This window comes from Promicromonospora sp. NPDC019610, from assembly GCF_044389365.1.
Taxonomy (GTDB): domain Bacteria; phylum Actinomycetota; class Actinomycetes; order Actinomycetales; family Cellulomonadaceae; genus Promicromonospora.
On sequence record NZ_JBIRXX010000003.1, the window covers coordinates 109,460 to 335,630 of the forward strand.

The 226,171-nt window shown below is 72.4% G+C and carries 205 protein-coding genes, 3 tRNA genes and 1 riboswitch (1 of these 209 only partly in view); of the genes, 125 read left to right on the forward strand and 83 right to left on the reverse strand.

What is annotated here, in order from left to right:
• Window positions 1-56: 56 nt before the first annotated feature.
• The 13 genes from ACH45N_RS21680 (at window position 57) to ACH45N_RS21740 (ending at window position 12,293) form a co-directional block, all read left to right on the forward strand.
• On the forward strand, window positions 57-1,322 hold the full coding sequence (locus tag ACH45N_RS21680) for an ATP-binding protein (RefSeq protein WP_397397743.1): 1,266 nt from the start codon (window positions 57-59) through the stop codon (window positions 1,320-1,322).
• Window positions 1,323-1,461: 139 nt separating this feature from the next.
• The gene (locus ACH45N_RS21685) at window positions 1,462-2,739 is read left to right on the forward strand and encodes an aspartate kinase (protein WP_026366136.1); all 1,278 of its coding nucleotides are present in this window, start codon (window positions 1,462-1,464) and stop codon (window positions 2,737-2,739) included.
• 1 nt (window position 2,740) lies between these two features.
• Window positions 2,741-3,847 carry an aspartate-semialdehyde dehydrogenase gene (locus ACH45N_RS21690; protein WP_397397746.1) on the forward strand — a complete coding sequence of 369 codons (1,107 nt, stop codon included), beginning with the start codon at window positions 2,741-2,743 and terminating at the stop codon, window positions 3,845-3,847.
• Window positions 3,848-3,998: 151 nt separating this feature from the next.
• Complete coding sequence (locus ACH45N_RS21695) at window positions 3,999-4,373, forward strand: GntR family transcriptional regulator (RefSeq protein ID WP_397397748.1); 375 nt, start codon at window positions 3,999-4,001, stop codon at window positions 4,371-4,373.
• A complete protein-coding gene (locus ACH45N_RS21700) occupies window positions 4,370-5,314 on the forward strand; it encodes an ATP-binding cassette domain-containing protein (protein ID WP_397397750.1) in 945 nt (314 codons plus the stop codon). Before ACH45N_RS21695 ends, ACH45N_RS21700 begins: the two co-directional genes overlap by 4 nt.
• On the forward strand, window positions 5,311-6,096 hold the full coding sequence (locus ACH45N_RS21705; RefSeq protein WP_397397752.1) for a hypothetical protein: 786 nt from the start codon (window positions 5,311-5,313) through the stop codon (window positions 6,094-6,096). Before ACH45N_RS21700 ends, ACH45N_RS21705 begins: the two co-directional genes overlap by 4 nt.
• A gap of 11 nt (window positions 6,097-6,107) precedes the next feature.
• Window positions 6,108-6,914, forward strand: a complete 807-nt coding sequence (locus ACH45N_RS21710; protein ID WP_397397754.1) for a hypothetical protein — start codon at window positions 6,108-6,110, stop codon at window positions 6,912-6,914.
• A 43-nt stretch (window positions 6,915-6,957) separates the two neighbouring features.
• Window positions 6,958-7,941 (forward strand): ABC transporter ATP-binding protein, encoded by a 984-nt coding sequence (locus ACH45N_RS21715; RefSeq protein ID WP_397397756.1) that lies wholly within the window; start codon window positions 6,958-6,960, stop codon window positions 7,939-7,941.
• Window positions 7,938-8,738, forward strand: a complete 801-nt coding sequence (locus ACH45N_RS21720; protein ID WP_397397758.1) for an ABC transporter permease — start codon at window positions 7,938-7,940, stop codon at window positions 8,736-8,738. Before ACH45N_RS21715 ends, ACH45N_RS21720 begins: the two co-directional genes overlap by 4 nt.
• Window positions 8,739-8,769: 31 nt before the next feature.
• Complete coding sequence (locus ACH45N_RS21725; protein WP_397397760.1) at window positions 8,770-9,501, forward strand: glutamine amidotransferase; 732 nt, start codon at window positions 8,770-8,772, stop codon at window positions 9,499-9,501.
• 297 nt (window positions 9,502-9,798) lie between these two features.
• Window positions 9,799-10,911 carry a 3-deoxy-7-phosphoheptulonate synthase gene (locus ACH45N_RS21730; RefSeq protein ID WP_397397762.1) on the forward strand — a complete coding sequence of 371 codons (1,113 nt, stop codon included), beginning with the start codon at window positions 9,799-9,801 and terminating at the stop codon, window positions 10,909-10,911.
• A 72-nt stretch (window positions 10,912-10,983) separates the two neighbouring features.
• Entirely contained in the window at window positions 10,984-11,598 is a 615-nt protein-coding gene (locus tag ACH45N_RS21735; RefSeq protein WP_397397764.1) for a hypothetical protein, read from the forward strand.
• A gap of 47 nt (window positions 11,599-11,645) precedes the next feature.
• Complete coding sequence (locus tag ACH45N_RS21740) at window positions 11,646-12,293, forward strand: hypothetical protein (protein WP_397397766.1); 648 nt, start codon at window positions 11,646-11,648, stop codon at window positions 12,291-12,293.
• 5 nt (window positions 12,294-12,298) lie between these two features.
• Here the strand turns inward: ACH45N_RS21740 and ACH45N_RS21745 are convergent, their stop codons facing one another.
• The 5 genes from ACH45N_RS21745 to ACH45N_RS21765 all read right to left on the reverse strand — a co-directional run bounded on the left by ACH45N_RS21745 (window position 12,299) and on the right by ACH45N_RS21765 (window position 16,216).
• Window positions 12,299-13,645, reverse strand: coding sequence for a DUF4232 domain-containing protein (locus ACH45N_RS21745; protein ID WP_397397768.1), 1,347 nt, complete (start codon window positions 13,643-13,645; stop codon window positions 12,299-12,301).
• 22 nt (window positions 13,646-13,667) lie between these two features.
• Window positions 13,668-14,903: an NAD(P)/FAD-dependent oxidoreductase gene (locus ACH45N_RS21750; protein WP_397397770.1), complete on the reverse strand. Its 1,236-nt coding sequence runs from the start codon at window positions 14,901-14,903 to the stop codon at window positions 13,668-13,670.
• Window positions 14,904-15,376: 473 nt separating this feature from the next.
• Window positions 15,377-15,453 (reverse strand) — tRNA-Pro (locus tag ACH45N_RS21755).
• A gap of 131 nt (window positions 15,454-15,584) precedes the next feature.
• Window positions 15,585-16,052 (reverse strand): RidA family protein, encoded by a 468-nt coding sequence (locus ACH45N_RS21760; RefSeq protein ID WP_397397772.1) that lies wholly within the window; start codon window positions 16,050-16,052, stop codon window positions 15,585-15,587.
• The gene (locus tag ACH45N_RS21765; RefSeq protein ID WP_020017885.1) at window positions 16,049-16,216 is read right to left on the reverse strand and encodes a DUF4177 domain-containing protein; all 168 of its coding nucleotides are present in this window, start codon (window positions 16,214-16,216) and stop codon (window positions 16,049-16,051) included. Before ACH45N_RS21765 ends, ACH45N_RS21760 begins: the two co-directional genes overlap by 4 nt.
• Before the next feature lie 109 nt (window positions 16,217-16,325).
• Between ACH45N_RS21765 and ACH45N_RS21770 the strand changes: the two genes are divergently transcribed.
• Window positions 16,326-18,728: a transglycosylase domain-containing protein gene (locus tag ACH45N_RS21770; protein WP_397397774.1), complete on the forward strand. Its 2,403-nt coding sequence runs from the start codon at window positions 16,326-16,328 to the stop codon at window positions 18,726-18,728.
• A 5-nt stretch (window positions 18,729-18,733) separates the two neighbouring features.
• The gene (locus tag ACH45N_RS21775; protein ID WP_397397776.1) at window positions 18,734-19,672 is read left to right on the forward strand and encodes a metallophosphoesterase; all 939 of its coding nucleotides are present in this window, start codon (window positions 18,734-18,736) and stop codon (window positions 19,670-19,672) included.
• A 28-nt stretch (window positions 19,673-19,700) separates the two neighbouring features.
• Here the strand turns inward: ACH45N_RS21775 and ACH45N_RS21780 are convergent, their stop codons facing one another.
• The 4 genes from ACH45N_RS21780 to ACH45N_RS21795 form a co-directional block, all read right to left on the reverse strand.
• Window positions 19,701-20,378: a Crp/Fnr family transcriptional regulator gene (locus tag ACH45N_RS21780; protein WP_026366137.1), complete on the reverse strand. Its 678-nt coding sequence runs from the start codon at window positions 20,376-20,378 to the stop codon at window positions 19,701-19,703.
• A gap of 240 nt (window positions 20,379-20,618) precedes the next feature.
• Window positions 20,619-21,734, reverse strand: a complete 1,116-nt coding sequence (locus ACH45N_RS21785) for a bifunctional 2-methylcitrate synthase/citrate synthase (protein WP_397397778.1) — start codon at window positions 21,732-21,734, stop codon at window positions 20,619-20,621.
• Window positions 21,735-21,760: 26 nt separating this feature from the next.
• The gene (prpB, locus tag ACH45N_RS21790; RefSeq protein WP_397397780.1) at window positions 21,761-22,666 is read right to left on the reverse strand and encodes a methylisocitrate lyase; all 906 of its coding nucleotides are present in this window, start codon (window positions 22,664-22,666) and stop codon (window positions 21,761-21,763) included.
• Complete coding sequence (locus ACH45N_RS21795) at window positions 22,666-24,231, reverse strand: MmgE/PrpD family protein (RefSeq protein ID WP_397397782.1); 1,566 nt, start codon at window positions 24,229-24,231, stop codon at window positions 22,666-22,668. The genes prpB and ACH45N_RS21795 overlap by 1 nt, the downstream gene beginning before the upstream one ends.
• Before the next feature lie 218 nt (window positions 24,232-24,449).
• Between ACH45N_RS21795 and nth the strand changes: the two genes are divergently transcribed.
• Entirely contained in the window at window positions 24,450-25,217 is a 768-nt protein-coding gene (nth, locus tag ACH45N_RS21800) for an endonuclease III (RefSeq protein WP_397397784.1), read from the forward strand.
• Here the strand turns inward: nth and ACH45N_RS21805 are convergent, their stop codons facing one another.
• Both ACH45N_RS21805 and ACH45N_RS21810 read right to left on the reverse strand, forming a co-directional pair.
• Window positions 25,218-26,165, reverse strand: coding sequence for an alpha/beta fold hydrolase (locus tag ACH45N_RS21805; protein WP_397397786.1), 948 nt, complete (start codon window positions 26,163-26,165; stop codon window positions 25,218-25,220).
• A 10-nt stretch (window positions 26,166-26,175) separates the two neighbouring features.
• Window positions 26,176-26,958, reverse strand: coding sequence for a winged-helix domain-containing protein (locus tag ACH45N_RS21810; RefSeq protein WP_397397788.1), 783 nt, complete (start codon window positions 26,956-26,958; stop codon window positions 26,176-26,178).
• A gap of 297 nt (window positions 26,959-27,255) precedes the next feature.
• On the opposite strand from ACH45N_RS21810, the gene ACH45N_RS21815 reads away from it, so the two are divergent.
• Window positions 27,256-27,996 (forward strand): hypothetical protein, encoded by a 741-nt coding sequence (locus ACH45N_RS21815; RefSeq protein ID WP_397397790.1) that lies wholly within the window; start codon window positions 27,256-27,258, stop codon window positions 27,994-27,996.
• A 23-nt stretch (window positions 27,997-28,019) separates the two neighbouring features.
• Here ACH45N_RS21815 and ACH45N_RS21820 read toward each other — a convergent pair whose 3' ends face one another.
• Window positions 28,020-28,679 (reverse strand): YceI family protein, encoded by a 660-nt coding sequence (locus tag ACH45N_RS21820; protein ID WP_377236196.1) that lies wholly within the window; start codon window positions 28,677-28,679, stop codon window positions 28,020-28,022.
• Between the two features lie 244 nt (window positions 28,680-28,923).
• Between ACH45N_RS21820 and ACH45N_RS21825 the strand changes: the two genes are divergently transcribed.
• Both ACH45N_RS21825 and ACH45N_RS21830 read left to right on the forward strand, forming a co-directional pair.
• Window positions 28,924-29,361: a TlpA family protein disulfide reductase gene (locus tag ACH45N_RS21825; protein ID WP_397397792.1), complete on the forward strand. Its 438-nt coding sequence runs from the start codon at window positions 28,924-28,926 to the stop codon at window positions 29,359-29,361.
• On the forward strand, window positions 29,358-29,798 hold the full coding sequence (locus tag ACH45N_RS21830; RefSeq protein WP_397397794.1) for a DUF4395 domain-containing protein: 441 nt from the start codon (window positions 29,358-29,360) through the stop codon (window positions 29,796-29,798). The genes ACH45N_RS21825 and ACH45N_RS21830 overlap by 4 nt, the downstream gene beginning before the upstream one ends.
• A 7-nt stretch (window positions 29,799-29,805) precedes the next feature.
• On the opposite strand, the gene ACH45N_RS21835 is transcribed toward ACH45N_RS21830, so the two are convergent.
• Window positions 29,806-30,165: a DsrE family protein gene (locus tag ACH45N_RS21835; RefSeq protein WP_397397796.1), complete on the reverse strand. Its 360-nt coding sequence runs from the start codon at window positions 30,163-30,165 to the stop codon at window positions 29,806-29,808.
• Between the two features lie 150 nt (window positions 30,166-30,315).
• On the opposite strand from ACH45N_RS21835, the gene ACH45N_RS21840 reads away from it, so the two are divergent.
• The 8 genes from ACH45N_RS21840 (at window position 30,316) to dtd (ending at window position 36,515) form a co-directional block, all read left to right on the forward strand.
• On the forward strand, window positions 30,316-30,939 hold the full coding sequence (locus ACH45N_RS21840) for an FABP family protein (RefSeq protein ID WP_397397798.1): 624 nt from the start codon (window positions 30,316-30,318) through the stop codon (window positions 30,937-30,939).
• Between the two features lie 65 nt (window positions 30,940-31,004).
• Complete coding sequence (locus tag ACH45N_RS21845; RefSeq protein WP_397397800.1) at window positions 31,005-32,156, forward strand: YgfZ/GcvT domain-containing protein; 1,152 nt, start codon at window positions 31,005-31,007, stop codon at window positions 32,154-32,156.
• Between the two features lie 47 nt (window positions 32,157-32,203).
• Window positions 32,204-33,319 (forward strand): aromatic acid exporter family protein, encoded by a 1,116-nt coding sequence (locus tag ACH45N_RS21850; protein ID WP_397397802.1) that lies wholly within the window; start codon window positions 32,204-32,206, stop codon window positions 33,317-33,319.
• 67 nt (window positions 33,320-33,386) lie between these two features.
• Window positions 33,387-33,728: a PadR family transcriptional regulator gene (locus ACH45N_RS21855; RefSeq protein ID WP_377243464.1), complete on the forward strand. Its 342-nt coding sequence runs from the start codon at window positions 33,387-33,389 to the stop codon at window positions 33,726-33,728.
• Window positions 33,728-34,654, forward strand: a complete 927-nt coding sequence (locus ACH45N_RS21860; RefSeq protein ID WP_397397804.1) for a permease prefix domain 1-containing protein — start codon at window positions 33,728-33,730, stop codon at window positions 34,652-34,654. Before ACH45N_RS21855 ends, ACH45N_RS21860 begins: the two co-directional genes overlap by 1 nt.
• A 48-nt stretch (window positions 34,655-34,702) precedes the next feature.
• On the forward strand, window positions 34,703-35,029 hold the full coding sequence (locus ACH45N_RS21865) for a DUF2516 family protein (protein WP_377236201.1): 327 nt from the start codon (window positions 34,703-34,705) through the stop codon (window positions 35,027-35,029).
• Window positions 35,023-36,093, forward strand: a complete 1,071-nt coding sequence (locus ACH45N_RS21870) for an asparaginase (RefSeq protein WP_397397806.1) — start codon at window positions 35,023-35,025, stop codon at window positions 36,091-36,093. Before ACH45N_RS21865 ends, ACH45N_RS21870 begins: the two co-directional genes overlap by 7 nt.
• A complete protein-coding gene (gene dtd, locus ACH45N_RS21875) occupies window positions 36,090-36,515 on the forward strand; it encodes a D-aminoacyl-tRNA deacylase (protein WP_377228330.1) in 426 nt (141 codons plus the stop codon). Before ACH45N_RS21870 ends, dtd begins: the two co-directional genes overlap by 4 nt.
• Before the next feature lie 7 nt (window positions 36,516-36,522).
• Here dtd and ACH45N_RS21880 read toward each other — a convergent pair whose 3' ends face one another.
• Window positions 36,523-38,652, reverse strand: a complete 2,130-nt coding sequence (locus ACH45N_RS21880) for a LuxR C-terminal-related transcriptional regulator (protein ID WP_397397808.1) — start codon at window positions 38,650-38,652, stop codon at window positions 36,523-36,525.
• Between the two features lie 527 nt (window positions 38,653-39,179).
• On the opposite strand from ACH45N_RS21880, the gene ACH45N_RS21885 reads away from it, so the two are divergent.
• From ACH45N_RS21885 to ACH45N_RS21905, 5 genes are all read left to right on the forward strand, one after another.
• Window positions 39,180-40,784 (forward strand): glycosyl hydrolase family 18 protein, encoded by a 1,605-nt coding sequence (locus tag ACH45N_RS21885; protein WP_397397810.1) that lies wholly within the window; start codon window positions 39,180-39,182, stop codon window positions 40,782-40,784.
• A 100-nt stretch (window positions 40,785-40,884) separates the two neighbouring features.
• On the forward strand, window positions 40,885-41,427 hold the full coding sequence (locus tag ACH45N_RS21890) for an RNA polymerase sigma factor (RefSeq protein ID WP_397397812.1): 543 nt from the start codon (window positions 40,885-40,887) through the stop codon (window positions 41,425-41,427).
• Between the two features lie 55 nt (window positions 41,428-41,482).
• The gene (locus tag ACH45N_RS21895; RefSeq protein ID WP_397397814.1) at window positions 41,483-42,343 is read left to right on the forward strand and encodes a hypothetical protein; all 861 of its coding nucleotides are present in this window, start codon (window positions 41,483-41,485) and stop codon (window positions 42,341-42,343) included.
• Between the two features lie 81 nt (window positions 42,344-42,424).
• The gene (locus ACH45N_RS21900) at window positions 42,425-42,868 is read left to right on the forward strand and encodes an OsmC family peroxiredoxin (RefSeq protein WP_397397816.1); all 444 of its coding nucleotides are present in this window, start codon (window positions 42,425-42,427) and stop codon (window positions 42,866-42,868) included.
• Between the two features lie 119 nt (window positions 42,869-42,987).
• Window positions 42,988-46,083 (forward strand): FAD-binding and (Fe-S)-binding domain-containing protein, encoded by a 3,096-nt coding sequence (locus ACH45N_RS21905; RefSeq protein ID WP_397398622.1) that lies wholly within the window; start codon window positions 42,988-42,990, stop codon window positions 46,081-46,083.
• A gap of 15 nt (window positions 46,084-46,098) precedes the next feature.
• On the opposite strand, the gene ACH45N_RS21910 is transcribed toward ACH45N_RS21905, so the two are convergent.
• On the reverse strand, window positions 46,099-46,428 hold the full coding sequence (locus ACH45N_RS21910) for a cupin domain-containing protein (protein WP_020017913.1): 330 nt from the start codon (window positions 46,426-46,428) through the stop codon (window positions 46,099-46,101).
• A 161-nt stretch (window positions 46,429-46,589) separates the two neighbouring features.
• On the opposite strand from ACH45N_RS21910, the gene ACH45N_RS21915 reads away from it, so the two are divergent.
• Window positions 46,590-47,204, forward strand: a complete 615-nt coding sequence (locus tag ACH45N_RS21915; protein WP_397397818.1) for a nitroreductase family protein — start codon at window positions 46,590-46,592, stop codon at window positions 47,202-47,204.
• Window positions 47,205-47,241: 37 nt separating this feature from the next.
• Here the strand turns inward: ACH45N_RS21915 and ACH45N_RS21920 are convergent, their stop codons facing one another.
• Window positions 47,242-48,225 carry an aldo/keto reductase gene (locus ACH45N_RS21920; RefSeq protein WP_397397820.1) on the reverse strand — a complete coding sequence of 328 codons (984 nt, stop codon included), beginning with the start codon at window positions 48,223-48,225 and terminating at the stop codon, window positions 47,242-47,244.
• An 89-nt stretch (window positions 48,226-48,314) separates the two neighbouring features.
• Here ACH45N_RS21920 and ACH45N_RS21925 point away from each other — a divergent pair, with 89 nt between their 5' ends.
• Entirely contained in the window at window positions 48,315-49,970 is a 1,656-nt protein-coding gene (locus ACH45N_RS21925) for a PLP-dependent aminotransferase family protein (protein WP_397397822.1), read from the forward strand.
• Window positions 49,971-50,003: 33 nt separating this feature from the next.
• On the opposite strand, the gene ACH45N_RS21930 is transcribed toward ACH45N_RS21925, so the two are convergent.
• Both ACH45N_RS21930 and cofD read right to left on the reverse strand, forming a co-directional pair.
• The gene (locus tag ACH45N_RS21930; RefSeq protein WP_397397824.1) at window positions 50,004-50,747 is read right to left on the reverse strand and encodes an NTP transferase domain-containing protein; all 744 of its coding nucleotides are present in this window, start codon (window positions 50,745-50,747) and stop codon (window positions 50,004-50,006) included.
• Window positions 50,744-51,685 (reverse strand): 2-phospho-L-lactate transferase, encoded by a 942-nt coding sequence (gene cofD / locus ACH45N_RS21935; RefSeq protein ID WP_397397826.1) that lies wholly within the window; start codon window positions 51,683-51,685, stop codon window positions 50,744-50,746. Before cofD ends, ACH45N_RS21930 begins: the two co-directional genes overlap by 4 nt.
• 71 nt (window positions 51,686-51,756) lie before the next feature.
• Between cofD and ACH45N_RS21940 the strand changes: the two genes are divergently transcribed.
• A complete protein-coding gene (locus ACH45N_RS21940; protein WP_397397828.1) occupies window positions 51,757-52,080 on the forward strand; it encodes an MTH1187 family thiamine-binding protein in 324 nt (107 codons plus the stop codon).
• Window positions 52,081-52,124: 44 nt separating this feature from the next.
• On the opposite strand, the gene ACH45N_RS21945 is transcribed toward ACH45N_RS21940, so the two are convergent.
• Window positions 52,125-52,781, reverse strand: a complete 657-nt coding sequence (locus tag ACH45N_RS21945) for a LysE family translocator (RefSeq protein WP_397397830.1) — start codon at window positions 52,779-52,781, stop codon at window positions 52,125-52,127.
• 132 nt (window positions 52,782-52,913) lie between these two features.
• Here ACH45N_RS21945 and ACH45N_RS21950 point away from each other — a divergent pair, with 132 nt between their 5' ends.
• Window positions 52,914-54,947 carry a hypothetical protein gene (locus tag ACH45N_RS21950; protein WP_397397832.1) on the forward strand — a complete coding sequence of 678 codons (2,034 nt, stop codon included), beginning with the start codon at window positions 52,914-52,916 and terminating at the stop codon, window positions 54,945-54,947.
• A gap of 41 nt (window positions 54,948-54,988) precedes the next feature.
• On the opposite strand, the gene ACH45N_RS21955 is transcribed toward ACH45N_RS21950, so the two are convergent.
• The 7 genes from ACH45N_RS21955 to ACH45N_RS21985 all read right to left on the reverse strand — a co-directional run bounded on the left by ACH45N_RS21955 (window position 54,989) and on the right by ACH45N_RS21985 (window position 63,369).
• Entirely contained in the window at window positions 54,989-56,008 is a 1,020-nt protein-coding gene (locus ACH45N_RS21955; RefSeq protein ID WP_397397834.1) for a LacI family DNA-binding transcriptional regulator, read from the reverse strand.
• A gap of 86 nt (window positions 56,009-56,094) precedes the next feature.
• On the reverse strand, window positions 56,095-57,777 hold the full coding sequence (locus ACH45N_RS21960) for a discoidin domain-containing protein (protein ID WP_397397836.1): 1,683 nt from the start codon (window positions 57,775-57,777) through the stop codon (window positions 56,095-56,097).
• A 135-nt stretch (window positions 57,778-57,912) separates the two neighbouring features.
• Window positions 57,913-58,872 carry a zinc-binding dehydrogenase gene (locus ACH45N_RS21965; protein WP_397397838.1) on the reverse strand — a complete coding sequence of 320 codons (960 nt, stop codon included), beginning with the start codon at window positions 58,870-58,872 and terminating at the stop codon, window positions 57,913-57,915.
• A gap of 10 nt (window positions 58,873-58,882) precedes the next feature.
• Window positions 58,883-60,109, reverse strand: coding sequence for a YncE family protein (locus ACH45N_RS21970; RefSeq protein WP_397397840.1), 1,227 nt, complete (start codon window positions 60,107-60,109; stop codon window positions 58,883-58,885).
• An 80-nt stretch (window positions 60,110-60,189) separates the two neighbouring features.
• Window positions 60,190-60,627 (reverse strand): VOC family protein, encoded by a 438-nt coding sequence (locus ACH45N_RS21975; protein WP_397397842.1) that lies wholly within the window; start codon window positions 60,625-60,627, stop codon window positions 60,190-60,192.
• Window positions 60,628-60,667: 40 nt separating this feature from the next.
• A complete protein-coding gene (locus ACH45N_RS21980; RefSeq protein ID WP_397397844.1) occupies window positions 60,668-61,954 on the reverse strand; it encodes a homoserine O-acetyltransferase in 1,287 nt (428 codons plus the stop codon).
• A 77-nt stretch (window positions 61,955-62,031) separates the two neighbouring features.
• On the reverse strand, window positions 62,032-63,369 hold the full coding sequence (locus ACH45N_RS21985; RefSeq protein WP_397397846.1) for a bifunctional o-acetylhomoserine/o-acetylserine sulfhydrylase: 1,338 nt from the start codon (window positions 63,367-63,369) through the stop codon (window positions 62,032-62,034).
• 427 nt (window positions 63,370-63,796) lie between these two features.
• On the opposite strand from ACH45N_RS21985, the gene ACH45N_RS21990 reads away from it, so the two are divergent.
• Window positions 63,797-65,197 carry an NlpC/P60 family protein gene (locus ACH45N_RS21990; RefSeq protein ID WP_397397848.1) on the forward strand — a complete coding sequence of 467 codons (1,401 nt, stop codon included), beginning with the start codon at window positions 63,797-63,799 and terminating at the stop codon, window positions 65,195-65,197.
• Window positions 65,198-65,261: 64 nt separating this feature from the next.
• Here ACH45N_RS21990 and ACH45N_RS21995 read toward each other — a convergent pair whose 3' ends face one another.
• The gene (locus tag ACH45N_RS21995; RefSeq protein WP_119141774.1) at window positions 65,262-65,762 is read right to left on the reverse strand and encodes an inorganic diphosphatase; all 501 of its coding nucleotides are present in this window, start codon (window positions 65,760-65,762) and stop codon (window positions 65,262-65,264) included.
• Between the two features lie 257 nt (window positions 65,763-66,019).
• Here ACH45N_RS21995 and dacB point away from each other — a divergent pair, with 257 nt between their 5' ends.
• The 23 genes from dacB (at window position 66,020) to ACH45N_RS22110 (ending at window position 93,861) form a co-directional block, all read left to right on the forward strand.
• Window positions 66,020-67,471, forward strand: a complete 1,452-nt coding sequence (gene dacB, locus ACH45N_RS22000; RefSeq protein ID WP_397397851.1) for a D-alanyl-D-alanine carboxypeptidase/D-alanyl-D-alanine-endopeptidase — start codon at window positions 66,020-66,022, stop codon at window positions 67,469-67,471.
• 33 nt (window positions 67,472-67,504) lie between these two features.
• Complete coding sequence (locus tag ACH45N_RS22005; protein WP_397397853.1) at window positions 67,505-68,590, forward strand: zinc-dependent metalloprotease; 1,086 nt, start codon at window positions 67,505-67,507, stop codon at window positions 68,588-68,590.
• 2 nt (window positions 68,591-68,592) lie between these two features.
• A complete protein-coding gene (gene tilS / locus ACH45N_RS22010; protein ID WP_397397855.1) occupies window positions 68,593-69,804 on the forward strand; it encodes a tRNA lysidine(34) synthetase TilS in 1,212 nt (403 codons plus the stop codon).
• A 4-nt stretch (window positions 69,805-69,808) separates the two neighbouring features.
• The gene (gene hpt, locus ACH45N_RS22015) at window positions 69,809-70,363 is read left to right on the forward strand and encodes a hypoxanthine phosphoribosyltransferase (protein WP_397397857.1); all 555 of its coding nucleotides are present in this window, start codon (window positions 69,809-69,811) and stop codon (window positions 70,361-70,363) included.
• Window positions 70,364-70,522: 159 nt separating this feature from the next.
• Complete coding sequence (gene ftsH, locus ACH45N_RS22020) at window positions 70,523-72,562, forward strand: ATP-dependent zinc metalloprotease FtsH (protein ID WP_397397859.1); 2,040 nt, start codon at window positions 70,523-70,525, stop codon at window positions 72,560-72,562.
• A 13-nt stretch (window positions 72,563-72,575) separates the two neighbouring features.
• Window positions 72,576-73,199: a GTP cyclohydrolase I FolE gene (folE, locus tag ACH45N_RS22025; RefSeq protein WP_397397861.1), complete on the forward strand. Its 624-nt coding sequence runs from the start codon at window positions 72,576-72,578 to the stop codon at window positions 73,197-73,199.
• 86 nt (window positions 73,200-73,285) lie between these two features.
• Window positions 73,286-74,245 (forward strand): dihydropteroate synthase, encoded by a 960-nt coding sequence (folP, locus tag ACH45N_RS22030; protein ID WP_397398623.1) that lies wholly within the window; start codon window positions 73,286-73,288, stop codon window positions 74,243-74,245.
• Window positions 74,242-76,875, forward strand: a complete 2,634-nt coding sequence (gene folK / locus ACH45N_RS22035; RefSeq protein ID WP_397397863.1) for a 2-amino-4-hydroxy-6-hydroxymethyldihydropteridine diphosphokinase — start codon at window positions 74,242-74,244, stop codon at window positions 76,873-76,875. The genes folP and folK overlap by 4 nt, the downstream gene beginning before the upstream one ends.
• Window position 76,876: 1 nt before the next feature.
• On the forward strand, window positions 76,877-77,362 hold the full coding sequence (locus ACH45N_RS22040; protein ID WP_397397865.1) for a DUF3180 domain-containing protein: 486 nt from the start codon (window positions 76,877-76,879) through the stop codon (window positions 77,360-77,362).
• A gap of 35 nt (window positions 77,363-77,397) precedes the next feature.
• A complete protein-coding gene (locus ACH45N_RS22045; RefSeq protein ID WP_377228305.1) occupies window positions 77,398-77,889 on the forward strand; it encodes a PH domain-containing protein in 492 nt (163 codons plus the stop codon).
• Window positions 77,890-77,891: 2 nt separating this feature from the next.
• Entirely contained in the window at window positions 77,892-79,460 is a 1,569-nt protein-coding gene (locus ACH45N_RS22050; protein ID WP_397397867.1) for a PH domain-containing protein, read from the forward strand.
• Between the two features lie 3 nt (window positions 79,461-79,463).
• On the forward strand, window positions 79,464-80,438 hold the full coding sequence (locus ACH45N_RS22055) for a Rossmann-like and DUF2520 domain-containing protein (RefSeq protein WP_397397869.1): 975 nt from the start codon (window positions 79,464-79,466) through the stop codon (window positions 80,436-80,438).
• Complete coding sequence (panC, locus tag ACH45N_RS22060) at window positions 80,435-81,379, forward strand: pantoate--beta-alanine ligase (RefSeq protein WP_397397871.1); 945 nt, start codon at window positions 80,435-80,437, stop codon at window positions 81,377-81,379. The genes ACH45N_RS22055 and panC overlap by 4 nt, the downstream gene beginning before the upstream one ends.
• A gap of 4 nt (window positions 81,380-81,383) precedes the next feature.
• Window positions 81,384-81,890 carry an aspartate 1-decarboxylase gene (gene panD / locus ACH45N_RS22065; protein WP_397397873.1) on the forward strand — a complete coding sequence of 169 codons (507 nt, stop codon included), beginning with the start codon at window positions 81,384-81,386 and terminating at the stop codon, window positions 81,888-81,890.
• The gene (locus ACH45N_RS22070) at window positions 81,887-83,560 is read left to right on the forward strand and encodes an L-aspartate oxidase (RefSeq protein ID WP_397397875.1); all 1,674 of its coding nucleotides are present in this window, start codon (window positions 81,887-81,889) and stop codon (window positions 83,558-83,560) included. Before panD ends, ACH45N_RS22070 begins: the two co-directional genes overlap by 4 nt.
• A 16-nt stretch (window positions 83,561-83,576) precedes the next feature.
• Window positions 83,577-87,236: a hydantoinase B/oxoprolinase family protein gene (locus ACH45N_RS22075; RefSeq protein ID WP_397397877.1), complete on the forward strand. Its 3,660-nt coding sequence runs from the start codon at window positions 83,577-83,579 to the stop codon at window positions 87,234-87,236.
• The gene (nadC, locus tag ACH45N_RS22080) at window positions 87,233-88,162 is read left to right on the forward strand and encodes a carboxylating nicotinate-nucleotide diphosphorylase (protein WP_397397880.1); all 930 of its coding nucleotides are present in this window, start codon (window positions 87,233-87,235) and stop codon (window positions 88,160-88,162) included. The genes ACH45N_RS22075 and nadC overlap by 4 nt, the downstream gene beginning before the upstream one ends.
• Before the next feature lie 78 nt (window positions 88,163-88,240).
• The gene (lysS, locus tag ACH45N_RS22085; RefSeq protein WP_397397882.1) at window positions 88,241-89,794 is read left to right on the forward strand and encodes a lysine--tRNA ligase; all 1,554 of its coding nucleotides are present in this window, start codon (window positions 88,241-88,243) and stop codon (window positions 89,792-89,794) included.
• 39 nt (window positions 89,795-89,833) lie between these two features.
• Window positions 89,834-90,016, forward strand: coding sequence for a hypothetical protein (locus ACH45N_RS22090; protein WP_397397885.1), 183 nt, complete (start codon window positions 89,834-89,836; stop codon window positions 90,014-90,016).
• 175 nt (window positions 90,017-90,191) lie between these two features.
• Window positions 90,192-90,521 (forward strand): Lsr2 family protein, encoded by a 330-nt coding sequence (locus tag ACH45N_RS22095; protein ID WP_285105368.1) that lies wholly within the window; start codon window positions 90,192-90,194, stop codon window positions 90,519-90,521.
• Between the two features lie 112 nt (window positions 90,522-90,633).
• A complete protein-coding gene (locus ACH45N_RS22100) occupies window positions 90,634-91,713 on the forward strand; it encodes a lactonase family protein (protein ID WP_397397888.1) in 1,080 nt (359 codons plus the stop codon).
• On the forward strand, window positions 91,713-93,065 hold the full coding sequence (gene mshA / locus ACH45N_RS22105) for a D-inositol-3-phosphate glycosyltransferase (protein ID WP_397397891.1): 1,353 nt from the start codon (window positions 91,713-91,715) through the stop codon (window positions 93,063-93,065). Before ACH45N_RS22100 ends, mshA begins: the two co-directional genes overlap by 1 nt.
• A gap of 55 nt (window positions 93,066-93,120) precedes the next feature.
• Window positions 93,121-93,861: a phosphoglyceromutase gene (locus ACH45N_RS22110; protein ID WP_397397893.1), complete on the forward strand. Its 741-nt coding sequence runs from the start codon at window positions 93,121-93,123 to the stop codon at window positions 93,859-93,861.
• A gap of 104 nt (window positions 93,862-93,965) precedes the next feature.
• Here ACH45N_RS22110 and phoU read toward each other — a convergent pair whose 3' ends face one another.
• Window positions 93,966-94,613: a phosphate signaling complex protein PhoU gene (gene phoU, locus ACH45N_RS22115; protein WP_397397896.1), complete on the reverse strand. Its 648-nt coding sequence runs from the start codon at window positions 94,611-94,613 to the stop codon at window positions 93,966-93,968.
• 273 nt (window positions 94,614-94,886) lie between these two features.
• Here phoU and ACH45N_RS22120 point away from each other — a divergent pair, with 273 nt between their 5' ends.
• The 7 genes from ACH45N_RS22120 to pstB all read left to right on the forward strand — a co-directional run bounded on the left by ACH45N_RS22120 (window position 94,887) and on the right by pstB (window position 102,385).
• Entirely contained in the window at window positions 94,887-96,194 is a 1,308-nt protein-coding gene (locus tag ACH45N_RS22120) for a sensor histidine kinase (RefSeq protein ID WP_397397899.1), read from the forward strand.
• Window positions 96,191-96,889: a response regulator transcription factor gene (locus tag ACH45N_RS22125; protein ID WP_397397901.1), complete on the forward strand. Its 699-nt coding sequence runs from the start codon at window positions 96,191-96,193 to the stop codon at window positions 96,887-96,889. The genes ACH45N_RS22120 and ACH45N_RS22125 overlap by 4 nt, the downstream gene beginning before the upstream one ends.
• 119 nt (window positions 96,890-97,008) lie before the next feature.
• Window positions 97,009-98,160 (forward strand): phosphate ABC transporter substrate-binding protein PstS, encoded by a 1,152-nt coding sequence (gene pstS / locus ACH45N_RS22130; RefSeq protein ID WP_397397904.1) that lies wholly within the window; start codon window positions 97,009-97,011, stop codon window positions 98,158-98,160.
• 181 nt (window positions 98,161-98,341) lie between these two features.
• Window positions 98,342-99,460, forward strand: coding sequence for a phosphate ABC transporter substrate-binding protein PstS (pstS, locus tag ACH45N_RS22135; protein WP_397397906.1), 1,119 nt, complete (start codon window positions 98,342-98,344; stop codon window positions 99,458-99,460).
• Between the two features lie 133 nt (window positions 99,461-99,593).
• Window positions 99,594-100,601 carry a phosphate ABC transporter permease subunit PstC gene (pstC, locus tag ACH45N_RS22140; RefSeq protein WP_397397908.1) on the forward strand — a complete coding sequence of 336 codons (1,008 nt, stop codon included), beginning with the start codon at window positions 99,594-99,596 and terminating at the stop codon, window positions 100,599-100,601.
• On the forward strand, window positions 100,601-101,560 hold the full coding sequence (pstA, locus tag ACH45N_RS22145; protein ID WP_397397911.1) for a phosphate ABC transporter permease PstA: 960 nt from the start codon (window positions 100,601-100,603) through the stop codon (window positions 101,558-101,560). Before pstC ends, pstA begins: the two co-directional genes overlap by 1 nt.
• A 45-nt stretch (window positions 101,561-101,605) precedes the next feature.
• A complete protein-coding gene (pstB, locus tag ACH45N_RS22150; RefSeq protein ID WP_397397914.1) occupies window positions 101,606-102,385 on the forward strand; it encodes a phosphate ABC transporter ATP-binding protein PstB in 780 nt (259 codons plus the stop codon).
• A gap of 101 nt (window positions 102,386-102,486) precedes the next feature.
• On the opposite strand, the gene ACH45N_RS22155 is transcribed toward pstB, so the two are convergent.
• A complete protein-coding gene (locus tag ACH45N_RS22155) occupies window positions 102,487-103,035 on the reverse strand; it encodes a hypothetical protein (RefSeq protein ID WP_397397916.1) in 549 nt (182 codons plus the stop codon).
• Between the two features lie 304 nt (window positions 103,036-103,339).
• On the opposite strand from ACH45N_RS22155, the gene ACH45N_RS22160 reads away from it, so the two are divergent.
• The 4 genes from ACH45N_RS22160 (at window position 103,340) to ACH45N_RS22175 (ending at window position 105,785) form a co-directional block, all read left to right on the forward strand.
• Complete coding sequence (locus ACH45N_RS22160; protein WP_020017968.1) at window positions 103,340-103,822, forward strand: CarD family transcriptional regulator; 483 nt, start codon at window positions 103,340-103,342, stop codon at window positions 103,820-103,822.
• 108 nt (window positions 103,823-103,930) lie between these two features.
• Complete coding sequence (ispD, locus tag ACH45N_RS22165; RefSeq protein WP_397397918.1) at window positions 103,931-104,647, forward strand: 2-C-methyl-D-erythritol 4-phosphate cytidylyltransferase; 717 nt, start codon at window positions 103,931-103,933, stop codon at window positions 104,645-104,647.
• Window positions 104,644-105,189, forward strand: a complete 546-nt coding sequence (gene ispF / locus ACH45N_RS22170; protein ID WP_397397920.1) for a 2-C-methyl-D-erythritol 2,4-cyclodiphosphate synthase — start codon at window positions 104,644-104,646, stop codon at window positions 105,187-105,189. Before ispD ends, ispF begins: the two co-directional genes overlap by 4 nt.
• Window positions 105,186-105,785, forward strand: a complete 600-nt coding sequence (locus tag ACH45N_RS22175) for a TetR/AcrR family transcriptional regulator (protein ID WP_397397922.1) — start codon at window positions 105,186-105,188, stop codon at window positions 105,783-105,785. The genes ispF and ACH45N_RS22175 overlap by 4 nt, the downstream gene beginning before the upstream one ends.
• Window positions 105,786-105,807: 22 nt before the next feature.
• On the opposite strand, the gene ACH45N_RS22180 is transcribed toward ACH45N_RS22175, so the two are convergent.
• The gene (locus tag ACH45N_RS22180) at window positions 105,808-107,145 is read right to left on the reverse strand and encodes a D-arabinono-1,4-lactone oxidase (RefSeq protein WP_397397925.1); all 1,338 of its coding nucleotides are present in this window, start codon (window positions 107,143-107,145) and stop codon (window positions 105,808-105,810) included.
• A 56-nt stretch (window positions 107,146-107,201) separates the two neighbouring features.
• Here ACH45N_RS22180 and ACH45N_RS22185 point away from each other — a divergent pair, with 56 nt between their 5' ends.
• From ACH45N_RS22185 to rlmB, 4 genes are read left to right on the forward strand one after another with little or no spacing between them, the layout of a single operon-like run.
• Window positions 107,202-108,431 carry an amino acid deaminase/aldolase gene (locus ACH45N_RS22185; protein WP_397397928.1) on the forward strand — a complete coding sequence of 410 codons (1,230 nt, stop codon included), beginning with the start codon at window positions 107,202-107,204 and terminating at the stop codon, window positions 108,429-108,431.
• Between the two features lie 33 nt (window positions 108,432-108,464).
• Window positions 108,465-109,733 (forward strand): low temperature requirement protein A, encoded by a 1,269-nt coding sequence (locus tag ACH45N_RS22190; RefSeq protein ID WP_397397931.1) that lies wholly within the window; start codon window positions 108,465-108,467, stop codon window positions 109,731-109,733.
• A gap of 19 nt (window positions 109,734-109,752) precedes the next feature.
• On the forward strand, window positions 109,753-111,180 hold the full coding sequence (gene cysS / locus ACH45N_RS22195; RefSeq protein ID WP_397397934.1) for a cysteine--tRNA ligase: 1,428 nt from the start codon (window positions 109,753-109,755) through the stop codon (window positions 111,178-111,180).
• 32 nt (window positions 111,181-111,212) lie between these two features.
• On the forward strand, window positions 111,213-112,202 hold the full coding sequence (rlmB, locus tag ACH45N_RS22200; protein WP_397397936.1) for a 23S rRNA (guanosine(2251)-2'-O)-methyltransferase RlmB: 990 nt from the start codon (window positions 111,213-111,215) through the stop codon (window positions 112,200-112,202).
• A gap of 6 nt (window positions 112,203-112,208) precedes the next feature.
• Here rlmB and ACH45N_RS22205 read toward each other — a convergent pair whose 3' ends face one another.
• The 3 genes from ACH45N_RS22205 to otsB all read right to left on the reverse strand — a co-directional run bounded on the left by ACH45N_RS22205 (window position 112,209) and on the right by otsB (window position 117,199).
• Entirely contained in the window at window positions 112,209-113,453 is a 1,245-nt protein-coding gene (locus ACH45N_RS22205; protein ID WP_397397939.1) for a DUF4032 domain-containing protein, read from the reverse strand.
• 145 nt (window positions 113,454-113,598) lie between these two features.
• Window positions 113,599-114,717 carry an ABC transporter ATP-binding protein gene (locus ACH45N_RS22210; protein WP_397397942.1) on the reverse strand — a complete coding sequence of 373 codons (1,119 nt, stop codon included), beginning with the start codon at window positions 114,715-114,717 and terminating at the stop codon, window positions 113,599-113,601.
• Between the two features lie 151 nt (window positions 114,718-114,868).
• On the reverse strand, window positions 114,869-117,199 hold the full coding sequence (otsB, locus tag ACH45N_RS22215) for a trehalose-phosphatase (protein ID WP_397397944.1): 2,331 nt from the start codon (window positions 117,197-117,199) through the stop codon (window positions 114,869-114,871).
• A 175-nt stretch (window positions 117,200-117,374) separates the two neighbouring features.
• Between otsB and ACH45N_RS22220 the strand changes: the two genes are divergently transcribed.
• From ACH45N_RS22220 to ACH45N_RS22235, 4 genes are all read left to right on the forward strand, one after another.
• Entirely contained in the window at window positions 117,375-119,189 is a 1,815-nt protein-coding gene (locus ACH45N_RS22220) for a protein kinase (RefSeq protein WP_397397947.1), read from the forward strand.
• A gap of 121 nt (window positions 119,190-119,310) precedes the next feature.
• Window positions 119,311-120,156 (forward strand): DsbA family protein, encoded by an 846-nt coding sequence (locus ACH45N_RS22225; RefSeq protein ID WP_397397949.1) that lies wholly within the window; start codon window positions 119,311-119,313, stop codon window positions 120,154-120,156.
• Window positions 120,157-120,291: 135 nt separating this feature from the next.
• A tRNA-Thr gene (locus ACH45N_RS22230) sits at window positions 120,292-120,367 on the forward strand.
• Between the two features lie 128 nt (window positions 120,368-120,495).
• Window positions 120,496-121,980, forward strand: coding sequence for a serine/threonine-protein kinase (locus ACH45N_RS22235; protein ID WP_397397952.1), 1,485 nt, complete (start codon window positions 120,496-120,498; stop codon window positions 121,978-121,980).
• A 117-nt stretch (window positions 121,981-122,097) separates the two neighbouring features.
• Here the strand turns inward: ACH45N_RS22235 and ACH45N_RS22240 are convergent, their stop codons facing one another.
• The 12 genes from ACH45N_RS22240 to ACH45N_RS22295 all read right to left on the reverse strand — a co-directional run bounded on the left by ACH45N_RS22240 (window position 122,098) and on the right by ACH45N_RS22295 (window position 132,171).
• Complete coding sequence (locus ACH45N_RS22240) at window positions 122,098-123,231, reverse strand: tyrosine-type recombinase/integrase (protein ID WP_397397955.1); 1,134 nt, start codon at window positions 123,229-123,231, stop codon at window positions 122,098-122,100.
• Between the two features lie 64 nt (window positions 123,232-123,295).
• A complete protein-coding gene (locus tag ACH45N_RS22245) occupies window positions 123,296-125,104 on the reverse strand; it encodes a hypothetical protein (protein WP_397397957.1) in 1,809 nt (602 codons plus the stop codon).
• On the reverse strand, window positions 125,101-125,313 hold the full coding sequence (locus ACH45N_RS22250; protein ID WP_397397959.1) for a helix-turn-helix domain-containing protein: 213 nt from the start codon (window positions 125,311-125,313) through the stop codon (window positions 125,101-125,103). The genes ACH45N_RS22245 and ACH45N_RS22250 overlap by 4 nt, the downstream gene beginning before the upstream one ends.
• Before the next feature lie 47 nt (window positions 125,314-125,360).
• Complete coding sequence (locus tag ACH45N_RS22255; protein ID WP_397397961.1) at window positions 125,361-126,137, reverse strand: hypothetical protein; 777 nt, start codon at window positions 126,135-126,137, stop codon at window positions 125,361-125,363.
• A 35-nt stretch (window positions 126,138-126,172) separates the two neighbouring features.
• Complete coding sequence (locus tag ACH45N_RS22260) at window positions 126,173-127,159, reverse strand: bifunctional DNA primase/polymerase (protein WP_397397964.1); 987 nt, start codon at window positions 127,157-127,159, stop codon at window positions 126,173-126,175.
• A gap of 150 nt (window positions 127,160-127,309) precedes the next feature.
• Complete coding sequence (locus tag ACH45N_RS22265) at window positions 127,310-127,681, reverse strand: hypothetical protein (protein ID WP_397397966.1); 372 nt, start codon at window positions 127,679-127,681, stop codon at window positions 127,310-127,312.
• A gap of 33 nt (window positions 127,682-127,714) precedes the next feature.
• On the reverse strand, window positions 127,715-128,041 hold the full coding sequence (locus ACH45N_RS22270) for a hypothetical protein (RefSeq protein ID WP_397397969.1): 327 nt from the start codon (window positions 128,039-128,041) through the stop codon (window positions 127,715-127,717).
• Window position 128,042: 1 nt separating this feature from the next.
• Window positions 128,043-129,164 (reverse strand): hypothetical protein, encoded by a 1,122-nt coding sequence (locus ACH45N_RS22275; RefSeq protein WP_397397972.1) that lies wholly within the window; start codon window positions 129,162-129,164, stop codon window positions 128,043-128,045.
• Window positions 129,165-129,167: 3 nt separating this feature from the next.
• Window positions 129,168-131,384 carry an FtsK/SpoIIIE domain-containing protein gene (locus tag ACH45N_RS22280; RefSeq protein WP_397397975.1) on the reverse strand — a complete coding sequence of 739 codons (2,217 nt, stop codon included), beginning with the start codon at window positions 131,382-131,384 and terminating at the stop codon, window positions 129,168-129,170.
• A gap of 3 nt (window positions 131,385-131,387) precedes the next feature.
• Window positions 131,388-131,594 (reverse strand): hypothetical protein, encoded by a 207-nt coding sequence (locus ACH45N_RS22285; protein WP_397397978.1) that lies wholly within the window; start codon window positions 131,592-131,594, stop codon window positions 131,388-131,390.
• Window positions 131,595-131,608: 14 nt separating this feature from the next.
• Entirely contained in the window at window positions 131,609-131,923 is a 315-nt protein-coding gene (locus ACH45N_RS22290) for a DUF6284 family protein (RefSeq protein ID WP_397397981.1), read from the reverse strand.
• On the reverse strand, window positions 131,920-132,171 hold the full coding sequence (locus ACH45N_RS22295) for a hypothetical protein (protein ID WP_397397983.1): 252 nt from the start codon (window positions 132,169-132,171) through the stop codon (window positions 131,920-131,922). The genes ACH45N_RS22290 and ACH45N_RS22295 overlap by 4 nt, the downstream gene beginning before the upstream one ends.
• Window positions 132,172-132,306: 135 nt before the next feature.
• Between ACH45N_RS22295 and ACH45N_RS22300 the strand changes: the two genes are divergently transcribed.
• The 4 genes from ACH45N_RS22300 to ACH45N_RS22315 all read left to right on the forward strand — a co-directional run bounded on the left by ACH45N_RS22300 (window position 132,307) and on the right by ACH45N_RS22315 (window position 136,319).
• Window positions 132,307-133,152 carry a GntR family transcriptional regulator gene (locus tag ACH45N_RS22300; RefSeq protein ID WP_397397985.1) on the forward strand — a complete coding sequence of 282 codons (846 nt, stop codon included), beginning with the start codon at window positions 132,307-132,309 and terminating at the stop codon, window positions 133,150-133,152.
• The gene (locus ACH45N_RS22305; protein ID WP_397397988.1) at window positions 133,149-133,817 is read left to right on the forward strand and encodes an HAD family hydrolase; all 669 of its coding nucleotides are present in this window, start codon (window positions 133,149-133,151) and stop codon (window positions 133,815-133,817) included. The genes ACH45N_RS22300 and ACH45N_RS22305 overlap by 4 nt, the downstream gene beginning before the upstream one ends.
• A 749-nt stretch (window positions 133,818-134,566) precedes the next feature.
• Window positions 134,567-135,883, forward strand: a complete 1,317-nt coding sequence (locus ACH45N_RS22310; protein WP_397397990.1) for a DNA cytosine methyltransferase — start codon at window positions 134,567-134,569, stop codon at window positions 135,881-135,883.
• A gap of 22 nt (window positions 135,884-135,905) precedes the next feature.
• The gene (locus ACH45N_RS22315) at window positions 135,906-136,319 is read left to right on the forward strand and encodes a very short patch repair endonuclease (RefSeq protein ID WP_397397992.1); all 414 of its coding nucleotides are present in this window, start codon (window positions 135,906-135,908) and stop codon (window positions 136,317-136,319) included.
• 111 nt (window positions 136,320-136,430) lie between these two features.
• On the opposite strand, the gene ACH45N_RS22320 is transcribed toward ACH45N_RS22315, so the two are convergent.
• Window positions 136,431-137,189 carry an HNH endonuclease gene (locus ACH45N_RS22320; RefSeq protein WP_397397994.1) on the reverse strand — a complete coding sequence of 253 codons (759 nt, stop codon included), beginning with the start codon at window positions 137,187-137,189 and terminating at the stop codon, window positions 136,431-136,433.
• Window positions 137,190-137,371: 182 nt separating this feature from the next.
• Between ACH45N_RS22320 and ACH45N_RS22325 the strand changes: the two genes are divergently transcribed.
• A complete protein-coding gene (locus ACH45N_RS22325; protein WP_397397996.1) occupies window positions 137,372-138,301 on the forward strand; it encodes an NgoMIV family type II restriction endonuclease in 930 nt (309 codons plus the stop codon).
• A gap of 11 nt (window positions 138,302-138,312) precedes the next feature.
• Here ACH45N_RS22325 and ACH45N_RS22330 read toward each other — a convergent pair whose 3' ends face one another.
• A complete protein-coding gene (locus ACH45N_RS22330; RefSeq protein ID WP_397397998.1) occupies window positions 138,313-139,239 on the reverse strand; it encodes a hypothetical protein in 927 nt (308 codons plus the stop codon).
• Entirely contained in the window at window positions 139,236-140,315 is a 1,080-nt protein-coding gene (locus tag ACH45N_RS22335; RefSeq protein ID WP_397398000.1) for a hypothetical protein, read from the reverse strand. Before ACH45N_RS22335 ends, ACH45N_RS22330 begins: the two co-directional genes overlap by 4 nt.
• A 296-nt stretch (window positions 140,316-140,611) precedes the next feature.
• Between ACH45N_RS22335 and ACH45N_RS22340 the strand changes: the two genes are divergently transcribed.
• Window positions 140,612-140,917, forward strand: a complete 306-nt coding sequence (locus ACH45N_RS22340; protein ID WP_397398002.1) for a hypothetical protein — start codon at window positions 140,612-140,614, stop codon at window positions 140,915-140,917.
• 417 nt (window positions 140,918-141,334) lie between these two features.
• Here ACH45N_RS22340 and ACH45N_RS22345 read toward each other — a convergent pair whose 3' ends face one another.
• Entirely contained in the window at window positions 141,335-142,345 is a 1,011-nt protein-coding gene (locus ACH45N_RS22345) for an HNH endonuclease (protein ID WP_397398004.1), read from the reverse strand.
• A 284-nt stretch (window positions 142,346-142,629) separates the two neighbouring features.
• On the reverse strand, window positions 142,630-143,859 hold the full coding sequence (locus tag ACH45N_RS22350; protein ID WP_397398006.1) for a CynX/NimT family MFS transporter: 1,230 nt from the start codon (window positions 143,857-143,859) through the stop codon (window positions 142,630-142,632).
• Window positions 143,860-143,907: 48 nt separating this feature from the next.
• On the opposite strand from ACH45N_RS22350, the gene ACH45N_RS22355 reads away from it, so the two are divergent.
• On the forward strand, window positions 143,908-144,606 hold the full coding sequence (locus ACH45N_RS22355; protein WP_397398008.1) for a FadR/GntR family transcriptional regulator: 699 nt from the start codon (window positions 143,908-143,910) through the stop codon (window positions 144,604-144,606).
• Between the two features lie 84 nt (window positions 144,607-144,690).
• Here the strand turns inward: ACH45N_RS22355 and ACH45N_RS22360 are convergent, their stop codons facing one another.
• The 3 genes from ACH45N_RS22360 to ACH45N_RS22370 form a co-directional block, all read right to left on the reverse strand.
• Window positions 144,691-145,239, reverse strand: coding sequence for a TetR/AcrR family transcriptional regulator (locus ACH45N_RS22360; protein ID WP_397398010.1), 549 nt, complete (start codon window positions 145,237-145,239; stop codon window positions 144,691-144,693).
• A gap of 34 nt (window positions 145,240-145,273) precedes the next feature.
• On the reverse strand, window positions 145,274-146,809 hold the full coding sequence (locus ACH45N_RS22365) for an MFS transporter (RefSeq protein ID WP_397398012.1): 1,536 nt from the start codon (window positions 146,807-146,809) through the stop codon (window positions 145,274-145,276).
• A 132-nt stretch (window positions 146,810-146,941) separates the two neighbouring features.
• A complete protein-coding gene (locus ACH45N_RS22370) occupies window positions 146,942-147,793 on the reverse strand; it encodes an SGNH/GDSL hydrolase family protein (RefSeq protein ID WP_397398014.1) in 852 nt (283 codons plus the stop codon).
• A 154-nt stretch (window positions 147,794-147,947) separates the two neighbouring features.
• Between ACH45N_RS22370 and ACH45N_RS22375 the strand changes: the two genes are divergently transcribed.
• The 7 genes from ACH45N_RS22375 (at window position 147,948) to groL (ending at window position 154,420) form a co-directional block, all read left to right on the forward strand.
• On the forward strand, window positions 147,948-148,610 hold the full coding sequence (locus tag ACH45N_RS22375) for a uracil-DNA glycosylase (protein WP_397398624.1): 663 nt from the start codon (window positions 147,948-147,950) through the stop codon (window positions 148,608-148,610).
• A gap of 112 nt (window positions 148,611-148,722) precedes the next feature.
• Entirely contained in the window at window positions 148,723-149,016 is a 294-nt protein-coding gene (locus ACH45N_RS22380; RefSeq protein WP_397398625.1) for a DUF3263 domain-containing protein, read from the forward strand.
• Between the two features lie 42 nt (window positions 149,017-149,058).
• Window positions 149,059-149,721 (forward strand): LytR C-terminal domain-containing protein, encoded by a 663-nt coding sequence (locus tag ACH45N_RS22385; RefSeq protein ID WP_397398016.1) that lies wholly within the window; start codon window positions 149,059-149,061, stop codon window positions 149,719-149,721.
• Between the two features lie 71 nt (window positions 149,722-149,792).
• Window positions 149,793-150,344 (forward strand): peptidoglycan-binding protein, encoded by a 552-nt coding sequence (locus ACH45N_RS22390; protein ID WP_397398018.1) that lies wholly within the window; start codon window positions 149,793-149,795, stop codon window positions 150,342-150,344.
• 289 nt (window positions 150,345-150,633) lie between these two features.
• Window positions 150,634-150,837: a cold-shock protein gene (locus tag ACH45N_RS22395; RefSeq protein WP_036964095.1), complete on the forward strand. Its 204-nt coding sequence runs from the start codon at window positions 150,634-150,636 to the stop codon at window positions 150,835-150,837.
• Window positions 150,838-151,056: 219 nt separating this feature from the next.
• On the forward strand, window positions 151,057-152,586 hold the full coding sequence (locus ACH45N_RS22400) for a phytoene desaturase family protein (RefSeq protein WP_397398021.1): 1,530 nt from the start codon (window positions 151,057-151,059) through the stop codon (window positions 152,584-152,586).
• Between the two features lie 205 nt (window positions 152,587-152,791).
• Complete coding sequence (gene groL, locus ACH45N_RS22405; protein ID WP_397398023.1) at window positions 152,792-154,420, forward strand: chaperonin GroEL; 1,629 nt, start codon at window positions 152,792-152,794, stop codon at window positions 154,418-154,420.
• A 137-nt stretch (window positions 154,421-154,557) separates the two neighbouring features.
• Here groL and ACH45N_RS22410 read toward each other — a convergent pair whose 3' ends face one another.
• From ACH45N_RS22410 to ACH45N_RS22425, 4 genes are all read right to left on the reverse strand, one after another.
• Entirely contained in the window at window positions 154,558-154,842 is a 285-nt protein-coding gene (locus tag ACH45N_RS22410; RefSeq protein ID WP_397398025.1) for a WXG100 family type VII secretion target, read from the reverse strand.
• A 173-nt stretch (window positions 154,843-155,015) separates the two neighbouring features.
• On the reverse strand, window positions 155,016-155,720 hold the full coding sequence (locus ACH45N_RS22415; RefSeq protein WP_397398027.1) for a hypothetical protein: 705 nt from the start codon (window positions 155,718-155,720) through the stop codon (window positions 155,016-155,018).
• Between the two features lie 114 nt (window positions 155,721-155,834).
• A complete protein-coding gene (locus tag ACH45N_RS22420) occupies window positions 155,835-157,412 on the reverse strand; it encodes an ATP-binding protein (protein ID WP_397398029.1) in 1,578 nt (525 codons plus the stop codon).
• Window positions 157,405-158,130, reverse strand: coding sequence for a response regulator transcription factor (locus tag ACH45N_RS22425; protein WP_182619482.1), 726 nt, complete (start codon window positions 158,128-158,130; stop codon window positions 157,405-157,407). The genes ACH45N_RS22420 and ACH45N_RS22425 overlap by 8 nt, the downstream gene beginning before the upstream one ends.
• 141 nt (window positions 158,131-158,271) lie before the next feature.
• Here ACH45N_RS22425 and ACH45N_RS22430 point away from each other — a divergent pair, with 141 nt between their 5' ends.
• Both ACH45N_RS22430 and ACH45N_RS22435 read left to right on the forward strand, forming a co-directional pair.
• Entirely contained in the window at window positions 158,272-158,865 is a 594-nt protein-coding gene (locus tag ACH45N_RS22430) for an NYN domain-containing protein (protein WP_397398031.1), read from the forward strand.
• A gap of 26 nt (window positions 158,866-158,891) precedes the next feature.
• Entirely contained in the window at window positions 158,892-159,698 is an 807-nt protein-coding gene (locus ACH45N_RS22435) for a carbonic anhydrase (protein ID WP_397398033.1), read from the forward strand.
• Between the two features lie 24 nt (window positions 159,699-159,722).
• On the opposite strand, the gene ACH45N_RS22440 is transcribed toward ACH45N_RS22435, so the two are convergent.
• The 4 genes from ACH45N_RS22440 to ACH45N_RS22455 all read right to left on the reverse strand — a co-directional run bounded on the left by ACH45N_RS22440 (window position 159,723) and on the right by ACH45N_RS22455 (window position 167,450).
• Entirely contained in the window at window positions 159,723-161,966 is a 2,244-nt protein-coding gene (locus ACH45N_RS22440; protein ID WP_397398035.1) for a TPM domain-containing protein, read from the reverse strand.
• A 125-nt stretch (window positions 161,967-162,091) separates the two neighbouring features.
• Entirely contained in the window at window positions 162,092-163,789 is a 1,698-nt protein-coding gene (locus tag ACH45N_RS22445) for a DNA repair helicase XPB (protein ID WP_397398037.1), read from the reverse strand.
• A gap of 31 nt (window positions 163,790-163,820) precedes the next feature.
• A complete protein-coding gene (locus ACH45N_RS22450) occupies window positions 163,821-166,445 on the reverse strand; it encodes a helicase-associated domain-containing protein (RefSeq protein WP_397398039.1) in 2,625 nt (874 codons plus the stop codon).
• Window positions 166,446-166,529: 84 nt separating this feature from the next.
• Window positions 166,530-167,450, reverse strand: coding sequence for an NAD-dependent epimerase/dehydratase family protein (locus ACH45N_RS22455; protein WP_397398041.1), 921 nt, complete (start codon window positions 167,448-167,450; stop codon window positions 166,530-166,532).
• Window positions 167,451-167,574: 124 nt separating this feature from the next.
• Between ACH45N_RS22455 and ACH45N_RS22460 the strand changes: the two genes are divergently transcribed.
• The 4 genes from ACH45N_RS22460 (at window position 167,575) to ACH45N_RS22475 (ending at window position 173,088) form a co-directional block, all read left to right on the forward strand.
• Window positions 167,575-168,318, forward strand: a complete 744-nt coding sequence (locus ACH45N_RS22460; RefSeq protein ID WP_397398043.1) for a TetR/AcrR family transcriptional regulator — start codon at window positions 167,575-167,577, stop codon at window positions 168,316-168,318.
• A gap of 194 nt (window positions 168,319-168,512) precedes the next feature.
• On the forward strand, window positions 168,513-168,887 hold the full coding sequence (locus tag ACH45N_RS22465; RefSeq protein ID WP_285105431.1) for a cold-shock protein: 375 nt from the start codon (window positions 168,513-168,515) through the stop codon (window positions 168,885-168,887).
• A gap of 23 nt (window positions 168,888-168,910) precedes the next feature.
• Entirely contained in the window at window positions 168,911-169,750 is an 840-nt protein-coding gene (locus ACH45N_RS22470) for a DUF3027 domain-containing protein (protein ID WP_397398046.1), read from the forward strand.
• A complete protein-coding gene (locus ACH45N_RS22475; RefSeq protein ID WP_397398048.1) occupies window positions 169,747-173,088 on the forward strand; it encodes a sacsin N-terminal ATP-binding-like domain-containing protein in 3,342 nt (1,113 codons plus the stop codon). The genes ACH45N_RS22470 and ACH45N_RS22475 overlap by 4 nt, the downstream gene beginning before the upstream one ends.
• Window positions 173,089-173,131: 43 nt before the next feature.
• Here ACH45N_RS22475 and ACH45N_RS22480 read toward each other — a convergent pair whose 3' ends face one another.
• The 3 genes from ACH45N_RS22480 to ACH45N_RS22490 all read right to left on the reverse strand — a co-directional run bounded on the left by ACH45N_RS22480 (window position 173,132) and on the right by ACH45N_RS22490 (window position 175,336).
• Window positions 173,132-173,368, reverse strand: a complete 237-nt coding sequence (locus ACH45N_RS22480) for a DUF2530 domain-containing protein (RefSeq protein WP_397398050.1) — start codon at window positions 173,366-173,368, stop codon at window positions 173,132-173,134.
• A gap of 73 nt (window positions 173,369-173,441) precedes the next feature.
• Window positions 173,442-174,395 carry a hypothetical protein gene (locus ACH45N_RS22485; protein WP_397398052.1) on the reverse strand — a complete coding sequence of 318 codons (954 nt, stop codon included), beginning with the start codon at window positions 174,393-174,395 and terminating at the stop codon, window positions 173,442-173,444.
• The gene (locus ACH45N_RS22490) at window positions 174,392-175,336 is read right to left on the reverse strand and encodes a sulfotransferase family protein (protein ID WP_397398054.1); all 945 of its coding nucleotides are present in this window, start codon (window positions 175,334-175,336) and stop codon (window positions 174,392-174,394) included. Before ACH45N_RS22490 ends, ACH45N_RS22485 begins: the two co-directional genes overlap by 4 nt.
• A 298-nt stretch (window positions 175,337-175,634) precedes the next feature.
• Between ACH45N_RS22490 and ACH45N_RS22495 the strand changes: the two genes are divergently transcribed.
• The 4 genes from ACH45N_RS22495 (at window position 175,635) to ACH45N_RS22510 (ending at window position 180,766) form a co-directional block, all read left to right on the forward strand.
• Window positions 175,635-176,453 carry a CAP domain-containing protein gene (locus tag ACH45N_RS22495; protein WP_397398056.1) on the forward strand — a complete coding sequence of 273 codons (819 nt, stop codon included), beginning with the start codon at window positions 175,635-175,637 and terminating at the stop codon, window positions 176,451-176,453.
• Between the two features lie 70 nt (window positions 176,454-176,523).
• Window positions 176,524-177,054: a CAP domain-containing protein gene (locus tag ACH45N_RS22500; protein WP_397398058.1), complete on the forward strand. Its 531-nt coding sequence runs from the start codon at window positions 176,524-176,526 to the stop codon at window positions 177,052-177,054.
• A 143-nt stretch (window positions 177,055-177,197) separates the two neighbouring features.
• The gene (locus ACH45N_RS22505; protein WP_397398060.1) at window positions 177,198-179,264 is read left to right on the forward strand and encodes an acyltransferase family protein; all 2,067 of its coding nucleotides are present in this window, start codon (window positions 177,198-177,200) and stop codon (window positions 179,262-179,264) included.
• A gap of 38 nt (window positions 179,265-179,302) precedes the next feature.
• Window positions 179,303-180,766, forward strand: a complete 1,464-nt coding sequence (locus tag ACH45N_RS22510; RefSeq protein ID WP_397398062.1) for an NCS2 family permease — start codon at window positions 179,303-179,305, stop codon at window positions 180,764-180,766.
• 230 nt (window positions 180,767-180,996) lie between these two features.
• On the opposite strand, the gene ACH45N_RS22515 is transcribed toward ACH45N_RS22510, so the two are convergent.
• The 5 genes from ACH45N_RS22515 to serC form a co-directional block, all read right to left on the reverse strand.
• On the reverse strand, window positions 180,997-182,025 hold the full coding sequence (locus ACH45N_RS22515) for a hypothetical protein (protein WP_397398064.1): 1,029 nt from the start codon (window positions 182,023-182,025) through the stop codon (window positions 180,997-180,999).
• 683 nt (window positions 182,026-182,708) lie between these two features.
• Window positions 182,709-184,019 carry an MFS transporter gene (locus ACH45N_RS22520; protein ID WP_397398066.1) on the reverse strand — a complete coding sequence of 437 codons (1,311 nt, stop codon included), beginning with the start codon at window positions 184,017-184,019 and terminating at the stop codon, window positions 182,709-182,711.
• Window positions 184,016-184,471: a MarR family winged helix-turn-helix transcriptional regulator gene (locus tag ACH45N_RS22525; protein WP_397398626.1), complete on the reverse strand. Its 456-nt coding sequence runs from the start codon at window positions 184,469-184,471 to the stop codon at window positions 184,016-184,018. Before ACH45N_RS22525 ends, ACH45N_RS22520 begins: the two co-directional genes overlap by 4 nt.
• Window positions 184,472-184,653: 182 nt before the next feature.
• A complete protein-coding gene (locus tag ACH45N_RS22530) occupies window positions 184,654-185,505 on the reverse strand; it encodes an MHYT domain-containing protein (RefSeq protein WP_397398068.1) in 852 nt (283 codons plus the stop codon).
• A 119-nt stretch (window positions 185,506-185,624) separates the two neighbouring features.
• Window positions 185,625-186,734: a phosphoserine transaminase gene (gene serC, locus ACH45N_RS22535; RefSeq protein ID WP_397398070.1), complete on the reverse strand. Its 1,110-nt coding sequence runs from the start codon at window positions 186,732-186,734 to the stop codon at window positions 185,625-185,627.
• 82 nt (window positions 186,735-186,816) lie between these two features.
• Here serC and ACH45N_RS22540 point away from each other — a divergent pair, with 82 nt between their 5' ends.
• From ACH45N_RS22540 to ACH45N_RS22550, 3 genes are all read left to right on the forward strand, one after another.
• Window positions 186,817-187,533: an iron dependent repressor, metal binding and dimerization domain protein gene (locus ACH45N_RS22540; protein ID WP_397398072.1), complete on the forward strand. Its 717-nt coding sequence runs from the start codon at window positions 186,817-186,819 to the stop codon at window positions 187,531-187,533.
• A gap of 150 nt (window positions 187,534-187,683) precedes the next feature.
• Window positions 187,684-187,876, forward strand: a riboswitch (cyclic di-AMP (ydaO/yuaA leader).
• A 2-nt stretch (window positions 187,877-187,878) separates the two neighbouring features.
• The gene (locus tag ACH45N_RS22545; protein ID WP_397398074.1) at window positions 187,879-188,673 is read left to right on the forward strand and encodes a C40 family peptidase; all 795 of its coding nucleotides are present in this window, start codon (window positions 187,879-187,881) and stop codon (window positions 188,671-188,673) included.
• A gap of 163 nt (window positions 188,674-188,836) precedes the next feature.
• Window positions 188,837-189,817 carry a universal stress protein gene (locus tag ACH45N_RS22550; RefSeq protein WP_397398076.1) on the forward strand — a complete coding sequence of 327 codons (981 nt, stop codon included), beginning with the start codon at window positions 188,837-188,839 and terminating at the stop codon, window positions 189,815-189,817.
• A 77-nt stretch (window positions 189,818-189,894) separates the two neighbouring features.
• On the opposite strand, the gene ACH45N_RS22555 is transcribed toward ACH45N_RS22550, so the two are convergent.
• The 4 genes from ACH45N_RS22555 to ACH45N_RS22570 form a co-directional block, all read right to left on the reverse strand.
• On the reverse strand, window positions 189,895-191,172 hold the full coding sequence (locus ACH45N_RS22555; protein ID WP_397398078.1) for an aminotransferase class I/II-fold pyridoxal phosphate-dependent enzyme: 1,278 nt from the start codon (window positions 191,170-191,172) through the stop codon (window positions 189,895-189,897).
• 16 nt (window positions 191,173-191,188) lie between these two features.
• Window positions 191,189-192,751, reverse strand: coding sequence for an ornithine--oxo-acid transaminase (gene rocD / locus ACH45N_RS22560; protein ID WP_397398080.1), 1,563 nt, complete (start codon window positions 192,749-192,751; stop codon window positions 191,189-191,191).
• 83 nt (window positions 192,752-192,834) lie between these two features.
• Window positions 192,835-193,614 carry a hypothetical protein gene (locus ACH45N_RS22565; RefSeq protein WP_397398082.1) on the reverse strand — a complete coding sequence of 260 codons (780 nt, stop codon included), beginning with the start codon at window positions 193,612-193,614 and terminating at the stop codon, window positions 192,835-192,837.
• A 1-nt stretch (window position 193,615) separates the two neighbouring features.
• Window positions 193,616-194,095: an OsmC family protein gene (locus ACH45N_RS22570; RefSeq protein WP_397398084.1), complete on the reverse strand. Its 480-nt coding sequence runs from the start codon at window positions 194,093-194,095 to the stop codon at window positions 193,616-193,618.
• 190 nt (window positions 194,096-194,285) lie between these two features.
• Here ACH45N_RS22570 and ACH45N_RS22575 point away from each other — a divergent pair, with 190 nt between their 5' ends.
• From ACH45N_RS22575 to ACH45N_RS22585, 3 genes are read left to right on the forward strand one after another with little or no spacing between them, the layout of a single operon-like run.
• The gene (locus tag ACH45N_RS22575; RefSeq protein WP_397398086.1) at window positions 194,286-194,873 is read left to right on the forward strand and encodes a hypothetical protein; all 588 of its coding nucleotides are present in this window, start codon (window positions 194,286-194,288) and stop codon (window positions 194,871-194,873) included.
• A 54-nt stretch (window positions 194,874-194,927) separates the two neighbouring features.
• Complete coding sequence (locus ACH45N_RS22580) at window positions 194,928-195,731, forward strand: thymidylate synthase (protein WP_397398088.1); 804 nt, start codon at window positions 194,928-194,930, stop codon at window positions 195,729-195,731.
• Window positions 195,731-196,246, forward strand: a complete 516-nt coding sequence (locus ACH45N_RS22585; protein ID WP_397398090.1) for a dihydrofolate reductase — start codon at window positions 195,731-195,733, stop codon at window positions 196,244-196,246. Before ACH45N_RS22580 ends, ACH45N_RS22585 begins: the two co-directional genes overlap by 1 nt.
• A 22-nt stretch (window positions 196,247-196,268) precedes the next feature.
• On the opposite strand, the gene xylB is transcribed toward ACH45N_RS22585, so the two are convergent.
• Both xylB and xylA read right to left on the reverse strand, forming a co-directional pair.
• On the reverse strand, window positions 196,269-197,753 hold the full coding sequence (xylB, locus tag ACH45N_RS22590) for a xylulokinase (protein WP_397398092.1): 1,485 nt from the start codon (window positions 197,751-197,753) through the stop codon (window positions 196,269-196,271).
• A gap of 166 nt (window positions 197,754-197,919) precedes the next feature.
• Complete coding sequence (gene xylA, locus ACH45N_RS22595) at window positions 197,920-199,074, reverse strand: xylose isomerase (RefSeq protein ID WP_397398094.1); 1,155 nt, start codon at window positions 199,072-199,074, stop codon at window positions 197,920-197,922.
• Between the two features lie 90 nt (window positions 199,075-199,164).
• On the opposite strand from xylA, the gene ACH45N_RS22600 reads away from it, so the two are divergent.
• On the forward strand, window positions 199,165-200,403 hold the full coding sequence (locus ACH45N_RS22600) for an ROK family protein (RefSeq protein WP_397398096.1): 1,239 nt from the start codon (window positions 199,165-199,167) through the stop codon (window positions 200,401-200,403).
• Window positions 200,404-200,465: 62 nt separating this feature from the next.
• Here ACH45N_RS22600 and ACH45N_RS22605 read toward each other — a convergent pair whose 3' ends face one another.
• Window positions 200,466-201,233 (reverse strand): GntR family transcriptional regulator, encoded by a 768-nt coding sequence (locus ACH45N_RS22605; protein ID WP_397398098.1) that lies wholly within the window; start codon window positions 201,231-201,233, stop codon window positions 200,466-200,468.
• A 248-nt stretch (window positions 201,234-201,481) separates the two neighbouring features.
• Between ACH45N_RS22605 and ehuB the strand changes: the two genes are divergently transcribed.
• The 4 genes from ehuB to ehuA are packed head-to-tail and all read left to right on the forward strand — an operon-like array spanning window position 201,482 to window position 204,585.
• Window positions 201,482-202,423 carry an ectoine/hydroxyectoine ABC transporter substrate-binding protein EhuB gene (gene ehuB, locus ACH45N_RS22610; protein WP_397398100.1) on the forward strand — a complete coding sequence of 314 codons (942 nt, stop codon included), beginning with the start codon at window positions 201,482-201,484 and terminating at the stop codon, window positions 202,421-202,423.
• 8 nt (window positions 202,424-202,431) lie between these two features.
• Window positions 202,432-203,160 (forward strand): ectoine/hydroxyectoine ABC transporter permease subunit EhuC, encoded by a 729-nt coding sequence (gene ehuC, locus ACH45N_RS22615; protein WP_397398102.1) that lies wholly within the window; start codon window positions 202,432-202,434, stop codon window positions 203,158-203,160.
• Window positions 203,157-203,798, forward strand: coding sequence for an ectoine/hydroxyectoine ABC transporter permease subunit EhuD (gene ehuD / locus ACH45N_RS22620; RefSeq protein WP_397398104.1), 642 nt, complete (start codon window positions 203,157-203,159; stop codon window positions 203,796-203,798). Before ehuC ends, ehuD begins: the two co-directional genes overlap by 4 nt.
• A complete protein-coding gene (gene ehuA, locus ACH45N_RS22625) occupies window positions 203,791-204,585 on the forward strand; it encodes an ectoine/hydroxyectoine ABC transporter ATP-binding protein EhuA (RefSeq protein ID WP_397398106.1) in 795 nt (264 codons plus the stop codon). The genes ehuD and ehuA overlap by 8 nt, the downstream gene beginning before the upstream one ends.
• 114 nt (window positions 204,586-204,699) lie before the next feature.
• Here the strand turns inward: ehuA and ACH45N_RS22630 are convergent, their stop codons facing one another.
• The gene (locus tag ACH45N_RS22630) at window positions 204,700-205,149 is read right to left on the reverse strand and encodes a MarR family winged helix-turn-helix transcriptional regulator (protein ID WP_397398108.1); all 450 of its coding nucleotides are present in this window, start codon (window positions 205,147-205,149) and stop codon (window positions 204,700-204,702) included.
• 158 nt (window positions 205,150-205,307) lie between these two features.
• Between ACH45N_RS22630 and ACH45N_RS22635 the strand changes: the two genes are divergently transcribed.
• The gene (locus ACH45N_RS22635; protein WP_397398110.1) at window positions 205,308-206,174 is read left to right on the forward strand and encodes an aldo/keto reductase; all 867 of its coding nucleotides are present in this window, start codon (window positions 205,308-205,310) and stop codon (window positions 206,172-206,174) included.
• Window positions 206,175-206,267: 93 nt separating this feature from the next.
• A complete protein-coding gene (locus ACH45N_RS22640; RefSeq protein ID WP_397398112.1) occupies window positions 206,268-207,539 on the forward strand; it encodes an MFS transporter in 1,272 nt (423 codons plus the stop codon).
• A 1-nt stretch (window position 207,540) separates the two neighbouring features.
• Here ACH45N_RS22640 and ACH45N_RS22645 read toward each other — a convergent pair.
• A tRNA-Arg gene (locus tag ACH45N_RS22645) sits at window positions 207,541-207,613 on the reverse strand.
• Between the two features lie 239 nt (window positions 207,614-207,852).
• On the opposite strand from ACH45N_RS22645, the gene ACH45N_RS22650 reads away from it, so the two are divergent.
• From ACH45N_RS22650 to ACH45N_RS22670, 5 genes are read left to right on the forward strand one after another with little or no spacing between them, the layout of a single operon-like run.
• Window positions 207,853-209,622 carry an ABC transporter substrate-binding protein gene (locus ACH45N_RS22650; RefSeq protein WP_397398114.1) on the forward strand — a complete coding sequence of 590 codons (1,770 nt, stop codon included), beginning with the start codon at window positions 207,853-207,855 and terminating at the stop codon, window positions 209,620-209,622.
• A 3-nt stretch (window positions 209,623-209,625) separates the two neighbouring features.
• Window positions 209,626-210,621 carry an ABC transporter permease gene (locus ACH45N_RS22655; RefSeq protein ID WP_397398116.1) on the forward strand — a complete coding sequence of 332 codons (996 nt, stop codon included), beginning with the start codon at window positions 209,626-209,628 and terminating at the stop codon, window positions 210,619-210,621.
• A complete protein-coding gene (locus ACH45N_RS22660) occupies window positions 210,618-211,562 on the forward strand; it encodes an ABC transporter permease (RefSeq protein ID WP_397398118.1) in 945 nt (314 codons plus the stop codon). The genes ACH45N_RS22655 and ACH45N_RS22660 overlap by 4 nt, the downstream gene beginning before the upstream one ends.
• Window positions 211,562-212,512: an ABC transporter ATP-binding protein gene (locus ACH45N_RS22665; RefSeq protein WP_397398120.1), complete on the forward strand. Its 951-nt coding sequence runs from the start codon at window positions 211,562-211,564 to the stop codon at window positions 212,510-212,512. Before ACH45N_RS22660 ends, ACH45N_RS22665 begins: the two co-directional genes overlap by 1 nt.
• Window positions 212,512-213,507 (forward strand): ABC transporter ATP-binding protein, encoded by a 996-nt coding sequence (locus ACH45N_RS22670; RefSeq protein WP_397398122.1) that lies wholly within the window; start codon window positions 212,512-212,514, stop codon window positions 213,505-213,507. Before ACH45N_RS22665 ends, ACH45N_RS22670 begins: the two co-directional genes overlap by 1 nt.
• A gap of 13 nt (window positions 213,508-213,520) precedes the next feature.
• Here ACH45N_RS22670 and ACH45N_RS22675 read toward each other — a convergent pair whose 3' ends face one another.
• Complete coding sequence (locus ACH45N_RS22675) at window positions 213,521-214,387, reverse strand: L,D-transpeptidase (protein ID WP_397398124.1); 867 nt, start codon at window positions 214,385-214,387, stop codon at window positions 213,521-213,523.
• A gap of 213 nt (window positions 214,388-214,600) precedes the next feature.
• Between ACH45N_RS22675 and ACH45N_RS22680 the strand changes: the two genes are divergently transcribed.
• The gene (locus ACH45N_RS22680) at window positions 214,601-215,920 is read left to right on the forward strand and encodes a winged helix-turn-helix domain-containing protein (protein WP_397398126.1); all 1,320 of its coding nucleotides are present in this window, start codon (window positions 214,601-214,603) and stop codon (window positions 215,918-215,920) included.
• 194 nt (window positions 215,921-216,114) lie between these two features.
• Here the strand turns inward: ACH45N_RS22680 and ACH45N_RS22685 are convergent, their stop codons facing one another.
• Complete coding sequence (locus tag ACH45N_RS22685) at window positions 216,115-217,356, reverse strand: MFS transporter (protein WP_397398128.1); 1,242 nt, start codon at window positions 217,354-217,356, stop codon at window positions 216,115-216,117.
• Between the two features lie 461 nt (window positions 217,357-217,817).
• On the opposite strand from ACH45N_RS22685, the gene ACH45N_RS22690 reads away from it, so the two are divergent.
• Both ACH45N_RS22690 and ACH45N_RS22695 read left to right on the forward strand, forming a co-directional pair.
• Window positions 217,818-221,882 carry a hypothetical protein gene (locus tag ACH45N_RS22690; protein WP_397398130.1) on the forward strand — a complete coding sequence of 1,355 codons (4,065 nt, stop codon included), beginning with the start codon at window positions 217,818-217,820 and terminating at the stop codon, window positions 221,880-221,882.
• Between the two features lie 110 nt (window positions 221,883-221,992).
• Window positions 221,993-222,232: a hypothetical protein gene (locus ACH45N_RS22695; RefSeq protein WP_397398132.1), complete on the forward strand. Its 240-nt coding sequence runs from the start codon at window positions 221,993-221,995 to the stop codon at window positions 222,230-222,232.
• Window positions 222,233-222,374: 142 nt separating this feature from the next.
• Here the strand turns inward: ACH45N_RS22695 and mscL are convergent, their stop codons facing one another.
• The 3 genes from mscL to ACH45N_RS22710 all read right to left on the reverse strand — a co-directional run bounded on the left by mscL (window position 222,375) and on the right by ACH45N_RS22710 (window position 224,574).
• Complete coding sequence (mscL, locus tag ACH45N_RS22700) at window positions 222,375-222,815, reverse strand: large conductance mechanosensitive channel protein MscL (RefSeq protein WP_397398134.1); 441 nt, start codon at window positions 222,813-222,815, stop codon at window positions 222,375-222,377.
• Between the two features lie 162 nt (window positions 222,816-222,977).
• Window positions 222,978-223,844, reverse strand: a complete 867-nt coding sequence (locus tag ACH45N_RS22705; protein WP_397398136.1) for an RcpC/CpaB family pilus assembly protein — start codon at window positions 223,842-223,844, stop codon at window positions 222,978-222,980.
• A gap of 373 nt (window positions 223,845-224,217) precedes the next feature.
• Entirely contained in the window at window positions 224,218-224,574 is a 357-nt protein-coding gene (locus ACH45N_RS22710; RefSeq protein ID WP_397398138.1) for an FmdB family zinc ribbon protein, read from the reverse strand.
• A gap of 320 nt (window positions 224,575-224,894) precedes the next feature.
• Here ACH45N_RS22710 and ACH45N_RS22715 point away from each other — a divergent pair, with 320 nt between their 5' ends.
• Window positions 224,895-226,171 carry the 5' portion of a penicillin acylase family protein gene (locus ACH45N_RS22715; protein ID WP_397398627.1) on the forward strand. The gene runs 1,258 nt beyond the window's last position, so 1,277 of the gene's 2,535 nt are visible here — the first part of the coding sequence; it begins with the start codon at window positions 224,895-224,897; its stop codon lies beyond the right edge, outside the window.

Genomic DNA, 226,171 nt, shown 5'->3' on the forward strand with positions numbered 1-226,171 from the left:
GTACACCTTCCGCGAATTCGAAGGTGTAGTTTCGAAACCGCGGGTAGGATCGCGGTATGTCTGGTCACGTTCCTCGCCGAGCCCTAGCGGATCTCGTACGGCGCGTCGGCGCGTTCCGGGTCGTCGTCGTGGGGGGCCCTCGACAGGCAGGCAAGACGACGCTGTTGCGGGAGCTGCACGGGGAATCAGGTGGGACCTTCTCGACCCTGGACGACACCACGACGCTCAGCACCGTTCGCGACGACCCGACCAGCTTCGCCACCTTCGGTGAGACGCCCCGGATCATCGACGAGGTTCAGCGCGGTGGCGACGGACTGCTGCTCGCAGTCAAGGCCGTCACCGACAGGAGCGACGCGCCCGGGCAGTTCGTGCTCTCCGGGTCGACGCGGTTCCTGACGGTCCCGACGCTCTCCGAGTCCCTGGCGGGTCGCGCGGTCTTTCTCGACCTCTGGCCGCTCAGCGCGGCGGAGCTCACCCGGACAGATGCGGACGCGATGGCCGATCTGTTCGAACCCGAGCGGCTGACGTCGCGCACGCTGCCGATCGTGTGGACGCGAGAGCAGTATTTCTCCCTGATCTGCGCCGGCGGATACCCCGAGGCGATCCGTCTCGGTCCCGAGCTGCGTGACGACTGGTTCGACAGCTACGTCTCGACTGTCGTTCTGCGGGACGTCGCGAGCTTCGCGGACGTGCGTCACGTGAGCACCGTCCCGCGACTGCTGCGGATCGTCGCGGCCCGCTCGGGCTCCGGTCTGGTCGTCACCGACATCTCGCAGAGCCTCGGCATCGCCCAGCCCACGGTTCGCGACTATCTCGGTTACCTGGACATCGTCTACCTGACGTCGCGCCTGCCGGTCTGGTCCAACAACCTGACCTCCAGGCTGACCAAGACCGCCAAGGCCTACGTCACAGATTCGGGACTCGCCGCGTCACTGGTGGGTGCGGATGCCCGTACGGTCGCCCAGCCGGGGCACCAGCTGTCCGGCATGCTCACGGAGACGTTCGTCTTCACGGAGCTCACGAGACAGCTCGCCACCAGCGCCGTGCGTGCGGACCTGTCCTACTACCGCGACCGCGAAGGGCGTGAGGTCGACTTCGTGCTCGAACGACGCGACGGGTCCGTCGTAGGGATCGAGGTCAAGGCGTCCGGTTCGGTGAGGAGCGACTCGTTCTCCCATCTCGCCTGGATGCGCGACAAGCTGGGCGAGCGGTTCAAGGCCGGGTACGTGGTCTACCTCGGTGAACACGTCCGACCGTTCGGCGACCGGCTCGCCGCCCTGCCCCTCTCGGCGCTGTGGGGCGGGCGCGAGCTGCCCCACTGACGGCACTGAGCGTGACCCGCCGTCCCGCACGGTGAACGTCACAGCGCCCGGGATGCCCAGCGCAGTAACATCGACGCGCAAACCCCACCACCCGGCGGGCCGTTGAGACAGACGGAGGCCGGCAACGGAAGGCAGGCGCATGGCACTTGTCGTGCAGAAGTACGGCGGATCCTCGGTCGGGGACGCGCGCAGCGTGAAGCGCGTCGCCAAGCGGATCGCCGAGGCGAAGCGAGCGGGCAACGACGTGGTCGTGGTGGTGAGCGCCATGGGCGACACCACCGACGAGCTCCTCGACCTCGCCCAGCAGATCACCCCGCTCCCGCCGCAGCGGGAGCTCGACATCCTCCTCACCGCGGGCGAGCGCATCTCCATGTCGCTGCTCGCGATGGCGATCACCAACCTGGGCGTGAAGGCGAAGTCCTACACGGGCCAGCAGGCCGGCGTCATCACGGACGCCGTGCACGGGCGGGCGCGCATCGTCGACGTCGTGCCGCACCGCATCCGCGAGACCCTGAACCGGGGGCAGGTCGCGATCGTGGCCGGGTTCCAGGGCGTCACCCAGGCCACGAACGACGTCACCACCCTCGGCCGCGGCGGCTCCGACACCACCGCCGTGGCGCTCGCCGCCGGCCTGGACGCCGACGTCTGCGAGATCTACACCGACGTGGACGGCGTGTTCACGGCCGACCCGCGCATCGTCCCCGCCGCCCGGAAGATCGACCAGGTCTCCTACGAGGAGATGCTGGAGCTCGCGGCCTGCGGCGCCAAGGTGCTGGCGCTGCGCAGCGTGGAGTACGCGCGCCGCTACGGCGTGCCGGTGCACGTGCGCAGCTCGTTCAGCGCCCACGACGGCACGCGGGTGGTCGCGGCCGAGAAGAAGTCGAAGGAGAACGCCATGGAAGCCCCGATCATCTCCGGTGTCGCGCACGACCGCTCCGAGTCCAAGATCACCGTGATCGGTGTGCCGGACGTGCCCGGCATGGCCGCCCGCATCTTCGAGGTCGTCGCCGGCGCCGGCGCGAACATCGACATGATCGTGCAGAACGTGTCGGCCGCGGCCACGGGCCTGACCGACATCTCGTTCACGCTGCCCGACGGCGACGGCCCCGCCACCATGGCTGCCCTCACCGCCGTGCAGGGCGAGCTGGCCTTCGACTCGCTGCAGTTCGACGACCAGATCGGCAAGCTGTCGCTCGTGGGCGCCGGCATGAAGTCGCACCCGGGCGTCTCGGCGCGGCTGTTCGGCGCGCTGCGCGACGCGGGCATCAACATCGAGATGATCTCCACCTCGGAGATCCGGATCTCCGTGGTAACCCGCGCGGACTCGCTGGACGACGCGGTGCGCGCGGTGCACACCGCGTTCGAGCTCGACGCGTCCGACGGCGAGGCCGTCGTGTACGCGGGAACGGGGCGCTGACATGGTTGCCATCTCTGATCAGGGCGTCAACGTCGCCGTCGTCGGCGCCACCGGCCAGGTGGGCGCCGTCATGCGCCGCCTGCTGGAGGAGCGGGAGTTCCCCGTGGCGGCGATCCGGTTCTTCGCCTCGGCCCGCTCGGCGGGCACCACCCTTCCGTTCGCGGGCGTGGACGTGCCCGTCGAGGACGTCGCCGCGACGTCGACCGAGGACCTCGCCGACATCGACATCGCGCTCTTCTCGGCCGGCGGCGGCACGTCGCGCGAGCACGCGCCGCGGTTCGCGGACGCGGGCGCGCTGGTCGTCGACAACTCGTCGGCGTGGCGGCGCGACCCCGAGGTGCCGCTGGTGGTCTCCGAGGTGAACCCCGACGCGATCGGGGACGCCGTCAAGGGCATCGTCGCCAACCCGAACTGCACCACCATGGCCGCCATGCCGGTGCTGTCGCCCCTGGCGCAGGCGGCCGGGCTGGAGCGGCTGCGGGTCGCGACGTACCAGGCGGTGTCCGGCTCCGGGCTGGCCGGCGTGGCCGAGCTCGCCGGGCAGGTGCGCGCCGCCGTCGGGCAGGAGATCGAGGGCCTGGTGCACGACGGCGCGTCCGTCGACCTGCCCGACCCCGCGATCTACGCGGCGCCGATCGCGTTCAACGTGCTGCCGCTGGCGGGCAACCTGGTCGACGACGGCTCGGGCGAGACCGACGAGGAGCAGAAGCTCCGCAACGAGTCCCGCAAGATCCTGGGTCTGCCCGACCTGGCCGTGGCCGGCACCTGCGTGCGCGTGCCCGTGTTCACGGGGCACTCGCTGTCGGTCCACGCCGAGTTCGCGCGGCCCATCACCCCGGACGAGGCCCGCAAGCTGCTGGCCGACGCCCCGGGCGTCCAGCTCGCCGACGTCCCGACGCCGCTCGCGGCGGCCGGCGTCGACCCGTCACTGGTGGGGCGCATCCGCCAGGACCAGTCGGTGCCGGACGGCCGCGGCCTGGTGTTCTTCGTCAGCAACGACAACCTGCGCAAGGGCGCGGCCCTGAACACCATCCAGATCGCGGAGCTGATCGCGAACGACCTGGCGGAGCTGGCGGTGCTCGACGCCGCGGAGGCGGCCGACACGTAGAGCGCGCCCGCAGCACCGCCGAGGGGCGGGACGGACTCCTGGTCCGTCCCGCCCCTCGTCTTCTCTGCACGAGATTCCCCGACATGCTTGCGCGCGCCCCTGCATCTATGGTTCATTAGTCAAGTAATGAACCAACGGAGGGGGTGAGCCGGTGTTCGACGGGCCCGAGCCGATCTACATCCAGATCGCGCAGATGATCCGCGCGCAGGTACTCGCCGGTGAGCTGAAGGAGGAGGAACAGGTCATGTCCACCACACAGTTCGCGACGACGTTCCGCATCAACCCGGCCACCGCCCAGAAGGCGTTCGCCGGTCTGGTCGAGGAGGGCGTGCTCTACAAGCGCCGTGGCCTGGGAATGTTCGTCGCGCCGCAGGCCAGGGAGCGCCTGCTCGCGGACCACCGCAAGCGCTACTTCGAGGAGGTCCTGGCCCCGGCGCTCCAGCAGGCAGACCTCCTCGGCATCCCGACCGACGACGTCGTCGCGTACGTCCTGGGCGCCGCGAAGCGAGACACGGAGGAGTCATGACGACCACCGCACCGTTCTGTGCCCGCCTGGACGACGTCGTCGTCCACTTCGGCAGGAGCCACCGGGTGCTGCAGAACGGCACCATGGTCCGGGAAGAGGCCAGCACGGCGCTCGACGGCGCCACGCTCGCGATCCGCCCCGGGGTCATCACCGGTGTGCTCGGCCGCAACGGCGCCGGCAAGACGACGATGCTCTCGCTGCTGGCGGCGTTCACCCGCCCCACCAGCGGCACCGTCCGCGTCGGGCCGGAGGGCGAGGAGGAGGACCCGTGGGAGAACCCGTGGATCACCTCCGGCACGCAGCTCGTCCGCGAGAGCGGCGACCTGATGACCGACGAGAAGGTCTCCACCTCGCTCAAGTACTACGCCGACATGCGGCCGGACTGGAGCGCGGAGACGGCGGAACGCCTCCTCGACCTGTTCGAGGTGGACGTCCGCAAGCACCCGTCGGCACTGTCGCGCGGCAAGCGCTCGGCGGTCGGCGCCACGATCGGCCTGGCCACGCGCGCGCCGCTGACCATCTTCGACGAGGTGTACCTCGGCATGGACGCGCCCACGCGGTACGCGTTCTACGACGAGCTCCTCGCCGACTACGCCGAGCACCCGCGCACGATCCTCCTGTCCAGCCACCTGGTCGAGGAGGTCGAGCGGCTGTTCGAGGACGTCGTGGTCATCGACCGGGGGCGGGTGCTGCTGGCCGAGCCCGCCGACGAGATGCGGGCGCGCGGGTTCAGCCTCACGGGCTCCCAGGACGCCGTCGAGCGGGTCGCGGGGGACCGCCGGGTGCTGCACCGCCAGCAGCTCGGCGCGACCGTGCAGGTCACGCTGGAGGGCGCGCTGGACGACGACGAGCTGGCCGCTGCCCGCGGTGCGGGCGTCGAGGTCGGCTCCGTCCCCGTGCAGGACCTCTTCGTCCGCCTGACCGGCCCGGGGCGATCATGAGCGCGACCACCTCGGCCGTGACGAGCCCCGGCAGGGCGACCCTCGTCCGCGAGGCCGAGCGACGCGGCGCCCGCCGCGCGGCCGGCGTCACCCTGCGCGTCGTCAGCACGATCGGCGGCTGGTACTGGGCGATCTTCGCCGTCGTGGCCGTCGCGGTCATCCTGGGCAACGCCCGGTACGGCGGGGACCTGGACCAGGGCATCGTCGACGCCCAGATGGGCGGCTCGTCCCGCTGGTTCGTGCTGGTGCTCGGCATCATCGTCCCCGCCGCGTACCTCCGGCTGCACGTCGCCGCAGGCGGCACGCGCAGGACCATGACCACCGGGACCGTCCAGGGCGCCCTCGTCAGCGGACTGCTGATCGGAGCGGTGACCGCGCTCTACCTGGTCGCCGAGCGCGCGCTGTTCGCCGCGCTGGACCTGACCTGGGCACGTGAGTTCGGGCTGCCGGTGGACGGCTACGGGGGCATCGCCCTGACGTTCGTCGCCGAGTCGCTCGTCGCGGCCACGTACTACCTGGTGGGCGCCGCGATCTCGGCCGGCTACTACCGCCTCGGCGGGGTGCGGGGCTCGCTCTATGTCCTCGCCGCGCTCGTCCCGGCGGCGCTCGTCGACCTGGCCACGCACACGGGCGTCACCACCCTGATCGCGGGCCCGCAGAACCTGCCCGACGGCGGGGCCGGCGTGCTGCTCGGCCTGGCGGGCGGCGCGGTCGCCGTCGCGCTGGCGGCCTGGCTGTTCGGCACGCCGCTGCGCTCCGTCCCGCTGCGACCTTCCGTCTGAGGGGCACGACCATGACAACACCGACCATCGAGGAGAGCACGATGAGCCGCACAGAGCTGGCCCGGGCCGGGCACCTGCGCGGCGTCGCCGGCGTGGCCCGGCGGCTCCGCGGCTCCGGCGTCACCGTCGGGATCTGGTTCTGGGGCGTCTACGCGCTCTACGCCGTCGGGCTCACCGTCGGCAACGCCCTGGCCGGCAACGACCTGGAGATCAGCGCGCTCGACGTGACCCTCGGCGCGGCCCGCTGGCCGATGATCGCGCTCGGCGTCCTCGCGTCCTCCGGCATCCTCACGCTCCACGTCGCCGCGGGCGGCAGCCGCCGGTCCCTGGCCGAGGGCGTGGTGCGCGGCGCCGTCGTCGTCGGAGCGGGCTTCGGCGTCGTGACCACGCTCGCCCTGCTGGGCGAGCGACTCCTGAGCACGTCACTCGGGATGACCTGGCGCCGGCTCGGGGCGCTGCCCTTCGACTCGCCCCTCACGGTGCTCGGCAGCACGCTCGCCGAAGCCCTCGTGCTCACCACCTACATCCTCGTCGGCGCGTGCATCGGCCTCGGCTTCACGCACACCGGCGCCTGGGGGACGCTCCTGATCGTCCCGCTGGCCCTGCCCGCGGTGCTCGCCGACCTCGCGACCCGCAGCGGCGTGATCGGCACCATCGCCAACATCGAGCTCGTGCCCGACCTCGAGCACGCCGAGGTGCCCCCGTCCGAGGGCCTCGCGACCCTGCTGATCGGCCTCGGCGGGGCCGCGCTCGCCGCCGTCCTCGCCGCCGTCGTGCTCCGGGCCCTGCTGCGCACGGCACCCGTGCGCGCCGCCTGAACCTCCCAGACCTGACCCGACCCGACCCAGAAAGAGTGTGACCATGACGTCCCCAGTCGTCGAAGTCAGCCACCTCAGAAAGGCCTACCCCGGCGCCGGTCGCGGCGCCGCCCCCAAGACCGCCGTCGCCGACGTGTCCTTCCAGGTCGCCCGCGGCGAGATCTTCGGGATCCTTGGCCCCAACGGTGCCGGCAAGACCACCACCGTCGAGTGCGTCGCCGGGCTGCGGCACGCCGACGGCGGGACCGTCCGGATCCTCGGGCACGACCCCCAGGCCGACCCCGCGGCCGTGCGCGAGCACGTGGGCGTCCAGCTCCAGGAGGCCGCCCTGCACGACAAGATCACCGTCGGCGAGGCGCTCGACGTCTTCGGCTCCTTCTACCCGCAGCGGGCGGACTCCGCGGAGCTGCTCGACCTGCTCGACCTGACCGCCCAGCGCCACCAGCAGTTCGGCAAGCTGTCCGGCGGCCAGAAGCAGCGGCTCTCCATCGCCCTCGCCCTGGTGGGCCGGCCCCAGGTCGCCATCCTCGACGAGCTCACCACCGGCCTCGACCCCGCCGCCCGGCGCGCCACCTGGGACCTCGTCGAACGCGTCCGCGACTCCGGCGTCACCGTGCTGCTCGTCACCCACTTCATGGACGAGGCCGAGCGGCTCTGCGACCGGCTCGTCGTGATCGACGCCGGCCGCGTCGTCGCCGACGGCACACCGGCCGCTCTCATCGAGGGGCTCGAGGGCCACCGCGGCGTCCGCCTCCGGTTCGCCGACGACGCCGCCCGCGGCCGCGCGGCCCGGCTGCTCACCGCCCTCTCCGAACGGGACCCCGACGTCGCCGGCGTCGTCCCCGCCGGGGACGAGATCGAGGTGACCGGCACCCGCAAGGTGCTGTTCGCCGTCGTGCAGGCGCTCGCGGCCGCCGACGTCGTCCCCGACGACGTGCGGACCGTCGAGCGCACCCTGGAGGACGTGTTCGTGCAGGTCACCGGCCGGGAGTACCGGGCAGAGGAGAACGAGGAGGTGGCGGCATGACCGCCGTCCGGACCACAGTCGTCCCGCGGGGCCTGCGGGCCAGGGGCTTCGGCACCCTGTTCACCACCGAGCTCAGGGTGTGGCTGCGGGAGCCGACCGGCGTCTTCTTCGCGCTCGTCTTCCCCAGCCTGCTGCTGCTCGGCCTCGGGCTGGCCATCCCCGACTTCTCCCAGCCCATGACCGACGCGCCACCGCCCTGGAACGAGGCGCCGGGCGTGACGAGCTACCTGCACACCATCATCGCGCTCGCGGTGGGCACCATCGCGCTGACCACCATGCCGGTGCAGTTCGCGACCTTCCGCGAGAAGGGCATCCTCAAGCGGCTCTCGACCACGCCGATGCCCCCGCAGAACCTCATCGGCGCGCACCTGGTGATCAACGTGCTGGCGCTCATCGTGTCCACGTGCGCGGCCGTCGTCGGCGGCATGGTGGTGCTGGGCGTCCCGTTCGCGGCCGACCCGCTGACGGTGCTGCTCGTCCTGGTGCTGTCGACGACCGCCATGTTCTCGCTCGGGCTGCTCGTCGCGGCGCGGGCCGAGAAGGGCGCGACGGCGTCCGGGCTGGGCATGCTGCTCTACTTCCCGTCCCTGATGTTCTCCGGCGTGTGGGTCCCGCTGTCCGTCATGCCGGACTGGATGGAGACGATCGGCCTCTACCTGCCGCTCGGCGCCGCGGCCCAGGGGCTTACCGTCGGCTGGTTCGGCACCGACGGCTTCCCGCTCGCGCAGGTGCTCGTCCTGGTCGGCTGGACCGTGGTGCTCTTCCCCCTCGGCGTCAAGCTCTTCCGCTGGACGTGACCCCTGGTCAGGGGTCCCCTACGCTCGTGTCATGAAGCCGTTTCTGCTGCTCGCGACGCGTGCTGAGGACCTCGCCGCAGACGGTGAGCACGAGGCGTTCCTCCGGTACGGAGGCCTCGAACCGGAGCAGCTGCACCGGGTCCGCCTCGAGCGCGAGCCGCTGCCGCCGATCGACCTGGACGACTACTCGGGCGTCCTCGTCGGCGGGGGACCCTTCAACTCCTCGGACCCCGCGGAGCTGAAGGGTCCCGCGCAGCGGCGCGTCGAGGCCGAGCTGTCCGGGCTGCTCGACGAGGTCGTGGCGCGCGACTTCCCGTTCCTGGGCGCCTGCTACGGCGTCGGCACGCTCGGGGCGCACCAGGGCGCGGTGATCGACGCGACCTACGCCGAGCCGGTGGGGCCCGTGACCGTCGAGCTCACCCCGGACGCGGCGGACGACCCGCTGCTGGCCGGGCTCCCGCCGTCCTTCGCGGCGTACGTCGGCCACAAGGAGGCGGTGCGCAAGCTGCCCGACCACGCGGTGCTGCTCGCGTCGTCGGCCGGCTGCCCGGTGCAGATGTTCCGGATCAAGCAGAACCTGTACGCCACGCAGTTCCACCCCGAGCTCGACGGCGCGGGCATCGACCAGCGGATCGCGGTCTACCGGGACTACGGCTACTTCCCGCCCGAGGAGGCGGAGGCGGTGCGGGAGCGCTGCCTCGCGGTGTCGGTCACCGAGCCGCTCCGGGTGCTGCGCGCGTTCGTGGAGCGCTACGCCCGGTAGTTCCGCAGGTCCCAGGGCACTGTGATCGACCGCATCCTGGGATCCGGTAGACAGTCGCCGGGGGTGGGGCTACCGTTTTGGCCGTGGACATCCGTTGGTATTGGCGCTTTACGTCGGCTCCTGGTGGAGCTCGGCGGGCGTACGCCTGACCAACCTTCCACCCGGAGCCAGGGCCTGGGACGCCGATCGCGTCCAGGCCCTTCGTCTTTACCGAGACGGGCCGCTCCGGACCAGGAGTCGGTGGCGGGCCGTCCGGTTCCTCGAACCAGACCCCGCCAACCAGGAGCCCCGATCCCGATGAGCATCACCCCCGCGGAACCCAGCACCGAGGCGACCACCGACCTCGGTACCCGCACCTCCGACCTGCGCATCCGCGCTCTCGACCCGCTGCCCGCCCCGCGGAGCCTGCTGGAGGCGATGCCGCTGGGCACCGCCCGCAGCGACCTCGTCACGACCTCCCGCCGCGAGGTGCGCGACGTGCTGACCGGCGAGGACGACCGCCTGCTGACGATCGTCGGCCCGTGCTCGGTGCACGACCCGGTGGCCGCGCTCGACTACGCCGCCCGGCTCGCCACGCTCCGGCGCGAGCTGTCCGACGACCTCGTCGTGGTCATGCGCGTGTACTTCGAGAAGCCGCGCACGACGGTGGGCTGGAAGGGCCTCATCAACGACCCGCACCTGGACGGGTCGCACGACGTGCGTCACGGCCTGAACCTGGCCCGCGAGGTGCTGCTGGGTGTGCTCGACGCCGGCGTGCCGGCCGCGGCCGAGTTCCTGGAGCCCACCAGCCCGCAGTACATCGCCGACGCCGTGACCTGGGGCGCGATCGGCGCGCGCAACGCGGAGTCGCAGGTGCACCGGCAGCTCGCGTCGGGTCTGTCGATGCCCGTCGGGTTCAAGAACGCGACCGACGGCGACATCCAGATCGCCGTGGACGGCTGCATCACCGCCGCGAGCGAGCACACCTTCTTCGGCGCGGACGCCGAGGGCCGCGCCGCCGCCGTCGAGACGACGGGCAACCCGGACTGCCACGTGATCCTGCGCGGCGGGCGGTCGGGCCCCAACTACTCGGCCGAGGACGTCGCCGCCGCCCTGCGCGTGGCGCGCACCTCCGGGCTCGGCGGCGCCGTCGAGAACGGCGTGATCGTCGACGCGAGCCACGGCAACTCGGGCAAGGACCACGTGCGCCAGGCGGGCGTGGTGCACGAGATCGCCAACCGCATCGCCGACGGCGAGCACGGCATCACGGGCCTCATGATGGAGAGCTTCATTGAGGCCGGCGCGCAGCAGCCGGGCCCGCTGGCGGAGCTCACGTACGGCCAGTCCGTCACCGACAAGTGCATGGACTGGGACACCACGGAGGACCTGCTCCGCGACCTCGCCAAGGCCGTCCGCGAGCGGCGCGGCTGACCTGATCTCCGCGCGGAACCGGCCGGGCCTGTCGCCCGGCCGGTTTCGTGTTTCCGCCCCTATCCTGTGCGGATGGTGGAGACGAGTGGGGTCGGGGAAGAACCTGGGCGTCGGCGGTCCCGGCGCACGGCGTGGATCGTGGGTGCGGCCGTCGTGGTGGCGCTGGTCGCCGGCATCGGCGTCTGGCAGCACGCGGCCCGCAGCGCCCGGATCGTGGCGGAGGGCGTCACCCTGAGCGGCGGCATGCCTTTTCCAGACTGCCTGCCCCGGATGGCCCTCGCCGTGTACGGCACCACCGACGACGTGGTCGTGGGGCAGACGGTGCGCAACCCTTCGCGATGGCCGGTCACGGTGACCAGCTCCGATCCCGAGGTCTACCGGTTCGAGGCGCTGAGCGACGAGCCGGGGGGCGTCTCGTCCGGCGACGGCGCCCCACCCGCCGACACCTCCGGCCAGGTCGTGCTCCCGCCGGGGCGCGAGGTCACGATGTGGGTCGTCGACCCGCAGCGCCACAGCATCCAGGACTCCTCCACCGTCTGGTATGAGTTCAGCGAGGTGCCCGTGACGCTGCGGACGCTCGGTGTCGAGCGCGAGTTCTCGGTCCAGCTGCCTGGCACGCTCTACATCGGCGGAGGCAAGGGCGGCGATCAGCTCGGCGCGGCGCTGCAGGAGGCGTGCGACGCCTGAGGGCGTTTTCGTGGACTGCCGGTACGGTCCGGCCCTACTGTCCGGCCATGACCAGCGGCGCAGCGGTGGAATCGGCGGAGCCCGTGCAGGGTGAGCGGCCCCGCGGGCGGCGGGTTGTCCGGATCGTGGGTGCCGGCGTGGCCCTGGCGCTGGTCGCGGGGGTCGCGGCCTGGCAGGCTGTGGCTCGGACGGCCGTGGTGGAGCCGGGTTCGTGGGGCAACAGCGGGGCCGGTGCGACCCTCCCCGACTGCGTTCCCGGGGAAGACCTGTGGGCGATGTTCGGTACCGACGAGGACGTGGTGCTGGTGCAGTCGGTGCGGAACGCTTCTCGGTGGCCGGTCACGGTGATCAGCACGAATCCCGACGTGTTCCGGTTCGAGCCGATGGCTGAGGACTTCCTGGACGACTACCTGCCCCTGCAGGATGTCGCGGACGGCGCACCGGACCGCTCGCTGACCTCCGACCGGGTGGTCATCCCGCCCGACCGTGAGGCGACCATGTGGATCGTCGATCCGCAGGGTGACCTCCCGACTGCCGACGGTTGGAGGATGTACGAGAACGCGGAGCTCGCCGTCCGTGTGCTCGGTGTGGAGCGCGAGCTCCCCATGCCGCTGCGGGGAACGATCGCCGTGGGTGGGGGCGAGCCCACGGCCGCCCGGCTCGACCGTGCGCTGCAGGAGGCGTGCGACGCCTGAGGGCGTCAGTCGCCCTGCGTCCACGGGCCGACGCGGACCTCCGCACCGTCGAGGATGTCGAGCCCCGTCGCCGGTGTCCCGTCCGTCGTCGCGTCGAGCGGCACCGGGTCGGCGCCCGGGACCGGGGTGACCTGGACCGTGGTGGTGGTGTCCGGGTCGTTGGCCGTCGACATGGTGTGCCAGAGCAGCGGGGCGAGCACAGCCCCGCCGTCGGGAAGCACCACGCGGGCGGGCACAGCGCCGGGCTCGGACGGACGGACCGTGACGTTCCCCTGGGGCTGCCCGGTCGCGTTCTCGAAGACGAGGTCGGGCACGTTCTCGACGGCGCACGGCCGGCCCGACACGTTGCGGGCCCGGACCGAGCTACCTCGGGTGCCCGCCGCCGAGTCCACGACGCCGAGCGTGAGCTCCAGGTCCTGTCCCGTGCAGTCGGGGGCGGCGGGGTCGTCGGGCCAGGGGGTCGCGCCGCCGGCCGGCCCGGGGGAGTGCGCGGGCGGCTCCGCGCCGGACACCCAGCCGGTCGTCTCGGCGTACCCGGCGTCCAGGACGGTGTAGGCCATCGGGGCGTCGACCGTGGCCAAGTCCTGCGCCTCCAGCCAACGTCGCAGGTCAGCAAGGCTCTGTGCGCCTGAGGCGGCGTCGGACTGGATCGCGAGCCGTCGTTCCGCGGCGAGGTAGGTGGCGTCCTGGACCCCCGGCCGGCCCGCTGCGGCGACCAGCAGCCGGACCGTGTCGACGTCGGGCACGCCGGCCCCGGACCGGTAGCGGGCGCCGGGGGCCTCCAGCTCGGCCCGGCGGTCCAGCTCGTCGGCCGCCTCGGCGACGTCGACCAGGTCGTCCGGAGCGGCCGCGGTCACGTGCGCGGTCGCGGCCAGCGGGTCCGAGCCGTTGCCCTCGCCCAGCCCGAGGCTGACGGTGGTGGCTCCTGCCGCGAGCAGCTCGTCACCGTCCTCGACGGCGTCGGCCACGACCTCGGCCGCGGTGTCCGGCCCGGCACCGACACGGAGTCCCGACCCGACGAAGTCCGACGTCACGGTGATGTTCTCGTCTTCGTCGACGTCCCTGGCCGCCCCTGCCAGAAGCCGGTGGGCGGAGCCGGCGGCCTCGCCCGCGGCGTGCGGATCCAGGGTCACCTCGACGCGCACCGTGCTCGGTGCCGTCTCGCTCCGCTGCCCGAAGTTGCCCTGGCCGGGCTCCGGCCCGAACGTCCTGGTCACCGCCACGTCGGCGACGCCGGGCAGAGCCCGGACCGCCTCGGCGGCCGCCTCGATCTCGTCCGGCGGCCCCGGGGTGCACCCGGCGAGGACGAACGCGGACGCGGCGAGCAGCAGGACCCGGCGGAGTGGCGGCACCCCGCGATCGTCCCACCGCGCCTCACCCCACGAAGGCGTCCAGCTCCTCCCGCGGAACCTTCCTCCGAGACCTGATCAGTTCCTCCACACGGTCCATCTGTTCCCACACGTTCACGGCCATCCCGGCCACGACCTGCCCGTCGAGCAGCCAGAACGCCACGAACTCGCGAGCGCTCAGGTCGCCGGAGATCACCACGTCGTCGTACCCGCCGGGCACGTCCACCCAGCCGGTGTACTCCATGCCGACGTCGTACTGGTCGCTGTAGAAGTAGGGCAGCCGGTCGAACGGGTCGGTGGCGCCGAGCATCGCGCGGCCGACGTGCGCGCCGGTCCGCTGCGCCGTGGCCCAGTGCTCCACGCGCAGGGGCCGCCCGTAGTGCGGCGAGGGGATGCTGGCGACGTCGCCGGCGGCGAAGATGTCCGGGTGCGACGTGGCGAGCGTGCCGTCGACCACGATGCCGCCGCCCTCCGACGCGGCCCGCAGGTCCAGCCCGGCGACCTCGGCGAGCCCGATGTTCGGGGTCGCGCCGACGCCGACGACCACGACGTCGGCGCCGATGCGCGTCCCGTCCGACAGGTCGACCCCGGTGACCCGGCCCTCCGCGCCCTGCAGCCCCGAGACCGACGTCCGACGCAGCAGGCGCACGCCGTGGTCGACGTGGACCCCGGCGTAGAAGTCGCCCATCTCCGGTCCCAGGACGCGGCCCAGGGGGTGTGTCCCGCGGCCCACGACCGTGACGTCCAGCCCGAGGGTCCGGGCCGATGCCGCGACCTCGAGCCCGATCCAGCCGTCGCCGACGACGACGACCCGGCCCACCCCTTCCAGCGAGGCCTCGAGCAGCATGCTGGAGATGCGGTCGGAGTCGTCGATCGTGCGCAGGTAGTGCACGCCCGCGAGATCGGTGCCCGTGACGTCGAGCGGCCGCGGCGTCGACCCGGGCGCGAGGAGCAGCTTCGCGAAGGGGAGCGTCGTGCCGTCGGACAAGGTCAGCGTGTGCTCGCCGGGGTCCAGCCCGACCACGGTCTCGTTGGTGCGGACGGTGACCTCGTGCTCGCGGTACCAGGTCTCGTCCAGCGGGAAGACGGCGTCGCGCTCCGCCTCGCCCCGCAGGTAGTCCTTGCTCAGCGGCGGGCGTTCGTACGGATGGTGGGGCTCGCTGGTGACGACCACGAGATCGCCGCGGTATCCCTCGTTGCGCAGCGCCTCCGCCGCGCGGGCCGTCGTCAGTCCACCACCGACCAGAACGTGCGGGTTCATAGGACTCCTCCTGGGCTCGGGCTCCCGGGCTTGGGGTAGGCGATCAGTCTTGCACCCGAGGTGGACGGGGGCACCAGTTTCCCGGGCGCGCTGCGGCGGGAGGCCGGGTGGGTGGGTCCAGGGCACGTCGAGCCGGCGGTGCCGGGCCGGGTCCGGGTCGGGGTCCGGGCCGCGGTCCGGGTCCAGGTCCGGGTCCGGAGCCGGGCGGTATGCCGGACGGCGTCGACCTGACGGGCCTGGCCGGTAGGGGACCGGCCCGTCTGCAGGGCTGGTGCGCCCGCTCCCCGGTGCCCAGGCAAGTGCGCTTCTACCCGGTGATCCGGCCCGAAATCGCGCTCAATGCGGGCCCGATGGCTGGGTAGAAGCGCACTTGCCGGTTTGTGCCGGCTCGCGCAGGCGCGCCGCATCAGCACCCCGCGCAACGAGAAAGGCCCTCCGACGCAGCATTTCTGCTGGCCGGAGGGCCTCTCACATGGTCGGGGTGACAGGATTTGAACCTGCGACCTCTTCGTCCCGAACGAAGCGCGCTACCAAGCTGCGCCACACCCCGATGGAGTCCACCGCGCATCAGGCCGAAGCCCTTCCGCGGAAGCCTGCTCAGAATAGCCGACGCATGGCCCGGAACGGAAACCGAATCCGTAGTGGCTCCGGTCACGCCCGTCCCGGGCCGCTGCGCGGGCGTTACGCGAGCTCGACCACGAGCTCCACCTCGACGGGCGAGTCCAGCGGGAGGACTGCCACGCCGACGGCGGAGCGGGCGTGCAGGCCGGCGTCGCCGAAGATCTCGCCGAGCACGTTCGAGGCCCCGTTGATCACACCGGGCTGGCCGGTGAAGGACGGGTCGCTCGCGACGAAGCCGACCACCTTGACGATCCGGGAGATCGAGTCGAGCGAGCCCGTGACCGACCGGACGGCGGCCAGCGCGTTGAGCGCGCAGGTGCGGGCATAGCGGGCGGCGTCCTCGGGGGAGACCAGACCCTCGCCCTCGCCGACCTTGCCGGTGGCCTGGAGCGCGCCCTCGGCGAAGGGCAGCTGGCCCGACGTGTAGACGTAGCGACCGGTCTGCACGGCCGGCACGTAGGCCGCGACCGGGGCCGCCACCTCCGGGAGCTTGATGCCCAGCTCGGCGAGACGCTGCTCGTGGGTCATGCGTCACCGCCCGTGGGGCGCTTCAGGTAGGCGACGAGACCGGTGCCGTCGGGTCCGGGGACCACCTGCACGAGCTCCCAGCCGTCCGAGCCCCATTGGTCGAGGATCGCCTTGGTGTTGTGAATGAGGAGGGGGATCGTCGCGTACTCCCACTTCGTTGCCATGCCGACGATGCTAGCCCGCGATCGGCGACGGCGATTCCGCACGAGACCTGCACACCGGCCGGGCAGGTTTTCGGCGTGCCCTGTCAGTGACACCCCGTAACCTGGGCGCATGGCCATGGCGAACCCTCGCGAGCCGCGCCGGATCACTCGGACCATACCCGCGGCTCAGCTCATCGGACTTCTTCTCGCATTCGTGCTCACCGCCGGCGCAGGCGGTGTGATCGCGGCCGGGCTGGTGATCCCGCTGGCGTCCGGCATGGACACCGCGGTCGACACGGGTGTCGAGGTGTTCGAGGAGGTGCCCGCCGAGCTGGTGCCCGGGCCCCTGTCGGAGCAGTCGCAGATCTACGCGAGCGACGGCAAGACGAAGCTGGCCACGTTCTACGCGCAGAACCGCATCGTGGTGCCGCTCGACAAGGTGTCGGCCAACATGAAGAACGCCGTCATCGCGATCGAGGACGAGCGCTTCTACACCCACGGCGGCGTGGACCCCGAGGGCATCTCGCGTGCGGCCGTGCAGAACTTCGGCGGCGGCGACACCCAGGGTGCGTCGACGCTGACGCAGCAGTACGTGAAGAACGTGCTGATCGAGGAGGCCGACCGCGCCGGCGACACCTTCGGCGTGCTGGAGGCCCGCGAGGACTCGCTGACCCGCAAGCTCCGTGAGGCGAAGCTCGCGATCGCGCTCGAGAAGGAGATGTCGAAGGACGACATCCTCCAGGGCTACCTCAACATCGCGCAGTTCGGCACGAGCGTGTACGGCGTCGAGACGGCCTCGCAGCACTACTTCAACAAGTCCGCCAAGGACCTCTCGATCGTCGAGGCGGCCACGATCGCCGGCATCACCAAGGCGCCGAGCCAGTTCGACCCGGTCGCCAACCCCGAGGACGCGTCGGTCCGTCGCAACCTCGTGATCGGCAAGATGTGGCAGCTCGGCTACATCTCCACCGCCGAGCGCGACGAGGCGATGGCGACCAAGCTGGAGGACACGCTCGACGTGCAGCCCATCGACGTCGGCTGCGACTCGGCGGGCGGCGCGGCGTTCTTCTGCGACTACGTGATCAAGGAGATCATGGCCAACCCCGAGTTCGGGGAGACCAGGGACGACCGGTACGACCTCCTGTACCGCGGCGGCCTGCGGATCGTCACCACGCTGGACCTCAAGATGCAGGCGGCGGCGGAGAAGACGATCAACGACGCGGTCCCGGCCGACAACGCCTACGACCTCGAGGCGGCCGTCACGTCGGTCGAGCCGGGCACCGGTCAGATCAAGGCCATGGCGCAGAACGTGCCGTACGACGCGCGGGCCGAACCGGCGGCGCGCACGACGGCGCAGAACTACTCGGCCGACTACAACCACGGCAACTCGCGCGGGTTCCAGGTGGGCTCCAACTTCAAGCCGTTCGTGCTGGCGGAGTGGCTGCGCAGTGGCCGCACGCTCCAGGACCGTGTCAGCGCCAACGGCTTCTCCGCCTACCAGACGGCGTTCCAGGCCAACGGCTGCGTGCACGCCTTCACACACCTGCCCTGGAACGTGTCGAACGTCGACGGGTCCGCCAGCGGCTCGGTGAGCGTGCTCCAGGGCACCTTCCAGTCGCTGAACACGGTCTATGCCCGGATGTCGCAGCAGCTCGACCTCTGCCAGGTGCAGAAGACGGCCTGGGACGTGGGCTTCCGGCCGATGACGTCGGCCCTGACGCGCGACGGTGCCGGCACCTTCCGGACCATCGACAACCCCCAGCAGGCGGACATCGACGTGGTGGCGTCGATGACCCTCGGCACCCAGGCCTCCACCCCGGTCAACCAGGCCGCCGCGTTTGCGACCTTCGCCTCGGGCGGCACCTACTGCAACCCGGTCGCGATCCTGGAGGTCAAGGACCACGACGGCAAGGACGTCCCGGTCCCGTCGGCCGACTGCAAGCAGACGCTCGAGCCCGAGGTCGCCAACACCGTGGCCTACGCCATGACCAAGGTCTTCCAGACCAGCCCGTTCGGTACGGCCTGGGGCATCGCCCCCGGCCTCGCCGACGGCCGCCCGGTCGCGGGCAAGACCGGTACGACCAACGAGGCGATGCAGAGCTGGTTCACCGGCTACACCCCCGAGCTCTCCACCTCGGTCTGGGTGGGCGAGGCCAGCGGCAACGTGCCGCACATGAACGTCTACCTGCCGTCGATGTCCTGGTACGGCGCCTCGGCCAAGGCCGGCCCGATGTACGGCGGCACGATCGCCGCGCCGACGTGGCGCCGGTACATGGACCAGGCGGTGGCCGACCTGCCCAAGACGGCGTTCCCCGCTCCCGACCCCGCGCTCGTCGGCAAGGCTCCGGCCCCGCCGAAGACGGAGGAGAGCAACGACGGCGACGAGGGCTCCGGCGGCGGTGATGCCGGCGGCGACACCGGTGGTGACACCGGCGCCGGCGGCGACAACGGCGGTGGCGCCGGCGGCGGCGACGCCGGACCGGGTGGCGGCGGACCCGGCGGTGGCGGCCGCGGCCCCGGCGGGGACGACTGATCCGCATGGGGACGCTGGGTAACGTCGGCAAGGCCCTCGGGATCGTCGGGGGCATCGCCGTCGCGGGTATCGCCTACGCGCACGTGGAGACCAAGCTCTTCCGCGTGCGCCGGGTGACCGTGCCGGTGCTGCCCCCGGGGCAGCGGCCCGTCCGGATCCTCCAGATCGCCGACCTGCACCTGACGCCGAGCCAGCGCACCAAGCAGGCGTGGGTGCGGTCGCTGGCCGCGCTCGAGCCCGACCTGGTGATCAACACGGGCGACAACTTCGGCCACCAGCAGTCGCTCGCCCCGCTGCTCGACGTCCTGGGCCAGCTCATGGACGTGCCCGGCGCGTTCGTCATGGGCTCGAACGACTACTACGCGCCGTCGTTCAAGAACCCCGCCCGGTACCTGCTGCCGGACGCCCGCGTCGCGGGCGGCGAGAAGATTCCGCTGCCCACCGAGTCGCTCCGCAAGGCGTTCACCGACGCCGGCTGGGTGGACCTGGACAACCGGCGCGGCCTCGTGGAGCTGCGCGACGGGCGCACCATCGGGCTGGTCGGCATGGACGACCCGCACCTCGACCTCGACGTCATGCCGGAGCCGGGCCGCGTGCCCGGCGAGGAGGACGCGGTGCTGCGCCTCGGCGTCGTGCACGCCCCGTACCAGCGGGTGCTGAACCAGCTCAAGGGCGACGGCGTGGACGCGATCATCGCGGGCCACACGCACGGCGGGCAGCTCTGCCTGCCGTACTACGGCGCCCTGGTGACCAACTGCGACCTGGACCGCGGCCGGGCGTCCGGCCTGCACGGCTGGCCCGGCCCGCGTCCCGACCGCGAGGGCGGCGAGGACTCGACGTGGCTGCACGTCTCGGCGGGCGCCGGCACGTCGCCGTACGCCCAGGTGCGCTTCGCGTGCCGCCCGGAGGCGACGCTGATGACGCTGACGGCGGCGCCGAGGTAGAACCGGCGGTTCTACCCCGGCGAACGGGTCAGCGGGCCCGGCGCTCCAGGCGGTCGAGGTCCAGCAGGACGACCGCGCGGCCCTCACGGCGCACCCAGCCGCGGGTCGCGAAGTCGGCCAGGGCCTTGTTCACGGTCTCGCGCGAGGCACCGACGAGCTGGGCCAGCTCCTCCTGCGTGAGGTCGTGCGCCACACGGATGCCGTCGTCGTTGGGCTCGCCGAAGCGGGTCGACAGGTCCAGCAGCGCCTTGGCGACGCGCCCGGGGACGTCGGAGAACACGAGGTCGGCGAGCGTCTCGTTCGTGCGACGCAGCCGGCGTGCGAGGGCACCCAGGAGCTGGGTCGCGACCCCCGGGTGGTCCGCGATCCACTTCACGAGCGAGTCGTGACGCAGCTCGTAGACGACGGAGTCGGAGACGGACGAGGCGGACGCCGTGCGGGGACCCGGGTCGAACAGGGACAGCTCACCGAACATCTCGCCCGGGCCCAGGATCGACAGCAGGTTCTCGCGCCCGTCGCTCGACCGGCGGCCCAGCTTGATCTTGCCCTGCGCGATGACGTAGAGCCGGTCGCCCGGTTCGCCCTCGCGGAAGAGCACGTCACCCCGGACCAGCTCCACGGGCACCATGGACTCGAAGAGCGCGTGCGTCTCCTCGCCTTCCATGTCCGCGAAGAGGGGGGCAGAGAGTACGACTTCGTCGTCCACCAGTGGTGTCCTCACGTGTCGGGGACTTTCGTCCATCAGTCTTTTCCACCTCTCAGTCTGCCTCAATGTCACGAGATTGCCGGGTCATCGGTGTCTCTCGCGGCGTCCGCGTGGCGTGCAGCCCGACGCGATCGTCCGCCTCATGCGGGATGTCGGCTTTGCCCAGCACGAAGTAGGACGCCCGTCCATAAATCCTAGGGGTGTCACCTGGGAGTTCGGAACGGGCGTCCTGGGAACCGGTCAGGGCACCTCGCGCTGCTCCGGTCCGACGTACTCGCACACCGGGCGGATGAGCGAGTTGGCGGCCCGCTGCTCCATGACGTGCGCCGTCCACCCGGTGATGCGGGAGGCGACGAACAGCGGCGTGAAGATGTTCGTGTCGAACCCGATCAGGTGGTACGCGGGCCCGGCGGGGTAGTCCAGGTTGGGCTTGATGTTCTTGCGGCTGACCATGGCGTTCTCGAGGGTGTCGTACAGGGCGATCACCTCGGTGTCGCCGTAGTGCTCGGCGAGGTCGCCGAGCACGGCACGCATGGTCGGCACGCGCGAGTCGCCGTTCTTGTAGACCCGGTGGCCGAACCCCATGATCTTCTTCTTCTGGGCGAGCGCGTCCTCGAGCCAGGCCTCGGCCCGGTCGGCCGAGCCGATCTCCTCGAACGTGGCCTGCACGGCCTCGTTCGCGCCGCCGTGCAGCGGGCCCTTGAGGGCGCCGATGGCGCCCGTGACGGCCGAGTGCAGGTCGGCGAGCGTCGAGGTGATGACGCGCGCGGTGAACGTGGACGCGTTGAACGAGTGCTCGGCGTACAGCACCATCGAGGCCTCGAACGCCTGCACGACGGCGGGCTCGGCCTCCTCCCCGAAGGTCATCCACAGGAAGTTGGCGGAGTAGCCGAGGTCCTCGCGCGGGTGCACGAGCTCCTGGCCGCGCCTGCGGCGCTGGTCCAGCGCGACGACGGCGGGGAGGACCGCCCACAGCCGCAGCGCCTTGGCGAGCTCCGCCTCGACCGAGGAGTCCTCGGCCTGCGGGTCGTGCGCCCCCAGGATCGACACCGCGGTGCGGCACACGTCCATGGGGTGGCAGTCGGTGGGCAGCTCCAGGATCGCGTCCCGGATGTTGTCCGGCAGCTCGCGGTGCACGCGCTCGACCGCCGTCTGCTCGGTGAGCTGCGCGGGCGTCGGCAGCTCGCCGTGCCACAGCAGGTAGGCGACCTCCTCGAAGGACTTCTTCGCGGCCAGCTCCTGCACCGGGTAGCCCCGGTACAGCAGCGAGTTGGTCTCCGGGTTGACCTTCGAGATCGCCGACGTGTCGGCGACGACGCCGGCCAGACCCTTGCGGATCTCCGTGGTCTCGGTCATGCGCACTCCTTCGTGTCGAGACTAAGTCAGGGCTGGTAGGTGAAGACGTTCGAGTCGAAGTGGTTGTAGGCCGCGTAGTCGGTCAGCTCGTAGAGCCGGGCCCGGGTCTGCATCTGCGGCACCAGGTCAGCCTGCGTGCCCGACGCCGAGATCTGGTCCAGCGCCCGTTCGGCGGCACCCATCGCGATGCGCAGCAGGGTGACGGGATAGATGACGAGCCGGGCCCCGGCGTCGTGCAGCTGCTCGGTCGTGAAGAGCTCGGACTTGCCGAACTCGGTCATGTTGGCGAGCACCGGCACGTCGAGGGCCGACGCGACGGCCTCGAACTCGGCGAGGTCCTTCATGGCCTCGGGGAAGATCGCGTCCGCCCCGGCGTCGGCCAGGGCCTTGGCGCGGTCGATCGCGAGCCTCAGCCCGCGCTCGCCCGGCTCGGTGCCGCGCACGTCGGTGCGCGCCATGATGAGGAAGTCGGGGTCGCGGCGGCCGTCGACGGCGGCCCGGATGCGCCGGACGGCGTCGCCGAGCCCGACCACCTCCTTGCCGTCGAGGTGGCCGCAGCGCTTCGGGTTGACCTGGTCCTCGATGTGGATGCCGGCCACGCCGGCGTCCTCCATGGTCTGGACCGTGCGGGCCACGTTCATCGGCTCGCCGAACCCGGTGTCGGCGTCGGCGAGCACCGGTAGGTCGGTGACCCGGGCGATCTGCCCGGCCCGGCCGGCCACCTCGGTGAGCGTGGTCAGGCCGATGTCGGGCAGGCCGAGGTCGGCGGACAGGACGGCGCCCGAGACGTAGACGCCGTCGAACCCCTTGTCCTGGATGAGCTTGGCGCTCAGCGGGTTGAACGCGCCCGGGAGCCGCAGGAGGTCCGGCCCGGCGAGGGCCTCGCGGAAGGCCCGGCGCTTGGCCGCGGCGGTGAGGTGCGAGTAGAGCATCAGGCCTCCTGGGTCTCGACAGGCTCGACCCCCGCGGCATGCCCCAGCTCGAACAGGCCGGTCGGGGCCGGGACGGTGTCCAGCACGCCGGGGGCGGCGACGATCGTGAGCTCGCGGACCTCCGCGGGCGTGAGCTCGGGCAGCCGCTCGGCCAGGTCGAGGAACCGGTCGATCTCGGCGTCCGGCAGGATGCCCGCGGCCAGGGTGCGGAACTTGGCCACGTAGTTCGCCCGGGCGAACGGGCGGGCGCCCAGCGGGTGGGCGTCGGCGACGGCGATCTCGCGCGTGACCACCTCGCCCGAGGTGAGCGTGATCTCGACGCGGCCGCCGAACGCCTTCTCGGCGGGGTCGGTCGAGTGGTAGCGGCGCGTCCACCCCGGGTCCTCGGCGGTGGTCACCTTGCGCCACAGCTCGACCGTGTCGGGGCGCTGCGCGCGCTCCGGGGCGTACGAGTCCACGTGGTGCCAGCCGCCGTCCTGCAGCGCGACCGTGAAGATGTACGGGACCGAGTGGTCGAGCGTCTCGCGCGACGCCGTCGGGTCGTACTTCTGCGGGTCGTTCGCGCCCGAGCCGATGACGTAGTGCGTGTGGTGACTGGTGTGCAGCACGATCGCGGCGACGTTGGCCGGGTCCCGCAGCTCGGGGTGCTCGTTGCCCAGCGCGCGGGCCATGTCGATGATCGCCTGCGCCTGGTACTCCGCGGAGTGCTCCTTGGTGTACGTGTCGAGGATGCCCGTGCGCGGCTCGCCGGCGGCGGGCAGCACGACGTCGTAGGCGGCGTCCGGCCCGTCCAGGAGCCACGCGACGACGCCGTCCTCGCCCTCGTAGATGGGCTCGGGGGAGGTCTGGCCGCGCATGGCGCGGTCCACGGCCTCGATCGCGAGCTTGCCCGCGAAGGCCGGCGCGTGCGCCTTCCAGGTGGAGATCTGGCCCTTGCGGCTCTGCCGCGTGGCGGTCGTCGTGTGCAGGGCCTGGCCGATCGCCTGGAACACCGTCTCGGTGTCCAGCCCGAGCAGCGTGCCGATGCCGGCCGCGGCCGACGGGCCGAGGTGCGCCACGTGATCGATCTTGTGCTTGTGCAGGCTGATCGAGCGGACCAGGTCCACCTGGATCTCGTAGCCCGTCACGATGCCGCGCACCAGGTCCCGGCCCGAGCGGCCGGCGTGCTGCGCCACGGCCAGGATCGGTGGGATGTTGTCGCCCGGGTGCGAGTACTCGGCGGCGAGGAAGGTGTCGTGGAAGTCCAGCTCGCGGACGGCGACGCCGTTGGCCCACGCCGCCCACTCCGGGCTGCTCGTCGCGTCGGGCGCCAGGCCGAAGACCGTGGAGCCCGGGGTGTAGGGGTGCGCCTGCGCCTGCGAGCGGGCGGCGACGGCGGGGCCACGCGTCAGGCTGGCCGCCGCGACCGAGGCGTTGTCGATCACGCGGTTGATCACCATGTCGGTGACCTCGGCCGTGGGCTCCACGGTGTCGGTGGCGAGCTCCGCGAGCTTCCAGGCGAGCTGGTCGGTGCGCTTGAGCGGCTCTGCGGACGGGTAGACGCGTAGGTGGTGCGTGTACGGCATGGTGACTCTTCCTCGATTCACGTGGACCGTCGTGGGGTCCGGGGCGCTGCCCGGACCGGAGGGCGGGCATCGGGTCGCGACCGCTCGGCTGGTGGACGGCGGATGCGCCCTTGACCTTCTCATACTCCGCGTCCTAGGTACACGAGCCAACCCCGCGTCAGGTTCCCGTTCGCGGCGATCCCGGACCAGATGTCAGTGGGGGTCGCTACTGTGGCGACGTGACCGTCAGCGAGCACGAGCCCGAACGTCAGCCCAAGGATGCGCCGGAGAGCAGGCTGGCGCTCGTGCGCCGGGCGCGGCGCATCAACCGCGTGCTCGCGGAGACCTACCCGGACGCCCGGGCCGAGCTGGACTTCCGCACGCCGCTGGAGCTGCTGGTCGCGACGGTGCTCAGCGCGCAGACCACCGACGTCCGCGTCAACCAGACCACGCCTGAGCTGTTCGTCATGTACCCGGACGCGCAGGCCTACGCGGAGGCGAACCCGGCCGAGCTGGAGGAGATCCTGCGCCCGCTCGGCTTCTTCCGGGCCAAGGCGAAGGCCGTGATGGGCCTGGGCAAGGCGCTCGTCGAGCGGTTCGACGGCGAGGTCCCGGGCCGGCTGAAGGACCTGGTGACGCTGCCCGGCGTGGGGCGCAAGACGGCGAACGTGGTGCTCGGCAACGCGTTCGGCGTGCCGGGCATCACCGTGGACACGCACTTCGGGCGGGTGTCCCGGCGGCTGGGTCTGACGACAGAGGAGGACCCGGTCAAGGTCGAGGCCGAGGTGGGCGGGCTCTTCCCGAAGAAGGACTGGACCATGCTCAGCCACCACCTGGTGTGGCACGGCCGGCGCGTGTGCCTCGCGCGCACCCCGGCGTGCGGGGCGTGCAGCATCTCGCACCTGTGCCCGTCGTACGGCGCGGGCGAGACCGATCCCGACAAGGCGGAGAAGCTGGTGCGTCCCGCACCGGAGCGCTCGCCGCTCGCGGGCCTGCCGCTGAAGTAGTCAGGCCACCCGGGCGAGCCAGCCCAGCAGGATCTCGTTCACGCGCTCCGGCGCCTCCTCCGGGAGGAAGTGGCCGGCCCCGGGCAAGAGCTCGTAGTGCAGGTCGGACGCCACCGCGACGGCGTCCACGTCGGCGCGCTCGTGCCGCAGGAACCCGTCCCGGGCGCCCTGGAGCTGCAGCGCGGGCACGTCCAGCGGACGGCGCAGCGCGGCGCCGAACCGGCGCCCGTCCATCCGGGGTGTCGAGCGGACCACCCAGCGCAGCGCCTCGGCGGCCGAGTGGGCGGCGAACGGGATGCGCATGACCGCCCGGTAGCGGTCCACGACGTCGTCGGGCAGGGGGGCGGCCGCGCCCAGGTCGAGGGTGCGCCGCACCAGGTCGCCCTGGATCATCGCCCGCTCCGGCAGCGTGGGGACCTGGACGTACGCCAGCTCGCGCAGCGCGGCGGGCGTGAACGCGGCGGTGCTGCGCAGCCGCAACCTGGCCGGGTGCGGGCTGGCCAGGACGGCAACGGCCGAGGTCGTGCCGGGGTGGAGCGCCGCGACCGCCCACGCGAGCGTGCCGCCCGTACCGTGCCCCACGATCACCGCGCTCTCCCGCCCCAGCGAGCGCACCACGCCGGCGACGTCCGCCGCCCGCGCCGTCAGGCCGTAGCCCGACGGCGGCTTGTCCGAGCCGCCCACACCACGGACGTCCATCGCCGCGACGCGGTACCCGGCGTCCGCCAGGGCGGGGATCTGCGCACGCCAGGACCACCAGAACTGAGGGTAGCCGTGCAGCAGGAGCACCAGGGGCGCGGAGCGGCTCTCCGGGCCCGCGGTCGCCACGTGGAAGCGCGAACCCCCCGACGAGACGAACTCGTGCCGCCATGGCCCTTCGACGAGGGCGCACGTGTAGTCGCTGGTGGCTGCCGAGCGGACGGCCGGTCTGGCCGAGAGTGCGGTCACAGACAAGAACCTACGCGCTCGGTGCGCGGTCTGCGCGTCGCCCGTTCTGGTCGTCGGCGGGCTTGGAGTCGGACGACGACTCCGGGGCCGAGGGCGCCGGAACCTCCTCGACGGGACGCTCCTTGGGCGGGTCGAACCGGTAGCCCACGTTGCGCACCGTGCCGATGAGCTGCTCGTGCTCGGGGCCCAGCTTGGCGCGCAGGCGCCGCACGTGGACGTCGACGGTGCGCGTGCCCCCGTAGTAGTCGTAGCCCCAGACCTCCTGGAGCAGCTGGGCCCGCGTGAACACGCGGCCCGGGTGCTGCACCAGGTACTTGAGGAGCTCGAACTCCTTGTAGGTCAGGTCGATCGGGCGGCCGCGCAGCCGGGCGGTGTACCCGCCGGCGTCGATCGCGAGCTCGCCGGCGGAGATCTCCTGCTGCGACTCCTCGGCCGGGCCGCGCGCCGAGCGCTCGACCACGAGGCGCAGCCGGGCCTCGACCTCGGCGGGCGAGGCGGACTCCAGCAGGAGGTCATCGGCTCCCCACTCGTGGGTCACGACCGTGAGGCCGCCCTCGGTGAGGATCAGGACCAGCGGCACCGTCAGGCCGGTCGCGTGCAGCAGACGGCACGTGGTGCGGGCCGCGACGAGGTCGCGGCGGGCGTCCAGCAGCACGACGTCCGCGTCCGGGGCGTCGACGAGCGCGGAGGGCTCCATCGGGAGCACCCGCACCCGATGGGACAGCAGTCCCAGTGCGGGCAGTACCTCGGCCGACCCGCCGGTGGCGGGCGTGAGGATCAACAGCTCTGCCATTGACGCACCTCCTCTCGGAACCGGCGTGCTGCTACCGTCCCTGGCTCGGGTCTCGCTGAAGCGAGACGTCCCGTCGCGTCCAACTGGCTCTGCGGAAGTCTGCCCTGTTGCTTGTTGCGTGCATGTTACACGCCCTTTTCCTGGGCACCACCATGCTGGTCAGGACCCGTGACGTTCGCATGACGCGGGTGTTGCTCGTCTCGCTCGGGCCCGCGAGAACGCCCGGAACAGGCCCGAACGAGGGCGCCCCGGGCCGCGATTGAGGCAACTCGGTCAGTCTCTGGAAAACTCTGAGCCGTGTCCGTCTCCACCCGCGCCGTGACGACCGCCGCGCTCGCGGCCCTCGTCGCCGCCGCGTCCTACGTCCAGCCCCGGCCCCTGCCCCTCGTGGGCGCGGCCGTGGTCCTGGCGGTCCTCGTCGCGCTGGGCTGGCCGTCGCTGCTGCGCCTGCCCGCCTCGGGGAGCACCCGGGTGGTCGTCGCGCTCTGCGGCGTCGGCGGAGCGGCCGCGACCTACCTGACCCAGGGCGAGCCCGTGCTGCGGCACCTGCCGATGGTGCTGGCGGGCGCTGTGGTGCTCGCCTTCATCGCGCAGATGCTGCGCCGCGACGGGCGCCCCCAGCTCACGGAGTCCGTGTCGGGCACCGTGGCCGGCGTCGTCGCGGCGATCGCCGCCTCGGGCTGGATCGCCGCCGCCCGGTCCGACGCCGGGGCCGCCCTCGTCGTCACGAGCGCGGTGGCGCTCGCGGTGGCCGCTGCCGTCGCGGCGCTGCCGGTGCGCGGCTGGGTGGCGCTCGGGATCTCCGCGATCGCCGCCGTGGTGGTGGGTGGCGCGGCCGGGACGCTGCTGCCCAACATCGACACCGTGAGCGGGCTGTGGTGCGGTCTGGTCGCGGGAGTCGTGGTCGGGGCGCTGCACCTGCTGCTGGAGCGGCTGCCCGCCCGCGGCGCGCGGCTGGCCGGGCTCTCGGCGAGCGCGCTGCCCGTCGCGGTGTGCGGCATCTTCGTGTTCGTCGTGGGCCGGATGGTCATCCTCTGAGGTGACCGCCGGCCGGGCCGCGGTCAGGACTGGCGGATCATCTCGCCGGCGATCTCGATGCGGACCTTCTTGGCCACCAGCACGCCGCCCGCCTCGAGCGCGACGTTCCAGAGCAGGCCCCACTCCTCGCGCTCGATCTCGCAGCTCCCGTGGAAGCCGAAGATGTCCTGGCCGTAGGGGTCGTGCCCCACGCCGCCGAACTCGCACTCCAGGGTGACCGGACGTGTGACGCCGCGCACGGTGAGCAGCCCGTCCATGACGAACTTGGTGAACGAGCCGTCGGCCTGCATCGGGTCGTGCGGCCGCCGGCCGGCGGTACCCGCCTTGAGCCGGGCCCACGAGAAGATCGGGTCCACCTGGGTGCGCATCCGGAACCCGGTGCTGCGGAACTCGATGGTCGGGTGGTTCTCGACGTCCAGGAAGTCCGCGCTGCGCAGGTGGGTGTCGCGCTCGCCCACGTGCGTGTCGACCGAAGCCGCCTGGATGGTGCAGGTGACCTGGGAGGCGAGGGGATCCTCGCCGACGGTGACCGTCGCCTCGCCCTCGGCGAACTCGCCGCGGACGGGACTGACCATCATGTGCATGGCGAGGAAGCCGAGCCGCTTGTGATTCTGGTCGATCTGGTACACCCCGGCCGCCGGGATGGTCAGACCATTCCACGTACGAGTTGGCAAAACTTCCATCCTAGACAATTCTCCTATATATGCGGATGCATGCACGCTACCACCGGGGGGTCGTCGGCCCGGGTGGCATTCCGGCACGAGAAATACTGGTCCGACGGGTGGTGCAGACCAGGGAATCATGTGGGCGGGCACCCGAGAAGGTCAGTGCCCCCGACTGTGACCGGCCTCATGGTGGATCCATATCGCGGACGAGGACTTGTCTGGACGAGCGAGGCACGGCAGGGTGGGGCGAATGTTGGGACAGGTGATCGCACTCGTCGTCCTGGTGCTCGGCACCGCCGCGCTCGGCGTGTGGTGGTCGGCACGTCAGGGTGCCGTCCGCGCGCCCCGCGAGACGCCCGTCGGGATCGACTGGGCCTCCTCGGGGGTCACGCTCGCCGACCGGGTGACCTTCGTGCAGTTCTCGGCCGAGGTGTGTGCCGCGTGCCGCTCCACCTCGCGGGTCCTGGGCGGCCTGACCGGTTCGCGGTCCGGCGTCGAGCACCGTGAGCTGCTGGTCGACGACCACCTCGACCTGGTCCGCACCCTGGGCGTGCTGCGCACGCCCACGGTGCTCGTGGTCGACGGCGGTGGCCGCGAGGTGGCCCGGATGAGCGGCGTGGTGTCCGACACCCAGGCGCGACAGGCGCTGAGCCGGGTTCCGGCGGCAGCGCTGGAGACAGAGGGGGAGGCGCACTCATGAACGTGAGCAAGGGGATCGACCCACGAGGGCCGCGCGTCGGGGCGAGCATCACCGCGGTGCTGCTCGCCGCCGTCGTGCTGCTGGGCGCGAGCACCGCGGGGCTGTGGCTGCTGACGTTCATCATGCTGAGCTTCCTGCTCGGCACGGTGCGCGGCGCCGAGGGCTCCTGGCAGGGCCTGCTCTACAAGCGGTTCGTCCGGCCGCGGCTGAGCCCGCCCACGGAGATGGAGGACCGCCGCCCGCCGCGCTTCGCGCAGGGCGTGGGCCTCTTCGTCACCGGCGTCGGCGTGATCCTCGGCTTCTTCGGGGTGCTCCCGGCCGTGCCGATCGCGGCCGCGGCGGCGTTCGTCGCGGCGGCGCTCAACGCCGTCGTCGGGCTGTGCCTCGGGTGCGAGCTGTACCTGCTGCTGCGCCGGTCGGGCCTGGTCCGCGCCTAGTGCGCGCCTAGTAGACGAGCGCCTGGGCGTCGTCCCGCAGGATCTCCTCGGTGAACAGCGCCGAGCCCGCGATCCGGATGCCGGGCAGCACGTCCGCCTCGGTGATGTCCCGGCGTGCCGCGCACTGCGTGCACACCGTGACGGTGCCGGCGCCCAGGACGACCTCGATGAGCTGGGGCAGGGGCGTCGCGTGCTCCAGCTCCAGCTCGGCCGCGCGGCCGGGCAGCGCGAGCCACGCCGACTCGCCGGTGAGCCAGAGGCTCACCTCCGCGCCGGACGCGACGGCCGCCGCGGCGACGGTGAAGGCCTGGTTGGTGGCCTCGGGACGGTCCAGGCCTGAGGTGGTCTTGATCACGAGCGGACGCATGGGCCGACTGTAGGCCGTGGACGTTAGGATCGGCACCATGTCGATCCACGCCCTTGAGCTCATCTTCACCGGCCTCATCGTGGCGGTCGCAGTCGCGGTCGCCTGGTTCGCCGGCTACGTCGTCTACAAGCTGTACACCGGCCAGCGCTGATGACGTTCACCTTCCCCGACGGGCTCGCGCCCGACGTGTACCCGCTGGCCTGGCTGGTCGGCCGCTGGCGCGGCGAGGGTGTGATCGACTACCCCGGCATCGGCAAGAAGACCTTCGTGCAGGACCTGGTCTTCGACCACGACGGCGGCCCGTACCTGCGGTTCGAGTCCACGCTGCGGGTGCTCGAGAGCGTCGTCCCCGACAAGCTGCCCGACGACGGCGAGTGGCCGGCACCGGTGCCGGACCCGACGGAGACCGACCCGTCCGAGGCGGCCGCGCCGGAGGCCGAGGCGCCCGAGGCCGCCGGCACCGTCTGGTCCACCGAGACCGGCTACTGGCGTGTGTCCTCGGACCGCCCCGACGGCCTCGAGGAGAACAAGCACGCGCTCGAGGTGCTCGTGGCCGACGCCTCCGGGCGCATCACCGTCTACATCGGCGCCGTGGGCAACGGGCGGATCGACCTGGCCTCGGACGCGATCGCGCGGACGTCGACGGCGTCCGAGGTACGGGCGTCGAAGCGGCTGTACGGCCTGGTCCAGGGCCGCCTGCTGTGGGTGGAGGAGCTCGCGGCGTTCGGCGAGCCGCTGCGCTCGTACGCCTCGGCCGAGCTGGACCGGCAGTAACACCGGCAGTAACAGAGCCGGACGGGAATGCCCCGCCGGTCCCCGACGCTGCACCTGAGGTGAGCATGGATTACGAGAGCCCCCTGCTGAGCCGGCGCGGCGCGGTCGCCGCCGCCGGGCCCGACGCCGGGGTCGCCTGGCACTACGGCGACCCGACGGCGGAGCAGCGCGCGCTGTCGCGCGGCGGGGCCGTGGTGGACCAGTCGCACCTCGGGATCGTGCGCGTCGCCGGCCCGGACCGGCTGAGCTGGCTGCACTCGATCACGTCCCAGCAGCTCGAGGGCCTGGCGCCCCGGACCAGCACCGAGCTGCTGGTCCTGTCGCCGCAGGGGCACGTCGAGCACGCCGCTGGCGTGGTGGACGACGGCGAGGCCACCTGGCTGATCACCGAGCGTGAGTCGGCGCCCGCCCTGGCCGGCTGGCTGGACCGCATGAAGTTCATGCTCCGCGTCGAGATCACGGACGCCACCGACGAGTGGGCGGCCATCGGCGAGCCCGTGGCCGCGGAGGGCGCCGAGGGCGAGCCGGTGACCTGGCACGACGCCTGGCCGAACGTCGTGGGCGGCGGCACGCGCTACGGGCCGGCCGCGAGCGAGCACCCCGGCGCGATGCGGCCCTGGCGGCTCGTCCTGGTGCCGCGCGCCGAGCTGGAGGCGCAGGTCGCCGCCCGCGAGGCCGCGGGCTGGCCGCTCGCCGGCACCTGGGCCACCGAGGCCCTGCGGGTCGAGGCCTGGCGCCCGCGCCTCGCGCGCGAGGTCGACGGCCGCACCATCCCGCACGAGCTCGACTGGCTGCGCACCGCCGTCCACATCAACAAGGGCTGCTACCGGGGCCAGGAGACGGTCGCGCGCGTGCACAACCTCGGCCGCCCGCCGCGGCGGCTCGTGCTGCTGCACCTCGACGGCTCGCAGCACCTGCTCCCGGAGGCCGGCGCCGAGGTGCGTCTCCCGTCGACGGACGGCGCGCCCGGCAAGGTCGTGGGCACGCTGACCTCGATGGCGCGCCACCACGAGCTGGGCCCCATCGGGCTGGCCGTGCTCAAGCGGAACGTCCCGGAGGACGTCGAGCTCATCGTCTCCGGCGAGGTCTCGGAGCAGGGCATCGAGGTGTCGGCGGCGCAGGAGATCGTGGTGCCCGGCGACGGCATGTCGGTGGACCGTCCGGAGTCCCACGGCCCCCTGACCCCCGGCCTGCGCGGCCCGGCCAGCCTCATCTGACGCACGCGGTCCGACCCGCGACCGAGGCCGGATGGCAGGATGCCACCGTGACCTCACTGCCCGGCCCGGCCGACGAGATGTGGCGCAAGGCCATGCGCACGCTCATGCTGCGCACCCGGCTGCGGCAGGGCTGGACCCGGGCGCGGGCGAGCCTCATCCCGATCGCGCAGGCGTCGCTCGCCGCCGGCGTCGCGTATCTCGTCGCGCGGTACGTGCTGGGGCACGAGCAGCCGTTCTTCGCGCCGGTCGCGGCGTGGGTGCTGCTCGGGTTCACCGCGCAGCGGGACGTGCGCCGCGTGTCCGAGATGGCCGTGGGCGTGGCGGTCGGCGTCGCGATGGGCGACCTGATCGTCCACCTCATCGGCTCGGGCTGGTGGCAGCTCAGCCTGGTCCTGTTCATCTCGGCCGTCGCCGCGCGGTTCATCGACCGCGGCGCGCTCCTGGTCACGCAGGCCGGCGTCCAGGCGATCATCGTGGTGGGCCTGCCGCAGGTCTCCGGCGGACCGCTCGGCCGGTGGACCGACGCCCTGGTCGGCGGCGCCGTCGCGCTCACGGTCGCGCTGCTCACGCCGGGCGACACCCGGCGCCGTCCGCGGGCGCTCGCCGAGCAGGCCGTCACCGAGCTCGCCGAGACGCTGGAGACGCTCGCCCGCGGCCTGCGCTCGGACGACGCGGACGACGTCCGGGCGGCCCTCGTGCGCGGCCGGGCCTCGGAGCCGGTGCTCGCCGAGTGGCAGGAGGCCGCGCGTGACGCCCGCGAGCTGGCGCGCATCTCCGTGGGGCGGATCCACCGCGGCGAGCTCGCCCGGCTGGAGGACCAGGCGGTGCTCGTGGACCGCACGATGCGGTCGGTGCGGGTGCTGGCCCGCCGCGTGCTCCCGGTGGTGGAGGGGGACCACGACGTCCGACCGGTCGCCGGACTGGTCGAGGGCTTCGCGTCGGGCGTGCGGCTGCTCGCCTCGGACGTCGGCTCCGGGGGTGACGGCGCCCGGGCGCGTGAGGTGCTGGCCACCGTGGCCGCCCAGGTGGACCCGCGGACCGTGGGCGAGGGCGACTGGCAGGTCCAGTCGCTGGTGATGCTGCTGCGCTCGCCCCTCGTCGACACGCTGGAGGCAACGGGGGCGACCCCGGGCGAGGCGCGCGCGGCGCTGCCCGAGCTGTAGCCGGCCGTCCACAGGCTGTGCACAGAACTGGTTGTCGTCAGGTACTTGATCAGATACAGTAGTTGGCGTGATAGACCCCTTCGCCGCCGACCTCCTGCGCGGGCACACCGACACGATCGTGCTCGGGGTGCTGCGCGCCCGGGACCGCTACGGCTTCGAGATCTACAAGCAGATCCGCGACGCGACCGGAGGCGACCACGAGATCAAGGAGGCCACGCTCTACGCGGCCTACCGGCGGCTCGTGAAGGACGGCCTGGTCGAGGCGTACTGGGGCGACGAGTCCCAGGGCGGACGCCGCAAGTACTACCGGATCACCGACGCGGGCCGTGCCGTGTACCGGCGCAACGTGGACGCGTGGGTGGCCACGCGACGCACCATCGACTCCCTCCTCGACCTGAAAGGTTCCTGATGACGAACACCTCGGTGCACCGCCTGCTGGACGAAGCCTTCGCGGGCATCCCGACAACCCCCGACGTGCAGGACCTCAAGGAGGAGATCCGTGCGAACCTCGTGGACCGCGTGGCCGAGCTGACCGCCGGCGGCGTGGCGCCCGACGACGCCGCGCGGCGCGCGGTCGGCGAGCTCGGCGACGTGCGCGCGCTGGTCGACGAGGCGGACGCGGGCCCGCGTGACGCCGACCGGCCCGCGCCGTCCGCCTACGAGCTGATGGCCCGGAACCGGGTCCCGGCGTCCGGGACGTTCGTCGCGGCGGTGGTGCTGATGTCGATCGTGCTCGCGGCGAGCGTGGTGGGCACGGTGTTCGCCGCCGTGGGGTACGCGCACGGGGAGCTCGGCCCCCTGCTGCCCACGGCGCTCGCGCTGGTGGCAGGGGCGGCACTCGGCTGGGTCGTGGGCGGCTCGCTGCGCCAGGAGACGACGGCCAGCCACCCGGTGCCCCGCCGGCGGGCCGCGCTGTTCGGCGTCGGCTGGGGCCTGGTGCTGGTGGGTGCCCTGCTCGCCCTGGTGCACCTCTTCGGCGGGACCAACGGGTGGCTCGTCCTGGACGGGCTCGTGCTCGTGGCGGGCGTGGTGCTGCTCTCGTGGCTCGCCGCGACGACCACCAACCGGAAGAAGCAGTGGGCGCTGGCGGAGGAGACCGTGCACGCGGAGGCGGGGAACCGGTTCGAGCGCGATCCGGCGGCCGCCGCGCGGTTCGGCATCTACACCGTGGTGGTGTGGAGCCTGACGGGCGTCGCCGCGCTGATCGTCGGCACGACGGTGAGCTGGTCCTGGGTGTGGCTCCCCGGCGTGCTCGGCTGGGTGGTGTTCATGCTGCTGCTCGCCACCATGCTGTTCGGGGCCAGGCACGAGGACGGCGCCCGCCGGGCCGGCTGAGCACCCGGACCAGGCGAGACGCCGCCCCGGTTGCCGTAGGCTCGTCCTGTGTTCGGAGCTCTCCAAACGTTCGTCTTCATCGTGCTGGGCGTCATCGTCTTCGCGGTCCAGGTCATCGCCCTGGTCGACGCGATCCGTCGCCCCGCCAACGCCTACACGTCCGAGGGCAAGCTGTCGAAGCCGATCTGGCTCGCGATCCTCGGCGTGGCCGCCGTCTTCGGCCTCCTGGGGCTGCCGCCGAGCTTCATCACGGCCAGCTCCTTCCTGAACGTGATCGCGGTGGTCCCGGCCATCGTCTACTGGGCCGACGTGCGCCCCCGCCTGCTGCCGTACGGCACGGGCAACAAGCCGCGCGGTCCGCAGGGCGGATGGTGACCGCGCCCCTGGCGGTCGGCCGCGCGGCCTCGACGTCGGACGCGGTGCTCGACGGCGCCGCGCCGCTGGCCGAGGTGATCCGCGGCGACCTCGTGGAGTCGGTCCACCTGGGGCACCTCGTGGTGCTCGACCCGTCCGGCCGGCCGGTGCTCCAGGTGGGCAACCCGACCACGCCGGTCTGGCCGCGATCGTCGCTCAAGCCGCTCCAGCTCCTCGCGATGCTGCGCGCGGGCCTGGAGCTGCCGGACCGGCTGCTCGCGCTGGCCTCGGCGAGCCACAACGGCGAGCAGTTCCACCTGGAGGGCGTGCTGCAGATCCTGGGCTCCGTGGGCCTCGGCCCCAGCGCGCTCCAGAACACTCCCGACCTGCCGCTCTACCCGCCGGCCGCGCTCGACTGGCACATCGCGCCGCACGACGGCGGGCCGGGTCCGGCGCCGCTCGCGCAGAACTGCTCGGGCAAGCACGCGGCGATGCTCGCCACCTGCCTCACGCAGGGCTGGGACATCGAGACGTACCTGTCGCCCGAGCACCCGCTGCAGCGGGCGGTGCGCAGCACCATCCTGGAGCTGACCGGCGACGCCGAGCTCGTCATGCACACCACCGTCGACGGCTGCGGCGCGCCCCTGTTCTCCACGACGCTGCTCGGCCTGGCGCGCGCCTTCTCGACCCTGGGCGCGGCGCCGACGGAGGACGTCCGTTCGCACGAGGCGCGCGCCGCCCGCGCCATCTCCGCGCACCCCGACATGGTGGGTGGCACCGGCCGGGACGTCACGCTCGCCATGCAGGCCGTGCCGGGCCTGGTCGCCAAGGACGGCGCCGAGGGCGTCTACGCCGCCGGCCTGCCCGACGGCTCCGCGCTGGCGTTCAAGGTGCTCGACGGCTCCGCCCGGGCGCGCCCCGCCATCCTCGCGGCCGCGCTGCGCGCCGCCGGTGCGGCGGGCCTGCCGGGCGTGTACCCCGGCGGCCTGGACGGGCTGGGCCGCGTGCCCGTGCTCGGCGGCGGCCGCCCGGTCGGCGAGGTCCGGGCCGTCTTTGCCGACCAGTACGCCGAGGGCCGCCGGTGAGGGCGGTGCTCCAGCGCGTCACCCGCGCGTCCGTGGTGGTCGACGGCGAGGTGGTGGGCGCCATCGACAAGCCCGGCATCCTGGCCCTGGTCGGCGTCACGCACGACGACGGCCCGGCCCAGGTCGAGACCATCGCCCGCAAGATCGCGGACCTGCGCATCCTCCAGGACGAGCAGTCGGTGGCCGACCTGGGCGCGCCGGTCCTCGTGGTCAGCCAGTTCACGCTCTACGGCGACGCCCGCAAGGGGCGCCGCCCCACGTGGAACCAGGCGGCGCCCGGGCCGGTCGCCGAACCGCTCGTGGACGCCGTCGTGGCCGCGCTGCGCGAGCGCGGCCTGACGGTCGAGACGGGCCGGTTCGGCGCCGACATGCAGGTGGAGCTGGTCAACGACGGCCCGGTGACCATCCTCCTGGAGGCCTGAGCGGGGTCTACCCGCGCAGGGCCAGCACCGCCAGCTCCGTGCGGGAGCGCACCCCGAGCTTGCGGAAGACCCGCCCCAGGTGCACCTCCACGGTGCGGACCGACACGTAGAGGTTCGCGGCGACCTGCCGGTTGGTGCGGCCCTGCACCACGAGCCGCGCGACGTCCAGCTCCCGCTCGGTGAGCAGATCGGTCCACTGCCCGCACAGCTCCTCCCCGACGTCGACGACCGGCTCGCCCGGCGCCTCGGTCGGCACCGGCCCTGCCGGGTCCCGGCGCGGCCGGCCGGCGTCGGGACGCGGGGGAGCCTCGGCGGCGCGGCCGCGGCTGCGGCCGCCGCCGTCCCCGGGCGCCGGACCCGCCTGGCCCGGTGACTCGCGGACGAACCCCGGCGTGGTGAGCGCCTGCTCGGCGATGTGCTCCCACGCCTTGGCGCCGGACTCCTCGAAGAGCTCGTGGGCGCCGAGCAGGTGCGCGGCGGCGTCGCCGGGCAGGCCCAGCCGGGCGAAGGAACGGGCGGCGACCAGCTCCGTGAGGCCCCGCTCGAACGTGGAGCCCACGCGCAGCGACGCCTCGACCGCGCGCTCGCGCGCCCGGTTCACGCCGGACGCGTCGGCGAGCGCGAGCTCGGCGCGCGCCAGGTCGAGCCGACGGCGCCGCATGGGGCCGCCCGAGAAGCCGCCGCCCGACATGCCGGGCCCGGCCAGACCTGGTCCGGCGTGGCCGGAGACCGGGTGGCCGGTTCCGGCGTGCCCGGCCCCGGCCGGATAGCCGCCCGCGTCGGAGCCCACCGACGGCAGCACCCGGAGCCGCAGCCGCTCGTGGGAGCGGCGCGCGGCCCGGTCCTGCCCGGCGAGCACCAGCAGCTCCACCGGGTCGGGCGTGGGCAGCCAGAGCCGCCGCAGCTCGTCGCCGCCGCGCTCGGCCGCGAGCCCGAGCAGGGTCGCGGCCTCCACCCAGCGCCCGTCGAAGACGGCGGTCTGGGCGCGGTCGCCGAGCGTGGCGGCCCGCACCACCGGCGCGACCTGGCCGGGCACCGACGCCTCCAGGGCGGCGGTGGGCCGCCGGAGGTGCCCGTCGCGGACCAGGTCGAGGCGGCGCGCGAGCGCGATCCCGAGCCCGCCGAAGGCGAGGGCCACGGGCAGGCGCTCGACGGCGTCGTCGAGCACCGAGGCCGCCTCGGTGATGTTGCCGAGCCGCAGCGCCAGGTACGACTGCGCCACCCGGAGGTGCGCCTCGGCGAGCGGGGTCAGGGCCTCGTCCGGCCCGTCGAACCACCAGCCCGGCTGCCGTGCCGGGGCCAGCTCGGCCACCTCCGACAGGATCGCGGCGGCCTCGCCGGGCGCGCCGTCGAGCAGCCGGATCGTCTTGCGGGCCGCGGCGATCGCGGCCCGGTCGGGTCCGGCGGCGTCCTCCGGGACGACGGCGTCGGGCCGGCCGTCCAGCAGGGCCAGCGCGATGCCGAGCGAGCGGGCGGCGTCGGGCGCGCCGGCCGCGGACGAGCCGGCGTCCGAGGGGCTCGTCGCACGGCGGAGGTACACGACGGCGTCGTGCACGTGCCCCGCCCAGAGCGCCGCCCGTCCGGCCACCGCGAACGCGCGCGACCGCACCCGGTCGGTGCCGTGGCTCGCGGCCTCCCGCGCCACCTCGTGCGCGCGGTGGACGTCGCCGCGCGCGAGGTGCTGCTCGGCGAGCTCGACCAGGCCGTCCGCGAGCAGCGGATCGCCCGCGAGGGTGCTCAGGGCCGTGTGCCACATCGCGATGAGCGGCTCGTCGGCCTTGCGGTGCACCTCGGCCAGCGCGACGTGGGCCGCGGTGCGGGAGGCGAGGTCGGCGTCGTCGTGCACCACCGACCGGATGCGTGGATGGTGGAAGCGGAACCGGCCGCCCACGAGATGGAGGTGGCGGCCGGCGGGGCCGGCCATGAGGGTGTCGATGTCTGTGCCCGACGCGGCGAGCAACAGCTCGGTGCGGTCCACCACGGCGACGGCGGCGACGAGCAGCACACGGCGTGCCTCGTCGTCGAGGCCGAGCGGGCCTACGGCCTCGCGGACCGCACGTGCGGCAGGCAGCGGGTCCGGCATCAGCGCCGTCCCGACCAGATGCTCCTCGTCGAGCATCCGTGCTGTCTGGTCCACACATCCAGGTTCGTCACCCACCACGCGCGTGAGCTCGCACGCGACGTGAGGGGCCACGGTGCGGTCACCGAGGGGGAGCGGAAAAACGACTTGCTGCGGCAGCGCGGTCATCGTCGAGCCTCCCGGATTCGTTCACGGTGCTCGCAAGTATGACCTCCACACGTTTCACCCGCATCAACCTGGGCGTGCGACTTTTGCTGCGGTTCGGCCCCGCTCCTGGCATCCTGCCCCGCCGCGTGCCGTCCGGGTACCTGATACCGCACGAAGTTGTTTCGGTGGCGAAGGTTTCACACCGAAACAACCCGGCGTCGACCGCCCCGTATCACTACGTAGTCCCACCGTGTGGAATCCCCTTATTTCCCGTTAACGCAGGTTTCCTTACTTTTAACGGAGCATGACCAGCGCGACCACCGTTGCCGGATCGACGACCGGACCAGAGAGGGAAGACGATGGACTCGACGTACCAACCGCTATCAGGTGCCAGTAAGACCACCCGACGAATACTTGCGGGGGTCGCCGCGCTCGCGGTGGCAGCTTCCGCCGCCGTGGCGGGCGTGGGCCTGCGGGACGCGAACGCGGCCGAGGCCGAGACGGCGGCCGCCGGTGCGAGCACCTCGGCCATCAACGGCTTCCGCAGCGTCGGCTACTTCACGCAGTGGGGCGTGTACGGCCGCGGCTACCAGGTCAAGCAGCTCGACACGTCCGGCGTGGCCGACGAGCTGACCCACATCAACTACGCCTTCGCCAACATCCACCACCAGAACCTCGAGTGCTTCGAGGCCAACAAGGCGCAGGGCGAGGGCCCCAACGGGTCTGACGGCGCGGGCGACGCCTGGGCCGACTACGGCATGGGCTACACGGCGGCCAACTCGGTCTCGGGCGCCGCCGACACGTGGGACCAGCCACTGGCCGGGTCCTTCAACCAGCTCAAGCAGCTCAAGGCCAAGCACCCGGACCTCAAGGTCCTGATGTCGATCGGCGGCTGGACCTGGTCCAAGAACTTCTCGCTGGCGGCCGCGACGGACGCCTCGCGCCAGAAGTTCGTCTCCAGCTGCGTCAACATGTTCATCAAGGGCAACCTGCCGGTGATCGACGGCCGCGGCGGCACCGGCGCCGCGGCAGGCGTCTTCGACGGGTTCGACATCGACTGGGAGTGGCCCGGCTCGCAGAACGGCAACGTGGGCAACCACGTCGACGAGGCCAACGACGCGCGCAACTTCAAGCTGCTGCTCGCCGAGTTCCGTGAGCAGCTCGACGCCCTCGGCGCGACGACGGGCAAGGACTACGAGCTCTCCGCGTTCCTGCCCGCCAACCCGGCCGACGTCGAGGACGGCGGCTGGAACGACCCCGAGATCTTCGAGTACCTCGACTTCGGCAACGTCCAGGGCTACGACCTGCACGGCGCCTGGGACCCGGCGCTCACCGGCCACCAGGGCAACCTCTACCACGACCCCGCCGACCCGCGGGAGGAGGCCCGGCAGTTCAGCGCGGACCTCGCCGTGCGGACCTACACCGACGCCGGGATCGACCCCGCGCAGCTCGGCCTCGGCCTCGCGATGTACGGCCGCGGCTGGACCGGCGCGACGTCGTCCGCGGCGTGGGGCACGGCGACCGGTGCCGCTCCCGGCCAGTGGGAGGCCGGCATCAACGACTACGACGTGATCAAGAACGTGGGCACCGGCTACTACGACGCGAACCTCGGCGCCGCCTGGCGGCACGACGGCAACACGTGGTGGTCGTACGACAACGACCAGTCGGTCGCCAAGAAGGCGCAGTACATCCGGTCCGAGGGGCTCGGCGGCGCCATGTGGTGGGACCTGTCGGGTGACCGGTCCGGCGCGCTGACCGGGGCGCTGTGGAACGTGCTCGGCTCCGGGACCCCGGGACCCGTGGAGGGTGGCGGCGGGCCGACCGACCCGACCGACCCGCCGACGGACCCGCCCACGGACCCGCCGACCGACCCGCCGGGCGACGCCTGCGCCTCGGCCGCCTGGAGCGCCTCCGCCGTCTACGTGGGCGGTAACACCGTCTCGCACGGCGGCCACGAGTGGCGCGCCAAGTGGTGGACCCAGGGCGAGACGCCCGGGACCACGGGCGAGTGGGGCGTGTGGCAGGACCTGGGCGCCTGCTGACCTGAGGCACCCTGACACGAGAACCCCGGCGGGACGTCCCGCCGGGGTTCTCTGTGTCCGGGGGGTGCAAGGAACCCGGCACCCGCGACAGAGTGAGGGCGTGGACGACAGCCCCGGCGCCCCGCAGGACGAGCCGCCCCAGCACGACGAGGCCTGGTTCGGCGCGCTCTTCGACGCGCACTCGCGCGCCCTCTATTCCTACTTCGTGCGCCGGCTGCCGGACGGCGGCCGCGCCTCCGACGCCGAGGACCTCGCCGCCGAGGTGCTCGCCACCGCGTGGCGGCGGCGCGACGACGTGCCCGACGCTGCGGCGCTGCCCTGGCTCTACCGGACGGCCGGCTACGTGCTGGCGAACCACCGGCGCAAGATGCGCGCCCTGCCGGTCGCGATCGTTCCCGACGAACCCGACGACGTGGACCCCGCGACGCTGGCCGTGGACGACGACGCCGTCCGGCAGGTGCTGGCCCGGCTGTCGCCGCGCGACCGGCGCATCCTCCTGCTGGTCGCCTGGGACGGGCTGTCGGGCGACGACCTCGCCCAGGTGCTGGGCGTCTCCCGCGGCGGCGCCGACGCCGCGCTGTCCCGGGCCCGGGCCCGGCTCCGCGACGCGTGGGACGCGCACGAGCAAGCGGTGGACGCATGAGCACATGTAGAGGGTGTGGACGGCGCGCAGCCGGGCACGGCACGGAGGGACAGCGATGAACGAGCACCAGCGACCGGAGGACCCGGCGTTCGGCCGCCTGACGGCGGCGGACCCCGCGAAGCGTGCGCCCGATCCGGTCGAGGGCGTGCTCCGGGCCAAGGTCGACGCGCTGATCTCGGGGTCGGGGCCGGAGCCCACCGGGCGGGAGACCGCCGGGCGCGAGCCCGTCCGGACCGCACCCGTCGACGAGATCGCGGTGCGGCGCCACCGCCGTCGGACGCCGTGGCTCGTGGCGGCCGCCGTCGCGGGCGTCGTCGCCGTGGGCGGTGGCGGCTATCTGGCGGGCGACGCCGGCCTCGGCCTCGCCCCGATGGCCGCGGACACCGGGGCCGCCGAGTCCGCGCAGGCGCCGGCGGCGTCCGAGGGGGAAGCGGACGGTCCCGCGGTCCTGGGTGCGCCGGAGGAGGACCGCGCCGAGGGCGTGCAGCCGCTCGATGCGGGCGGCGACCTGGATTCCGCGACCCGGCTCGTCTTCCACGCGGGTGTGGGGCTCACGGACACGCCGCGGACGGCGCAGGTGCGCTCGGCCGACGGCGCGAGCCTCGGCACGTACCCGGTGGTCAGCGAGGAGGCGGCCGTGGAGCGCCTGAGCGACCCGCGGTTCGCGCCGGCGGCACGTGGGGCCGGGGAGTCCGGGGCGGGCGGCGACGCCTCCGCGGCGGCACCCGCCCCCGGCGGACCGATCGCGTGGCCCGTCGAGGACGTCACGATCGTCTCGGCGGTGCTCACCGAGGCGCGGTACACCCTGCCGGACGGCGCCGTGCTGCTCGTCCCGGCGTACGACCTGGCGGACGCCGCGGGCAGCAGCTGGACCGTTCTCGCGGTGGACGAGGAGCTGCTCGACTTCACGCCGTGACGCGACTGACCGGCGGGCGTCGTAGGGTCGGGCACGCAGGGACCCGTCCGAGGTCACAACGCGATCTTCAAGGAGTGCACCATGCCAGCACGTACCGCTCGCACCGCCTGGAACGGCACCTTCCAGGACGGGAAGGGCCAGGTCGAGCTCTCGTCGTCCGGCGTCGGCACGTACGACGTGTCGTTCCCGGCGCGCGCCGCCGAGGAGGCCAACGGGGTCACGAGCCCCGAGGAGCTGCTCGCCGCCTCGCACTCGTCCTGCTACACGATGGCCTTCACGAACGAGCTGGGCCAGGCCGGCGCCACGCCGGAGCAGATCGAGGTCACGGCCGTGGTCACGCTCGGCCCGGACCCCGCCGGCGGTCTCTACATCAGCAAGAGCGCCCTGACCGTGCGCGGTTTCGCGTCCGGGATCGACGAGGCGGGCTTCAAGGCCGCGGCCGAGGCCGCCAAGGTCGGCTGCCCCATCTCGAAGGCGCTGACCGGCGTCGGCCAGATCACGCTCGACGTCACCTTCGAGGGCTGATCAGCGCGTTCACGGGCGCGCCACGCGCCCGTGAACGCCTGACGCGATCTGCCGCCCCGTGGTGCGAGAATCGCGGGGTGCCACCTCAGACCCATGACGACGCCCGACCCCTGAACGGCATGAACGACAAGGGCCACACCGCTGACGACGCCGAGGCCGCCCGCACCGCGCGCGAGCAGGCCGAGGCCCGCGCCGCCGAGGAGGCGGAGCGCCGTCGCGCCGAGACCGAGGAGCGGCGCACGGCCGCCCGTCGCGAGGCGGACCACGCCGCGGCGGCAGCGCGCGAGGCGGTCGCCGACGCGCTGCGCACCGTCGTGGGCGGCGTCGTCGACACCAGCACGCGCCGCCGCGCGGAGTACTCCACGGACGCGTCGAACTACCGCGTGGTCCCCGAGGGCGTCGTCTTCCCGGAGAGCACCGACGACGTCGTCGCGGCCCTCGGGGCGCTGCGCGAGCTGGCGGTCCCGGTCACGGCGCGCGGCGCCGGTACGTCGGTCGCCGGCAACTCCGTGGGTCCCGGCGTGGTGCTCGACCTGGGGCGGCACCTGAACCAGGTGCTCTCGATCGACCCGGAGCGCGGCACGGCCCGCGTGCAGCCGGGCACGATCATGTCCACCCTCCAGGCGGCGGCCAGGCCGCACGGGCTGCGGTTCGGCCCCGACCCGAGCACCCAGAACCGGGCGACGCTCGGCGGCATGATCGGCAACAACGCCTGCGGCCCGCACGCGGTCGCGTACGGGCGCACGGCCGACAACGTCGTCTCGCTCGACGTGGTCGACGGCGCCGGGCGGCGGTTCACCGCGGGCTCGGGCGACCCGGAGTTCGCCGACGTGCCCGGCCTCAAGGAGCTCGTCCGGGAGAACCTCGCGCTGATCCGCACCGAGTTCGGCCGGTTCGGCCGCCAGGTGTCGGGCTACTCGCTGGAGCACCTCCTGCCCGAGAACGGGTCGAACCTCGCCCGCGCGCTCGTGGGCACGGAGGGCACGCTCGTCACCGTCCTGGAGGCCGAGCTCAACCTGGTCGAGGTGCCGGGCGCGCCCACGCTCGTCGTCCTCGGCTACCCGGACATGGCCACCGCCGCCGACGACGTCCCGCGGCTCCTGGACCACAAGCCCCTCGCCATCGAGGGGCTCGACGCGCGCCTGGTCGACGTCGTGCGGCGTGCCAAGGGCGCCACGTCCGTGCCGCCGCTGCCCGGCGCGGGCGACCCGAACGTCACGGGCTGGCTCATGATCGAGGTCGGCGGCTCGTCGCAGGCCGAGGCGCTGGGCCGCGCGGACGCGATCGTCGCGGCGTCGACGGCGCTCGACTCCGCCGTGCTGCCCGCCGGGCCGGACGCCACCAAGATGTGGCAGATCCGGGCCGACGGCGCCGGCCTCGCCGGCCGCACGCCCGCCGGGGAGCAGGCGTGGCCCGGCTGGGAGGACTCGGCGGTGCCGCCCGAGAAGCTCGGGCCCTACCTGCGCGACCTCCAGGCGCTGATGGACCGGTACGGCGTGGACGGGCTGCCCTACGGGCATTTCGGCGACGGCTGCGTGCACCTGCGCATCGACATCCCGCTGGAGACGTCGGGCTCGGTGCTGCGCACCTTCATGATGGAGGCCGCTGAGCTCGTGGCCCGGTACGGCGGGTCGCTGTCCGGCGAGCACGGCGACGGCCGGGCCCGGTCCGAGCTGCTGCCCCTGATCTACTCGCCCGAGGCCATCGCCCTCATGGAGCGCTTCAAGGCCCTGTTCGACCCGCAGGACCTGCTCAACCCGGGCGTCGTCGTGCGGCCGCGGGCCGTGGACGCCGACCTGCGCCGCCCGGCCGCCGCCGCCGTGCGCACCAAGCTGCCGCTGGTCGGCAAGGGGTCCGGCCACGGCGTGCGCCGCAAGTCGGGGTACGAGGGGTTCTCGTTCGCGCACGACCACAACGACCTGACCACGGCCGTGCACCGCTGCGTGGGCGTGGGCAAGTGCCGCGCCGACACCTCGGCGGCCGGCGGGTTCATGTGCCCCAGCTACCAGGCCACGAAGGACGAGAAGGACGTCACGCGCGGGCGGGCCCGCGTGCTGCAGGAGGCGGTGAACGGGACGCTTGTCGGCGGCCTCGCCGCGCCCGAGGTCCGCGAGTCGTTGGACCTGTGCCTGTCCTGCAAGGCCTGCTCCAGCGACTGCCCGGCGGGCGTCGACATGGCGCAGTACAAGTCGGAGGTCCTGTACCGGACCTACCGGGGCAAGCTGCGGCCCGTGGACCACTACGCCCTGGGCTGGCTGCCGCGCTGGGCGCGCCTCGCGGGCGCTGTCCCGGAGCTGGTCAACGCGCTGCTCGGCGTGAGGTGGATCGGCAAGGCGGTGCTGTGGGCGGGCGGCATGGACACCCGCCGGTCGATGCCGAAGTTCGCCGAGGTGCCGTTCCGCCAGTGGTGGGCGCGCGGCGGCGCGACGCACGGCGTGCCCGGGCTGCCGGTCACGGGCGAACCGGGGCGCGAGGGCAGGACGGCGGCGCGGCTCGCGACCAAGCCCAAGGTGGTCCTATGGACCGACTCGTTCAGCGACGCGCTCTCGCCGACCGTGCCGCAGGCGGCCCTGAAGGTGCTGACCGCCGCGGGGTTCGACGTCATCGTGCCGGACGAGCAGGCGTGCTGCGGCCTGACCTGGATCTCCACCGGCCAGCTCGACGGCGCCCGGCGCCGGCTGCTCAAGCTCCTGGAGGTGCTGGGGCCGTACGCCGTGAACGGCATCCCGATCATGGGCCTGGAGCCGTCCTGCACCGCGGTGCTGCGGTCCGACCTGATCGACCTGTTCCCGGACGACCCGCGCGCGCAGGCCGTGGCCCGCATGACGCGGACGGCGGCGGAGCTGCTCACCTCGGACGACACCCCGGACGAGTGGGAGATGCCGTCGCTGGCCGACGTCTCGGCCGTGGTGCAGCCGCACTGCCACCAGCACTCCGTGATGGGGTACGAGGCGGACCAGGCGCTGCTGGAGCAGGGCGGCGCGCAGATCGAGGTGCTGGCGGGCTGCTGCGGCCTGGCCGGCAACTTCGGCATGCAGAAGGGGCACTACGAGACGTCGGTGGCGGTCGCGGAGAACGCGCTGCTGCCCGCGCTCCGCGACGCCGCCCCCGGCACCACCTACCTGGCCGACGGGTTCTCCTGCCGCACCCAGGCCCTCGACCTCCTGGGTGTCGAGGGCAGGTCGCTGCTGGAGGTCATCGCCGACCGGCTGTAGCGGCCGCTCCGGCCACTACTCCAGCCACTCCGTCTCGAAGCGGTCGTTCGCGTGGATGTGGACCGCCTCGTAGAGGTCCGCGCCCAGGGTGCGGAACTTGTGCGGCACCATCGCCTCGACCACGAGGATCTGGCCGCCCACGGCCTCGAACTCCTTGCCGTCCACGGTGAACAGCGCCCGGCCGGACCGGATCACGAACGTCTCGGAGTAGGGATGCCGGTGCAGCCGGGGACCGGTGCCGTCCTGGGCCACCTTCTCGAAGATGACGGACACCTCGGAGCCGTGGAGGTAACCCTCGAAGTTCCCGTACGGCAGCGTCGCCTGCTCGATCGCCTGAAGAGTCATGCTCCTCAGACTGGCGGGCGCGCCGCCGGTCGGCAACCAGTTTCGTGGGACGCCGAACGTAGGTCTGGTCGCTCTCTGAGCGGCCATGGAGCGACTGCGCCTACGTTCGCGGCCGTACGTTCGCGGCCGTACGTTCGGTGCTGCCGGAGGAGAATGCGGGCATGGAGTTCCAGGACGTCGTCCGCACACGGCGGATGCACCGCAAGTTCACCGCCGAGCCCGTCCCGGCGCAGGCCGTCGACCGGATCACCCGCAACGCCGTCCGCGCCCCGAGCGCGGGGTTCAGCCAGGGCTGGGCGTTCGTGGTGCTGGAGGCGCCCGAGGACCGGGACCGGTTCTGGGCGGCGTCCACCCCGGACGACGCGGTGCGCTCGGAGCGCGACATGTCGGCCTGGCTCGCCGGCATGCGCACCGCCCCCGTGATCGTGCTGGCGCTCGCGTCCAAGGCCGCCTACCTGCGGCGGTACGCCGAGCAGGACAAGGGCTGGGAAGACCTCGACGAGTCCCGCTGGCCCGTCCCGTTCTGGCACGTCGACGTCGGCATGGCGTCCCTGCTGATGCTGCAGACCGCCGTCGACGAGGGGCTGGGCGCCTGCTTCTTCGGCGTCCCGCCGGCGCACGTGCCGGCGGTCCGGGCCGAGCTCGGCATCCCGGAGGAGTTCGAGATCACCGGCGTCGTCGCCGTCGGGCACCCGGCCGACGGCGGGGCGAAGGGCTCGCCCACCCGCCGCCGGCGCAAGCCCCTCGACGAGGTGGTGCACCGCGGCGGGTGGTGACTCGGCGGCACGCCGGCCCGTGTCACTCGGGTCGGCGTCACACGGCGTCGAGCCGCGCCCGCACGTCGTCGTCGAGCACCAGGTCCACCGCGCCGAGCGCCTCGTCGAGCTGCGCCACGCTGCTCGCGCCGAACACGGGGACCACCGGCACCTCGCCGCCGAGGAGCCACGCGAGCGCCACCTGGTTGGGCGTCGCGCCGAGCTCGGCGGCCACGGCCCGGAGCTCGGCGATCCGGGCGCGGGACCCCGCGTGGTCGGCGCCGTCGTAGAACGGCTTGTCGTCGCGGGTGAACACGCCCTGGTGCAGCGGTGAGTACGCCAGCACGGTGAGCCCCGGCCGGCCGTCGACCCCGGTGGACCGGGCGTAGTCGAGCAGCTCCGGCGAGGCCCAGTTGGTCCGGAGGGGCTGCGGCCGCGGGTAGAGGTAGCTGTGGCACTGCTGCACCGCGCCGTACGGCGCGACCCCGAGGCGCGCAGCGGTCTCCCGCGCCTCGACGACCCGCCACAGGGCGACGTTCGAGATGCCCGGGATCCCCACGACGCCCTCGTCGACCAGCTTGCCGAACGCGCCGACCGTCTCCTCCAGCGGCGTGTCCCGGTCGTCCACGTGCCCGTACAGCAGGTCGATGTGGTCCAGCCCCAGGTGGCGCAGGCTCTCGCGCGCCTCCCGGTCGATCGTCGAGGCGGCCAGGCCCTGGAAGTTGGTGGGCGGCGTGTTCGACAGCGGCAGGTTCGGGTCCTTCTTCGCCGCGCCCAGCTTGGTCGCGATCCTCAGCTCGTCCCGGTTGCCGCGGGCAGCCAGCCAGCGGCCCAGCACGTCCTCCGAGTCGCGGCCGTAGCCTTCGCCCCAGTCGTTGTAGTTGTTCGCCGTGTCGAGGAACGTGCCCCCGGCCTCGACGAACCGGTCCAGGATCGCGAACGACGTCTCCTCGTCGGTCCGGGTCCCCATCCACATGGTGCCCAGGCACAGCGTCGACACCTCGAACGACGTGTGCCCGTTGTCCAGCGTGCGGTACCGCATGTCAGCTCCTTCGGCTGCTGTCCTCCCGGGCTGCTGCCCGGCACGCACCACGCTAGGGAGAGATCGGTCTGGTGCTACGGTCCAATGCCATGGTCCTGGACCAGACCAATTCCGCCGATGTGCTGATCGCGCCGGCGCCCGGCCCGGGCGCGCTGCGGCACCGGCTGGAGGAGGCGATCCTCGGCGACATCGCCTCCGGCCGCCTGGCTCCCGGCACGGCGCTGCCGCCCAGCCGCACGCTCGCCGACGCCCTCGGCATCTCGCGCTGGGTGATCACGGAGGCGTACGGGCACCTCGTGGGCAAGGGGGTGCTGGAGGCGCGCACCGGGTCGGCGACGCGGGTCGCGGCGGTCGCGCCCGCACCCCCTGCCGCCGCGGGCGCGGGGCGGCGGCCCGTCCCCGCCGCGCGGCTGGAGCGCGCCCCCGACCGCGCGACGCACGACCTCGCCCCCGGCGTGCCCGACCTGCGGCACGTCCCGCGTGACGCCTGGCTGCGCGCGGCCCGCGAGGCGCTCGCGGACGCGACCAACCAGGACCTGGGCGCGCAGCCGCCCGCCGGGCACCCCGCGGCCCGTGCCGCGGTGGCGACCCACCTGCGGCGCTCCCGGATCGTGACCGGGCCCGACGACGCCGTGGTGCTCACCCGGGGCGCCGCCGACGGCATGTCCCGGATCGCGGCGGCCCTCGCCGCGGCGGGCCACACGCACCTGCTCGTCGAGGACCCGAGCTGGGCGGCGCTGCGCGACGTCGCCGCGGCCGCGGGCCTCACCCCGGTGCCGGTCCCGGTGGACGACGACGGGATCTCGCCCGCGCTGCTGCGCGCCGCGGCCGCCCGCACGGGCGCCCGGGCCGCGCTGCTCACCCCGGCGCACCAGTTCCCGCTGGGCGCGGCCCTGCCGGACGAGCGGCGCGCGGCGCTGCTCGACTGGGCGCGCGAGGTGGACGGGCTGCTGATCGAGGACGACTACGACGCCGAGTTCCGCTACGACCGCCGGCCCGTGCCCGCCCTCCAGGGGCTCGACCCGGGCCGGGTGCTGCTGCTCGGCTCGACGAGCAAGACGCTGGCCCCGGCGTTCGGGATCGGCTGGATGGTGGTCCCGCAGCGCTGGCGGGCCCCGGTGCTGGACGTGTCCGTGCGCCGTGGGCCGGCGCCCGGCCCGGCGACGCTGGACCAGCTCACCCTCGCCCGGTTCGTCGGGGACGGCGCCTACGCGCGGTACCTGCGCGCGGCGCGGACCCGGTACGGCCGCCGCCGGGCCGCGCTCCTGGCCGCCCTGGAGCGCGAGCTCCCCGGCGCGCGGATCGGCGGGATCGCGGCCGGGATGCACGTGACGGTGGACCTCGCCGGGGTGCGGGTCGGGCCGGGCGGGGCCGGGGCTGCCGGGGTGGACGGGGTGGCCGGGGTGGACGGGGCGGCCGGGGTGGACCCGGTCGACGACGCCGCTGCGGTCGACCCCGCTGCGGTCGACCCCGCTGCGGTCGACGCCGCTGCGGTCGACGCCGCCGTCGTCGTCGACGCTGCCGCCGTCGTGCGCGAAGGGGCGGCCCGGGACATCGCGCTGGTGGACCTGCGGCGGTACCAGGCGGCGCCCGCGGCCCGCTCGACCGTGCTCGTCGTCGGCTACGGCAACCTGGCCGACGCGCGGCTGCCGGCGGCGATCCGGGGCCTGCGGGCCGCGGTCGAGGCGGCGTCGGCAGGGGTGGCGTCGGTCGAGGCGGCTTCGGCCGGGGCCGCGGCGTCCTGAGGCGGGCCCGGGGCCGGCGCCGGGTCAGTACAGCTAGCGCGCGACGTCCGGCAGGCCGGGAACCTGCGCGCCCACGGCGGAACGGACCTCGTCCGGGAGCTGCGACCAGTCGTCGGCGGTGTCCAGGTCGACGGCGGTGCCCGGCCGGTCCACGACCGACGCGGCCAGCCCCCGCGCCTCGGCCTCGGCGAGGTGCGCCGCCAGCGACCCGACCCCGAACCGGAACCGGAACTCCCCTTTGAGGCCCGGGTTTCTCCGCTGTGCGGCTGTCGAAAGCGAAGAAACCCGGGCCTCAAAGGGGAGGAGCAGCAGGTTGGTGCCCGACCTATACCGGTCTGTCCCGATCACCACCGGGGCGTGCTCGGCGAGCAGGGCCGACACGTCCCCCGGGGTCAGCGCCGGGAGGTCGGCGTGCGCAACCAGGAGGCGGCCCCGTCCGCCCGCCCCGCTGCCCGCCCCGCCGCCCGCCGCCAGCACCTCCCGGGCGTGCTCCAGCGCGGCGTTCAGGCCCGGCCGGTCCGCGGGCTGCTCCAGCACCTCGACCGGCAGCCCGGCCAGGGTCTCGCGCGTGAAGTCCGGGTCCGCCGTCACCACGACCACCCGGTCGATCCCGTCGGCCGCGAGCAGGGTCGACACCACGTGCCGGGCCAGCACGCGGACGAGCCGGCGCCGCGCACCGGCGTCGAGCACGGCGGCGAGCCGGGACTTGCCGGAGACGCCGTCCCGCAGGGGCACCACCGCCGTCGTGCCCCCGCCCGGCCCGGGCGAGCCGGTCATCCGAGCGCCAGCAGCTCGCGGGCCAGGCGCTCGCGACCGGGCGGGCCGCCCATGATCGTGTCGGTGACGTGCACGGCCAGGCCGAGGTCGGCGACGGCGCCGGCGAGGTCCGCGTCGCGCTCGTCGATCACCATGACGTCCACGAGGTCCGCGTAGATCCGGGCCACGCCCAGGGCGGAGACCTCGTGCCCCAGCGACTCCAGGATCTGGGCGGCCGGTCCCTTGATCGCCTGCCCGCCCACGATGGGGCTGACCGCCACGCGCCGGCCCGGGGCGGCTGCCAGCGCCTCCCGGACCCCGGGCACCGCGAGCAGCGGCTCGATGGACAGGAACGGGTTGGACGGCGCGAGCACCACCAGCTCGGCGCCCAGCGCGTCGAGCACGCCGGGAGCCGGGCGGGCGGCGTCGGCCCCGTCGAAGTGCAGGCCGAGGACGGCGTCCGCGTGCTGCCGCCCCACGAAGTACTCCTGGAAGCCGAGCCGCCCCGACGGGGTGTCGACGAGGGTCGCGAGCCGGTCGTCGGTCGCGGGCAGCACGCGCGGCCGGACGCCCATCGTGGCGGCCAGGTGCGCCGTGACGGCGGACAGGGGCTCGCCCCGGCGCAGCCACGCGGTGCGCACGATGTGGGTCGCGAGGTCCCGGTCGCCGAGGGTGAACCAGGTGTCCTCGCCGAGGTCCTTGAGCGCGGACAGCGTCGCGTACGACTCGCCGCGCAGACCCCAGCCGCGCTCCTCGTCGTTGAGCTCGGCGAGGGTGTAGAGCACGGTGTCGATGTCGGGGGAGATGTCGAGGCCGTGCAGCTCGGTGTCGTCGCCGACGTTCACGACGACGGTCAGGGCCGGGGCCTGGTTTCCGGTGGGTGCCGCGCCGAGCGCGAGATCGAGGCCGTGCGCGAGCCGCGCACCGCCGACCCCGCCGGCGAGGAGGGTGACGTTCACGCGTCGAGCCTACGTGCGCGCCGCGCCGGTCCGTACCTCCCGGACCCGGCCGGAGGGGGCAGGATGGGGGCATGGCTGTCTTCGCGTTCTCCGTAGCCCCCATGACCGCAGGCGAGTCCGTCGCCGACCAGGTCGCCGAGGCCGTCCGCATCGTCCGGGAGTCCGGGCTCCCGAACCGGACCACCTCGATGTTCACCGAGATCGAGGGGTCCTGGGACGAGGTGATGCCGGTGATCCAGCGCGCGACCGACTCCGTCGCGCGCGGCGGGCACCGGGTGTCCCTCGTCATCAAGGCCGACATCCGGCCGGGCGCCGCCCCCGGGCAGATCGACAGCAAGATCACCCGGGTCGAGGAGCGGCTGGCCGCGGACGAGACGGAGACCGGCCACTCCTGAGGTGCACGGCGGCCGCGGGGCCGCGCGACCGGCGCCGGGCGCCGTCAGCCCAGCAGCATGACGACGGCCAGGGCCACCATCAGGCCCGACGACGCCAGCGCCGTGCCCAGCCTGCCGCGCGGCCCGGACAGGACCCGGCCCAGCAGTGTCCCGCCGAGGGCCAGCACGAGCTGCCACGACGCCGACGCCAGGAACGCGGCGACCCCGAACACGACGGCGGCGACCGGCGCGGCGCCGGTCGCCGCGGCGTCGGGCAGCAGCGCGCCGCCGGTCACGACCACGGCGAAGAACAGGACGGTGCCGGGGTTGATCGCGGTGATCGCCACGAACCTGCCGAAGGCGCGCGGCGCGCTGAGCGGGTCGGTGCGCGTCCCGCCGTCCGACGCCGCCCGCTCGCGCCACGCGGTCCGGGCGCCGTGGGCGGCGAGCACCACGAGCACGACGGCGGACGCGATCCGGAGCGGACCGGCGACGGGCCGCACCAGGTCGGCGACGATCGTGCCGAAGAGGCCCGTGACCAGGGCGTAGGTGCCGTCGACCGTCGCGATCCCAAGGGCTCCGGCCACGCCCACCCGCCACGGGTGCCGGGCGGCCAGCCCCACGAGGTAGGACGCGACGGGTCCCACCGGCAGGGCCACGGCGTACCCGGCGACCAGGCCGGCGAGCAGGACGGGCCACAGCGTGGGCGCGGCGCTCGTCATGGCCCGGGACCCTAGACGTGACAGGACCCCGGGACAAGTCTCACTACACCTTCACCCCCGTGTTTCCGGACACTTGCCACCGGCCTTTAGGCTAAGGCGGACCGATGCCGCAGGACCCGGGGAGATCACGAGATGCCATTGTTCGAGGTCGATACCCAACGGCCACTCCTCGTGACGTCGGCCAACGGCCCGGACGGCTCCGAACCCGGCCTGAAGACCACGGCCAACCAGGTGGTCGACTCCCACATCGACGGGCTCCTCGGCGAAGAGGTCTTCCCGATCGCGCAGGGTTCCGGCCCGGACGAGCCCCACCTGCTCGCCCTCGACGCGTCGGGCTCGCCCGTCGTCGTGGAGCTCGTGGCGGACCTGGACCGGGAGAACCTCGCCAAGGCGCTCGACCACGCCGGCGCCGCCGGGCGGCTCACCCGCGCCGAGCTCGCGGCGCGCTACCGCGGCGGGGCCAGCTCGTTCCAGCACGACGTCGCGGCGTTCTACGACAGCGTGCCGATCACGCGCACGCAGGCCGGGAAGAACGGCGGCGGGGGCGCGCGGCTCATCATCATCTGCCAGAACGCGCCCGACGAGATCCTCAACGCCGTCGACTTCCTGCGCCAGCCCTCGATGCCCGTCGAGGTGCTGAAGATGGGCGTCGTGAACTCGAACGACGGCCGCAAGTTCCTCGACGTGTCGCCGCTCGTCGTGCACCTGCCGCCCGGCCTGCCGGCCCCGAAGTCGGCGCCGATCGGCGGCACCATCACGAGCTCGGTCAGCACCTCCATGGGTACGGGCGTGACCGGCGGGGTCACCGGCGGGTCCTCGGCGCCCAAGGACGCCTTCGAGGAGGGCGTGAAGGTCGGCTACGCCCTCACGGGCAAGATGCCGGTCGTCGCCCAGGCCCCGCAGGCCCGGTCCGAGCGCCCCGCGCCGGCCAAGCCGCCCGTGGCCGACGGCCCGCCGTCCGGCCCCACCAACGCGGCGACCGGCCTCCGGTCGAGCCTCCGTGGGGGTGCCCAGCGGGGCACGCCCGAGCGCGCCGCCGGCACCCGCGCGGGCCGCCGCGCGCAGGCCGCGGCGTCGTCCGAGGTGCCGCCGGCCCCGGCCGCGCCCGCCGACGTGCCGCCGGTCCCGCCGAGCGCCCCGCCCGTACCGAGCGCCCCGGTCTCCCGGGTACGCCCGGGCGCGGAGTCCCGTCCGACGCCGAGCACGCCGCCGCGCCTCGCAGCGAGCCGGTCCTCCCTGGGCGGCACGAGCACGCCGGCCCGCCCGGAGACCCCCGCCGAGCCGACGCCCGCCCCGGCCCCGGCGTCCGCCCCGTCGGTGCGCCGCCGCTCGCGCACCGACCGGTTCGCGGCGTCGAGCCAGCCGGACGAGCCGGCACCGGGCTACCCGGCGTCCGGCCCGACACCGTCCGCCGACGCGCCCTACACGCCGCCGCCGGCCCCCGCGCCGCAGCCGGCCGAGGAGAACCTCTGGCAGCCCGCGCCGTACGACGAGGCGCCCGCCTACGCCGCCGCGCCCGAGCCGGAGACGCCCGACTTCGAGATCACCCGGCCTCGCTACGAGCGCGAGCCCGCCTTCTCGGCGGAGTCGTCCTTCGCGCCCGCGTCCGCCGCGCCCGCGTACGACTACTCCGCCGAGGCCTCCGGCTACGGCGACCAGGGCGGCTACGGCTACGGCGAGCAGTCCGGCTACCAGTCGCCGTACGCCGACGGCCCGGCGCCGGTCGTGGTGGAGCAGAGCCCGTGGGAGTCCGGCGGCTACCTGACCGGCCCGGACGACGGCTACGGGCAGACGTCGTTCGCCGCCGACCCGTACCCGTCGAGCGCCCCCGAGGCGCCGGCCCGTCCGGTGCCGCCGGGTGAGAGCATCCGGGCCTCCACCCCGATGCTCTTCGAGGAGGAGGACGACCCCGACCTGGAGGCGCTGGCCCGCAGCATCGGCATGCCCACCCGGATCGTGTGGTCGCGCCCGCGCCGCAACCAGCACTTCGAGGCGATGCTCCTGCCGGACGGCGCCATCGAGCTGGCCAACGGCGCCCGGTACCGGCACCCGGACTCGGCCGCCACCGCGGCGTCGGGCTCGTACACCGCGGACGGCTGGAGCGTGTGGCGCATCGGCGACACCGGCCCCACCCTCGTCGAGGAGTTCTCCCGCCGGTTCGCCTGAGCCGGAGCGGGCGGGCCGGCCGAGCGGCCTGAGCAGGCAGGTCAGCCCGAGGCGCGCACCACCAGCTCGGGCACGAAGGTCTCCGACCCGCCCGTGGCCCCGCCGTCGAGCTCCGTCAGCAGCAGCCGCGCCATCGCGTCGGCCATGTCCTCGACGGGCTGACGCACGGTGGTGAGCGGGGGATGGGCCTGCGCGGCGACGCTCGAGTCGTCGAACCCCACGACCGCGACGTCCCGGGGCACGTCCCGGCCGGCGGCCCGCAGGGCGGTCGAGACGCCGTCCGCCATGAGGTCGTTCGCGGCGAAGACGCCGTCGACGTCCGGTCGGGCGGCCAGCAGCGCCCGGGCCGCGGCCTCGCCGCCCGGACGCGTGAAGTCGGCCGGGACCACCTCGGGCGCGCGCAGCCCCGCCGCGCGCACCCCGTCCAGGAACCCCTGGAGCCGCTCGTGCCCGAACGGCGCGTCGGCGGGCCCGGCGACCACCGCGAGCCGGGTGCGCCCGGACGCGGCGAGGTGCTCGGCGGCCAGTCGCCCGCCCGCGGCCTGGTCCAGGTCGACCCAGGCGACGTCCGGCACCGTGGTGCGGGTCGAGAGCACGAGCGGCACGGCGAGGCCGGCGAGCCGGGCGGGCAGCGGGTCGGCCGAGCTGGACGTGATGAGCAGGACGCCGTCGACGTGCCCCTGCCGCACGTAGCGCACCACCTGGTCGTGGGCGGGCGGGTCGGCCGGGATGATCGCGAGGTGGATGTCGCGGGGCCGCAGCACCGCCTGCGCCCCCGCCGTCACGCGGCCAACGTACGGGTCGGTGAAGAGGCGTTCGAGGAACGGCAGGGGCGAACGCTGCTCGGGCGGCTCCGACACGACGAGCGCGACGGAGCCCGTGCGGCGTGTCACGAGCGACCGGGCCGCGAGGTTGGGCACGTAGCCGGTCTCGTCGATCGCCCGGCGCACCACCTCGACGATCCCGGGGTCGACGGTGGCCACGCCGTTGATCACCCGTGACACGGTCGCGCGGGACACCCCGGCGACGGAGGCGACGACCTCCAGGGTAGGACGCTGCACCCGCCCTTTATACCCCTCGTCGAGTGCTGGGTATCTGCGGCCCACAGGCCGTGAGCTCAACACATACCCAGCACTCAACGGGTGGGTTACTGGTAGACGCGGACGTAGTCGACCAGCATGCGGGACGGGAACGGGGTGCTCGCGTCCGGCGGGCCCGGCCAGTCACCGCCCACCGCGAGGTTGAGGATCAGGTAGAACTCGTGGTCGTAGACCCACGGCCCGCGGGTGGACTCCACGGTGTCCCGGTCTGCGTAGAAGACGTCGCGGCCGTCGAGCGAGAACTGGATGCCCTCGCTGTCCCACTCCGCGGCCCAGGTGTGGAAGCCGTCCGAGATCTTCGAGCCGTCAGGCAGGGTGTACGCCCCGCCGTAGCCGCCCCCGCCGTTGTACGCCGGGGCGTGCAGGGTGGAGTGGGCCTGCGTCGGGTTCTGGCCGATGAACTCCATGATGTCGATCTCGCCGTTGTACGGCCACGGGCGGCCGTCCAGGAAGTCGGACCCCATCATCCAGAACGCGGGCCACAGGCCGCGGCCCTCCGGCACCTTCACGCGCGCCTCGAACCGGCCGTACTGGGCGTGGAACGTGTTCGACGTGTTCATGCGGTGCGACGTGTACTGCCGGCCGTCCCGGTCCTCCCGCCGCGCCTCCAGCACGAAGTTGCCCTGGCCGTCCTGGAACCCGTTGCCGCTCGGGGTGTAGACCTGCTGCTCGTTGTTCTGCGGCAGGCCCGCGTCGATGGTCCACCGCGACCCGTCGGCCGCCGCGCCCGCGGGGCCGTTGAACTCGTCGCTCCACACCAGGTCGAGGTCGTCGAAGTCGGGGTCGGCAGGCTCCGCCGGGGGTGCGGTCGGCGCCCCGCCCGTGCCGTAGACCTGGAACTCCCAGAGCGAGTAGCCGTAGGGCCCGCTCCGGTCGCGCAGGTGCACGCGCACGTGCCGGCCGTCGGCGTCGAGCGGGATGGTCTGCTTGAAGCCGGTGCCGTTCGTCGTGGTGTGCACGGTGCGCCAGGTGCTGCCGTTGTCGGAGACCTCGATGTCGAAGGTTGTGGCGAACGCCGGGTCCCACTGCAGCACGACGCTGCTGACGTGCGCGGCGGCGCCGAGGTCGACGGCGATCCAGCCCTCGTCGACCCAGCCCGTGTCGGGGCTGACGGCCCAGCGGCTGGCCGGGTCGAGGTCGAACGCCTTGTCGGGGGAGCACAGCCAGCAGTTGCCGTCATTCTGCGAGCTGGAGGCGCTGCCCTGCTTGCCGTAGGAGAGCAGCGAGGTGTCGGTGGGCGTGCCGCCCCCGGTGCCGAACACCTGCAGCTCCCACAGCGAGACGCCCCACTGGGTGGCGCGCTGGGTGACCCAGAGCCGCAGGTACCTGCCGGAGCCGTCGACGTCGAGGTTCTGGTCGCCGCCGGTGCCGGTGGTGGTCGAGTAGATCGTGGACCACGCCGCGCCGTCGACGGAGGTCTCGATCCGGAAGCCGGACGCGTACGCCGTCTCCCAGTCGAGGACGACCCGGTCGATCGCCTGGACGGAGCCCAGGTCGACACGGATCCACTGGTTGTCGGCAGCGGCGCTGGACCAGCGGGTGCCGGGGTCGCCGTCGACGGCGGCGGCGCCGGTGCTCCAGTCGAACTCGGTGCTGGAGGTGGTGACCGGCCGGCCCTGGGAGAGCGGTTCGGCGGCAGCCGATGCGGTGGTGACCTGGGTGATCGCACCCAGGGCGAGCAGGGCCGCGGCGGCGGTGGCCGCCGCGAGCGTACGGACGTGTCTGCGCATGTGACGTGCTCCTTCGAACGTCGGTCTGGCACGTTGAGCCATCTGAGAGAGCGCTCTCTCAGATGGTCGCGGACATTCCGGACCCCGGTCAAGACTTTCGAGGAACTTTGCTGACAGGTCTGTAAGCGAAGAGGCCTAGGGCCGGACGACGACCTTGCCGAACTGTCCGCCCTCGTCCAGGCGCGCCAGGCCCTCGGCGGCCTTCGCGAGCGGCACCTCGGCGTCGATCACCGGGCGCACGCCGGCCCGGGCGCAGAACCGGGCGAGCGCGCCCAGGTCCTCCCGCGAGCCCATGGTGACGCCCTGGATCCGGATCTCCTGGAAGAAGATGCGGGTCAGCTCGGCCGGGGGAGCGTCGCCCGACGTCGCGCCGCAGACCAGCACCGAGCCGCCCGGCCGCACCGAGCGGATCGAGTGCGCCCACGTGGCCTGGCCCACTGACTCCAGCACCGCGTCGACGCGGGCCGGCAGCCGGGCGCCGGTCTCGACGGCGCCCGCCGCTCCCAGCGCGACGGCCCGCTCCCGCTTCTCGGCGGAGCGCGACGTCACCCAGACCTCCAGGCCCGCGGCCGCGCCCAGGACGACCGCCGCCGTCGCCAGCCCGCCGCCCGCGCCCTGCACGAGCACGCGGTCGCCCGGCGTGAGGCCGCCCTGCGTGAACAGCATCGTGTACGCGGTGAGCCACGCCGTCGGCAGGCACGCGGCCTCCTCGAACGACAGCTCGGCGGGCTTCGGCACCAGGTTCGCGGTGGGCACCGCGACCCGCTCGGCCAGGGTCCCGGGGTAGCGCTCCGACAGGAGCGAGCGAGGCTCCTTCGGCCCGACGCCGTGGCCGTCGGCCCCGATCACGCCGTGCACGATCACCTCGGACCCGTCCGGGGCCACGCCCGCGGCGTCGGTGCCCAGGATCATCGGGAGCTGCTGCTCCCGCAGGCCCACGCCGCGCAGCGACCACAGGTCATGGTGGTTCAGCGACGCGGCCCGGACCTCCACGGTGGTCCAGTGCTCCGGGGTCTCGGGCTCGGGTCGCTCGCCCACCTCCAGGCCGTCGAGCGGGCTGTCGGGCGAGAAGCGGGTCACGTAGGCGGCAAGCATGCGGCCGACCCTAGCCGAGGCCCGACCAGCCGGCCGGGACCCTGCCCAGCCGCACGCGCTGCGGGTGGTCGCCCACTGGCACCGACGTGATCTTCCGCCCGGTCGCGAAGTCGACGGACGTCACCTGGTCGGCGCCCGACTCCGAGACGACGCACGCCGCGCCGTCGCCCGTCACGGTGGACCAGTACGGCTTGTCGACGTCGACCAGCGGGCCCTCGGCGAGCGTGGCCCGGTCCACGATCACGGCGTAGTCGTCCATGGTCCCGGCGACGCACAGGTGCTCGCCCGAGGGCTGCATGGTGAGGCCGTGGTGGCGCGAGTCGTTCACCATCTCGTCGCGGCGGCCCTCGAAGACGCGCGGCAGCGTCTTGACCCGGGTGATCCGGTCGCTCGCGACGTCGTACTCCAGGAAGCCGCCGAAGAAGGACACCTGGAAGTACAGCTTCGACCCGTCCGGGCTGAAGGTGGCGGGGCGGACGGCGTCGGACAGGGTGCCCAGCCCCGCGGCGTCGAGCCGGTCGCGCATGTCGATCTCGCGCACCACCTCGAACGTCTCGGCGTCGGCCACGGTGATGACCCGGTCGCCCTTGAGGAAGTCGAGCGCGGGGTCGTCGAGGTCGTTGTTGACCTCGCCGATGGACATGTTCCAGATCAGCCCGTCGGACGTGTAGACGTTCTCGTGCGGCTTGTCGCCCGTGGGGAACGAGCCGGCCTCGGCGCCGGTCTCGATGTCCAGCACGTGCACCCGGTTCCCGGTCGACGCCGAGACGGCGACCCGGGTCCCGTCCGGGGACACCGCCATGTGGTCGGCCCGCAGGCCGGACACCGGGAACCGCCACTCGACCTCGCCCGTGGCCAGGCTCAGGGAGACGACGTCGGCGAAGCTCGGCCGCGACACCACGAGGGAGGAGCCGTCGGGCGTGGTGTACATGTCGTCCGCGAACTGGTCGTGCCCCTCGCCCACGGTCTCGCGGATCACCAGGAACGCCGCCAGCCGCACCGGGTCGCGGTAGATCTCGCGCATCCGCTGCGCACGGTCGGGGATCACGTCGACCTGCCCGACGGGCGTGAGGTCCGCGCCCGAGGACAGCACGGAGGCCGTGCCGTCCCAGTTGTTGGCGACGAACAGCACCTCCCGCGGCGGTGGGTCGGCCTGTGCGGGGACGGCGGCGGTGGCCACGACCGAGGTCGCGAGGCCGAGCGAGGCAAGGATGGAGAGTGCACGGCGCTGTGTCACTGGACGCTCCTCTTCGTCGGGCCCGGTCGGCGTCGACCGGCCCGACGAAGGTTACTGGAGTCGGGTTCAGTAACGAAAGATCACCCGGCGGACTGCTCCGTGCCGATGTCGAACATCCACGAGATGCCGAACTTGTCGGTGAGCGCCCCGTAGTAGTCGCCCCACGGGGCGAGCTCGAGCGGCTGGCCCGGCGTCGCGCCGTCGGACAGCTTCTCGTAGGCGCCCTTGATGTACTCGTGGTCGTCCGGGCCGCCCGTCAGGGACACGGTGACGCCGCTGGTGGGCGCCACGTACTCCATGAACGACGGCGTGTCCGCCGCCATGATCGTGAGGCCGCCCGGGGCGTCGAGCTGGCCGTGCATGACGAGGTCCTTGTCCTCGTCGGGGGTCGGCATACCCTCCATCGGGTTCTCGCCGAAGGTGCTGACGGTGAGCTCACCGCCGAGCACGGACCGGTAGAAGTCCAGGGCGTCCTTGGCCTCGGACTTGAAGCTGAGGTACGGGTTGAGCTTTGCCATACGGCCACGCTAAGCCTGTGTCCGACGGCGCGCGCGATGGCTACCCGAGGAACTCGCTCACCATCGGGCCGATCTGGTCGGCCTCGACCAGGAACCCGTCGTGCCCCACGTCGCTCGTCACGATCCGCAGCGACTCCGCCCGCGGGATCCACCGGGCCAGCCGCGCGGACTGGGCGGGCGGGAACAGCCGGTCGCTGTCCACCGCCACCACCAGGGTGCGCGCGGCGATCTGGCTCAGCGCGTTCTCGACGCCGCCGCGGTCGCGCCCCAGGTCGTGCGACAGCATCGATTCGGTGAGCACCAGGTAGGAGTTGGCGTCGAACCGCCGCGCGAGCTTGTCGCCGTGGTGCTCCAGGTACGACTGCACGGCGAACCGCCCGCCCGAGAACGGGTCCTCGCCGCCCTGCGGCAGGCGGCCGAAGCGCTGGTCCAGCTCGTAGCCCGTGCGGTACGTCGTGTGCGCGATCTGGCGGGCGATGCCCAGGCCGGTGTGCGGGCCGTCGTCGTCGGCCGCGTCGTAGTAGTCGCCGCCGCGGAACCGCGGGTCCACGCGGATCGCGGCGAGCTGCGGGTGCGCCCACGCGATCTGGTCCCCACCGGTCTGGGCGGTGGTCGCGATGGCGGCGAGGTTGCGCACGGGGATGCCGGACTCGGGCCCCAGCAGCGCCCACTCCAGCACGCGGAGCCCGCCCATCGAGGCGCCGATCACGAGGTCCCACGACCGGATGCCGAGCTCCCGCGTCAGCGCGATCTCCACGGCCACCTGGTCGCGGGTCGTGACGTAGGGGAAGCGGCCGCCCCAGGGGCGCCCGTCGTCCGCCGTCGACGACGGTCCGGTCGTGCCCTGACAGCCCCCGAGCGCGTTGGGCGCCACCACGAAGTACCGGTCCGTGTCGATGGGCCGGCCGGGGCCGACCATCTCGCTCCACCACCCAGGGGTCACGTGCCCCGCCCCGGCCTCGCCGGTCACGTGCGAGTCGCCCGTGAGGGCGTGCAGCACGAGCACGGCGTTCGAGCCGTCGGCGTTCAGCGTGCCCCAGGTCTCGTAGGCCACGCGGACGGCGGGCAGGCGGCCGCCGGCCTCCAGCTCGAACGCGCCGACGTCGGCGAACTGCCGGTGGCCGGGGTCGTCACCCTCGCGCCAGGCGCCGCTCGGCGGCACGGGTGGCTTGCTCCGCGCGCGCGAGGTCTCGACGGGTCCGGCCGGGCCGGGCGTGGTGACGTCGCCCCCGCCGTGCGTGTCCTGCGGCACGGAGAAGGGGACGCTCGTGGTGCGGATGCTCGGGTCAAGGGCACCGTGAGCGGCCTTCGGGGTGGTGACGGCCATGGCTCCTCCTGCGGCTCGGGGGTGGTGGGCGGGCACCGGAGGGTTCTCCGGTGCCCGCCCCGGGTACTGCGGGTGGGTCAGTCCGTCTCGCCGCCCAGGAGGTTCTTGGCGGCGGTGAAGCCGAGCTCCAGGTCGGCCAGGATGTCCTCCACGTTCTCCAGGCCCACCGCGAGGCGGACCAGGCCGGGCGTGACGCCCGAGAGCGCCTGCTCGTCCGGTGTGAGCTGGGAGTGGGTGGTGGACGCGGGGTGGATCACGAGCGAGCGGACGTCGCCGATGTTCGCCACGTTGGAGTGCAGCTGCAGGGCCGAGACGAAGGCCTGGCCGGCCTCGCTGCCGCCGTCGAGCTCGAAGGCGAGCACCGCGCCGGCGCCCTGCGGCGCGTACTTCTGGGCGTTGCCGTACCAGGGCGAGCTCTCCAGACCCGCGTAGTGGACGCCGCGGACGTCGTCCCGGGCCTCTAGCCACTGCGCGACGTGCTGCGCGTTGGCGACGTGCCGCTCGACCCGCAGCGAGAGCGTCTCCAGGCCCTGCGCGAGCAGGAAGGCGTTGAACGGCGAGATCGCCGCGCCGAGGTCGCGCAGGAGCTGGACGCGCGCCTTGAGCACGAACGCCAGGTTGGCGCCCAGCGCGCCGTCGACGCCGAGGTCCCGGGCGAAGACCAGGCCGTTGTAGCTCGGGTCGGGCGTGTTGAAGCCGGGGAACCGCTCGGGGTCGGCCGCGAAGTCGAACCGGCCGCCGTCGACGATCACGCCGCCGATCGCGCTGCCGTGGCCGCCCAGGTACTTGGTCGCGGAGTGCACGACGATGTCGGCGCCGTGCTCGAACGGGCGGATGAGGTACGGCGTGGCGACGGTGTTGTCCACGATCAGCGGGACGCCGGTCTCGTGGGCCACCGCGGCGACGCCCTCGATGTCGAGCACGTCGGAGCGCGGGTTCGGGATGGTCTCGCCGAAGAACGCCTTGGTGGTGGGCCGGACGGCGGCGCGCCACGCGTCGAGGTCGTGCGGGTCGTCCACGAACGTGGTCTCGATCCCGAACTTGGGCAGCGTGTGGTGCAACAGGTTGTAGGTGCCGCCGTAGAGGCTCGCGGACGCCACGACGTGGTCGCCCGCCTGCGCCAGGTTGAGGATCGCGAGCGACTCCGCGGCCTGGCCCGACGCGACCAGCAGGGCGCCGACGCCGCCCTCCAGGCTGGCGATCCGGTCCTCGACCACCTGCTGCGTGGGGTTGCCGATCCGGGTGTAGATCGGGCCGAGGTCCTTCAGGGCGAACCGGTCCGCCGCGACCCCGGCGTCGGGGAACACGAACGACGTGGTCTGGTAGATCGGCAGGGCGCGGGCGCCCGTGGTGGGGTCCGGCTCCTGGCCGGCGTGGATCTGGCGGGTCTCGAACGACCACTGGGGCTGAGTCATGGCTCTCCCTGCTTCCTCTGCGGTGTGGCGTGCTTCTGGCTGGACTGACCGAGCGGTGCCGCGGCGTGCCCCGGAGGGCCTGCGCATCAGGGGATGGGTCCGCGGCGGGGTCGAGGGCGCGCACGCGGAGGTCGGCCGAGCGGCCGAGGGCAGGCGAACGTGCGCTGGATCAGCAACAACACATTCGACGAGTCATGGTGTGACCGTAGACGCACCAAGGCGAGGTCGAAAGACATGTCTTGAATCGTGAGATGCAGAAATGAGACACCGCGCGGGCGACTCCGGGCACGTGTCGTCCTATGCGCCGTTTTGCCTTCCGGATGCGTACTTCGGATGCTCGGGGCACATTTGGACCGGTAACAACGAAGTGATTCACAGGATCCGCGCAAGGCGACACGCCGAAAGGGTGCGGATCGGAAGGGGGATCATGCGACGGATCCACGCCGTGCTGGCACTCCGGGCCCTCGGGGCCGCGGTCCTCGCCCTCGGGCTCGTGTTCCCGTGGGGCCCGAGCGCGCAGGCGGACCCGCCCACCGACCCGCCCTCCGCCCAGGACGCCCAGGCCGCCCGGGACGCGGTCGCCGCCGGCACCCTCGACGTCGAGCAGGCCGAGGCCGCGCTCGCGACGCTCCGCTCCGAGCTCGAGGCGGCTCAGGTCCGCGTGCAGGTCGCGGCCGCCGACTACGCCGAGGCCCAGCAGGCCGTCGAGCAGGCGGAGCAGGAGGTCGCGGAGGCCCGGTCCGCGGCCGCGAAGGCGCACAAGGGTGAGGTGTCGGCGCGGGGGAGCCTGGCCGAGGTGTACCGGGCATCGTCGCGCGACGACGGTCTCGGCTCGCTCGGCGTCGCGCTCCGGGCGGACTCGGTGACCGACATGGTGGGCCGCAGCGCGGCCGAGCGCGCGGTGCAGCGCAAGGTCGGCGGGGCCCTGGCGGAGTACCAGGACGCGCGGGCGGCGTCGGAGTCCGCCGACGCTCGCTGGACCGCCGCGAAGAAGGAGCTCGACGCGGCGGCGGAGCAGGCCGAGTCCGCGTTCGACGCGGCCCAGGCCGCGGCGGCGGACCTCGAGGCGCGCACCCGGGCGGCCGAGGTGGAGCGGCAGGCCCTGGTGGCGCGGCTCGCGGAGCTGCGGCAGACCAGCGTGCGGATCGAGCGCGAGCGGGAGGCGGCGAGGGCCGCCGCCGCGGAGGCCGCGCGCGAGGCGGCGGCGCGGGCAGAGCTCGAACGGCAGCAGGAGGCGCGGGACGCGGCGCGTGCGGAGGCGCGTGCGGAGGCGCGGGCGCAGGAGGACGCCGGGCGGGCGGAGACGCCGGGCGGCTCGGGTGGCTCCGGTGGCTCGGGTGGTTCCGGTGGTTCCGGTGGTTCCGGTGGTTCCGGTGGCGGTGGTGGCGGCACGACGACGGGCGAACCGCCGGCAGCGGCGCCCGTCGTCCCGCCCACCTCAGGGGTCTCGGCCGGGTCGGCGGGCCGCGGGATCGGCGCCGTGTCCTGGGCCCGGACCAAGCTGGGCGCGCCGTACCTGCTCGGCGCCGCGGGGCCGACGTCCTACGACTGCTCGGGCCTGACGATGATGTCGTGGGCGAGCCAGGGCGTGGACATCACGCGGACCTCCCGCTCGCAGTACCTGGCCGTCGGCAAGGTGGGCTACGGGGCGCTGCGGCCCGGTGACCTCATCTTCTACGGCTCGGACCCGAGCGACCCGTCGTCGATCTACCACGTCGCCATGTACACGGGCGACGGCATGATGATCGAGGCGACGCTGCCGGGGCACCCGTTGTCGGAGAACCCGCTGCGCCTGTCGAGCGCGATGCCCTACGCGGGCCGGCCGTAGACGAGTCAGACGCACAGATCACCGGAGGGACCTGTGCGTCTGACACGTACGGGGTGCGGGCCGTTCAGTGCTTGTCGTAGTAGCCCGTGTCCTTGGCGCGCTGGATCGAGCGGACGATCTCCGCCTCGGCGTCGGCGCGGCCCACCCAGTGGGCGCCCTCGACGGACTTGCCGGGCTCCAGGTCCTTGTAGACCTCGAAGAAGTGCTGGATCTCCAGGCGGTGGAAGTCCGAGACGTCGTCGATGTCCTGGCGCCACGCCGCGCGCTGGTCACCGGTCGGCACGCACAGCACCTTGTCGTCGCCGCCGGCCTCGTCGCGCATGCGGAACATGCCGAGGGCGCGGCACTTGATCAGGCAGCCGGGGAACGTGGGCTCCTCCAGCAGCACGAGCGCGTCCAGGGGGTCGCCGTCCTCGCCGAGGGTGCCCTCGATGAAGCCGTAGTCGTCCGGGTAGCGCGTCGAGGTGAAGAGCATGCGGTCGAGGCGGATGCGTCCGGTCTCGTGATCCACCTCGTACTTGTTCCGCTGACCCTTGGGGATCTCGATCGTGACGTCGAACTCCACGCCGATGTGCTCCAGTTCTCGATGATGGTCGCCGAAGTGTCTTACCGCGGCGGCGGTCTTGCGCCTGTCCAGTGTGCCATGCGCCGTGTATCCCGACCGTGACGTGTGGTCAGAACCACTGTCCGTGTTCGGCATAATTCGCAGCGTGCGCGACGCGCGCGGGAGGCGGCGGCAGGCGTGGGTGAAATTTCCCGTGAATCGCCGCTGTCGTACACGCCGCGTGGTTTGCCGCGACTAGAGTTGGCGATGGCTTTCACGTGACGATCGAGAGGATGCCCATGGAGTGGGGGTTGCGCTCCGGCGCTGCCGTCGCCGCGGTCGTCGCACTGTTCGGTGGGTACCTGGTGGCGGACGCGTACGACATGGTCCCCGGCATGCTCACGACCGCCGCGCCCTGGCCCGAGCCGAGTCCCTTCCCGTCCGCCCCCGGGGCGGTCGACGGGCCCGCACCCGTCGCGCTCCTGGAGGACCTCCCGGACGACGCCCCGGTGCCGGACAGCGTGGAGATGCAGCGCCTGGTCAGCGACCTGGCCAAGGACAAGCGGCTCGGCTCGCGCGTGGGCGTCGTGGTGGCGGACGGCGCGACCGGTCAGGTGCTCGGCTCGTCGAGCCCGGACAAGCTCATGACCCCCGCGTCCACGCAGAAGCTGTTCACCGGTGTCGCCGCGCTGCGGTCGTCCAGGGCGAACAGCACGCTCGACACCAAGGCCGTGCTCGTCGACGACAACACGGTGGTGCTGGTCGGCGGCGGTGACATGATGCTGGCCGAGGGCAAGGGCGACCCAAACGCGGTTAACGGCCGAGCCGGGCTGGCCGATCTCGCCCAGCAGGTCGCCGCCAAGATCAAGGTCACAGGCGACACCGAGGTGCGGGTCGCGCTCGACGACACGCTCTTCACCGGCGACGAGATCGCGCCGACCGTCGCCAGCCCCGACATCGCGGCCGGCTACATCGCGCCTGTCTCGTCCGTCGGGATCAACGTGGGCCTGCTGTCCGACGGCTACACCGACAACGGCCCTCGCGCGTCCGACCCGGGCAAGTACGCCGCCGAGGCGTTCTCCGCGGCCCTGGAGGACCAGGGGCTCAAGACCGCCGGGGCCGTGGTGGACGAGAACGCCCCCGACGACGCGCGGGTGCTCGGCGAGGTCAGCTCGGCCCCGCTCGCGGAGGTCATCGGGTTCGCCATGCAGTACTCGGACAACACGATCACCGAGGTGCTCGGACGGCTCGTCGCGGTGGACGCCGGCCTGCCGGGCTCCAACGACGGCGCGACGCAGGCCGTGATCGCCGCCGCGAAGGACCTCGGCGTCGACATGACCGGCGCGCGGCTGCGGGACTGCTCCGGGCTCGGCGACGGCTCCTACCTGAGCGGGCAGCAGCTCGCCGACCTGCTCGGGGTCATGGTCGACCCGGCGAACCCCGAGCTGCGCAGCGAGGCCGCCGGCATGCCCATCGCGGGACTGACGGGCACGCTCGCGGCGAGCCACGGCCGGTTCACGGGCGACAACCCCGCCCAGGGGCTCGCGCGCGCCAAGACCGGGAGCCTGCCCAAGGTGCGCGCACTGGCCGGGACCGTGATCACCGCCGACGACCGGCTGCTCGTCTTCGCCCTGCTCGCCGACTCGATCCCCGCCAAGCAGACGGCGGGCGCCACGTCCATCTACGACGACTTCGTCGGGGACCTCGCGGCGTACTCCGTCCAGGGCTGACGCGCGACCTCCCCGGGCCGTTACCGTGGTCCGGTGACCCAGGCCTCCGCAACCCCTCAGATCGTCGACTGGTCGGCGGCCGCCCAGATCGCGGCCCGCCTCGCCGCGCCCGGCCCCCGCGCGGACCGGGACGAGCTCGACTCGCTGGTGAGCGGTCTGCGGACGGCAGCGGGCGACGCCGTCGGGCACGTGCTGGAGACCACGGGCATGACGCCGGCCGCCCCGGCCGCCGTGGGCGCCGCGCTGAGCCCGGTCGCGGTCGTGGACCGGGCGACCTGGGCCCGCGCGAACACCCGGTCGATGGCCGTCATGACGGACGGGATCGGTGCCGTCGTCGCCGAGGTCTCCAAGGGGGCCACCTCGGCCGGCGCCCAGATGGCCGGCGCCGCCGAGATCGGGGCGGTGCTCGCCCTGCTCAGCGGGCGGGTGCTGGGCCAGTTCGACCCCTACTCCGGCTCCGGCCGCCTGCTCCTCGTCGCCCCCAACGTGCTCCAGGCCGAGCGCGCGCTGGAGGTCCCGGTGCGGGACTTCCGCCTCTGGGTCTGCCTGCACGAGCAGACGCACGCCCTCCAGTTCGCCGCGGCGCCCTGGCTCTCGGGGCACCTGAGCGGCCGCACCCGGGGCCTGGTCACGGGCATGGCCCGCACCTCGGCCGAGCTGGCCAAGGCCCGGTTCGACCGGAAGATCGCCGTGATCGGGCGGAGCGTGCTGGACGCCCTGCGCGGCGAGGGCGGCACCATCATGGACGGCGTGCTGACGCACGACCAGAAGGCCGAGCTCGCCGACATCACCGCCGTCATGGCCCTCCTGGAGGGGCACGCCGACGTGATGATGGACGCCGTCGGGCCGCGGGTCGTGCCCTCCGTGCGGCGCATCCGGGCCAAGTTCGAGCGGCGGCGCGACGGCGAGGGGCGCAGCACGTTCGACGTCGTCGTGCAGAAGCTCCTCGGCATGGAGGCCAAGCTCGCCCAGTACCGCGACGGGGCCGCGTTCGTGCGGTCCGTGGAGCGGACCGTGGGGCGCGAGGGGCTCAACGCCGTCTGGGCCGGGCCCGAGAACCTGCCGACCGCCCGGGAGATCGCCGACGCCCGCGCGTGGGTGCGCCGGGTGCACGGCTGACCGTGGCCAGGGTCGACCCCGCCGTCGCCGCGGCCCGTACAGCGGTCCGGGCGGCGTTGTCCGGCCTGGGCCCGGACGACCTCGTGCTCGTCGCCTGCTCCGGCGGGGCCGACAGCCTCGCGCTGGCCGCCGCCGTGGCGTTCGAGGCCCGCCGCGTCGGACGGTCGGTGCGCTCGCGCGGGCACGCCGTCCGGGCGGGCGCGGTGATCGTGGACCACGGGCTGCAGGCAGGGTCGGCCGATGTCGCCGCCCGGGCCGCCGCGCAGTGCCGCGCCCTGGGCCTGGACCCGGTGCTGGTGCGGCGCCCCGATCGGCCGGACGGCCCGGACTCCGCCGGACCCGAGGCCGCCGCCCGCGCGATGCGCTACGGCGGGTTCGAGGAGACGGCCGCCGAGACCGGCGCCCGCCGGGTGCTGCTCGGGCACACCCTTGACGACCAGGCGGAACAGGTGCTGCTCGGCCTCGCGCGCGGCGCGGGCGCCCGCTCGCTCGCCGGGATGCCGCGCGAGCGGGGCATCTTCGCCCGGCCCTTCCTCGGGCTGCGCCGCGCGCAGACCGAGGCCGTGTGCGCGGCGTCGGGCCTCGACTTCTGGACCGACCCGACCAACCTGCTGCCCACCACGGGGCCGGACGGCGGGCCGGCCGGTCCGGGCGGCGGGCCGGACCGGCCGGGCGGGTTCACGCCGCTGCGCTCGCAGGTGCGCGGGCGCGTGCTGCCGGTGCTCGAGGCGACGCTCGGGCCGGGCGTCGCCGAGGCGCTCGCGCGCACGGCGGACCAGGCCCGGGACGACGCCGACCTGCTGGACTCCCTCGCGGCCGACCTCCTGGCGCGGGCGGGGACGGCGGCGCAGGACCCGGCGGCACCGGACGGCCCGGCCGGACAGGGCGACGCCGCGGAGCAGGACGGCGCCGCGCCCGAACCCGGCGAGCGCGCCCTCGACGTCGGCGTCCTCGCGGCGGCCCATCCGGCCCTGCGGCGCCGCGCGCTGCGGCTCGCGGCGCTCGCGGCCGGCTGCCGGCCCACGGACACCACCACGCGGCACGTCGACGCGCTCGACGCGTTCGTCGTGTCCTGGAGCGGCCAGGGCCCGGCGGGGCTCCCGGGCGGCGCACGGGCGCGTCGCGCGTGTGGCAGGCTTTTCCTGCGCGCCGCGCCGACCGGGACCTCGGACGGCTGGACCGGCGTCAGACCCCCCACAACGACTCAGGAGTGACCCCGTGGACAAGGCCGACGTCGGATCCGACCTCGCAGAGGTGCTGCTCACCGAGGAGCAGCTCAGCAAGAAGCTCGACGAGATGGCCGCCCAGATCGACGCGGACTACGCGGGCAAGGACCTGCTCCTGGTCGGCGTACTGAAGGGCGCGGTCATGGTGATGGCCGACCTGTCCCGCCGCCTGCACCACAAGGCGCAGATGGACTGGATGGCCGTGTCGTCCTACGGCTCGGGCACCAAGTCCTCCGGGGTGGTGCGCATCCTGATGGACCTCCGGTCCGACCTGACGGGCCGCAACGTGCTCATCGTCGAGGACGTCATCGACTCGGGCCTCACGCTGTCGTGGCTGGTCTCGAACCTGCGCTCGCGCGGCCCCGAGTCGGTCGAGATCGCCTCGATGCTCCGCAAGCCGGACGCCGCGCAGGCCGACGTCGACGTGAAGTACCTCGGCTACGACATCCCGAACGAGTTCGTGGTGGGCTACGGCCTCGACTACGCCGAGAACTATCGCAACCTGCCGTTCGTTGCCACCCTGGCACCGCACGTCTACGGCGGCTGAACGGTGCCCGTCCCGGACGGTTCGTCGCGTCCGGGCGAGTGTGGTCCAGGAGTCACATGCTCTGGGCGAACACTCGGGCCTCCTCTCAGGGAGACCATGTAGTTTCGACGGATACATCTTGCGCGAGCGGAGGGAAACGGGGCCTAGTCCCCGTCGCCGATGAACATCAAGAAGCTTCTGAGTGGGCCCGTCATCTGGATCCTGGTCGCCTTGGTCGTGGTGACGCTGGCCATCTCAGCACTGAACCAGCCCAACGTCTCGCGAATCGAGACCTCACAGGGGATCGAGCTGCTCGAGGGCAGCACCGTGAAGCATGCCCTCATGGTCGACGGCGAGCAGCGGGTCGAGCTCGAGCTGACCAAGGCGTACAAGTCGACCGAGGGTGACGGCGACGCCGCCGAGGAGGTCGACCACGGCAAGACGGTCGAGTTCTTCTACACGCTGCCGCAGGGCGACCGCGTCGAGGACGCCATCGTGAAGTCCGACCCGGCCGACGGGTTCGACTCGGAGGTGCCGCAGCCCAGCTTCTGGTCCTCCATGCTGTCGGTGCTGATCCCGTTCCTGCTGATCGGTGTCGTGTTCTGGTTCCTGCTGTCGCGGGCGCAGGGCGGCGGCAACCGGGTCATGGGCTTCGGCAAGTCCAAGGCCAAGCTCGTCAGCAAGGACACCCCGCAGGTGACCTTCGCCGACGTCGCGGGCGCGGACGAGGCCGTCGAGGAGCTCCAGGAGATCAAGGAGTTCCTCGCCGAGCCCACCAAGTTCCAGGCCGTGGGCGCCAAGATCCCCAAGGGCGTGCTGCTGTACGGCCCGCCCGGTACCGGTAAGACGCTCATCGCGCGCGCCGTCGCGGGCGAGGCCGGCGTGCCGTTCTACTCGATCTCCGGCTCGGACTTCGTCGAGATGTTCGTCGGTGTCGGCGCCAGCCGTGTGCGTGACCTGTTCGAGCAGGCCAAGCAGAACTCGCCGGCGATCATCTTCGTCGACGAGATCGACGCCGTCGGCCGCCACCGCGGCGCCGGCATGGGCGGCGGGCACGACGAGCGCGAGCAGACGCTGAACCAGATGCTCGTCGAGATGGACGGTTTCGACGTCAAGACGAACGTCATCCTCATCGCCGCGACCAACCGTCCCGACATCCTGGACCCGGCCCTGCTGCGTCCGGGCCGCTTCGACCGCCAGGTCGCCGTGGAGGCCCCGGACCTCAAGGGCCGCGAGGCGATCCTCAACGTGCACGCGCAGGGCAAGCCGATGGTCCCGGAGGTGGACCTCGCGGCCGTCGCCCGCCGGACCCCCGGCTTCACGGGCGCCGACCTGGCGAACGTGCTGAACGAGGCCGCCCTGCTCACCGCGCGCAGCGGCGCCCAGCTCATCGACGACCGTGCGCTCGACGAGGCGATCGACCGCGTCGTGGCCGGCCCGCAGAAGCGCACCCGCGTGATGCAGTCCAAGGAGCAGAAGATCACCGCCTACCACGAGGGCGGGCACGCCCTGGTGGCCGCGGCGATGCGCTACACGGACCCCGTCACCAAGGTGACGATCCTGCCGCGCGGTCGCGCCCTGGGCTACACGATGGTGATGCCGCTGGAGGACAAGTACTCGACCACGCGCAACGAGCTGCTCGACCAGCTCGCCTACGCGATGGGCGGGCGCGTGGCCGAGGAGATCGTGTTCCACGACCCCACCACGGGCGCCTCGAACGACATCGAGAAGGCCTCGGCCATCGCCCGCAAGATGGTCACCGAGTACGGCATGAGCGAGCGGGTCGGCGCCATCAAGCTCGGCACGAGCTCGGGCGAGCCGTTCCTGGGCCGCGACTACGGGCACGAGCGCGACTACTCCGAGGCGGTCGCGGGCACCATCGACAACGAGGTGCGCAAGCTCGTCGAGGCCGCGCACGACGAGGCGTGGGAGGTGCTGACCCAGTACCGCGACGTGCTCGACGAGCTGGTGCTGCGTCTGCTCGAGAAGGAGACGCTGAACCAGAAGGAGCTCGCGGACGTCTTCGCGCCCGTCGAGAAGCGCGCCGCGCGCGACGTCTGGCTCTCCAGCGAGCAGCGCACCGTGCACACGCGCGGCCCCGTGCTGACGCCCAAGGAGCTGGCGGCCCAGAACGGGCACGCCGCGGTGGTGCCGCAGGACGAGGCAGTGGTGGACACGGCGACGCCGTCGGACAACGTGCCGACGGACCCGACGAACTGACCGGAGCACCCCGATGACCGACGGGTCCATCACACCCCTGTCCACGCCCGTGCGGCGCGCGGCGGACATCCCGCCGTACGACGCCGCACGGGCCGAGGCGGCGGTCCGCGAGCTCCTCCTCGCCGTCGGCGAGGACCCCGAGCGGGAGGGCCTGCGCGAGACGCCGGCCCGCGTCGCCCGGGCGTACCGGGAGATCTTCGCGGGCCTGCGCCAGGAGCCCGAGGAGGTGCTGACCACCACCTTCGACCTCGGGCACGAGGAGATGGTGCTGGTCAAGGACATCGAGGTGTACTCCACCTGCGAGCACCACCTGGTGCCGTTCCACGGCGTCGCGCACGTGGGGTACATCCCGAACGTCGACGGGCGCATCACCGGGCTGAGCAAGCTGGCCCGCCTGGTCGAGGTCTACGCGCGCCGCCCGCAGGTGCAGGAGCGGATGACCACGCAGATCGCGGACTCCCTGGTGGAGATCCTCGAACCGCGCGGCGTGCTCGTGGTGGTCCAGTGCGAGCACCTGTGCATGTCGATGCGCGGCGTGCGCAAGCCCGGCTCGCGCACGATCACCTCCGCGGTGCGCGGCGTCATGCGGGACGGTGCGACGCGAGCCGAGGCGATGAGCCTCATCCTCGGGAAGTGACGGTGTCCGCCGCCGTCCGGTACCCCGCCCGGGACGCCCGGGTGCAGGGCCTGCCGGAGCTGTCCGGCACGGGCCGCACCCTGGTGATGGGTGTGGTCAACGTCACCCCGGACTCGTTCTCGGACGGCGGCGAGTGGTTCGAGCCCTCTGCCGCGGTCGCGCACGGGCTGGAGCTGCTCGGCGAGGGCGCGGACATCCTCGACGTGGGCGGCGAGTCCACCCGGCCGGGGTCCGTGCGGGTGCCGCAGGACCAGGAGCTGGCGCGGGTGCTGCCCGTGATCGAGCGGCTCGCCGCGCGAGGCGCCGTCGTGAGCGTGGACACCACGCGTGCGGCCGTCGCCGAGCGGGCGGTGGCCGCCGGCGCCCGCATCGTGAACGACGTCTCGGGCGGCCTCGCCGACCCGGAGATGGGGCGCGCCGTCGCCGAGACCGGCGCGGCGTACGTGGCGATGCACTGGCGCGGGCACGCCGACGTCATGGACGACCTCGAGGTGTACGACGACGTCGTGGCCGACGTCCGTGACGAGCTCGCGGCTCGCATGGCCGCGCTGCACGACGACGGCGTCCGGCCCGAGCAGCTCATCCTCGACCCGGGGCTCGGCTTCGCCAAGGCCGGCGTGCTCAACTGGCCGCTGCTGGCCCACCTCGACGCACTGCACGAGCTCGGCCGTCCGGTGCTCGTGGGCGCTTCCCGCAAGCGGTTCCTCGGCCACCTGCTCGCCGACCCGGCCGGACGTCCGGCGCCGCCCCGGGCACGCGACGACGCGACGGCCGCGATCTCGGCGCTGTCGGCCGCGGCGGGCGCCTGGTGCGTGCGCGTGCACACCGTCCGGGCGAGTGCGGACGCCGTCAAGGTCGCCGCCGCGTGGACCGCCGCGGACGGCGCGGCCCGGGTAGGGTCTCCGGGTACCTCTTCCCCTTCCGCACCGGAGGCATTGACTTCCACCGTGGCCTTGACCACAGAATCGTGGACGGCCGGGGGACAAGACATGCCAACCTGGCAGGATTCCGGTGCACGCAACGACGATGGGGGAGGACCACGGTGACCACAGCGTTCGGAACGGGCGTCACAGGCCCGGACGGCCGCGCGCTGGACCAGATCCAGCTGAGCGGCGTGAGCGCGCGGGGGTACCACGGTGTGCTGCCGTCGGAACGGCAGACGGGCCAGGAGTTCCGGGCCGACGTCGTGCTGTACATGGACACGCGCCCGGCGGCCGCCGGTGACGACCTGGCCCAGACCGTGAGCTACGCGGACGTCGCGGCGGACGTCCACGACATCCTGAAGGGCGACCCCGCCGACCTGATCGAGACGGTCGCGGAGCGCATCGCCGCAGCGGTGCTGGCCCGCCCGCAGATCGAGGCGGTGGACGTGCGGGTGCACAAGCCGCACGCGCCGATCCCGGTGCCGTTCGCCGACGTCGAGGTGGCGATCCGCCGCGACCGCACGCGCATGCCCGTCGTGGCGGTGCCGGCGGCGCTGCTCGCGGCCGGCCCGGCGCCCGAGCCCGCGGCCGAGCCGGCCCCGGCCGAGACGCCCGAGCTGCAGGACTTCGAGCCCGTGGCCCGGCCCGTCGCCGAGGAGCCCGAGCAGTTCCGGCCCGAGCCGTACGAGCCCTACCAGCCGGCTGAGTCGTACCAGGCGCCCGAGACCTATCAGGCGCCCGAGCAGTACCAGGCCCCCGAGCAGTACCAGGCCACGGAGCCGTACCAGCCGGCCGAGCCGGCGCAGTTCGCGGCCGAGCCGTTCGAGGCGGAGCCGCTGGTGGACCGGGTACCGGCGCCGGCCCCCGCCGCGCCCGTCGCGGAGGAGCCGGAGCCGCTCCCGCAGCCCGAGCTCATCGCACCCGAGCCGCTGCAGGTGATCCCCGCGCCGTGGGAGCTGCAGGCCGAGGCCCCGGCGCAGGCCGAGCAGCGGGACGCCCCCGCCAAGGAGCCGGTGTTCCGGCAGCCCGGGCAGTTCCAGCCGGAGGAGCAGTTCCAGCCGGAGGCGTTCCAGCCCGAGCCCGCGTTCGAGCCGGTCCAGCAGTACGAGTCCGTCCAGGGGCTCGACCAGCGGCCCGGGATCGACCAGCACAACAGCTTCGACCAGCAGCTGCAGCAGTTCGAGCAGCCGCCGTACGACCAGGCCCAGCAGGGTTTCGAGCCGCAGCCGTTCGAGCAGCCCCGGCGCGACGCCCAGCCGAACCAGTACGACCAGATGTTCGAGCCGCAGTACGACCAGGGCGACATGGAGGCGACGCGGGTCTCGGCCGCCGTCCCCGACTCCGCCGTCGGGCAGCCCGAGCCGGCGTTCGCGCAGGAGCAGTACGCCCAGGAGCAGCCCTACCAGGCCGAGCCGCGTGACCGGTTCGACGAGGTGCCCGCGGGCTACGTGGACGTCGTCATCGCGATCGGCGCGAACCTCGGCGACCCGCAGGCCACCATGCGGTCGGCCGTCGCCGAGCTGGACCGCGTGCCCGGCGTGCAGATCACCGACGTGTCGCCGTTGGCCCGCACGGCCGCCGTCGGCGGTCCGGAGGACCAGCCCGACTACCTCAACGCGGTGCTGCTGGCCCGCACCACCCTCCCGGCGCGCGGGCTGCTGCAGGCCTGCCAGGAGGTCGAGAACCTGCACGGCCGTACCCGCGAGGAGCGCTGGGGCGCCCGCACGCTCGACGTCGACCTGATCACCTACGGCACGCTGACCGACTCCGCCGAGGACATCGAGGTCCCGCACCCCCGCGCGCACGAGCGCGCCTTCGTGCTGGAGCCGTGGTCGCAGATCGCGCCGGACGCCGTGCTGCCCGGCCTGGGCGGCGGACCCGTGGCCCAGCTCGCGGCGACGGCCCCCGACCGGACCGGCATCCGCTGGCTCGCGCTCGACTGGCTGACCGATCCCGAGCCCGAGCAGGGAGGCGGGGTGACCGGCTCCGGCCACCCCGCGGTGCCCGACGACGGCGGGCAGGACGCGCACGTCGCCGAGATGCCGCCCGCCCTGCCGCCGTCGCTCCCGCCGAGCGGGCGCCCACAGGCCTCGCCCGGCGGCCCCGTGGTCGAGGTGCCGGGCGGCGGCCAGCCCCAGGCGCACCGCAGCGGCCCGGTGGACCTGGACCCCGCCCACCCGCAGGGCTACCCCAGCGGACAGGTGCCGGGCCCCGGCGGCTCCGTACCCATCCCGCACCAGGCGCAGGCGGCCCCCGCGGCCCCGGCCACGCCGATCGGCGTGCCGGGCAACGGGTCCGTCGTGCCGCCGCCCGAGGAGGCGCTCGTCCCGGCCCCGCCGGTGCCGATCGCACCCCGCGCGGTCCGGGACACGGCCCACGAGGAGCCGGAGCGCGAGCCGCTGCCCCCGGCGTCCTCGGCGCCGGCCAAGCCGGTGTTCGCCCCGGTCAACCCGTCCCGGCAGCAGAGCGGGGTGTTCCCGCCGATGGGCGGCGCGCCGCAGGAGCCCGCCGCGCCGGTGTTCGCCCCGGTCGGCACGCCGCAGAACGGGACGCCCGACCCGGCCCAGAACGGTCACGCGAACGGCCATTCCGCAGGCCACTCGAACGGGCTCCGGGACGCCTACGACAACGACCACACGGTGATCCGGGTGCCGGGCTACGCGACCGAGCAGTCGCTCCCGGCGTCGGACGGCCCGATCGACTCGGTGCCCTCGTGGGTGCCGGTCCGGGACGAGCGGGGGCGCGACGCCTGACATGCGCAGAACCCCGGTCAGATCCCTGATCGCAGTCCTGGTCGCGGTGGCGGTCGTCGGTTGGCTCGTGCTGCGTGCCCTCGAGTCGCGCGCCGTGTACCTGCCGGTGGTGCCGTGGCTGGTCGACGTCGCGATCCTGGCGCTGGCCGGGGCGATCTTCTGGCTGGGCTGGGGTGTGCGTGCCTACCAGAAGGGCAAGCGGCCCAACCTCGACGGCATCCGGGCCGCCCGGACGCTCGTCCTGGCCAAGGCCGCCGCCCTGACCGGGTCCCTCCTGGGCGGCTGGTACCTGGCGCAGGTGCTGGTGGTCCTGGGCGACCTCGCGATCGAGCCCCGCCGGGACCGCGCGGTGGCGGCCGGGGTCGCCGTGCTGTGCTCGGTCGCGCTCGCCGTGGTCGGCCTGGTCGTGGAGAAGTTCTGCGAGCTGCCGCCGTCCGACAAGGACCGGAGGGGCTCCGAGGAGGGCGAGTCCCCGGCGCCCGCCTGACGCCTCGCTACCCACCGGCACGGGTCTGCGGAACAATGGCCAACATGACCAGCCCTTTCGAACCGCACGACGTGACCTGGAACCGCGTGTCCCCGCGGCTCGTGACGGCCCGCCTGGTCCCGGGCACCATCAGCCTCGGGATCCCGCTGGTCGTGGGCGTGGTGCTCGCCGTCACCGTGAGCCCGTGGTTCTGGATCCTCGCCGGGGTCCCGGCCGTCTTCCTGCTGTGGTCCTTCCTCCTGGTCCCGCGCCAGGTTCGCGCGATCGGGTACGCCGAGCGCGACGACGACCTGCTCATCCGCAAGGGCGTCATGTTCCGCTCGATGGTCGTGGTGCCGTACGGCCGCATGCAGTACGTGGACGTCGAGGCGGGTCCGCTCGACCGCAGGCTGGGCCTGGCCAAGGTGCAGCTCCACACGGCGTCCGTCGGCACGGACGCCCAGATCCCGGGCCTGCCCCCGGACGAGGCGGCCCGCCTGCGCGACCGCCTGGCGTCCCGTGGCGAGGCCCGTCTGGCGGGGCTGTGACCATGCCGGAGCACGACGTCGACCCGGGGCGTTCCCCCTTCGAGGGCCTCGGACCGGACTCGCCGGAGACGCTGGAGTGGCGCCGCGTGCACCCGATCACCCCGCTGGTGCGGGGCTGGGCGGTGGTCGGCGCCGCCGTCGTGATCCTGGGGCAGCAGAGCCTTGAGGGCGGGCCGCGCGGCGGCCTCGTCGCACTGGTGTCCAGCGAGTACTGGTGGACGCTGCTCGCCGCCCTGGCAGCCGTCGCCCTCGTGGGCTGGGGCTACTCGGCGCTGGCCTGGCGCATGACGACGTACGCCGTCGGCGCGGAGACCGTGCACCTACGGCGCGGCATCCTGTTCCGGCAGCAGCGGCACGCGCGGCTGGACCGGCTACAGTCGGTGGACATCCGGCAGCCGCTCGTGGCCCGGTTCTTCGGGCTGTGCGAGCTCACGCTCGAGACGGCGGGCGGCACGGACTCCGGCGTCGCCATCGGGTTCCTCAAGGGCGCCGACGCCGACGAGCTGCGCGCCGAGCTCCTTGCCCGCGCCGCGGGTCTCAAGGTGAGCGGCACGCGGCCCGTGGCCGACGCCGGCCCGGCGCCGTCCGACGCGGTGAGCGCGCCCGTCCCGGAGGGGACGGCGCCCCAGGACGCCGGCGGCCCGGTCCAGGACGCGCCGCGGCCCGTGCCCGCCGGGAGCCTTGAGGCGCCCCAGGTGCCCGTGCTGACCGTGCCCCTCGGCCGGCTCATCGCCTCGGTGGTGCGTTCGGGGGCGATGATCACGCTGCTCCTGTGGGCGCTCGGCGTGGTCGTGGTCATGGTCGTCACGGGCGAGTTCGCCGTCATCTCCGCCTCGCTGCCCGCCGTGCTGGGCGCGGGCGGGTACCTGTTCAACCGGCTGACCGGCGAGTTCGACTTCCGGGTGGCCATCTCGCCCGACGGCGTCCGCCTCCGGCACGGCATGCTCGAGACCCGCTCCCAGACCATCCCGCCCGGCCGCGTGCAGGCCGTCCGCCTGGTGCAGAGCCTGCTGTGGCGGGACCGCGACTGGTGGCGCGTCCAGGTGAACGTGGCCGGCTACGGCGGCGAGAGCGAGGAGAAGAACAGCGTGCTGCTCCCGGTCGGCACCCGCGAGGAGGCGCTGACCGTGCTCTCCCTCGTGCTGCCCGACCTCGGCGTCGACGAGCCGCGCCGCGTCCTGGACGCGGGCCTGGACGGCGACTCCCGCACGGAGAGCGTCTACGTCACGGCGCCCCGGCGGACCCGCATACTGGACCCGGTGGCGTGGCGCCGCAACGGCTTCACCGTGACGGGCCGCGCGCTGCTGCTGCGCCGGGGCCGCGTGGTGAAGGTGCTGGACGTGGTGCCGCACGAGCGGACGCAGTCCCTGGCCGTGAGCCAGGGGCCGTGGCAGCGCCGGCTGGGCGTGGCGTCGTTCCAGGTGCACTCCACGGAGGGCCCGGTGCACCCCGAGGTGCCGCACCTCGAGGCCGCCGACGCGGCCCTGCTCATGACCGAGCAGGCCCGGCGTGCGCGCACGGCGCGCGCGGCGGCGGGCCCCGAACGATGGATGGAAAGACAGGGGGAGTGACCGTTGAGTGACCCCGACGAGGCGGGCCGCCGGCCCGGTCGGCTGGGCGTCGGTGTGGTGGGCGCGGGACGCGTGGGCGCGGTGCTCGGCAACGCGTTGCGGGCCGCGGGACACGCGGTGGTCGGCGCGAGCGGCATCTCGGAGGACTCCCGGGAGCGCATCGAGACGCTCCTGCCCGGGGTCCCGAACCTCGAGGTGCCCGACGTCCTGGAGCGGGCCGAGCTGGTGCTGCTCGCGGTGCCGGACGACGCCCTGGGCCCCCTGGTCTCCGGCCTCGCCGACACCGGGGCCTGGCAGCCGGGGCAGCTCGCGATCCACACGTCCGGCCGTTACGGGACCGCCGTCCTGGAGCCCGCCCGGCTGGGCGGCGCGATCCCGCTCGCGATCCACCCCGCGATGACGTTCACCGGGACCAGCCTGGACCTGGCGCGCCTGGAGGGCTGTACGTTCGCGGTGACCGCGCCCGCGCCCGTGCTGCCCATCGGGCAGGCGCTCGTGGTCGAGATCGGCGGCGAGCCCGTGGTCGTGGACGAGCACGCGCGGGGGCTGTACCACGCGGCCCTCGCGCACGGCGCGAACCACCTCGTGGTGCTCGTGGCGCAGGCCGCGCAGGCGCTGGAGGCGGCCGGCGTCGAGCTGCCCGGCCGGGTGCTCGCCCCGCTGCTGTCCGCCGCCCTGGAGCAGGCCACGCGGTCCGCCGACGCGCGCGACGGCGTCGGGCCGGGCGCCATCTCCGCGCTCACCGGACCGGTCTCCCGGGGCGACGTCGGCACCGTGCGCAGCCATCTGACCGAGCTGAGCGCGCTGGCCGCCGCCAGCGGCTCCACCGACATCCCCGACAGCTACACCGAGCTCGCCCGCGGCGCCACGCGCCGCGCGCTGGCGAGCCACCGCATCGGCGACACCGCCGCACAGGCCCTGCTGGACGCGCTCGACGGCGCCAGCGGCGAGTCGCACGCCGGAAGGAAGACATCATGACCACGACCCCGTCCTCTGCGGAACCCGCGCAGCGCACCCCGCTCGTGGTCCGCACCCGACCCGAGCTGCAGGACGCGCAGATGCGCTGGGCCCTCACCGGACCCGTGGAGGGCGTCGGGGCCGACGCCGGGCCGGGGCAGCGCGCCGTCGTCATGACCATGGGCGCGCTGCACGAGGGGCACCTGGAGCTCGTGCGCCGGGCGCGCACGGAGGCCGGGCCGAACGGCCAGGTGGTCGTGACCATCTTCGTCAACCCGCTCCAGTTCGGGCCGGGCGAGGACCTGGAGAAGTACCCGCGCGACCTGGACGGCGACGTGGCCCGGCTCGCCGGCGTCGGGGCCGACGTCGTCTTCGCGCCCACGCCCGACGTCGTCTACCCGGACGGCGACCCCGTGGTGCGGGTGTCCGCCGGCCGGATCGGCGAGGTGCTGGAGGGCGCGTCCCGTCCGGGGCACCTGGACGGCGTGCTCACCGTGGTGCTCAAGCTGATGCACCTGGTGCGGCCCGACGTCGCCCTGTTCGGCGAGAAGGACGCCCAGCAGCTCCTGGCCGTGCGCCGCATGGTGCGCGACCTGGAGGTGCCGGTCGAGGTGGTGGGCGTGCCGACGGTGCGCGAGGACGACGGCCTGGCCCTGTCCTCGCGCAACGCGTACCTCTCGCCGGAGGAGCGCGAGCGGGCCCTGGCGCTGTCGCGCGCGCTGCGGGCGGGGGCGGCGGCCGCGGACCGCGGGGCCGCGGGTGTGATCAACGACGCGCGCGAAGTGCTGGACGGCGCCGACGGCGTCGTGGTCGACTACCTGGCGCTCGTCGATCCGGTGACCGTGGACGCGGTCACCGACGACTACTCCGGCCCCGCGCTGCTGCTCGTGGCCGCACGGGTGGGTTCCACCCGACTGATCGACAACCAGGCCGTCGAGGTCTCGCCCGAGGTCCAGAGGTAACACCATGAGCACCACCGAGCACCGTCCGCCCGTCGGCCGCCCCGCCTCGCTGCAGCGGCCGATGATGATCTCCAAGATCCACCGCGCCACCGTGACGCAGGCGGACCTGCACTACGTCGGGTCCATCACCGTGGACGCCGACCTGCTCGACGCGGCCGACCTCGTGCCCGGCCAGCAGGTCGACGTGGTCGACGTGACCAACGGCGCCCGGCTGACCACCTACGTGATCCCCGGCGAGCCCGGCTCCGGCCAGATCTGCATCAACGGCGCGGCCGCCCACCTGGTCTCCCCGGGCGACATCGTCATCCTGATCGGCTACGGCATGCTCTCGGACCACGACGCGCGCACGTTCCTGCCGCACGTCGTGTTCGTCGACGGGGACAACCGCATCGTCGAGATCAACGACGAGCCCGGGCACGTGCCCGACGGCTACGGGCTGGAGGAGAGCGGTCTGCCGATCGAGCCGTTCCAGCACGCGGGCCTGGTGCGCACGGCGTCGGGCCGGGCGTGAGCACCACGCCCGGCCCGGGACCGCGGCTGGCCCGGTCCCTCGCAGCCCCCGCGCCCGGCTGGACCGTCGAGGCCGACGCGATCGTCGTCGGCTCGGGGATCGCGGGCCTGACGGCGGCGCTGGAGCTCCGCACGCGTGTGCCGCGCGTGGTGCTCGTGACCAAGGGCGAGCTGTCCTCCGGCTCGACGGTGTGGGCGCAGGGCGGCATCGCCGCCGCGCTCGACCCGTCCGACTCGCCCGAGGCGCACCTGGCGGACACGCTCGCCGCCGGTGGCGGCGTGTCCGACCCGGCCGCCGTGCAGGTGCTGGTCACCGAGGGCCCCGAGCGGGTCCGCGAGCTCGTGGCGCGCGGTGCTGTCTTCGACAGGTCGGCCGACGGCGACATCGCGCTGGGCCGCGAGGGCGGCCACCACGCCGACCGCATCGCGCACGCCGGCGGCGACGCCACGGGCGCGGAGATCTCCCGCGCGCTGGTCGCGCAGATCGAGGCCGTGCGGCACGACCCGGGCATCGAGGTGGTCGAGAACGCGCTGGTGCTGGACGTGCTGACCACGGCGGGCGGGCGCGCCTGCGGCGTGACCCTGCACGTGCGGGGCACGGGCTCGCGCGACGGCGTCGGCGCCGTGCTGGCCCCCGCCGTCGTGCTGGCGACCGGCGGGATCGGGCAGGTCTTCCGGTCCTCCACCAACCCGGCGGGGGCGACGGGCGACGGGATCGCCGCCGCCCTGCGGGCGGGCGCCGTGCTGGGCGACCTGGAGTTCGTGCAGTTCCACCCGACCGTCCTGTGGCTCGGCTCGGGCGCCAAGGGGCAGCTCCCGCTCATCTCCGAGGCCGTGCGCGGCGAGGGCGCGCTGCTGCTCGACGTCAACGGGCACCGCTTCATGCCCGGCGTGCACGAGATGGCCGAGCTGGCGCCGCGGGACGTCGTCGCGCACGCGATCGTGCGGCAGATGGCCGCCACCGGCGCCGACAACGTGCTGCTCGACGCCCGCCACCTCGGCCGGGAGTTCCTGCGCACACGGTTCCCCACGATCAACGCGCGGCTGCTGCAGGCCGGCATCGACTGGTCCGAGGAGCCGGTGCCCGTGGCACCCGCCCAGCACTACCACTCGGGCGGCGTGGTGACCGACCTCGACGGGCGCTCGTCGGTGGACGGTCTGTACGCGGTCGGCGAGGTCGCGTGCACCGGCGTGCACGGGGCCAACCGGCTTGCGTCGAACTCGCTGCTGGAGGGCATCGTGTTCGCCTCGCGGGCGGCGCGGGACATCGTCGAGCGCATCGACACCGGAGACCTGAAGCCCGAGGAGCCGGCTTCCCGGCCGGGCGGGTCGGCGCTCGTCCCGGCCGCGGCGCGGTCGCGGATCCAGAAGGTCACGTCGGCCGGGGCGGGCGTGATCCGGTCGGCCCGGTCCCTGGCCGAGGTCGACGAGCGGCTCGGCGCCGTGCGCGCCGACGCGCACCGCGCCGCCGACGTCGTGGCCGAGCCCCAGGCCGCCGAGTGGGAGACCACCAACGTGCACATGGTCGCCCGCGCCCTGACCCGGGCGGCGTGGCTGCGCGAGGAGACCCGCGGCGGCCACTACCGCACGGACTTCCCGCGGCCCGACGACGCCTGGCGACGCCGGGTGCGGGTGCGGCTGGACGACGACGGGGTGCTGACGGTCACCTGACCTAGCATCAGGGCCCATGGGCTGGGAATTCTGGATCGACCGGGGTGGCACCTTCACCGACGTGGTCGCGCGCCACCCGGACGGCGCGCTGTCGACGCACAAGCTGCTCTCCGAGGACCCCGACCGGTACGCGGACGCCGCCGTGGCCGGCATCCAGCGGGTCCTCGCCGCGGCCGGGCAGCCCGGTACGGAGCCCGTCGACGCCGTCCGCATGGGCACCACCGTGGCAACGAACGCCCTGCTGGAGCGGGCCGGCGAGCCCACGGTGCTGGTCGTCACCCGGGGCTTCGGCGACGCCCTGCGGATCGCGTACCAGAACCGGCCGCGCATCTTCGACCGGCACATCGTGCTGCCGGAGCCCCTGTACACGCGCGTCGTCGAGGTCGACGAGCGGATCGACGCGCAGGGCAACGTCCTGCGGGCGCCCGACCTCGACGCCCTGCGCGCCGAGCTGGACCAGGCCTACCGCGACGGGTACCGCGCGGCAGCCGTGGTCTGCGTCCACTCGTACCTCTACCCCGACCACGAGCGGGCCGTCGCCGACGTCGCCACGCGTGCGGGCTTCACCCAGGTGAGCCGGTCGGCCGAGGTGAGCCCGCTGGTCAAGCTGGTGCCCCGCGGCGACACGACCGTGGTCGACGCCTACCTCTCGCCGGTGCTGCGCCGGTACGTCGACCGGGTGGCCGGCGACCTGACGGGTGTCCCGCTGCAGTTCATGCAGTCGAACGGCGGCCTGACAGAGGCGCACCGGTTCCGCGGCAAGGACGCGATCCTGTCCGGACCGGCGGGCGGGATCGTCGGCATGGTGCGGATGTCGGCGCTCGCGGGCTTCGACCACGTGATCGGGTTCGACATGGGCGGCACCTCGACCGACGTGTCGCACTACGCGGGCGAGCTCGAGCGCGTCTTCGACACCGACGTCGCCGGGGTGCGGGTGCGGGCCCCGATGCTCGACATCCACACCGTCGCGGCGGGCGGCGGGTCGATCCTGCACTTCGACGGGAGCCGGTACCGCGTGGGCCCCGACTCCGCGGGCGCCGTCCCGGGGCCGGCCTGCTACCGCGGCGGCGGCCCGCTGACCGTGACGGACGCGAACGTGCTGCTCGGCCGGATCCAGCCGACGCACTTCCCGTCGGTGTTCGGCCCGCAGGGCGACCAGCCGCTCGACGCCGCCGTCGTGCGCCAGAAGTTCGCCGAGCTCACGGACGTCATCGGTGACGGCAGGACGCCGGAGGAGGTGGCCGAGGGGTTCCTCGCGGTGGCCGTGGCGAACATGGCCGGCGCGGTCAAGAAGATCACCGTGCGCAAGGGGCACGACGTCACCCGGTACGCCCTGACCTCCTTCGGGGGAGCGGGCGGACAGCACGCCTGCGCGGTGGCCGACGCCCTGGGGATCGAGACGGTGCTGGTGCCGCCGATGGCCGGCGTGCTCTCCGCCCTCGGCATCGGCCTCGCCGACACCACGGTCATGCGCGAGCAGGCGGTCGAGGCCCCGCTGGAGCCCGGCGCCCTGAACCGGCTCGACGAGGTCGCCGACGCGCTCGAGCGCGCCGCCCGTGCCGACCTGGCCGAGCAGGGCGTGCCGGCCGCCGCGGAGGTCGTCGTCAACCGGCGCGTCCACCTGCGCTACGACGGCACCGACACCACCGTGGTGGTGCGTCTCGGCGGCCTCGACGGGATGGTGGACCAGTTCGAGGCGGCACATCGGACCATGTACTCGTTCCTGCTCGACCGCGCGCTCGTCGTCGAGGCGATCTCCGTGGAGTCCGTGGCGCTCACGGCCCAGCCGGACCTCTCGGCGTCGGGACTCGCCGCGCCGGACGCCGGGCCGGACGCCCGGCCAGGTCCCGGATCGGGCGTCACGGACCTCGAACCTCCTGTCGAGACCGTGCGGGTGTTCGCCGGTGGGGCCTGGCACGACTGCCCCCTGTACCGGCGGGAGAGCCTCGCGCCCGGTCAGGTCGTGACCGGGCCCGCGGTCCTGGTCGAGGAGAACGCGACCACGGTCGTCGAGCCGGGCTGGCGCGCCGAGGCGAGCACCACGGGACACCTCGTCGTCCGCAGGTCCGAGCCGCGCGCACGCGACGAGGTGTCCGCCGTCGCCGACCCGGTGCTGCTGGAGATCTTCAACAGCCTCTTCATGTCGATCGCCGAGCAGATGGGTTCGCGCCTGGAGGCGACGGCTCAGTCGGTGAACATCAAGGAACGCCTCGACTTCTCGTGCGCGCTGTTCGACCCCGACGGCAACCTGGTGGCGAACGCGCCGCACATCCCGGTGCACCTCGGCTCCATGGGCACCTCCGTGAAGGAGGTGATCGCCCGGCGTCGCGGCACGATGCGGCCGGGCGACACGTTCGCGGTCAACGACCCGTTCCACGGCGGGACCCACCTGCCGGACATCACCGTGATCACCCCGGTCTTCGGCGAACCCGGGGCCGAGCCCCGAGCCGGTGACGACGAGATCCTGTACTACGTGGCCTCCCGCGGCCACCACGCCGAGATCGGCGGGATCGCGCCGGGATCGATGCCTGCCAACAGCACGGACATCGATCAGGAGGGCGTGCTCCTCGACAACTGGCTGCTCGTCCAGGGCGGGCGGTTCCGCGAGGCCGAGACCCGTGACCTGCTGGCCTCGGCGCGCTGGCCCTCGCGGGGGATCGACACGAACCTCGCCGACCTGCGTGCCCAGGTGGCGGCGAACGCCAAGGGCGTCGAGGAGATCCACGCCATGGTGGCCCGCTACGGGCTCGACGTCGTCCAGGCCTACATGCGCCACGTCCAGGACAACGCGGCCGAGGCGGTGCGCCGCGTGATCGACACGCTGTCCGACGGCGAGCTGGAGTACACCACCGACAGCGGCGCGACCATCGCGGTGCGGGTGAGTGTCGACCGGGCCGCCCGCCGCGCCACCATCGACTTCACCGGCACGTCCGCCCAGCTCGCCACGAACTTCAACGCGCCGTCGTCCGTGGCGACCGCCGCCGTGCTCTACGTGTTCCGGACCCTGGTCGCGGACGACATCCCGCTCAACGACGGCTGCCTGCGGCCGCTGTCGATCGTGATCCCGCCGGGCACCATGCTGTCGCCGCGGTACCCGGCAGCGGTGGTGGCCGGCAACGTCGAGACCAGCCAGGCGATCACGGGCGCGCTGTACGGCGCGCTCGGCGTCCAGGCGGAGGGCTCGGGGACGATGAACAACCTGACCTTCGGGGACACGACGCGGCAGTACTACGAGACCATCGCGTCCGGTTCCGGGGCCGGCGACGGGTTCGACGGCGCGTCAGCGGTACAGACGCACATGACCAACTCGCGGCTCACCGATCCCGAGGTGCTGGAGATGCGGTTCCCGGTGCTGGTGCGGGACTTCTCGGTACGCACGGGGTCGGGCGGTGCGGGCCGCTGGCGAGGTGGTGACGGCGTCACACGAGCGCTGGAGTTCCGCGAGCCGATGAGCGCCAGCCTGCTGACCGGGCACCGGCGCGTGGCACCGTACGGGATGGCCGGAGGCGCACCCGGGGCGCTCGGCAGCAACGGCGTGCGGCGCGCCGACGGCAGCGTCGAACGCCTCGCCGGCTGCGACCGCGTGGAGCTCGGTGCCGGGGACGTGCTGGTCATCGAGACCCCGGGCGGGGGTGGCTACGGCGCCCGCCGCCCGCCGGATACGGTGACCCCGTGAGCACCCTCCCCGTCTTCGCCACCGCCTCCACGGTCACCCCCGGCCTCGACCCCGCCTGGGTCGCCCGCACGGTCGAGGTCGCCCTCGACGAGGACCTGGGCCCCACCCCGGGCCGTGACGTGACGTCGCAGGCGACCATCCCGCCGTCGGCCGCCGGGGTGGCCGACCTCGTGGCGCGCGAGGAGGGCGTGGTCGCCGGTCTCGTCGTGGTGCCGGAGGTGCTGGGCCAGGTCGCGGAACGCCTGGGACTCCCGACCCCGGGTGTGGTCTTCCACGCGCAGGACGGCGATGCCGTGACCGCGGGGCAGGTGCTGGCGAGCCTGGAGGGCCGCACGCAGGTGCTGCTCGTGGCCGAGCGCACCCTGCTCAACCTGGCCAGCCGCGCGTCCGGCGTCGCGACCGCCACGCGCGCGTTCGCCCGCGAGCTGGAGGGCACGGGCGCCCAGGTGCTCGACACCCGCAAGACGACGCCGGGCCTGCGGGCCCTGCAGAAGTACGCCGTGCGCGCGGGCGGCGGCACCAACAAGCGCATGGGCCTGTACGACGTGGCCATGGTCAAGGACAACCACGTGGTGGCGGCCGGCTCGGTCGCCGCGGCGATCCGTGCGGTGCGCGAGATGTTCCCCGACGTCCAGATCCAGGTCGAGGCCGACACGACGGCCCAGGCGCTGGAGGCCCTGGCCTCGGGCGCGGACTTCCTGCTGCTCGACAACATGGAGCCGGCCCGCCTCGCGGAGACGGTCGCTGCCGTGCGCGCGCGGGAGGGGAAGGACGGCGTCCCGGCGCACGTCGAGCTCGAGGCGACGGGCAACCTGACGCTCGACAAGGCGCGGGACGTCGCGGCCACGGGTGTGGACTTCCTGTCCGTGGGCGCGCTGACGCACAGCGCGCCCATCCTGGACCTGGCCCTGGACCTGCGCGCCTGATCCTTTTTCTCCGGGATTCCGGGATATCTGCCCGGCCTGGTGTGTCCAACCGGGCGGATAAAGAGAACTCGGCGGGTGATGCGCACCGATAGAATCGCCTCCGTGACGACCGAGAACCCCGCTGCCGAGAACGCCGCGACCCCGCCGACCGACGACCTGCCCGAGCAGCTGCGGATCCGGCGCGAGAAGCGTGAGCGCCTCCTGGCGCAGGGCACCGAGGCCTACCCGGTCAGCGTTCCGGTCACCGACACGATCGCGGAGGTCCGCGAGAAGTACGGGCACCTCGAGGCGGGCCGGGAGACGGACGACGTCGTCGGCGTGGCCGGCCGCGTCGTGTTCATCCGTATCGGCGGCAAGCTGTGCTTCGTCACGCTGCAGGACGGCGAGGGCAACCGCCTCCAGGGCATGCTGAGCCTGGCCGTGCTCGGCGAGGAGGCGCTGGCCGCCTTCAAGTCCGACGTCGACCTGGGCGACCACCTCTTCCTGCACGGCCGCGTCGGCGCGTCCCGGCGGGGCGAGCTGAGCATCTTCGCCGACGAGTGGCGCATGGCGGCCAAGTCCCTGCGGCCCCTCCCGGTGCTGCACAAGGACCTGTCCGAGGAGGCGCGGGTCCGCCAGCGGTACGTGGACCTCATCGCGCGCCCGGCGGCCCGTGACATGGTGCGCCTGCGCTCCGGCGTGGTGCGTTCCCTGCGGGAGAACTTCTATCGGCGCAGCTTTCTCGAGGTCGAGACGCCGATGCTGCAGACCATTGCCTCCGGCGCCACGGCGCGCCCTTTCTCGACGCACATGAATGCGTACGACCTGGAGCTCTTCCTGCGGATCGCGCCCGAGATCTTCCTGAAGAAGGCGGTCGTCGGCGGCGTCGAGAAGGTTTTCGAGATCAACCGCAACTTCCGTAACGAGGGCGCGGACTCGTCGCACTCGCCGGAGTTCGCCATGCTCGAGGCGTACGAGGCCTACGGCGATTACAACACCATCGGCGCGCTCACCCAGGATCTGGTGCAGACCGCGGCGCAGGACGTTCTCGGCACCACGCTGGTGACCCTTCCCGACGGCTCCGAGTACGAGCTGGGCGGCGAATGGGCAAATCTGCGGATGTACGACACGCTCTCCGAAAGCCTCGGCGAGGAGATCACCGCCGACACCTCCGTCGAGGAGCTCGAGAAGATCGCCGAGCGGCTCGATGTCGAGGTCGGCAACAAGAAGATCCTCAATCACGGAAAGCTCGTCGAGACGCTCTGGGAGCACCGGGTGGGCGACCACCTGACGGCACCGACGTTCGTCCGGGATTTCCCGGTCGAGACGTCGCCGCTCACGCGCGACCACCGCTCGGAAAAGGGCCAGGTCGAGAAGTGGGACCTGTACGTGCGCGGCTTCGAGCTGGCCACGGGCTATTCCGAGCTGGTCGACCCCGTGATCCAGCGCCAGCGCTTCGAGGCGCAGGCCAGGATGGCCGCAGCCGGCGACGACGAGGCCATGCTGCTCGACGAGGATTTCCTGACCGCGATGGAATTCGCGATGCCCCCTTCGGGCGGAATGGGCATGGGGATCGACCGCCTGCTCATGGCCCTGACGGGCCACGGCATCCGGGAGACCATCCTTTTCCCGCTGGTGAAGCCGCAGGCCTGAGGATTTCGGCCGCGCAGACGAGTATGTGAGGATCTTGTGATGGATACGACGCTTGCGGTGCTCGCAGGGCTGACGCCCTCGGTCGGGGTCGGCCTGTTGTTCTGGTTTGCGATGCGAAAGATCCTCCGGGCGGACCGCCACGAGCGTGAGGCTCTCGAGCGAATGGATCGCGAGGGCATGACGGTGACGGCGGAAAACACCAGGAATTCCGCTTCGCACTGATCCGCGCGGGTGAGGTTATCCGCACCGGCCTTCACGGATCAAATCCGCGCACTTCACGAACCCGGGTGAAGTTTTCGTGATCGGTGTCACATGCTCATTATTGACATGTCAATATTGAGTGCGGCATGCTCGCGAACTAACCCCGGAATTTGTGGCGCGGAAGGGAAGTACCCGTATGGTTCAGAAGGTTCAGCTTGTTCTCGAAGACGACATCGATGGCGGTGCCGCCGACGAGACCGTGAACTTCGGCCTCGACGGCGTCTCCTACGAGATCGACCTCAATGCCGAGCACGCGGCCCAGCTGCGTGATTCGCTCGCTTCGTGGGTCGGCCACGCTCGCAAGGTGAAGTCCGCGGTCGCGCGGACCGCCACCACGCGCCGGTCCCGCTCCGGAAGTGACACCGCAGCGGTGCGTGAATGGGCCAAGGCCAACGGCTACACGGTCAGCGACCGTGGGCGCATCTCGGCCGAGGTGCAGGACGCCTACGCGAAGGCGAACGGCTGACGCCGACGTACTCACGACGGCACATCGCGCCCCGGCACCCCTCGACGAGGGGCGGCCGGGGCGCCGTGCTTTCCCGGCCGGAGCACACCTCGGACGTCATTAGGCTGCTCGCATGAGCAACCCCACCACCGCCCTGTGGATCGGCACCTATCCGAAGGCCGGGGCCGAGCCGGGCACCGGTGAGGGCATCTGGCGCGCCGAGATCGACGCGGCCGGACGGTTCGCGGGCGCCGGGCTCGCCGCCCCGGTCGCCTCGCCGTCGTTCCTCGCGCTCGACCCGTCGGGGCGCACGCTCCTGGCGGTCGGCGAGACCGAGCCGGGCGCGCTCACGACGTTCCACGTGTCCGACGACGGCACGCTCGCCCTCGCGGGCACGGCCGCCTCGGGCGGTGCGAGCCCCTGCCACGTCGTCGGCACCGGCTCCGCGGCGTGGGTCGCCAACTACGGCGACGGCGTCGCCGCCGTCGTGCCCCTGACCGGCTCCGGCGTGCCGGGGGAGGCCCGCACCTTCCCGCACGAGGGGACGGGCCCGGTGACGGACCGGCAGGAGGGTTCGCACGCCCACTTCGTGCACCCGTGGGGCGACGACCGCGTGCTCGTGGCCGACCTCGGCACCGACGAGCTGCGCACCTACCCGCTGGACGGGTCCGGCCCGGCGGACGGCGAGATCGCCGCCGTCCTGCCGCCCGGCACGGGGCCCCGCCACCTGGTCGAGCTGCCCGACGGCACGATCCTGCTCGCGGGCGAGCTGGACTGCCGCCTGCACGTGCTGGTCCCCGCGGGTCCGGGCCGCCTGGAGCCCGTCGGCTCGGTGGCGATCACCGCCCGCACCCTGCCCGACGGCGCCCCCGGCTACCCCTCGCACATCACCGTCGCCGGGGACCTCGTGCACGTGGGCGTCCGTGGCCCGGACGTCCTGGCGGTGTTCCGGGTGCGCGCGGCGGACGCCGCGGGGGCGGCGCAGGGCAGCCCCGCCGTCGGCCACCTGACGATCGAGAACGTCGCCGACGTCGAGCTCGGCGCCGGCGCCTGGCCGCGCCACCACGCGGTCCTGGCCGACGGCGAGGTCGTGGTCGTGGCCGCGCAGAGCACGGACGAGCTCGTCGCCGTCCGGCTCGACCGCGCGTCGGGCCAGGGCGAGATCACCGACCGACTGGAGCTGCCCGTGCCCGCGTGCGTCCTGGAGGCGTGATGCGTGACAGCCTGCCGCCCGGTCTCGTGGAGCCGGACGCCCCCCGTCCGCTCCGGATCGCGATGGTCTCCGTGCACACGTCGCCGCTGGAGCAGCCCGGGACGGGCGACGCCGGCGGCATGAACGTGTACGTGCTGGAGCTGTCGAAGGCGCTGGCCCGCCGGGGCGCGCAGGTGGAGATCTACACCCGGGCGACGACGTCGGCCCAGCCCAAGGTGACCGATGCCGAACCCGGCGTCCGCGTGGTGCACGTGGCCGCCGGGCCCTACGAGGGGTTGGACAAGAACGACCTGCCGGGGCAGCTGTGCGCCTTCGCCGCGGGCGTGCTGCGCGCCGAGGCGCACCGCCCCGAGGGCTGGTACGACGTGCTGCACACCCACTACTGGCTCTCCGGCCAGGTGGGCTGGATCGCGGCGGAGCGCTGGGACGTGCCGCTGGTGCACACCATGCACACCATGGCGCGCGTCAAGAACGCCTCCCTCGCGCCGGGGGACGCCCCCGAGCCGCAGGGCCGGATCATCGGCGAGGAGCAGGTGGTCGCCGAGTCCGACGCGCTGGTCGCGAACACGGGCCAGGAGGCCGCCGATCTGGTGCGCGACTACCAGGCCGATCCCGCCCTGGTGCGCGTGGTGCAGCCGGGTGTGGACCTGGGGGTGTTCGCGCCGCCGCAGGACGCCGCCGACCCCGTCGCGTGCGCCCGGCAGCGGGCCGAGCTCCGGGAGCGGCTCGCGCTGCCGACGGACCGCAAGATCGTGCTGTTCGCGGGGCGGGTGCAGCTCCTCAAGGGGCCGGACGTGCTGGTCCGGGCGCTGGGGGAGCGGGTCTGGTCGGAGGGCGACGGGCAGCCGCCGCTGCTCGTGGTGCTGGGCGGCGCTTCCGGGCGGCCCACTGCCGTCCGCGAGCTCGAGGCGCTCGCCTACCAGGAGGGCGTGGCCGCGCACGTGCGCGTGCGGCCCCCGGTGCCGCAGGAGACGCTCGCCGACTACTTCCGCGCCGCCGACCTGGTGGCCGTGCCGTCACACAGCGAGTCGTTCGGGCTGGTCGCGGCCGAGGCCCAGGCGTCGGGCACGCCGGTCGTCGCCGCGGCCGTGGGCGGCCTGCGCACTGTGGTCCAGGACGGCGTCTCCGGCGTCCTCGTGCCCGACCACGAGCCCGAGAGCTGGGCCCTGGTCCTCAAGAGCCTCCTGGACGACGACGAGCTGCGTGCGCGCCTGGCCGTCGGCGCCCGCGGCTCGGCGACCCGGTTCGGCTGGGACCGCGCCGCCGACGAGATGCTGGACGTCTACGAGCAGGCCCGCAAGCACCACGCCGAGGCCCGCCGCGCCTGCGGCCGGGGTCCGTCCACGCTCTGAGACCACGGGACGGGCGGCATCATCGGCCCCGGAAAAGTGCGGCAGGATGGAGCCCATGACCTACACCCTCGTGCTGCTCCGCCACGGCGAGAGCGAGTGGAACGCCAAGAACCTGTTCACCGGCTGGGTGGACGTGGCCCTCTCCGAGAAGGGCGTCGAGGAGGCCAAGCGCGGTGGCGCGCTCCTCAAGGAGGCCGGGGTGAACCCGGACGTCCTGCACACGTCGCTGCTGCGCCGCGCCATCATGACGGCGAACCTGGCGCTCGACGTCGCCGACCGGCACTGGATCCCGGTCAAGCGGAGCTGGCGCCTGAACGAGCGCCACTACGGAGCGCTGCAGGGCAAGGACAAGAAGCAGACGCTCGAGGAGTTCGGCGAGGAGCAATTCATGCTCTGGCGCCGCTCGTACGACGTCCCGCCGCCGGAGATCGAGCTGGGCTCCGAGTTCAGCCAGGACGCGGACCCGCGCTACGCCGACGCCCCCGTCGTGCGCACGGAGGCGCTGAAGCTCGTCCTCGAGCGCGCGCTGCCGTACTGGGAGAGCGAGATCGTCCCCGACCTCAAGGCCGGCAAGACCGTGCTGGTCGCGGCGCACGGCAACTCGCTGCGGGCCCTCGTGAAGCACCTCGACGGCGTCTCGGACGAGGCCATCGCCGGGCTGAACATCCCGACGGGCATCCCGCTGGTCTACGAGCTGGACGAGGAGACCCTCGCGCCGGTGAAGCCGGGCGGCACGTACCTGGACCCGGAGGCCGCGAAGGACGCGATCGCGGCAGTGGCCAACCAGGGCCGCTGACCCACCCCGTGACACACCGTTGAGTGCTGGCTATTTGTGCTTCTGAGAGGCTCAGAAGCACAAATAGCCAGCACTCAACGGTGTGTGGCGGCAGGAGCAGGGCGTCACTCCTCCGGGAAGTCGCCCGTGACCAGGAACGTCACGCGGCGGGCGACCGACACACCGTGGTCGCCGAACCGCTCGTAGTAGCGGCCCACCAGCGTCACGTCGACGGCCTCCTGCACGGTGCCCTGCCAGCCGGGCGCCAGGAGCGTGTTGAACGTCTCCTGGTGCAGCTCGTCGATGATGTCGTCGTCGCGCTCGATCGCCTCCGCCACCGACAGGTCGCGCGTGGCGAGCAGCTTCGTGGTGCGCTGCGCCACCCGGACGGCGGCGTCGTGCATCTTGGCGAAGGTGTCCCGGGCCTCGGGGACGATCGCCTGGGCCGGGTAGCGCCCGCGCGCCACCTGGGCGACGTGGCGGGCGAGGTCGCCCATCCGCTCCAGCGAGGCGCTCATGCGCAGGGCGCTGACGACCACGCGCAGGTCGGTCGCGACCGGGGCCTGCTGCGCGAGCAGGTGCACGCACCGCTCGTCGAGCGAGTCCTCGATGGCGTCGATGGTCTTGTCGGAGGCGATCACCTCCTGCGCGAGCTGGAGGTCGGCCTCCAGCAGCGCCGTTCCTGCGCGGGTGATGGCGGACTCGACGAGCCTGCTCATCTCGGTCAGGTCCTCGCCGACCTGCTGGAGCTCGGCATCGAAGATCTGTCGCATCGGTTTCCTCTCGCACTCGGGGCGCGCGGACGGTTCGCGTCCGCTGTCGCGCCGCCGTGAGGCGGGCAGGGCCGACGCGCGGCCGGGCCGACCGCCCGGACACGTCCCGGAACGGCGCACGGCACAGCTACCGCCCGCACCCACCTAGGTTCGGCGGTGCGATGTACTGGGAGGTTAACGCTCTTCCTCCCTGACATGAACAGTAGGCGACGCGATCCTCCGACCGCCTGCCCACGTCCGTCAGCGGTTGAAACGTCGACCTACCCTGGAGGCGTGGACGGAATCATCTCCGGGGTACCGGTGCTGGTCGCCGGAATTCTCGGCGTGATCGTCGGCGTGGTCGCCACCGTGGCGTTCCGCGTCTCCGAACGGCATCAGCACACCCTGCCCCCGACCGAACCCGACGAGCTCGACGCGGGCCTCGTCCGTGTGCTCTCCGTGCTGCGCTCCGCCGCCGTGGTGCTCGACGGCGAGGACGAGGTGATCCGCGCGTCGCCGCCGGCCTACGCCCTCGGCGTGGTGCGCAACGACGCCCTGGTGCACGCCGCCATCACGGACCTGGTCGCCCTCGTGCGGCGCGACGGCGTGATCCGTGAGCAGGAGCTGGAGCTGCCCCGCGGACCGGTGGGCCAGGGCACGGTGCTGCTGCAGGTGCGCGTGGCGCCGCTCGGCCTGGACCGCGTGCTGGTGCTCGCCGAGGACCGCACGGAGGCCCGCCGCGTCGAGGCGATCCGCCGCGACTTCGTGGTCAACGTGTCCCACGAGCTGAAGACGCCGGTCGGCGCGCTCGCGCTGCTCGCGGAGACGGTGGCCGACGCCGCCGACGATCCCGTCGCGGTGCGCCGGTTCACCGAGCGCATGCAACGGGAGGCCGTCCGGCTGTCCGCGCTGGTGCAGGAGATCATCGAGCTGTCCCGGCTGCAGGGCGCGGGCGCGGTCCCCAAGCTGACCCCCGTCCCGATCCGCGAGGTCGTGGAGGAGGCGGTCGACCGGGCGCGCACCACGGCCCAGGCCAAGAACATCGCGATCACCATGGGCGGGGACCTGGACACCGAGGTGTACGGCGACCACAACCTCCTGGTCACCGCGGTCCGCAACCTGGTCGACAACGCCGTCGCCTACTCCGGGCCCGCCAGCCGGGTGGGCGTCGGGGTCAACGAGCGCGGCGGGCTCGTCGAGATCGCCGTAGTGGACCAGGGCGTCGGCATCGCGGAGGACGCGCAGGACCGCGTCTTCGAGCGCTTCTACCGCGTGGACCCGGCACGCTCGCGCGACACCGGCGGGACCGGCCTGGGGCTCAGCATCGTCAAGCACGTCGCGGCCGACCACGGCGGCGACGTCCAGATGTGGTCCGAGCCCGGGCGGGGCTCGACCTTCACGCTACGGATCCCGTCCGCCGACCGGCCCGAGAGCGCCGGCCGCACGGGCCGCGTCACCCCGCCCCGGCTGGCGGACGTCGTCCGCGAGGGCGAGCAGCAGGACGAGCAGGACCAGCACGACCCGCAGGACCAGCACGGCCCGCAGGACCAGCACAAGGCCGCGGACACCGCGGCCACGAAGAACGAGGAGGTAGGTGCGTGACGCGCATCCTGGTGGTCGAGGACGAGGAGTCGTACCGGGACCCGCTGACGTACCAGCTGACCCGCGAGGGGTTCGAGGTGGTCGAGGCCGCCGACGGCGTCTCGGCGCTCGCCGCGTACGACGCGGAGGGGGCGGACCTGGTGCTGCTCGACCTCATGCTGCCCGGGCTGTCGGGCACCGAGGTGTGCCGCGAGCTCCGCGCCCGCGGCGACGTGCCGGTCATCATGCTGACCGCGAAGGACTCCGAGATCGACAAGGTGGTGGGCCTGGAGCTCGGGGCCGACGACTACGTGACCAAGCCGTACTCGTACCGGGAGCTGTTGGCCCGGGTGCGGGCCGTGCTGCGGCGCCGGCAGCCCACCGACTCCACGGAGCAGGACGAGGACGGCGTGCTGGAGGTGGGCCCGGTCCGGATGGACGTGGAGCGGCACACCGTGGCCGTCTCGGGGGAGAGCGTGGCCCTGCCGCTCAAGGAGTTCGACCTGCTCGAGCTGCTGATGCGCAACGCCGGCCGGGTGCTGACCCGCGGCCAGCTCATCGACCGCGTCTGGGGTGCCGACTACGTGGGCGACACCAAGACGCTCGACGTCCACGTCAAGCGCATCCGCTCGAAGATCGAGCCCGACCCGGGCACCCCGAAGTACCTGCTCACGGTGCGCGGCCTGGGCTATAAGCTGGCCGACGACGAGGGGTGAGCCCCGGTGAGGTGCGCCCCGGACGTGGCGCACCTCACGGGTGAGACGTGAACGCTGGTCATCTTCCGTTCACCCCGCGTTTGCTCGTGGGACCGCGCTCCTGAGTAGTTTCGCGAAGCGTGAGCACCCCCCGTTACACCCGCCTCGTCTCCGCCGCCACCGCCGGCGCCCTCGTGCTGCCGCTCGCGGGCTGCGCAGCGGCCGGACTGCCCGGATTCGGCGGCGCGGTGGAGCCGACGCCAGCCGCCGAGGCGAAGGTCGTCGTCGCCGGCACGTTCGTCGGGGCCGGCGCGTCGTCCCAGGAGTCGGCGATGGAGGCCTGGATCAGCGGGTTCCAGGAGCAGCACCCCGACGCCGCGGTCAGCTACGACCCCGTCGGGTCGGGCGACGGGCGCGCGTCGTTCCTCGCGGGCGACACGGCCTTCGGCGCCTCCGACGTCGCGCTGAGCGACGAGGAGATGGCGGCCTCCGGCCCGGCCTGCGACGGCGGCAACGCGATCGACCTGCCGGTCTACATCAGCCCGATCGCGGTGGCCTTCAACGTCGAGGGGGTCGACCAGCTCAACCTGTCCTCGGACCTCATCGCGCGGATCTTCACGGGTCAGGTCACCCGGTGGGACGACCCGGCGATCGTCGCGGCCAACCCCGAGGTGAAGCTGCCCGCGCTGGAGATCACCCCGGTGCACCGGTCCGACGACTCGGGCACCACCGAGAACTTCACCGACTACCTGCACGCGACGGCACCCGGCGCCTGGCCGTACCCGCCGGACGGCGTCTGGCCGCTGCCGGAGGGCTTCGCGGCCGAGGGGACGGGCGGCGTCACGGACACGGTCCGCTCCACGCCGGGCGGCATCACCTACGCCGACGCCTCGCGCACGTCCGACCTCGGGCGCGCGGCCATCCAGGTGGGGGACGAGTACGTGCCCTACAGCGCGGACGCCGCGGCCGCCGTCGTCGACATCTCGCCGCGGATCGAGAACCGCTACGAGCACGACCTCGCCTTCGCCCTCGACCGGACGATCGACAAGCCCTTCGCCTACCCGATGGTGCTCGTGTCCTACCTCGTCGTGTGCTCGCGGTACGAGGACAAGGCGGAGGGCAGGTTCGTCAAGGAGTTCGTCGCGTACGTCGCGTCGCCCGACGGGCAGCAGCGCGCGGCCGCGGCGGCGGGCAACGCCGCGATCTCGCCCGACGTCCAGGCCTGGATCGCCGAGGCCGCGAAGGCCATCTACCTGACCCGGGACCGTCCGGAGGAGCAGGCGGGCGGATGACCCCGGGAGCACACGGCGGGTGGCACGCGCCAGGCCGTGTCATGGTGATCGTGTTGCGTATCACCCGCTTCCCGCGGGCTTGTTCACCCTCCGTTTACCTGGACCTGGTGAGCAGGTCACTCCACCTGCCTAGCGTCCCGACTGACGCCGCGGCGCTCGCCGCGCGTACGACTTGAACAGGATGGAACGACACGTGAAGATCAGCCGATTCCCCCGCGTTGGCTCCGCTGTCATGGTGGGCGCGCTCGCGCTGAGCCTCGCAGCCTGCGGGTCTGACCCGACGACCGGCGCCGAGACCACCGAGACGGAGGGTGGCGAGGCGATCACCGGCGACTTCGCCGGCGCCGGGGCGTCGTCCCAGGAGTCCGCCATGGAGGCCTGGGTCGCCGGCTTCCAGAGCGCGAACCCGGACGTCACGATCAACTACGACCCCGCCGGTTCCGGCGCGGGCCGTGAGCAGTTCCTCGCGGGCGGCGTGCAGTGGGCCGGCTCGGACTCCGCGCTCGACGACGAGGAGCTCGCTGCCTCGGCCGAGGTCTGCGGCCCCGACGGCGCCATCGACCTGCCGATCTACGTGAGCCCGATCGCCGTGGCCTTCAACCTGCCCGGCATCGACTCGCTGAACCTCTCCTCCGAGGTCATCGCCAACATCTTCAACGGCGAGATCAAGAAGTGGAACGACGACGCGATCGCGGCTGACAACCCCGACGCCGACCTCCCTGACACCGACATCACGCCGGTGCACCGCCTCGACGACTCGGGCACCACCGAGAACTTCACCGAGTACCTCTCGGCGACGGCTCCCGAGGCCTGGACCGACGAGCCCGACGGTGTCTGGCCGCTCAAGGGCGGCGACTCCGCCGAGGGCACGTCCGGTGTGGTCGGTGTCGTGACCGACACCGAGGGCGCCGTCACCTACGCCGACGCCTCCAAGGTCGGCACCCTGGGCACCGCTGCGATCAAGGTCGGCGAGGAGTTCGTGGAGCACACCCCCGAGGGTGCCGCCGCCACGGTGGACGCCTCCCCGCGCGTCGAGGGCCGTGCCGAGCACGACTTCGCCATCGAGGTGGACCGCACGCTGACCGACCCGACCACCTACCCGCTGGTGCTGGTCTCCTACGCCATCGCCTGCACCAACTACGCCGACGAGGCGCAGGGCAACTTCGTCAAGGCCTTCCTGGCCTACCAGGCTTCCGAGGAGGGCCAGCAGGCCGCGGCCGACGCCGCGGGCAACGCGCCCATCTCGGCGGCCACCGCCGAGCAGGTCGCCGCCGCGATCGAGTCGATCACGGTCGGCTGACGAAGCACATGAGTACCGGCCGGCGGCCGGACCGAACGGCGCCGACGGCGTCGCAGGTCCGGTCGCCGGCACAGCCATGTCAGTCACTGATCCCGGTCCCCCCACCACGAGCGATGAGCATCGAGGAGCTCTTGTGACCACCACTGACAGTCCGCCGGACGCCCAGCCCGGCCGGCTGAAGCCGCCGACCCGACGGCGGCGCAACCACGGCGACACCGAACGCGGCTTCAGCCGGGTGTTCCGCTGGATCACCACCGGGTCCGGCGCCTTCCTGCTGCTGGTCCTGGCGGCCGTCGCGGTGTTCCTCGTCGCGCGCGGCCTGCCCGCCCTGATGGCCTCGCCCGAGGAGCTCAGCAGCAAGGGCGGCCTGCCCACGGGGATGAACTCGCTCTGGGACCTGGTCGGCCCCCTCGTGTTCGGCACGCTCCTGGCCGCCGCCATGGCGCTGCTGCTCGCGACGCCGGTCGCCATCGGGATCGCGCTGTTCATCTCGCACTACGCGCCGCGTCGCGCGGCCTCGGTGATCGGCTACGTGATCGACCTCCTCGCGGCGATCCCGTCCGTGGTCTTCGGCCTCTGGGGCGGGCGCACGCTGGCCCCGATCATCAGCGACGTGTGGGTGTGGATCGCGGGCGTCCTCGACTTCCTGCCGTTCTGGACCGTGAACGTGACGAACACGGGCCGGTCGCTCGCGACGGCATCCGTGGTGCTCGCGGTGATGGTCCTGCCGATCATCACCGCCGTCTCCCGCGAGGTCTTCCTGCAGACCCCGACGCTGCACGAGGAGGCCGCGCTGGCGCTGGGCGCCACGCGCTGGGAGATGATCCGCACCGCCGTGCTGCCGTTCGGCCGCTCCGGCGTGATCTCCGCCGCGATGCTCGGCCTCGGCCGTGCGCTCGGCGAGACGATGGCGGTCCTGATGATCCTGTCGCCCGGCATCCTCTACTCGTTCCAGATCTTCGACTCCGGCCAGCAGCAGACCATCGCGGCGTTCATCGCGTCGCGGTTCGCGGAGGCCAGCGGGCTCGCGGTGAACGTGCTCATCGCCACCGGCCTGGCCCTGTTCGTCATCACCATGCTGGTCAACATGGGCGCCCGCGCGATCGTCGCGCGGCGCAAGGAATTCTCGGGAGCCAACTGATGAGCGCCACGACCTCGATCGCGGACGACGCCGGCGCCGTCGAGCGCACGCGTGCCCTCCTGACCGCCGCCGACACCGGCCGCAAGCGCACCGACCGCATCATGACGGTGCTCATCTACGGCGCCTTCACGCTCGCCGTCATCCCACTGGTGTCCCTGCTGTGGACCGTCCTCGTGAACGGCATCGAGCGGTTCAACAGCGACTTCCTCCTCACGTCGATGCGCGGCGTCTTCGGCGGCATGGACATGGGCGGCGCCTACCACGCCGCCGTCGGCACGCTGATGATCACGCTGACCGCCACGGTCATCTCGGTGCCGATCGGCCTGCTGGTGGCGATCTACCTCGTCGAGTACGGGCGGGGCGCGCTCGCCCGGGCCACGACGTTCTTCGTGGACGTCATGACGGGCATCCCGTCCATCGTCGCGGGCCTGTTCGCGTTCGCGCTGTTCACGATCTTCCTGGGCCCGGGCGCCAAGCTCGGCATCATCGCCGCGGTCGCGCTGAGCGTGCTGATGATCCCCGTGGTCGTGCGCTCCTGCGAGGAGATGCTCAAGCTCGTGCCGAACGAGCTGCGGGAGGCGTCCTACGCGCTGGGCGTGCCCAAGTGGCTCACCGTCGTCCGGGTCGTGCTGCGCACCTCCGTCGCCGGCATCACCACGGGCGTGCTGCTCTCCGTCGCCCGCGTGATCGGCGAGACGGCCCCGATCCTCATCACCGCCGGTGTGACGGACTCGATCAACTTCAACGTGTTCGACGGGCGCATGATGACCCTGCCGGTCTACATCTTCAGCCAGTACCGGCAGGGCCCGGTGCCCTGCCGCGAGGATGCGATCGACTGCCTGGTGAACATCAACTTCGAGCGGGCCTGGGCGGCCGCCCTCCTGCTGATCATCATCGTCATGCTCCTCAACCTCATCGGGCGCCTCGTGACCCGGTGGTTCTCCCCGAAGCTGCGCTGACGCGCAGACCCGCCTCAGCCGCAGCTCACACGAAGGAATGATCCGATGGCACAGCGCATCGACGTGAAAGACCTGAACATCTACTACGGCGACTTCCTCGCCGTGGAGGGTGTGTCCATGACGATCGACCCCAAGTCCGTCACGGCCTTCATCGGCCCGTCGGGCTGCGGCAAGTCGACGTTCCTGCGCACCCTGAACCGCATGCACGAGGTGATCCCCGGGGCCCGCGTCGACGGCTCCGTGGAGCTTGAGGGCGTCGACCTGTACGGCGACGACGTCGACCCCGTGGCCGTGCGCCGCACCGTCGGCATGGTGTTCCAGCGCCCCAACCCGTTCCCCACGATGTCCATCCGGGACAACGTGCTGGCGGGCGTGAAGCTGAACAACAAGCGGATCAGCAAGTCGGACGCGGACGACCTGGTCGAGTCGTCCCTGCGCGGCGCCAACCTCTGGAACGAGGTCAAGGACCGCCTGGAGAAGCCGGGTTCCGGCCTGTCGGGCGGCCAGCAGCAGCGCCTCTGCATCGCCCGTGCCATCGCGGTGAAGCCGCAGGTCGTCCTCATGGACGAGCCGTGCTCGGCCCTGGACCCGATCTCCACGCTGGCGATCGAGGACCTGATCCAGGAGCTCAAGAAGGACTACACGATCGTCATCGTCACGCACAACATGCAGCAGGCCGCGCGCGTGAGCGACCGGACGGCGTTCTTCAACATCGCGGGCACCGGGAAGCCCGGCCGCCTCATCGAGATGAACGACACCTCGACCATCTTCTCGTCGCCGGCCGAGAAGGCCACCGAGGACTACGTCTCGGGCCGCTTCGGGTGACGGACGGCCGCTGACCGCCCCCGGGCGGAGAGACGGCTCTGGCGGGTGAGGACCAGGGTCCTCACCCGCCAGAGCCGTCTGCTGCTGTTACCTCCGCGAGGTCACTCCGACGGGGAGGGCGACGCCGACGGCGAGACGGACGCCGCGGGCTCGACGACCTCGACCGGGAGGTAGTCGGCGTACTCCGACAACGTGCCGTCGAGGACCGGGAGCAGGAACTCCTTGGTGTCGGTGCCGACGGTGAGGGTCGCGTCGAGGTAGTTGCCGGGTGCGGCGCCCACGGTGTCGAGCAGGGCGGCCTCGCCGGTCTCGGTGCCCAGGTAGACCGTGCCGCCTGCCGGGACCTCGACGACCACGGGGGCGGCGCCGGGGGCCTGGAGCGTGAACGACGCGTCGTCAGCCGTCTCGTTGGCCAGGGCGCCCAGGACGTTGCCGGCCTCGCCCTCGGCGGCGGACACGACCATGAGGTTGATGCCGCGCAGGTCCGTGTCGTCCTCGCCCAGGACGGAGACCCCGACGCCGTCGGACGGGTCGTAGGACTTCGTCGTGGTGGTCGGGGCGCAGGCCGCCAGCAGGAGGGCTCCCGCAGCGGAGACCGCCGCGACGGCGATGGTGCGGGCGCCTCGGGCGGCGGTGGCGCGACGGGACACGGTGAACTCCCTGATGTTCGTCTGGTTCGGTCGGGGTCGGATCCCCGCAATATCCTAGTGGGCCCGACGGCGTGCCCGCGCATCGCCGAAGGTGACGAACCACCCGGTCAGGGAGTGGCAACGGTCACGGCTCCGGAACGATCCGACCGGGGTCGCGCGGGTGAGGATCACCCCACCTACCCGGGCGGACAACGCTCTGACCTGCGGAAACGCTGTTCGCAAGGGGGTCGGACAAACGCCAAGCGTGCAAGTTCTCCAGATCACGCCGTGGTAACCTGGTTTCAGGGAAAGGGGACATCTGCAGATGACGTTCACAGTAGGCGAGACGGTTGTCTACCCGCACCATGGCGCGGCGCTGATCGAAGAGATCAAGACCCGCAAGATTCGCGGCGAAGAAAAGATGTACCTGAAGCTCAAGGTTGCTCAGGGTGACCTGACCATCGAGGTCCCGGCGGAGAACGTCGACCTGGTGGGGGTGCGCGACGTCGTCGGCCAGGAGGGTCTCGACCGCGTGTTCGAGGTGCTTCGCGCGCCGTACACGGAAGAGCCCACCAACTGGTCGCGCCGGTACAAGGCGAACCTCGAGAAGCTCGCGTCGGGCGACGTGATCAAGGTGGCCGAGGTCGTTCGCGACCTGTCCCGCCGTGACGCCGACCGCGGTCTTTCCGCAGGTGAGAAGCGTATGCTCGCGAAGGCACGGCAGATCCTCGTGTCGGAGCTCGCGCTGGCCGAGCACACCGAGGAGGAGAAGGCGGAAGCCATCCTCGACGAGGTCCTCGCCTCCTGACCCACCCACAGGATCCCCAGCTCCACTGATGCACCGGTCTGGCGACCGGTGCATCGTGCCCCACGGGATCCTTCGCTTCAATCATGATCCTGTGGGGACCCCGACGAGATGACGACCCTTGCAATCCTGACGGCCGCCGGCTCGGGCTCCCGACTAGGGCGAGACCTGCCCAAGGCGCTGGTGGAGCTCGACGGTTTCCCGCTCGTGCTGCACGCGGCGCGGCGCCTGGCGGCGTCGGGAGTCGTGGACTCGCTCGTGGTGACGGCGCCCGACGGGCTCGTGGGTGTGATGACCGACCTCCTGGCCGACGACCCGCACGTCCACGTCCCCGTTCAGGTGACGGACGGCGGCCCCACGCGGCAGGCTTCCGTCCACGCCGGCCTGGCGCTCGCCCGGCCGGGTGACGACGTGGTGCTGGTGCACGACGCGGCGCGTCCGCTCGTCCCCTCGGACCTTGTCCGGCGGGTCGTGGCGGCCGTCCGCAGCGGCCACGGGGCCGTGGTGCCCGGCCTCCCGGTCACGGACACCGTGAAGCAGGTCCGGCCGGACGGCGACGCCGAGCTGGTCACCGGCACCCCGGACCGCTCCATGCTGCGTGCCGTGCAGACGCCCCAGGGGTTCGCGCGCGACCTGCTGGTGCGCGCGCACAGGACGGGCGCCGCCCGGGCCCGGGCGGAGCACCTCGCGGCGACGGACGACGCCGGCCTCGTCGAGGTGCTCGGCGAGCCGGTCCACATCGTGCCCGGCGACGCCGCCGCCTTCAAGATCACCACCGAACGCGACCTGTGGCTCGCGTCCCTCGTGCTGCAGGAGACCAACGCATGACCGACCCGTCGAGCACGCCGGAACGGGCCGTCCCGGCCGCCGCGTACCCCCTGCCGCGCACGGGCATCGGCGTCGACGTGCACGCCTTCGCGCCGGACGGGTCGGACCGGGAGATGTGGCTCGGCGGCCTGCACTGGCCGGGCGAACGCGGCCTGGCCGGGCACTCCGACGCCGACGTCGCCGCGCACGCGGCGGCCGACGCGCTGTTCTCCGCGGCGGGTCTGGGCGACCTCGGGTCGCACTTCGGGACCGGCCGTCCGGAGTGGGCGGGGGCCTCCGGGACCACGCTCCTGGCCGAGGCCGCGAGGCGCGTTCGGGCTGCGGGGTACATGATCGGCAATGTGGCTGTACAGGTGATCGGAAACCATCCGCGGGTGGGCACACGGCGCGACGAGGCTCAGGCGGCGCTGTCCGCCGCCGCGGGCGCGCCCGTCTCCCTGACCGCGACCACGACGGATGCGCTCGGGCTGACCGGGCGCGGCGAGGGCGTCGCGGCGATCGCGACCGCGCTCGTGGTGCCCGACGGCAGGGCCGCGGCATGAACAACAAGCGCAAGCCGCTGGACGAACGGCGCGCCGAGATCGTCGAGGCCGGGCTGAGCGTGGCGATGCGCGAGGGCGTCGAGTCGGTGACCGTGCGCCGCGTGGCGCAGGAGGCCGGCATCTCGCTGGGCACCGTGCACTACTGCTTCGACGACAAGGACGCGATGCTGCGGGCCATGGGCCGCGCCATCGCGATGCGGGCGTCCGAGCCGATGATCTCGGCGCTGGAGGTCGGGCCGGACCGCACGACCCTGGCCGACACGGCCGTGGACGCCCTCCTGACAGGCCTCAAGCAGCACCAGCACATGCGGCTGCTCACCTTCGAGTTCGCCGTCTCCGGCGCGCGTACGCCGGTGCTGCGCGAGGTGGCGCAGGCGCACCTCAAGCAGAGCATCGTGATGACACGGGAGTACCTCCTGCGGCTGGCCGAGGTCGCCGAGGCCAAGTACCGGACCGACATCGACACGCTGGCACGCACGGTGGCGATCCGGATCGACGGCATCGAGCTCGCGTGGATGGTCGACCAGGACGACGCCGCGGCGCGGTCCGCCTTCGCCGACCTGACGCACGACGTGTTCGACGACATGCAGCCCTGACGGCTCGCCGTCCTCGCCGGGCCTAGATGGCGAAGACCCGCTGGGTGTACGGGTTGGCGAACACGCCCTCGGGGTCGGCCACCTCGCGCGCCCGGCGGAAGTCACCGAACCGCCGGTACTGGCCCGCCAGGTAGTCGGCGTCGCGGGTGTGCATCTTGCCCCAGTGCGGACGCCCGCCCGCGGCGGTGAAGATCTGCTCGGCGGCGTCGAAGTACCGCGCGTAGGGCAGGCGCCAGTACTGGTGCACGGCGACGTAGGCGGTGTCGCGGCCGTACGCGGTCGAGAGCCACACGTCGTCGGCGGGGGCGAAGCGCACCTCGACCGGGAACGGGACGTTCTCGCCGGTGGACCGCTGCCAGGCGTCGAGCTGGTTCAGCACGTCGACCACCGCGGCCCGAGGCACCGCGTACTCCATCTCGCGGAACCGCACGCGGCGGTGGGTGCAGAACACCTGGTGCGACGGCGCCGTGTACCGGCGGGCGCTCAGGGCGCGGGCCGAGATCGCGTTCAGCGTGGGGGTCGCGGCCGGGATCAGGGTCGCGATCTGGTTCACGGTGCCGAAGAGCGCGTTCGACAGCACCTCCTCGTCGAGGAAGGAGCGGGCCGCACCGGCCGCCTTCCGCAGGCCGTGCGCGAGGCCCGACCCGGCGTTCACGCCGGCGTCGACCCGGGTGTTGCGGAGCGTCAGGGCGCGGCGCGTGGCAGGGAACCAGTAGAACTCGAAGTGGTCGCTGCCCGCCACGAGGTCGTCGAGCTCCTCGAGGACGCGATCCAGGGGCCAGGGCTCCTCGACGGCGAGGAGGTCGAAGGCGGGGACCGCCTCGATGGTCACGGTGCTCAGCACGCCTGTCGCGCCGAGGCCGAGGCGGGAGGCCTCGAACAGGTCGTGCCGCTCGGTGGGCGCGGCGCGCACGACGTCGCCGTCCGGCCCCACGACCGTCAGCGCGCGCACGCGGGTGGCGAGGCCGCCGAACCGCGCGCCCGTGCCGTGCGTGCCCGTCGAGATGGCGCCGGCCACCGACTGCCGGTCGATGTCTCCGAGGTTCTGCATGGCCAGCCCGCGCTCGGCCAGGATCCGGTTGAGCTGGTGCAGCCGCATGCCCGCGCCCACCGTGACCAGGGCGTGCCCGGTGTCGGGGTCGCGCTCGACGCGGTGCAGGGCGTCGAGGTGGTCGAGGTTGAGCAGCACGCCGTCCGTGGCCGCCGCCGGCATGAACGAGTGCCCGGCGCCGACCGCGCGCACCGTGTGCCCGTCCTTCACGGCGCGGCGCACGGCGTCGGACAGCTCGTCCTCCGACGTCGGCTGCTCGAGTCGTGCGGGCGTGGCGGTCACGTTGCGTGCCCAGTTCGTCCAGATCACCGGAGCACTATCCCACGGGCCCGCGCTGCTGGACAGAACCGGAGTAGCGTTCGGGCATGAGCTCCGCAGCAGACACCGCCGCGCGGCTTTCCGCCGCCACGTCCGGGCTGCCGGCCCCCGTCGCCGTCGTCGACCTGGACGTGTTCGACACCAACGCGCTCGACCTCCTCAAGCGTGCCGACGGCGTACCCGTCCGCGTCGCGTCGAAGTCCGTGCGGGTGCGCTCGCTGGTCGAGCGGGCGCTCGGGCACGGGTTCGCCGGCGTCATGGCCTACTCGCTGCGCGAGGCGCTGTGGCTGGTCGGCACGGGTGTGCGCGACGTGCTGGTGGGCTACCCGACGGTGGACCGTGCGGCCCTGGCCACGCTCGCCGCGGATCCCGCGGCCCGCGCCGAGATCACCCTGATGGTCGACGACGTGGCGCACCTCGGCCTGATCGCCGAGGCCGAGGAGCGCGTGGGCGCGGGCGGCTCGGCCGCCGCCACGGCGGGCACGGCGTCCGTCCGGCCCGTCCAGGTCTGCCTGGACGTCGACTGCTCGCTGCGGGTCGGGGTGGGGTCGCTGACGGCGCACCTCGGCGTGCGCCGCTCGCCCCTGCGCGAGCCCGGCGACGTCGCCGCCCTCGCCACCGTCGCTCAGGCCAAGGGGCTGGCCGTGCGCGGCCTGATGTTCTACGAGGCCCAGGTGGCCGGCCTGCCGGACACCAGCCCCGCCGTCCGGCTCGTCAAGCGCCTCACGATGCGCGAGGTCAACGACCGCCGGGTGCGCATCCTCGCGGCGGTGCGCGACGCCGTCGGCCAGGACGTGGAGCTCGTCAACGCGGGCGGGACCGGATCGATCGAGGTGAGCGGCAGCGCCCCCGGCGTCACCGAGGTGACGTCCGGCTCCGGGCTGTTCGCGCCCGGCCTGTTCGACGGCTACCGCTCCTTCGAGGCCCGACCGGCGGCGTTCTTCGGGCTCGACGTGGTGCGCGAGCCCGCTCCCGGCTGGGTCACGGCCTTCGCGGGCGGGTACGCGGCGTCGGGCCAGGCGGGCACGGCGCGGCTGCCGCGCCTGTTCACGCCCGGGTACACGCTGAGCGGGACGGAGGGCGCGGGCGAGGTCCAGACGCCGCTGCGTGCCACGCGGGCCGACGGCGCGCCCCTGCGCACGGGCGACCGGGTCTGGCTCCGGCACGCGAAGGCCGGCGAGATGATGGAGCGGTTCGACCAGGTGCACCTCGTGCGGGGCGCCGAGATCACCGAGACGGTGCCGACCTACCGGGGCGAGCACAAGAACTTCGGGTAGGCCGCGGGACGGGCCATCGGGTAGAAAAAGCCCATGCCCACACTGCACCACCGCACCCGGCCGATGACGGGTCGCGACCCCCACGAGCCGGCGCGCACGGCGACCCCGCTGGAGCTGCTGTTCGACCTCACGTTCGTGGTCGCGTTCGGGGTGGCCGGCGAGCAGGGCGCGCACCTGCTCGCCGAGGGGCACGTCGCGTCGGGCATCATCGGGTTCGCGTTCTCGATGTTCGCGATCTGCTGGGCGTGGATCAACTTCACCTGGTTCGCCTCCGCGTTCGACACCGACGACTGGTTCTACCGCGTCACCACGATGGTGCAGATGATCGGCGTCGTGGTCCTGGCGCTCGGCCTGCCCGAGATGTTCAGCTCCCTCGACGCGGGCGACCGCGTGCACAACGAGGTCATGGTCGCCGGGTACATCGTGATGCGGCTGGCCATGCTCGTGCAGTGGCTGCGCGCGGCCAAGCAGGCGCCCGAGTACCGCGCCACCTGCCTCGCGTACGTGCGCACGCTCGTCATCACGCAGATCGGCTGGGCGGCGCTGGCCGTCGCGCCCGTGACCGTCCCGGTCTTCTTCGTGGGCGGTGTGCTGCTGGGCGTCGCGGAGATGGCGGGGCCGGTGGTCGCGGAGCGGTTCCGCACGGCCGGTGCCGGCCAGAAGAGCACGCCCTGGCACGCCCACCACATGGCCGAGCGGTACGGGCTGCTGGCCATCATCACGCTCGGCGAGGGCGTGATCGGCACGGTCGCGTCGCTGTCCGCCGTGGTCGACGGCTCGAGCTGGACGCTCGACGCCGTGCTGGTCGCGCTCGCGGGCACCGGCCTCACCTTCGGCCTGTGGTGGACGTACTACCTCACGCCGGACGCCGAGCTGCTGCACCGCCACCGGGAGCGGTCGTTCGCCTGGGGCTACGGGAACATCCTGGTCTTCGCGGCGCTCGCGGGCGTGGGCGCCGGGCTGCACGTCGCGGGCTACTACCTGGACCACGAGTCGCACCTCGGCCCCGTCGCGACGGTGCTGGCGGTCGCCGTGCCGGTGCTCGTGTTCGTGGTGGCCGACTACACGCTGTTCTGGGTCCTGTCCCGGTCGTTCAGCCCCCTGCACCTGTTCCTCGTGATCGGCACGGCGGTGGTGCTCGCCCTGGCCGTCGCGGTCGCGGCGGCGGGCCTCGGCATGGCCTGGTCCCTGCTCCTGGTCATGCTCGCCCCGGCCGTGTCGGTCGTCGGGTACGAGGTGCGCGGGCACCAGCACGTGGCGCGTGTGCTCGGACAGGCGCTCGGGCAGGAAAAGGGTGCCTGAGCGCCGGTACCCTTGACAGGTGACTATTCGCCTGTTTGACACCGCTGCGCGCGAGGTGCGCGACTTCGACCCCATCACCCCGGGCGAGGTCGGCATCTACCTGTGTGGCGCCACCGTGCAGGCGCCCCCTCATGTCGGCCATCTGCGCCCCGTCATCGCGTTCGACGTGCTGCGGCGCTGGCTCACCCGGCGGGGCCTGAAGGTCACCCTGATCCGCAACGTCACCGACATCGACGACAAGGTGCTGGCCAAGTCGGCCGCCGCCGGCCGCGAGTGGTGGGCGCACGCCGCGCTGTACGAGCGGGTGTTCACCCAGGCGTACGACGCGCTCGGCGTGATCCCGCCCACCTACGAGCCCCGGGCGACCGGCAGCGTGCCCGAGATGGTCGCGCTCATGGAGCGCCTCGTCGAGGGCGGGCACGCCTACACCACCGGCGAGGGCAACGTCTGGTTCGACGTCCACTCCTGGCCCGCCTACGGCGAGCTGACCCGGCAGCGGGTCGAGGACCTCAGCCCCGAGGAGGGCGCGGAGGTCGCGGAGGGGTCCGCCGCCGCGGCCAAGAAGAACCCGCACGACTTCGCGCTGTGGAAGGCCCCCAAGCCGGGCGAGCCGGAGTCGGCGTCGTGGGAGACCCCGTTCGGCCGCGGCCGGCCCGGCTGGCACCTGGAGTGCTCCGCGATGGCCCGCCGCTACCTGGGCGACACGTTCGACATCCACGGCGGCGGCCTCGACCTGCGGTTCCCGCACCACGAGAACGAGCAGGCGCAGTCGCGGGCCGCGGGCTACGGGTTCGCGCAGCGCTGGATGCACGTCGCGTGGGTCACCCAGGCCGGCGTCAAGATGTCGAAGTCCCTGGGCAACGGTCTGCTGGTCAGCGAGCTGCTGGCCCAGGCCCCCGCGCCCGTGGTGCGCTACGCGCTCGTGGCCGTGCAGTACCGGTCCATGCTCGAGTGGGCGCCCGACACGCTGGACGAGGCACGCACCACGTGGGAGCGCCTGTCCGGCTTCGTCACGCGCGCCTCGGAACGGGTGGGCGACGTCCCGGTCGAGGAGGTCGCCAAGGCGGAGGTGCCCGAGGCGTTCGCCGCCGCGATGGACGACGACCTGAACGTGCCGCAGGCGCTCGCCGTCGTGCACGAGCACCTGCGGGCCGGCAACACCGCCCTCGCCTCCGGGACCGACGCCGCCGTCCGCGACGAGCTGGTGACGCTCCGTGCGATGCTGGACGTGCTGGGCCTGGACCCGGCCGACCCGCAGTGGACGACGTCGGGCGACGACCGGTACGCGACGGCCCTGGACGGCCTCGTGGCCGCGGAGCTCAAGGCGCGCGCGGAGGCGCGCGCCGCGAAGGACTGGGCCACCTCCGACGCGATCCGGGACCGCCTCGCGGCCGCGGGCATCGAGGTCCAGGACAACGCCGACGGGGCCCGCTGGTCCCTCTCCTGATCTGACACCCCGGCTAGAGACGAGAAACAAAGATGGCAGGCAATTCCAAGCGCGCCGGAGCGGTGCGCAAGGCCGGTTCCAAGAAGGGCGCGCAGGTCGGCACCGGCGGGCACAGCCGCAAGGCGCTGCGCGGCAAGGGCCCGACGCCCAAGGCGGAGGACCGCACGTACCACCCGGCGCACCAGCGCAAGGTCGCGGCCGAGAAGCGGGCCACCGCGGCCGGTCGCCGTCCGGGCAGCCCGGGCGGGCGCGGCGCGGGCCGCAAGGGCGCCGGGGCGGCCGAGGTCGTCGCCGGCCGAAACGCCGTGCTGGAGGCGCTGCGCGCGGAGATGCCCGCCGAGGGGATCTACCTGGCCTCGCGCCTGGAGTCGGACGACCGCACCCAGGAGATCCTGGAGATCGCGCACGCGCGCAGCCTGCCGATGTTCGAGGCGTCTCGCCTCGACCTCGACAAGATCACCGACGGCGCCGTGCACCAGGGCGTCGCCATGAAGGTGCCGGCCTACGACTACCGGGACGCCGAGGACCTCCTCGACGTCGCGGCCGAGGCGGGGGAGCCCCCGCTGATCGTGGCGCTGGACGGCGTCACCGACCCTCGCAACCTCGGGGCCGTGCTGCGGTCCGCCGGGGCGTTCGGCGCGCACGGCGTGCTGGTGCCGGAGCGGCGCGCGGCGGGCGTGACGGCGTCGGCGTGGAAGGTGTCTGCGGGCGCCGCCGCGCGCGTGCCCGTGGCGCGTGCGACCAACCTGGCGCGCGAGCTCGCCGAGCTGAAGAAGACCGGCTGCTTCGTGGTGGGGCTCGACGCGGGCGGCGACATGCCCGTGGGCGAGCTCGCGTACGCGAACGACCCGCTGGTGCTGGTGGTCGGCTCGGAGGGCAAGGGCCTGTCCCGCCTCGTGCGCGACGCGTGCGACGCGGTGGTCTCGATCCCGATCGCGGCCACGACGGAGTCGCTGAACGCCGCCGTGGCGGCGGGAATCACGCTGTACGAGGTGGCGAAGCAGCGGGGCGAGGCCGGCTAGACCCCGCTAGGCCTGCTGCTCGGCCTCGCCCGGTGCGAGGCCGAGCAGGGCGTCCTCGTCGGGGCGGTGCCGCAGCACGTTCTCCACGTAGGACGTCGCGGCCTCGGGCAGCGGGATGTCGCGCTGCGCCTGCTGGGAGATGAACCAGCGGTGGTCGAGGATCTCGTGGAAGAGCTGCGCGGGCTCCAGCTTGCGCCGCATCTCGCGGGGCACGGCGTCGATCGTGGGGCGGAAGACCTGGCGGACCCAGGCGTGCGCCACGATCTGCTCCTGGTCGTTCTGCCGGTCGGTCGCGGCGCGGAAGCTGTCGAGGTCGTTGAGCATGCGGCGCGCCTGGTTCTCCTGGACGTCCAGGCCCGTCAGGCGCAGCAGCCGGCGCGAGTGGTGCCCGGCGTCGACCACCTTGGGCTGGATGCGCACCTTGGTGCCGTCGATGTCCGTGGTGATCTCGAGCTCGCCCACGTCGAAGCCGAGGTCGTTGAGCCGCTCGATGCGCGCGGCGACGCGCCAGCGCTCGTCGGAGTCGAACGCCTCCGAGACCGTCAGGGCGGCCCACAGCTCCTGGTAGCGCTCCACCAGGGCGTCGCCGATCGACACCTCGTCGACGTCCTCGTCGAGCAGCTCGCCGGCGGCCAGGTCCATCAGCTCGCCGATGATGTTGGTGCGTGCCAGGTCGACATCGTAGTTGCGCTGGCCGTCGGTGAGCTGGCGGTGCATGTCGCCGGTCTCGGCGTCGACCAGGTAGGCGGCGAAGGTCTCCGCGTCCCGCCGGAAGAGCGTGTTGGACAGCGAGACGTCGCCCCAGTAGAAACCGACCAGGTGCAGGCGTACCAGGAGCACCGCGAGGGCGTCGATGAGCCGCGTGGCGGTGTCGGGGCGCAGGTCCTGGCTGAACAGGGCGCGGTAGGGCAGCGAGAACGGCAGGTGCTCGGTGATCAGCACGGCCTCGAGCCGCTCGCCGTCGGGCGCGCTACGGCCCGTGATGACGCCGACGGGCACGACCGAGGGCACCTCGATGCGGTGCAGCTGGCGCAGCAGCGCGTACTCGCGGTAGGCGACGGTCTCGCCGATCTCCTTGATCGCCAGCACGCGGCCACCGTGGTTGACGAAGCGGACCACGTGCCGCGAGATGCCCTGGGGGAGGGCGGCGAGCACCTCGTCCGGCCACTCGGCCAGGGGGACGTGCCAGGGGAGGTCCAGCAGAGTGGGGTCGGGTGCGACCGCGGTGATCTGCAGGTTCTGCTGGGGCATGGGCACCATTCTGGACGACGTGAGTGCCGGGACAGAACGGTGGCGAGAGAGAACTGTGGCGAGACGGGACATCGGCTGGTGCCGGCGTCCTGTCTCGCCACAGTTCTACTTCGCCACGGTCCTACCTCGGCGAGGGAGGCTCGGCTCAGCCGAGGCGCTCACCCGTGGTCGCGGAGAACACGTGCGAGTGGCCGGCCTGGATGGCGACGTTGATGACGTCGCCCTTGTCCGGCACGCCGCGCGGGTCGATGCGGACGATGACCTGGTTGGTGTCGCCGGCGGAGAGGTCGACGTCGGCGGCGTCGCCCTTGAGCGAGCCGTAGACGAAGGCGTCGGAGCCGAGCTCCTCGACCAGGTTGACCTCGACCTCGAACGAGCCGGTGGTGCCGGACGGGACGACGTCGAGGGCCTCGGGGCGGAAGCCCAGGGTGACCTTGCCGCCGTCGGACTCGGCCAGGTTGCTCGCGATGGAGCGGTCGAGCGGGACGCTGGCCGAACCGACCTTGACGTTGCCCTCCTTGACGTCGAACGTGCCGATGTTCATGGCTGGGGAGCCGATGAAGCCGGCGACGAACACGTTGTTCGGGCGGTCGTACATCTCACGCGGGGTGCCGACCTGCTGCAGGATGCCGGCGTTGAGGACCGCGATGCGGTCGCCCATCGTGAGGGCCTCGGTCTGGTCGTGGGTCACGTAGACCGTGGTGACGCCCAGGCGGCGCTGCAGCGACGCGATCTGGGTGCGGGTCTGGACGCGGAGCTTGGCGTCGAGGTTCGACAGCGGCTCGTCCATGAGGAACACCTGCGGCTGACGCACGATGGCGCGGCCCATGGCGACACGCTGACGCTGACCACCGGAGAGGGCCTTCGGCTTGCGGTCGAGGTACTCGGTGAGGTCGAGGATCTTCGCGGCCTCCTCGACACGCTGGCGGATCTCCGCCTTCGGCGTGCCGGCGATCTTCAGGGCGAAGCCCATGTTGTCCGCCACCGACATGTGCGGGTAGAGCGCGTAGTTCTGGAAGACCATCGCGATGTCGCGGTCCTTGGGCTGCACGTCGGTGACGTCGCGGTCACCGATGAAGATGTGCCCGCCGTTGACGTCCTCGAGCCCCGCGAGCATGCGCAGCGAGGTGGACTTGCCGCAGCCGGACGGGCCGACGAGGACGAGGAACTCGCCGTCCTCGATCTCCAGGTTCAGCTGGTCGACGGCCGGGCGCTCCGTGCCCGGGTAAACGCGCGTCGCGTGGTCGAAAGTGACCGTAGCCATGAGAAAACATCCCTCCACCGGCAGGTACGTGCCGGACGATCCGTTGTGGTCGGGTGCCGTTGCTTCCACTCGCGTGTCGGCGGTGACACTGTTGCAGCGCGATCGTACCCCGGTTGGTCAAGGCCGCGGTATCGACCGGGTCACGTACGGGTCAGTCCTCCCCGCGCAGCGTGCGGGCGAGGCCGGCCAGGACGGCGGCGAGCGCGTCCGGGTCGGGCACGCGGTGGGAGGCGAGCGTGTCGCCCGTGCCCACCTTGATCGACAGGTCACCGGCCTCGAGCGCGCCGAAGGCCTGCTCGTCGGTCGTGTCGTCGCCCGCGTACAGGACGCGCACCTTCTCGACGCCCAGCTCGGCCGCCACGGTGCCGCGCAGCCGGCGCAGCGCCTCGCCCTTGCTGGTGGTCACCACCGACACCTCGACGACGTCCTTGCCGTGCATCACGGGCAGGCCCAGGTTGGCCGCGACCTCGTCGGCGGCCACGGTGATGGCAGCGGCGTCGTCCACGCTCGCCAGGCGCGTGTGCACGACGGCGGCCGCGGGCTTGACCTGCACCCACGCCCCCTCGCGGCCGGACACCGCGGACTCGAAGCCCGCGACGAGCGCGTCGAGCTGCCCGGACTGGACGGTGGTCAGGTGGAAGGGCACCTGGTCGACGCCGGTGGCGGTGGCCCGCCCCGCCTCCGCGCCGTGGCTGCCCACGAGGAACGTGCCCTCGGGGGCGACCGTGCGCTCGGCGAGGTCGGAGAGGTCGCGGCCGGAGACGAACGCGAGGCGCACCGGCGCCTCCTGCGCCAGCGCGTGCAGCTGCTCGACGGCGGTCCGGGCCGCCCGCGTCATGGTCGACGCCTTGGGGTCGTCCACGAGCGGTGCCAGCGTCCCGTCGAAGTCGGACGCGAGCAGCCAGCCCGTCGTCGGCTTCTTGCGCCGACCGTTCCCGTTGCCCATGCGCGCGAGCCGGCCCTTGGCGGGGACGCCGTCGGGCACGGTGGTGAACGCCGTCAGCGCGTCACGAAGGTTCTGGTGCCGGGGCTCCGTGGAGCGCGGGTCCACGCTCAGCGGCCGCGGCGGCACCGCGGTGAGCACCCCGAGGAAGGTCTCCGACCACTTGGCGACGTCGTCGGCCAGGACCTTGCGGCGCAGGCGCCGCATACGGCGCCGCTGCTCCCGCGGGTCCATCGTCGCGGCGGCCACGATGATGTCCTTCATGCCGTCGATGTCGTGCGGGTTGACCAGCAGGGGGCCGGGGGAGAGCTCGTCGGCCGCGCCTGTGAACTCGCTCAGCACCAGGGCGCCGCGTTCGTCGGAGCGGGCGGCGATGTACTCCTTGGCCACCAGGTTCATACCGTCGCGCAGCGAGGTCACCAGCAGCACGTCGGCCGCGAGGTAGAGCGCGGCCATCTCCTCCGGCGGGTAGGAGTGGTGCAGGTAGTGGATCGCCGAGTGGCCCAGCTCGCCGTACTCGCCGTTGATCCGGCCCACCAGCACCTCGACGTGCTCACGGAGCTCCTGGTAGGCGCCCACGTTCTCGCGGCTGGGGCTCGCGACCTGCACGAGCGTGGCGTGCTCGACGTCGAGGCGGCCGTCGTCGAGCAGCTCGCCGTAGGCCTTGATGCGGTGCCGGATGCCCTTGGTGTAGTCGAGGCGGTCGACGCCGAGCATCAGCGTGTCCGGGTTGCCAAGGTCCGCCTTGATCTCCTTGGCGCGGGCCTGGACCTCGGGGGTGCGCGCGAGCGTGTCGAACCGGTGGGAGTCGATCGAGATCGGGAACGACGACGCGCGTACGTGCCGGCCGGGCCGCCCGTCGGCGTCCGGGATGGTGATGACGGGGCCGCGCGTGGTGAACCCGGTCAGCCGCCGCGCCGAGCGCACGAAGTTCGCGGCGTCGCCGTTGCGCTGGAAGCCCACGAGGTCCGCGCCGAGCAGGCCGTCGATGATCTGCCGTCGCCACGGGAGCTGCGCGAACAGCTCGACCGGCGGGAACGGGATGTGGTCGAAGAACCCGATCCGCAGGTCCGGCCGCAGGTCGCGCAGCATGCGGGGGACGAGCTGGAGCTGGTAGTCGTGCACCCAGACGACGGCGCCCTCCGCGGCCTGCTCGGCGGCGGCGTCGGCGAAGCGCTGGTTGACCCGGCGGTACGCGTCCCACCACTGGCGGTGGTAGTCCGGGGGTGCGATGACGTCATGGTAGAGCGGCCACAGGGTCGCGTTCGAGAAACCCTCGTAGTAGCGCTCGATCTCGGTGGCGCTGAGCGTGACCGGCACCAGCAGCATGCCGTCCGCCTCGAAGGGCTCGTGCGCGAGGTCGGGGGCACCGGACCAGCCGACCCAGGCGCCGTCCGCGCCCTGCATGACCGGTTCGAGTGCCGTGACCAGGCCGCCCGGTGACCTCTGCCAGGTGAGGTCGCCCTGCGGGCCGACCGAGAAGTCGACCGGCAGCCGGTTTGCGACGACGACCAGATCGTACCCGTCTTTACCCGGCAATGTACTGCTCCTTATGTGTGGATGATTCTCACTCTGCTGCGTCAAGGGTAACGAGGTCTCTTCCCTGCTCAGGGTAACGATGTCCGGTTCCACTCGAACGCCGAGGTATCGCGGTGCTGGTCAGGGGCTGGATGTTGGCGGGCGTCCGCTGTCGGTGGCGGCTACGGTGTGCCTCATGGAGGAGGTGGAGGCCTCGATCGCGCCCCCGCACGGCGCCGGCCCCGCTGCCGGTACGAAGCTCGGCGGGTACACGGTCGTGCGCGAGATCGGGTCGGGCGCGATGGGCGCCGTCTACCGCGCGCAGGACGACGGCGGCAACGCCGTCGCGCTGAAGATGCTCCACCGCCACCTCGACGACCCGGCGGCCCGCGAGCGGCTGCGCCGCGAGGCCACGGCGCTGCAGGGCCTGCGGCACCCCGCCGTGGCCCGGGTGCTGGACGCCGAGCTGGAGGGGCCCGACGCCTTCATCGTCACCGAGCTCGTCGAGGGCCCCACGCTCGAGGAGGAGATCGACGCGCGCGGTCCCCTGGACTCCCGGGACCTCTTCGAGCTCGCCGACCAGCTCGCCGACGCCCTCGAGGCCGTCCACGGCACCGGTGTGGTGCACCGCGACCTGACGCCGTCCAACGTGCTCATCGCGCGCACCGGGCCGGTCCTGATCGACTTCGGGCTCGCGCAGGGCCCGGGCGACGTGCGGGCGACCCGCACCGGGTTCGTCATGGGCACCCCCGGCTACCTCGCGCCCGAGCTGCTCGACGGCGCGGAGCCCGGACCCGACACCGACTGGTGGTCCTGGGCCGCCGTCCTCGCGTTCGCCGGCACCGGACGTGCGCCGTTCGGCGTGCGGCCCACCGAGCTCGTGCTGCGGCGCTCGCGGCAGGGCCAGGCCGACCTCGACGGGCTCCAGCCGCGGGCCGGCCGAGCGCTCGCGGCGGCGCTCCGGGCCGTGCCCGCCGAGCGCTGGGGACCGAACGAGGTCGCGCGGGCGCTCAAGGCCGAGTCGGACGCCTTCGTCGCCGCGACGACGGGGGAGGGCGGTCCGGAGACGACGGTCCTCGACCCCTCCGGCGACGGGACCACCGTGGCGGCGGCCGACGCCGGCTCGACGCGCGTCATGCCGAAGGGCCTGCTGCCCCGCCGGCGCCCCGTCTCCGCGGCGGCCGGTGGTGCCGGGGTCGGGGCGGCCGCCGGAGCCGCCGCTGCCGCGCGCACCCGCGACCCCGTGGGTGGCGTGAGCGACCTGGCGCAGAACGCGGGCCGGGCCAAGGGCCGGTCGGTCACCGGCCGGGCGCTGGGCTCGCCGGGGCCGGGTGCACCGTCGGGCGGGACCGCCCTCCTGCCGGAGCCCGTGAACCCCGCCCGCGTGACCGGTTACCGCACGCTGTTCCTGACGCTCACCCTCGCGCTCATGACGCTCGCCGCGACCCGGCCGGGCGCCGCTGTCGCCGTGCTCGTGGCCCTGCTGGTCGTGACCCGCCTGGCCGGCATCGCCGTCGACGAGTTCCGCAGCCGCCGCGCGCGCCGCGGGCCGAGCCGCAGCGATGCCCTGGTGGCGACCCTCGTGTCCCCCTGGCACCTCGTGCGGGCCGTGTTCGGCGTCCTGCCCGCCGTGGCCGTCGGGATCTGCGCCGGCGTGATCGTGGTGCTGCTGGGCCTGATGCTCTTCGCGCCCGGCAACGTGATCATCGCGCCCATCCCGACCGTCGAGGCGCGGTCCGTGGGCGGCATGAACCAGCCGATCGTCGACAGCCTGGTGCTCGCCGTGGGCATGCTGGTCACCGTGGTCGTGTCGTGGTGGGGTCCGGCGTCGTACGGGACCCGGGTCGGGGCCGGGCCGCTGCTGCGCCGGATCGCCCCGAGCAAGGGCTCGAAGACGCTGGTCACCCTGGTCGTGCTGGCGCTCGCGCTGCTCGCCGCGCTGCCCCTGTTCGGCAGCCCGGTGGACGTCGTCTGGTGGCCGCTGGGCGACCGGCCCGCCGTGACCTGGTGACCTTCGGGCCAGGTGTCCGGATCGTACAGAAACGTTCAGCAGTCTCCCAGCGATCCCTAGTAGGCTCGGTCCAGGCGCGTGTCGCGCCTCGCCCCATTGGCCCGCATCTCGAAGGACCCCGATGTCGACGAATCAGACCAAGGCACAGCGCCGCGACGCGGCCCGTGCCGAGGCCCTTGCTCTCCAGAAGAAGCAGCAGGCACGCGAGAAGCGCAGCCGCCTGATCGTGCTCGGACTCCTCGGGCTGGGAGTCATCGTCCTGGTCGTGGCGGTCGTCCTGATCTTCATGGAGTCGCAGAAGACGCCCATGGAGAAGGTGGACAACGTCCCGGCTGGCGTCGTGCAGGACACGGGCATCCCCGTGGGCGCCGACGGTGTGGCGGGCACCTCGAACGAGGGGGCCAAGACGCTCGACGTCTACGTCGACTACATGTGCCCCATCTGCGGCCAGTTCGAGCAGACCAACAGCGCGAGCATCACCGAGATGCGCGAGGCCGGTGACGTCACGTTCGTGGTGCACCCGGTCTCGATCCTGGACCGCACCTCCCAGGGCACCGAGTACTCGACCCGTGCGGCGTCGGCCGCGGCCTGGGTCGCCGACCGCGCCCCCGAGCAGTTCGCCGCGTTCCACGACGCGATGTTCGCGAGCCAGCCGCAGGAGAACACCCCAGGTCTGTCCGACGAGCAGATCGCCCAGGTCGCCGAGCAGGCGGGCGTGCCGGCCGACGTCGCCGCGGGCATCACCGACGGCGACGCGACGGACACCTACCGGGAGTGGGTCACCGCGTCCACGGAGCTCGCGACCAGCGACGAGGACCTGGTCAACGCCCAGGGCAGCTTCGGTACGCCGACCGTGGTGATCGACGGCGAGCGGTTCGATGACTGGCAGACCCCCGGCGCGCTGACCCAGGCGATCACGGGTGAGGCCGCCGGCTCCGAGGAGCCGTCCCCGTCGCCGTCCGAGTAGTACCCGGCGAGTCGACGGCGGGGTCCCGGACTGCGGTCCGGGGCCCCGCCGCTCTGCGTGCCCGCGGCGTCGCTCCGACGCGCGCGGATTCGACTCGGACTCCGGCGGGAGGAACCGTTAGGCTGTTCCCCGCCCGCCGCCTTAGCTCAGCTGGTAGAGCTCCCGCCTTGTAAGCGGAAGGTCGTCGGTTCGAACCCGACAGGCGGCTCCAGAGGCCCGGGATCTCAACGATCCCGGGCCTTCGTGCTGTCGTTACACGGTTCCGATCGAACGGAAATCCACCGCTATCGCCCGGCTCGCACCTCGCCTCCGACTGATGCGGCGCATAGGCTCGCGGGCGTGGAACTGCAACTTGAGAGCCGGGTCTGGGAGGTCGGGCAGCGCCTCGACGCCGACACCGGTGGCTTTGGGGCGGTCTTCGAGGCCACTTCCGACGACGGAGGATCGGTCGTGGTGAAGTACGTGAAGAAGGCACCTGGTGCCGAGCGTGAGTTGCTGTTCGGGGATGCGCTCAAGGCAGCACCTCTCCGTAACGTCGTTCCGATCCTCGATAAGGGGGAGGCTGGCGACTTCTTGGTGCTGGTCATGCCACGTGCGGAAAAATCGCTCGCCCAGCACATGGCGGCGCTCGCCGGTGAGCGGATGGACCCGAGCGAGGCGCTGGACGCCCTGACGGACGTAGCCGAGGCGCTGGTAGCGCTCGAAGAGGCCGGCATAGTGCACCGCGACCTCAAGCCCGCCAACGTGCTGTTTCTGGAGGGCAAGTGGTGTATCGCTGACTTCGGAATCTCCCGGTATGCGGAAGCCACGACGGCGGTCGACACGCGCAAGTACTCCAAGACGCCTGCTTATGCTGCACCCGAGCAATGGAACGAGGAGCGCGCCACGAGTGCGACGGACGTCTACGCGTTCGGAGTCATGGCCTACGAGATCACGGCTGGGCACCGTCCGTTTCTTGGGCCAGAGGTTCACGACTTCCGCGAACAGCATCGAACTGCAACACCAGAGCGGCTGCTGCTCGGCACGAACCGACTGAGGAACATCGTTGAGGAGTGCCTGTCGAAGGTGCCCGCACAGCGCCCCGCGCCCGCCAACCTTCTTGCGCGTCTGCAGAAGGCCCGCGAGGAGCCCACGAGCCAGGCTGCGTCGCGTCTCGCCGCGCAGAACCTACGGATCGTCCAGGAGCGCACCCAAGCCTCGGCCGAAGCTGAAGCGATCCGCCAGGCGACCGAACAGCGGGCGCGCCTTGCAGCCGACGGCATTCGGGCGTTCAACGTGTTCGCGGAGCCATTGCTACAGCAGATCGAGGATGATGCGCCAGCGGCGACGATCAAGCGGGGTGACGGTCAGGGGCGAATGGTCTTCGTCGCAGATCTGGATGGCGCGGAACTGGGGGTTGCAGCACCGGTCGCCTCGCAGAACTGGACGGGTCCGTTCGACGTCGTGGCCCACGCATCGATCAGCGTTCATCCCAAGGAGAGGTACGGCGTTTGGGTCGGCCGATCTCATTCCTTGTGGTTCTGTGACGCCTTCGAACAGGGGCGGTTCGCCTGGTACGAGTTGGCGTTCATGGATTCGCCGCTGGTTGGGAGCCAGCGTCCGATAGCGCCAGACTCACGCGAACCGCGGGAAGCATCGGTAGCGTTCTCAAACGTGGTGGGAACCATGCAGCTTGCGTGGACTCCCGGTGAGCTTGATCGCGACGAACCGGATGAGTTCATCGAAAGGTGGATCGGGTGGTTCGCCGATGCCGTCGAGGGGAAGCTGGTCCGGCCGTCGACGATGCCCGAGCGGCCCGATGACGGACAGTGGCGTCACAGCTAGGCCACTGACCGCCGGATTCATACGGATGCGGCCGGGCTAGGCCGCCCAAGCTCTGTGTGACCTGACCCGGACGGCTGGGAGGCCTGGAATCCACACGATTCCAGGCATCCCCCACCGCTATCGCGCGCCGAACTGCGCCAGAATCTCTCGGTTGTCGGGTCCGACGGCGGGCCTCGCGACGTAGTGCTTCGCCGTCACAGCCGAGTGCGAGTGTCCGAGTTGCGCTGCCGCCGCCTCGATATCTGCACCGCGCTCGATGGCTGTGCCGACGCTCTTGCGGAACGTCTTCGGAGTGATCCACGTCCACTCCGGGTGCCGCTCGCGAAACGTGCGCCACTGGCGGTCAACGGTCGTCACCTCGCGCAGCCCGCCGCGCTCCGAGGGAAACACGAGATTGAGTTCGCCTGGGGACGCCTCGGTGGCCCGCTTTTCGAGCATCCGCACTGCGAACTCCGGCACCAGGTGCCCGCGCGGCTTCTTGCCCTTGGTCGTGTCCTGCCGGAACAGGCCAACACCCTTCTTACGGACCACGGTCCCGGTGAGGTAGACGACGTGCTTGGTGAGGTCCACTTCATCCCACCGGAGCGCGAGGGCTTCGCCGGGACGGCACCCTGTAGCGAGCATGACGTCCACCAGGTCGTGAAGGTCGATCGCGGTCGCTTTGACGTCCATGGCGAGGACCGCTCGCAGCTCGATGACGTCCGGCACGGCCAGCGCTCGCACGTCCTCGCTCACCGTCGCCGGTACCGGGGTGACCGACCGTGCGGGGTTCGCTGTCAGAGCGTCCTCACGTACGGCGACGTCGAGCATCCCCTTGAGGCACGTCAGCGACACTCGGGCGTTCGCTGCGTGCTTCTCCACCTCGCCGGCCACCCAGGCTTCCAGGCGAGACACGGTGCACTCACGCAGCAACAGCCCGCCCAGGCCCGGAACCACGTACTGCTCGGTGGTGTACCTGTACCGCTGCCGCGTGTTCACGGCCAGCGTGCTCGGGTCGATCTTGGTCCGCAACCAGTAGTCCGCGAGGACTTCCAGCCGGGTGTCCGCCGTGATGGTGTCCGACGCCGTGCGCTTACGGATCGTCAGGTCATCCCTGAGGCGCCGCTCGGCCTCTGCGCCCGAGCCGCCCCACGCCTCGACCTTGCGCGTGCGGCCGTCGTTGTCGCGGAACCTGACGCGCGCTGCCCACCGGATCTTCTTCGCGGGCACCGCCTCGCCGTCAGGCGTGCGCCAGGCCTTGCCTTCGCCCACGAGCCGGACACCGTTGAAGTAGGGGGTCCGCGTGATGTTCCCGTGCGATCCCACGGGCATTGGCTTACGCGACATGGTTGGTGACCTCCAGGGTGGTGACGGTGTGGTTGGGGCGGCAGCGGGCGGTGTAGCCGGGGCCGGTGAGGGGTTCTCCGCAGTCGTCGCAGGCGGCGACCTGAGATGGTCCGTATTTCCGCCCCGCAACCCCCGCTTCCCCGTTTGTGCTGGTCAGAGCGTCGGAGTCGGCAGGGGTAGGCGGGTGTTGGCGGGGGTAGGCGGGGGTTGAACCCCCGCCGTTGACCCGCCTACCCCCGCCTACCCCCGCCTCGCGCAACGCTGTGACCTGCGATGACGGGGGTTGCGGGTGTTGCGGGGGTTGGATACGGGCCATCTCAGGTGGCGTGAGCGCCCAGACGGTGACCTTCTGCTTGTTCCGGGTCCCGAGGTCGTCCACAGTCCACCCGGCCGACCGCAGCGCCGGCGCGTTCCGCTTGATCACCCCGGCCACCGCACGCACGCTCCGAGGCCACGTGCGCGGGGGTAGCCCGTCGGGCTGGACCAGGGCGTGGAGGTCGGCCGCGGTGCCCTGCCACGCCTCGGTGATCGTCTCGGTCAGCGCGGCGAGGAACGGGTCACTGGTGACGGCGTCCAGGGCCAGGCTGTTGGCCTGGTCGCTGTACGCGGTCAGGGAGTCGGTGCCGTGAATCTGGTCCAGCGCTCCGAGCACCATGGCGAAGTCCGCCATGCGCGGCATGGTTCCCAGACGGACCGAGGGCATCCGTGTCTTGCAGATCCGCACCTGTTCCAGCAGCGCGCCGAACACGCGCGGGTGCGCCGACTCCCATGCGGTGGCGAGCTGCGACTCGGGGCGGCGACGGTCCTCGGTGATCCGGTCAAGGTTGACCACGATGGACCGGTCAGCGAGGTCCGGGGCCATGGCGCCGACGTCGATCCCGTTCATGAGGATCACCCGCCGGAACGAGAACACCGACAGCCCGTCGTCCGAGTAGAGCTCGCGGCGCACGTCGCCGTCCCCGGTCACGGCCCGGCACAGCGAGTCCGACAGCCACGGCGGGATCGTGGACAGGTTGTCCAGCCCGACCACCCACGAGCCCGAGGCGGCGGTGACCCACCCGTCGGCGTCGCGGGGCGGCTTGCGCAGCGGCACCGGAGACGGGTCCACGAGCTGCACCAGGTTCTTCGTCGCGGACGACTTGCCCGTGCCCTGCTCACCGAGCAGCGCGAGCATGGGGTGCGGGATGTGCGCCCAGCCGAGGGCGGCGACGAGCCACCCGAGCACGAGCGGCCGGTCAGCCTCGGTGACGTTGATCAGCGCCCACAGGTCGTCCAGGGTGCCGCCCGGCTCGGGCATCGGCAGCGCCCCGGACAGCGCGGTGCGGCGGAACAGGACCGGGGCCTCGGTGACGACGGACCACCCGTCCACTCCGACGCGGACGACGTGTTCGGCCGCGTCGCCCAGGTCGATCCACGTCGCGCCACCGTGCTCGGCCACACGGATGTGGACCTCTTCCGGCTCGGCCTCGCCTGCCGTGCCCTGGAGCACGAGCAGCGCGTCAGCGAGGGCCTGCTGTCCCGCGATGGCCCCGGTGTGCTGCCGGTAGGCCTTGGCGAGCTCGGCACGCAGCGAGGACCGCCCGCCGCGCAACATCCGCACCACGTTCCCACCCGTGCGCGGCACCGCATAGGCGTCGCCATCCGGGGTGCATCCGAGGTCGTACCGCTGGAGTGCCAGGTCCACCAGGACCGCCGCGGCGGTCTTCTTCTCCGGTGCCCCATCGGCCGCCACGGCGGGAGCGGCCGTGTCGGTCGCGGGGGTCTCGGGGACTGCCTCGATGGGCTTCGGGGCGTTCATGCTGCGCTCCGAGTGAACTGGTCCTCGATCCACGCCTCGACGTCCGAGAGGCGGTAGCGCAGGTGCCGGCCGATCTTCACGCCAGGCGGCGTCGGGCGACCGGCGGAGCGCTGCACGTACAGCGACCGGACGGGGATACGGAGCAGGTCGGCCACCTCCTGCGGGGTGAGCAGCACTTGGGCGGCGGGGGCTGCGGCGAGTGTGGTCATGGCGGTCTCCCTCTGCGGCGTGAACGGTCGGGGTCGGGCGGGCATGGTCATGCGGCGGCCGCGAGGTTGGCGTGAGCGAGCAGCTGGGTGCCGATGTGCTCGGTGTAGGCGGGCGGGACGGACTCGAACAGCCCGGTCCAGGTCATGTCGTGCTCGATCCCGAGCAGGCGCTTGACGACGTCCTTGCTGCGGGGCACGTAGCCGCCCTTGCGGACGTACTTGGCCTCGTACTTGTCCCGCCGCGCGCCCCCGTACGCCCCGGCGACCCACGTGTGTGCGGAGTGGTCGCACGGGCGCGGTGCGGTGAGCGGAGTGTTGGTCTCGAACAGGCGTAGGCGCTGGAGGTGGATGGTCACGCCGTCGGTGTCGACGGTGGACAGGTCGAACATGCACCCGCACAGCCCGACGGGGTCGACCATCTCGGGTCCGGCGTCCTTGACGTTCTCGATCACGTACGGCAGCCCCGTCAGGACCACGAGGGCGCGGACGTCGGGGATGAGCTTCGGCCACGCGGTGACCTTGCCCGCGTTACCGCGCGTGTACCCCTGGCACGGCGGCGATGCGTGAATGAGGTCGAAGTCAGCCAGGCCCAGGTACTCGACCGTGCCGTCAGGGTGCGTGAACGGCAGCCGGTGCCCGGCCAGCAGCAAGCGGAGCGCGGTGAGGGCGTCCATGCGCAGGAACGGGAACGGGTAGCGGGGCTGGGCGGTGAGGTCGATGCCGTAGACGTCGTATCCGGCGTGGTGGTAGCCGGTTCCGGCGCCGCCTTGGCAGCAGAACAGGTCCAGTGCACGCGGCCTGCGGGGCAGGGTCAGGGTGCTCATCAGGTGTCCTCTCTCCGGTCGGGCGTGGGTGGTGGTCATGCGGCGGTGCGGGGCTTGGCGGCCCCGCGGCGGAAGCCGGAGCGGACCGTGGCGAACGCCTCGGCCTCGGTGAACGCCCCGGCGGCGATGTGGCCAGCGGATGCGTCCAGCAGCGTTCCGGCGGCGTCAGACTCGGTCAGCGAGCCACCCGCGATCAGTTCCCCGAGGCAGCACGCGGCGGCGAACAGGGCGTGGTTCCGGCCGCCCTCGGTCGCCTCGCGGACGTGCTCGGCTTCCTTGGTCAGCACGGCCCGCAGGTAGGCGGAGCGGTGCGTGACGGGGCGTAGCTCGCGCGGGCTGGCCGGTGCGGCTGGGCGTGTGGTCAGGCGCTGGACCAGCCACGCGGGCAGCGGCTCGGGCGGGGTGTCGAGGCCGACGAGGTAGCGCCCGGCGTCGGTGACCGTGGGCGGAGCGACGACGTACCCGCCGTTGCCTCGGGTATCGATCCACGGTCCGAGGCGTCCGGCGCTGTTGCCCAGGGGCTCGGTCAGGTGCTCGGTGGTGAAGTAGCGGTGGACGCCACCGGACGGGGTGTCCACGGTCCACGTCTCCGGCAGGTCGCCGCAGGCCTCGGCAAGAGCGATCAGCACTCCCTCACCCGACGTCGCCTCACCACGCGACTCGACCGGAGGGAGCGCGGCACCCGGCTTGGGAGTGTCGGTGTCGATGACCAGCAGCCCCGAGGGGCCGCACGCGATCCCGACGCCGTACGCGGCGGTAGTCCACGCACGGGTGATCCGGTCAGGGTTGGTGGTGGCGCGCTGTTCCCAGCCGGTGTGCCCACCGCGGCACCACGGGTCGCGGTGGTCGCAGCCGTCGGCGGCGTGGCGCGGGGTCGCGGGGCGCTTGGCGCCCGGGATGAGCGGGAAGACGTGCCAGCCGCGGGCGGCGTACTCCAGGGCCGTGGCCAGCAGCGCGCCTCGGTGCAGTTCGGCGGCGGTGCTGCCCGCGTGCGTACTGGTCCAGCGAGTGGGTGTGCTCATGACGGCTCCCTCGGGTCCTCGGCCACGGTGCGCGGCCTGTTTTGGCATGGGTGGGGTAGGGGCACGGCGGGTAGCGGTAGCGGCCCGCCGTGCCCTCAGGACTGCGTGGGGTGGGGGTTTCGGGGTGCGCCGCGTGTGGGCGCTACCCCGCTACTTCGTTGGAATCACGCCGTTTTCGGCGGTAGCGGCCCCGCTACCGGTAGCGGGCCTCCCGCTACCGATCGCCGCGCTCGGCAGGGCCTCGGCGGGGGTGGTGTGGGCTACCTCGGCGGGCATCGGCCCGAGGGAGATACGGACCATGACGGTTACCAGTGCGGCGACGAACGCGGTCACCGCGACGAGGGCGGCCAGCGTGGCGACCAGGTCCAGCCCGAGGGCCGTAGCGGCGACGGTGACGCCCAGGGAGGCGACGAACACGGCGCCCGTGCGGCGTACGGCGCACTCGACGGCGGCCACGAGCTCGCGGGCATCGCGCACAAGCTCGGCGTACTCGGTCGGGCTGAGGCTGTCGTTGCTGTTCACGGTTCCTCCTGCGAGTTGGGCGAGTGGTGCTGGTCAGGCGGCGGTGTGCCAGTCCTCGGGCGCCTCCTCCCTGTCGGTGGCGTAGAGCCGTTCGGCCCATGCGGTCTCGAATGCCTCGACGGTCAGCCGGGGGTGAGCCGCCCAGAACTCGCGCAGCTCCGGTGAGGCGTACGCGGCGGCGTAGCTACCTCCGGCGAGGAACAGGCGCTCCTCAGTGACTCCGGCGGCCCGGCCCCGCGCGTTGAGCAGGACACCGTTGGTCGCCCGGTAGGCGGCGGCGATGTGGGCTTCCAGGTAGTCGCCGTACTCGGACCGCATCGCGGCCCACTCGGCGGCGGCGCGCTGGAAGATCGGGGACATGTCACGCCTCCACCAGGACCGGCACGGCCTCGACAACGACGTCCGGCGTCGCGGTCGCCGGGGCCTCGTCGGTGGTCTGGTCCGTCGTGGTGGCGCGGGCCTCGCGCAGCAGCTTGCGGGCGTAGCCGTCGCTCACCTCGTGACCGGCGGCAGCCAAGGCGGCCAGCGCGTCCGGACCGGAGGCGTCCGGCGTCTGGTCCAGCAGACCGGACACGACGGCCAGGCGAGCGGACCGGTCCGCCCGGTCAGCCCCGGACCGGACAGTGGACCGGCGCAGCTTGGACCGGTTGCCGGACCGGACCGGGGACCGGCGCGCGGACCGGTTCGTTGACCGGTCCGGGCCGGTCATCGACTCCAGTTCGGACCGGACCGACTCAGCGGCCCGCGCCTCGTAGTCTGGTGCGGTCTGGACCGGCGCGGCGACGGCGAGACCGGCCACGCGCTGGTTCGTCTCGACGTGCATCCGGGCGACATCGGCGGTGCCGTCCGCGACGGCGGACAGCGACTCCAGCCAGGCGGCCACGTGGGCGCGCATCTGCTCCGGCGGCACGGTCCGCAGCGCGACCGCACGGGCCTTGCGGCGTCGGGCCTCGGCGCGCTCGATGGCGCGGCGTCCGGCCGGGGTGCCGGTCCCGGTCTCGTGGACGCGGGCGGCGTCCTCGACGGTCAGGAACAGGCGGTGCATCCGCGCGGTCTGACGCATGCTCGACCAGGACGCCCCCGACGCGAGGTGCCGGTCACCGATCAGGGCCAGGTGCCACATCAGGGCGGCCAGCAGCGGCACGATGAACCGGAACAGGACCGCGCCGGCCGGGTGGCCGAGGTAGACCTCGTGCCACGCGGCGAACACACCGGACGCCGTGGACAGCGCCCACGTCAGGGTGAGCAGCGTGCCGCCGGGCCGGTTGTCCCGAGCGGCCTCACGAGCCAGCAGGGCGACCGTGACGAGCGACAGCTCGAAGACTCCGGCGGTGGTGTAGGCGGTGGCGGTGTCCATGCCCAGGACGTCGGTGCCGAAGCCGACCATGGCGAGGTAGGCGGAGACGGTGGAGATGAGGGCGACGGAGACGGCTCCGGCGAGGACCAGGCGACGTGAGCCCGGTCGGGTGGTGTTGGTGCTCATGGGTCAGTCCTCCTCGGTGGTGTCGGGCAGTGCGATGACGTCGTTCACGGCCTCGGCGACCTCGACGCGCACGAGGCCCTTGCGGACGCTGACGCCGCGCTTGACGTTCTTGGCGGCCACGCCGTGGCGCTTGGCGGCGGCGTTAACCTGGGTGGCGTCCCAGCCCTCATAGAGGGCGGGCTTGTGCTCGGCCAGGCGCGCGGCCAGCTCGTCACTCCAGACCTTGCCGGTGGGCCACTCGGGGTCGTTCTCGGGCCACACGGCGAGCAGATGGTCAAGGATCGTGGAGTGGTCCAGGTCGGCGGCCTCGTCGCCCGCGGCCATGCCGGTCAGCAGGCCCTTGGCCTCACGGACGGCGCGGGCGCGCTCGACGATCTTGTCGGCGGCGGCCCCGTCGACGAACGCACCCCGCACGAGCTGCGGGTCGGACTTCTCACCGGCGAGCAGGGCGATGCCCTTGTCCTCCTGCGAGAAGATCGTGGCCCGGTGCCCGGCCTTGTACATCGACGTCCCGAGCACCATGTCGTTGGTCGTCTGGTCCCCCACCCGCAGGCACGCCCGCAGCGACAGCAAGGCAGAGATACCGGTCGGGATAGCGTCCTTGTTCGGACGCTGCGTGGCCAGCCACAGCATGATCCCCAGCGCCCGGCCGCGGCGGGTGATGTCCTCGGTCAGAGCCGAGATCTCGCCGCCCACGGTCGGGTCGGTGAACCCGAGCTGCGACTCGTCGATGACGAACAGCAGCGGCTTGAACCCGTACGGGTTACCGACCTTGGCCAGCTCGTCGGTGACCTTGGACTCAGGCGCCACATCCCGCGGCAGACCACGAATGATCTTCGCCCGCCGGCGCATCTCAGCCTGCACGGCCCGCAGGTCGGCCAGCAGCGCGGCCAGATCGTCCGGGTCGTCACCGGAGCGGCACACGTGCGCGATGGGGGCCAGCGGCAACAGGTCACCGGTGCCCTTGAGCTCGTGGATGTGCAGCTCGGTGCGCGGGTCCAGGGCCGCGCCCAGGATCAGAACCCGCAGGAAGAACGTCTTGCCCATGCCCGGCAGGCCACCCACGACGCCGTTGTTGTACATCAGGGACGTGGTCACGGGGCGGCCGCGCTGGTCCTCCCCGATCACGAACGACTCGAACACGTTCGTCTCACCCTTGGTGCGGTACTTCCACTGAGCCACGTCCCGCTCCGAGAGGCCCTTGTCCGCGATGAACAGGTTCAGGCGCGACGGGTGGGCCTTGGGGTTCCCCTCCGGCCACACCGTGTCGAGCGGACGGCGCAGCGCCGAGGCCAGGCGGTCCTTGCGCTCGATCACGTCCGCAGCGGTCGCGCCCTGCGGCAGGTCGATGTGGATTTCCACGCCGCCCGTGGTCGAGAAGATCCGCAGCACCTTGACCTCGGCGTTGCCGCGCTTGGCCTCGCCCATCGAACCCAGCCCCAGGGTCAGCAGAGCGTCGGTGACGACGTCCACGGTGAGCTTGGGGATGTCACCCTTGTGGGACTCGGCCAGGGGTGTGGTCATGTGGCGGGTGCCGACGACGCCGAACGCGGTCAGGGCTGCCGCGCCCGTGGCGATAGCGGCGGCGGTCAGGCCCTCGGGGCCGGTGTAGGTGTTGATCGTGACCCCGGCGACGCCGGACATCACGCCGCCGGCGGCCAGACCGGCCAGGCGGGCACGCACTCCATCGGCATGCTCCTTACGCAGCGCCTTCCACTCACTAGTGCCCCGCACGCCCACCATGAGCGCGGCGCGGGTGGCCTTGTGCTCGGCGTCGGTCACCCACCGCGACAGGCCACGCACGCACAGCCCGAACCCGACGCCGGCCCGGACCAGGAAGCGCGGCAGGTACACGAACGGCAGCCGGACGCCGTGGTGCGCGGTCCACGAGGCCACGAACTTCGCTTCACGGCGGGCGGCGGCCAGGAACACCTCGGGGGAGGTGGCCCACTGGGGCAGGACCATCAGGGGCTCGTGGTCCCCGCGGTGCTCGACGACACGAGGCGCACGAGGCGAGTCCGCCGGCTCAGGCGTGGCCGGCGGGTCGATGACCTCACCCGTCAGCGCGTTGTCGTCCTCGGGCTGGACCAGAGCGGCGCCCTGGTCCAGCCGGTTGGCCTCGACCTCGTGACCGGGCCCGTAGACCATCGCGGTCAGAGCGGCGTCGTCGGGCAGCCCGTCATCCGGGGTGCCGTGCATGTGCTCGTTCGGGCTCGTCATGCCTCAGCCCTCCACCATGCCGTTGGCGCCCGTGAACAGGTTGTTCAACAGGTCGTTGAGAGCGTCCACGCCCCACATGCCGAACGACGTGGAAGCCAGCGCCAGCCCGAGGCAGACACCGAGGGTCAGGGTGCCGACCTTGGCGGACCCGTACTTGACGGCGATGAACGCGACGATCAGCAGGAAGACCAGCAGGGAAACGGTGATCATGGCGATGCTCCTGTTCAGGCGGTGCGGGTGGCGGGACGGATGACGACCCGGCGGGCCGTCGACAGCGGGCTACCCGGCGCGTACGCCGGGGCCGTGGTGATGGCGCGGTTGGTGCTGGTCTCGACGGCCGTACGCATCGCGACACCGAGCGCGACGACCGCGCGGCGGTGCGCCTTCACCGCCAGCTCGTCGGGCGAGCTGGCGAGGCGGCACTCGGCGTCCACCACGGCGACCTCGGCAGCGATGACCGGTTCCTCGGCGGCGATGGCCGCCAGGTCGGTGAACGTGGGCTCGACGTCAGCCACGTCGTAGCTCGTGTAGGTGTTCATCGGTTGCCCCCGGTCGCCTCGTCGCCGTCAGCGGCGTGCGCGGCCTCGTGGGCCTTGCGCACGGTGGACTTCATCGCCTCGACGCGGACCGAAAGGTCCAGCGCCTCCCGCCCGACCTCGGCGGTGCCGTCGTCCTCGTGCCCGTGGCCGTGGGTGACGAGCGTGCGAGCAGCCCCGGCCAGAGCCAGGGCCGCCTCAAACAGGTAGCGGCGCGCTTCGCTCAGCGCCCCGGTGCGGTACTTCGACATGTCTCGCCTCTCGACTGGACTAGGTTGGCTAGCCATCTACTCGAACAAGGGGAGACTTGCACAGCCTGGCTAGCCATGTCAACAGATGAACGAAAGTTGGCTGACTTGGCTGTCCAAGCGGGTACCGTTGAAGGCATGAGCCTCGACCCTGACGACCCGCGCCCGCCCTACCAGCAAGTCGCAGCAGCGCTCCGCGCCGCGATCCTCACGCGCACCATCGCGCCCGGCGACAAACTCCCGTCTCAGAACGAGCTGGCGAAGCGCTACGGCGTAGCGCGCATGACGGTTCAACAGGCGCTACGCATCCTCAAAGACGACGGCCTCGTCATCTCGCGCCAGGGGAGCGGGATGTACGCGCGGGAGCGGACAGAGCGCCCCGTTGGGCTCCGGCCGCACCTCGAAAAGGCGTTCGAGGCCGACGATGTCAGCATCGATTTCGTCGGCTACACGGCCGAGACGCTTCACGGTGCGATCGCGGAGCCGCTCGACAAGATCCGGAGCGGTCGCCTGACGCCCAAGTCGATCCGCATCCGACTGTTGGTGTCCGACATGGGGCAGCCGCTCGCGCTCCCCGCCGCAGCGAGCGGCGACATGGACGAGAGCGCCGGCGCCCGGCAGCGGATGGCCGACATCGGCACCCGACACCTCAGCGCCGTTCGCGATTCGGTGCTGGAGCTCGCGGACCTCGAACTCGTCCCGACCGTCACGGTGGAGACCCGCTCGTTCGGCTCCGCGCCCGTGTTCAAGGCGTACGTCATCAACGGCGACGTTGCGTTCTTCGGCTTCTACCCCGTGGTCACGCACGACGTCAGGGTTGGTGGGGAGAAGGTCAGCATCTTCGACCCGATGGGCAAGGATGCCGTCCTCTTCCACTACACCGACGACGGCGACCCCGAGTCCATCGAGTCAACCTTTGTCGTGCAGGTGCGCCAGTGGTTCGACAGCGTCTGGGAGACGGTCGCGGCAGAGGTTGCGCCATGACTGACGCAGCGGAACTTCTTAGCGTGTCGTCCGTCGTCCTCCTTGATTTCGATGGTCCCGTGACGCCCCTCATGCCCGCGCCGGCCAACATGCGCGCCACCGACGCCGCCCGGCAGGCGCTCACCGCCCACGGCACCACGCTGCCCGACGACATCGCTGCGACGTCGGACCACCTCGCCGTCATCCGCTGGGCCGGGAAGCACGCGCCCGATGCTCTCGAAGACGTCGACGCCGCGTGCACCGCGGCCGAGGTGGAATCGGCACGAACCTGCATCCCAACTCCCGGCGCGCACACGCTTCTCGCCGCGCTCCACGAAGCACAGGTGTGGGTCGTCATCGTCAGCAACAACGCCGAACCAGCGATATACGCCTACATCAGGCGCCACAAGCTCGGCAAGTATTTGTACGAAGTCGTTGGTCGACCGCCCAGGCGCCCAGACCTCATGAAGCCTCACCCGTACATGGTCGAGCGCGCGCTCGGCATGGCTAGGGCCCGCGCCCAGGACGCCGTACTCATCGGTGACTCCGTGTCCGACATCGAGGTCGCTCGAGCGACGGGCATTCGCTCGATCGGCTACGCCAAGACGCAAGAGCGGGGGGCCGAGCTGCGCGCCGCGGGTGCCGACGCCCTCGTGCACAGCATGGCGACGCTGGCCCCGGGGTAGGCGGTGGCAGGCCCGGCCGCCATGCCATCGAGACCCCCGCTTGTCAGCGGGGGTCTCGATGGTGGCGAGGCTCTGCGTCTACAGAGGGCTGCCCTTCATTGTTTCGGCGAGCTGCACCGCCAGAGCTGCCGCACCGATCGCCACTTCGGCGCTGGCTGTCAACTCCCAGACCGCTGCTAGCACCACTCCCGCGAACAGGAGTAGCCATGCCCGCTGCGACGCACCCTGCCCACGTCCAGGGTCAGCGTTTACACTCACAGGTGTTCCTTTCTTTTGGACGCGATCGAAAAGCGAGGACACCCGGCTCCGTCTGTTCCCGCAGGCGGAGCCGACCTCGTTGTCCCTCATCCTCACACCGGAGCCACACAACGCGGTAACGCTAAGTGCTGTTACTCGCGCTTCTCCACAGGTTCTATCCACAGAAAAGTTTTCGTGAAGCAAGTTTTGCCGTGAGGATGTGTGCATGCTGTGCTCATGCGCCACGCGCCAGCGCTAGTAGCGGCACCCGCGACGGCCCTTGCCCTGCTCGTTGCCGAATGGGCGCAGCCGCCAGCGATCAGCGCCCTAGACCTCTCGTCGCGTCGGCTACCTCGCCGTCACGGTCTCCGACCCATACGACGGATGGCTGAGGACCTAGTGTGGTTCGCTGCACAGCGTGAGCCACGGCCTAGGCCCGGTGAACGTCAGTGGCGCGGTGTTGAATGAGCCCAGCGTGATCCGCAGTCGAGGAAGCCTTCAAGGAGCAGAGCGTGTCTGAACTTCGCGTCGTAGAGATTTGTGCTGGTGCAGGCGGGCAGAGCCTCGGGCTCCACCTGGCCAAGTTCAAGCACTCACTGGCCGTCGAGATCGACGAGACCGCGGCGCAGACCCTGCGCACGAACGGCAAGCGCCTTGGCTGGGACATGGACGTAGCGGTGGGCGACGTCGCCGCGGTGCCAGAACCAGGCGAGCAGTTCGACGAGGAACGACACGTCTGGAACCCAGACGACTACGAAGGAATCGACCTGCTTGCGGGCGGCGTGCCGTGCCCTCCGTTCTCGATCGCGGGCAAGCAGCTTGGTACCAGTGACGAACGCGACCTGTTCGCCTGGGCCGTCGAACTGGTCGGGCGGATGCAGCCGCGCGCGGTAATGCTGGAGAACGTCCGAGGCCTCTCGATGCCGAGATTCGCCGCATACCGCCAATGGGTGAAGGACCGGCTCAAGGAGCACGGCTACTGGTCGGACTGGAAGCTCCTCGAAGCACGCGACTACGGGGTGCCCCAGCTGCGTCCCCGCTTCATCCTCGTTGCTTTCCGAGACGAGAAGGACGCCCGCCACTTCAACTGGCCTGAGAAGACTCCCTACGAGGGAGGTGTCGGTGACGCTCTCTACGACCTCATGAACATCCACGAGTGGCCGGGCGCCGGCCCTTGGCGCAAGAAGGCAAACGAAGACATCGCCCCGACCATCGTCGGCGGGTCGAAGAAGCACGGGGGCGCCGACCTCGGTCCGACCCGAGCCAAGCGCGCTTGGGCAGAGCTGGGTGTCGACGCGATGGGTATCGCTAACGACGCCCCCAACCCGAAGGATCACAAGGCGGACCACAGGCCTAAGCTGACGATCGAGATGGTCAAGGTGCTTCAGGGCTGGCTCGACGACGGCGACTACGCATGGACCTTCGAAGGCCGGAAGACTAGCCAGTACCGCCAGATCGGGAACGCGTTCCCGCCGCCGGTAGCACGGGCCGTCGGAGGTGCGATTCGCTCGGCGCTCAGGCGCGACGGAAGCCCGAAGGACCTCGCAGAAACCGAGGCCGACGCCATGCAGCACGAGCCGATCTACGTCGCCCTCAAGGCTGCCGAAGGGCCCCTCACCGCGAAGCAGCTGATCAAAGCTGCAGGCGGAAACATCCACCCGAGCGCGTTCGAACAACGCCTAGGCCTCCTCTCCCGCGACTTCAACATCAAGACCGACGGCGAGGGCGAGGACCGCACCTACATCCTCGGTGCATTCAAAGGGTTCGTCGGCCAGGGTGACCACGACCGGCACCTTGCGTTCGCGACAGCGCGGAACCGGATCAGCTGAGGCAACCTCATAGGCTGAAACAGTGGCGGAGCATTGGGTCAGCACGAAGTCGAGCCCGAGCCTCTCGGGGCGCAAGAGCAGGAACACCACGCCCGAGGTTGAACTGCGCCGGGCTCTCCATGCCCTTGGGGCGCGGTTCCGGCTTCACAGGCGGCTCGGACCTGCATCGGCCCCCGATCTTGTCCTCCCGGGCCGTAGAATCGCTGTCTGGGTTGACGGGTGCTACTGGCACTCCTGTCCGGACCACGGGCGGCGCAAGGCCTTCGAAGGCCCCAACGCCGAACTTTGGGCAGCGAAGATGGCGCGCACCAGGGAGCGCGACACCGTCGCGACCCGGCAAGCCGAGGAACTGGGGTGGACGACGGTACGCGTCTGGGAGCACGAAGTCCGGGCTGATCCCGTCAGGGCAGCGAAGCGAGTGCTCTCGTCCCAGTGAGCACCGCTGTCAAGGTACTTGCGCAGCTCTTCACGCTCGGTGGGAGCTAAGCAACCCGCTCGACGCCGTGAACGCGACCCGCTCGCCAGGTCGAGACCTGTCAATCCGTCGCTAGACCGCTCGTTCGAGATATTCGCGCAGCCGCGCCTTGTCAGCTTCCGACAGCTTGCGGACGATGTCGTACACCTCGTCGAGGCGGTTCCGCAGGCGGTGCCCCGCGTCCAGCCACGAGAGCAGAGTCTCCTTGTCCTTACGAGGCATCGGCGTAACCATGGGGAACGCTTCTTCGTAGGTGTGCGGATCGCGGATCTGGTCGCGCACAGACTCGTTGCAGCGCTTGCATTCAGTCCGCCAGTTGTTGATGTTGTCATCCCGCCGCTGCCGGTTCAGCCGGCTCTGCGGGATCATATGACCAACGGTCAGGACCGTCCGGCGCCGAGAATCGTCGGGCCAGGGCTCGCCATCAGCGAGGCCGCACTCCTGGCAGCGGCGCCCATCCCGCTCGAAGACCTGACGGCGCATGCGCTCTGACGGCTTGAAAATCTGGTACTTCTGCCTCTCGGACTTCAACCAGATGCGCGCGCCTCGCTTCTCCAGGCGGTACTCGTCCGTCCCTAGCGTTGCGTCGTCCTTGTTTGTGGGCAGCTCCCAGTCGACGTCACGCAACTCACGAAGGCGCCTGTTCAGATGCTCCGCGTTCTCGAGGGGATCGAGCGCCTCTCGCAGTTCTGCCATCGTGAACGTGTCGCCTTCACGCTTGTTGAACCAGAGCCACGCTGCTGCCCGCTGCTTGCCGCCAGCCGTTGTCTTCCACAAGAGCGTCCCCGTGGCGGTGTATGCATCCTCCGGAAAGGACTCGACGTCGATCATGGGCGTGAGTATCGCCGGCTTCAGACAAAGCGCGCGGTAGACACGGACCAGCCCCCCGTACCTCACCCTCTCGGGAAGGCGGCGCCCAACGGGCCGAACCGCAGCACCACGATGGAGGCGCGCGTGTATCTTGCGGACAGCACCACGACTGCCCACCACCGCGATCCAGGGAGACCTTGCTGATGACTCAGCCGCCGTTCGACGATGTCTTCGGCTCAGGGCCCATCGAGGCCTCAGAGACGCTCGTTGAAAGCCAGGTGCTTCTGGCACGGGAGCGTCGCGAGTTTCACGCCAGCCTGCTCGCATCGGGAACTTTGACCATCGACAGAGACGGCGTTCCTAGCAATGCCGACAGGAAGAACTCAAGGTCTGTGACATGGTCACAGTCGATCGCCCACAAACTCCGGGCCGAGACCGTCGACGAGCGCGCAGCCGGCCAGACCTCGGGCAACACATTCGAAGGTGCCGTGGCTGCCTACATCAACAGCTCGTTCCCCGCTCTCTCGGAACTGCGGCCAGGAACCTGGGACATTCGCAAGGTCACCGGGCGGAACCCCAGCGGAGTGTCTCAGTTCGAGCAGTACCGGCACCTGGCTGACCTGGATCGCGCGGTGAAGACAAACCCGATGCTGCGGGCTTCACTCGGCAATGCCTACGTTGTTGCCCCTGACGTCATCGTCGCGCGGTATCCAGTCAGCGACGCCGTGATCAATGCGACGACACCCATAGTCGACGACAGCGTTGCCACCCATGCGAGCCTTCGGTCGTCAGTCCAGCCAGACCCGATCCTGCACGCGGTCATCTCTTGCAAGTGGACCATCCGCACAGACCGCGCACAGAACGCTCGCACCGAGGCACTCAACCTAATCCGGAACCGCAAGGGGCAAGTGCCGCACATCGTGGTCGTCACGGGTGAGCCGACCCTGTCGCGAATTTCTTCACTCGCGCTGGGCACCGGAGACCTCGACACCGTCTACCACTTCGCGCTGTACGAGTTGGAAGCCGCCGTCCGCGCGTCAGGCGACGATGAGCACATCGCACTACTTGATTCGATGGTCGACGGCCGAAGGCTCAAAGACATAAGCGACCTGCCGCTCGATCTTGCGATCTGACGCGGCACAGCTCAGGACTTCTTTCGCCGACCGCGGGGGCGCGGAACAGCTGGTGCCGCATCCCCTCGAATCCGCGCCGCCTCCAGTTGTGCCGAGACGAAATCATTAAACCTCTGCCACTCAGCCCAGCCGGTGGGTTCCACCCCATCTAGCGCCTCCAACAGGCGCCCTCTATCCATCACAATTGTGGTTTCGGACGTCACATACTTCCACCAGGGATCACCTAGCGGCATTGCAAAGGGAATCGCGAAGCCGACCGATGGCAGTGCGGTCCATGTGATCCACTCGAACCACATAGTAGGGATTACGTCCCTTGGCTTCTTGCGAAACTCCCACTGAACCGTGTTCTGGACGAGGAAAGTATTGAAACCCGTTCGCTTGTCCGTAAAGGCCTTCCATGCGATGACATCCACGCCCGCGTCGTGCGGCTCAGTGGGCACCGCACCCTTGTTCCGCAGTTCCAGACCCATTTTCCCGGCAACCCACTCGACAGCGTCCGGGAATTCCTTTGGGCGATCACCACGTGACGGCCATGCGAACACAACTGATTGGCCACCCAAATGTGAGGCGAACGCCTCTCTGACGACCGCGTCAAAAAGCGGGTCAGAACGCTGAATTTCGGCAGCGCTCTGACGCACTGGCATGCCCTTCAGGGACATCAACAGAAGGAAGGCATAGAGAGTAGACGAGTTGCGCTCGATCAGCACCCCCCGGCCGTCCGACAAGAAAGGGTAATGTTCACCCCAGTTTTGGCTGCGCCGCTCAATCTCCATGAATGCGAACGCCAGCTCCTCCTCGGTCGGCTGCAGACCACTTGCAAAAAGCACGCGGATTTCGGTGAGAGATAGGTAGTCGTCAGACGTGAAGAGCAGCTCGGCTTCGATGAACTCCGCAAGCGACCAGGGGTCAAAATCCGCCGGTGGCTCAATCCAGCTCATTCACCGCCTCCGTCGGACGATTCCAGCGCGACCAGGGCGTGAATGATTTCTTGCGCTTCCTGCAACCGTTCTCTAGCTGCTTCGCTCAACCGTTCCGGCTGAATCGCTGCAGCCTTCCTGAGTGCCTTCAGAGACTGGTCCACCGCTCTCGAGAACTGTTCCTCCGGCTCTGATACCTCATCGAGCGCTTCCGCCAAGTCTCCGGTAGCCAGAAGCACCTTGAGCGCGCCTTCGGTCTGGTCGCTGAGCACCTTCGCGAGATCGCCGAGCTGACGCGAGTCGGTGATGACCCTGCCTTCACCCTTCGAACGCCCAAATATCAGTGTTAGCAACGTGCCTAGATTTTTTCCGCCCGTCTCTGGCAGTGGCCAGTACTCCGGATCAACGCTACGTGGGTCTGGCGCTGAGATGAAGTCTCGTATACTGCGCCGCCCCATTGCGTTGTTGAACACGCCAAAAGCGTCGCGCGCGCGCTGTGTAGGTATCCCGAACTGCTGGTCAGCCTGCCTAAGAATGTCGTAATCTCTATATTTCGACTTTACTTCGGTTGGCTTCCGCCCAACTAGATCAGCGACCTCGTTGAGGGTCAGGCCAGTTTCAACCATTTCGAAGATAAATCGCGCTTGAGCGTAAGGCTCCCACGGTTCGATTCCCGAAATATGCCTGAACCCAAGTAGTGGCGCGACTTCTGCTGGGTCATCAATAACCAATACCGGCACGGAAGTAGGTGCGCTCGACGCGTCGATTCGCTTCCATCCAGAGTTCTCCTCCGCAAACTTTTCTCGCAGATCGCGGTCGGCGAGCCCGAGGAGGGCAGTGAGGCGACGATTTCCCTCAACCACCGTGAACGTGTCACCGTCTTGGACTGCAATTAGGGGTTCGCTCTCGAAGAACCTATGTCGCGAGATCGACTCGGCTATAGCCAAGGGGTCGTAGGCGCGATTAATGTGAAGAGCAATCTCGTGCTGAGATAGTTCCTCGCTTCGAAGCCCACTTGGAAGGCGAGGATTCTTGGGATCTAGACGGAGGCTGGCGATGTCTATATCCCGAGTGCGGCGGACGCTTGTCTCAGACACGATCCGACAGTAGCAGTGAGGGCTTGGCCCAGTGCACCCTTGCGTAAACGTGTCGCGCTGTCTCGTGAGGACTTTCTTTACTGGCTCAAGGCGCGCCTCCGGGGCGCTGGACCGTTCAGCCCGGCGGGGCCCGCGATGAGGCCCCGTGCTCCGGGCGCTTCGCGCCCTGCGCGCACCCCACCGCACCCCGACGGCCTACCGGCCCAGACATGACGCAGATGGTCCCGACTCCGGCAGACGGGACTGTCTTCTCTCGTTCTTCGGCATGGGCAACCGGCTGTGCCACCCTGGCTTTCGTGAAGCCTCCCGCGACACTCGTCATCGACGAACTGCGCCAAGCGATCAATCGGATCCTCGATGACACCGCAGCGTCGCTAGGTGATCGGGTCGAGCTCGACGGCGGGCTCTACTGGCAGGTACCCGCTCAACAGCTCCACGCCATGGACCCCGACACAGTCACCCTCACTGCCGGTGACCTCGACGACGACATCCAGACCATGCACGAGTATCTCGGCAGTAGCGGACCAGCGCCCGCCCTCTGGCACGAGCTGAACCACCTGGTCGGCATCCTCCGCACCCTTGAAGCAATGACGCTTCCCTAACGCCTCCGGCGGGCACCTGCCGGAATCAAGAGGATCGAGGGAGCCGCGGTGCCCCTGTTCCTCCGTCATCCATTGACTTGACCGGGACCCTGGCATCGAACCCGCCGCCAGTGCAACAGGTCCCGCCACCCGAGCAGGCCACCGCACCGACGCTCGTTGAGCGGGACCTGTTGCACCGGCGACAGAACCGATGTCCGAGACGTGCCCCGCGCCAACGGATGACGGAGGAACAGGGACCCCGAAGCAGGAGCATAGTGAGGTCACAGACCCGCGATGACAGCCACGAATCCGCGTTCCCCCCGCGTACCCCCCGACTAACGCTCACCTGGTCCGATCGCACGGCATGCACGCGGAACGAGGCGGAGAATCCGGCCCACAGCGCCCCGGGACGTTCTCGTAATGAGAAGGCCGTGGGCTCTAGTGCAATGAGGCGCCAGACTGATCCGGATCAGTCGCGGTCCGCTTCTGCCGCAGTACAGCGGGAGTGATGATCGGCTGGTGCTTGTGCAGCACCCGGTGGCAGGTGGGGCAGACCAGGGCTAGGTCCTTCATGGTGGTGACGCTCTCGCCGATCTTGTGCAGCGGGACGATGTGGTGAACGTCGATGACGCCGTCGACGCCGTATGCCTCGGAGGACTCGAAGTCGCACACCTCGCAGGCGAGACGGCCTGTCTTCTTGAAGACGCTCTGCTTCTTCTTGGTTACGAGTGTCCGGTCACGTTCGCGGCGACGGTGCTCACGGAACAGGATTCGGCCCTCTAGTGCCCCGTACTCCTCATCCTCACCGGTCTCCTCGGGCGCGTCGTCAGTCTCGCCGCGGGCGCGGATCAGGGCGACGGCCTGTGCGAGCTCGTCGGGCCGGTGTGCCCACGCGTCCCAGACCCTGGCGTCTCCTGCCCCTCCGTGCTCCATGCCCCGGCCTTCGTGTGCCGGGTCGATCGAGGAGAAATTGTCGAGTTTGAGCGACACGCTCGAAGCGTTGCGGAACGCGGGGTTCGACCTGACCGCCTCCGGAAAGACTCGGAGCGAGCGCAGCTCTTCGCTGAGGGCGGCGACCTTCGCAGCGAAGCCGCCGCGGCCCTGTTCACGGACAAGTAGGTAGAAGTCGAGAGCCAGCATCAACTCATCCACGGACCAGTTCGGAGGCATCGTGGGACGGGTGACCTCGAAGCCGAGGTTGTTGAGGCGGGTCGCCACTGTGCTCTCTCCGCCTGAGAACATGTCAGGCGTCATGAGAACGCCGGTCTGGTACTGGTGGGCCACACCCGTGATGGCCTTCGAGTCGTACCGCTTGCCGTCGACCACGATGAAATAGTCCCTGGCGGGCTTGAAGCCGTGCTTGGCGAGGAACGCATCTCGTCCGAGCGCGTCGAACTCCGCGATCGCCTTGTTCACGGCTTCCGGGTCTGTCAGGTCTACGAGGGTCATGAGACGAACGTATCCGCGGTGTGTGACATCGACCGCGCGTCTGCGCTGCTGCCGTGGCATGGTTCCCGGCGGTTATCCGGCGGAATGAGCGGCAACCAACGAGCGTGTACGTATCTCTACAGCACTGGCGTTGGCCTAGCCGCTGCACTGATTGGCAACGGTTGAGACCCGGCGGTTATCCGACGGGAACGACCGTCCGGTAAGCGGAAGGTCGTCGGTTCGAACCCGACAGGCGGCTCCAGAGGCCCGGGATCTCAACGATCCCGGGCCTTGCTCGCCCAGGGTCAGACGAACCGGCGCCGGCCGGCGAGCGCACCGAGGACCATCTGCGCCAGCAGCACGCCCAGGAGCATGGCCAGCGGGACGGCCCAGGCGCCGGTGACGTCGTGCAGCAGGCCGAACAGGAACGGCCCGAGCGCGGCGAAGAGGTACCCGAAGCCCTGCGCCATCCCGGACAGACGGGCGGTGTCGGCGCCCGTCCGCGCGCGCAGCGCGATCACGGTCAGGGCGAGGGAGAACACGCTCATCCCGAGTCCGGCCAGCAGGCTCCACAGCAGCGGCGACCAGGCCGGGGCCAGCATGAGCCCGGCCGTCCCGGCGACGCCCAGGACGCTGAGCGTGATGATCCACCCGCCCTGCCCGCGTCCGCGCGCGGCCAGCGGGGCGACGAACAGGCTGATCGGCACGGCGACCACCGAGACGAGGCCCATCAGCAGCCCGGCCTCGGAGCGCGGCACGCCGGCGTCCATCAGGACCTGCGGGAACCAGCCCATGGCGGCGTAGGCGTAGAAGGCCTGGAGGCCGAAGAAGCCGGTGACGATCCAGGCCAGGCGGTTGCGCAGCAGCGAGCGGCCGCCGTCGACGATCCCGGCGTGCCGCGGCGTCCGGCCGGTGCCCCGGGCGGCGACGAGCCACACCAGCAGCGCGACGACGGCCAGCACCGCCCAGGCGCCCAGCGCCGGGCGCCAGCCGCCGAACGCGTCGCCGAGCTGCGGCGTCACCGCGGACCCGAGCGCGCCGCCGCCCTGCAGGGCCGCGGTGTAGATGCCCGTCATGACGCCGATGCGCGCCGGGAAGGAGTCCTTGATGACCACCGGGATCAGTACGTTGACCAGGGCGATCCCGGCGGTGGCGACCAGCGTGCCGCCGAGCACGACGACCGGACCGTCGAGCACGCGCAGCACGAGCCCGGCGGCAAGCGTGGTCAGCGCGATCGCGATGGCGGCGCCGATCCCGGCCCGGCGGGCGAGCAGGGGCGCGACGAGGCCCGCGCCGGCGAAGCACAGCGTCGGCAGCGTCGTGAGCACACCCGCCCAGATCGCGGAGACACCCAGGTCGAGGCTCATCTCCTCGAGCATCGGGCCGACGCCGGTGATGGCCGGGCGCAGGTTGAGGGCGACGAGCACCACGGCGATCGCGAGCAGCACGCCGGCGGCGACCACACCGGGCGTCCGCGTCTCCACGGCGCCGTTCAGCTCGGGTTCGAGGCCGGATTCATGGTGGTGGACGCGCATGACCGCTACTCTGGCATACGTAGGATGATTGGATGAAAGGAATCCGCTGTGCCGTTGGCCACCACCCACCGGGCCGGCCTTGTCGACCAGGTCATCGAGCAGCTCCGGACCGCGGTCCGGCAGGGCGAGTGGCCCGTGGGCGAGCGCATCCCCACCGAACCCGAGCTCGGCGAGCAGCTCGGCGTCGGCCGTAACACCGTCCGGGAGGCGGTGCGCGCGCTCGCGCACACCGGCCTGCTGGAGGTCCGTCAGGGTGACGGCACGTATGTGCGTGCCACGAGCGAGGTCTCCGGCGCGATCCGCCGGCTTGCGGGCTCCGAGCTCCGGGAGGTGCTCCAGGTGCGGCGCACCCTCGAGGTCGAGGGCGCCCGGCTCGCCGCCACGGAGCGGACGGAGGACGACGTCGCCGAGCTGCGCGCCCTGCTCGCCCGGCGCGCGAGCGAACGTGACGAGGGCCGCTGGGAGCACTTCGCGCGGACGGACGCCGAGTTCCACCGGGCGGTCGTCCGGGCCGGGCACAACGGGCTGCTCACGGAGCTCTACCTCGGACTGACGGAGGTCGTCACGGCGAGCGTCGCCGCGACGTCCACCATCACGCCCGGTGCGGAGCACGTGCCCGAGATCGGCCACGAGGGCCTGGTCGACGCTGTCGCCGAGGGGGATCCCGACCGGGCCGTCGCCGAGGCCCGCGGCTTCCTGGACGGGTTGCTGGCCCGCGTCGAGAGCGCCCCGAACGGGACAGACTGATTCGGTCGGATGCCTTGAGATCGGTCTGTCAACGGACCGATGTCGAGACAACCGACCGATCTCGCGGGAGACCGCTAAACGTTCTCAGGCTCCGGGAGCCCCCGCGACGGCGCGCACCAGGTGCTCGGCGACGACGCGGCGCTGGGTGTCGGGCATCGACCGGTAGGTGAGCGACTCGAACATCCACAGCCCGTCGGCGGCGAGGCGGGCCACCAGCAGGGACATCGAGGCGGGGTCGGCCTCGGCGTCGGCGGGCACGGGGGCCCACCGCTCCAGCACCTCGCTCCACGGGCCCGCCCACTCCGGACGGGTCGCGGCCTCCAGCATGAGCTGCAGCTCCGCCCGGGTCGCGGACTGGGCGCTCACTCGGATGTAGGCGGCCAGCCGCTCGTCGGGGGTGAGCTGGTCGACCGGGCGGCCGGCGTCGGCCTCCAGGGTGGCCTCCCACCGCGCGGCCAGGTGCTCGTGGATGGCCACGAGCAGGCCCTCGCGGGAGGGGAAGTGGTACATGATCCCGCCGCGCGTCAGCTCTGCCTCGGCCGCCACTGAGTCGAACGTCACCGCCGTGACGCCCTCGCGCTGGACCAGGCGCACGGCGGATTCGAGGATGCGGTCGCGGTTGCTCGGTCGCACGGGGTCTCCTGCGGGGCGTCGCGGTCGGTGCGGTTCAGTGACCCGAACCGTAGGCGGAGGATGCCGATCCCGGCCCGTAGGCGCGGAGCAGCACTGTGGTGACGATAGCGCCGAGCGCCAGGACCGCGGCACAGACCACCATGACCACGAAGTAGCTGTTCCCGAAGGCCTGCGACGCGGCGGCCAGTACCTCGGGGCCGGTGCCCGGGGCGGTCACGGCGTCGGACATCGACCGGCCCGCCTCGACGGGGGCGCCGTCGGGCAGGCGGACCGTCGCGGTGTAGATGGTGGTCAGCAGCGAGCCGAGCAGGGCCACGGCGGCCAGGCTGCCGAACTCGTAGGAGACCTCCTCCACGGAGGAGCCCATGCCGGCCCGGCGGGCGGGCACGTTCCCGATGATCGCCGTGGAGGCCACCGACATCGCCGCCCCCAGCCCGAGGCCCGTGACGAGCAGGCCGGCGAGCAGCAGCCACTCGGTCCCGTGCTGCACGCCGTACAGCGTCCCCGCCACGCCGACGGCGCCCACGGCGAGGCCGCCGCCGATCAGCACCCGCAGGCCCACCACGTGGAGGAACGCCCCGGCCAGGAGCGAGGACGGCAGCGAGCCGAGGGCGATCGCGGCCACCAGGAGCCCGGACTCCAGCGGGGTGAACCCGGCCACGAGCTGGAACCGCTGTGTCGTGGCGAGCTGCAGCCCGCCCATGGCGAACATGGCGATCGCCGCCGCCAGCACCCCGGACGAGAAGGCGGCGTTGCGGAAGATCGCCAGGTCGAGCAGCGGGAACGGCAGCCGCCGCTGCCGGCGGACGAAGACCCACCAGCCCACGACGGTCACGGCCGCCGCGCCGAGGACGACGGTCCCGGAACGGTCGGCGCGGGTCACCTCCTTGATCAGGACCACGAGCCCCACCAGCGTGACCAGGGCCTGGACCGACGAGACGAAGTCCCACCGGGTCGCGGGGTGCGGGTCGTCCTCCGGGGCGACGGCGAGGCCGACGATCACGGCCAGCAGCACCACAGGCACGTTGATCAGGAAGATCGAGCCCCAGGCGAAGTGCTCCAGCAGCGCACCGCCGACGATCGGCCCCAGGGTGCCGCCGACGACGGACAGGCTGCCCCACACGCTGATGGCGATGTTGCGCTCGCGCTCGTTGACGAAGGCCACCCGGATCAGGGCCAGCGTGGCCGGCATCATCGCGGCGGCGCCGACGGCGAGCAGCCCGCGCGCGGCGATCAGCACCTCGGGGGTGGGCGCTGTCGCGGCCAGGAAGGAGGCGAGCCCGAACACCACCAGTCCGGACACGAACATCAGCCGGTGCCCGAACCGGTCGCCCAGCGTGCCCGAGCCGAGCAGGAGCCCGGTCATCACCAGCGGGTAGGCGTTGATGATCCACAGGCTCTCGCTCCAGCTCGCGTCGAGCTCGCGCGTGAGGGTCGGCAGCGCCGTGTACAGGATCGAGTTGTCCAGCGTGATCAGCAGCAGGCCGGTGCCGACGGTGACCAGAAGGGTCCAGCGCCGTCCGGTGCTCAGCCGGGACGTGCCCGCGCTCAGCGGAGGACTCATCGTCATGGTTGTAAATGTACCATCTAGAATGTTAAGTTTCCCGGGTGGGAGTGGGGTGCGGAGACGTCAGAGGCTCCCCGGCGCGAGCACCGGGGAGCCTCTGAGATTCACCCTCGAAGTGTAGGGCCGCGCAGGGCGCTACGCGCGCGGCCAGGCCCCCGGCGTCGGCCACTTGGCGGAACGCCCGTCACCGCTGGAGGTACCCGTCAGGCGCCGCTTGACCCACGGGCCCACGTGCTGGCGCATCCAGGCGGCGTTGGCACGCGCCGTCTCGCGGAAGGCCACGGGCGGTGCGGCGTCGAGGGGCACGTCGTAGGCGGCGTCGTCCGGCTCGAGGCCGAGCGCGACCAGCGCGGCGTTCGCCACCCGCTGGTGCCCCTCGGGGGTGAGGTGGATGCGGTCGGAGGACCAGAGGCGAAGGTCGGCCAGGGAGCGCATGCCCCACAGGTCCACCACGTGCGCGTCGTGGCGCCGGGCGATCGACCAGACGTTCGCGTTGAAGATGCCCACGCGGCCGTTGGTCCAGCTCAGGGCGGCGCCTGCCTTGAAGCCGGTGCCCATCAGCACGTCGGCGCCGGTGGCGCGGAGCGTGGCGACGGCGTCCTCCAGCGCGGCCGAGATCGCGTCGATGTCGGCCGTGGCCCGCAGGATGTCGTTGCCGCCCGCGACCAGCGAGACGAGGTCCGGCTGGGCGTCGAGGGTGACCCCGAGCTGCTCGGCGACGATCGGGCGCAGCTTGCGGCCCCGGATCGCGAGGTTCGCGTACTCCAGCGGCGCCTCGCCTGCCGCGATGCGGCGGGCGGAGAGCGCGGCTGCCAGGTTGTCAGCCCAGCCGCGCTGCACGTCCGGGGCGTCGGGATAGGGGTCCCACAGGCCCTCCGAGAAGGAGTCGCCCATGGCGATGTACCGCGTCCAGCGGACGGGGGCGGTCGCGGTGGGGGTCGTGGAGGGGCCTTCCGGTTCTGGGGTCGTCGCGCTCACGGTCCTCATTGTTGCGCCAACGCGGTGAAGAGTCGTCACAAGTGGGTGTGTCGGGCAGCACAGACGGTCGCTGTCAGTGTGTCCCGGTAACCTCCTGAGCGTGGAGACCATCGTGAACCCGACACCCCCTGCCGACGCCGCCGATGCCGCTGGCCGGCCCCCGTTGTCGCAGGTCATCGCGCCGGACTGGGCCGAGGCGCTGGCCGACGTCGAGCCCCGCATCCATGCGATGGGCGACTTCCTCCGAGCCGAGGTCGCCGAGGGGCGCACCTACGTCCCGGCGGGGGAGAACGTGCTCGCCGCGTTCAAGCGTCCGCTCGCGGACGTGCGCGTGCTGATCGTGGGCCAGGACCCGTACCCGACGCCGGGGCACGCGATGGGCCTGTCCTTCTCGGTCCAGCCGGACGTGCGGCCGGTCCCGCGCTCGCTGGTCAACATCTACAAGGAGCTGCAGGAAGACCTCGGCCTGCCGCTCCCGTCGAACGGCGACCTCCGGCCCTGGGCCGACCAGGGCGTCATGCTGCTGAACAGGACGCTGACCTGCCGCCCCGGCTCCTCGGACTCGCACGCGGGCAAGGGTTGGGAGGAGGTCACGGAGGCCGCGATCCGCGCGCTGGTGGCCCGTGGCGGGCCCCTCGTGGCGATCCTGTGGGGCGCGAAGGCGCGCAACCTCAAGGCGTGGCTGGGCGACGTCCCCGTGGTCGAGAGCGCGCACCCGTCACCGCTGTCGGCGCGCAGCGGATTCTTCGGCTCCAGGCCGTTCTCGCGGGCCAACGCGCTCCTGGAGCAGCAGGGCGCCCAGCCGGTCGACTGGCGCCTGCCGTAGCGATCGCGGGCCGCCCTTGGCGCCGGCGGACGTCCGGCGTGCAGACAACGTGAAAAGGATTCAGGTGAACGACAGGACAGTTCCTCCGACCCTCGGGGGGACCGGCGAGACGCTGGTCGCCCATGTCGAGGCCCCCGTCGCGGGCGCGGAGAAGGGGCTCTCCGACCGGGACCGCGAGATCCTCGCGTTCGAGCGCCAGTGGTGGAAGTACGCCGGCGCCAAGGAGGAGGCGGCGCGTGAGCTGTTCGGTCTGACGGCCACGCGGTATTACCAGGTTCTCAATACGCTCATCGACTCCCCGGCCGCCCTGGAGCACGACCCGATGCTGGTCAAGCGTCTGCGCAGGCTCCGGTCGACCCGGCAGAGAGGACGATCTGCACGTCGTCTGGCGGATGAGAACCACTGAGAAGGCACCGATCCGTCACAACAACCCGCTACTCTCTCTGCCGTGACGAAGAGTGGCTACCCCTACCCGCCCGACGAGTTCGACGTCGCTGTCCCCGGGGGCGCACCAGTGGGTGTGCACCGTGCACCGCGCAGCGGTTGGAGCTCGGCCTGGCCGTTCCTGCTGGTCGCCGTAGTCTGCGCCGCCGTGGCGTGGGGCGGCATCACACTGCTCTCCGGCGACGGCGACCCGGCAGAGGCGTCGGGCGACCCGTCGTCCTCGGCCTCGGCACCCGTCTCGCCGTCGGCATCGCCGTCGGCCGAGGGGACGGGCGGGGCATCGTCTTCCCCCTCGCCCTCCGCCGAAGCGCAGTACCCGGGTGACCCGGCGAGCGCGAACAAGTCCGCCGAGACTGTCATCGGTGTGTACAACAACGGCGGCGAGGGTATGGACGGTATGGCTGGCACTGTGGCGACGAACCTCCAAGCCGCGGGCTTCGAGGGAGAGATTCACCCGTTGGACACCGGTGCCGAAAATGGTCCAGCACCTGATTCGGTAGCGGCCAACACGGTCCTCTATGGCGGAGATCGCGCCGACACGGCGTCTGCTGTGGCTGAGGTGCTCGGCGTGGATCCGGCCAACGTCCAGCCTTCGGACGATGTTGCCGCGCACCCGACCGAAGGTGTCTGGGTGATCCTTGTGACTCCGCCAGCCAACGCGGGCTGACGGGTAACGGGCAGAAAATCACCCGACGCCCCTCTTGAGCGGTATGTCCGTTTTGGCAGACACTCTCCGACGTGGACGCGTTGGGCGTCCATTTCGTGCGATGCCAGGATGAGTGGCTGGCCTGGCGTCCCTTTTGGGGAGTGTCGATGATGAGATCGTTCGAGCGGGTGATGGGTGCGTTGGTCGCCTCGATCGCGTTGCTGTTGGGCGGAGCGATTGCCGCTCTGCCGGCCCAGGCGGAAACTGTCGGTGCGGGCGCTGCGGCCGTGAACTACTGCAACAACGCCTCCGGCAGCATCCAGGGGATGCCGTTGTACATCGCTCCCGGGGCGGGGACCGGCACCAACAAGTGCTACCAGAACCCCGATCACTACACGTACGTCGCTACCAGGGCGATTCAGCTCACCTACAACCAGTGCTATGCGAGTCGTTACCCGGGTGGGCTACCGAGCGGCGCGACCACTCTCGTTCGCGACGGGGATTACGGGGCGGAGACTGCTGCTGCGGTTTGGAACATGCAGGATTACCACGGGATCTTCCGCGATGGTCTCTACGGTCCCAACACGGCGAGCGTTACGCGGTTCTATGGCGGTGACAGCGGCGGCTGCCACGTGATTGGGTAGTTCGAAACCAGGCGCGGCCCTTCCTCTGGTCGAGGGAGGGTCGCGTGCTCATGCTGTGGGGCTGCCTCACGTTGGGTCGTGATCCGTCTGTGTTGAGCGCTTGAGCCCGTACCACCACGTTGATATTCCTTGACAAGCGTCCGTTTGCAGCCCTCTGACCTGGGCGTTCGCCATGCGCTTAATGCCGCATACCGGGCATTGAGGCTTCCCTGGTGTGAGACGGACCACTACGCTCGAACCACCACGGGTCGACCGAGTGGCCCGTGCAGAGGTACAAGGAGAACTACGCATGGCCCAGGGCACCGTCAAGTGGTTCAACGCCGAGAAGGGGTATGGCTTCATCACCCCGACCGCCGGCGGCCAGGACCTTTTCGTTCACTACAGTGCGATCCAGAGCGATGGCTACCGGTCCCTCGACGAGGGTCAGGAAGTCGAGTACGAGGTGGGGCAGGGACAGAAGGGTCCGCAGGCAGAGCAGGTTCGTCCACTCTGATTCGATGGGACGACGGGTGGGAAGGGCCCACCCGTCGCCCGCCGCCCCCCGAGGATGCTGGGACCCAGACCCCGGCGTCCGCACTGGACGGTCGACGACGACCGGTATCGCACCCCGTCGGACGACGAAGCCCGACGCCACCGAGCAGCCGCCCCGTACCGCGGCTGCTCGCCCTGGTTCCCGCCCGGCGCCCCCTGCCCGGCGAGCACCCGTGATTCGATGGGGGGCGTGACGCTCCTCGACGCGGTGGTGGTGGGCTCCGGGCCGAACGGCCTGGCGGCCGCGGTGACGCTCGCCCGCGCGGGCCTGGGTGTCCGCGTGCTGGAGGCGCAGCCGACGATCGGCGGTGGCGCGCGCACGCTCCCCGTCCCGGAGCTCGGCGGCGACCTGCTCTTCGACCTCTGCTCCGCCGTGCACCCCATGGCCTGGGCCTCGCCGTTCTTCCGGGCCTTCGACCTCCCGGCGCACGGCGTCGAGCTCGTCGCGCCCGAGGTCGCCTACGCCCAGCCGCTCGGCGGCGACCGCGCGGGCATCGCGTGGCGCGACCTGGCCCGGACCGCCGACGGCCTCGGGGCCGACGGCGACGCCTGGCGCGACCTGATCAGGCCCCTGGCCGAGAGCTGGCGACAGGTGACCGCGCTCGCTCTCGGGGACAAGCGGACCGTGCGCGGCATGCTGGAGGGCGTGCGCGACCACGGCGCGCACGCGTCGGAGACCTGGGGCCTGGCCTCCCTGGTCCGGCCGGGCCTGCGATTCGGCGCGGCGCTCCTTGAGCAGGGCGGCCCGCGCTGGGAGCGGCGCTTCCTCACCGAGGAGGCGAAGGCTCTGCTCACCGGCGTCGCGGCGCACGCCATCACGCCGCTGCCGTCCTACGCGGGGGCGGGTACCGCGCTGCTCCTCGCCGCCCTCGCGCACGCCGACGGCGGCTGGGCCGTCCCGGTGGGCGGCTCGCAGGCCATCACCGACGCCCTGGTCCGTGACCTCCGGGCGCACGGCGGCACCGTCGAGACCGGCCGCCCGGTCGACGCCTGGCGCGACCTGCCGCCCGCCCGCGCCGTGCTCTTCGACACCACGCCGACCACGGTGCTGCGGGTCCTGGGGGACCGGATCCGGGCGCCCCGCCGCGCCGCCCTGCGCAGGTTCCGGTACGGCAACGCTGCCGCCAAGGTCGACTTCGTCCTGTCGGGCCCCGTCCCCTGGGCGGCGCCCGACGTCGGACGCGCGTCGACCGTGCACGTGGGCGGGACGCGCGCGGAGATGGTGATCGCGGAGGACGCCGTCGCGCACGGGGTGCATCCCGACCACCCGATGGTCCTGCTCAGCGACCCGGGCGTGGCCGATCCCGGCCGGGTGCGCGGCGCCACGCGGCCGCTGTGGACCTACGCCCACGTACCCGCCGGCTCGACGCACGACCTCACCGAGGCCGTCACGCGCCAGATCGAGCGCTTCGCGCCCGGCTTCCGCGACGTCGTCGTCGGCGCGCGGTGCATACCCGCCGACCAGATGCAGCGGCACAACCAGAACTACCCGGGCGGCGACATCTCCGCGGGCGCCGCGAGCATGTGGCAGATGATCGCGCGGCCGACCCTCGCTCCCGACCCCTACCAGGTCGCCGAGGGGGTGTACCTCTGCTCGGCGTCGACGCCGCCGGGCCCGGGAGTGCACGGCATGGGCGGGTGGCACGCCGCGCGGCGGGCGCTGGTGCGGGAGTTCGACGTCCGCCACGTGCCGGGGCTGGCGCCGGGGTAGTCGCCCCGCGTTCGCCCGCGGTGTACGCGCCTTGCACTCTCAAGGTCCGAGTGCCAATAATGTCTTAGCACTCTCCGTTGGAGAGTGACAGCAGGGTCGAATGGTGAGGCCTCCTGCCGCGGCGAGACATGGTTCGTCGAGGCGGTTGCCGTCCGTCGCGGGCACCGGCCGGCCTGGACAAGCCACCAGCGGAGGATTCATCCCCATGGCCAAGATCATCGCTTTCGACGAGGTTGCTCGTCGGAGCATGGAGCGCGGGCTCAACCAGCTCGCCGACACGGTGAAGGTCACGCTCGGCCCCAAGGGCCGCAACGTGGTTCTGGACAAGAAGTGGGGCGCCCCCACGATCACCAACGACGGTGTCTCCATCGCCAAGGAGATCGAGCTCGAGGACCCCTACGAGCGGATCGGTGCGGAGCTCGTCAAGGAGGTCGCCAAGAAGACGGACGACGTCGCGGGTGACGGCACCACCACCGCCACCGTGCTCGCCCAGGCGCTCGTGAAGGAGGGCCTGCGTGTCGTTGCCGCCGGTGCCAACCCGATCGCCGTCAAGCGCGGCATCGAGAAGGCCACCGAGGCCGTCACCGAGCAGCTGCTGAACGCCGCCAAGGAGATCGAGACGAAGGAAGAGATCGCCGCCACGGCCGCGATCTCGGCCGGCGACCCGGCGATCGGCGAGCTCATCGCCGAGGCCCTCGACAAGGTGGGCAAGGAAGGCGTCATCACCGTCGAGGAGTCGAACACCTTCGGCCTCGAGCTCGAGCTCACCGAGGGTATGCGCTTCGACAAGGGCTTCCTGGCCCGCTACTTCGAGACGGACCCCGAGCGCCAGGAGGCCGTGCTCGAGGACCCGTACGTCCTGATCGTCGAGTCGAAGATCTCGAACGTCAAGGACATGCTGCCGCTGCTCGACCAGGTCATGAAGTCGGGCAAGTCGCTCCTCATCATCGCCGAGGACGTCGAGGGCGAGGCCCTGGCGACCCTGGTGCTGAACAAGATCCGTGGCACCTTCAAGTCCGTCGCCGTCAAGGCCCCGGGCTTCGGCGACCGCCGCAAGGCCATGCTGCAGGACATCGCGATCCTGACCGGCGGCCAGGTCATCACCGAGACGGTGGGCCTCAAGCTGGAGAACGCCACGCTCGAGGAGCTGGGCCAGGCGCGCAAGGTCGTCGTCACCAAGGACGAGACCACGATCGTCGAGGGTGCCGGCGACGCCGACCTCATCGCCGGTCGCGTGAACCAGATCCGCAGCGAGATCGACAAGTCCGACTCGGACTACGACCGCGAGAAGCTGCAGGAGCGCCTCGCCAAGCTGGCCGGCGGCGTGGCCGTCATCAAGGCCGGCGCGGCCACCGAGGTGGAGCTCAAGGAGCGCAAGCACCGCATCGAGGACGCCGTCCGCAATGCGAAGGCTGCCGTCGAGGAGGGCATCGTCGCCGGTGGTGGCGTGGCCCTCATCCAGGCCGGTGCCGTCGCGTTCGCCAAGCTCGAGCTCGAGGGTGACGAGGCGACCGGTGCCGCGATCGTGCGTGCCGCGATCGACGCCCCGCTGAAGCAGATCGCCGTGAACGCCGGCCTCGAGGGCGGCGTCGTGGCGGAGAAGGTGCGCAACCTTCCTGCCGGCCAGGGCCTGAACGCCGCGACCGGCGTGTACGAGGACCTGCTCGCGGCGGGCGTCAACGACCCGGTCAAGGTGACCCGCTCGGCGCTGCAGAACGCCGCGTCGATCGCCGCGCTGTTCCTCACCACCGAGGCCGTCGTCGCCGACAAGCCGGAGCCCGCGGGCGCCCCGGCCGGCGACCCGACCGGTGGCATGGGCGGCATGGACTTCTGAGTCCGGCCTGACCCGCTCGGGCCTCGGCCCGCGCACCTGTCCGACGCCGGTCGGTCAACCTCTCACGCGGAGGGTGACCGGCCGGCGTCGGCCTTTCCTGCCCGGTCTCCGGCCGGACCTCGGCAGCGTCCGCGCCCTCAGGAGAACATGCGCGTCGCGGCCGCCTCCGCCTCCGCGTAGGTGCGGGCCGCGGCGGCCAGCGCCGCCTGGATCGCGTCCAGCGCGCTTTCGACCTGCGCCTGCGCGCCCCGCCACTGCGCGACCGTCCCGCCGAACGCCGCCGCGGCCGGCCCCTGCCAGCTCGCCTGCAGGGCGTCGAGGTTGCGCATGAGCGCCCCCACCTCGGTGCGCACCGTGGCCACCGAGCCCGCCACCGCCGCGCTCGCCTGCTCCACCTGGTCGCTGTCGACCTCGAACCGCATGGTCATCACCTCCCCGCACGCCGGCCCGTCCGGCGTCCTGCACCGACCGTAGGCGTAGGGTGGCCGACGGCGGGGCGGTCGCGGGACGGCCTGTGCACAGGCCTGTGGATGCGGGGGGTGTGGTCGCGCTCGAACCGCTGGGCGGCCGTTCGGAGGGTCGGTCGTGGGCGGCGTCAGGCCGACTCGAGCTTCGCCTGCTCCTTGCGCAGCCGGTGCAGCTCCATGTCGAGGTTCTGCCGCGCGGGCTCCTCCCACGCGGCGCCCATGGGGCTCAGGAAGAGCGACTTACGGGCGAGCAGCCGCTCGATCACGCGGATCCGGGCCCGGAGGTAGTCCTCGGCGGGGATGTGCGCGTACTCGGCGCGCACCGCGGACTTGTAGTCCTTGTACCGCTGCGGCTCGGCGGCGAGCATCGCGAGGTCGGCGTCGTTGAGCACCGCGGCGTCGAAGTCCGCGGGGTCGGGCGCGTGCCGCACGATGGCGTTGACCAGGGCGGCGACCCGGTCCGCCGCCCGCGCGGGCACGCCGAGCTCGGTGAGCTCCTTGTCCGCGAGGGCCGCCGAGGCCGTGGTCTGCTCGCCGCCCTGCGAGGCGTCGGCCATCTTGCGCTCGGCGTTGAACACCGCGCCGTGGTACCAGGCGGCGAGACGCACCAGGTCCGGCTCGTGCGTCTCCTCGGCCAGCTCGTCCACGCGGTGCAGCACGGCGGCCAGGTGGCGGAGGTTGTGGAAGTGCCGGTTCTCGTCGGCCCACCGGTCGAGCAGCGACTGGCCGACCGCCTCGATCGCCTCGGTGTCCGCCGTGGCCCCCGCGCCCACCGCACTGCGGACGAAGGACTTGAGGAACCACTGCGGCGCGTCAGACGTCAGCACGCCCATGTGAACTCTGCCTAACGGTCGATGTCGGTCACTCCACGACCAGCCTATTACCGAAACGGTCAGTGGCGGCTACCACCGTCACGGGATCGTGATCACGGTTCGGCCCCGGACGTGTCAGAGCGGCAGCGTGAGCCGGACCGTGAGCCCGCCACCGGGGGTCTGCGCCACCTCGACGTGCCCGCCGTGCGTGCCCACGATCGCCGCGACGATCGCCATCCCCAGCCCCGAGCCGCCGCCCGACTCCCGCGTGCGGGACGAGTCGGCGCGGTAGAACCGCTCGAAGATCCGCCGGCCCTGCTCCTCGGTGAGGCCGGGGCCGTGGTCCCGCACCTCCAGGACGGCGCTGCGGCCCGACGCCGGGGCGTCGCCGCCCGGGGCCGCCTTCTCGCCGTTCTGCGCGGCGCCGGTCGCGCCCGGCGTGGCCGGCGAGCCCGGGAGCACCCCCAGCGCGATCTCGGCGGGCGTGCCCGACGGCGTGTGCCGCGCGACGTTGCCGATGAGGTTGGTCAGGACCTGCCGCAGGCGGTCGCCGTCGCCCTCCACGACGAGCTTCTCGGGGACCTGCCCCGCCGGGTCGTCCGGACCGGCGTCCCGGGCGAGGGGCACCACGGTGACGTCGCGCGTCGGGTCCAGCGCGTGCAGGTCCTGGGCGGAGTCCCGCGCGAGGGCGACCAGGTCGACGTCCTCGCGGGCGACCGGGCGGCCCTCGTCGAGGCGCGCGAGCACCAGCAGGTCGTTGACGAGCGTGCCCATGCGCCTGGCGGCGTCCTCGATGCGGAACATCGTGTCGTCGACCTTCTCGGAGCTGTCCAGGGCGCCCATCCGGTACAGCTCGCCGTAGCCGCGGATCGTCGCGACGGGCGTGCGCAGCTCGTGCGAGGCGTCCGAGACGAACTGCCGCATGCGCACCTCGGAGGCCTCCTGGGCGGCGAAGGCGCGCTCGATCTGCGTCAGCATCGCGTTGAGCGAAGCCGCCAGCGAGCCCATCTCGGTGCCGGCGGGCGCCTCGGGGACGCGCAGCGTGAGGTCGCCCGCCGCGATCTGCGCGGCCGTGTGCTCCACGTTCCGCAGCGAGCGGAGCGACCGCTCCACGAGCAGCCACGCCGTGAGTCCGCCGAGCAGCACGATGCCCAGGCCCGACATGATCAGGGTGCGGGTCAGGATCGAGACCGTGCGGTCCATGCCCACCAGGGGCAGCGCCACGTAGACGGTCGCGCGCTCGCCGCTCGGGTACGTCGCGCCCAGCGTGATGACGCGCCAGCTCTCGGTGCCGGTGCGCTGTCCGGAGTCGTCGCCGGTGCCGCCCTCGCCCGTGTCGCCGGTGCCGGTCGCCCCCGCGGCGGTGAACGGCTCGCCGCCGCTGGCGACGGCCTCCTCGTACGTCACGGTCGGCAGCTTGGGCCTGCCGAAGCGCGTGATCGCGGAGTTCCCGAGCTGGGTCTGCTTGCCGCTCTCGTTCTCGATGAGCACGTAGTAGTCGCTCGGCAGGGCCTGGCCGGAGGTGGACTGGATGATGCCGATCGGGTCGAGCGCGGCCGTGTGCAGCTCGTCGTCCACCTGCTGGACCAGGAAGTTGGAGACCACCGTGGTCGTCGCGATGCCGGCGATACCGAGCCCCGCCGCCAGCAGCAGCGAGATGATCGCGACGAGCCTGGCGCGCAGAGGGATACCGGCGAGGCGCTCCCTAAGCACGGACGGGCTGGGGGGCACGCAGCAGGTAGCCGACGCCCCGCTTGGTGTGGATCAGCGGGGGCAGGGTCTCGCCCTCGACCTCGAGCGTGTCGATCTTGCGCCGCAGGTAGGAGATGTAGGACTCGACGATGTTCGCGTCGCCGCCCCAGTCGTACTGCCACACGTGGTCCAGGATCTGCGCCTTGGACAGGACGCGGCCGGAGTTGAGCATGAGGTAGCGCAGCAGCTTGAACTCCGTGGGCGACAGGTCCACCTCGACGCCGGCCCGGCGCACCTCGTGCGAGTCCTCGTCCATCTCGAGGTCACCCACGTGCAGCACGGCCTCCTCCTCGGGGGCGGGCACGCCCGTGCGGCGCAGCACCGCGCGGATCCGGGCCACGACCTCCTCCAGGCTGAAGGGCTTGGTCACGTAGTCGTCGCCGCCCACGGTGAGACCCTGCACCTTGTCCTGCGTGTCGTCCTTCGCGGTGAGGAAGACGACGGGGGTGTGCCGGCCGGTCGCCCGCATGCGGCGCGTGACCGTGAAGCCGTCCATGTCCGGGAGCATCACGTCGAGCACCACGAGGTCGGGCTCGACGTCGCGGACGAGCTGGAGGGCGCCGTTGCCGTCGGCGGCGGCATGGACCTCGAAGCCCGCGAAGCGCAGGGACGTGGACAGGAGCTCGCGGATGTTCGGTTCGTCGTCCACGACGACCAGACGCGCCTCAGGAGTAGCCATGTTTCCAGTGTGCGGCTGGTTCCTGAAGACTGCCTGAGTTTCGCCCGGGAAATCCCCCAGGCTTCCGCTCCCGGTGTCCGGCGCCCCTGTCGGACGGGCTTCGGCTCCGCGATTCGGCGCACACGGCCTAGGCTGTGTCGCATGTCAGCACCGTCCCCGCAGGAGTCCGGGCAGTTGCCCCGGCGCACGTATCTCATCGTCGACGGTGAGAACATCGACGCCACGCTCGGCATGAACGTGCTGAACCGCCGTCCGGCACCCGAGGAGCGCCCGCGCTGGGACCGTATCTCCGCGTTCGCGGAGAAGGTCTGGTCGCAGGACGTCGTGCCGCTGTTCTTCCTCAACGCGACGTCCGGCCAGATGCCGATGCCGTTCGTGCAGGCGCTGCTCGCCATGGGCTACAAGCCCATCCCGCTGGCCGCGCAGGGCTCGGAGAAGGTCGTCGACGTCGGTATCCAGCGCACCCTCGACGCGCTCATGGACCGCCCCGGCGACGTGCTGCTCGCGAGCCACGACGGCGACTTCCTGCCGCAGATCGAGGCCCTGCTGGAGGACGACGACCGCCGCGTCGGCCTGCTGGGCTTCCGCGAGTTCGTCAACGCCCGGTTCACGGAGCTGGAGCAGCGCGGTCTGGTCATGTACGACCTCGAGGCCGACGCCGACGCGTTCACCACCATGCTGCCGCGCGTCCGGATCATCCCGATCGAGGAGTTTGACCCGCTGCGCTACCTGTAGGCGGTTTGCGGGCAGATAATGCGCGGATGAAGAGGTTTGTCCTGCCCGCTGCCCTGCTCCTCCTGCCCGTGCTCGCGTCTTGCGCGGCGGAGGCCCCCGACGACGCCGGGGCATCCGCCGCGCCACCGCCCGCGCCGGCGGCCGAGGTGCACTGGACCTACGACGGCGACACGGGCCAGGACACCTGGGGCGACCTCTCCGCCGACTTCGCCACGTGCTCGACCGGTGCCGCGCAGTCCCCGATCGACCTGCCGGCTCACGCCGGCGTGCGTGCGACGGAGCACCCGAGGATCACGTCCACGCCGACCACGGCGCAGGCGGTGGACACCGGTCACACGATCCAGCTCGTGCCACGGACGGCCACGTCCAGGGTCGAGTGGGACGGCAAGAACTTCGACATCGCCCAGGTGCACTTCCACGCGCCGTCGGAGCACACGGTCGACGGCGAGGCGATGGCCGCCGAGTTCCACTTCGTCCACGCCACACCCGGCGGGGAGACCCTCGTGATCGGCGTGTTCGCCGAGGAGGGCCCGCACGACAACCAGGACTGGCAGCCGTTCGTCGAGGGCGCGGCCACCCCGGGCACGAAGGACCTGCCGTTCTACGTGTCCGCGATGCTGCCGGAGGACCCCACGTTCGAGTCGTACGTGGGCAGCCTGACCACGCCACCCTGCACCGAGGGAGTGCGGTGGATCGTGTACACCACGCCCGTGGAGCTGTCGGCGGATCAGCTCGCCGTGCTCGAGGAGGCCTCGCACGGGCACAACGCGCGGCACACGCAGCCGGAGGGTGACCGCGCGGCGTCGGAGGGCACCGTCATCCTGGAGCACTGACCCCCGGACGGCCGGGCGGGGCGCCTACCGGGTGTGCGCCGGCCACCAGGCCCGGACCGTGCCGAGCTTGCGGTGCGCCGCCGGGCGACCGCCGCCGAACCCGCCCCCGCCGAACCCGCCGCCGATCCGGGCCGTACGGGCGCGCTTGCGGGAGCGGACCAGGTGAGGGTCGAGCAGGATGCCGCCGAGCATCATGCCGCCGCTGATCGGCCCGTTCGCGTCGTCCCCGCCGGCGTCGGGCTCGGCCTCGGCGGCGGCCGCGACGACGGCGTCCGCGTCCTGGCGGGCCAGGCGCGCCGCCTCCCGCACCAGTGCGCTCGCCTCCTGGGCCTCGTTCAGGGCCGCGGTGGGGTCGGTCGGGTGGAGCGCGCGGGCGACGTCGGCCAGCCGGACCGCCTCCGCGAGCCGGGTGCGCGCCGCGGCGCCGACGGCCCCGCGGCGGGTCGCGATGAAGTCGGCGGTCTGCCGCAGCTGCGCGTCGACGCGCCGGAGCGTGTCGCGCAGCAGCGCGGACGCGCGGGCCTTGACCTCGGTGTGGTCGCGGGTGGACGCGAGGGCGGCGTCGAGGGCGGCCTCCGCCGCGGCGATGCGCTGCAGGCCGGCGAGCGGGTCGCCGCCCTCGCGCGTCACCTCGACGTTCTTGAGCGAGGCCTGGGCCGCGGCGCGCGCGAGGGTGACGCGGAGGTCGCCCTCGATCGCCTTGGCGGCGGCCACGTCCTGGGTGAGCGACGCGATCGACTTGTCGAGCCGGCCGACGGCCTCCCGGAGGTGCAGCGCGGTGGCGTCGACGGCGTCGAGCAGCATGACGGCCTGCCCCAGGGCGTTCTGCGCGCCCCGCGCGTGCGCCACGGCGACGGCCTTCTGGCCGGCCGCAAGGGCCGAGTTCCCGGCGGCCACGGCCTCCTTGGCGTTGGCGATCAGCAGCTCCGCCTGCTCCGGGTTGCCCACCACGGTGGCCAGCGGGCCCGTGGGGTACCGCCGGGAGAGCTGCGTCAGGAGGCCGCGCGCGGCGGCGACCCGCTGGGCGACCTCGGCCTCGCGGGCGACGACGTCGGCGAGCAGCTCCGGGGCGCGCTGCTGCAGGCGGCGCAGGTCGTCGAAGGCGCGGGTGCGCGTGTCGAGCGTGTCGGCCGCGGCCTCGCAGAGCGCGATGATCCGGGCGAGGCGGGCACGGCGCACCGGGTCCTCCGCGGTGTGGGGTGCGGCGTCGTCGACCCCGCCGTCGCCGGACGTGCCGTCGCCGGACGCGCCGTCGGCGTCCTCGGGCGCGGTGGCCCGGGGCTCCGTGTCCACGACCTGCCGCACCGCGAACGCCTCGCGGACGTCGGCGGCGGCGCCCTCGAGGATCAGCTCGAAGTCCCGCGTGGCGTCGGCGCCGAGCTCCGATCGGGCGAAGCCGAGCTCCTGCTCGCACGTCTTCAGGGCGTCGTCGATGCCGACCAGGGCCGCCGCGGCGCGCTCGTCGAGCTCGTCGAGCGTGAGGTCCGCGAAGGCGTCCGGCGCCGGCCCGCCGACCACCGGGGTGCGGTCCCTGAGCTGGACGAGGAGCGGTCGGAGCCGGGGCACGGCGAACCGCCACAGCACGTAGCCGAGGGCGGCCAGCACGAGGATCGCCACGCCGGCGATACCCACCACGAGCAGGGGGCTGGTGGTGCCCGCGACCCCCGTGCGGACCGCGTCGGCGGCGTCGGTGGCCGCGGGGGCCCACCGCTCGTCCTCGACGGCGGACGCGACGGCGTCGTCGATCCGCCCGAGCTGGCCCTCCGTGAGCGGCACGTTGGTGTCCGCGGACAGGCCGAACTCGTGGTCGACGGTCGCGATGGCGAGGAGCAGGTCGTCGGTCCCGAGCCCGGACTGGTTCGCGCTCGCGTTGGCCCAGTCCACGGGGTCGGTGCCGTCGAAGCTCTCGATGAAGACGACGAACATGCGCAGGTCGGACTCCGCGGCGAGCCGCTCGACGGCGGCCAGCACGTCCTGGCGCTCGGTGTCGGTGAGCGCGCCCGCGCCGTCGGTCACGGGGTCCGTGAGGGTGATCGGCGGCGACGCGGGCAGGATGTCCGACATGAGTTCGGCCTGCGTCGCCGCCGACAGGCGCGGCGACACGGACGGCCGCGGTTCGGCCGGCCCGACGACCGTCGCGCTGGCGGCCTGCGAGGTGGCCGCCAGGACGATGCCGACGAGGCCGGCGAAGGCCACGATGACCCAGCCCCCGGAAGCGCGGGTGCCGGGATCGTGCGGACGCTCGGCTCTTGCTCGGGACTCGATCACGTCCCTGATCGTCACCCCGGGTTCAAGACACCGCAATCGGAGACCGCAACGTTGCGTATGTGCAACGAATCCCCAGGTGAATGCCCAGCGTGAAGGGCATTTTCACGCCCTGAGCAGCCCCGACGTCAGGGCGTCGTCGAACCGGCCGGCGACTCGTCCAGGTCCTCGGCGTCCACGATGCGGTACGCGTATCCCTGCTCGGCCAGGAACCGCTGCCGGTGGGCCGCGAAGTCCTGGTCCACGGTGTCTCGCGCGACCACGGCGTAGAAGTGCGCGGTGCGCCCGTCGGCCTTGGGTCGCATGATGCGCCCGAGCCGCTGCGCCTCCTCCTGCCGCGACCCGAACGACCCCGAGACCTGGATGGCGACGGACGCCTCCGGGAGGTCCACCGAGTAGTTGGCGACCTTGCTCACCACGAGGCGCGAGATCTCGCCCTCGCGGAACGCGCCGAACAGTCGCTGCCGCTCCTTGTTGGTGGTCTGCCCGGTGATGATCGGCGCGCCGAGGTGCTCGGCCAGCTCCTCGAGCTGGTCGATGTACTGGCCGATGACCAGCACCTGGTCGTCGGGGTGGCGCGCCACGATCTGCTCCACCACCTTCTTCTTGCCCGACGCCGACGCGGCCAGCCGGTACTTGTCCTCCGTCTCGGCCGTCGCGTACGTCATCCGTTCGCTCTCCGGGAGCGTGAGGCGCACCTCCACGCAGTCGGCGGGGGCGATGTAGCCCTGGGACTCGATGTCCTTCCACGGCGCGTCGAACCGCTTGGGCCCGATGAGGCTGAACACCTCGTCCTCGCGGCCGTCCTCGCGCACCAGCGTCGCGGTCAGGCCGAGCCGGCGCCGCGCCTGCAGGTCCGCCGTCATCCGGAAGACGGGCGCGGGCAGCAGGTGCACCTCGTCGTACAGGACGAGGCCCCAGTCGCGGGCGTCGAGCAGCTCGAGGTGCGTGTAGACGCCCTTCCGCTTGGTGGTGAGCACCTGGTAGGTGGCGATGGTGACCGGCTTGATCTCCTTCTTGGTGCCGGAGTACTCGCCGATCTCGTCCTCGGTCAGCGTGGTGCGCCGCACCAGCTCGTCGCGCCACTGGCGTGCGCTGACGGTGTTCGTCACCAGGATCAGCGTCGTCGTGCCCGACTTGGCCATGGCGCCGGCGCCGACGATCGTCTTGCCCGCGCCGCAGGGCAGCACCACGACGCCGGAGCCGCCGTGCCAGAACCCGTCCACGGCCTGCGCCTGGTAGGGCCGCATCTCCCAGGGGGCCGCCTTCTCGTGCGGCGTGCGCGGGTGCGTGGTGGGGCTCAGCTCGATCGGGTGCTTCTCACCGTCCACGTAGCCCGCGAGGTCCTCGGCCGGCCAGCCCAGCTTGACCAGGACCTGCTTGAGGTGACCCCGCTCGGAGGGGTGCACGGCCACCGTGGACTCGTCGATCCGCGCGCCGACGAGGCCCGCGGTGCGCCGCGACTTCAGCACCTCCGCGAGCACCGCCCGGTCCGTGGTGCGCAGCACGAGCCCGTGTGCGGGGTCCTGCGCGAGCTGGAGGCGCCCGTAGCGGGACATCGTCTCGGCCACGTCGACCAGCAGCGCGTGCGGCACCGGGTACCGGCTGAACTCGATGAGCGTGTTCACGACCTGCTCCGCGTCGTGGCCGGCCGCGCGCGCGTTCCACAGGCCCAGCGCGGTGAGGCGGTAGGTGTGAACGTGCTCGGGCGCACGCTCCAGCTCGGCGAACGGCGCGATGGAGCGGCGCGCCTGCTCGGCGCTCGGGTGGTCGACCTCCAGCAGGAGCGTCTTGTCACTCTGCACGATCAACGGGCCGTCGGGCATGGGGTCTCCCTCAGTGTTGGTCTGGTGCGCCTCAGGGCGTGGATGACGTCGGCAGGACCGACGCGATGCGGTGTACGGCGATCGTCAGCTCGGCCTCTCGGTCCGGGTCGAGCGCGCGCAGCCTGCCACCGTCGAGGTTCAGGGGTTTGAGCTCGCGGCGCTCCAGCCGGCCGGTGTGCCCGGCCACCTCGACGATCACGGTGGAGCCGTCGCGGAGCGCGTCGCGCAGCAGTGCCAACCCGTCGGCGGGGTGCTGTGTTCCCGCGTCCTCGTCCTCGGGCCCGGGATCAGGGTCCGTGGACGGCTCGCCGACGGTCGCCGCGGCGGGGCGGGACCCGTTCGTCGGGAGCGGCGGCGTCTGCCCGGCCGCGCCGGACGTCACCTCCTCCGCCGTCCCCGTGCTGCCGGCGGGTCGCCCGGGGACCACCCGGTACCCGCGCAGCGGGATACCGCTCGCGGGGGCCACGGAATGGGCCACCTCGGCCGCGTCCGCCCGCGCCCGCGCACCGGCCCGGGCCGCCGCCTCGACGGCGCGCAGCTCGGCGACCAGGACCTCGGGGTCGGGCGCGCGGGTGGCGACGTCGGACCCGGAACCCATCCGGATCGCCGCCGCCGAGCGCGGCGCGGGCATCGCCCGGCCCGTGACGCCGCGGCGCGCGACGAGCACCCGGCCGTCCGGCCCCTCCAGGGCCGAGACCAGCCCGCGGCTGCGGAGCGCCTCGTGCAGGGCGGCCGCGGGGACCGACGCCGCGAGCACCGTCGGCGCGAGCCGCACCAGGCCGAGGCCGACGAGGGACGGGTCGTGCTCCAGCCCGGCGAGCACGGTCGGGTCGGCGGCCCGCAGGTACGCCGACGCCGAGCCGACGCGCACCGCGCCGTGCCGCCGGGCGGTGTCCCGGACCAGGTACTCCAGCGGCTGGGGGACGGGCACGGGGGACCGGTGCGCCAGCTCGTCGAGCAGGCCGTCCGCCGTCTCCCCGTGGTCGAGCGCCCGCGTGACCGACGCCGGGCTGAACCGCACCGTCGTCGCCGCGCCGCGCGACTCGACGTCCGCAGCCCGCTCCAGGAGCCGCGCCAGCTCGCGCGACGGTCGCCCGGGGACGATCCCCGTGAGGTCGCCCTGCAGCAGGATCTCGTCCACCTCGTGCGGGAGCACGGCGCGCAGCGCCCCGGCGACGTCGGCCGGGCGGGCAGGGTCCGTCGGGAGGAGCGCCCGGCCGGGCGCCGACAGCGCGCCCGCGCCCGTCACGCCCAGCCACTCCATCTCGGCCAGCAGCCCCTCGACCGCGCTCGCGGGTGGCACGGAGCGAGGCGTGTGCCAGGTCAGCACCTCGACGACCGCGGCCGCCGTGGGAGCCAGCACGGTCTCGCCGTCCCGGCCCGCCGCGAGCACGCCGAGCACGCTGTCCCGCAGCCGCGGCACCCACGGCCGCTGCAGGTCCGGCGACAGCGGCGCCCGCAGCGCACCCTTGTCGTCGCGCGAGCCCACCAGCCACGGCGCGCGCCGCGAGGCCAGCCAGGCCTCGACCAGGCGGGCCCAGCGGGCGGCGTCGTCCAGGTCGTCCCAGTCCGTCACCGTCGGCACGTACGACGGTGGCGCCTCGCCGTCGTCCCGGACCAGGCCGGCCAGCGCGGCGACCTCCACCACGAACGCCGCGGCGGGCTCGTCGGTCTCGAGCTGCGTGGCGAGCCGCCGCAGGTCACGGACGCCGAGGCCGCCCGCGCGCAGGACCGACGGCGGGTTCTCGTCCCAGGACCCGCGCAGCACGCGGACCCGCCGGACCAGCTCGAGCGCGGCGCTCGCGGCCTCGGCGTCGGCGGTAGCCCGCGGCACGGGGCGACCCTGCGGCTCGGGCGCCCGGGTGAGCGGTGCGCGGTGGGTGCGCCCGCCGCGCAGGGCCAGCCCGACCAGCCGCGGCAGGACCACGTGCCGGGCGTCGGAGCGAACCAGGAGATGTGCGGTGACCAGCCAGTTCACGGCGTCGCGGGGGCGGGTCCCCGCGGCCGGGACGACACCGACCGGCGGCCCCCACGCGAGGGCGTCCAGGATCGCCCGCGCCCCGCCCGGCGCCTCGGCGAGGAGGGCGTCGAGCGCGGCGCCCGTCCCGGGCGCCCCGGGTGCCGGACCGAGGGCGCGGGCGACCGCCTCGGCCAGCCCGCCCGGGACCGGGTCGAGGTGCGGGCCCAGGCCCGCGGGGTTGGGCCCCAGCAGCTCGTCGAGCCCCGGCGAGGTGCGCAGGTCCGGGGCCGACGCCGGTCCGGCGCCCTGGCCGGCGTCCCAGAGCAGGGCGTGCTCGACGGCCAGGTGGACGGCCGCCTCCACCGCGGCCCGGTCGTCCGCCGCGCCGCCGAGCGCGCGGTTGACGACCTCGGGGCCGAGGGCGGTGGGACCGGGCGGGGCGCGGAAGACCGCCTCCAGGGCGAGCACCGCCTCCAGGACCTGCAGGGTCAGGGCGTCGGCACGGGCGAGCGCGCGTTCGAGCGACGTACGGCTCGACGCGCGGGCGGCCAGCGACCGGAGCGTCGAGGGGGAGGGGGCGGCGAGGTCAGGACGGGCGCGCAGGAGCGCGGCGAGCGCGGTGTCCGAGCGCTGCCGGAGATCGTCGGCGAAGTGCCGCGTGGCCGAGGCCGGCGCTGCGGGGAGCGAGGAGGCCATCCTGACGATGCTACGCGGGTTTCCTGGCTCCCCGTCCGGCCGGTCCGCGCCCGGCCCCCGGCAGATCCGCGCCCAGCCACTCCCTCAGACCTGCGCGGTGCGCCGGCAGACCTCCGCCCACGGGGTCGGGGTGATGCCGAAGCGGTCGCGGGCCGCGGCGTCGTCCAGCACGTACGGCCGTTCCCACTGGTAGATGATCTCCCGCATCTCGCGCATGAAGGGGACGGCGAGAGCTGCCGCGGCGAGCCCGGCGCCGTGCAGGGAGGAGATCCGCACCGGCGGCCTGCCGACGCTCGCGAGCGCGTCGGTCAGGGCCTGCGCCTGCGTCACCGGGGCGTTGCTCGGCACGTGCCACACGCGGCCGTGGGCGCCCGGGTCCTCCGCGGCGGCGACCAGCGTGCGGGCGGCGTCCGCGACGTCGGTGAAGGTGTGCGGCTGGTCCGTGCGGCCCATCATCAGCGCCCGCCTGCCCCGCAGCGCGCTCGGCACCAGGCGCGAGATGTGGCCGTTGCCGCCGACGCCGCGGCCCATGTAGTCGGAGCCGCGGATCTCGACGGCCCGGATGCGCCCGGCCTCGTGCGCCGCCCTCGCGTCCGCCCACATCCGGGCGCGGAGCCGGCCCTTGTGGTCGGTCGCGGCGTCGGGCAGGTCCTCCGAGATCGGGACGTCGACGGGGCCGTACGGGTAGAGCGTGCCGGTGATGCCGTACACGGCGCCGGACCGCTCCGCGGCGGTCAGCAGGGACGAGGCGAGCGGGGGCCAGACGCGCTCCCACTGGGTGTAGTCGGCCGGGTTGGCGCAGTTGTAGAGGTAGTCGGCCCCCTCGGCGGCGCGGGACAGGGCGTCGGCGTCGGAGGCGTCGAGAGCGAGGTGCTCGACGCCGTCGATCCCGGTGGTGCGGCCCGAGCGGCTCACGACCGTGACGCGCGACCCGCGCTCGGCGAGCAGGGCGGCGACGTGCCGGCCGATCGGACCGGCGCCGACGACGAGGTGGGTGTCAGACATGATCAATGCTCCATTCCGAGAGCGGTGCTCTCTGTCGTGTCGCAGCGTGGCACGGGCGGGCGCGCCTTGGCAAGAGCAGTGCTCTCGGTTGTGTGCAGTGATCCGTTGTGCGAGCCTGAACGGCATGAGTCCCGCCCGTACCGCCCGCGCCCTTGCCCGCGAGGCGATCACCCGCGAGATCCTCGACTCCGCCCGCGCGCGGCTGTCCACCGACGGCGCGGCGGCGCTCTCGCTGCGCGCCGTCGCGCGAGACGTCGAGATGGTGTCCTCGGCCGTGTACCGCTACTTCCCGAGCCGGGACGCCCTGCTCACGGCGCTGCTCATCGAGTCGTACGACGAGCTCGGCGAGGCCGCGGAGGCCGCCGACGCCGCCGTCGCCGACCGCGCCGACACCGGCGCCCGCTGGCTCGCCACGTTCCGCGCCGTGCGGGCCTGGTGCGTGGCGCACCCGGGGGAGTTCGGCCTGCTGTACGGCACGCCCGTACCCGGCTACGCCGCGCCGCGGGACACCGTCGTGCCCGCCGTCCGCGTCGTCCGCGTGCTCGCCCGCATCGTCGGGGACGCCTACGCGGCGGGCGCGCGCCCGACGGCGGTGCCGGCGTCGGTGGCCGCCGCGACGGCGGACGCCCCGGTGACGGTCGGGCCCGGCCTGGCCTTCATCGCGGACCAGGGCCTCTGGGCGGACACCGACCTGACGGACGACGACGTGCCGGAGGCCGTCCGCCGCACGATCATCGCCTGGACCACGCTGTTCGGCCTGATCTCGTTCGAGCTGTTCGGGCACCAGGTCGGCTCGGTCGCCGACCCGGGGACCTGGCTCGACGAGGTGGCGCTCCGGCTCGCCGCCGACCTGGGCATCGGCGTCTGAAACCCAGCATCCGGGCGGCCCGCGCCCGGCACCGGCGCAGCGTGCGGGCGAAGAGTGGCCAATGCATGCGACGCGGTAGGCATCCGCCCGGTAACCTTGTGCAACGGGTCCGGAGAGAGCGCGTCAGTCGCAGCACCCCGGGCCGTCATGAGCAGTTTCGCGAGCAGTACCGACAAGCACAGAAGAAGGTCGCAGTGCCCACCGGCAAGGTCAAGTGGTTCGACACCGACAAAGGCTTCGGCTTCATCGCCAACGAGGACGGCGGCGAGGTGTTCCTGCACGCCTCCGCCCTCCCCGAGGGCGTCGTGCCCAAGCCCGGCGCGCGCGTGGACTTCGGGGTGGCCGACGGCCGCCGCGGTCCCCAGGCGCTCGCGGTCAAGGTGCTGGACGCCGCGCCGTCGGTCGCCAAGGCGAAGCGGAAGCCCGCCGACGACATGGCTGTCATCGTCGGCGACCTGACGCAGATGCTCGACCGGGTGGCAAATGACCTGCGCAAGGGGCGTTATCCGAAGAACCCGGAGACGCTAGCCAAGATGCTGCGCAAGGTCGCAGACGACTTCGACGCCTGAAACCCCACGAGGTCCCGAGGAACATGGTGACGATCACCGCGCCCGCTACCCGAACGCCTACCCGGCGGGTCGCCGCACGCTCCAGCCGCGACGCCGTGCTGAACGGCGCCGCGGATCTCGCGCGCGCCGCCGCACAGGAGGTCGCCGAGCGCCCCGAGGACGTCGGGGAGCACCTCGGCACGCTCTTCGAGGACGAGCGGGTGGTCTCGCACCGCTTCGCGGCGACCATGCGCGGGTACCGCGGCTGGCACTGGACGGTCACCGTGACGCGCGTGCCGCGCGGCCGGACCGCCACGATCAGCGAGGTCGAGCTGCTGCCCGGCGACGAGGCGATCCTCGCCCCGGCCTGGCTCCCGTGGTCCGAGCGGCTGCGCCCGGGCGACGTCGGTCCGGGCGACGTGCTGCCGTTCCGCGCCGACGACCCGCGGCTGGAGCCCGGGTACACCGCCACCGGTGACCCCGAGGTCGACGAGGTGGCGATCGACGAGCTCGCGCTCGCCCGTGCCCGCGTGCTGTCCCCGCAGGGCCGCGACGAGGCGGCGGAGCGCTGGTACCGCGGCTCGCGCGGGCCGACGTCGGCGGGGTCCGTCGCGGCGGCCGCCGAGTGCATGGCCTGCGCGTTCCTCATCCCGCTCTCCGGTCCGATGGGCCAGCTCTTCGGCGTGTGTGCCAACGAGTGGTCGCCCGACGACGGCAAGGTGGTCTCCCTCGACCACGGCTGCGGCGCCCACTCCGAGACCGACGTCGAGGCGCACCCGACCGACTGGCCGGCGCCCGCCCCGCTGATCGACGAGAACGAGGTCGAGCCGGTCGCGCCGGCCGGTGACACGCCGGCGGGCGACGGGGGCGAACCCTCCGCGTGACCCACGACCCCTTCGGCACCGGAGCGCTGCGGCGCGTGGTGACCGAGGCGTGGCTGGCGTCGCCGACGCGCTTTCGCGAGGACGCGAACTCCGAGGAGGACCACGCGCGCGGCTACTACCGCGACCGGGTGGTGGTGGAGCTCGCGCAGAACGCGGCCGACGCCGCCGCGCGCGCCGGGGTGCCCGGCCGGCTGATGCTGACCCTGGAGCCGCGCGGCTACGGCGGCGACGACGCGGACGGAGCCACCGCGGGCTGGTGGCTGGTGGCCGCCAACACGGGTGCGGCGCTCGACGCCGACGGCGTCGCGTCGCTGGCCTCCCTCCGGGCCTCCGCGAAGTCGGGCGGGCCTGCCGGGCCCGACGGCGTCGTGGGGCGGTTCGGGGTCGGGTTCGCCGCGGTGCGGTCGGTGTCGGACGAGATCCTGGTGCGCTCCCGCGGGGGCGGCGTGCGTTTCTCGCTCGCGGCGACGCGGGCGGAGCTGGGGCTCGGGCTCGGGCTGGGGCTGCGGTCGGGCGCGAGCGAGATCGGTCCCTTGCGCCGAGATCGGTCCGACGACGGACCGATCTCAGGGCAACCGACCGATCCCGCGCCCTCCGGCGGGGCGGGAGGGTGGCTCGTGGACGAGGCCCGGCGGCGTGGCAGCGCGCTGCCCGTGCTGCGGCTGCCGTTCCCGGCGCCCGGGACCACGGCGGAGGAGCCGGACACCGTGGTCGAGGTGCGGCTGCGGGACGACGCCGCGGTGGCCGCCGTCCGCGCCCAGCTCGCCGCCGTGGACGACGGTCTCCTGCTCGCGCTGCCCGCCCTCGACGAGCTGGTGATCGAGGACGACTACGCAGGTCAGCCGGGTTCTGACCCAGGGGTCGCCGTGCCGCGGGCGACGCCGCGCGTGCTGCGCGACGTCGGGACGCGCTGGCGCGTCCACCGGTCGTCCGGCGAGCTGGAGCCGGACGACGCGCTGCCGTCCGAGGCACGCCGGACGGACTGGTCGGTGCTCTGGGCGGTGCCCGCCTCGGGGACCCCGTTCGACCCCGGCAGCGGGGCCGCGGCCGGGAGCCGCACGACCGGGAGCCGCGTCGCGGCCGGGCCGACGCTGCACGCCCCGACCCCCACCGACGTCCGGCTCACGTTCCCCGCGCTCCTGATCGCCTCGTTCCCGGTCGACCCGGGACGGCGCGGCGTGCTCCCCGGGCCGACGTCGGACCGGGTCGCCGCCGAGGCGGGCCGCGCCTACGCCGCGTTCCTGGGTGAGCTCGCCGTATCCGGGGGCGACGTGCTCGGTCTGGTGCCGACCGGGCTCCCGGCGGGCGACGTCGACGCCGCGATCCGGGCGGCCGCCGGCGACACGCTGGGCACCACCGCCCTGCTGCCGCCGAGCGCACCCGAGGCGCCGCTGGTCGCGCCCCGGGACGCCGCCTTCGTCGCGGGACCGCTCGGCGAGGACGCCCCGCTCGCCCATGCGCTCGCGCGAGCCGCCGACCGGACCCTGGTCACGGTTCCCGTGCGTCACCAGGCCCTCGTGCGCTCGCTCGGGGCGGACCCGGCCGACCTCGTCGACCTGGTCGAGGCCCTGCCGCCGGACCCTGGCGTCGTGCGCGCGGCACTCGACGCCCTCGCGCCGCACGCCGGGGAGCCGACCGTCCTCGAGGCCGTGTCCGGGGCCCCGCTGCCGCTCGCGGACGGCCGCGTGACCCGCGGCGCGCGGGGGACCGTGCTGCTCGACACCCCGCGGCTCGCCGGGATCGCCCGCGCGCTGGGCGTCCGGGTGGTCCACCCGGAGGCCGCGCATCCGGTGCTGGAGCGCGCGGGCGCCGTCCCCACCACGCCGCGCGGGCTGCTCGCGGACACCGGGGTCCGGTCGGCGGCGCTGGCCGCCGCGGAGGAGGAGCTGGACGACGGCGACGCCGAGCACCTCGGTGCCGCCCTGTCCGCCGCCACCTCGGCCGGGGCCACGTCCGCCGCCGCGCCCGAGCGGCTGTGGGCGCCCGAGGACCCGACACCCGCCGCGACGGTGTCCGCCGTGCTCGAGCTGGTGCGGCTCGCCGTGGCCGAGTCGGAGGAGGACCTGCCGTTCTGGCTGGGCGAGCTCCCCGTGGTGGCGGACGGCGCCGTCGTCCCGCTGCGCGAGACGGCGCTGCCGGGCACCTGGGCCGCCAGGCACCTGGACCTCGCCCCGGTGCGGGCCGACGTCGTCGAGCGCTGGGGCGCGGACACCCTCGGAGCCGCCGGGGCGCACGCCGACCTGGGCATCTACCGCGTGGCCGACGTCGTGACGCCCGACGGGGACGACGACGCCGACTACGGTCCCGACGACCCCGCCGGCTGGCTCGCCGACTGGGACGAGTACCTCGACCTGCTCGCCGACGAGCTCGGCGCGGGCGCATGGGTCGGCGACGTGGCGGCCGTCCCGGACCTCGACGCACTGGGGGAGGCCGTGGACACCCGTGCCGCGCCGGACCCGGGTCCCGGCTCGCTCGCCGCGGGGCTCGCCCGGATCGCCGCCGACCCGGAGCGGCGGCGCGCGTTGCTGACGCCCGTCCGCTCGCCCGACGCTCCGGACCGCGAGGCGCCGTCGTACACGGCGTGGTTCCTGCGCCGCCGGCTCGGCGCGCCGTTCGCGCTCGGGGACACCCCGCTCCTGCCGCCCGCGCCACCGGAGACGGTCGGCCTGGACGCCGACCTCCTGACCGCGCTCGGCGGCCTGGACAACCTTGCTGACCTGCCCGGACGCGACTGGCCCAGCGTCCTGGAGCGGCTGCCCGACACGTCGGCCGGGCCGTCCGGGCGGCTGCCAGTCGACGTCGCGCGCGCCGTCTGGACCGGGCTGGCCGCACTCGCCCGGGCCGACGGGCCCGGGATCGCGCCGCCCCGCCTGCCCGCGTTCGGCCCGGCCGGCATCACGGTGGAGAGCACGGACGACCTCGCCGTCGCCGCCTCGCCCCGGTGGGCTCAGCTCGGCCCCGTGGTCCCCGCGCCCGCCGACGTCGCCGAGGCCCTCGCCGACCTGCTCGACCTCCCGCTGGAGGCCGGCGCCGACGTCGGCCCTGACGAACCCGGGGAGCCGGTCGGGCTCGACCCGCGGGTCCGGGCGGTCGTGCCGGAAGCGCCGGAGACCTGGCGCCGCCACACGACGCTGACGGTGGAGGGCCGGCCGGTCGCCTGGTGGGTGTCCGCCGGCGCGCCGGGCGAGGGGCCCGGCGCCGTCGCGCACGCCGTCTCGGTCGAGGGCCTCGCGCGGGCCCTGGCCGAGATCGGCGGGGCGGACCCGCTGCTGCTGGAAGTGGTCCTGCGGGACCCGGACCGCGCGGAGGCGCTGAGCGCGGAACGGGCCTGGGACTGAGGGCCGGCCCGGCGGCCGGGCCGCGGTAGGGGTCGGTCCGGCGTCACCGGTGGCGGCGCGCCCAGAGCAGGCCGAGCCCGCCGAGCACCACGCCCGTACCGCAGATCGCGACGTTCTCCACGCCGCCGCGACCGGTGAGGAGCAGGATCAGCGAGACGACCAGCCCGATCGCGAACAGGCCGATACCCGCGCCGAGGACTCGGAAGAGATCGGCGTGCGGGGCCGGCGGGCTGGGCCGACGCTCCTCGGGATGAGCCAGCAGGGAGCGGATCGTTGGCACCTTGCCAGTGTACGGACCGGGGCTCGCCGGGCCCGCTGACGGCGGTCGCGTCCGGGGTGAATTCCGTCGCACCTCAGCCCGCGTACGGCGCGCGCCGCAACATCCCCGCCATGCTCGCCCGGACCGACGGCGGGACCACCGCGGGCGGCACGATGCGCGCGATCCGCCGTGCGGGCGACGTCGTGACCTTCCGGTGCACGTACGGGTACAGCGCGCGGAGCCGGTCGAACTCCGCCCGGGTCACGGCGTCGTCGTGGTCGGGCAGGGAGTCGAGGGCGGCCCAGGTGTCGTCCGCCAGGGCGCGCAGGGGGGCGGGGACCGGCATGTCGTCCCACCTGACCTCGACCCGGTGCAGCGTGTGGTCGATGAAGGCGTCCACCCGCTCGACGGCGCTCGTGTCGTGCGGGTCGATCATCGGCAGGTCGAGCGCGGCGGCGGCGTCGAACACCGGGCCGTCCCAGTCGTGGATCAGGTCCCAGTAGCGTACGAAGGCCCGCGGGGTCACCCGGGTCGCGAGCTCGGTGCCGAGCATCACGTTGACCCACCCGGCCAGCCGGTCCACCAGCCAGTCCCGGTGGTCGGTGACCATGCTGCCCACCATCTCCCCGGGCGGGCGCAGCACGGTGAGGCACGACGCCGTGGCGCCGGCGGCGGCCGCCGCCCGCTGCCAGTGCTCGAGGAACCACAGCAGCCGCGGGTCCTTGATCACCAGGTCGCCGTGCTCCGCGGTCCGCGCGGCGAGCCAGGCCGCGATTCCGCCGGACGCGTCCGCCTCGGCGCCCGCCCGGTCCACCAGGTGCCAGGCGAGGGGGCGCGGGTCCGTGGCCTGCACGTCGGCCGCCCGGAGCAGGGCCTCGTGGAGGTCCACCACCCACCGCGACTCCGACGGGCGCCGGGGGTTGGCGGCGTCCGGCTCGACCTCCGGGCGCGGCACGGTGAGCCCGAACTGGCGCAGCGCCCCGGCGAGCGTGCTCGTGCCGCTGCGCTCGGGGCCGGTGACGAAGACGACGCGGGGGCCGCCGGTCATCGCGCGTCCGCCGTCGGGCCCACCTGCGCCGGGGCCCACGGGGCCGCCCGGTCCAGCACGTCCAGGTCGTAGCCGTGGGCGCGGATCCGCTCGCCGAGGTGCTCGCTGACGACGCTGCGGTAGCGGGGGAGCAGCGCGACGTCGGTGACGTCGCGCACCAGGTCGCCCCGCGGCGTGCCGCGCCGCGACCCGATGTGCGCGAGGTGGTTGCGGACCCGCCCCGCCAGGTGGCCGCGGCCGCCGGTCTCCCACAGCTCGGCGTAGCGGTGGCCGCGGTCCGCGTCGATCGTGCGGACGCCGCCGCCCGGGAGCTCCAGGTCCAGGAACCGCGCGACCCGGTCGAGCTCCCGCGCGGGCTCGCGCATCAGGTGCTCGTACCGCAGCACCAGCAGGTTCTCGATGTGCAACGCGTCCTGCGCGAAGACGTCGTGGGCGTGCACCCAGTGCTCGACGAGCCGCGGGAACCCGTACGTGAAGCGGCCGCGGGTCCGGGTGGCCCACTTGCGCACCGCCAGCGCCTGCACCACGGGATGCCGGGTGACGACCACGAACCGCGCCCGCGGGAAGACCTCCTGGAGGTAGCGCATCTTCGTGAGGTTGGGCGTGGACCGCTCGACGAGCACCCCGCGGTCCAGGTCCCAGTAGGGTGACCAGCTCTGCCAGAGGCGTACCGCCGCGTCTGGGGCACGTTGTGCGTCTTCTTCGGTCAGGTGCGCCTGCGGATGAAACGACCATTGGGACGTATTACCCAGACCGCCGACATAGGCGTCCTGAATGTGTTGTCCCTCGTCCAGGGGGGCGCCCGTTCCGGTGAGTGCGGAGGCGTCGCGGCTGGAACCGATGATGCGGGCGACGAGGGTGGTGCCGCTGCGGTGGAGCCCGCCCACGAAGGCGAGGCGATGGTCGTTCCAGGGCGCGCCACTCGTACTCGTTCCGGACATGTGGGGAAACCTCGGCTGCTCGACTGACAAGTGGTCGCTGTGCCCCGCAAAAATATGCGATGAATGTACCGCGTGCGACCCGAATCGGCCGATCGCAGGATATGCGGCAAGGAATTCATCCGGGCGGGTTTGGCACATTGTGCGAGCGGTGATGATGCGTGCCGGGCCATTGTCGGTACCGATAAGACTTTTCAGGCATTCCATACCATCGTGATTGCCGGTATTGTCCCGGCTTGTGTCCCCAGCACCCCGTCCGACGTCGTCCGTGGCTCCGCCCGGGCGCGCTCCGTATGGGGCCGTGACGCCCCGGTTCCCGGCGCCCGGGCCGCTGGTGACCCGGCGCCTGGCGCGCGGCGCGCTGGCCGTGGCGGTGGGCTTCTGCCTGACGGCGTGCGCCGGGCTGCTCGACCCCGGCGCGGAGCCGATGCCGGCGCCGGGGATCGCCCCCGGTGTGGTCGGTGTGGCGGTGCCGGTCGAGCGGGCGCCGTCGCCCCACCCGACCTCGGTGGGGGCCATCTACGGGGAGCACGCGCAGGAGTCCGCGGCCGTGGACGTGCAGCCGGCGCCCAGCGACTCGGCGTCACGCGGCGAGGATCGTGAGCCGCTCCCGGGAGCGGGGGGCGGGACGGGCACCGGGGCCGGGGCCGGGGGTGGCACCGGCTCCGGCGGTACGGGCGCCGGCGGCGGAACGGGCGGCGACGGCGGAACGGGTGGCGACGGCGGCGCGGCACCCGACCTGACCGACGCCGTGCAGTACGCCCAGGCCCTGGAGGAGGCCGTCAACGGCCACCGGACGGCGAACGGGCTGCCGGCCCTGGTCCATGACGACTGCGCGTACGACGTCGCGCTGGAGCGGGCCCAGGCACTGGTCGGCCAGGAGCTGGCGCACGCGCCGCTCGGGCCGATCTTCGACGTCTGCCCGACCACGGCCGTCGCGGAGAACCTCGCCAAGGGTGGGTGGACGCCCGCGGAGGCGGCGCAGGGCTGGATGGACTCGGAGGGGCACCGCGCCAACATCCTGAACGGCGACCTGACCCGCGGCGCCGTCGCCTGCGTGCCCGACGGCGGCGACCCCGCCGCACCCGTCATGATCTGCGCGCACGTATTCCTGGCCTGACCGCGCGGCCCCCGGGTTGCGGCGCCGGCCGCGGTTGTGGTCGGCCCGCGCGTCGTGTCGAATCGACGTCGTGCTCCGCAACACGATCCGCCTCGCCGTCACGCTCGTGACCGCCGGGACGCTGCTCACGGCCTGCTCGGGCCTGCCCGGTCGGGACACCACCCCGGAGCTGACGGCGACGCCGCAGGCGACCTGGACCGCGCCCGGCGACGTCGACCTCACCGACCCGGCGCAGTACGCCGCTGCCCTGGAGGACGGCGTGAACGCCGCCCGTGCCCAGGTGGGCGTGGCCGAGCTGGAGCACGACGACTGCCTGCAGCCCGTGGCGGTGGAGCGCGCCGCGGCGCTGATCGGCGCGCCGGAGCTCACCCACGCCCCGCTGCCGCCCGTCCGGCAGAGCTGCCCGGGCGGTCTCGTGGCCGAGAACCTCAGCCGGACCGCCAACCCGCCGCAGACCGTGGTGCAGGCGTGGCTGGACTCCCCGTCGCACCAGGAGAACCTCGTCAACGCGGAGCTGCGGCGCGGCGCGATGGGGTGCGTGGTCGACGGCGGCACCGCCACGGCGCCGGTGCTCGTCTGCTCGCACCTCTTCCTCGACTGAGCCGGGGCCGGGGCCGGGGCCGGGGAGCCGAACACTCTCCTCAGACCCTCCCCGATACCGGGGCAACCTGGCCAGATGCGCCCGTTATGGTGTGACGCGCGCATGAGTGCGGAGCACCCGCCCGGAACGACAGCAGGAGAAAAATGGCCCAGGCGACGACTGCCGTCGACCGACCTTCCGGACCACCCTCCGAGCCCCACGGAGGGGCAGGCCGGGCCCCCGCCGCCCCGGGCACGGGGCACGCCTTCCGTACCGACATCAACGGGCTGCGCGCGGTCGCGGTGCTCGCCGTCGTCGTCTATCACGCGGGGATCGCGATCCCCGGCGGATTCACCGGCGTCGACGTCTTCTACGTGATCTCCGGCTACCTCATCAGCTCGCTGCTCCTGCGCGAGGTGGACCGCAGCGGGTCCGTCGACCTCGTCGAGTTCTGGACCCGACGCATGCGCCGCCTCGTCCCGGCCCTCGCGCTGGTCGTCACGGTCACGCTGGCCGCGTGCCTCCTGATCCTGTCGCCCCTGGTCTGGGGGCGCCTCGCGTGGCACGGCGCGTCGGCCATGCTGTTCGTCTCCAACCTGCTCTTCCCGTACCAGGGGCAGGACTACTTCTCCGACTCCGTGACACCGAGCCCCTACCTGCACACCTGGTCGCTCGGCATCGAGGAGCAGTTCTACATCTTCTGGCCGCTGCTCATCCTGCTGGCCGTCGCGGTGGCCCGGCGCACCCGGATCCCGGCCCGCCGCATGCTGCAGCTCCTGTTCGCGGGGACGTTCGTGGTCTCGCTGGCCACCTCGGTGTGGCTCACGGCGGCCGTCCCCGAGTGGGCCTTCTACGTGCTGCCCACCCGTGCCTGGGAGTTCGCGGGCGCCGCCCTCGTCGCGACCCTGCCGTGGGGCCGGCTCGCCGAGCTCTCCCGGCTGCGTCCGGCGCTGCTGCGAGCCCTGCTCGGCACCGCCGGGTTCGCGCTGCTCGCGCTCTCGTTCGCGGTGGTGCGGGAGACCGACCCGTTCCCCGGCACGGTCGCCCTGCTGCCCGTCGGCGGCGCGCTGCTCGTGCTCGCCGCGGGCAGCGTCTCCGCGCCCGGCACGTGGGTGGACCGCGTGCTCGACCTGCCGGTGCTCCAGCGGCTCGGCGACGTCTCCTACTCCTGGTACCTCTGGCACTGGCCGTTCGTCGTGCTCACCACGGCGGCCGTGCAGGACGACGCGGTCTGGATCAAGGTGCTCGCCTCGGTCGCCGCCCTCGGCGCGGCGTTCGCGACCTACCGCTGGGTCGAGAACCCGATCCGGTTCAGCAGCGCCATGCGGTCCTGGCGCCGCACCGCCGCGGTGACCCTGGTGATCGGCCTCGCGGTGGGCGGCCTCACGGTCGGTACGCGGGTCGCGACCAGCGCCGTCCTGGAGCGCGAGCCGTACGCCAGCGCGGTCGCGACCCGCGCCGAGCCCGCGTCCTACGGGTGCACCGATACCACCGAGACGACGTCGGGCACCGAGGTCTGCCTGCTCGGCGACGTCGACGCCGACACCACCGTGCTGCTGCTCGGCGACTCCCACACCATGCACTGGATCCCCGCCTTCGACGTCGCCGCGGCGGACGCCGGCCTGCGGCTCGCCGTCCGCTGGCGGCACGGCTGCCCCGCCGCCGAGGTCAAGGTCGAGCAGCCCACGGACCGCGGCCCGTGCGCCGGCTTCCAGGCCGAGTCCCTGCGCGTCGTCGACGACCTGCGGCCCGACGCCGTCGTCGTCAGCCAGGCGCAGATCTACGGCGACCGCATGCAGCACGAGGACGGCACCCTGATGACCGAGGACGAGGTGCGCAGCACCTGGGAACGGGCGAACGACGAGCTGTTCGCCCACCTCACCGCGGTGTCCCCGGCCGTGGTCGCCGTCAAGGACAACCCGCAGCTCGACGTCGACCCGCTCGAGTGCCTCACCCGGCCGTGGTCCGCGCTGGGCGACTGCGGCATGCCGCGCGCGGACGCCGAACGCTCCAACGGCGACCTGCCCGGCATCAGCGCCGCGGTCTGGGACAGGTACGACGTCCAGGTGTGGGACGGCGTCTGGTCCGAGACCTGCGACACGCAGACCTGTCGCGTCGGTGATGTCAGTCACCCCGTCTACCGTGACTTCCACCACCTCAGTGCCGAATACGTGCTGACCAAGGTGCGCTCCGTGGAAGAGATGCTCCAGACTGCGGTGCGCGGCATGTAGCCGGGCAACACCAGGTAACGAAGGGGAACATCGAACCCATGGCTCACGACCAGGCCCAGGCGCGGGGCGCCGTCGACCGGTTCTTCAAGATCAGCGAACGCGGGTCGACGGTGTGGACGGAGGTCCGCGGCGGTCTCGTCACCTTCTTCACGATGAGCTACATCGTGGTGCTCAACCCGCTCATCCTCGGGAGCGTGCCCGACGGGACCGGGCAGTACCTCGGCGGCGGCTCCGGCCGGGGCGACATCGAGGCGATCGCCGCGGCGACCGCCCTGATCGCCGGCGTCATGTCGATCCTCATGGGCGCGATCGCGAACTTCCCGCTGGCGCTCGCGGCGGGGCTCGGCCTGAACGCCGTCGTCGCGTTCTCCGTGGCGGCGCTGCCCGGCATGACCTGGGCGGACGCCATGGGCATCGTGGTGCTGGAAGGCATCGTCATCCTGATCCTCGTGGTCACCGGCTTCCGCGAGGCCGTGTTCAAGGCCGTGCCCCGCGAGCTCAAGATCGCGATCAGCGTGGGCATCGGCCTCTTCATCACCTTCATCGGCGTGTACGACGCCGGCTTCGTGCGCATCCCCGCCTCCCTGTCGACGCCGACGGAGCTCGGCATGGGCGGCTCGCTCGGCGCCTGGCCGCTGTTCGTCTTCGCGTTCGGTGTGCTCCTGGCCGCCGTCCTGATGGTGCGCAAGGTGCGGGGCGGCATCCTCATCGCGATCATCGCGTCGACGGTGCTCGCGGTCGTCATCGAGGCAGTCGGCCAGATCGGCCAGCGCACCGCCGACAACCCGGGCGGCTGGTCGCTCAACGTGCCCGCGCTCCCCGACTCCGTGGTGGCGCTGCCGGACTTCTCGCTGATCGGCCAGTTCTCGCTGTTCGGCTCGATCGAGAAGATCGGCCTGCTGGCCGTGGTCCTGCTGGTGTTCACCCTGCTCATCGCAGACTTCTTCGACACCATGGGCACGATGGTCGCCATCGGCGGCGAGGCAGGGCTGCTCGACGAGAAGGGCAACCCGCCCCGGACCAAGCAGATCCTGATCGTCGACTCGATCGCCGCCTCCGCCGGCGGCATGGGCTCCGTGTCGTCCAACACGGCGTACGTCGAGTCGGCGTCCGGCGTGGGTGACGGCGCCCGGACCGGCCTCGCGGCCATCACGACCGGCGTGGCCTTCCTGCTGACGACGTTCCTGGCGCCGCTCGTCAAGGTGGTGCCGCACGAGGCGGCCACGCCCGCCCTCGTGATCGTCGGCTTCCTCATGGTCGTCCAGGTGACCGGCATCGACTGGAAGAACCTCGAGGTCGCCATCCCCGCGTTCCTCACCATGGTGCTGATGCCGTTCGCCTACTCGATCACGGTGGGCATCGGGGCGGGCGTGATCTCGTTCGTGCTGCTCAAGATCGCGGTCGGCAAGGTGCGCAAGGTCCACCCGCTGCTGTGGATCGCGGCGGCACTGTTCCTCGTCTACTTCCTGATGGGCCCGATCCGCAGCGCGGTAGGCATCTGACCCTGGCGGGGCCAGCGGGCGGGTTGGGTCGCTGACATGCTGGCGTGCTGGCGTGCTGACGCGCTGGCGTGCTGGTCGCCGGGTGCTGCGAGCCCGACGCCGGGGCTTCGCGCTGGCGTGGCGGTGTCGTGGCCCACGCCCGCCCCACACACGGATGTGCGCTTCTACCCCGTCATGGGGCCCGAAAACGGGCTGTTTCCGGGCCCAATGACGGGGTAGAAGCGCACTTTTCAGTTGCCCGTCGGCGTGAGAGCCGGGGTGGGCAGCGTGACCGGGGCGCCCTGCTGTGTATACCGGCCCGGTTGCCAGCGGTGTCGGGTGAGCACCTTCGTGACCTGCGCACCGATACCGCCGGGCCGGTCGTTCTCCGCGGGCCGGAAGCGCAGCATGATGATCCGCCCGGCGGCCAGGAGCTCGTTCTGCCGCGGGGCGTCCCGCACCAGGGCCTGCTCGGTGCTGTGCGGCCCGACGCCGTCGATCTCGACGACCAGCCAGCGCCCGTCGGGGAGCCGCCAGACGAAGTCGACGCGTGCGACGACCTTGCCTTCCGCCACGAACCGCACCTGGAGGTCGTCCGGCGGTACGTCGTTGTCGTGGAACGACAGCCGCGCCGCTGACTCGGCGAAGGACTCCGAGCGTGGGTCGACCAGCCCGAAGAGCTCGTGGAGCGGGGCACTGCCGTGCCGACGCCGGACCAGGTCGTGCAGCGCCGCCAGACGGGTCGGGGTGAACCCGTGCCGTCGAGCGAGGTCGTCGAGCACGGCGAGGGCGTTCTGACGGGGCAGCCGCCGGAGCGCCTGCGCCGCGGCGTGGTCGATCCGGGCGACCGCGCGGTCGCCCACCCGCACCGTGGGGAACGCCGCGTAGTCCACGACAGGGACGCCGTGCCGCGTGCGGCGGGCCGACCGGTCCTCGCGCGCGACCTCCAACGGGAAGTCGCGCGGCAGCCCGTGGACGCCGTGCAGCACGAGCGCGCAGCAGCCGGTGGCGACGGCGTCCGGCCCGTGCACGAGGAGCGCGAACCAGGTCCGCCAGCTCGCGGCGTGGTCGAACCAGTCGTCCCTGATCCTGCTGCCGAGCGGTACCGGATCGGTGTCGTACACGGCGCGCGCGGGGCTGGTCCAGCGGAGCTGCCCGACCAGACGACGGCGGACCTCTCGGCCGATCCCGAGCTCCTCGCACTGGACCGTCGACAGGAGTCCGGCCTGCCGGCGCAGGAGCGGCTCGGCGGCGCGCGGGATCACGAAGGTCTTCGGCATGGAACCACCTCAGCACCGCGGTGACCGAAGCGCCGGGCGCGCATCCCCACCCTGTGCACAACTGCGAAAGAGGGCTGCCTGTGGTCGCGCTCGACCGCCGCGCCTTCCATGCCGGCGGTCTCTGTGGTCCCCGCCGCAGCTCTTGCCGACCCCGTTGCTGTCGCTACCGACGCTGTCGCTGACGCTGCCGATCCGCTGCGGTCCGCACCGCCGATGTTGTCGACCCGCCGTGGTCCGCGCTGACGCTGCCGATCCGCCATCGTCCTCGCCGCAGATGTTGTCGATCCGCCGTGGTGCACGCCGACGTTGTCGATCCGCCGTGGTGCACGCCGACGTTGTCGACCCGCCGCGGTCCGCGCCGACGCTGCCGATCCGCCGTGGTGCACGCCGACGCTGTCGACCCGCCGACGACGCTGTCGACCCGCCGCCGTCCCAGCCGCCGTTGCCCCCCACCCCAACAAGAAAGTGCGCTTCTACCCCGTCATTGGGCCCGGAATCACGCTGATTCCGGGCCCAATGACGGGGTAGAAGCGCACTTTGGGGTGCCGGTGCCGGTGCCGGCACCGGTGCGGCTGCCGACGGGTGCCGGTGCCCGCGCCGCACCGCCGCTCCACTCGCGTCGCACCGTCGCCGCCGCCCCAGCGCCGCGCCGCGCCTGCGGCGCCCCGCCGCACCCCCGCCGGCTACGCCGCCAGGGCCTGCTTTTCCGGGGCCGGCGTCGCCGTCAGCGCGGGGTAGTCCACCTGGAGGTACGGGCGCGGGATGCGGTGCGTCCGGGAGAGCCGGGCGCGGACGCGCACGTGCCACGTCCGGTACGCCCAGACGGTCGCGACGGCCGCGACCAGCAGCGTCGCCACGGCTCCGATGAGCACCGCGTACCGCGGGCCGAACGTCTCGCCGATCCAGCCGACCACCGGCGAGCCCAGCGGTGTGGTGCCGAGCAGCACCATCATGTAGATCGACATGACGCGTCCGCGCATCTCGGGCGCCACCGAGAGCTGGATCGCCGCGTTGGCCGACGTCAGCATGGTGAGCGACGCGAAGCCGACGGGGATGCACATGATCAGGTAGCCGAGGTAGGTCGGCATGACGGCCTGGATACCCATGGCGATCGCGAACGCGAAGGCCGCGCCCAGCACGAGCCGCACGCGCGGCCGCTCCCGCCGGGCCGCCAGGAGCGCGCCCGCGAGCGAGCCGATGGCCAGCACGGACCCGAGGATCCCGTACTCGCCGGCGCCCCGCCCGAACTCGACGCGCGCCATCATGGCCGACGTGAGCTGGAAGTTCAGGCCGAACGTGGAGACCACGCCCATCACGACCATGATCACCACGATGTCGCTGCGCCCGCGGATGTAGGCGAGCCCCTCGCGGATCTGGCCCTTGGCGCGCGAGGCGGCGGGCTGCACCCGCAGGTCGCGCATCCGGGTCAGCGCCAGGATCACGGCACCGAACGCGATGCCGTTGATGATGAACACCCAGCCCGTGCCGACGGCGGCGATGAGCAGGCCCGCCAGACCGGGACCGATGAGGCGCGCCGCGTTGAAGTTGGTCGAGTTGAGCCCGACGGCGTTCGCGAGGCGCTTGGTGGGCACGAGCTCAGCGACGAAGGTCTGCCGTACGGGTCCGTCGATCGCGCTCACCACACCCAGCAGGGTGGCGAACACGTAGACGTGCCACAGCTCGGCCGCGCCGGACAGCACCAGCGCACCGAGCCCGAGGCCCAGTACGCCCATGCCGCCCTGCGTCATCATCAGGAGCTTGCGGCGGTCGACACGGTCGGCCAGCAGGCCGGCCCACGCGGACAGGAAGATGTGCGGGATGAACTGCAGCGCGGTGACGATGCCCACCGCGACGCCGGAGTTGTTGGTCAGGAGGGTCAGGACGACCCAGTCCTGCGCCACGCGCTGCATCCAGGTGCCGATGTTGGCGACGAGAGCGCTGGCGAACCAGAGACGATAGTTACGATATTTAAGGCTGGCGAAGGTTGCGCTCATCGAGCGGCGATCCGGATGAGGAGCTCGCTGGCTCCTGCAAGGATCTCTCTCTCCTCTACGGTCAGGGTGGACAGCTGTTTGGTGAGCCAGGCGTCGCGACGACGTCGGGTCTCGGCGACCTCGCGCTCGCCCGCCGCGGTGAGGCGGACGACGACCTGTCGCTTGTCGGTCGCGTGCTCCACCTTCTCGACGAGGCCGAGCTCAGCCAGGGTGTTCACTGCTCGGGTCATCGACGGCGGCCGGACGCGCTCGTGCTCGGCAAGGGAGCCGGGGGACATCTCGCCGTGCTTGTGCAGCACCGTCAGGATCCCGAACTGCCCCTCAGGGAGGTCGGCCTCGCCGCGCTCGGCGCGCAGGCGACGGGATACTCGGGTGAGGGCGACTCGGAGGTCGCCCCCGACGGTCGCCGGGCTGCGGCTGGACCTGCGGGAGCTCGACGGCACCCACGACAGTCTAGATCATTAGCCTTGCTAACGGTACGTGGGTGCGGTCACACCACCGGCGTCCGACGGCGCCGCCTGACGGCGAAAGACACGCCGTCCGACGCCGGAAAACCGCGCTGCCCGCCGCCGGGAACGACGAAGCGCCCGACCCCGTGCGGGGGCGGGCGCTCCGAAGCCTGACGGGCCGAGGGTCAGCGCGCGCGGTTGGACTGCGCGAACTGGGCGACGCTCGGCTGGAGCTCCTGCTGCACGCTCTCGAACCGCTGCCCCTGCTCGCTGTGCGCCTTGAGCCGGTTCTCGAACTCGGCCTGCGTGCGCAGCTCGTCCTCGGTGGGCCAGAGGCCGATCCCGAGGATGAGCAGGAACGTGACCACGCTGACCGCCATCACGAGCGGCACGAGCAGCTGCATCGTGGACGCGCCGGCGGGCACGGTGTCGACGGGGTTGACCACGGAGACGCCGGCCATGCCCGTGTAGTGCATGCCGGTCACCGCGATCCCCATCACCAGGGTGGCGACGATGGTCGCGAGCGTGCCGCGGATGTGGACGGTGCACCACAGCGCCGCGGTCGCGGCGACGATCGCGATGGCGACCGACGCGATCACGTAGACCGGGTTGTAGACGACCTGCGCGGACATCTCCATGGCTTCCATGCCCATGTAGTGCATGGCCGCGACGCCGGAGCCGGCGAGCGCGCCGCCGACGAGCATCGCCGGCAGCTTGCGCTTGCCCAGCTCGGTGATGAACAGGCCGGCGCCGACGACGACGATCGCGATCGCCGCGCTGAGGAGGGTCTCGGGGATGTTGTACCGGATGGTCACGCCCGAGGCGGAGAAACCGAGCATGGCGACGAAGTGCATCACCCAGATCCCGGTACCGCCGAGGGCGATGGCGCCGAAGACGAGCCACGCCGCACGTGCGCCGCCCGAAGCCGCTCGGGCTCTGGACGTGCACGCAAGGCCCGTCGCTGCGCCGGTGCACGAGATCGCGTACGCCAGGATGGGCGTCACGATCCCGAAGGTGAAGTGGTCGATCACTGGCATCTTGTTGAACAGCCCCTCAGAATGGTTCCCTCTGTTGCGGAAACGTTACAGAGTCCCTGTGTACCGGACAATAGGCAGAACTCCCCGTCGAAGGGGTATTGCGGACGTGATCAGGCTGGTCAGAAGCGTTCGACGAGATAGTCGATGCACGCGGTGAGCGCGGCGACGTCGTCGGGCTCGACGGCGGGGTACATGCCGACGCGGAGCTGGTTGCGCCCGAGCTTCCGGTAGGCGAACACGTCCTGGACGCCGTTGGCACCCAGCTCGGAGAGTATCCGTCCGGCGTCGATCTCGTTGGCCAGGTCGATGGTGCCGACCACCGTGGACCGCTCCTCCGGGCGCTGCACGAACGGCGTCGCCCACGGGCGGGCCTCGGCCCAGGAGTAAAGGGTCTCGGCCGACGTCGCGCACCGCTCCGCCGACCACTTCAGGCCGCCCTGCTCCAGGAGCCACTCCACCTGGTCGGCGAGGAGCAGCAGCGTCGCGACGGCCGGCGTGTTCAGGGTCTGGTCCAGGCGCGAGTTCTGGATCGCGGTGGTCAGCGACAGGAACTCCGGCACCCAGCGGCCCGAGGCCTCGATCCGCGCCGCGCGCTCGACGGCCGCGGGGGAGAGGACCGCCAGCCACAGGCCGCCGTCGGCCGCGAACACCTTCTGGGGGGCGAAGTAGTAGGCGTCGGTCTGGCGCAGGTCGACCGGCAGCGCGCCGGCCCCGGACGTCCCGTCGGTGAGCACGACGGCGCCGGCCGGCCCGGACGGGCGGAGCACCGGGGCCATCGCCCCCGTGGAGGTCTCGTTGTGCGGGGTGGCGTAGGTGTCGACGTCGGCGGCGGCCTCGAGGTAGGCGACCGTGCCCGGCTCCGCCTCGATCACCTGGGACGGCTCGAGGAAGGGCGCCCGTGTCGTGGCGGTGGCGAACTTGGCGCCGAACTCGCCGAAGGACGCGTGCTGCGCCTTGCGCTCCACGAGGCACAGCGTGGCGATGTCCCAGAAGGCCGTGGCGCCGCCGTTGCCGAGGACCACCTCGTATCCGTCGGGCGCGCCGAGCAGCTCCGTGACACCCTCGCGAATGCGGCGGACCACGTCCTTGACGGGCGCCTGGCGGTGCGAGGTACCGAGCACGTGGGCGTTCGCCACGAGATGATCGACCTGTCCCGGGCGCACCTTGGAGGGGCCTGAGCCGAAACGGCCGTCGGTGGGCAACAGGTGTGTCGGGATTGTCAGTGGCACAGAACTAGACTAGAACCTGGGCCGACGCCCGGGGCGCCGAGCCCAGGGCGACTGGACGGCTGCGCGCATGACGGGAGCTGACGTGACGGATCTGATCGACACCACCGAGATGTACCTCAAGACGATCTACGAGCTCGACGAGGAGGGCATCACCCCCCTGCGCGCGCGCATCGCGGAGCGCCTGGGGCACTCCGGGCCGACGGTGTCGCAGACGGTCGCGCGCATGGAGCGCGACGGGCTCGTGATCGTGACCGGGGACCGCCACCTCGAGCTCACCGAGCTCGGGCACGACAAGGCGATGCGCGTGATGCGCAAGCACCGCCTCGCGGAGCGCCTGCTGACCGACGTGATCAAGCTCGACTGGGAGCACGTGCACGTCGAGGCCTGCCGCTGGGAGCACGTGATGAGCGACCTCGTGGAGAAGCGCCTCGTCGGCCTGCTCGACCACCCGCACCACGACCCCTACGGCAACCCGATCCCCGGCCTGTCCGAGCTCGGCGAGGCCTACACGGACGTGCCCTTCCTCAGCGGTGTGATCTCGCTGCCCTCGGCGTTCGAGGCGGCGGCGAAGAAGGGTGTGAAGGGCGAGCCGCTCGCGGCGTCCCTCACCCGGATCGCGGAGCCGCTGCAGACGGACGTCGAGCTGCTGGCCCGCCTGTCCGACGCCGGCCTCGTGCCCGGCTCGCGGATCACGGCCGAGCTCAGCGACGGCACCTACACGGTGACGGTCGACGGCGCCGGGACGGCGCTGGAGCTCGGTGAGGACCTGGCGCGGCACCTCTTCGTCGCGACCGCCTGATCCCCCCCCAGCGTGTCCCAAACCATCCGCTTTGTCGGAAAGGTGGGGCCACGTACCCGACACGCCATGACATTCGTTGCCGGAACGTGACATCGGGGGTGAGGTCGGGTACGTTCGGACCGCTCCCGCGGAGTTTATTCCGAGGGAGTCTCCGGACGGACGCCGAACTCTGTCACCGGCCGGGGCCCCAAGACGACCGCATGACAGAGGCGGGGGACCCACCATTGGGCGCCAGGGTGCGTCCTCGGGGTGAAGCCGGGTAATCCTTCGGGAGTGCACGGCCGGGTGATTTCTCCCACCCGAACCCGACAGCTGACCTCGAAGGCGTACAAGGAGAGGTACTACGTGACCGCACGTACCACCCGCGCACGCCATCGTGCTGCGCGACGCCCCGTGACTCCGCTCACCGAGCTTGCTCAGAACGCCGCCGTCGGACGTCGTACCGCGGTTGCCGCCGCAGGTGGCGCGCTCCTGGTCTCCACGTTCGGTGGCGCGATGGCAGCGCAGGCCGCTCCGATGGAGACCGGCCACGCCAAGATGAACTCGGTGGACCTCAACGCGCTGACGTCCCAGGCCCGCGAGTCCCTGTCGAACGCCCCTGTCGTGACCGTCGCGCCCGACGCCGAGCTGAGCGTCGAGAAGTCCGCCGTCTCGGTGGTCTCGGCCGCCGACAACGAGGACTACCAGGCCGAGCTGGCCGCCCAGGAAGCCGAGGAGGCCGCTGAGGCGGCCGCCGCCGAGGCAGCAGAGGCCGCGGCCAGCGCCGTGTCGACCGCCTCCTCGTCCGTCGACGTCCCGGCGTCGGCGATCGGCAACTCCGTGATCTCCATCGCCAGCCGGTACATCGGCGTCCCGTACGTCTCCGGCGGTTCCAGCCCGAGTGGTTTCGACTGCTCGGGCTTTACCTCGTACGTCTTCGCGCAGCTCGGCATCTCGCTGCCGCACTCCTCGTCGGCGCAGGCCGGCTACGGCACCCAGGTGCCGGCGTCGCAGGCCCAGCCGGGCGACCTGATGTGGACCCCGGGTCACGTCTCGATCTACGCCGGTGGCAACACCATGATCGACGCGTCCAAGCCGGGCACCGTGGTCGACTTCCGCACCATCTGGCAGTCGAACCCCACGTTCATCCGCCTGGGCTGACCGCAGCCACGCAGTACCGCAGCAGAGCGCCTGTCCGGGGAGATCCGGGCGGGCGCTCTGCTTTGCCATCTTTCTGCCGTCTTTTTGCCTCCGGATACCCACGACCCGCGCCCCGCCGGTAGCGTTGGAGGGCAAAGATGCACTGCTGAGGAAAGGACTGGCGATGACTCGATCCGAGGTCGTACTGGTCGGGGTGGACGGATCGGCCGCGAGTCTGCACGCGCTGGACTGGGCTACCGCCTACGCGCACCGCGTGGGCTGGGCGCTGCACATCGTGTGCAGCTATTCACTCCCGTCGTTCACCGCGGCGTCGCTCGACGGCGGGTACGCCGCCCTGGACGACACCACGATCCAGGAGGGCGCCAAGGCGGTCCTGGTCGAGGCGGAGAACCGCGTGGCCGACGCCGGGGTGCGCGCCACGACGGAGGTCGCGACCGGTGACGCCGCGGGTGTGCTCGTGGAGCTGTCCGCCGACTACGGGCTCGCCGTGGTCGGGACCCGGGGCCGGGGCGGGTTCACGGAGCGGCTGCTGGGCACGGTGTCGTCCGCGCTCCCCGCGCACGCGAAGTGCCCCGTGGTCGTGGTGCCGCTGCGTGCCGAGACCAACCGCGGCGTCTCCTGGACGCCGCCGGACCTCGGGGCGGACGAGCCCGCCGGGACGCCGACCGCCGCGGACGTCGAGGCGGGCGGGGTCGCGGAGATCCGCGAGGTGCGCCGCATCGTCGTCGGCGTCGACGGGTCGCCGCAGGCCGAACGCGCGCTGCAGCACGCGATCGTGCAGGCCAACGCCTGGGGTGCGGAGCTCACCGCCGTCACGGGTGTGCCCGTGGGCAATGCCGGGATGCTGGCGTGGCTGCCGTCCTCGATCGACCGGGAGCAGGTGCTGGCCGACATCGGGGCCGGCATGGACGTGCTGATCGACCGGTACGAGGCCCTGAACCCGGGGCTGCGGATCCGGCGGATCGTGCTCGACGGCACGGGGGCCGAGCTGCTGACGGAGTTCTCGACGGCGTCGGACCTCGTGGTCGTGGGCTCGCGCGGGCGCGGCGGCTTCCGCGGGCTGCTGCTGGGTTCGACCAGCCAGGCCGTGCTGCACCACGCGGCGTGCCCGGTGCTCGTGGTGAACAAGCACTGCCCGGAGTGACCGCGCGGTCCCGGGACGTGTCAGACCCTCAGGTCACCCGGGTGACCTGAGGGTCTGACACGTCGGCCTTCGGCCGGTCAGGCCTGCGCGGCCTCGGCGGCCGCGAGGAGCACGCAGGTCGCGACGCCGTCCATCGCCGTCCGGACCTCGTCCAGCGGGGGCATCGACGGCGCGAGGCGCACGTTCTTGTCCTGCGGGTCCTTGCCGTACGGGTGGGTGGCGCCGGCCGGCGTCAGGGCGATCCCGGCCTCCTTGGCGAGCTGGACCACCCGGGTCGCCGTGCCTGGCGCGACGTCGAGCGACACGAAGTAGCCGCCCTTGGGCTCGGTCCAGGACGCGATGCCGTAGCCGCCCAGGCGCTCGGTCAGGATGTCGACCACGGCCTCGAACTTGGGCGCCAGGATCGCGCGGTGCTTGCGCATGTGCTCGCGCACGCCGTCTGCCGAGCCGAAGAACATCGCGTGCCGCAGGTGGTTGATCTTGTCGGGGCCGATCGAGGCGACCGCCAGGTGCTTCTTGAACCAGGCGATGTTGGCCGGCGAGCTGCCCAGGAACGCGACGCCCGCGCCCGCGAACGTGATCTTGGACGTGGAGGCGAACAGTAGCACCCGGTCCGGGTGCCCGGCCTCGGCGGCCAGGGCGATGGCGTTCGGGCTGGTCACCTCGTCGTCCGTGAGGTGGTGCACGGCGTAGGCGTTGTCCCACAGGATCCGGAAGTCCGGTGCGGCAGCGGGCGTCGAGACCAGCGCGCGGGCGACCTCGGCGCTGATGACCGCGCCGTCCGGGTTGGAGTAGGTGGGGACCACCCACATGCCCTTGATGGTGGGGTCCGCGGCGACGAGCGCGGCCACGGCCTCGGCGTCCGGGCCGTCGGCCGTCATCGGGACGGGGATCATCTCGATGCCGAAGGCCTCGCAGATCGAGAAGTGCCGGTCGTAGCCCGGCACCGGGCAGATCCAGCGCACCTTCTCCTCGCGCGACCACGGCTTCGGCGAGTCGGGGAAGCCGAACAGCTCCGCGAACGCGACGACGTCGTGCATGGTCGTGAGCGAGGCGTTCCCGCCCGCGAGGAGCTGCTCCACGGGCACGTCGAGGAGCTCGGCGAAGATGCGGCGGATCGTGATGCCGCCGTCCAGCCCGCCGTAGTTGCGCGTGTCCGTGCCGGACTCGTCGGCGTGCACGCCGACGCCCGGCAGGGCCAGCATGGGCTCGGCGAGATCGAGCTGCTCGGCCGACGGCTTGCCGCGCGTGAGGTCCAGCTTCAGGCCCTTGGCCTGGAGGTCGGCGTAGGCCTGCTGGAGCTCCGCGAGCGCGGGCAGTGTTGCGGTGTTGTGGGACGACGTCGTAGTGGTCACTCCCGGGAGCCTACGCTCAGCCGGCGGCCGGTGACAGCCTGGATCGGCGTCGCTTCCGCGGAGGGGCCGGCTTGTCGTCCGGGATGTCCGCCGTGTCCGTGGACGGGGCGGTTTCGACGGCGGCTTCGGCCTGCTCCGTCGCGCCCTTGTCGGTGTCGGACGGCGGTTCGGTGGCCGGCTCCTCAGCCTTTGGCTCCTCAGCCTTCGGCTCCTCGGGCTCCGCCGGTCCCTCGTCCGTCTCCGGCGTCTCGGCGTCCTGCGCCGGCTCCAGCCCCTCGGCGTCCTGCACCGGCTCCTCCGCCGGGGCCTCGCCGTCCGAGCCGTCGTCGTCGGAGCCGTCCTCCGGGTCGCCTCCGGGGCCGCCGTCGCGCAGCGCCACCAGCGACTCCTCGAGGATGTCCAGCGCCATCTCCAGCTCGGGCTGCACGATCGAGAGCGGCGGCGACAGGCGGATCGTCGCGTCGTGCGTGTCCTTCGCGAGGACGCCGCGCTCCAGCAGGGCCTCGCACAGCTCACGCCCCGTGCCGAGCGACGGGTCCACGTCGATCCCCGCCCAGAGCCCGACGCAGCGTGCCCCGGTCAGCAGGCCCTGGTCGACGAGCGCGTCGAGCCGCTCCTTGAGCACCCGGCCCGACGCCGCCGCGCGCGCCTGGTACTGCCCCGTCGAGAGCAGGTCGAGGGCCGCGACGCCCACCGCGCAGGCCAGCGGGTTGCCGCCGAACGTCGAGCCGTGCGTGCCCGGCGTCAGCACGCCCAGGATCTCCGGCTTGCCGACCACGGCCGAGACCGGGACGATCCCGCCGCCCAGCGCCTTGCCCAGACAGACCAGGTCCGGCCGCACGTCCCAGAGCTCGCACGCCAGGGTGGTGCCGGTGCGGCCGAGGCCCGACTGGATCTCGTCGGCGACCAGCGCGATGTTCTTCTCCGTGGTGAGGGCGCGCAGGCCCGGCCAGAAGTCGTCGGGCGGCACCACGACACCGGCCTCGCCCTGCACCGGCTCCATCAGCACGGCCACCGTCGTGTCGTCCACGGCGTCGGCCACCGCGGCCAGGTCACCGAAGGGCACCCGGACGAAACCGGGGGCGAACGGGCCGAACCCGTCGCGGGCGGCCGGGTCGTCCGACAGGCCGACCAGCGTGGTGGTGCGGCCGTGGAAGTTGCCGCCGGCGACCACGATCGTCGCCTGGTCCGCGGGCACGCCGCGCACGTCGTAGCCCCACTTGCGGACCGCCTTGATCGCGGTCTCCACGGCCTCGGCGCCGGTGTTCATCGGCACCACGAGGCTGTCCTCGCCGCCGGTCGTCAGCGGCCCCACGACCTCGACGAGCCGCTGGGCGAACTCCTCGAGCCGGTCGTGGTCGAACGCACGGGACGTGAGCGTGACCTGGCGGAGCTGCGTCATCGCCGCCGCCACCAGCCCTTGGTGCAGGTGCCCGAAGTTCAGGGCCGAGTACCCCGACAGGAAGTCGAGGAACTCGTTGCCGTCCGTGTCCCATACGTGTGTACCGTGCGCCCGCGCGATCGTGACCGGCAGGGGGTGGTACGTCGGGGCGAGTGCGCCGTGCGTCGTGTCCGCCATGACCCGCAGCCTAGGTCGGGTCCCGGAATCCTGCCGGTCCGCTCGCGGATATTGACAACGGGCGGCACGGCGGCCGGCGACGCCTACTTCTGCTCGATGACGCGGGGGAACCGCACCGGCGGAGGACCGAACGCGGCGCGCGACTGCGCGATCACGGTGTGGCCGAGCGCGCGGGCGCCGATCAGGCCGACCACGGCGCCGATGCCGAACGGCAGGATGCGGCCGAGCAGCAGGCTGCCCTGCTTGGCGATCTGCTTCTTGATGAACTGGTGCGTCAGCGCCTTGTTCACGCGCTGGAGCGTGGTGCGCGGCATGCTCGTGAGCAGCACCTTGCCCCACGCGACGCCCGAACCACCGATGGCGTCCTCGACGTCCTTCGCGCCCTTGTCGCCGAGCACCGTGGCGAGCAGCAGGGCCCGGCGGCGCGGGACGTCCTGCACGTCGATCCCGTGCACGTCGGCCACCGCGAGCGAGAAGGCCGCGGACGACGCGAAGAACGTCGCCACGTCGCTCGTCGACAGCGCGACGCTCGCCGCCGTGCCGACCGCCGGGATGGCGGCGGCGGCGCCCACCGCGCTGCCCGTGGTCTGGATGACCCGCAGGTACTCCTTCTCCAGCAGCCGGATGATCTCCGCGGGCGAGGCGTCAGGGTTCCGCGCGCGCACCTTGTCCACATGCTTGTGGATGGTCGCCGACGGGATGGTCACCGCCCGGTCGACCAGGTGGTCCAGCGGGCCGTCCGGCTTGTAGTTGAGCCAGTCCGCCTTGGTGACCTGGAGCGAGTCGTCCGGCTTGACCAGGGCGTCGCCCGGCGTGGCGCGGCCGTTGGACTCGGCCGCCGTCAGCTTCTTGTCGTCCGTCATGTCAGCCCTCCGGCTGGTTGAACTGCGCGTCCGGGATCTGGGCGCCCGCCTTGAGCGTGCGGCCCACGGTGCATGCCTTGTCGATCGATCGCTGGGCGATCGTCAGGAGCTTTGCCCGGTCCTCGTCGTCGAGGGCGGACAGGTCGATCTCGAACTTCTCGGTGAGCACCGGGTACCGGTCCTCCGCCATGTCCTTCGGGTCCTCGACACGGATGGTGGTCTTGTAGTCGTCACCCAGACGGCGCGAGAACGCACGGTCGCTGCTCATCCCGGCGCACGCCGCGAGCGCGACCTTCAGCAGCTCACCCGGGGTGAACACCGCGCCGGCGCTGGCCGGCCCGATCTCGACGCGGGCGCCGCGGGCCGAGAAGCCCGTGTACGTCCGCGTGCCGTTGCGCTCCACCCACAGCGGGTCGGTGGGCGAGGGGGTCACGGCGTCCTCGCTGCGCGCGGCGTCCGGGGTCGTGGTCTGCTCCGTCATGGGGGTAATCCTTCCACTGGTCACCGACACGGTCACGGAGCTGGGTGCTCCGGGTCCCGGTCGGTCGGCCTCGTGGTCAACGCGGACGGCGCCCGCGACGTTCCCGTTCGGCCCCGTGGGCAGGGCCGGGAGCCGCGCGCACGGGCCCGTTCGCCGCGCAGACCGGCCGCTGCGCTGCGACGATTCTGCGATGGGGGAGAACGTGAGCGGTACGCCGGCGGCGTCCGGCCCGGCGTCGGGCAGTGCGAGCACCACACCGGACGGCGGGAAGGGCCTGTGGACGCCGGACTGGCGGGACATCGGCAAGCGGCTGCTCGGTGTCGCGGGCGTGATCCTGGCCGTGTGGCTGATCTACCAGTTCCTCGACGCCTTCCTGCCGCGTTGGTGGGCACAGGTGATCGGCAACGCCGTGGACGGGTCGTTCGCCGCGGGCGCCTGGTGGGGGTTGCTGGTCGGCGCGGTGTTCACGCTGGTCCCGGTGCTGTTCCTCGCGCAGGCGGTGTTCACGCGACGGTCCTGGCAGGTGCGCGGCGCGCTGCTCGCGCTGGCGGTGGTGTTCGCGGTGCCGAACCTGATGACCCTCGGCATCGTCCTCGGCACGTCGGCGGCGGCGCACGCCGGCGAGCGGATCCTCGACGTGAACGGTCCCGCGTTCCGCGGCGGGTCGGCGTGGGGTGCGGTGGCCGGCGGCGTCGTGGCGCTCGTGATCGTGACGATGACCGTGCTCTACCGCCGGCGCGGGGCGCACCTCAAGGAGCTCCGGGCCAAGCAGGGCTGACGCGCCGGGAACGCGAGCCGGGACTCGCCCGGCGGCGGACGTAGGCTTGCCCCCATGACCGAGATCGACACCCCGTACGAGGGCCTGCTCCGCGATGTGCTCGCCACCGGGACCCGCAAGGGCGACCGGACCGGCACGGGCACCCGCAGCGTGTTCGGGCGGCAGATCCGGTACGACCTGGCGCAGGGGTTCCCGCTGATCACCACCAAGCGCGTGCACCTCAAGTCGGTCGTGTACGAGCTGCTGTGGTTCCTGCGCGGCGACTCCAACGTGCGCTGGCTTCAGAAGCACGGCGTCAAGATCTGGGATGAGTGGGCCGACGAATATGGTGATCTCGGCCCTGTGTACGGCGTCCAGTGGCGATCCTGGCCCACGCCCGACGGCGGGCATGTGGACCAGATCGCCAAGGTGGTCGAGCAGATCCGTACCAACCCGGACTCGCGGCGGCACATCGTCACGGCGTGGAACCCGGCCGAGGTGGACGACATGGCCCTGCCGCCGTGCCACGCCCTGTTCCAGTTCAACGTGGCCGACGGCAAGCTGAGCTGCCAGCTCTACCAGCGCTCGGCCGACCTTTTCCTCGGCGTCCCGTTCAACATCGCTTCGTACGCGCTGCTCACGCACATGGTCGCGGCGCAGACCGGGCTCGAGGTCGGCGAGTTCGTGTGGACCGGCGGCGACGTGCACATCTACGACAACCACGTGGAGCAGGTCGAGACGCAGCTCGCGCGCGACCCGTACCCGTACCCGTCGCTGCGGCTGGCCCAGCGCGACTCGATCTTCGAGTACGAGTACGAGGACGTCGAGGTGCTCGACTACGTGTCGCACCCCACCATCAAGGCCCCGATCGCCGTCTGATGATCGGGCTCATCTGGGGTCAGGCGCGCGACGCCGCAGGCCGGCCGGTCATCGGCGCGGGCGGAGACATCCCGTGGCACGTGCCGGAGGACTTCGCGCACTTCAAGCGGACCACGGCGGGGCACCCCGTGGTGATGGGCCGGCTCACGTGGGAGTCGCTGCCCAGGCGCCCGCTGCCGGGCCGGACCAACATCGTGGTCTCGTCGCGGGGCCCCCAGGGGGTGCCGGACGCCGGTGACGGCGTCGTGGCGGCCGGGACGCTCGGCGAGGCGCTCACGGTCGCCGGCGACGCACCGGGCGGGGACGAGATCTGGGTGATGGGCGGGTCGCAGGTCTACCACGAGGCGATGCCCGTCGCCGACGTCCTGGAGGTCAGCGAGATCAACACGGAGGTCGAGGGCGACGTGTTCGCCCCGGAGATCGGCCCCGAGTGGACGGTCGCCTCCGCGACGGACTGGACGACGTCGTCCTCCGGGCTGCGGTTCCGGCACCTGCGGTACACGCGCCCCGACTGACCGGGGCGCGCGTACCGACGGGTCAGACCAGGTCGCGCACCGCCGCGTACTGCTCCCGCACCACCGGCTTCGGGTCGGCCGCCAGCGTGGTCGCGATCGTCGTCGACCAGGCCGGCGGGGCGACGTCGTCCGCCCCGTCCGCGGCCGCCGCGAGGGTCCACGCGGCCTGGCGCGCGGCGCCGTCGGCCACGTACTCGCCCGGCTCGGGGATGCCGATGGGGAGCCCGAAGACCTGCGGGGCGATCTGCTGCACGGCTGGGGACTGGGCCGCCCCGCCGATCAGCATCACGCGCTCCACGGAGACGTCCAGCGCCCGCAGCGCGTCCAGCCCGTCGGCGAGCCCGCACAGCATGCCCTCGATGTAGGCGCGGGCCAGGTGGGGGCGGGTCGACGTCGCCAGGCGGATGCCGTGCAGCGTGCCGGTCGCGTCGGGCCGGTTGGGCGTGCGCTCGCCCTCCAGGTACGGCACGAGCACGAGGCCGTCGGACCCGGGTGGGGCCTGGAGCGCGAGCTCGGCCAGCTCGTCGAAGTCGACGCCGAGCACCTCGCGGGCGGCGTCGAGCACTCGCGCCGCGTTGAGCGTGACGGCGAGCATGAGCGCGTTGCCGGTCGCGTCGGCGAAGCCGTTGATCGCGCCGGAGCCGTCGGCGGTGCGCTTCGGCGCGACGGCCGAGACGACGCCCGACGTGCCGATCGAGATGGCGATGTCGCCGGGCGTCATGCCGAGCCCGAGGGACGCGCCGGCGTTGTCGCCCGCGCCGGGCCCGATCAGGGTGCCGCCGTCGACGTCGGAGCCCGCGACGGACGGGTGCGCCACGGCGCCCGCCTCTGCCACGCCGACGACGCGCGGCAGCACGACGTCGGTGCGCCCCAGGGCGCGTTCCAGCAGGTCGGGGCGGTACTCGCCGACGGCGGCGTCGTAGTACCCCGTGCCCGAGGCGTCCGAGCGGTCCGTGAACAGCTTGTCGAGCTGCGGGCCCAGGGGAGCGGTCGGGTCGCCCGCGGGGCCGTAGCCCGCGATGCGCCAGGACAGCCAGTCGTGGGGGAGCGCCACGGCGGCGACGCGCGCCGCGTTCTCCGGCTCGTTGTCGTGCAGCCAGCGCAGCTTGGTGACGGTGAGGGAGGCGACGAGCACCGAGCCGACGGCGTCGGCCCAGGCCTGGGCGCCGGCCGCGCGGTCGCCGTCGCCCAGCTCGGTGATCAGGGCCTCGGCCGACGGCGCGGAGCGGTTGTCGTTCCACAGCAGCGCCGGCCGCACGACGTTGCCGTCGGCGTCGAGCGTGACCATGCCGTGCTGCTGGCCGCCCACGGAGAGCGCCGCGACGTCGGCGAGCCCGCCCGCGGCGGCTGCCGCCTCCTGGAAGGCGTCCCACCAGTGCTGCGGGTCCACCTCCGTGCCGCCGGGGTGCTTGGCGGAACCGGTCCGGACCAGCGCGCCGGTCTCGGCGTCGCGCACGACGATCTTGCAGGACTGCGTGGACGTGTCCACACCGGCGACGAGGGGCATCGGTGCTCCAGGGGTGGTTCGTGAGGGAAGAGGCGACTGACACGCTACCGCGTCGGTCTCTGGGCAGAGCACTCCCCTTTGAGGCCCGGGTTTCTTCGCTTTGAGCTGGCTCAAAGCGAAGAAACCCGGGCCTCAAAGGGGAGTCGGCAGCACCCGATCGGGCAGGTCAGCCGATCAGGTGCTTCAGGGCGAGCTGGTGCAGACGGACCAGGCCGTAGTCCTTCTCGGCGAGGGCGTCGACGTCGGGGTCGGCCTCGGCGAGGAAGGAGTCGAACGACTCGCCCTCGGCCAGGGTCGACTGGCCCAGCTCGAAGAGCCCGGCGTGCTCGAAGGCAGCCTGGACCTCGGCGTCGGCCCGGTACTGCTTCGCCTTGGCGGCGAGCAGGTCGTAGGTCTCCATGTTGGCCTTGGCCGACTCCCACACGCCGTCGAGGTACTCGGTGCGCGACGGCTTGTAGTCGAAGTGGCGGTAGCCCTCGAAGCGCGGCCCGCCGTTCGGGAAGCCGTTCTCCAGCAGGTCCACCGTGAAGAACGCGGAGAGCAGGTCGCCGTGACCGAACACGAGGTCCTGGTCGTACCGGGGGCCGTGCTGGCCGTTCAGGTCGATGTGGAACAGCTTGCCCAGGTACAGCGCCAGCGCGATGCCGTGCGTGTAATTGAGGCCGGCCATCTGCTCGTGGCCCGTCTCCGGGTTGATGCCCACGATGTCCGCGTTGTCGAGCGAGTTGATCAGCGCGATGGCGTGGCCGATGGTCGGCAGGAAGATGTCGCCGCGCGGCTCGTTCGGCTTGGGCTCCAGCGCGATCTTGAGCCCGTAGCCCTTCTCCTTGATGTACGAGGCGACCGTGTCGATGCCCTCGGCGTAGCGCGCGTGCGCGGCGTGGAGGTCCTTCGAGTTGTCGTACTCCGTGCCCTCGCGGCCACCCCACATGACGAAGGTGGAGGCGCCCATGTCGGCGGCCAGGTCCACGTTGCGCAGCACCTTGCGCAGGCCGAAGCGGCGCACGTCGCGGTTGTTGGAGGTGAACGCGCCGTCCTTGAAGACCGGGTGCGTGAACGTGTTGGTCGTCACCGTGGTGCAGACCAGGCCGGTGTCGGCGGAGGCCTTCTTGACGGAGTCGATGTGCTTCTGGCGCGCGGCGTCGTCCGACCCGAACGGGAAGACGTCGTTGTCGTGGAACGTGAAGCCGGCGGCCCCGAGGTCCGCGAGCTTCCGGATGGACTCGGCGGGGTCCAGATCGGGCCGGGTCGCGGTGCCGAACGGGTCGTTGCCGGGCCAGCCGACGGTCCACAGGCCGAACGAGTACTTGATGTCGCTCACGGGGTCTCCTCATCGAGGGCGGCCCCGGCATGCGGCGCCGCATTTGTTGTACGGATGAACTATTACGCGAGCCTCGGCTACAGTCAAGGCGTGACCACCGCCGGGACCGCACACGAGACCACGACGCGAGCGGGTTCCGCCGCGGCCCGCCAGCACTCCCTGCGCGAGCACAACCTGGAGCTGGTCGCCCGCGCCGTGTTCGAGGTGCCGGAACCACTCTCACGCGCCGGGGTGGCCGCCGCGACCGGTCTGGCGCGCGCCACGGTGTCCACGCTGGTGGACCAGCTCGTCGCCGCCCGGCTCGTGCGCGAGCTGCCCGCCGTGACCGGCGGCCGCGCGGGACGGCCCGCCGTCCCGCTGGTCCCGGCGCCGCGGTCCGTCGTGGGCCTGGGACTGGAGGTGAACGTCGACTACCTCGGCGTGCGTGTGCTCGATCTCACGGGCGACGTCGTGGTCGACCGCGTGCTCCCCGGCGCGCTCCACGACAGCGACCCGGCCGTGGTGCTGCGGCAGCTCGGCGAGCTCGCCCGCGAGGTGTCCGACGGCGTCACCGCCGCCGGCATGACGGTCGCGGGCGCGCGGCTCGCCCTCCCCGGGCTGGTGGACCCGCGCACCGGCCTGCTGGAGGTCGCGCCCAACCTGGGCTGGTCCTCGCTCGACCCCGTCCCGCTGCTCGGCCTCGGCGAGCTGCCTGTCCGCATCGCCAACGAGGCCAAGCTCGCCGCGCTCGCGGAGCTCGCCGGCGGCTCCGACGTCGCGGCGCCGGACTCGTTCGTCTTCGTGTCGGGCGACGTCGGCATCGGCGCCGCCATCGTCGTCGACCGGGCACTCTTCCTGGGGGAGCGGGGCTGGAACGGCGAGATCGGGCACGTCGTCGTCGACCCCGCCGGGCCGCGCTGCTCCTGCGGCGCGTTCGGCTGCCTGGAGCAGTACGCCGGCAAGGAGGCCATGATGCGCGCCGCGGGCCTGCCGGCGGACGCGCCCCTCGCCGCGCTCGTCGCCCTGCTCACCGAGCGGGACGCCGCCGCACCCGCCGCGGGCGCCGGGGCGGGCGCCGCCGCGATACCCGCCGGCCGGGCCCTCGGCTCGGCGCTCGCGGACTTCGTGAACCTGCTCGACGTCGCCACCATCGTGCTGGGTGGCGCCTACACCGAGCTGCTGCCGTGGCTCCGGGCCGACGTCGAGGCCGTGCTCGCCGACCGCGTGCTCGCGGCGCCGTTCGTCGACCTGGAGGTACGGGCGGCGCAGGCCGGCCCGCAGGCCGCGCTCACGGGCGGGGCGCGCGAGGTGCTGCGCGCGGTGCTCGCCGACCCGGCGGCCTGGGTCTGACGCCAGGCTGAGACGGTCTGACGCCAGGCTGAGACGGGCCCGACAACCCACCTGACCAGCGGTTACAGCTCGTCGGGGGCATCGATCGGGCCCAGCGTGATCGCCGGCGCGTCGGCAGGCTCCTCCAGCGTCTCGACGGGCTCGTCCTCGCGGCCCAGCAGTCGGGCGACGGCGCCGTCGAGCATCTCGGTGATGACCGTGACGAGGCCGTCCTCGTCGCGCGCCTCCAGGCGCTCGACGATCACCGCGTGCGCGTCGGCCGTGTCCTTGCGCACCACGTACTCGTCGCTCACGGAGAACGTGGCCATCCGTACCTCGACGATGAGCGTGGTCATCCAGCGGGTGAGCCAGGGGTTGCCCGTCGCGGCGACGAGCGCCCAGTGCAGGTTCAGGTCGGCGCCGCCCACCCGGCGGGCGTCGCCCGTCCGGTTCGCGTCCACGAGCTCGTCGTGGGCCTGGCGCACGGTGGCCAGCGCGGCGTCGTCCCCCGACCGGACGAGCAGGCGGGCCGCGGTGATCTCCACCGACTTCCGGGCCTCGTAGAGGGCCGGGAGCCGCTCCCGGGAGATGGTCGCCACGCGCATGCCGCGCCCCGGGGTGGCGACCAGCAGCCCCTCCTGGACCAGGCGCTGGGCCGCCTCCCGCAGGGGCCCGCGGCTCACGCCGAGCTGGGTCGCGACCTCGACCTCCCGGATCGGCGAGCCGACGGCGAGCACACCCGCGTACACCGCGTTGCGCAGCTCGGTCTGGATCAGGTCGACGGTCGAGGGACGCGTCACACGCGAGAAGGACGGCGCGGTCGCCAGGGAGGCCCGTGGCGGGTGGGACATCAGTGCTCCTTCCGTGAGCGCAACGTCGATGACGTCGATGACGACCATCATCTCCGGTGCGCGGACATCTGTGGGGCCACGGCGGTAGCGGGGGTGGCGCCGGCCGGGTGAACTTGCAGATTGTAGACAATCCTAATGTCGAACGCTAGATTGTCTGAACGTCGCGATCCCGCTACGGTGGCGAGTCGTCCGTGAACTCCAGCCCACCCGCTCTTTGCCATGTCCGGCCGGGTGGCGTGAAGGGAACCATGTCTAGATCAAGCGTCCGCCCGCTCCGCCGAGCCGTCCTCGCCGCAGGGTCCGTACTCACCCTGGTCGCGCTGGGCGCGTGCTCCCGCGTCGACACCGGCGGAACCGAGGGCGGTGCGAGCGCCCTGGAGAGTCTGCAGAGCAAGGGCGTCGTCACCGTCGGCTTCGCCGGCGAGGAGCCCTACAGTTACGAGGACGAGAACGGCGAGCTCACGGGAGCCACCGTCGCGCTGCACCGGGAGATCTTCTCCGAGCTCGGCATCGAGACCGTCGAGGGCGTGAACACCGAGTTCGGCTCGCTCATCCCCGGCCTCAACGCCAACCGCTTCGACGCCGTCAGCGCCGGGATGTCCATCCTCCCGGAGCGGTGCGAGGAAGCCTCGTTCAGCGAGCCCGAGTTCATGTACACCACGGCCTTCATGGTCCCGACGGGCAACCCGGACAACCTGACGGACATGCAGTCCGCCAGGGACGCCGGGGTCAAGCTCGCCACCATGAGCGGCGCGATCGAGGGCGACTACGCCTCGGCGCTCGAGATCGACAACACCGAGGTCGGGACGCCCCAGGACGGCCTGGACGCGCTGACGGCGGGCCGGGTCGATGCGTTCGCACTGACCGCCATCTCGCTCAACGCGCTGGCCGCGAAGTCGGACGCCGACGTCGAGGTCACCGAGTCCTTCGTGGCCGAGATCGACGGCGTGCCGCAGATCGGCGCCGGCGGCACCGTGTTCCGGACCAACGACACCGAGCTTCGCGACGCCTACAACGAGAAGCTCGCGGAGATCGTCGCCGACGAGGACCGCTACCTCGACATCGTCGGGGACTTCGGCTTCACCGCCGCGGAGCGCCCCGTCGAGGGCATGACGACCGAGAAGCTCTGCGAGGGTGACCTCGAGACGCTGGCAACCGAGCTCGCCCCGGAGCTCGGCCTGGACGGCTGATCGAGCCCGTGTCCGACAATCTCGAATACCTCGTCAACGGGCTGCCCCGGCTCGGTGAGGGCATCCTCGTCACGCTCGAGCTCACCGTCGGTGGCGCGGCCCTCGCCTTCCTCGTGGCCATGCTGCTCGGCCTCGGGTCGCGCGGCCGGTGGTGGGTCCGGGTGCCCTCGCGCGTCGTCGTGGAGTTCTTCCGCGGGACGTCGCTGGTGGTGCAGCTGTTCTGGCTGTTCTACGTGCTGCCGGTCTTCGGGTTCCAGCTCGAGTCGCTGGCCTGCGGCATCCTGGCCCTCGGCCTGAACTACGGCGCGTACGGCGCCGAGGTGGTGCGTGGCTCCATCAACGCCGTCCCGCAGGGGCAGTGGGAGGCCACGACCGCGCTCGACATGAGCCCGGCGCACCGCCTGCGGCGCGTGATCCTGCCGCAGGCGTGGCCGCTGATGATCCCCCTGTTCACGAACCTGCTCATCCAGCTCGTGAAGGGCTCGGCCCTCGCCACCTACATCCTGCTGCACGACCTCAACTACTTCATCGAGCAGATGCGGCGGGGCACGCAGGACACCGTCTTCTCGTACGTCGTCGGCCTCCTGCTCTACTTCGCCATCGCCTACCTGCTCACGCTGCTGATGAACGCCATCGAGGCGCGGGCGAAGAGCCGGGTCGGCATCGGGCCGACGCCGCGTGAGGTGCTGCAGGTCGCGCCCGTGCCCGCCACGCAGGGCGGAGGTGTCACCGCATGAGCTTCACCTGGAGCTGGGACCGCGTCGCCGAGGTGCTCCCGCTGCTGATCGACGGGCTGTGGATCACCCTGCTCGCGACCGTGGTCGGCATGCTGATCGCCTCCGTGCTCGGTCTGCTCGTCGCCCTCGTGCGCCGCTCGAGGCTGCGTGTCGTGACCATGCCGGTCGGTCTGCTGACGGAGTTCATCCGGTCGACGCCGCTGCTGGTCCAGCTGGTGTTCGCCTACCTGGTGTTCAGCAGCACGCCGCCGCTGGTGATCGGCTGCATCGTGCTCGGGATCCACTACTCGACGTATCTGTCCGAGGTCTACCGCGCCGGGATCGACGCGGTGCCGAAGGGCCAGTGGGAGGCGGCGGTCGCCCTCGACCTGCCGCGCTCGCGCACCTGGGGCGCCGTCGTGCTGCCGCAGGCCATCCGCAACACGCTGCCCGGGCTCGGCAACTACGCGATCTCCATGTTCAAGGAGACGCCGTTCCTCTTCGCCATCACGGTCGTCGAGATGTTCAACGCCGCGCAGAAGTACGGCGCCGCCCACTTCGTCTACATCGAGGCGCTGACCATGGTCGGGCTGCTCTTCCTCATCGTGAGCTACCCGACGTCGATGCTCGTGCGCCGATTGGAGAACCGCCTTGCCTAGTGCCACCACCCAGGACGCCGTGGAGAGTCCGGCGATCGAGTTCCGCGGGATCGTCAAGCAGTTCGGGAACAACACCGTCCTGGACGGCCTCGACTTCACGGTCGCCAAGGGCGACCGCGTGACGCTGATCGGTCCCTCGGGCTCCGGCAAGACGACGATCCTGCGGCTGCTCATGACGCTGGAGGAAGCCGACGGCGGTCTGATCTTCGTCGACGGTCAGCCGTACACGCACGAGATGCGGGGTGACAAGCGGGTCGCGCGCAGCGAGAAGCAGCGCGGGCTCGTGCGCCGGCGCGTCGGGATGGTGTTCCAGCAGTTCAACCTGTTCCCCAACATGACGGTGCTGGAGAACATCATCGAGGCGCCGATCCACGTGCTCGGCTGGCCCAGGGCCAAGGCGATCGCCAAGGCCGAGCACCTGCTGGAGCTGGTCGGCCTGTCCGACAAGCGCGACGCGCGTCCGACACAGCTTTCCGGCGGGCAGCAGCAGCGGGTGGCGATCGCGCGAGCCTGCGCGATGGAGCCCGACATCATGCTGCTCGACGAGGTGACCTCCGCGCTCGACCCGGAGCTCGTCGCCGACGTGCTCGGGGTGCTCCGGAACATCGCCGAGACCACGGACATCACCATGCTGATCGTCACGCACGAGATGCAGTTCGCCCGGGAGGTCTCTAACCGGGTGCTGATGTTCGACGGCGGCAAGATCATCGAGGAGGCGGACCCGGAGACGATCTTCACGACTCCGCAGAACGAGCGGACCCAGGAGTTCCTCCGCGCGGTCCTCTGACCGGACCAGCCACCTGACTCGGCACCCTGAGTGTGCCGAGTCAGGTCGCCCGTCGGACCACCCCTCTGACTCGGCGCCTCTCGACGGCCGAGTCAGAGGGGTGGTCCGACTCGTTCATACCCCCGCGCCCACCCCGCCGAGCGTGCCCACGAGGCCGGCCAGCTCCGGCACCTGCTCCGCCTCCCGCAGGGCCTCGTGCAGCGCACGGTCGTGCGTGGGGCGCGCGGCGAGCAGCAGCTTCTCGCCTGCCGCGGTGAGCTCGGTGTAGATGCCACGGCGGTCGTCCTGGCACAGGATGCGCGTCAGCAGCGCGCGGTCCTCCAGGCGGTTGACCAGGCGCGTCGTGGCGCTCGGCGACAGCGCGGTCGCGCGGCCGAGCTGCTGCATGCGCATGTGCCAGCCGTCCTGCCGGGACAGCGCGTCCAGCACCGTGTACTCCACGACGGACAGGCCGTGCTCGGCCTGCAGCGCGCGTTCGAGCGCGGTGTCGATCATGCCGTGCAGTGCGGCGAGCGTTCGCCAGCCCTGGGCACGGATCTCGACGGCGTCGTCGGCGATTCCCATGGGCCCTCCTCGTCGGGCGTGATTCCTGTCTCCAACTATAGCGCTTGTGCAACTAGTGCGCGCGTGCAACTATCTAGGAGGCGCGTGCAACTAAACGCGTCCGCCAGGTGTCCGCGTACGCACAGCAGGCACCGTACGGAGAACAGCAAGGAGCCCTCATGTCATCCCCCGTCGAGACCCCCGCCACCGCAGCCGTCCCCGCCGTCGCGCTGCCGAACGCCGCCCACGCCGGCGCGACCATGCCGCAGGTCGGGTTCGGCGTCTTCCAGGTGTCGGACGCCGAGACGACCCGCGCCGTCGGCCACGCGCTCGACGCCGGGTACCGGAGCATCGACACCGCCGCGATCTACGGCAACGAGGCGGGCGTGGGCCGCGCGCTCGCGGAGTCCGGGCTGGCGCGCGACGACCTGTTCGTCACCAGCAAGCTGTGGACCGACGGGATGGCGCGCGACGCCGTCCGGCCCGCGCTGGAGCGCAGCCTGGACCTGCTCGGGCTCGACGCCCTCGACCTGTACCTGATCCACTGGCCCGCACCCGGTCGCGGGCAGTACGTCGACGCGTGGGAGGGCCTGATCGAGGCGCGCGAGGCCGGCCTGGTCCGCGAGATCGGCGTCTCGAACTTCCAGCCCGCGCACCTGGACGCGATCGTCGCGGCCACCGGCGTGCGCCCCGTCGTCAACCAGGTGGAGCTGCACCCCGCCCTGCAGCAGCGTGAGCTGCGCGCGCACCACGCCGGGCTCGGCGTCGTCACCGAGGCGTGGAGCCCGCTCGCGCAGGGTGCCGTGCTCGACGCCGCCCCCGTGACCGACGCCGCCCGGGCGCACGGCGTCTCCGCCGCCCAGGTGGTGCTGCGCTGGCACCTGCAGCAGGGCACCGTCGTGATCCCGAAGTCGGTCACGCCGGCCCGCATCGCGTCGAACCTCGACGTGCTCGGGTTCGAGCTCACCGCCGACCAGGTCGCGGCGATCGACGCCCTGGACCGGGACGGCCGCACCGGCCCGCACCCGGACCACTTCAACGGCTGACGAGCACCCCGCCGGCGCGAGCCGGCCCGGCACGAGCCGATCCCGGCGCGAGCCGATCACCCCCGCACCACCCGTACCTCAAGGAGCACTGTCATGCCTGTCGCCCTCTGGGCCCTCGCCATCGGGGGATTCGGGATCGGCCTCACCGAGTTCGTGATCATGGGCCTGCTGCCCGAGGTCTCGGCCGACTTCGGTGTCACCGAGACCGTCGCCGGATACCTCATCTCCGGCTACGCGCTGTCCGTCGCGGTCGGCGCGGTCGCCCTCACGGCGGCCCTCACCAAGGTGGACCGCAAGAAGGCCCTGCTCGGCCTGATGATCCTGTTCATCGCGGGCAACCTGGTGTCCGCGATCGCGCCCACGTACGAGCTGATGTTGCTCGGCCGGGTCGTCGCGGCGCTGTGCCACGGCGCGTTCTTCGGCATCGGTGCGGTCGTGGCGGCCGACCTGGTCGCCCGTGAGCGACGCGCCGCCGCCATCTCGATCATGTTCGCCGGCCTGACCATCGCCAACGTGCTCGGCGTGCCCTTCGGCACCCTGCTCGGGCAGGCGGCCGGCTGGCGCTCCACCTTCTGGGCGATCACCGGCATCGGCGTGCTCGCCTTCGTGGGCATCGCGCTCCTGGTCCCGGCCAGGGTCGGGGTGCCGGACGACGTCGCGGGGCCGAGCGGGCAGCCCGGCCCCGGCCTGCGCGGCGAGCTCGCGGCGTTCCGCGCCCCGCAGGTCTGGTTGTCCATCGCCGTGACGGTGCTGGGCTACGGCGGCATGTTCGGCGCGTTCACCTACATCGCGTTCACGCTCACCGAGGTCAGCGGGTTCGCGAGCTCGACGGTGCCGTGGCTGCTCATCCTGTTCGGGGCGGGCCTGTTCGTGGGCAACCTGCTGGGCGGCAAGGCCGCGGACCGGAACCTCGGGGCCACCCTGCTGACCCTGCTGGTGCTGCTCACCGTGGTCCTGGCGGTCTTCGCGCTGACCGCGACCAGCCAGGTCGCGACCATGATCAGCCTGGTGCTGATGGGCGCCGTCGGCTTTGCGACCGTGCCGGGCCTGCAGATGCGGGTCATGCGCCACGCGTCGGCGGCCCCGACCCTCGCGTCGGGCGCGAACATCGCGGCGTTCAACGTCGGGAACGCGCTGGGCGCCTGGGTGGGCGGGCTGACGCTCGCCGCCGGGCTCGGGTACACGTCGCCGCTGTGGGCGGGCGCCGTCGTGACCCTGGCCGGGCTGGCGGTCATGGTGGTGGCCGTGCTGGTCCGCGGAGGGGAGCGGGGTGAGCGCGCGGCGGCACGCCGTGAGGCCGCGGACCGCGAGGTCGGGGGCGAGGAGCGCCCGGCGGCACCCGCCGGGCAGCTCGTCGAGCAGTAGGTGCGCCTGGGCAGACTCGAACTGCCGACACCCGCTTTAGGAGAGCGGTGCTCTATCCACTGAGCTACAGGCGCTCGCGCCGCTCCAGGAGGAGAACCGCGTGCGGCGGCCGGGTGCAGCCCCGACCGGCGCACACAGCCTACCGGCCGCCCGGCCCGGCGCGCTCAACGCCCGGGTCGGGCGTAGGTGTCGATTGCGCAACATAGGTGACAAACCTTGACCAATACCTCTCCGAGCCACAACGATGCTCAGCAACCCGGCGCGACGACGCGCCAGGTCCGCACGACGGCCGTGCGGGCGGAGAGGATCGACGATGTTCCTTCGACAGACCAGGTCCCGGGGCGTGCTGGCCCTGGTGGCGGCCACCGCGGCGGGCGCGCTGCTCGCCGGCTGTTCCGGCGGCGGTGGGAACGCACCCACGACGTCCAACCCGTACGCCTCGGCGGAGGGCATGGACTCGGCCAACGCCCTCGTGGCCGAGTACCCGCGCGAGGAGACGCTCTTCACGAGCGGCACCCAGTGGGGCCCGCCCACGTCGTGGAACCCGATCCCCAGCTCCGGGCACGCCACCGGTGCGCGCGGCCTGCTCTACGAGCCGCTGTTCCAGTTCGACCCGATCACCCTCGAGCTGACGCCGTGGCTCGCCGAGGGCGGCGAGTGGACCGGCGACAAGACCTACGAGCTCACCCTCCGTGAGGGCCTGACCTGGCAGGACGGCGAGACGCTCGACGCCGACGACGTCGTCTTCACCACCGAGCTCGGCAAGGTCGACGCCGTGCCGTACAGCAACCTGTGGACCTGGCTCGACAAGGTCGAGGCGACCAGCCCCACCACGGTGGAGTTCACGTTCTCCGACCCCCGCTACCAGGAGTGGGACAACTGGCTCTACAGCACGATGGTCGTCCCGGAGCACATCATGGGCGACTGGTCGGACGAGGAGCTGCTGTCCAACCCGAACGAGGACCCGATCGGCTCCGGCGCGTTCAAGTTCTCCGCCGTCGCCCAGGACCGCATGGTCTGGGAGCGCAACGACGACTGGTGGGCCCGCGGCGAGCTCGGCCTCGAGATGCCGATGAAGTACATCGTCGACGTCGTGAACACCTCCAACGAGGTGGCGCTCGGCCTGATGCTGTCCGGCGGCCTCGACCTGAGCAACAACTTCCTGCCCGGCGTCAACCAGCTCGTCGACACCGGCCAGGTCAGCACGTACTACGAGGGTGAGCCGTACATGCTGGCGGCGGCAGCGGCCAACCTCATCCCGAACCAGACGCGCCCGCCGATGGACGACGTCGACTTCCGCCAGGCCCTGGCACGGTCGATCGACGTGGACAAGATCGTGACGAACGCCTACGGCGGCCTCGTCGCGAAGGCGCACCCGTCCGGCCTGGTGCCGGCGTTCGAGGAGTACTACGACGAGGACGTCGTGGCCGAGCACGGCTTCACCTTCGACGCGGAGGAGGCCAAGTCGATCCTGGCCGACGCCGGGTACGAGGACACCGACGGCGACGGGTTCGTCGAGACGCCGGACGGCGAGGCGATCGACCTGAAGCTGATCGTCCCCGCGGGCTGGACCGACTGGATGGAAGCCGCGCGCGTCATCGCGGAGGACGCCTCCGCCGTCGGCATCAAGGTCACCGCCGACTTCCCCGACGCGGGCGCCGTCGACGACGCCCGGGCCACCGGCGACTTCGACCTGGTGATCAACGGCAACGCGGGCGTGAGCAACACGCCGTGGACCTACTACAACTACGCGTTCTACCAGCCGATCCAGGAGCAGATGCTGGCGGGCAACTTCGGTCGCTACGAGGACAAGGAGGCGTGGGAGCTCGTCGAGGACCTCTCGCGCACCGAGAGCGGCACGCCCGAGTTCTCCGAGACGCTGTCGAAGGTCCAGGAGAAGTTCATGACCGACCTGCCGGCGATCCCGCTCTGGTACAACGGCGCGTGGGCCCAGTACAACGAGTCGCAGTGGACCAACTGGCCCAAGGAGGGTCGCGAGGACGCGTACTTCCCGATCATGTGGAACGGGTACGTCCAGATGGGCGGCATCAACACGCTGCTCGCCCTCGAGCCGGCCTCCTGACGTATGCGCGGCTATCTCGCTCGCAAGACCGTGATCTACGGCCTGACGTTCGTCGTCGCGGTCACGCTGAACTGGCTGATCCCCCGGCTCATGCCGGGGGATCCGGTCCAGCGGATGGTGGCGCGCGCCGCCGTCCAGCACCCCGAGACGATCGCGGCCATGACCGCGTACTACGAGCGGACGTTCGGGCTCGACCTGCCGCTGTGGCAGCAGTACCTGAACTACTGGGCCGCGCTGTTCCGCGGTGACCTGGGCACGAGCGTGTGGCTGTTCCCCGCGCCCGTGAGCCAGGTGGTGCTCGACGCCGTGCCCTACACGCTGGGCATCATGATCCCCGCGATCCTGCTGAGCTTCGTGATCGGCAACAGCGTGGGGGCCATGGCGGCACGCAGCCGCTGGCTCGACAACGTGGCCCTGCCCGTCGGCTACCTGATCACGGCGATGCCGTACATGTGGCTGGCGATCCTGCTCGCGTGGGGCCTCGGCGTCGCGCTCGGGTGGTTCCCCGTGGCGGGCGGCTACGACTTCGGGATGGTGCCGCAGTGGTCGTGGGCGTTCGCCGGCGACCTGCTGCAGCACTGGGTGCTGCCGTTCTTGTCGCTGTTCCTCGTGTCGCTGGGCGGCTGGGCGATCGGCATGCGCAACCTGATCATCTACGAGCTCGAGTCCGACTACGCGAACTACCTGTCCGCGCTCGGCGCGCCCAAGCGGCTCGTGCGGCAGTACGCGTTCCGCAACGCGATGCTGCCGCAGGTCACGGGCCTGGCGCTGCAGCTCGGCACCATCCTGGGCGGCGCCCTGGTGACGGAGATCGTGTTCGCCTACCCGGGCCTGGGCAAGCTCGTGCTGTCCGCCATCCAGAACCAGGACTTCTTCCTGCTGCAGGGCACCCTGCTCTTCGTGGTGATCGGCGTGCTCCTGGCCAACTTCGTGATCGACATCGTCTACGTGCTGGTGGACCCCCGCACGCGGACCGGACTGACGGGGGGTACCTCATGACGGCGACACAGCCTGCGGCCACACCCGGCACCGGGACCGAGGCGGCCGAACCGCCCGGGGCGACCCTGGCGCCGTCGGGCAGCCGGAAGCCCGGGGGAGACGCGCGCGAGACGCTGTACTTCGCGCTGCGCAACCCGAAGGTCATCATCGGCTCGGTCGTGGTGCTCGCGTTCCTGCTGCTGGGGCTGCTCGGGCCGCTGTTCCTGAGGTTCGCGCCGATGGACTACGCGGGGCCGCCCATGGCGCCGCCGTCCGCGGACTTCCCGTTCGGCACGACGACGTTCGGGCAGGACGTCTTCGCGCAGTTCGTCGCCGGCCTGCGGTCCACGTTCCTCGTGGGCCTGCTGGGCGGCGGGGTGGCCGCCGTCATCGGGATGAGCATCGGGTTCGTCGCGGGCTACCGCGGCGGCCTGATCGACGAGCTGCTGAACATGCTGACCAACGTGGTGCTGGTCATCCCCGGGTTCGTGGTGCTCATCATCATCAACGCCTACCTGGGCGTGCGCAGCGTACCGATGCAGGCGCTGTACATCGGCGTGTTCAGCTGGCCGTGGGTGGCGCGCGCGGTGCGGGCGCAGACCCTGTCGCTGCGCTCGCGGGACTTCATCGACCTGGCGCGGCTGTCCGGCGTGGGGGTGGGCACGATCCTGCGGCGCGAGGTGGCGCCCAACATGTACTCCTACCTCTTCATGACGTTCGTGCTGCTGTTCGGCGGGTCCATCCTGACGGCGGCGTCGCTCGACTTCATCGGGCTCGGGCCCACCAACGCCATGTCGCTCGGCCTGATGATGAACCAGGCCGTCCAGTGGAGCGCGCTCCATCTGGGGCTGTGGTGGTGGTTCATCCCGCCGGGGCTGGGGATCACGCTCATCGTGGGCTCGCTCTACATCATGAACGTGGGCCTCGACGAGGTCTTCAACCCCAAGCTGCGGGAGATGTGATGACCCTTTCCGTGACCGACCTGAGGGTCCACTACCGCACCCTGCGCGGCCCCGTGAAGGCCCTCGACGGCGTCAGCTTCGAGGTGGCCGACGGCGAGATCATGGGCATCGCGGGGGAGTCCGGCTGCGGCAAGACGACGCTCGGCAAGGCCCTGATCCGCCTCGACACCCGCATGGAGCACGTGGGCGGCACCGTCGCCCTCGACGGGGAGAAGCTCCCCATCGCCGACGACGGCGCCATGCGCCGCCACCGCTACCGCGAGGTGTCCCTCATCCCGCAGTACGCGATGTCGGCGATGAACCCGACCCGCAAGATCGGCCGGATGATCCGCGACCTCCTCGCGGCCCACAACGTGCGCTACACGGAGGTGCTGCCGGAGCTCGAACGGCGCCTGGAGCTCGTCGGCCTCGACACCGACGTGCTGAAGCGCTACCCGATCGAGCTGTCCGGCGGCATGAAGCAGCGCGTGGTGCTCGTGCTGTCCACGCTGCTCAACCCGGCGCTGCTGATCGGCGACGAGGTGACGTCGGCGCTCGACGTGTCCTCGCAGAAGGCCGTCGCCCGGGCGCTCGTCGAGTTCCGCGACCACGGGTTCGTCCGGTCCATGATCGTGATCACGCACGACATCTCCGTGCTGTTCCAGGTGGCCGACACCATCCTGGTCATGTACGCCGGGCACCTCGCGGAGAAGGCGCCGGCCCGGACCATCATCGACGCGCCCCTGCACCCGTACACGAAGATGCTCATCGGTGCGCTCCCCAAGGTGGGCGACCGGTACGAGGAGCAGCGGCTGGAGGGCATCGAGGGGCGGCCGCCGTCGCTCCTCGACCCGCCCGCCGGGTGCCGGTTCCGTGACCGCTGCCCCCTCGCGCACGACCGGTGCGCCGAGGCCCCGCCCTTCCGCGAGGTCGCCGAGGGGCACCAGGTCGCGTGCTGGGCGGTGAGCTGATGCTGACGATCGACGCGCTCGACAAGGTCTACAAGACGGGCACCTTCGGCACCTCCGACCTGCACGCCGTGCGGCAGGTCAGCCTCGACGTCCAGCGGGGCGAGGTGGTCTCGCTCATCGGGGAGTCCGGCAGCGGCAAGTCGACCATCGGCAAGATGGTGCTCCACCTGCTCGACTCCACTGGCGGCAGCATCACGTTCGACGGACGCGACGTCACCCGGCTCGGGTTCCGGGCCCGCCGCGACTACTACCGCAAGGTCCAGGGCGTGTTCCAGGACCCGTTCAGCTCGTTCAACCCGATCTACAAGGTGGACCGGACGTTCGAGACGCTGCGGCGCTCCTACTTCCCCCGGGTGTCGCTGGCCGACTGGCGCGGGCGGCTGGAGGAGGCGCTGGGGGCGGTCAGCCTCGAACCCGGCGACATCCTCGGCAAGTTCCCGCACCAGCTCTCCGGCGGGCAGCTCCAGCGTCTGCTCATCGCGCGCGCCCTGCTGCTCGACATCGAGCTGCTCGTGGCCGACGAGATCATCTCGATGCTCGACGCCTCGACCCGCATCGACGTGCTCAACCTGCTGGGCGAGCTCAAGTCGCGCGGCCTGGGGATCCTGTTCGTCACGCACGACCTCTCGCTCGGCAACTACGTCTCCGACCGGGTGGTCATCCTCTACAAGGGGCGGGTCGTGGAGCGCGGCGTCACCAGCGCCGTCTTCGACGACCCGCTGCACCCGTACACGCGCGACCTGCTGGCCTCCGTGCCGCACCTGGACCGCACGTGGGAGGAGGTCGAGGCCGAGGAGTCGCAGCGGACCGCGCGCCTGGCGGGGCGGTGCCTGTACCACGAGGCGCTCGCGGCCCAGGGGCGGTCCCTGGGCGAGGAGGCCGAGGCGGGCTCGGCGAGCGGCGCGGCCGACGGCCTCGGGCTGGTCGAGCACGCGCCGGGCCACTTCGTGGGGTGCTTCCGCAAGGCGGCGGACGAGGAGTGCCCGGCGGGTTGACCCGGACGCCTCGCTAGCCCCGGACCAGGACCGGTACACCCGGGTCGAGGCCGGCGAGGCGCTCGAAGTCCCCGCTCGTCAGGCGGATGCAGCCGTTGCTGACCGTCCCACCCTGACCCTCGCCCACGTGCAGCGCGGTGGCGGCGTAGTCGGTGCCGTAGAAGCCGTCGAGGGACTCGCTCTGCATGGACAGGAACACCGACATCCCGGTGTTCACCGCCTCCGTGACGGTGAAGACCTGCGTGAGGCCGCGCGGCGTCGGCGTCTCGGGCGCGCCGACGCCGGCGGGGAGCACGTCCCGGGAGCCGTCGTCGTGTGTGACCGTCACGGTGCGGTCCCACAGGTCGACCACCACCGAGCGCCGCTCCTTCTCCAGCACGACGTCGTCCCCGCGCAGCCAGCCCGAGACGCCGTTGACCCGGTCCGGGTCGTCCGACGGGAGCGCTCCGCGCCCGTACGGGACGAGCACCTTGACCCAGTCCGCCCGGCGCTCCAGCACGAGCCAGCGGCCGTCGGCGTCGTAGTAGTCGGACTCGAGGGCGAGCACGGGCGCCTTCGTCACGTCGGGCGCCGCCCAGACCGGGATCCGCGCCTTCCTCGGCTCGGCGACCGAACCGGGCAGCCCCCGGAGCGTGTCGAGCTTGGTCAGGGGCAGCTCGGCGGGGAGCAGCCCGTCGATGTCCGGCCGGGGCAGGTCGGCGAGCGAGTATCCCGCGGGCTTCGGCGGCGGCTCGGGCGTGGGGCTGGCGGACGGCGAGGGGCTCGCCGACGGCGCGGCCTCGGCCGGGTCGATGCCGGCTCGCAGCCCGAACCAGGCCGCCGTGCCGACGAGCGCGACCACCACGACCCCGGCCACCCAGATCCAGGCCCTCTGCGACATGCGTTGTCTCCCCGTGCGTCCGTGCCACCCGCCTGGTCCAGGCGGCGTGCCCATCGTGCCCCGTGCGAGCCGCGCACGCAGCCGAGCCGTCGACGATACCGGGTTGTCACAGTTGTCCGATATCTTCGTGCCCGCCCGCATCACGATCCGAACTGTTGTTCGGCTCCGCCGCGGGATCCAGTCCGACAGGCACCTGACGAAGGAGAGATCACCGTGGCCCCCGCCGACCGGGCGTTCCCCGTCACGACCGTTCCCACGCGCCGTTCCCGCAACCTGGTGCTCACGGGCGCGGTGTCCGTCGCCCTCATCTCGACCGGGTCCGCGTACCTGGCGATGGTCCAGTTCGGCATCGACGTGCTCGCGATGAGCCAGGGCACCGCCTACGCGACCGCCGGCGTCTTCGAGCTCTCGCTGGTGACCGTCGCCCTCCTGGCCCGCGAGGCCGCCCGCGACAACCGGCCCGGCGGCACCCTGCTCGCCCTGACCTGGGCGCTCTCGTCCGCCTCCGGCGTCTTCGCCGCGTGGCACGAGGCCTACATCGGCCACCCCGTCGGCGCCGTCGTGTTCCGGTTCGTCGTGCCCCTGCTCGCCGCGCTCATGTGGCACCTCGCCCTCATCGGCGACCGCCACCTGGCCACCGGCACCTCCTGGTCCGCGCTGCGCCAGTCCGCGCGCATGCACGCCCTGTTCCTCACCACCGAGGACCTGTTCCGGGCACAGAGCCTGAACGACGGGTCGCGCGCCGCCCGCCGTCGCCTCGCCCGCGCCGAGGCCGGCCGCCGTCGGGCCCGCTCCGTGGCACTGCGCACCGTGCCGCCCACCGAGATGCGGGCGCAGGTCGCCGCCTGGTGCGAGGCGCTCGCGGCCGTGGGCGACGGGACCGCCGACGTCGCCCGCCTGCACCTGGCCGACCGGCAGCGGCTCACCGGCATCCTCGTCGACGAGCCGGTCGACGGCCGTGCCGGCGGCGCGCGCTCCGAGGTCGGGGTGCTCGACTACGAGCGCTGGGCCGCGGACGCGGTGGCCGCGGAGTTCGCTGAGGCGCCGCGCGGCGACGTCGAGCAGGAGGCCGCGACCGACGCCTGGGACGGCGCTGGCGCTGGTGCTGGTGCTGGTGCTGGTGCTGGTGTCGGCGTCGGCGTCGGCGTCCCGGAGGGTGCGGAGCGCCGGGCGGCGTACGCCAGCCTGGCGACGCCGCGGGACGAGGTGCGGGAGCGCGCCCCGCAGCCGGACGGCGTCTTCGACCAGGCGGAGACCGACGAGGCCGACCCGGCCGCCGTGGCGCCGGTGGAACCGGCCGAGGCGGCGGCCCGCGCCACGGCGAACGTCCGCGACGGGATTCCCCGCCGCCGGGCGCCGCGCCGGAACACCCAGCTCGGCACGCGGGACGCCGAGCGCATGATCGACCTGCGGACCAAGGGCCGCACGTACCGGGAGATCGCGGAGGAGGTCGGCGTCAGCCGGTCCACGGTGAGCAAGCGCATGCGCGAGTTCACGGAGACGGGCTCGATCCCGATCGTGAAGGCCCGCTGAGCTCGGGGCGGCGCCGGCTGCCCAGGGCCGGGCCGGCTGCCCAGGGCCGGGCCAGCTGCCGGCGTCGGCCTGGCCGGCGAGGGTCGCCCCGGCTGCCCAGGTGATCACCTTTGAGGCCCGGGTTTCTTCTCTTTGGACCCGTCCAAAGAGAAGAAACCCGGGCCTCAAAGGGGAGTGGGACCCAGGCCCGTTCGCTAGTCCGTGGCCTGGGCGTGCGCCACGTGACCCAGGGAGCGCCAGACCAGCGCGAGGGTGATCCCGGCGCCGGCGCACGCGAACCACCACGGCGCGACGAGTCCCCAGCGCTCGGCGATGACGCCGCCGATGCCCTGCCCGAGCACCAGGCCGCCGAACACGCAGATCATGTTGATCGACGCGACGCGGCCCTGGAACGCCTTGGGCACCGCGCGCTGCCGCACCGTGGTGGACAGCGTGCCCCAGACGAAGGCGTACACGCCGAACTCGAACATGATCACGATCGCGACCCAGCCCGTCGTGGTCAGCGCGAACGCGCCGTGCGTGAGCACCTCGAGCGTCAGACAGACGCGGATCAGCGTCGCCAGGTTCACGTGCCGCTCCAGCCAGCCGTACGACAGCACGCCGACGACGCCGCCCACCGCGCTCGCCGTGGTGAGCAGGCCGTAGCCGACCTCGCTCATGTGCAGGTGCTCCAGCGAGTACTTCACGAGCACGCCCCACGGGGCGGCCCAGGTGATGTTGAAGACCAGGATGACCAGGCACAGCGTGCGCACGGGCGGGTGGTGCCACACCCAGCGCAGGCCCTCGGCGATGTCCTTGCGCACGTGGGTGTCGGCGTCGCGCACGTTGACGAACGACACGCCCGGCGGGGCCACGATGCGCGAGACGAGCACGATGGCCAGCGCCACGCAGACCACCTGGATCACGAACGGCCAGACCATGCCTGCGGCGAAGAAGAAGGCGCCCAGCGGCGGGCCGATGAGCTGGTTCGCACCGAGGAACCCGGCCTGCATGCGCTGGTTGCCCGCGCCGAGGTCGGCGGGCGCCACGAGGGTGGGCAGGAGCGTCTGCTGGGTGGTGTCCGCGAAGACCTCGGCGGTGCCGTAGAGGAACATCGCGGCGAGCACCATGCCGATGCTCACGGTGCCGGTCCCGATGAAGACGCACAGGACGGCGATGACCAGGGCCCGGAACGCGTTGGCGACGATGACGACGCGACGCCGGTCCAGCCGGTCGGCCAGCGCCCCGGCCCAGAGGCCGAACAGCAGCCACGGCAGTCGCTGGAGCATCGCGGCGAGGGCGACGAGAAACGCGCTGTCGGTCTGCGACGCGACCAGGAGGGGTCCGGCGGCGAGCGCGATGCCGTCGCCGATGTTGCTGGTCCACGACGCGGAGACGAGCCAGCGGAACGGCCGGCCGAGCCTGCGGGGGAAGACTGCCTCGACGAGTGCGCTCACAAACGTTCGAGTCTAGGAGGCGCCGTCCAGGCTTTTTTCCAGGTCCGACCGAAGGGCCCCGGAACGGCGAGATGTCGCGATGGAGAGGGTCCCGAGCGAGGCGAAAACTTGCACCTCGACAACGTTCTTGTGACCTGTTTTCCGCAACCTGGACGATCGTCCGAGTCGGTGTTGACGTCCGCCTGGAACAGGTGCAGACTCTCACAAGACGGTGCGCATCGCCCGCCCCCTGCGCGGTGCGCACCGTCATTACCCCGGTGGACTTCGGTGCACCTGCTGAGCCCCTTCGGACCCCCTGCCGGAGGGGCTTCTGCATGCCCCGGACCGCCCCGTCGTGGGGGTCGGACGCACAGCTCACCCGGGTGACTTCTGGGCCTGACACGCGGGGGACGGCGGGGGTGCGGCGTGTCGCGCGGCGTGGCGTCCGGCCCTCGCGGACGTCACGCGGTTAGTTTGCTGGGGTGAACGCTGCACGCCGCCAGACCGCAGCCGCTCCCGAGATCTCGGTCGACCTGTCCGAGGAGCTCTCGGCCGCGCTGAAGGACGAGAACGTGGACCCAGCCGCTGAGCTGGCCGCGTCGGAGGCCCCGGGGTCCACGCCGGACGCCGTCCGGGACCCCATGGCCGAGTCGGTCGCGCAGTGGCGCGCCGGGCTCGTCCGGCTCGCCGGGGGATCTTCCCTGGCCGACGTCGGCCTCCTCGGTGAGGCCGTGATCGACCTGTCGGCCGCCCATCCGTCCGGTGTCGCCCAGCTCTTCGCGGGCCGGCCCACCCGGCTGTCCAACCTCGTGCGCGAGGCCGGCGCGCTGCCGACCGCCCGCCGTCGGGCCCGGGCCGTCGCCGCACGCTCCGCGGAGCACGCGCAGCGCTACGGGGTCTCGCCCACCTACCTCGCGATCGGCGTCGCGACCTGGACGGAGCGGCCCACCGCGGGCGGCGGCACGAACGCCGCCTCGGACGACATGGAGGCGCTGGCCCGGGTGCTCGGCCCGTCGGGAACGGGGTCGGCGTCGTCCGCCGGCGAGGCGGGCGGGGACTCGGCCGACAGCCCGGCCGACGCGCCGGCCCTGACCGGGTCCGTGCCGATCGTGACGCTGGCAATGCCGGCGAGCGGCGCCGCCCCGGCTCCGGACGAGGACGAGAACGCGCCGCGCGTGGTGCGCGCGCCCGTCATCCTGCGGCCGGTCATGCTGACGCCGCGGAGCGACGGCGAGGGCGACTACGACATCACGCTCGACCCCACGGCCGAGATCAACCCCGTGGTGGCGCGCACGCTGCGCGCCCACGGCGCCCTGCTCGACCCGGTCGCGCTGGCCAAGGCGACGTTCACCCTCGCGGGCTTCAACCCGACCGACGTGCTCGACCGGGTCGCGAGCCTCGGCTCCGCGGTGCTGGGCGAGTTCCGGCTGGACCGGCGGGTGCTCGTGGGCACCTTCGTGCACCCCGGCCAGGTGCTCGTCGACGACCTCGACGAGCTCGCGCCCGGCCTGGGGGACCACGAGGTGGTCTCGGCGCTCGGCGGCGTGGACGCGTCCGTGACCAAGCTCGGCAAGGTGGAGCTCCCCGAGTCCCGGGTGGGCGACGCCGACCCGGCGCACGAGCGCGGCGTCGGCGACCTGGACCCGCACCAGCGGCACGTCGTGGACGCGCTCGCGACGGGCAGCCACCTGTTCGTGGACGCACCCGTCGGGTCCGACGTCGCGGGCACCCTGGCCGCCGTCGTCGCAGAGGCGAACGCGAGCGGCCGGTCCGTGCTGTACGTGCCGGGGCACCGCCGGGCCGCCGACGCGCTGGCCGCCCGGCTGGACACGCTCGGCCTGGGCGGGCTGCTGCTGGACATCGCGCCCGTGCCGACCTGGCGCACCTCGACGTCGCGCCGTCTGCTGGAGGCGATGGCACCCGCGCAGGAGCGCATCGACACCGACGAGGTCGCGCGCGTCCGGGACGCCCTGATCGGGTCACGCGCCCAGCTCTCCGGCTACATCGAGGCGCTGCACCGGGTGCGCGAGCCGTGGCGGGTCTCGGCCTATGACGCGCTGCAGGCGCTGGCCCGGCTCACGTCCGAGCGGCCCGCGCCGGCCACGCGCGTGCGGCTCGGCTCGGAGTCCGTGCTGGCCCTCGGCGCGGAGCGGCGCGCCGAGCTCGCGGCCGACCTCGAACGGGCGGCCGAGCTGGGGGCGTTCACGCTCAAGTCGTCGTCGAGCCCGTGGTTCGGCGCGCACATCCTGACCGACGACGACGCGCGTGCCGCGCTCGCCCGCGTCACCCGCCTGGGCGAGCACACGCTGCCGGAGCTGCGCAAGCAGATCGAGTACGTCTCGAAGGTGACGGGCCTGGTCGAGGCGTCGACGGCCCGGCAGTGGGGCGAGCAGCTCGCGATGCTCGGTGGCATGCGCGGCACGCTCGACGTGTTCCAGCCGATGGTCTTCGAACGCACCGCGGCCGACATGGTGCAGGCCACGGCGTCGCGCAAGCAGCGGGCCGACCAGGGCGCCGAGATGGGTTGGCTGGAGCGGCGCCGGCTGAAGCGGCGCGCCCGCGAGATGGTGCGGCCGGGCGTGCGCGTGCCGGACATGCACGCTGCGCTCGTCGAGGTGCAGCGGCAGCGCGAGGTCTGGCAGGCGCAGTGCCCGCGGGGCGGCTGGCCCACCCTCCCCGAGGGGCTGGCGGGCGTCGAGGAGACCTACGAGGCGGTGCGCATTGACCTCGAGGCGCTCGAACCCGTGCTGCGGTCCTCGCAGGCGGGCGGCGACCTGCTCGACCTCGACCTGTTCGCCCTGGTCCAGCGGCTCGCCTCGCTGTCCGAGACGCAGGACGCCCTGGCCCCGCTCCCCGAGCGGACGGCGGTGCTGCGGCGCCTGCGCGCGTCCGGCCTCGGCGAGCTCGTCGACGACCTCGGTGAGCGCCGGGTCGAGGCCGACCTGGTGGGCCCCGAGCTGGAGCTGACGTGGTGGTCGTCCGTGTTCGAGCAGATCCTGGCCGTCGAGCCGGACCTCGCCGGGCAGGACGGCGCGGGGCTGGACGCCCTCGCGGGGCGCTTCCGCGAGCTGGACCGGCGGCACGTCGACTCGCTGTCGGCGCCCGTGCGGGCGGCGGTGCGGGCGCACCTCGGCGCGGCGATGCGCGACGAGCGGGAGGACGCCGAGGCCCTGTACGCGACGCTGGTCGGCGGCGGCCTGAGCTCGATGCGCGACCTGGTGACGGGGCACGGCTCGACCGTGCGGCGGCTGCGGCCCACCTGGGTGTCGACGCCGACGATGGTGCCGCACCTGCTGCCCGCCGAGAAGAGCGCCGACCTGGTGATCCTCGACGCCGTGCAGCACGTCCCGGTCGAGGTGGTCGTGCCCGCGCTGGCACGCGGCCGACAGATCGTCGTGGTCGGCGACCCGCGGTCGGCGTCCGGCACCGCGGTGCGCGACCTCGCGCGGCTGCTGCCGCGCGTGACGCTGCAGCCGGAGCCCGCCCGACGCGACCCGCGGCTCACGGCCCTGCTGGCGGAGCACGGGTACGAGGGGATCATGCGGCCGGCGCCCCTGCCGCGCACCGAGGCCCTGGTGCACTTCTCGCTCGTGGACGGGACGGGCATGCCCGACCCGGTCTCCGGCACCGTCGAGTCGACGAGTGCCGAGGTGGAGCGGGTCGTCGACCTGGCGATCGAGCACGCGATGACCCGGCCCGAGGAGACCTTCGGCATCGTGACGGTCACGGCCGCGCACGCCGACCGGATCCGCGAGCGGCTGCTCGCGGAGGTCCGCGCCAACCCGGCGCTGGCGCCGTTCTTCGCGGGCTCGCGCCCCGAGCCCGTGGTGGTCGCCGACGTGACCGGCGTGGCCGGCCTGGCACGGGACACGATCGTGCTCACCCTCGGTTTCGGGCGGACGCCGCACGGGCGGGTGCTGCACCGGTTCGGCGTGCTCGGCGAGGCCGGTGGCGACGCGATGCTGCTGGGCTCGCTGGGGGCGGCGCGCAAACGGCTGCACGTCGTGTCGTGCTTCCCGGCGTCCGACCTGGACCCCGAGCGCCTGCGCGGCCCCGGGCCGCAGATGCTGGCGCGGGTGCTGTCGTTCGCCGAGGAGCGCTCCGGCCTCGCGGACCAGGTCGAGATCGGCAACGGCGTGGACGTGGCGCGGTCCGTGGACCGGCTGGTCGTGGACCTGGGGGAGCGGCTGTGGCGCTCGGGCCTCGTGGTCGAGACCGACTACGGGCTGCCCGGCGGCGACCGCATCCCGCTCGCCGTGGGACACCCCGACCTGCCGGGCGAGCTGCTGGTGGCCGTCCTGACCGACGACGCCGCCTACGTGGCCGAGCCCTCGATCCGCGTACGTGACCGGCAGCTCGCCGAGCGGCTCGAACGGCTGGGCTGGGTGGTGGCGCAGGTGTGGTCCGCGGCCGCGTTCCTGGACCCTGACTCGGAGGCCGAGCGGGTGCGCCGCGTGGTGCTCGCAGTCCGGGACGCCCGGGTCGGCCTGTCCGGGGGCGTGCCCCCGGCGGCGGAGCTGATCGTCCCGCAGGTCCTGGACGACTAACCGCTCATCGACCCCGTTGAGTGCTGGGTATTTGCGGTGTCGAAACGTTCCGAGAGCGCAAATATCCAGCACTCAACGGGGTGGTGTGCGGTTCGGGCGACAATGGTGCGGTGAGCGAGTCCGAGAACCGACCTGCAGAACCCGCACCGGCTGGCGCGACGTCCCGGCGCCGCGGGCCCCGGCGGGCCGTGCGGCGCGGGACCGAGCGGGAGGCCGTGCTCGGTGTGAGCGCGGACGAGCGTCCGGCCGGCTGGGGCGAGGGGTCCGACGGCGGTCCCGGCTCGTCCGACGGCGGGCACGGCTCGAACGACGACCAGCTCCGCAGTGACGTCCCGCCGCACTGGGGCTGACGGGCTCGGCGGGTGGTTGACGGGCCCGGCGAGTGGGGCGACGGCTCGGCGGATGCCGTGCCGCCGACGCTGCGCCACGTGATCGGCAGCGCCGCGCGGGCGACCGAGCCGCGCGAGCGACCGCGACCGCCGTGCTGGCCGGTCAGTTGGAGCGTGCGTCCGACGGCGTGCCGGCCTGGACCCGGAGCAGATCGCGGATCTCGGTGAGCAGCACGACCTGCTCGTCGAGGGCCTCCTCGACCGCCTCTTCCTCGGCGGACTTCTTGCGCAGCTCGCTCAGCTTCCGGATCGGGAGGATCACGAAGAAGTAGATGGCCGCCGCGATCAGCAGGAACATGATCAGGCCCTGGATGAACAGGCCGATCTGGAACTTGGTCTCGTCACCCTGCCAGTTCGGGACGTAGAACGCGATCTCGCTGAAGTTGGGTGCACCCACGAGCCACCCGATGAACGGCATGATGACGCCGTCGACGAGGCCGCTGATGACCCCGGAGAAGGCCGCGCCGATGACGACGGCGACCGCGAGATCGAGCACGTTGCCGCGTGTGATGAATTCCTTGAAGCCGTTGAACAGGTCGCGCATGGATCCCCCTGGGTATCTCAAGTCGGTGTGGGTCGGCGTTGGCCGGAACCTCGACGGAGATTGTGGTGGAAATTCCGGTTAAGCGCATGTCGAAGTGGACATTCGTTCTGAATGAGCAGTGCCGCTTCTGGTGAAGAGTCCACGGTGAACACTGCGCCCCGGCTACGGCACCAGCACCGCCGTCACCGAGCCCCAGCCCGAGACCGCTGACAGCTCCGGGGCCTCCTCCGGAGTCACCGCGACGAGCGTGACCGGCCCCTCGCCGTCCGACACGGGTCCGAGCAGCCCGCCGGCGTCCTTCGGCTCGCGCCCGGCAGGTACGGGCAGCACGCGGGCGCCCCGGGCGAGGTACCGGGGCTCGCCGTCCGGTTCGCTGCCCGACGTCGTCCCGGCGAGCAGGTCCACGCGGTCGCCGGGACGCAGCAGGGCGGCGACAGCGTCGTCGGACAGGCGGACCGGTACCACCACCGTGCCGCGCGGGGCTGCGGCGGAGACGCCGTCGTCGGACACGAGGGAGGTGTGCAGCGGAGCGCCCTCCGGCAGCCCGACGACGGCGGCGCGGCCCAGCACCGCCCGCACCGAGTGCAGGGCGCCGGGCGGGGCGAGGTCGGCCGCGACGGCGCGCACGGCGACATCTGCCCTGGTCAGCTGGGTTCCGGGCGCCACGGCGCGCGCGGTGACGGCGACGTCGACCGTCGGGGGTGGCGGCGGCCTCAGGAGGTGCACCGTCAGGGTCGCGGCGAGGCCGAACAGGGCGGCCGCGAGGGCGAACCGCCAGCGCCACAGGATCCGCCGGGCCTGCCGGGACGCCGGAGAACCGGGTCGGCCCCGACGAGACAGGCCTGGCCGGGACAGCAGCACGGCGAGGCCGGCCCGTGGCGGCCGGTGCGATGTGCCGGCCCGGTTCCACGAGGTGCTTGAGTCAGCGTCGCGCGTCGCAGCCCGTGCGCCCCACGGCGTGCGCTGTCCGGTGCCGCGCGGTGCGCCGTGGCGTGCGGCCGGCTCGGCGAGCGTCTCGAGAAGTCCCATGCGGCCGACGTTAGGCAGACGGCGCCGGGGTGCGGGGCCGCCGTCGGGCGAGCTGTGCACAAGGACGCGAGAACCGTGCCTGTGGTCGGGCTCGAACACCCGGAATCTCGTCCGGCGTGCCGGTCCTCACGGGGCGGAACTTCAGAACGGCCGCCCCGCCGCGTGCGCTTCCCTGAACATCCGCTGGCGCAGCACGTGTTGCCCTGCCCTGAGCACGGCACATTGCTCCACGGTCGGCAGTCAGCACTGAGATCGGCACAGGCCTGTGCCGATCTCGATGCAAGCTGCCGACCGCGGCAAGGGCGCCGTGGCGAACTGCCGATCTCGCTCGCGCATCCTGGCCGGTCGCCGACCGCGGCAGGTGCGCCTCAGGTCAGGCGGAGGCGGCCTTCGAGGAGCTGGACCCGCTCGACGAGGAGGACGACGAGCTGGACGAGCTCGACGACGACCCGGAAGAGCCCGAGCCCGAGCCCGAGTCCGAGGAAGAGGACGAGGACGACGAGCCCGACGAGGACTCCGACTTGCCCGCCTTCACCGTGCTGCTCGTCGACGTGCTCCGCGAGTCGGTGCGGTAGAAGCCCGAACCCTTGAAGGTGACGCCCACGGAGCTGAACACCTTGCGCAGGTTGCCTTGGCACTCCGGGCAGACGGTCAGCGACTCGTCGGTGAACTCCTGGTGGATGTCGAACGCGTGGCCGCAGTCGGCACACCGGTACGCGTAGGTGGGCACGTGCACTCCTCTGGGACGTCAGGGCGGCCGGGGCGTCGCGCGCTCACAGGACCGTCGCCTGGCACTCGGGGTTTCCGAGTGCCAATAGTAACGGTCGAGCGGCGGGGGATAGTCCCAGGATCTCCCGAGGCTGTTCACCCAAGCGCGTTCACCCAAGCCCTGGGGCGGACGGTAGTCTCCACTGCGTGTCCGCGACCACTCCCGCCGAGCCAGTAGAGCCCGTCGAAAAAGCCCCGTCCACCGGTGCACGGCCCGCCAAGCGCCGTCGGACTCGCACCACCCGTGTCCGCCAGTTCCTGGTCGGAACCACGGTCGTCGTCCTGCTGGCGCTGGTCGCCGTGACGACCTTCGGATGGCTCACCGCACGCCGTCCGCTGCCGGAGCACTCCGGGGAGGTGCAGGTCGAGGGGCTGAGCGCGGACGTGCGGGTGAGCCGCGACGCCCAGGGCGTGCCGCAGATCTACGCCGACACCGCCGAGGACCTGTTCCGCGCGCAGGGCTACGTGCACGCGCAGGACCGCTTCTTCGAGATGGACTACCGCCGCCACGTGACCGCGGGCCGGCTGGCCGAGCTGGTCGGCAACAACCCGGACGCGATCCAGGCCGACATGGTCACGCGCACCTTCGGCTGGCGGCACGTCGCCGAGGAGGAGTTCAACATCCTCGACGACGAGACCCGGCAGTACCTCCAGGCCTACGCGGACGGCGTGAACGCCTACCTCGAGAACCGCAGCCCGGGCGAGACGGCCGTGGAGTACACGGTGCTCGACGTCAGCGTCGAGGTGAACGAGCCCGAGCCGTGGGACCCGATCGACTCGCTGGCCTGGCTCAAGGCCATGGCCTGGGACCTGCGCGGCAACTACGACGACGAGCTCGACCGGGCGCTGGCCTACAGCACGCTGGACGACGCCTCGCGCGTGGCGGAGCTGTTCCCCTCCTACTCCGGCACCGGGAACGCGCCGATCCTCGACGCGGCCGAGGCGGGGGCGCAGGCGAACGCCCCGGCGGGCACCGAGACGGCGTCCGCCACCCAGGAGGTCTACGGGAGCGCGGACCTCGCCGACGCCCTCGCGTCGGCGCAGAAGGCGCTCGACGCCGTGCCGGTGCAGATCGCGCGCGGTGAGGGCACGGGCTCGAACTCGTGGGTGGTCTCGGGGCAGTACACGGAGTCGGGCAAGCCGCTGCTGGCCAACGACCCGCACCTCGACCTCGCCGCGCCCGGCATCTGGGCGCAGGTCGGCCTGCACTGCAACCAGGTGGGCCCGGAGTGCCCCTACGACGTGGCCGGCTTCTCGTTCTCCGGCTTCCCGGGCGTGATCATCGGCCACAACGCCGACATCTCCTGGGGTCTGACCAACATGGGCGCCGACGTCACCGACTTCTTCATCGAGCGCGTCCGCAACGACACGTACCTGCGTGGCGCGGACGAGTGGGTCCCGATGGAGAAGGAGACGGAGGTGATCCGGGTCGACGGCGGCAGCCCGGTCGACCTGGAGGTCCGGCGCACGGTGCACGGCCCGATCGTCTCGACCGTGATGGACGAGGCGCAGATGGACGCCGTGCGCAGCTCGCCCACGGAGACCGGCACCGAGCTGGG

Excerpts from the sequence above, each read along its gene's own strand:
- ACH45N_RS21680 (WP_397397743.1), top strand. The coding sequence starts at position 57 with ATGTCTGGTCACGTTCCTCGCCGAGCCCTAGCGGATCTCGTACGGCGC.
- ACH45N_RS21685 (WP_026366136.1), top strand. The coding sequence starts at position 1,462 with ATGGCACTTGTCGTGCAGAAGTACGGCGGATCCTCGGTCGGGGACGCG.
- ACH45N_RS21690 (WP_397397746.1), top strand. The coding sequence starts at position 2,741 with ATGGTTGCCATCTCTGATCAGGGCGTCAACGTCGCCGTCGTCGGCGCC.
- ACH45N_RS21700 (WP_397397750.1), top strand. The coding sequence starts at position 4,370 with ATGACGACCACCGCACCGTTCTGTGCCCGCCTGGACGACGTCGTCGTC.
- ACH45N_RS21705 (WP_397397752.1), top strand. The coding sequence starts at position 5,311 with ATGAGCGCGACCACCTCGGCCGTGACGAGCCCCGGCAGGGCGACCCTC.
- ACH45N_RS21710 (WP_397397754.1), top strand. The coding sequence starts at position 6,108 with ATGACAACACCGACCATCGAGGAGAGCACGATGAGCCGCACAGAGCTG.
- ACH45N_RS21715 (WP_397397756.1), top strand. The coding sequence starts at position 6,958 with ATGACGTCCCCAGTCGTCGAAGTCAGCCACCTCAGAAAGGCCTACCCC.
- ACH45N_RS21720 (WP_397397758.1), top strand. The coding sequence starts at position 7,938 with ATGACCGCCGTCCGGACCACAGTCGTCCCGCGGGGCCTGCGGGCCAGG.
- ACH45N_RS21725 (WP_397397760.1), top strand. The coding sequence starts at position 8,770 with ATGAAGCCGTTTCTGCTGCTCGCGACGCGTGCTGAGGACCTCGCCGCA.
- ACH45N_RS21730 (WP_397397762.1), top strand. The coding sequence starts at position 9,799 with ATGAGCATCACCCCCGCGGAACCCAGCACCGAGGCGACCACCGACCTC.
- ACH45N_RS21735 (WP_397397764.1), top strand. The coding sequence starts at position 10,984 with ATGGTGGAGACGAGTGGGGTCGGGGAAGAACCTGGGCGTCGGCGGTCC.
- ACH45N_RS21740 (WP_397397766.1), top strand. The coding sequence starts at position 11,646 with ATGACCAGCGGCGCAGCGGTGGAATCGGCGGAGCCCGTGCAGGGTGAG.
- ACH45N_RS21750 (WP_397397770.1), bottom strand. The coding sequence starts at position 14,903 with ATGAACCCGCACGTTCTGGTCGGTGGTGGACTGACGACGGCCCGCGCG.
- ACH45N_RS21760 (WP_397397772.1), bottom strand. The coding sequence starts at position 16,052 with ATGACCCACGAGCAGCGTCTCGCCGAGCTGGGCATCAAGCTCCCGGAG.
- ACH45N_RS21765 (WP_020017885.1), bottom strand. The coding sequence starts at position 16,216 with ATGGCAACGAAGTGGGAGTACGCGACGATCCCCCTCCTCATTCACAAC.
- ACH45N_RS21770 (WP_397397774.1), top strand. The coding sequence starts at position 16,326 with ATGGCCATGGCGAACCCTCGCGAGCCGCGCCGGATCACTCGGACCATA.
- ACH45N_RS21775 (WP_397397776.1), top strand. The coding sequence starts at position 18,734 with ATGGGGACGCTGGGTAACGTCGGCAAGGCCCTCGGGATCGTCGGGGGC.
- ACH45N_RS21785 (WP_397397778.1), bottom strand. The coding sequence starts at position 21,734 with ATGACCGAGACCACGGAGATCCGCAAGGGTCTGGCCGGCGTCGTCGCC.
- prpB (WP_397397780.1), bottom strand. The coding sequence starts at position 22,666 with ATGCTCTACTCGCACCTCACCGCCGCGGCCAAGCGCCGGGCCTTCCGC.
- ACH45N_RS21795 (WP_397397782.1), bottom strand. The coding sequence starts at position 24,231 with ATGCCGTACACGCACCACCTACGCGTCTACCCGTCCGCAGAGCCGCTC.
- ACH45N_RS21810 (WP_397397788.1), bottom strand. The coding sequence starts at position 26,958 with ATGGCAGAGCTGTTGATCCTCACGCCCGCCACCGGCGGGTCGGCCGAG.
- ACH45N_RS21820 (WP_377236196.1), bottom strand. The coding sequence starts at position 28,679 with ATGGAAGTTTTGCCAACTCGTACGTGGAATGGTCTGACCATCCCGGCG.
- ACH45N_RS21830 (WP_397397794.1), top strand. The coding sequence starts at position 29,358 with ATGAACGTGAGCAAGGGGATCGACCCACGAGGGCCGCGCGTCGGGGCG.
- ACH45N_RS21835 (WP_397397796.1), bottom strand. The coding sequence starts at position 30,165 with ATGCGTCCGCTCGTGATCAAGACCACCTCAGGCCTGGACCGTCCCGAG.
- ACH45N_RS21840 (WP_397397798.1), top strand. The coding sequence starts at position 30,316 with ATGACGTTCACCTTCCCCGACGGGCTCGCGCCCGACGTGTACCCGCTG.
- ACH45N_RS21845 (WP_397397800.1), top strand. The coding sequence starts at position 31,005 with ATGGATTACGAGAGCCCCCTGCTGAGCCGGCGCGGCGCGGTCGCCGCC.
- ACH45N_RS21860 (WP_397397804.1), top strand. The coding sequence starts at position 33,728 with ATGACGAACACCTCGGTGCACCGCCTGCTGGACGAAGCCTTCGCGGGC.
- ACH45N_RS21870 (WP_397397806.1), top strand. The coding sequence starts at position 35,023 with ATGGTGACCGCGCCCCTGGCGGTCGGCCGCGCGGCCTCGACGTCGGAC.
- ACH45N_RS21895 (WP_397397814.1), top strand. The coding sequence starts at position 41,483 with ATGAACGAGCACCAGCGACCGGAGGACCCGGCGTTCGGCCGCCTGACG.
- ACH45N_RS21900 (WP_397397816.1), top strand. The coding sequence starts at position 42,425 with ATGCCAGCACGTACCGCTCGCACCGCCTGGAACGGCACCTTCCAGGAC.
- ACH45N_RS21905 (WP_397398622.1), top strand. The coding sequence starts at position 42,988 with ATGAACGACAAGGGCCACACCGCTGACGACGCCGAGGCCGCCCGCACC.
- ACH45N_RS21910 (WP_020017913.1), bottom strand. The coding sequence starts at position 46,428 with ATGACTCTTCAGGCGATCGAGCAGGCGACGCTGCCGTACGGGAACTTC.
- ACH45N_RS21915 (WP_397397818.1), top strand. The coding sequence starts at position 46,590 with ATGGAGTTCCAGGACGTCGTCCGCACACGGCGGATGCACCGCAAGTTC.
- ACH45N_RS21920 (WP_397397820.1), bottom strand. The coding sequence starts at position 48,225 with ATGCGGTACCGCACGCTGGACAACGGGCACACGTCGTTCGAGGTGTCG.
- ACH45N_RS21925 (WP_397397822.1), top strand. The coding sequence starts at position 48,315 with ATGGTCCTGGACCAGACCAATTCCGCCGATGTGCTGATCGCGCCGGCG.
- ACH45N_RS21930 (WP_397397824.1), bottom strand. The coding sequence starts at position 50,747 with ATGACCGGCTCGCCCGGGCCGGGCGGGGGCACGACGGCGGTGGTGCCC.
- ACH45N_RS21940 (WP_397397828.1), top strand. The coding sequence starts at position 51,757 with ATGGCTGTCTTCGCGTTCTCCGTAGCCCCCATGACCGCAGGCGAGTCC.
- ACH45N_RS21945 (WP_397397830.1), bottom strand. The coding sequence starts at position 52,781 with ATGACGAGCGCCGCGCCCACGCTGTGGCCCGTCCTGCTCGCCGGCCTG.
- ACH45N_RS21950 (WP_397397832.1), top strand. The coding sequence starts at position 52,914 with ATGCCATTGTTCGAGGTCGATACCCAACGGCCACTCCTCGTGACGTCG.
- ACH45N_RS21960 (WP_397397836.1), bottom strand. The coding sequence starts at position 57,777 with ATGCGCAGACACGTCCGTACGCTCGCGGCGGCCACCGCCGCCGCGGCC.
- ACH45N_RS21965 (WP_397397838.1), bottom strand. The coding sequence starts at position 58,872 with ATGCTTGCCGCCTACGTGACCCGCTTCTCGCCCGACAGCCCGCTCGAC.
- ACH45N_RS21975 (WP_397397842.1), bottom strand. The coding sequence starts at position 60,627 with ATGGCAAAGCTCAACCCGTACCTCAGCTTCAAGTCCGAGGCCAAGGAC.
- ACH45N_RS21980 (WP_397397844.1), bottom strand. The coding sequence starts at position 61,954 with ATGGCCGTCACCACCCCGAAGGCCGCTCACGGTGCCCTTGACCCGAGC.
- ACH45N_RS21985 (WP_397397846.1), bottom strand. The coding sequence starts at position 63,369 with ATGACTCAGCCCCAGTGGTCGTTCGAGACCCGCCAGATCCACGCCGGC.
- ACH45N_RS21990 (WP_397397848.1), top strand. The coding sequence starts at position 63,797 with ATGCGACGGATCCACGCCGTGCTGGCACTCCGGGCCCTCGGGGCCGCG.
- ftsH (WP_397397859.1), top strand. The coding sequence starts at position 70,523 with ATGAACATCAAGAAGCTTCTGAGTGGGCCCGTCATCTGGATCCTGGTC.
- folE (WP_397397861.1), top strand. The coding sequence starts at position 72,576 with ATGACCGACGGGTCCATCACACCCCTGTCCACGCCCGTGCGGCGCGCG.
- folP (WP_397398623.1), top strand. The coding sequence starts at position 73,286 with ATGGGTGTGGTCAACGTCACCCCGGACTCGTTCTCGGACGGCGGCGAG.
- ACH45N_RS22040 (WP_397397865.1), top strand. The coding sequence starts at position 76,877 with ATGCGCAGAACCCCGGTCAGATCCCTGATCGCAGTCCTGGTCGCGGTG.
- ACH45N_RS22045 (WP_377228305.1), top strand. The coding sequence starts at position 77,398 with ATGGCCAACATGACCAGCCCTTTCGAACCGCACGACGTGACCTGGAAC.
- ACH45N_RS22050 (WP_397397867.1), top strand. The coding sequence starts at position 77,892 with ATGCCGGAGCACGACGTCGACCCGGGGCGTTCCCCCTTCGAGGGCCTC.
- panC (WP_397397871.1), top strand. The coding sequence starts at position 80,435 with ATGACCACGACCCCGTCCTCTGCGGAACCCGCGCAGCGCACCCCGCTC.
- panD (WP_397397873.1), top strand. The coding sequence starts at position 81,384 with ATGAGCACCACCGAGCACCGTCCGCCCGTCGGCCGCCCCGCCTCGCTG.
- ACH45N_RS22075 (WP_397397877.1), top strand. The coding sequence starts at position 83,577 with ATGGGCTGGGAATTCTGGATCGACCGGGGTGGCACCTTCACCGACGTG.
- lysS (WP_397397882.1), top strand. The coding sequence starts at position 88,241 with ATGCGCACCGATAGAATCGCCTCCGTGACGACCGAGAACCCCGCTGCC.
- ACH45N_RS22090 (WP_397397885.1), top strand. The coding sequence starts at position 89,834 with ATGGATACGACGCTTGCGGTGCTCGCAGGGCTGACGCCCTCGGTCGGG.
- ACH45N_RS22095 (WP_285105368.1), top strand. The coding sequence starts at position 90,192 with ATGGTTCAGAAGGTTCAGCTTGTTCTCGAAGACGACATCGATGGCGGT.
- ACH45N_RS22100 (WP_397397888.1), top strand. The coding sequence starts at position 90,634 with ATGAGCAACCCCACCACCGCCCTGTGGATCGGCACCTATCCGAAGGCC.
- mshA (WP_397397891.1), top strand. The coding sequence starts at position 91,713 with ATGCGTGACAGCCTGCCGCCCGGTCTCGTGGAGCCGGACGCCCCCCGT.
- ACH45N_RS22110 (WP_397397893.1), top strand. The coding sequence starts at position 93,121 with ATGACCTACACCCTCGTGCTGCTCCGCCACGGCGAGAGCGAGTGGAAC.
- phoU (WP_397397896.1), bottom strand. The coding sequence starts at position 94,613 with ATGCGACAGATCTTCGATGCCGAGCTCCAGCAGGTCGGCGAGGACCTG.
- pstS (WP_397397906.1), top strand. The coding sequence starts at position 98,342 with ATGGAACGACACGTGAAGATCAGCCGATTCCCCCGCGTTGGCTCCGCT.
- pstA (WP_397397911.1), top strand. The coding sequence starts at position 100,601 with ATGAGCGCCACGACCTCGATCGCGGACGACGCCGGCGCCGTCGAGCGC.
- pstB (WP_397397914.1), top strand. The coding sequence starts at position 101,606 with ATGGCACAGCGCATCGACGTGAAAGACCTGAACATCTACTACGGCGAC.
- ACH45N_RS22160 (WP_020017968.1), top strand. The coding sequence starts at position 103,340 with ATGACGTTCACAGTAGGCGAGACGGTTGTCTACCCGCACCATGGCGCG.
- ispD (WP_397397918.1), top strand. The coding sequence starts at position 103,931 with ATGACGACCCTTGCAATCCTGACGGCCGCCGGCTCGGGCTCCCGACTA.
- ispF (WP_397397920.1), top strand. The coding sequence starts at position 104,644 with ATGACCGACCCGTCGAGCACGCCGGAACGGGCCGTCCCGGCCGCCGCG.
- ACH45N_RS22175 (WP_397397922.1), top strand. The coding sequence starts at position 105,186 with ATGAACAACAAGCGCAAGCCGCTGGACGAACGGCGCGCCGAGATCGTC.
- ACH45N_RS22185 (WP_397397928.1), top strand. The coding sequence starts at position 107,202 with ATGAGCTCCGCAGCAGACACCGCCGCGCGGCTTTCCGCCGCCACGTCC.
- ACH45N_RS22190 (WP_397397931.1), top strand. The coding sequence starts at position 108,465 with ATGCCCACACTGCACCACCGCACCCGGCCGATGACGGGTCGCGACCCC.
- rlmB (WP_397397936.1), top strand. The coding sequence starts at position 111,213 with ATGGCAGGCAATTCCAAGCGCGCCGGAGCGGTGCGCAAGGCCGGTTCC.
- ACH45N_RS22205 (WP_397397939.1), bottom strand. The coding sequence starts at position 113,453 with ATGCCCCAGCAGAACCTGCAGATCACCGCGGTCGCACCCGACCCCACT.
- ACH45N_RS22210 (WP_397397942.1), bottom strand. The coding sequence starts at position 114,717 with ATGGCTACGGTCACTTTCGACCACGCGACGCGCGTTTACCCGGGCACG.
- ACH45N_RS22220 (WP_397397947.1), top strand. The coding sequence starts at position 117,375 with ATGGAGGAGGTGGAGGCCTCGATCGCGCCCCCGCACGGCGCCGGCCCC.
- ACH45N_RS22225 (WP_397397949.1), top strand. The coding sequence starts at position 119,311 with ATGTCGACGAATCAGACCAAGGCACAGCGCCGCGACGCGGCCCGTGCC.
- ACH45N_RS22245 (WP_397397957.1), bottom strand. The coding sequence starts at position 125,104 with ATGAACGCCCCGAAGCCCATCGAGGCAGTCCCCGAGACCCCCGCGACC.
- ACH45N_RS22250 (WP_397397959.1), bottom strand. The coding sequence starts at position 125,313 with ATGACCACACTCGCCGCAGCCCCCGCCGCCCAAGTGCTGCTCACCCCG.
- ACH45N_RS22255 (WP_397397961.1), bottom strand. The coding sequence starts at position 126,137 with ATGAGCACCCTGACCCTGCCCCGCAGGCCGCGTGCACTGGACCTGTTC.
- ACH45N_RS22260 (WP_397397964.1), bottom strand. The coding sequence starts at position 127,159 with ATGAGCACACCCACTCGCTGGACCAGTACGCACGCGGGCAGCACCGCC.
- ACH45N_RS22270 (WP_397397969.1), bottom strand. The coding sequence starts at position 128,041 with ATGTCCCCGATCTTCCAGCGCGCCGCCGCCGAGTGGGCCGCGATGCGG.
- ACH45N_RS22275 (WP_397397972.1), bottom strand. The coding sequence starts at position 129,164 with ATGAGCACCAACACCACCCGACCGGGCTCACGTCGCCTGGTCCTCGCC.
- ACH45N_RS22280 (WP_397397975.1), bottom strand. The coding sequence starts at position 131,384 with ATGACGAGCCCGAACGAGCACATGCACGGCACCCCGGATGACGGGCTG.
- ACH45N_RS22285 (WP_397397978.1), bottom strand. The coding sequence starts at position 131,594 with ATGATCACCGTTTCCCTGCTGGTCTTCCTGCTGATCGTCGCGTTCATC.
- ACH45N_RS22290 (WP_397397981.1), bottom strand. The coding sequence starts at position 131,923 with ATGAACACCTACACGAGCTACGACGTGGCTGACGTCGAGCCCACGTTC.
- ACH45N_RS22295 (WP_397397983.1), bottom strand. The coding sequence starts at position 132,171 with ATGTCGAAGTACCGCACCGGGGCGCTGAGCGAAGCGCGCCGCTACCTG.
- ACH45N_RS22300 (WP_397397985.1), top strand. The coding sequence starts at position 132,307 with ATGAGCCTCGACCCTGACGACCCGCGCCCGCCCTACCAGCAAGTCGCA.
- ACH45N_RS22305 (WP_397397988.1), top strand. The coding sequence starts at position 133,149 with ATGACTGACGCAGCGGAACTTCTTAGCGTGTCGTCCGTCGTCCTCCTT.
- ACH45N_RS22320 (WP_397397994.1), bottom strand. The coding sequence starts at position 137,189 with ATGATCGACGTCGAGTCCTTTCCGGAGGATGCATACACCGCCACGGGG.
- ACH45N_RS22325 (WP_397397996.1), top strand. The coding sequence starts at position 137,372 with ATGACTCAGCCGCCGTTCGACGATGTCTTCGGCTCAGGGCCCATCGAG.
- ACH45N_RS22330 (WP_397397998.1), bottom strand. The coding sequence starts at position 139,239 with ATGAGCTGGATTGAGCCACCGGCGGATTTTGACCCCTGGTCGCTTGCG.
- ACH45N_RS22345 (WP_397398004.1), bottom strand. The coding sequence starts at position 142,345 with ATGACCCTCGTAGACCTGACAGACCCGGAAGCCGTGAACAAGGCGATC.
- ACH45N_RS22350 (WP_397398006.1), bottom strand. The coding sequence starts at position 143,859 with ATGCGCGTCCACCACCATGAATCCGGCCTCGAACCCGAGCTGAACGGC.
- ACH45N_RS22365 (WP_397398012.1), bottom strand. The coding sequence starts at position 146,809 with ATGACGATGAGTCCTCCGCTGAGCGCGGGCACGTCCCGGCTGAGCACC.
- ACH45N_RS22370 (WP_397398014.1), bottom strand. The coding sequence starts at position 147,793 with ATGAGGACCGTGAGCGCGACGACCCCAGAACCGGAAGGCCCCTCCACG.
- ACH45N_RS22395 (WP_036964095.1), top strand. The coding sequence starts at position 150,634 with ATGGCCCAGGGCACCGTCAAGTGGTTCAACGCCGAGAAGGGGTATGGC.
- ACH45N_RS22400 (WP_397398021.1), top strand. The coding sequence starts at position 151,057 with ATGGGGGGCGTGACGCTCCTCGACGCGGTGGTGGTGGGCTCCGGGCCG.
- groL (WP_397398023.1), top strand. The coding sequence starts at position 152,792 with ATGGCCAAGATCATCGCTTTCGACGAGGTTGCTCGTCGGAGCATGGAG.
- ACH45N_RS22410 (WP_397398025.1), bottom strand. The coding sequence starts at position 154,842 with ATGCGGTTCGAGGTCGACAGCGACCAGGTGGAGCAGGCGAGCGCGGCG.
- ACH45N_RS22415 (WP_397398027.1), bottom strand. The coding sequence starts at position 155,720 with ATGGGCGTGCTGACGTCTGACGCGCCGCAGTGGTTCCTCAAGTCCTTC.
- ACH45N_RS22425 (WP_182619482.1), bottom strand. The coding sequence starts at position 158,130 with ATGGCTACTCCTGAGGCGCGTCTGGTCGTCGTGGACGACGAACCGAAC.
- ACH45N_RS22430 (WP_397398031.1), top strand. The coding sequence starts at position 158,272 with ATGTCAGCACCGTCCCCGCAGGAGTCCGGGCAGTTGCCCCGGCGCACG.
- ACH45N_RS22435 (WP_397398033.1), top strand. The coding sequence starts at position 158,892 with ATGAAGAGGTTTGTCCTGCCCGCTGCCCTGCTCCTCCTGCCCGTGCTC.
- ACH45N_RS22445 (WP_397398037.1), bottom strand. The coding sequence starts at position 163,789 with ATGCCCGACGGCCCGTTGATCGTGCAGAGTGACAAGACGCTCCTGCTG.
- ACH45N_RS22450 (WP_397398039.1), bottom strand. The coding sequence starts at position 166,445 with ATGGCCTCCTCGCTCCCCGCAGCGCCGGCCTCGGCCACGCGGCACTTC.
- ACH45N_RS22455 (WP_397398041.1), bottom strand. The coding sequence starts at position 167,450 with ATGTCTGACACCCACCTCGTCGTCGGCGCCGGTCCGATCGGCCGGCAC.
- ACH45N_RS22460 (WP_397398043.1), top strand. The coding sequence starts at position 167,575 with ATGAGTCCCGCCCGTACCGCCCGCGCCCTTGCCCGCGAGGCGATCACC.
- ACH45N_RS22470 (WP_397398046.1), top strand. The coding sequence starts at position 168,911 with ATGGTGACGATCACCGCGCCCGCTACCCGAACGCCTACCCGGCGGGTC.
- ACH45N_RS22485 (WP_397398052.1), bottom strand. The coding sequence starts at position 174,395 with ATGACCGGCGGCCCCCGCGTCGTCTTCGTCACCGGCCCCGAGCGCAGC.
- ACH45N_RS22490 (WP_397398054.1), bottom strand. The coding sequence starts at position 175,336 with ATGTCCGGAACGAGTACGAGTGGCGCGCCCTGGAACGACCATCGCCTC.
- ACH45N_RS22505 (WP_397398060.1), top strand. The coding sequence starts at position 177,198 with ATGGCCCAGGCGACGACTGCCGTCGACCGACCTTCCGGACCACCCTCC.
- ACH45N_RS22510 (WP_397398062.1), top strand. The coding sequence starts at position 179,303 with ATGGCTCACGACCAGGCCCAGGCGCGGGGCGCCGTCGACCGGTTCTTC.
- ACH45N_RS22515 (WP_397398064.1), bottom strand. The coding sequence starts at position 182,025 with ATGCCGAAGACCTTCGTGATCCCGCGCGCCGCCGAGCCGCTCCTGCGC.
- ACH45N_RS22520 (WP_397398066.1), bottom strand. The coding sequence starts at position 184,019 with ATGAGCGCAACCTTCGCCAGCCTTAAATATCGTAACTATCGTCTCTGG.
- ACH45N_RS22530 (WP_397398068.1), bottom strand. The coding sequence starts at position 185,505 with ATGCCAGTGATCGACCACTTCACCTTCGGGATCGTGACGCCCATCCTG.
- ACH45N_RS22550 (WP_397398076.1), top strand. The coding sequence starts at position 188,837 with ATGACTCGATCCGAGGTCGTACTGGTCGGGGTGGACGGATCGGCCGCG.
- rocD (WP_397398080.1), bottom strand. The coding sequence starts at position 192,751 with ATGGCGGACACGACGCACGGCGCACTCGCCCCGACGTACCACCCCCTG.
- ACH45N_RS22565 (WP_397398082.1), bottom strand. The coding sequence starts at position 193,614 with ATGACGGACGACAAGAAGCTGACGGCGGCCGAGTCCAACGGCCGCGCC.
- ACH45N_RS22570 (WP_397398084.1), bottom strand. The coding sequence starts at position 194,095 with ATGACGGAGCAGACCACGACCCCGGACGCCGCGCGCAGCGAGGACGCC.
- ACH45N_RS22575 (WP_397398086.1), top strand. The coding sequence starts at position 194,286 with ATGGGGGAGAACGTGAGCGGTACGCCGGCGGCGTCCGGCCCGGCGTCG.
- ACH45N_RS22580 (WP_397398088.1), top strand. The coding sequence starts at position 194,928 with ATGACCGAGATCGACACCCCGTACGAGGGCCTGCTCCGCGATGTGCTC.
- ACH45N_RS22585 (WP_397398090.1), top strand. The coding sequence starts at position 195,731 with ATGATCGGGCTCATCTGGGGTCAGGCGCGCGACGCCGCAGGCCGGCCG.
- xylB (WP_397398092.1), bottom strand. The coding sequence starts at position 197,753 with ATGCCCCTCGTCGCCGGTGTGGACACGTCCACGCAGTCCTGCAAGATC.
- ACH45N_RS22605 (WP_397398098.1), bottom strand. The coding sequence starts at position 201,233 with ATGTCCCACCCGCCACGGGCCTCCCTGGCGACCGCGCCGTCCTTCTCG.
- ehuB (WP_397398100.1), top strand. The coding sequence starts at position 201,482 with ATGTCTAGATCAAGCGTCCGCCCGCTCCGCCGAGCCGTCCTCGCCGCA.
- ehuD (WP_397398104.1), top strand. The coding sequence starts at position 203,157 with ATGAGCTTCACCTGGAGCTGGGACCGCGTCGCCGAGGTGCTCCCGCTG.
- ACH45N_RS22630 (WP_397398108.1), bottom strand. The coding sequence starts at position 205,149 with ATGGGAATCGCCGACGACGCCGTCGAGATCCGTGCCCAGGGCTGGCGA.
- ACH45N_RS22635 (WP_397398110.1), top strand. The coding sequence starts at position 205,308 with ATGTCATCCCCCGTCGAGACCCCCGCCACCGCAGCCGTCCCCGCCGTC.
- ACH45N_RS22640 (WP_397398112.1), top strand. The coding sequence starts at position 206,268 with ATGCCTGTCGCCCTCTGGGCCCTCGCCATCGGGGGATTCGGGATCGGC.
- ACH45N_RS22650 (WP_397398114.1), top strand. The coding sequence starts at position 207,853 with ATGTTCCTTCGACAGACCAGGTCCCGGGGCGTGCTGGCCCTGGTGGCG.
- ACH45N_RS22655 (WP_397398116.1), top strand. The coding sequence starts at position 209,626 with ATGCGCGGCTATCTCGCTCGCAAGACCGTGATCTACGGCCTGACGTTC.
- ACH45N_RS22660 (WP_397398118.1), top strand. The coding sequence starts at position 210,618 with ATGACGGCGACACAGCCTGCGGCCACACCCGGCACCGGGACCGAGGCG.
- ACH45N_RS22665 (WP_397398120.1), top strand. The coding sequence starts at position 211,562 with ATGACCCTTTCCGTGACCGACCTGAGGGTCCACTACCGCACCCTGCGC.
- ACH45N_RS22670 (WP_397398122.1), top strand. The coding sequence starts at position 212,512 with ATGCTGACGATCGACGCGCTCGACAAGGTCTACAAGACGGGCACCTTC.
- ACH45N_RS22675 (WP_397398124.1), bottom strand. The coding sequence starts at position 214,387 with ATGTCGCAGAGGGCCTGGATCTGGGTGGCCGGGGTCGTGGTGGTCGCG.
- mscL (WP_397398134.1), bottom strand. The coding sequence starts at position 222,815 with ATGCGCGACCTGTTCAACGGCTTCAAGGAATTCATCACACGCGGCAAC.
- ACH45N_RS22705 (WP_397398136.1), bottom strand. The coding sequence starts at position 223,844 with ATGGGACTTCTCGAGACGCTCGCCGAGCCGGCCGCACGCCACGGCGCA.